We start from the raw sequence: 222,726 nt of genomic DNA on the forward strand, positions 1-222,726 counted from the left end.
CAATCAGCACGTGGCGGCCGGCCAGCTCGCGCAGGGCGTCGGCCGCGTAGATCACCAGGGCCACGAACGAGACCGCGGCGATCGAGCCGCCGAGCCACAGGTCGTTCACCGTCGCGCCGACGTAGGCCGCGCCCCTCGCCTGGTAGCCGACCGCGAACGGCGCGGCGACCAGCCACAGACCACCGAGGAACAGCAGGACGAGGGCGGAGACGCCCAGCTTGGCCTTCATCGGTTGTCCTCCACTCCGACCAGGGGAGCCTTGCCGTTGCGGCGGTGCTCACCCGAGTTGTTCATGTCCTCGCGCAGCGCCTCGACGAGTGGGGCCAGCAGGCTCGCCAGCTCGGCGGACGACGCCTGGGGCGCCGCCGGCACGGGCTCCGGCTCCGGCTCGGCCTGCCGCTGCCGGACGGCCACGAGGCCGCGCACCACGAGCTCCTCGTAGATGGCCAGCGCGAAGCAGATCGCGCCGATGAGTCCCGCGACGGCCACGCCGAGGCCAGTGAAGAACTCCGACTGGGTGGTGTTCGTCCAGTCGGCGTCCTCCGGCTGGGTGCCCAGGGCGAAGGGGGCGATCATCAGCCACAGCCCGGCCAGGACGGCCAGGGTGGCCGCGACGGCGCCCACGAACTTGCGAATCACTGTGAGATTCCTCCTGTTACGAGGTCTTTCTGCGGGGGCGTGGCCTGCGCGATGAGGGCTCGCGAGGTCGGCCGCAGCACGTTCTTGGCGACCGACCGGGCCCGCTCGCCTTCCGGCCGGTCGTCCGGCGGCGCCATCTTGGCGACCGCGGTGAGCAGGGCGGACCGCCGGCCGTTGGCCCGCTCGACGCGCTGGGCGATCAGTTCGAGCAGCAGCCCGGCCAGGACCAGGTCGTCCTTGCTCAGCGGCTTCGGCTCCGGGGCCGGCGTCGAGGAGCCGCGCAGCGGCAGCTCCTTGAGGAAGATCGTCGCCAGGAACCCGATCAGCGCGACGGGCACGCCCACCAGGAAGACGGTCTCCAGGCCCCTGGTGAACGCCTCCAGCACGATGTTCTTGATCGGCGTGGGGAGCTGCTGGATGGCACTCGGGCTGCCGAGCTTGACGTTCGAGCCGCCGGGCAGCGCAATGTGCGCGGCCTTGAGCATTTCGGCAATCTCGTCCTTGAGGCGGTTCGTCAGGATCGCACCGAACGCCGCCACGCCGACGGCGCCGCCCAGAGAGCGGAAGAACGACACGCCGGACGTGGTCGAGGCCATGTCACGCGGCTCGGAGCCGTTCTGGGCGGCCAGGATGAGCATCTGCATGGACAGGCCGAGCCCGATGCCGAGCACCGCCACGTCGAAGCCGATGAGCCATTCGCTGGAGTCCACGTGCAGCCGGGACAGCAGGAACAGCCCGACCGCCACGACCAGCAGGCCCACCACCGGGAAGATCTTCCACCGGCCGGTCTGGGTGACGATCTTCCCGGAGATCACGCCGGCCAGGAACAGCGCCACCACCATGGGCAGCGTCATCAGGCCGGACTCGGTGGGGCTGAGGCCCTTGACGATCTGCAGGTACTGCGGCAGGTAGATCATCGCGCCGAACATCGCCATGCCGACGAACAGCGAGGCGAGGCCGGTGAGCACGAACGTACGGTTGCGGAACAGCCGCGGCGGCAGGATCGGGTTACGCGCGGTCCGCTCCGACAGCACCGCCAGGGCCAGCATCAGCAGGCAGATCGCCGCCAGGAAGTACGTCCAGACCGAGTTCCACTCGAACTCGACGCCGCCCAGCGTCAGCAGCAGCATGAGCGCGCTCGCGCTCGCCGTGATCGTCGTCGCGCCCCAGACGTCGATCGAGGTGCTCCGCTTGATCTTCGGCAGCTTCAGCACCTTCTGGATCACCAGGAAGGACACCACGGCGAACGGCACCACGACGTAGAAGCACCAGCGCCACCCGAGCCAGTCGGTGTCCACGAGGAACCCGCCGAGCAGCGGCCCCGCGACGGTGGAGATCCCGAAGACCGCCCCCATGTAGCCGGAGTAGCGGCCACGCTCGCGAGGGGACACGATGTCCCCCAGGATCACCTGCGCGAGTGCCGACAAACCACCCACACCCAGACCCTGTACGGCGCGCGCCGCGATGAGCTGCCCCATGTTCTGCGACAGACCGGCCACCAGCGAGGCCGCGACGAACAGTCCGAGCGCGCTCTGGAAGAGCAGTTTCCGCCCGAATACGTCGGACAACTTGCCCCACAACGGCGTGGACACCGTCATGGTCAGCATGGTCGCGGAGGCGACCCATGAGTACTGATCCTGACCGCCCAGCTCACCCACGATCGTCGGCAGCGCCGTGCCCACCACCGAGGTCGAGATCATCGAGGTGAGCATGGCGAGCATGAGCCCGGACATGACCTCGAGGATTTCGCGGTGGGTGTACTGCCGCTTCGCGGGGGCTGCGGCCTGAGCGTGCGCTACCAAGACACCACATCCCCTAACTACAGGTTTTACGAAAATTGAGTATACGCCCGTTTACTAGCCGCGCGGCAAGTGGGGGTCGGTTGAGTAGAGTGCGGGTGTGGATGCTCAGGTGTCTGAGGCCAGGCCGCGCGACCGCGAGGCCACTCGCGAGCGGATCCTCCGCGCGGCCCGCGCGCTCTTCGGCGAGCAGGGCTACGAGCAGGTGACCGTACGCATGATCGCCGCCGCCGCGGATGCCAACATCGCGCTGGTCGGCCGCTACTTCGGGTCCAAAGCGGGCCTCTTCGGCGCGGTCCTGGACGGCGAGCCGACGATCAGGGATCTGTTCGGAGGCGACCGCGGGAGCCTGCCGCGGCGGCTGGCGGAATACGCGGCCGAGCGCATGGAGCACCCGCCGGAGAGCCCGATCCTGCGCACCCTCGAACGGTCGGCCGGCGATCCGGAGATCCAGGACGTGGCCCGCGAGCGCCTGCGTACGGCCCTGCTCGACCCGTTGGAGGAGCAACTGGGCGGATCGGACGCCCATGCCAGGGCCCGCATGGCCACGGCGGTCTTCCTCGGCATCGGCGCCATGCGCCGCCGCCTCGGCCCCGAGGCGCCCACCCCGGCCGACGTCAACCGGCTGACCGCGGTCTTCGAGGCCTGCCTGCGCTGAAAGTTTCACCTCCCATCCCGGGGCTGGCCTGGGGATATGCGGGCGGCAGCGATCGGATGTCTTTGAGCGGGCACTGACGGTTACCTACGATCCGGGTACTCGTGGGAGCGCTCCCACATGACGGACGGAGTGAATTTCATGTCTCGCAGAAGGCCCGTCCTGGCGGTGCTCCTCTCGGCGGCCGCCGTCGCCGCGGCGGGGGCGGTCGTCCTCTCCTCGTCCACCGCCGAGGCCGCCGACTCCGCTTTCTACGTGGATCCGCAGACGAACGCGGCCAAATGGGTCGCCGCGAACCCGAATGACAGTCGCACCCCGGTGATCAGGGACCGGATCGCCGCCGTGCCCCAGGGCCGGTGGTTCGCCACGTACAACCCGACCACCGTGCGCGGCCAGGTCGACGCGTACGTCGGCGCCGCCGCGTCGGCGGGCAAGATCCCGATCGTCGTCGTGTACGACATGCCGAACCGCGACTGCGGCGGCGCGAGCGCGGGCGGCGCGCCGGACCACGCGTCGTACCGGGCGTGGATCGACCAGATCGCGGCCGGTCTCGGCGGCCGGCCCGCCACCATCGTGCTGGAGCCGGACGCGCTGGCGATCATGACGAACTGCATGAACGCCTCGCAGCAGGCCGAGGTCAAGGCGTCCATGGCGTACGCCGGGAAGAGGTTCAAGGCGACGTCGTCGCAGGTCAAGGTCTATTTCGACATCGGGCACGACGCCTGGCTGGCCGCCTCGGAGGCCGCGTCCAGGCTGACCGGCGCGGACGTGGCCAACAGCGCCGACGGCATCGCCGTCAACACCTCCAACTACCGCTCCAGCTCCGGCCTGGTGTCGTACGCGAAGAGCATCATCGCGGCGACCGGCGTGTCCAGGCTGAAGGCGGTCGTCGACACCAGCCGCAACGGCAACGGGCCGCAGGGCAGCGAGTGGTGCGACCCGGCGGGCCGCGCGACCGGCACCTGGAGCACCACGAACACCGGTGACCCGGCCATCGACGCCTACCTGTGGGTCAAGCCGCCCGGCGAGGCCGACGGGTGCATCGCGACCGCGGGACAGTTCGTGCCGCAGCGGGCCTACGACCTGGCCGTCGCCGCCCCGCCGCCCACCGTCGGCCCGACCGTCACCCCCACGGTCACTCCCACCGTGACGCCGACCGTGACACCAACTGTGACACCGACTGTGACACCGACCACGGGCCCCGCGGGCTGTGCGGCGACGTACAAGATCACGAGTCAGTGGACGGGCGGCTTCCAGGGTGAGGTCACCGTGAAGAACACCGGCTCGTCCGGGATCGCCGGCTGGAGGGTCGGCTGGACGTTCCCGAACGGACAGACGATCACGCAGCTCTGGAACGGCAACCTCTCGGGCAGCGGCACCGTCACCGTCACGAACCTCAACTGGAACGGCGCCCTCGGAGCCGGGGCGAGCACCACGTTCGGCTTCGTCGCCAACTGGAACGGCCAGAACGGCATCCCGTCACCGGTGACCTGTACGGCCTCGTGAGACTCGATGGGCCCCTGCGCGCCCGCCCCAGGGGCCCATCGGTGAAATAAGGGCGCCTTCGCGGCTGTTGCACAGAGCCAGGTCGAACCGCTCTGGCGAAAGGCGCGTACTCATGGCTCTGCCGCTGTCCATCCTTGATCTGGCGATCATCGGCGAGGGCGAGACGGCGGCGGACAGCTTCGCCGCCAGCGTCGCCCTGGCCCAGCGGGCCGAGGAACTGGGCTACCGGCGGATCTGGTACGCCGAGCACCACAACATGGACAGCATCGCCTCCTCGGCGACCAGCGTGCTCATCGCCCACATCGCCGCCCACACCCGGACGATCCGCCTCGGGGCGGGCGGCGTCATGCTGCCGAACCACGCCCCGCTCACCATCGCCGAGCAGTTCGGCACCCTCGAATCCCTGCATCCGGGACGCATCGACCTGGGCCTCGGCCGGGCGCCCGGCAGCGACCAGCAGACCATGCGCGCCCTGCGCCGCACCCCGTCGTCCGCCGACACGTTCCCGCAGGACGTCCTGGAGCTTCAGGGCTACCTCTCGGGCGAGTCCCGGATCCCCGGCGTGGACGCCACGCCGGGCAAGGGCACGAACGTGCCGCTCTACATCCTCGGCTCCTCGCTGTTCGGCGCCCAGCTCGCCGCCGCGCTGGGGCTCCCGTACGCGTTCGCCTCGCACTTCGCCCCGACCGCGCTGGAGGAGGCGGTGGCGCTCTACCGGCGCGACTTCCAGCCGTCGGCGCAGCTCGACCGGCCCTACGTCATCGCCGCGCTCAACGTGATCGCGGCGGACACGTCGGAGGAGGCGCAGGAGCAGTTCCTGGCCTCGAAGCGGGTGCGGGTGAGCAGGTTCCTGGGTCGGGGGCGGACATTCACGACGGAGGAGGCGGACATGATCCTCGGGTCTCCGGCCGGGCAGCAGATCGTGCAGATGGCCAAGTACTCGGCCGTCGGGGACCCGGCTGAGGTCCGGGAGTACGTGGCTCGGTTCGCCGAGCTCGCGCAGGCCGACGAGCTGATCGTCGCCTTCTCGGCCACCGACAGGAAGGTCTGGCTCCGCTCGGCGGAGCTGCTGGCCGAGGCGCACGGGCTCTGATCGCGAGCCGGTCGCTCCGAGCCGCGGGGCGGGGGGAGCCCCGGCTGGGCTTTTACGGTCGCGGGATGGTCGGCGGGCGGGCGTTTCTCATGCTTCTGCTATCCGTCGCCGAGCAGGCGCCTGCGCAGGTAGGGGCCGGTGGCCTCGGACGCGGGCACGGGAGCCATCCCCGCCGCGATGAGCTGGGCGCGCAGGGCGACGACCGTGCGTTCGAGCGCCCGGATCTGGGCCTGGAGCTGGCCGATCTGCTCGCGCATCGCCGTGGCCGTGCTCTGCTCGCTGAGCAGGTCGCTGCCGAGCTGGGTGGCTTGGTTCTGCACCCGGCCCAGCTGTTTCTCCATCTGGCTGAGCGCGTCCTCGTAGATCGTCTTCGCTCTGAGGAAGGCCTCGGCGTCCACCTTGGAGCGTTCTAACTCGGCTTGGCGCTCGGCCTGGAGGATGGCGGTCTGCTGGGTCTTCTTGTTCGCGTCGGTGGCGGAGCGGAAGGCCAGGTACGCGACGCCGAGCGGGACGATCCCGATGGCGACCTGGACGAGGATGTCAGTCAGCGTGGCCTCCTTCCACTGGGCGTATCACGCCGGTGTACGTAACCCCGTCGTCGCTGTACCAGGCGTTGACGGTCAGCGCGATGGCGAACTCCGTGCCGTCGCGACGCAGGCCGACCAGCGGGATGATCCGGCCGGACAGCTCGGAGTGGCCGTTGGCGCGCACCCTGGCCAGCCCCATGTCGTGCTTGCCGCGGAAGCGCACCGGCATGAGCATCGTCAAGGGCCGCCCGACCGCCTCGTCGGTGCTCCAGCCGAACATGGTGGCCGCCTGCGGGTTCCACGACTGGATGATGCCGGCGGCGTTGGCGACGATCACCGCCGAGCCGGAGCCCGGCAGCCGGTCCAGCGTGACGGCCGCCTCCGGCCAGGTGGCGATCAGTGTGATCCAGCCGCCGAACGCCAGCCACACCGCACCCCCGACCCAGCCACGCGGATTGTCTCCGGTGAACGTCGAGACCAGGAACACCAGGCCGTACAGGAGCACCAGCGCGGTGGCGGCGGCGAAGGCCATCCGGTCGGAGCGCAGGAACATCTGCACCAGGCACAGCATGCCGGTGGCGAGCCAGAGCAGCGCCCAGACGTCCAACGGCGCGATGGCGGCCAGCGCGGCGTAGGAAGGGGTGGCGCGCTGGCTTGCCGGCGCGAAGGCCAGCGAGGCGGCGATGGCCAGAGATAACAGGCCGACGAACGCCAGGGAGGCGCCGCGCCGCCCGACACGGCGGAGGACTCTGTTACTCACGGTGGCAAGAGTAGTGCAGACGGTTAACCATTCGCGGGATTGTCAGCCGAGAGCCGAAGTCGAGGCGTGGTCCTGCGTCCCGGGCCTTCACGCCGCGCGACCGTCCGCTCCACGATGAGGCCATGCCGGCCTTCGAGAGGCTCACCATCGAGGAAGCACGCGCCCTCACCCGCGCCGGGCTCCTGCCCCGGGTCGAGGAGGAGCAGAAGTACTGGTACCAGCGCATTCACCGCTGCCGGATGCAGCTGGGGGACGACGAGGCGTTCAGGACCTTCAACCGGATCCTGCACGTCACCGCCGACCTCACCCGCACCCACGACGACACCGAGGCCCTCCTCCGGAGCAGGTCCCTGGACGAGGACTACTGGCGCAAACCCCTCGGCGAGCTGGTCCTCCTCTGAGGCGCTGATCGCGGCGGGCCGTCCGGGTGAGGGGCCCTGCCACACCCCCGAACAGCCCGCCCTGCCACGCGTCGTACGGCGACGGCACAGTGGAGGCGGCAACGGACGGGAAGGAGCCACCCATGGAGTACCGACGTCTGGGACGCACCGGCGTCTCGGTCAGCAAGCTGTGCCTCGGGGCCATGATGTTCGGCGAGTGGGGCACCAAGGATCACGACGAGAGCATCCGGATCATCCACCGGGCCCTGGACGCCGGGATCAACTTCATCGACACCGCCGACATCTACTCCGACGGCGAGTCCGAGGTCATCGTCGGCAAGGCGCTCGCCGGCGGCCGGCGCGACGACGTGGTGCTCGCGAGCAAGGTGCACATGCCCATGGGGGAGGACCCCAACCAGCGCGGCAACTCGCGCCGCTGGATCATCCGCGAGGTCGAGAACTCGCTGCGGCGGCTGGGCACCGACTGGATCGACCTGTACCAGATCCACCGGTACGACACCGAGACCGACATCGACGAGACCCTCGGCGCGCTCACCGACCTCGTCCGGGCCGGCAAGGTCCGCTACGTCGGCCACTCGACCTGGCCGGTCTCGGCGATCGTGGAGGCCCAGTGGACGGCCCGCGAGCGCGGCCGGGAGCGGTTCGCGTGCGAGCAGCCGCCGTACTCGATCCTCACCCGCGGGATCGAGATCGACATGCTGCCCACGGTCGCGCGCCATGGCATGGGCGTGATCTCGTACAGCCCGCTGGCCGGCGGCTGGCTCACCGGCCGCTACCGCGCGGGCGCGGAGGCGGAGGCGCCGTTCTCCGCGGCCCGCCGGCGCCTGGCCAACCGGTTCGACCTGTCGCTGCCGGAGAACCAGCGCAAGCTGGCCGCCGCCGAACAACTCGCGGAGCTGGCAGACAAGGCGGGGATGACGCTGGTCGAGCTGGCGATCGCGTTCGTCCTGCGCCACCCGGCCGTCACCTCGGCGATCATCGGCCCCCGGACCATGGAGCACCTCGAGTCCCAGTTGCCGGCTGCCGACATCGAGCTGTCCGACGACGTGCTGGACCGCATCGACGAGATCGTGGCGCCCGGGGTGACCGTCAACCCCGCCGACAACGGCTGGGTCAGCCCGGCCCTGCAGCCCGCGGCGCGGCGCCGGCCCTGATCCCGCGATACCGGGCCGACGGTCATCCTCACCGTTGGCCGGGTTTTCGCTCGCCGAGAGACGCCCTGAACGCCGGCCTCGCGGCCGCGAAGCGCGCGGGCGTCGTACCCGGCTCCGCAGACGCGAAGGCGTACGGCGTCGGCCCGGAGCCCGCGGCGTGGGAGTGACCGCGCCGCGGCGTCAGCCGCGCGACTGGTCGGACGGCGGCTTGATCCGGACCCGCTCCTCCTCGGGGCGGCTGTCGATGTCGTCGAGCTGCTCAAGGATCGTCTTCCGCAGGTCGTCGTAGTCGCGGAAGTAGTAGTCGTTGAAGAGCGTGTAGCCGGTCCACATCAGGTTGGCGCACACCCGCGGCGGCACCTTGCCCGTCGCCGCGCCCATGCCGACCAGCGCGACCGACTCGATGCTGCCCGGCTCGCTCTCGTTCTGCATGTGGATGGCCTGGAACGCGGCGGCGCAGGCCAGGGCCACGTTCAGCGTCTCGCTCACGTCCTGGGCCGAATGCTCCATCGTCGGCGTCGAGATCAGGAACTTCGGGTTGGTCGCCCCGGACGGCACGCACACGGAGCTGCCGACCGGCAGCGCCCCCTCGAACCGATCGCGGATCGCCCGCTGGACGCGCAGCTGGATCCCGGCCCCGAGATGCCGCTTGATGACCGCGTCGACCCCGCCGTCCATCCGCCCGCGGGAGTTGGTCGGGCTGACCCAGGCATCGACCTGCTGGGAGACGATCGACCCCTTGTGGATCTCGACCTCAGGGGTGTCGGCGAACGCCGCCAGCCATTCCTGCACGACCTTCGCGTTGACGTCCACCAGCGTCACCTTGAGCGGCGGCTTCACAGGCTTGACGGTCATGACTTACTCCAGGCGAGGGGAGGGACGTTTCGAGTGGGCACGAACATACCGCCCCACACTGACAAAACCGGATCTTGCCCGGGATGTGTGAATGATCTCCGCGTATGCGAACGCATCACATCCGGGATCTTCACGCGGCACAATTCCCCCACCTCAGTCCCCGTGCCGTCACCGGCACGCCACGCCGATCCGGGAGCCCACGATGCGCGACGCCGACACCCCCACCCCGCCCTCCGACATCCCGCCTTCGTCCTCGGACGCGCCGGCCTCGCCCTCAGAGGCCCCGGCCCCGGCCTCGTCCTCGGAGGCCCCGGCCTCGCCTGGCCTGAATGACCCGAATGACCCGCTGGCCCTGGCCGAGCTCTTCAACGGCGGCGGCGAGCCCTGGCTGCCCCTCCTGAAGCCGGTCATCGAGGCCCAGCCGGCCGCGGCCACGTTCATCGGTCCGAACCGCAGCCCGCAGGTCGTACCCGTCCGTGAGCTGACCTTCCAGGCGCTCAAGCCCAACCCGCCGCACAAGTGGAAGGTCGTCGTCTTCGGCCAGAACCCGTACCCGCGGGCCGAGAGCGCCACCGGCATCGCCATGTTCGACAACACCTTCCACGACTGGGCCGACAGCCAGTTCGGCAAGGTCATCACCATCCGCTGCATCATCAAGGCGGCGGCGATGTGGAAGCACGGGATCCCCAAGAAGACGCCGATCGCCGACATCCGGGCGCTCCTGAAGCAGCACGACACCGTGCAGCCGCCCGAGTGGTTCCAGGCGATGCTCACGCAGGGCGTGCTGCTCCTGAACGCGGCGCTCACCGCCAGCGGCGACGGGGCCATGGGCACCGACCAGCACACCGCGTTCTGGCGACCGGTCGTCGAGAAGCTCGTCGAGGAGATCCTCCAGGCCAAGCAGAACGCCGACGAGGCGGATCGGGGCGTGGTGTTCGCGTGGTGGGGGGCTCACGCGCGCAGCCTGAAGGAGGTCGTACGCCGGCTCGAGAAGAAGTACCCCGACGTGGAGGTACGGCACATCGACCACCCCAACCCCGCGGCACAGGGCGACATCTTCTGCGACGGGAACCACTTCGCGGACGTGAACGCGGCACTCGCGGCGCTCGGCGCCGACGAGATCGACTGGCTGCCCGGCAAGGGCTGGAACAAGAGCGCGGCGCAGGGCGGCGGGCCGGACGCCGACACGGCCGACCGCATGGGGGCGTTCATCGCCTCCACGATGGAGCTGCACAAGCTCTACCTCGAACGGCTCGCCAGCGTCAAGGACGAGGGGCTGGAGCTGCCGGCGATCACCGGCGTGTTCGCCACCCCGCTCATGGACTTCCGCGAGGCCGTCACCCCGGTGGCCAAGCTGCTGTCGGGGCTCGACTGGCACGTGGAGCAGTCGTACCGGTTCGGTGAGAAGCAGTCGAGCGGCGCGATCGACGGCCTGTCCGCCGACGAGATCGCGGCCCTCTATCTCTACACCTGCGAGTCGGCGTTCTACCGGCAGATCAACGCGACTCTGCGCAACCCGGACCGCACCCGCGTCGTGCCGTACCTCGGGTACCTGCGGCTGCTGTTCTCGGCCGTGTCGCGCCTGCCGGTCCGCGAGGAACCGCTGTGGCGCGGGGTGTCGCTGGACCTGCGGGCCCAGTACCCGGTCGGCCGGACCGTGACGTGGTGGGGCGTGTCCTCGTGCACGTCGAAGCTCAGCGTGGCCCAGGCGTTCCTCGGCCGCCGCGGCAAGCGGACCCTCTTCGAGGTGCACCCCGCACGGGCCGTGGGGATCCGCAGCTTCTCCGCGTTCACCGGCGAGGAGGAGTTCATCCTCACCCCGGGCACGCAGCTCAAGGTGACCGACGTCAAGGCCGAGCGGGGCGGCCTGTGCACCGTGACGCTCACCGAACTGGCCGAGCAGCACCAGGTGGCCTGAGCCGCCGCGACTCCCGGAGCGCCCGGCAGGGCCCGACGCCTGCCGGGCCGCCTCTGGTCCGGGCTAGGGTGGCCGCCCATGACCGACTTCCTCTCCGTCCCGTTCTACGACCTTCTCGCCGAAGAGAGTCACGTCCCGCGCATCCGGGAGACGCTGCCCCCGGTCCTGGAAGGGGTACGCCGGAGCATCCTGGAGATCGGCGCCGGCACCGGCCTCATCACCATGTCGCTGGCCGAATGGACACCGGCCGAGATCTTCGCCCTGGAGCCCTCGGCCGGCATGCGAGGGGTGCTGCTCTCCCGGCTGAGCGGGCGCCCGGACCTCCTCGAACGCGTCACCGTGCTGCCCTGTGACGCGCTGAGCGTCAACCTGGACGGCGAGCCCGTCGAGGCCGTCGTGATGATCAACGTGATGTACGCGCTGGAGCCCGGCTACCGCAAGCGGCTCTGGCCGGTGCTGGCGGCCCACCTCGAACCCGGCGGCCTCCTCGTCTTCACCTGGCGTGGCGGCGGCGGCGGCGGGGCTCCGGCGCCGCGTCCGCTGCAGGAGGTGCACTCGCGCCAGGTGGGCCGGCACACCTACAGGGTCTCGCTCGAGATCGTCGAGTCGACCGAAGAGGCGTACAAGGGGCGCTATCTCTACCGCATCACCCAAGGGGACCGGGTGGTCAGCGAGGAAGAGATCGTGGGCCACGGCTACCGTCCCACGTGGGAGACCCTCCAGGAGGAGCTCGTGAGTGCCGGTTTCGTCCAGTCCGACGCCCCAGAGGGTCTTCTCGCCTGGCGACGCACCTGAGGCATTGAGGCTTCGCGCACGAATTCGCGGATGAAAGAGCCACCCGGTGGTCCCGGGTGGCTCGGAGAACGGACTGATCCGTCAGAACACAGTCGATGTCGATGTGGTACGCGGGGATGTCGAGGCGTTCGACCCGGCCGACGGCCTCGACGACCACCTGAGGCCTCAAGAAGCTCGACGGCTTCGTGAACTACGCGAGGAGACGACTCTCACCGGGACGATCGACCGGCTGCTCTTCGCCGGCTCGCACAATGGCCGGCCGGCCTTCTACTTCCTCATCTGTGACGTCGAAGGCGCCCCGTTGCTCTCTGGCGAGGAGGCTGCGGCACACGGACCGGACAACAGCTTCGAGCTCAGATGGGCGACGGTCGCCGAGTTCGAGCAGCTGAACCTGTACCCCGCGGATGTGCGTGGGCCACTCGCGGAGCTGCTGCGCAGTTGACCTTCGCTCATCAAGATGGCTGACCACACCAGAACCGGGGCGCCGCCGCATCTCCTGCCTGCCGTAGGGATCGCCTAAGCCACCTCGTACGTCACCACAGACGTCGCAGACGTTGCCGCCAGTTGATCGAACCCGTGGTCAGGAACATCTGCCAACGCGCCACACTGGCCTTGCCGGCTTCTCAGCCGGCAACGGACGGATACCGGGCCGCCGCGAGGTCGTCGGCGAGGTCCTCCACGGAAAGGTCAGCGTTCAGCGCGGTGACCACCGCCTGCGTCAGCGGACGGAGGGCATAGACGTGCCGCACCGCATCGAGATCCACGGGCACCTCGTAGTACTCCTCCGCGAACCGCCGGAACCCCTCGGGGGACGGATCGACGAGCCGTGCGAACAGATACGCCGCCCCATCGGGATCGCTAACGCCGTCAGGGTAGTCAACCTCACCCACCCGCCACCGCTGATCGTCGGTCGCACGCCACAGGCAGGCGGTCACGACCGGCATGCCGTCCTCGTCGCAGAACGCCGGCTCCCGCACACAGTGGCGGAAGATTTCGGGGACGGAGTCGAGCACCCCCGGCCACGGCCCGTCGTTGCCGTACGGGCTCATCACCGCCTCGTGAGCGAAGCCGCGGATGTACGCACCCGCGGTAGAGAAGACGATGGAGTATTCGTCTCCCGAGCCGTTGCGCATCGAGGCCATCTCCTCCCCAGGGCCCCAGCCCGTGTCGAAGGAGTGGTAGCGGCTTGACCATTCCGGGCTCAGGACGGCCTCCAGCACCGCCATGGACCGACACAGATCACGAAGCTGCGGGATGTCGGGCAGCAGACGGACCACATCGTGAGCAGTCATGAGCCTCATCCAATCGGATGCCGGCGACATCTCCTCGCACACCTCCACGCCCCTGGTGGGGAACGAATCCACGGAGCTTCCGGCAATCGGTGAAACCTGGTCGAGGGTGCCGTGAAACCGACACCGCCGAGAGTGAGGCCATGAGCATCACAGAACTCGGACGTACCGGGGGCGGCGGGGCTCCCGACGGGGGCGCCGATCTGGCCGTACGTGCGGAAGGGCTTGCCAAGACGTTCGGCGAGCACCGTGCCGTCGACGGGATCGACCTGGACGTACGCCCCGGTGAGATCTTCGGCGTCCTCGGCCCGAACGGCGCCGGCAAGACCACCACGCTACGCATGCTGGCCACCCTGTTGAAGATCGACGCGGGTCGTGCCGAGATCTTCGGGGTCGACGTGGCCGGCAACCCGCACGTGATCCGCCAGCTGGTCGGCGTCACCGGACAGTACGCGTCGGTCGACGAGAACCTGACTGCCCGCGAGAACCTCTGGCTCTTCAGCCGCCTGCAAGGCATTGCCGGGCCGCGCGCCCGGCGCATCGCCGGCGAGCTGCTGGGCCAATTCGGCCTGGAGGAGGCGGCCGACAAACCGATCGCGCAGTTCTCCGGCGGCATGCGCCGGCGCCTCGACCTGGCGGCCAGCCTGATCACCAGGCCACCGCTGATCTTCCTCGACGAGCCGACCACCGGTCTCGATCCGCGCACGCGCGGCCAGATGTGGGACACCATCCGCGGTCTGGTCGCCGACGGCTGCACGGTGCTGCTGACCACCCAATATCTGGACGAGGCCGACCAGCTCGCCGATCGCGTCGCCGTCATCGACCACGGACGCAAGGTCGCCGAGGGCACCCCCGACGAACTGAAGACCGCGGTCGGCAACTCCGCCCTCCACCTGCTGCTCGCCGAGCCGGGTGAGGTGTCCGTCGCCGTGGAGGTCGTGCGGCGTGTCCTCGGCTCCGACCCGGTCCTCAGCCCGGAGCAGGGCCGCCTCAACGTCGCCCTCGACCAGGCCGACCTGGCCGCGGACGTACTGATCGCGCTGCGCAACGCCGGGGTGTCGATCTCCTCGGTGAGTGTGGCCAAGCCCAGCCTGGACGAGGTGTTCCTCGCCCTCACCGGCCACGAGACGGACGGGGACGACGAAACCGGTACGGAGGAGAACCGATGAGCACCGTGATCGCACCCGCCCGCGAGGCGGTCCGGGCCGCCGACCGCGTGGCGGCCGCCAGGCGGCGCGTCTCCATGGGGGAGACGGTCGGCCAGACCCTGACGATGGCGTGGCGGGCGCTCAAGAAGATGCGCCGCAACCCGGAGCAGTTCTTCGACGTGGCGCTGCAGCCCATCCTGTTCACCGCGATGTTCGCCTTCATCTTCGGCGGCGCCATCGCCGGCGACGTGGAGAGCTACCTCCCCCTGATGATCCCTGGAATCCTCGCCCAGACCGTGCTGACAACGTGCATGGCGACGGGCACGCAGCTCCGCGAGGACATGGAGAAGGGCGTCTTCGACCGGTTCAAGTCGTTGCCGATCGCCCGGATCGCGCCGCTCGCCGGCCCGATGGTGGCCGACCTGCTGCGCTACACGATCGCGGCCACTCTGACCTTCGGCATGGGCCTGGTGATGGGCTACCGCCCGGGCGGTGGAGCAGGCGGAGTGCTCGCCGCGATCGTGCTGGCGATCTTCACGGGCTGGTCGCTGGCGTGGGTTTTCACCTGGGTCGGCACGATCGCCCGGAGTGCCCAGGCCGTGCAGGGCATCTCCATGATGATCCTGTTCCCGCTGACATTCCTGTCGAACGCGTTCGTCCCCGTCGAGACCCTGCCCGACTGGCTGGCCGCGTTCGTACGGATCAACCCGGTCTCACACCTGGTCGCGGCCGCCCGCGACCTCGCCAACAGCGCCCTCGTCAGCGGAGAGGTGGCCTGGACGCTTCTGGTGTGCCTGATCGTCATCGCGATCTTCGCACCGTTGTCGGTACGCAGTTACAAGCGGCACATGTGATCTCCGGCCGTGACCGCCGGAGACCTGCTCAAGGAGACTCCGCGTCTCGTCGAGCAGGTCGGGGCCGCGTCGATCGCCGTACTCGGCCCGCGTGGCGGCGATCATCCCGGGCGCGGCCCGCTCCGCGTACGGTTCGATCCGCTCGAAGGCCATGCTGGGCATGGTGCTGTTGTACGCGAACCGCTCGGCCAGCACCAGCAACCTGATCGCGTCGCGGGTGGCCAAGCCTCCTCGCAGCAGGCCCCAGGCGCCGAGCGCGAAGAGCATCGAGCCGCACAGAGGGTAGTCGAGGACGGGGTTCTTCGCGGCCAGCAGGTCGTAGCCCCGGACGGCGGAGAACAGCTCCTCGCCGTACCGGCTGTCTTCCGGCGGGGCGTGGTACGCGTACGCCGTCAGGGCAACCGACTCCACGACGAATGTCCACGGCGTGAACTCCGCGCGCCGCACCCCGGGCAGGCGCAGGTCATGCGCCCGCTGGACGGCCAGGCGGTATTCCGTGAGCGCGGCGGCCGTCTCACCGCGGGCGAGGGCGAGTTCGGCCGCGCACAACGAGGTGATCGCCACCCCGCCGAGCACTGCCTCGTTGTCGTTGATCCGGGTGATCTCGACCAGCTCGGCCTCCGCGGTGCCGAGGTCGCCGTCGGCGAGCGCGGAGGCCAGCAGCACCGCACGGAGCTGGATCTCGTCGTCGGCGGCGCCGAGCCGGCGCAGCACCGGGATGGCGGTCCGCGCGTGTCCGACCGCCCGTCGGCGGTCGCCGAGCTTCATGACCAGGTGGGCAAGCACGGCGTGCGTCATCGCGGCGCGCCACGGCCCTTCGTCCTCGTGGAGCAGCGTCAGGGTCCGTTCGGCGGCTTCGATCGCCCCGGTCACGTCTCCCGCGTTCTCCAAGGCATGGACGCTCGTGTGCGCCGCCGCCAAGGCCACGTCACGGTCGTCGCTCCAGCTCAACTCCGCCAGCCGGCGGCGCACGTCGGCGTCGTCGGCCGAGTCGCACGCGAGCACCACCGTGGCCATCGCCGCTATGCGGTGATCTGTCGTGTCGCTGGTGGGCAGCGTGCGGAGGAGGTCGCGCAGCGGATCGTCGCCGTCGGTCACGATCATGATGTTCACGATCGTGATCAACATGGCGGTCCTGGTCACCTCGACGAGGTGTGGCGGCGGTGTCCAGCCGGTGATCACCTGGGTGATCGCGTCCCGGTGGACGAAGATCCGGGGGTGGTCGCCGCGGATCGACCACAGCGCGCCTACGCCGGTCAGCAACTGGACCGTCGTGACGGGATCGGGCTCGCCGAGGGCCTGCCGGAGCAGTTCGGCGAGGTTGCTCTCCTCGGCGCGCAACGCGTCGGCCGCCGCGAACTGCCTCGGGCCGAACAGCTCGAAGGCGTGTTCGAGGGCGTACGCCGTCGCCCATGCCCGCTGCGCCGCCCGAGCGGGCGCCTCCTCGCCGGCCTCTTTCAGCCGCATCCGCCCGAACTCCTTGACGGTCTCCAGCATCCGGTAGCGCAGGCCGTACGTCGTCTCGCGTACGCTCAGCAACGAATGCTCGGTCAGCGCGTCCACGACGTGCAGGGCGTCCGGGCCGAGTATGTGCTCGGCCGCGGCCAGCGTGAAACCGTCGCCGAACAGCGACAACCACCGCAATGCTCGCCGTTCTGGCTCGTCCAGCAGATTCCACGACCAGTCGATGACCGCGAGCAGCGTCTGGTGCCGGTCAGGGGCCGCGCGGTTCCCGCCGCGCAGCAGGACGAACCGGTCCGCCAGGCGCCGTGCGACCTCCTCCACCGACATCACCCGCACCTTGGCCGCGGCCAGCTCGATCGCGAGCGGCAGCCCGTCGAGGCGGGCGACGATCTCCTCGACCACTCCCTCGTCGATCCGTACATCCGGGCGGGCGGCCGTGGCGCGCTGGCGGAACAACTCCACCGCGTCGCCTGCGGGCAGCTCGCCAAGCAGATAGACGCGTTCGGCGGGGATCGACAAGGGGGCGCGCGAGGTGATGAGCACCCGCAGGTCGCGGGTCGTCACGGTCAGGAACGCCACCAGGTCGGCGACGGCCTCGATCACGTGCTCGCAGTTGTCCAGGATCAGCAGCGCCGGAGCCTGGTCGAGATGCTGGGCAATCCGGGCGCGAACGTCGGAGCGCTGCTCGGAGGTCAGGACACGACGCCCGCTGACCGAGTCCCGAACTCCGAGCGCGGAGCCCACCTCGCTCACCACGCCCTCCGGCGAGGAGACTCCGACGAGCTCGACGAAGTGAGCGATGGGCTGCGCGGCGTTCCTGCCGATGACATGAGCCAGCCGCGTTTTGCCGAGCCCGCCAGGGCCGACGATGGAGACCACCCGGTTGGTCTGCAACAGGGCGTGCACCGCACGGATGTCGCCGTCGCGGCCGAGCAGCGAGGAACCGTCGAACAGGATGCCCTCACGCACCGGCCGATCCGCGACGAGGAGTTCGGCGTACACGCGGGCGAGCTCAGGCCCTGGTTCGGTGCCGAGCCGCGCGACCAGGCCCGCGCGGTACCGCTCGTAGCGCTCCAGAGCGGCGGCGGCACCTCGTACGGCGGATTCGCTGCGCAGCAGGCAGGCGAGCAGTTTCTCGTCGTGCGGCCGATCGGCCGCGGCCTCCTCCAGCAGCGGCAGCGCGCCCTCGTGAGCGCCGCTCCGGCCTTGCGCGATCCCCGCCACACGTCGCGCCTCGGCCACCCACCCTGCTGCGACGCCCCTCAGCTCAGCGAGTGCGCCCGTGGCGCCGTCCAAGCCACCGGCAACGAAACTCATGGCCTCTTCGGCGCGGCGAAGCGCGAGGACCATGTCGTCCTCGCCCAGTGCGGCCCGTGCCTGTTCCACCAGCGCGCCGAGCAGCAGCGCGTCCACCTGACCAGCGGGCAGCCCGAGCCGGTAACCACGTGGGATCCGCACCGCGACGTCGGCACAGGTCGCCGCCCTGGTCCGCGAGACGACCACCTGCAGCGCCTTCGTCGGGTTGGCCGGCGCCTCGTCGGGCCACAACTCCTCGACCAGGCGCTCGTCACTGACCCCTGCCCGCCCGTGCATGGCGAGCACGGCCAACAGGGTGTGCGCGCGATCTCCGACCACGCGCACACCTCGCCAGCGAACGCCGTCGAGCAGGACCAGTGCGGGGGACACACCCTCAGCTTACGGACGAGTCACATGGCTGGAGCGTGGCCACGAGTATCTCGGCGAGTGGATCGAGGCCCACGCGCGCTACCGCTCGTAATGATCGTGAGCCGGGCCGGGCACTCTGTCATTCAGTCGTATGCGTCAGCGTGGCGGTCTGGTCGTCGTTTCAGGGTGTGCCGAACCAACCGGCGAGTGCTTGTCGCAGCGCGGGCGCGGCGGTGTCGGCGGGTTCGTCGATGGTCGCGGCCCAGGCGATGTGGGCGTCCGGGCGGATCAGCAGGGCGTCGGCGGGTCGCTGATCGGTTTTGGCGGTGTGGATGTCGATGCGATCCTGCCAGTCTCGGGCGGTCTTGCGCAGGTCCTGGCGGTCGGAGAGGTCGAGGAAGACGGGCCGAGCGGTCTGCATGAGCTCCGCGACGCTGGTCATGCCCTGGTCGGTGTGCAGGATGAGGTCGGGGGCGAAGGTGCCGGCCAGCGCGTGCCGGTCGGTGCCGGGCATCGGGTAGCGGATGTCGGCGCCGGCGACGAGCGCCCCCATGCGGCGCAGCGGCTGCTCGTCGGCGAGCAGCTCCTGGAAGACCTCCCGCAGCGCTTCGGCGGCCACATCGTGCCCGCGCCGCAACGCGACCTGGGCTCGGGTGTGCAGCATGGTGCGAGCGCCGGCGAGGTGGCGTTCGTCGTGGTAGGTGTCCAGCAGGCCGGCCGGCGCCCAGCCGTGGAGGTCGGCGGCCAGCTTCCAGGCCAGGTTGACCGCGTCCAGCATGCCGGCGTTGATCGCCACACCGGTGGCGGGGAACAGATGCGCCGCATCGCCGGCCAGCAGGATCCGCCCGTCGCGGTAGCGTTCGGCCTGGCGGGCCTTGAAGGTGAAGCGCGACAGCCGGATCGCCTCTCCCACGGGCAGGTGCACGCCGAGCACGCGGTGGAGGCTGTCCTGGAGTTCGGTGACGGTCATCGGGGTGTCGTCGTCGTATTCGGTGCTCTCGTCTTCGATGGTGTAGAGGGAGACGACCTGGGAGTCAGGCGATGCTCCGATGCCGAACAAACCGTGATCGGTACGGGTGAAACCCGCGTGGATCGTGCCGAAGCCGGGGACGTCGAGGCCGCCGTTGCCGAGTACGGTCACCGTATCGGGCAGGGTGACCTGGGCCAGCCGGTTGACCTCCGGATAGGTGGTGCCGGGGAAGCCGATGTCGGCCCAGTCGCGGACCCGGCTGCGCGCGCCGTCGCAGCCCACGAGGTAGCGGGCTATCACTCGGTACGGCCCGTCCGGGCCCCGCACGTCCACGGTCACCGCGGCATCGTCCTGGCTCACCTCGGTCACCTCGTGTCCGCGGCGGAGGTCGACGTCGAGCTCGCCGGCGCGTTCGTCGAGCAGCTGCTCAAGCAGTTGTTGCGGGAGCGGCAGGGCGTGCATCGGGGGATCCGCCAGCTGGGTGAAGTCCAGATGCACCCCGCCGAACGGGAACCGGGGGGCCGGCACAGGGTCGGTGCAGGCTGCTTGGAATCGTTCCAGCAGGCCTCGGTAGCGCAGCAGCTCCAGGATCTGCCCGCCGAGACCACCGGCCTTCGGGGTGACCCGGCGCTGAGGCTGCCGCTCCAGCACCAGCGGCCGCACCCCGGCCAGCCGCAGCTCGGCAGCCAGCATGAGACCGGTCGGGCCGGCGCCCACGATGATCACGTCGGCCTCTGTCACTTGCCACTCCTTTTGCGGTCGTTCGTCGCATCCCTGCGCGATTCGGTCGTCACCAACATGCCCTCTTCAGCGTCGAGCTGGTGGTCCGCCCAGATGTAGCTCTCGGGAAGCAGGTCGGTGACGGGCACCATCCGGAGGCCGTCCTTTGTCCCGACGATGACATCGAGGGCTGGGAAGTAGTCAACAAGGACCTGGCGGCAGCGGCCACATGGGGGCACGACACCTCGGTCGCGGTCACCCACGGCGACGATGGTGTCCAGGTCATAGGCGCCCTGGGCGGCAGCGGTGCCGATGAGGACCAGCTCCGCGCAGGGGCCTCCGGTGAAGTGATAGGCGTTCACCGCAGTGATGATCCGGCCGTCTCGGGCGCGGCTGCCTGGATCAGTTCGTGGTCGACACGATCGGTCTGTGTGGTCATCTTCTCTGCCTCTCTTGCACGGTCAGGCGATATCGGCCCTGTCGATGTCGGAGCGTAGGCGCGAGTCGTCGACCGGTTCTGCCCTTAAGGCGTACGGGCCCGCGGTGCTCGGTCTCATCCACCGAGCCGGCTTGGCCTCGTCAGCCCGCGGCCTGCCCGTCGCAGAACACCTGCTTGACGAGGCTGTCAACCAGTTTCTGGAAGTCCTTTGCCGGGCCTCTGGTGGCCTCGTCCACCCAGGTCACCGAGGCGGTCAGGGTCTTGCTGCCGTCGGGTGAGCTGTACATCAGCGCCCCGTAGCCGTGCGGGGGGCTGCCGTTGTGCTGGTAGACGGTGCCGCAGCCCGGGCCCAGGTCCTGCACCCACAGCCCGAAGCCGTAGTCGTACTTCCCGTACGGCTTGCGCATCTCGGCCAGCAGCGGGGCCGGCAGGAGCTTGCCGCCGTTCAGCGCGGAGATGAACGTGTGCAGGTCCTGGGTGGTCGAGATCATGTCACCGGCACCGGCCAGGAGGGAGAGGTTCTGGCGGGCGATGTCGACCACCTTCTCCTGGCCATCCTCCTCATACCGGTAGTAGCCGTGGGCGTGCGGCCCGGGGAGCTCTGTCCGGTCGCCCGGCACCACGGTGCCCTTCAGGCCGAGCGGCCGCAGGATGCGCTGCCGCATCTGCTGGGCGTAGGTGCGGCCGGTGACCTTCTCGATCAGTAGCAGGGCCAGCGTGTAGTTGGTGTTGGCATAGCTCTGGTCCGTGCCTGGAGCAAAGTTCGCCGGCTTGGACAGCGCCAGCCGTACCAGCTCTTCGGGCCGGTAGGAGCGGAACCGGTTGTTCAGCCACTCGTCGCCGGTCGCGGGGATCCCCGGCACCCACGTTCCGTCGGGACGGAGTTCGCCGGTGTAGTTGAACAACCCGCTGGTGTGCTGCAGCAGCATCCGCACGGTGATCCGCCGGTCCAGCCCAAGCTCGGGCAGGTAGCCGGCGACCGGGGCGTCCAGGGTGATCTTGCCCTCGGCCACCAGCTGCAACACCAGGGTCGCGGTGAAGGTCTTGGTGACGCTGCCCGCCCAGAACCGCCCGTTGGTCGGTGGTTCCGCGGCCTCGCCCAGCTTGCGCACCCCGGCGCTGCCGACCCACTCGCTCCGCTGATCGTGCACGCGCACCTGCATCCCGGCGAAACCGGCATCGATGAACGCCTGGACGGCCTTCTGCAGCTCCGGGCGATCCTGTCCGGCAGCGGCCATCGGCACGACCACGCTGCTGTCCGCGGCGGCTACCCCGGGTGCGGCCGCCCCGGCCAGCAGTGCGGCCGCCAGCGCCGTGACCGCCACTCGCCGGAAGACCTTGCCGCGGATGACCGGGCGCTGGTGCAGCGCCCTGGTCGCCGTGATCTCTGGTGGGGGTTGGGTTTTCATGGTTCCTCGTCTCTGGTGCCGTGCTCAGGCGAAGAGCTCGCCGAGCAGTTCGGGGTCGATGGGGATGGGGGCCGGGGCGGTAGGCCTGCGGCTGGGTGCCCATCAGCTCGCGTACCAGGAAGTCCCAGGCGCTTGCTGCAGCCGCGCAGGCCGACATCCCTCAAGCGGCGTCGAGGGCTCCGGTGATCTTGCGGATCATCTCGGCCAGCGTGGGGCTGGGTTCGCCCTGGTGGGTCCGGGCGGCTGCTTCGACAGCGACGAGGACGGTGCTGCGGAAGTTGTCGGCCTCTGCCGGAGCCTGCTGCTTGAGCAGGCTCACGGCTGCCGTCAGGGCCGGCAGCACATGGTCGGCGAGTTCGGCGACGGACTTGCCGTTCAGGTTGATGTCCTTGGTCTTTGCGGCGAGCACGTGCCCGACCAGGCCGGTCGCAGAAGCCAGGGCGAGGGAGCCGTCGGTGGCGACCTTGTGGGGCGAGCCGGCGGCGTCGGCGGCGGACAGCAGCGTGACGGCGCCGTAGGCGGCGGTGCGCAGGGTGGTCTTGTCCTGGTCGGTCAGGGTGATGGACATGGTGGTGTGCTCCTTGTGTACGGCTGAAGCTGTTACGGACTGCGGTTGACGGACGGATGGTGCAATGCGGTCCTGCTGGTGCCCGGGGTATCTCGATGGCTCAGGGCGGGGCCGTCTGTTGGGTGTCGTGGGTGGGCCTACCGGGGTGCGGGTCCAGGTGTCAGTCGTCGATGGCCTGGTAGAGGGTGGTCCAGAAGTCGTGGATCAGCCGCGCCGGATCCGGGGTGGACAGCCCGACCTGGGTGAGCAGGATTCCGGTGAGCTGGTTGGCCGGGTCGGCGTAGACGCTGGTGCCCGTTCCGCCGTCCCAGCCGAACTGGCCGATCGGCGCGTAGTCGCCGCGGTAGGTGCGCACCGCCATCCCGAAACCCCAGCCGCCCTGCTGCCCTTGGCCGAACGACACGTGGACGTTGTTCTTGGCCAGGTCGTTGCGGGCGGCGTTCTGCTCGGGCGTGAGGCGGTTGGTGGTCATCAGCTCGACTGCGGGCCGGGACAAGATCCGGTCGCTGCCGTGCATCCCGCCGTTGAGCAGCATCTGGAAGTAGGCGTGGTAGTCCTCGGCGGTGGAGACCAGCCCGCCGCCGCCATGCTGGAAGGCCGGAGGCAGGCTGAAGCGCCCGCTCGCGGCCTCGTCCCACACGTGGAACTCTCCGGTCTGCGGGTCGGGCGCGTAGCTCGGCGGCAGCCGGTCGATCTTGTCGGCGGGCACGTGGAAGGCGGTGTCCTTCATCCCCAGCGGGTCGAAGACGCGATCGCGCAGAAACGTCTCGAACGACTGACCGGTGACCCTGGCGACCAGCACGCCGAGCACATCGTGGCTGAGCTCGTACTGCCACTGCTCTCCGGGCTGGTACGCCAGCGGCAGCTCGCCCAGGCGGCGCATCCACTCATCCGGCTCGGGCGCCGGCCCGACGCCTCCGCTGTAGTTGGCCCGCTCCAGGACTGCGGCCATGATCGGGGAGCCCATCAGCGTCAGGTCCACGCCGAGCCCGAACGTGGAGGTCAGCAGGTCCCGTACGGTGATCGGCCGCCGCGCCGGCACGGTGTCCTCCAGCGGGCCGTCTGCCCGCTTGAGCACCTGCCGGTCGGCCAGTTCCGGCAGCCACTCATCGACCGGGTCATCCAGCCGCAGCCTGCACTCATCCAGCAGGACCATCGCCGCCGCCATCGTGACCGGCTTGGACGTGGAGGCCATCCGGAAGATCGTGTCCCGGCGCATCGGCGCGCCACCGTCATGGCGCATCGTCCCGATCGCCTCGACATGCGTCTCGCCGCCCCGGCCGACCAGGGCCACCAGCCCGGGAATCTTCCCGGACTCGACATACCGAGCCAGCACCTCCCGCAATCTGTCCAGCCCCGTCTTGGAGAAGCCGCTGTTGCTCTGTCCCATCATGAATCTCCTTGCATACAGTGTTCGATCTTGCGAGACCTGCCCCGGCCTGGCGCTCATGGCTGAACCGCTTATGGCAGCCACCATCGCCGACCGCTTTGATACCGGGCCGTTGCCGTCCTGACACGGCCGCTGACACGACACCGCAGCGTCTCCGGACAGTGCGCGATGACGTGCTGTAGGTAGTCCTGGCTGCCGGAGGGGCCGGCGCTATCCGGTTCGGCGCGGTGCGGTCCGGTTCTCGCCGGTCATCCCGTCCCTGCCTGTACGTCCAGTTGGTACTCGTGGCTGCGGCGATGCTCGCGGAAGCCGAGGTGCTGGTTGACGGCGAGCATGTGGACGTTGTCCTGGGCGTTGTCCGTCTCGATCTCGGTGATGGCGGGATGCTCGGCCCGCAGCCGCCGCACCATCGCGGCCTTCAACCACATGCCGAGCCCGTGCCCGCGGTGCTCGGGCATCACCGCGGTGTCGTACTGCAGCGCCCGCCGCTGCTCGCCGGCCCGAATCACGATCTCGGTGAAACCAGCCATCACGTTCCCGTGCAGCGCGGCCACGGTCAGCAGGATGTCACCGCGGTCGGCCAGCACCCGCGCCATGGCGCGGACCCGCTCGACGTCCCAGTGCTGCTCGCCGTAGTCCATTTCACCGGTGGGCATGTCGTTCATGGCGTTCTTGGCGGTGGCGAAGGCGCCGGCCAGGTCGTCGGGCACGGTCCCGGTCCAGGCGACCAGCGCATAGCCGGGCGGTGCGACGTCCGCCGCCCTCGTGTCGGCCGCGGCCACGTCCAGCAGCAGGTGGATGAAGGTCAGTACGCGCCGGAACCCGTGTGCTTCGCACAAGGCCGCCCCCGGCCCGCCGTCCGCGGCCACGCCGACCATGCTGCGGCGCTGCTCCACTCGCGCGGCGAAGACTGCCTGCGCCAGCAGTTGCGAGCCCACACCGCGACGGCGCCGGTCGGGATGGACGTACAGTTCCAGTTCGCTCAGATGCTCCCGTCCCGGCGAGTCGAACAGCCGCAGTCCGGCGACCCCTTCTACCGCGCCGTCCGGCCCGGTGGCCAGCCAGAGCAGACGGCGGCTGTCCAGCCCCCCGGTAGTGAGCTGGGCGTGCACCTGCTTGAGGCTCGGCGGTTGCTCTCCGGGCAGGTCGTGCTCGGTGGCGGCGGCCACCACCTCGTGCCAGGCTGCGGCCTTCTCCACGGAAACCCAGGGGAGGGGGCTGATGGCGATCGTGTACGGCATGTCGATCACGGTAGGCCGCAGGTCCATTACCGCGAATCGGCTCGCATGACTTAACCCCCACGTCGCGACCGGTGCCGGTATCAGTCACCCGGGACTGTGCATGGTGCCGGCCGTCCCACCCAAGGGCCGGAAGGTTTCACCGGTTATCAGTCATGACGATCTAAATGGATACTCTGTGACCCGTGCTGCATGGGAGAGAACCGGAGCTGGAACTCATCACCGGACTGCTCGACTCCGCCCGTGACGGGACCAGCGCCACCCTGGTGATCCGTGGCGAGCCGGGCATCGGCAAGACGGCGCTGCTGGAGGAGATCGCCTCCCGCGGTGGCATGCTCGTGTTGCGCGGGCTGGGCATCGAGTCGGAGGCCGAGCTGTCCTTCAGCGGCCTGCACCTGCTGTTCCACCCGATCCTGGCCGAACACCTGCCCAAGCTGCCCGGCCCTCAGCGACAGGCACTGGAGAGCGCCTTCGGCCTGGCAGCCGGGCACCCGGCCGACCGCATGCTGGTGGGCCTGGCCGTCCTGACCCTGCTGTCGGAGATCGCCGAACGGGCTCCCCTGCTCTGCGTCGTCGACGACGCGCAATGGCTGGACCGCCCTTCGGCCGAGGCCTTGCTGTTCGCCACCCGCCGGCTCGGCGCCGAGGGCGTGGCCATGGTGTTCGGCGTCCGCACCGGCGAGGCACCCTTCCTCACCCCCGGACTGCCCGAGCTGCACCTGCAGGGTCTGCCACCCGAGGCCGCCGCGGCACTGGTGGACCAGCGGTGGCACGACCTGGAGCCAGAAATACGGCGGCGCGTCCTGGCCGAGGCGGGTGGCAACCCGCTGGCGCTGATCGAGCTGCCGTCCGCCCTGCGTGACACCCCGCCGACCGGCGTGCTGCCGCTCACCAACCGCCTGCAGCTCGCCTTCCACGCCCAAGCCTCCCGCCTGTCCCCACCGACCAGGGCACTGATGCTGGTCGCCGCAGCCGACGACACCGGCGACCTGGCCGTCGTGCTGCACGCGGCCGAACGGCTGGGCGCGGACGTCGAACACCTGCCACCGGCCGAGCAGGCCGGACTGCTCCGTGTGACCGGCCAGCGCATCAGTTTCCGCCACCCGCTGGTCCGCGCCGCCGTCTACCAGGGCGCCCCGCTCGACCAGCGGTTGCGCGCCCACCACGCGCTGGCCGATGCCGTGACCGAACCCGACCGGCGCGCCTGGCACCTGGCCTCCGCCACCACCGGCCCCGACGCCCGCGTCTCCGCCGAACTGGCCCGCACCGCGCAACTCGCGGCGGCACGCAAGGGATACGCGGCCGCGGCCGCCGCCTACGAACGCGCCGCGCAACTGGCCGAGGACCACGTCGAGCGGGTGGCGCTGCTGGCCGGTGCCGCCGAGGCGGCTCTGGAGGCGGGCGAGCTGTCGCGCGCCCAGGCCTTGGCCGAGCGTGCCATGCCCCACCTGAGCGATCCCGGCACCCGGCTGGCGCTGGTGCGGGTGCGCGCCAACGCCGCAGCGGGGCTCGGCCTGTTGCACCAGGCGCACAATCTCCAGCTCGCCGAGGCCGCCCGGCTGGCCGACAGCGACCCGTCCCAGGCGGTCGCCATGCTGATGGACGCCCAGTACACGACCTGGTTCTCCGCCGACCGCGAGCTGAGAGCCACCACCGCCGCCCAGCTGGACAGCCTTCGCCTGCGCGAGGACGACCCGGCCTGGCCGACGCTGCAACTGCAGCGCTGGCACATCGCGCTGACGTTGGAACCCGCCACCGAACCACTCCCCGAGCTGGCCGAACTGATCGCCTCGGCCGCCAAAGGGCGCATTCACCACCCCAGGGATCAGCTCATCATGACCGCGATCGCCCTCATGAGCGGCCTGGACCGACAGGCGCTCGACCTGGCCACGCGGGTGGTGACCGACTGCCGCGCGTCCGGCCGCGCGGGGGTGCTGCCGTTCGCCCTGTACTACGTGGCCATCACCCAGACCTTCCTCGGCCACTACCGCGATGCGATGACCTGCGCCACTGAAGCGCTGGACATCGCCGAGGCCACCGGCCAGCATCATTGGGCCGGCCAGGCCCTCGGCGTGCAGGCCTACCTGCTGGCCATCCAGGGCGAGGAGGAGGGCTGCCGTGAGCGGGCCACTCGCGTGCTGGACGACGACAGCGGCGGCGGGCACCGGGCCCGCTGGGCGCTGGGCCTGCTGGAGCTCGGCCACGGCCGGGCCGCGGAGGCGCTGGAGCACCTGCTCGTCCTGTACGACGGCGCCGCCAGGCACCAGCTCCCCGCCGAGCGCAGCCTGCCCGATCTGGTCGAGGCCGCCGTACGCCTGGGCAGACACGACCTGGCCACCGATGCCCTGACCCGCTTCGAGCACGTGGCCCGGCGGGCACCCAAGCCGGCCATCGAGGCCCTCCTGCACCGCTGCCGCGCCCTCCTCGGTCCCGACGACCACGCCTTCACCCGCGCCCTGGTCCTGCACGAGCGCGACAGTCGCGGCTTCGAGCACGCCCGGACCCGCCTGCTGTACGGCGAGTGGCTCCGCCGTAACCGCCGCAAAGCCGAGGCACGCGAGCAGCACGCGGCAGCGCTGGAGACCTTCGACCGAATCGGCGCCCACCCCTGGGCCGAACGCGCCTACCACGAGCTCACCGCGGGCGGCGCGGCCATCACGCCCCGACAAGGACCGGGCGTGCTGGCCCTGCTCACCCCGCAGGAACTCCAGATCGTCCGGCTTGCCGCACAAGGCCTGCCCAACCGGGACATCGCCGCCCAGCTGTTCCTCAGCCCGCGCACGGTCGGTCACCACCTCTACCGGGCCTACCCCAAACTAGGTGTCACCTCGCGCACCGAACTCGCCGACGTCATTGCGTCGTGACGCCGGCCCTACGCCCGGGCGGCTGCCGTGGCCGCCTCTGCCGCCACGGTCGCGGGTACGGTCACCTCCCCGTCCAAGCGCAGTGAACGGGCGGGAAGGTGACAGCAACCGTCAGGCCGCCCCCGGCTCTGGGTGTCGTCGTGATGGTGGCGTCGTGGGCGGTGGCGATGGCTTGGACGATGGACAGGCCAAGGCCCAGGCCGTCCGGGCGGTCGGTGCGGGCGGACCCGAGGCGTTGGAAGGGCTGGAAGAGGCGTTCGACGGCGTCCGGGGCCACCACGGGACCCGAGTTGCTGACCGTGAGCACGGCATGGCCGTGGTCGGTGCCGGTTTCCACCTGCACCCAGCCGGGTGCGGTGTTGTAGCACAGCGCGTTGTCGACCAGGTTGGCGACCAGGCGCTCGGCGAGGGGACGGTGGCCGGCTGCCAGGGCGGCGCCGAAGGAAGGGCGGATCGTCACGCCCCGCCGATGGGCTTCGGCGCGGCGGGCGTGGACGACTTCCTGGGTGAGCTGGGCCAGATCGAAGGCATGGCGGACCTCGATGCCCGCGTGTCCGCGTGTCAGGGTGAGCAACGCCTCGATGAGACGTTCCTGGTGGGCTCCTGCGGTGAGGATCTGCTCGTGCGCCTCCCGCAGTGACTGCACGGTGGCCATAGGGTCGGACAGGGCGACCTGGCCGAGTGCCCGCTGACGGGTCAGCGGGGTGCGGAGCTCGTGGGAGGCGTTTGCGACGAACTGGCGCTGGGCCTGGAAGGACGCCTCCAGCCGGGACAGCAGGCCGTCGATGGTGTCGCCGAGCGTCTTGAGCTCGTCGGCGGGCCCGTCCAAGGCCAGGCGCCGGTGCAGGTCGGTCGCGGAGATGTCCTGGGCGGCGGCGATGATCGTACGGAGTCTGCTCAGGACTCGTCCGGCGACGATCCAGCCGAGCACGACCGAGATCACCGACATGAGGGCGAGCGCGATCCCGGAATTGATCAGGAGCTGGTTCAGCGCCTCGGCCCTCTGGTGTTCCAGGGCCCGCTGCAGCTCGGCCGGGAGCAGTTCCACGGTGTGGGACTTGCCGGGCGGCCTGCCCGGTGAGGGCGCGGAGGCGTCGCCGGGCAGGGGGGTGAAGTTCTTGACCATGGGGCCGGTGACCGCGTGCCGCATCAGCGCGTACGTGATGGCCAGCAGGACAGTGCCGGAGGCCAGGAACAGGCTTCCGTACAGGAGCGTCAGCCGTAGCCGTACGGTACGGCGGGGCAGGTGCGGACGGGCCAGGCGGCCGGCGAGCCGTGTGACGGCCGACGGGGATGCCATCAGATGCGGTATCCCTGTCTGGCCACCGTCTCGATGATCGGTGGATCGCCGAGCTTGGCCCTGAGTCTGCTGACGGTGATCTTGACGGCGTTCGTGAACGGGTCGGCGCTTTCGTCCCAGACCCGTTCGAGCAGTTCCTCGGCGGAGACCACCCGTCCCTTGGCGGCCAGCAGCAGTTCCAGCACGCCGAACTCCTTCGGGGCCAGGCCCAGCGGCCGATCCCCCCGGCTGACCCGGCGCCGCGCGGCGTCGAGCGCGAGATCACCGTGACGCAGCACCGGGGGAACAGCCGGATGCACGCGGCGGGCCAGCGCGCCGATCCGCGCCACCAGCGCGGGGAAGTCGAACGGCTTGGTGAGGTAGTCGTCGGCGCCCAGGCCGAGCCCGTCGACCAGGTCCTCGGTGGTGGCCGCGGCGGTCAGCATCAGCACCCGGCTGCGGCAGCCGGCCGCGAGCAGCTGGGCGCACACCTCGTCGCCGTGCATTCCCGGCAGGTCACGGTCGAGCACGATCACGTCGTAGTCGTTGACCAGAGCGCGCTCCATCCCGCCGGGCCCGTCGAGCGCCACGTCTACGGCCATCTGGGCCCTGCGCAGCCCCACGGCCACCGTCTGCGCGGTCACCTCGTCGTCCTCCACCACGAGCACGCGCACCCGTGACTCCCTCCGCTCAAGAAACACCACCTCCGCCAGCATCTTCCAACGCCGGTTTCGGCAGCGTTTCATCCGCAGGTCAACGGCCGGTGAAACCATGCCGAAACCGCTGGTCCCCTACAAACAGTCGCATCCCCTCATGCACGCGTGCCCTTTGCGGCTGTCGGAACGTGCAACCAACCCAGATGTAAGGGAGAGCGATATGCGAAGCGTGGTCGATGCCGGTATCCGCGGAAAAGACCGTGTGCGGCGGGGTGGTGCGCTGGCCGGGCTGCTGGCCTGCGTCGCGTTGGGCGCCGTGGCCTGCGCCGGCAGCGAGGGTCCGGCCAGGACCGTGGCGTCCGTGGCGCCTCAGGTGGGCGGCACGGCGTCCCAGGCCGCGACCGACTCCAAGGGGGACGCGCTGGCGTTCGCCAAGTGCATGCGCGCCAACGGCATGCCGGACTTCCCCGATCCCAAACCCGGGAAAGGGCCGGCCTTCTCGCCGGAGTTGGTCAATTCCCCGCAGTTCAAGGCGGCTGAGAAGAGCTGCAAGCAGTTCCAGCCACCGGCCCCGGCCGAGCCGCCCGCGATCGAGGACTCCTGGCCGGTGTCGGACAAGCTCAAGTACGCCAAGTGCATGCGGGAGAACGGCGTGCCGAGCTTCCCTGACCCCGACGACAACGGCGGATTCGTCTTCCCGCAGAACGGCACCGTGGATCCCGCCTCTGAGCAGTTCGAGAAGGCGGAGCAGGCCTGTAAGCAGTACCAGCCGCAGAACATGCCGAAGCCGGGGGAGATGAAGGGCGGCATGTCGTGAGTGTCCCCCAAACGGTGGACGCAGGTACGGCGAGTGCGAAGGGCCGCCGCCGGCTGGGCCCGCTCGTGGCGGCCCTCGCAGGCGGGGCGTTGATCGCGTCCGGTGCGTGGTTCGCGCTTTCCGGCCCGTTCGCAGGCAGGGCGGCGGACACGCCGGCCCGGCCCGCGGCCGCCACGGCGCTGGCGCAGGTGGCCAGGGGCACGCTGTCGGCCAGGACGATGGAGAACGGCACGCTCGGCTACGCGGGCGACTACCAGGTGGTCAACAAGGCAGGGGGCACCGTGACCGGACTGCCCGCCGTCGGCCAGGTCATCGGCCAGGGCAGAGTGCTCTACCGGGTGGACGGCAAGCCGGTGGTGCTGCTGCGCGGTGAGGTCCCGGTCTACCGCGACCTGTCCTGGGGCACGCAAGGCGTCGACGTACGGCAGCTGAACACCGCCCTGGTGGATCTCGGATACGCCACCGACGACGAGATCGACCCCGACTCCGACTACTTCGGGCGGCAGACCTATTACGCCGTCAAAGAACTGCAGGAGAAGGTGGGGCTGGCGGAGACCGGCAACCTGGCGCTGGGCCAGGCGGTGTTCGTGCCCGCCGGGCGCATCCGTATCACCAAGATCATCGCGGTCCCCGGTGGCATGGCGGCAGCGGGTTCCGTGGTAGTGCGGACGTCGTCGACAGCCCGCGAGGTCACCGTCGAGCTGAGCGCCAGCCGCCAGTCCGAGGTCGCGACTGGCGACAAGGTGACCATCACGCTGCCCAACGGCAGGACCACCCCCGGCGTGGTCTCCTCGGTCGGCAAGGTGGCCGTCAAAGCGGACAGCGGCACCACCGTCGACGTTCGGATCAGACCGCTCAAGCAGCGGGTGACGGGACAGCTCGACCAGGCGCCCGTGCAGGTGTCCATCGTGACCGACACGGTTGAGGACGTGCTGTCGGTGCCGGTGAACGCGCTGCTGGCGCTGGCCGGCGGTGGCTACGCGGTCGAGGTCGTAGCGGCGGACGGCGGACATCGGCTGATACCGGTGAAGACCGGGTTGTTCGACGACAGCGCCGGCAAGGTCGAGGTCGCCGGTGACGGCCTGACAGCCGGCCAGAACATCGTGGTACCGGGCACATGACCGGCGTTCAGGCGGCACCACGGCCGCTCGGCGACCGGCAGGATGGCGAGCCGGTGCTCCGGATCGACCGGGTGACCAAGATCTATCCGGGTGCCACTCCGGTGGTGGCGCTCGCCGAGGCCACCTTCACGGTACGGCGCGGCGAACTGGTCGCCATCGTGGGCCCGTCCGGCTCGGGCAAGTCGACCCTGTTGCAGGTGATGGGCACCCTGGACCGGCCCACCTCCGGAACCGTCCGCATCGTGGGCGACGACGTAGCCCGCATGCCCGACCGGGCGCTGGCCGGGCTCCGCGCCTCCCGGATCGGGTTCGTCTTCCAGCAGTTCTTCCTGGCCCAGCACGCCACCGCACTGGAGAACGTGGCCGACGGGATGCTGTATTCGGGCGCCCGGCACCGGGCGCGGACGCGAGCCGCCGCGAACGCCCTGGAGAGGGTCGGGCTCGGTCATCGCCTCCACCACCGGCCGCCGCAACTGTCGGGTGGTGAACGGCAGCGCGTGGCGATTGCGCGTGCGCTGGTCGGCAACCCGGACATCGTGCTGGCCGACGAGCCCACCGGCAACCTCGACAGCGTCTCCGGCAGCGCGATCTTCGCGCTGTTGCAGGAGCTCAACGCCGAGGGTGCCACCATCTTCGTGATCACCCACGACCGCGAACTGGCCGCGCGCCTGCCCCGCCGCATCGAGGTCCTCGACGGCCGCATCGTCGCCGATACGGGAGCCGGCACGGGAGCCCGCAGAGAGGCCGGCACGGAAACCGGCACAGAAGCCGCCGGACCCGGAAAGGGAGCGGCCATGACGAGCCCTCACCACACCGGAGCACCCAGGCGGCTGCATTCGGCCGACCTGGCGCGCATCGCGGGCGTCGGTCTGCTCTCTCGCCGCATGCGTGCCGCCCTGTCTGCCATTGGCATCGCCATCGGCGTCGCCGCGATGGTGGCGGTGCTCGGCCTGTCGGCCTCCTCACAAGCCGGGCTGCTGGCCGAGATCGACAAGCTGGGCACCAACCTCCTGACCGTCACCCCCGGCCAGACCATGGGCGGCGCCGACGCCAAGCTGCCCATGGACGCCCCGGCGATGATCGCGAGGATCGGCCCGGTCGACATCGTCGAGCACACCGGCAAGGTCGAGGCGAACGCCTATCGCAGCCCGCACATCCCCAGCTTCAACACCAACTCGATCACTGTCCACGCCGCGAGCCTGAACCTGCCCGCGGCCGTACGCACCACTGTCGCCCAAGGCCGCTACCTCAACGCCGCCACCGCCGCGCAACCGGTCGCGGTGCTCGGCTCGGACGCCGCCGCCCGCCTGGGCATCGCCTGGATCCACCCGGACGCCCGCATCTGGGTCGGCGGCCAGTGGTTCTACCTCGCCGGAATACTCCAGCCCGCCGCCTTGACCCCCGAGATCGACTCCTCGGTGCTGGTCGGTTACCCGGCCGCGCAGAAGTACCTGAACTTCGACGGCCACCCCTCCACGGTGTACGTGCGCACCCAGACCGACCAGGTGAGCGACGTGCAGAAGGTCCTCGCTGCCACGGCCAACCCGCACAGCCCCGGCGAGGTCAGCGTCAGCCGGCCCTCGGCCGCCCTGGTGGCCCGCGCCGCGGCACAGTCGGCGCTCGACGGCCTGTTCCTCGGCCTCGGCGCCGTCGCCCTGCTCGTGGGCGGCATCGGAGTGGCCAATACCATGGTCATCTCCGTACTCGAACGCCGGTCGGAGATCGGGCTCAGGCGCGCGCTCGGCGCCACCAAGGGACACATACGGCTGCAGTTCCTGTCCGAGGCGATCCTGCTCGCCACGCTCGGCGGGGCCGCCGGAGTGACCATCGGAGTGGCGGCCACCGCGGTCTATGCCCATGTCAAGGACTGGGCCACCGTGGTGCCGCCGCTCGCCTGGGCCGGCGGGCTCGGCGCGGCCATGGCCATCGGCGCCCTCGCGGGACTTCTCCCGGCGCTGCGTGCCGCCCGCATGCAGCCCACGGAGGCACTCAGAACCGTCTGAACCCATCGCCCGACCATCACCCGGCGCCGCGGACGAACAGTGCGGCGCCGGGCATCGGCATGCCCTGTGACCAGGCAGAACATGCCGGAAGACGATACCGTGCCGAAACCGCCGGCTCGCTAGAAACATGGGTCATGACGAACGACCCCCGCCACGCCGGCCGCCCGCCGCCGCCGTACCCCGTCCTCGGCATCACGGGTGAGCACCCCCGCAACCTGCGCATGATGCCGCCCCCGTTCGTCGAACTCCTCCTCAAAAGACGAAAGGACTCCCTATGTGGCCTCGAATCAGGGAAAGTCATTCTTTGACCAGACCCCGCACCGATCCCTTGACCGCCCTTCTCGCCACCGCGTTGATGCTGGCGGCATCGGCGGGCACCGCCGTCCCGGCCCACGCTGCCGCGAAGAGCAAGATCGACTGGCATGCCTGCAAGGACGCCGAGGGAGCGGTCGAGTGTGCGACCATCAAGGTGCCGCTCGACTGGTCCAAGCCGCGCGGCCAGACCATCGAGATCGGCCTGGCCCGCCGCAAGGCCACCAAGCCGGGCGCCCGCATCGGCTCCATCCTCATGGACCCGGGCGGCCCGGGAGTCTCCGGTGTCGACGAGCTCAAGCGGAAGCCGAACCTGTTCACCTCGGCCGTCAGCCAGCGCTTCGACGTGATCAGCTTCGACCCGCGCGGCGTCAACACCAGCACCCCGGTCAAGTGCTCCACGGAGTTGCTCACCCAAGCGGATGAGGCCAAAAGGCAGGCCGGCCGGAGCGCGGCCGACTTCGCCGCCCTCAGACGAATCAACCAGAAGCTCAGCCAGAACTGCCGCAAGCTCACCGGCCCCCTGTACGACCACGTCGACAACCTGCACGTCGTCCGGGACATCGACGCCATCAGGACCGCCCTGGGCGAGAACAAGATCACCCAGGTGGGGTACTCCTACGGAACCCTCATGATCCAGCAGTACGCCGAGAAGTTCCCCCAGCACGTGCGGGCCCTGGTTGCTGACGGCAACGTGGATCGCAGCCTGCGAACCGCGTGGGACTTCTTGGATGGCCAGACCGCGGCGATGGAGAAGAACTTCGTCCAGTGGGCGGACTGGTGCGACGAGACCTCCGACTGCGCCCTGTACGGAATGGACGCCAGGAAGGTCTACGGTGTCCTCCGCGAGCGTGCCAAGAGCGGGAAACTGGTGGACCCGACCACTGGTGTGAAGGTCGACTTCGACATGCTGACCGGCAGAGCCTCGGCCGTCAGCGGACCGGAGTACTGGAAGGACCTGGCCAGGATCTTCAAATCGCTGTACGACGGCACAAGTTCGTCTTCACCTTCACCCTCGCCTTCGACGACGACCACGCCGCAGCAGCCCAAGCTGCCCGAGGTGATGACCAACCCGCGACAGGCGATGTGGTGCCAGGACTGGACCTTCGAGATCAAGAACTACTCCGAGCTCAAGAGCCACATCGCCCGGCTGTCCAAGCGGTACCCCAACATCGAGTGGAACCCCAACGCCACCGCCGGCGCACTGGACTGTGTGGGGTGGCAGGGCAAGACCACCAACCCCCAGAAGCCTCTGCAGGTGAAGGACGGTCTGCCGCTGGTCATGATCGGCAACATCAATGACCCCATGAGCGTGTACGCGTGGTCCAAGAGCTCCGCCAAGCAGAGCGGTGCGTCCCTTGTGACCTACGAAGGGTTCGGGCACACCATCTACCCGTCCACCGTCGCATTCGGGCCGAGCACGTGCATCAACGACGTGATCGACGCCTTCCTCATCGACCTCAAGACCCCCGATGAGGGCGTCAGCTGCCCGGCCATCGAAGTACCGGGTGAGGGCACGAGACCCGCACCTATCCCTGGCTCGCCGAACTGACCCCCTGCCTTTAGCACGCTGCCGGGGAAGCCGATCTCGGCCTCCCCGGCAGCGCCGCAGCACTTTCCACCAGGTGGGGATCCGCCGATACGGGTGCCGCAAATCACCGTGGCACCAGCCGCCGAACAGGGTCTGAGCGAGGAAACCAGCTTCCACTTCCACTTCGACCCGCGCCCTTGGCCGTTCGACGGCCGGGCGGCCCGTTGTGCGGCGGGGACGCATTCGTCGACAGTCAAGCGGAGCGGCTGACGTCGAGTAGCCGGGCGATGGAAGAGAGCTGCACTCGCAGATCTCGATGACCATGGACGTCTACACCCAGATCCCGAGCCCCTAGACGCGCAAGGCGCTCGACCGGTTGAACAAGCGTCTGACTACCGAATCAGACGGTTGACCTCGGGGGTGTTGCTGCACAACGCTGCTGTACGGGCACGAAAAAGGCCCTCTGGGATGATCCCGGAGGGCCTTTGAGCTGGAGCGCGGCCGACAGGAGTCGAACCCGTAACCTTCTGATCCGTAGCCAGTTCGAGATCGTCCACGGAGATCTACCGCTGTCGGAAGTGCCTGCTCGGCGGCTTCTTCAGCCTGATCATCTTCCAGGGGCGTACGCCGGTGTCCAGGGGCGTTGTTAGCATCGGCGTTAGCAAGATCCGCGGCTGGTGGCTTCCTGGTGGCGGCGTGTGTCGGCATGACAGCGACCAAGAGCCGATGACCTGTCCGAAGAGACTCGTCAGTCGTCGAAGCTGGCGATCCATTCATTGATGAACTTTGACGCCTCCTCGGCGGTGACGACATCGCTCCTGGGCGCGGGCCCGAGGCTGTCGGTGAGCAGTTCTGGCGATACGGGTTCCCCGGCGACGACCAGGTAGCACGATAGGCCCTCACTCATTTGACGTGACATCGAGGAGACGAACGCATCGCGGCGGTACCTGTTACAGAGCAACAGCAGGTTCTGCTGTTCCAGTTCTGCTCTCAGGTGTCGCAAGGCGTCTTCGAAGTCGATCGACGAGTGAACCCTGATCGGCGAAGCGCTTGCGCGATTCAGCCGTAGCTCGTACGTCTCGCCATCGGTCTGTGTTGTCACCTGGCAGGGCAGAAGGGATTCGTCCGCCAAGTTGACCAACTCGAGGTCGTGCATGCTCACCTCGGCACGTAGTGGGGGTTCGGAATCCAGACGTCGTCAGCGCTTCCGTACTTGCCCGGTTTCCAGGCTCCTCTGATCTGCGATGGATCGATCCGCTTGAACACGACCTCCTGCTCGCCTCTGAGGTGTTTGAAGCCGGGGCCGTACTTTACTTCCATGCCGTTTCCGCGGTCATCGATCTCAAAGATGTATCCCTTGTGCCCGACGGCGAACCCCCTGGCCACGTTCTTGCTCTTCGAGGCGGCGATCAGGCCGTTCTCGCCGGAGAGATGCTCTTCGATGCTCATATCCGGGTCGCGTGCGGTCATACCGTTCTCGAAGATTCTGTCCAGTGTCCGGCCGTCTCCCCGGAACAGCGGTGGTGCCTCCTTCCCCTTGAGCTCGAAGCGCTCACCGTAGTGTGAGAGCTTGGCCGACGGCGTGGGCTTTATCACGCTCTTCGCCGCCTTGGCCAGGGCACCCACGGCCTGTTTGGTTCCGGAGACTGCGCCGCTGGAGCCGGCCGTGGTGATGGCTGCCACGATGTCCGGGATGAGGCGACCGAATGCTCGCTCGGGATTGGAGGCCCAGGTATCCCAGTCCAGCGCCGACTTGGCGAACTCAGCCGGGTTCTGGATGCCGTAGAGCAGGCCTTGGGCCATGTCATTGACGCTGCGTTGCCAGCCCATGAAGTCGACGACTGCCCGAGTGGGAGAGTAGTCGACCACCATCTTCCCCATGCCGGCCACGCTCTCCACCGTGCCCTTGACCGCCTCCGTCAGCGAGTCGCCGGAGTTCAGGTTCGGGTCGAAGGTGGCCTGAATCTGCTGGCCGACGCGATCCCAAAAATCTCCTGTTGTGGGCAGAACCGCTCCGGGAGCGAATACAGAGTCGTCGACCGAGATCGGCGGCTTGCCCGCGCCGAACAGCTCCGGCTTGTCCAACTCCATACGCTCCAGAAGCAGCAACCGCTTATTGATCTCAGGCCCCTGGGTTCCAGCCCACGCCGCCACTCGACGGATCGTGTCGGCTGAGCCGGTCGACAGCCAAGCCCCACGTAGCAAGTTCCACAACTCCCCACCGATGGAGTCCAGCGATGATTCGGCCTGGCGCAGCGCGTCCTTCAGGCTGCGGACTCCCTCAGGGACCATGCCCTCCAACTGGCCCATGGGTTAGCCGGGGCTGTCGGCCGGCGTGCGGGCTAACAACGCCCGGAGTTCGTCGACCACGCCTGCGCAAGCCCCGATGAGGGCTTGGCGCTGAGCGGTCAGTTCGTCGGCGAAGCGTTGTGCGGCCGGGCCGGTCCAGACGTTCTGCGCCATGAGCGCGATCGCCCGGTCGAGACCGGGCCTGGCTTGATCGGTGAGTTGCTCGGCTCGGCGTAAGGCCTGTTCCACTTGCTCCCGGGTCATACGTGACTCCTTAGGGTGCGACGATCAAGCTTCGGACCAGGGCGTTAAGGCCATTGGACTGCGCTCCACTCACCGCAGCAACCGAATCGTCGGGATTGGTCTGAAGTGTCAGTTGATGCGACGCATCGCTTTAGGAGTCAGGTTAGCCATGAACCTCAAAGTAGCCGGTGACCTGGACGAATACGTCCGAGATCTTCTCCTACTTGAGTTTGGGAAACGCATTGGGAATGATCGCGGCGAGCGACAGATTGGTCGATCGGTCAGTTCTCTGAAGGTCGACGAGCGTGACAGCTGTGGGGAAGGGGCGCTGGCGCGTTGAGCCGTTCAGCGTGGCTCGACAGTGGCGGTGCTTACCTGTGCTGCCAGTGCAGACGTTGAGACCATGTGAGGCCTGCAAGGGTTTCCGTTCGATCGAGCCTGCGCGCCGTTGAACCCTCAACCGGTACGCGGGTGGGAGGAGCGCCTCACCACGAGACTCATGGTCGATCGTGGCCAGCTACCAGGAGCCGTGCAGTTCTATGGAAGATCCGGGTAAATCCAGTCGATAACTTGCATAGATGTATTCTGCACAATCACTACTTCGAGCTTGCCTTTCGAAGCAAGAATTGCATTCTTTATGACGAGTTCCCTGTCCGGACCGACATGTGCCGCCCTGCTCTTTCCTTCGAGAATCTCAGCCCACGTTGCCGCGCGCTCTCTCGCAAACCTGAATGAGATCCTGCCTGGTGTCATCCATTTGTCGTCGCCAAAGAATGAGGAATTTGCCAGATTTATCTGATTGGCGGATATCGAGATCAGGATATCGATACTCATTCCGAGTGTCTGCAGCTGGTTGGGGACAGCTCTGATCCAGAGATTGGAGACTTGATACGAGGAGCTGTGTGCACTCAGATTCCTTTCGCGCAGCAACCCCACTAAAGTGAGCCTCGGGTCAGGTATATGAAATCCGGTACGACGAGCGACCTCTCTGATCGTCTCCCACGGCTTCTCAACATGAAATAAGCGGAGAGTTCGCTGAACGTCTTCCGCATTCATGTTGCTCCCTTCCCATTCCCACATCAACGGCGAAAGACGAATTGGGCCGGAGTTGGCCGCTAGACTCGCGCCTACTGAGGCAGCGAATGCCACGGCCGCCTGGACGTCCATCCTGGCCCGTCTAGCTTTCGAATTAGCTACGCTAAGCAAATCCAGCGCAGATGCCCTTTGCAAGTTTTCGGGTAGATCGGAAAAATGGGCAATGCCGCTATTGATGTGATCTGCGATTTCAATAAGTCGGCTCGAAATAAATGCCTCGAGCAAGTTATAGCTGACGATAGCAAGCCCTCGGCGAAGGAATTCTCCGACTGCATCGTTTCCGCTCACTAGTGGCGTACCTAGAGATTTCTGTAGTGCCCCAACTCCGCTCAAAAACTCCCGCCGGGCATCACCGCTCACGATGCACCTTCCAGAAGCTGGTTCAAGCGTCGGGACATCTCGGTTACCCTAGAATACAGCCGACCTGGGGTGTTGGTCCCGATCCTAACTGCTTCGTCGAAGGATGGTTTGTTGAAGAGGGCATCGGCGGCGCGTACTACTTCAGACCTTCTCCTGACGAGAACCTCGTGGTTAGCTTGGCCAATCTCGTGGAGAGCAATCATCTGTGCATCATAGAGTCCTGCAAGCGCTTGATCTCTCCCAGGTCTCTTGAATGCTCTCTCTCGCCAGATCGCCTCGGCTGCAATAATGCAGCTATTGAACTGTTGCTTGTATGACTCTATCTTCTCGGAGGTTGTGAACCTATTGCTGGACATAAAATCATCCAAGGCGCCTCGCAGATCCCCGCGAAATGACTTCCATGAATTGACGAGAGCGAGAAATCTCAGGACATATTCGGCATCGACCATCTGCCGATACCCTGGAGAGCCTGGGGGCACAACCTTAAACTGCTTCCTAAGAAATTCATTCTCTCCAAGCTCGTAAACCAGGTCGTTCAGCGGACCTCTGTAAGCCACATTGCGGATCTCCTGAGTGTTGAGAATCTCGCCACCTGTGTTGAGGCGCAAGAATACTTCATGCTTCAGATCTGGATCAGATTGGCGGAGAAGTGTGGTTGTTCGAAGAGACTTCATGCCAAGTGCATTGCGTATCTCAATTGGAAGCTGACTGTACCTGAGGCCGTTTAGTAGTGGCTGTCGCTCGAGCCCGCGAAGGACGAGTTCGTCTTGGAAGAATAAGGCGATTGACGTTAGCCGTTGCTTGCCATCGATGACCGCATAAGTGCCTGGCATAGCGGAATCTTCGGCCAAAAAGACCGGTGGCACGGGTATATTTGAAAGGAATGACTCGATCAGCAGAGACTGTTTTTCTGCATTCCATCTATCGCGGCGCTGGAAGTTCGGAGATATATCGATTGCTCCGCCTTCCACAAGATTTGCCAGCGTTAGCAAACCTTGATCGGCGACTTCAAGAACGGAGGCCGACTGTGCCTTTCGAAAATCCTCGATTGCCTTATTTCGATTTGAGTCATTGAGCTTTTCGGAGTCAGCCATGAGGCCACCCAATCCATATAGCTAAGCGCATCCTAACGGTAAACAGTGTAGCCAGGCTGGCCGTTAGAGTCCATCGGTCTAGTACACGGTTCGTTGTGCTTCGTACAACGAGACCGTGGGGCGAGCATCAGACGAGATGTGAAAAGGTGCGGAATCAGGCAGCATTTAGACCAGACCGGACGGAAGGGACTGCAATACCTGGCCCCAGCCAACCTATCCGCTTGGCTGCCGTCTCTACGTCAGCGTCGGAGCTAGGAATTCTCGCCGACGCTCCAGACGAGGGTTGTGCGGTCAGCCGGCAGGATACGGCTACGCTTCGAGAACTGCTTGAGGACGAACACCGGGACCCCTCGGGGATGCCTAGCTCTTTCCGCACCTCAGGCGAAGGCATGCGAGCGGTTACCTCCGCTGCGGGCTCTACGGCTACTCGTTCAACAGGCACCTGTGGGCGTACGTAAGAGTCTTCATGCTTGACTGTGATTCAGCCCCTCGCTGCGCAGCACCCCGAGCGCCTGGCGTGTCCGAGCTCGTACTGCTGCATCAGTCGTGTCTCTGAGGGAAGTGCCTGACCAGGCTTCAGCCGTCCGCGCGTTCTCTCGGCTGCCTGCCGCTCCGCGTGGGTACCCAACGCATCGGCCGCTGTGGGAAGGCATGGCAAGAACCGGCCGCAGATGATCGGTGACGGCCGTACACGCCCGGACACATAACGAAGCCCTCGACTGGCGTTTCCGCTGGTCAAGGGCTTCTTCTATCAGGTCGAACCTGGTGCCCCTGGCAGGCTTCGAACCTGCGGCATCCCGCTTTCGGAGAGCGAGGGTGGAATAACTCGAAAACCTGTGTTGACCTGCTTAAATGCCTAGTGTGGCTTGTATCGCTTGCTTGATCATCCCTGCATATCGCGCCGCGGTGTCATAAATCTGCTTGCAAACAAATGACGATGGCAGCCGCGACCGATGCAGACCGGATGACCTGGGTGGTACCGCACTCTAGGCAGGAGCAGAGCTCTCGCATACTCCTTGACCTGGACTAAAAATTCCGACATCCGCAAGATCGTCAGTGATGCAACGACGGTTTCAGGGTCGATCCCTGCTCCCATAGCGGATTCTATAAGCGGTCAGATAGGAAATCTCGGGTCGTACTTGCTGAGATAGAACTTGAACGCATCACGGATCTTCGAGCGTAGGTTCGGGATTGACCTACTGCCTGGAACAGCTTCGTCTTCCCAATGTCTGTTCTTATGGCCAAAGTACCGCCTTACGGATGGGGTTGAAATGTTCGCCACGAAGGTGGGCCTAGCGTTTGACGCTAAGTCGGAGACAAGCCCCTGGAATCCGCGTGCAAGCCCCAGGCTCAGGTGGCTCGTGGTATAGAACTTGCATTCCATCGCCAGTGCGCAACTCTTTGACCGTGGTGCAACGCGTCCGCTGCGGCAAAGGTCGGCTTCATCCTTCTCGAGGACGAGGACATCGCACTCGTGAACTACGCCCGAGTTGCCCTGAACTTGAACACCTATATGTACCTCCAGGGGCGGCGCTACCTGACCAAACGTGATCACCGCGTGTGTATACGCGTGCGTAGTGGAGTAAATTTGGCCTGGATTCGTACGGAAGACCAGTCGCGTCGTGCGCTGTCCCTGCACAGTCTCGTAACGCACCGTGCCCCCACAATCCAGCGCTTCGGCTACGATGAGGGCGAATATGTACCCTTCATAAACGTCCCACGGCGCGGAGGAAGATCCGTACGACGTTGTTACTCCGGACAGGTATCCGTTGAGCTCCCGGAGTAGATCATTGATGTCAGCCATGGCCCACCTCTTCGCCGAGTAGTTCAAGTACACGAAGCACCGATTCGTCCAGGTCTTCGCCAGCGAAGCCGACAATGAGTTGATCACTTAGTACTGTGAGGTCGTCTGACACGGCAGGCGCTCCTTCGTCGCGACGAAACTCGATACCCTCGACCAAGGGCGCATCTATTTCGGGCGCGTGAAGCAGCTTTACCTGTTCCCGGTGCACCCGGGGAAGGTCAACGAGGAGCCTTTGGATTGCCTCCAACAGAACACGGACTCGGTCTGACGCCGATAGGGGGCTGGTGGAGATCTGAGCCTTTGACATGTCGATGCCAGAAAACTTCTCCACCTGGTACGACCCACGCTCCTCGTAAGCGCGAAGAGGGGTTTCATCGGGGACATCGAAGATCGAACCTGTGTGTCCAGTAGTTCGTCGTGTGCGACGTCGTCGAGATTTGACGGTTACCACTTCAGCATGACCGGCAGAGATTGCATCATCGACCTGTTGGAGCACCCACGCCAGGCCTGCCTCGGCAAGCATCGTTCTAAGCCGAGACTCCAACTCTTCCGGATCCATAGCGCGATACTCCTTCCACGTTGGACTCGGTCACATCGGTAAAGCCCATCACTACACAATCCTATGCTCGTCGCTGTCGTCATCCTGCAGATATCCCGCGCCGGGTGCGGCGGGCAACCACAGCCATCCGGTGGCAAGCGGACCCGGAGCGCAGGGCCGCCAAGGCCCGAGCACCGGAAGCCGCGCGGCAGACTGCTTCAACGCAACGGCGCGTTACTGACCGAAGCCTTTCAAATGCTCCCAGGAGCCCTGGGCGTCCTCGATGTCCTGTTCGCCGACCAGAAGGTAGCTCCACGTGGCATCGACCTCTTGCGCGGAGTTAGCTGTCCGTGCCCACTTGCGTGCAGCACGCCGCTTCGCCACAACCTCTGCCGAGGTCATGTCCTTGTCAGCCTTGACCTCGACCAGCCAGCCGTATCTTTTGCCGTCCTTCTGTTCAATGACGACAAGGTCAGGGTTATAGCGCTGCCCTTCCGAGGTCCAGGTGATGGGAACGTCGTTGATGTGGAGCCGGGCCCACACAACGATGTCCTTCCCCGCCTCGATGGCGTTGGCCACCTTGAACTCTGGCTCGGAGTCAAACCACGCGTGGCTGTAGAGGTTCTTGCTCCAGCCGTTGAAGGCTAGCGCCTTGTCGAAGGAGCCATCGGCATGCCCCGCGGTCTGCATTTTACGGGTCTCACGGGTGTTACTGAGGGCTACTAGCTTCACCTCGTCTTCATAGCCGACCTGAGGCCTGCTGATGTCGCGGAGCGTCCTCGTAACTTCGGCGGCGAGCCGCTGTCCGCAGCGGTCGAAGAAGGCCGAAAGGGTTTCTTGCGCCTGGTTCCCCATCGCGTCGATGACCTTCTCTACGATCTGTTGCGCTGCTCCCAACTCCAACGGCCGGTTCTGCACGCCCTTGACGGACATCACTCTTTTGACGAGAGCGGTACGCGAAGCCTCCAATGGGATGTCCAATGGAAGCGCGGCGGCCAGCCTGTCCGTAGTTGCTTCCGTCGTCACGACAGCCTTACGGCCGTCATGCTTAGCGACGATCTTCGTTCGCCTTAGCTCATCGGAGAAATCCGTGGTGAGCGTACGGCCGAGCTGTGTAAATGGACCGAGATCATCGATGTCGTTGAGGCTGACCACTGCCGGCAGGGGAACGGAGATCAGGTCGGGGATGTGAATCTGTTCCCGGTCAGGAAGCGGATCGTAGCGGTGCACCTGGGAGGTCTTCTTTGCCGCATCTTCGGCTTGTTGGGTCCGTGTCTCCACATCCACGACCCCGGCCAGCCCATCGGCTGAAGCGGGCTGCGTTCCTCCATCCAACAGGAAGCTCCCGGAAGGCTCGCTGCTGGACTGGATCCGCGCACCAACAAGATCATCCCTTGTGTCGTGCTCACGACCCGGCGGCGCGATGATCTCGGCGTCGGTTTCCGTGACCTGTTGGCGGACTACGCTTCTGCCGTCTGCCAGCTTACGGATCTCGGCGTAGGTTCCGTAGTCGATGAACGCCTGGTTGAGAACCTTGCGCTTCGCCAGCAGGTCGCTGTACTTCTCGTGCGCGAGAACCTCGAGCGTGTCCAGGATCTCGATGTTCGTGTACTTGCCATAGGGCAGACGCATCCCGCGACCGAGCGTCTGTTCGGTCATGACCTCTGAAACCGACGCACGCATGGACGCGATTACGTAGACGCTTTTGACGTCCCAGCCTTCCTTGAGCATCCCAACGCTAATGATGACCCGAACGGAGGAATCCGGGTTTTCTACTGCTTCCAGGTCGGCCAGTGCCTGCTCCTTGTCCGCACCGGTCAGTTTCGAGTGGACCAGCAGGGTCTTGCCTCTCCAGGCGCCGCCGTCGAAGGTGGTGGAGTCGAGGATCCCTTGAAACTCCTCCGCCTCCTCGATGCTTCGGGCGATGACGAGCATGACGGGGTTCACTAGCGGGCGAGCGCTTTCGTCGCAGTAGGCTTCCGCCGCCTGCGCCTTGTATCGCAGCAGGTTGACACCATCGAGAAGCTTTGTCTGCACGTCGGAGCGGTCATCGCGACGGCCGACCATCACCGGGGTTTTCACCAGCTTGTCGGCGATGGCGGCGGCGAGCGGGTATCGGTAGGCGACCATGGACTCGTCGGCCCTCACGGGGGTAGCGGTCATGCCGACCACGAGTTCGGGCTTCAGGTCGCGAATCGTGCGGGAGAACGCTGGCCCTCGGTAGCAGTGATGCTCGTCTGCGAGGATAACGAGATCATCGAGTCCGGCAAGGTAATCGAAGAACGACATGCCCAGGTTCTCCTGGGGCTCATGCGTCGCACGGCCCTCGCCTGTGGCGGAGGTGAGTGCCTGGACAGTGAAGATGTACAGCTTCGTCTGTGCCGGGTCGTCCATCGCGATCCGGGCCGCCTGGGTGTTGAAGTCGTCGGCGGTGATGACGACCGGGTTGGAGCGGAGCAAGGGCCGCAAAGATTTGGGGTTGCCCGGCGTGAAGTTGCGGATCGACTTGTCGCGGATGGTCCGCCCGGGGGTCAGCAGGAGGAAGTTCCGGGCGGGCGCTTCAGCACCGGCCAAGTACTCCATGAGACCAGCCATCACGTACGTCTTGCCAACGCCTGTGGCCGAGTCGACGATGCACTCGAATGGCTCGGTCTTGCCCTGCACGTCGTAGTGCTCGGAAGTGCGCAGCACTACCGACTCGATAGCCTTCCGGTTCGGCATGCGAAGGTCGAGCCGGTGGGCAACTTCGGCCAGCAGGTCGGGCTGAAACTGCAACTCACCCATCAGGCGTTCCTTCCTAACCCACGGAGGCTGCGGCTTCCCCATCGTCAACGACCTCAACCACCGGAGCCGGGACGAGGCGACCAGCACCGAATGGCGACCTGCGAGCCGATTTGCGACGGTAATTATCAAGAACTTTATCCGGGATCAGCTCGAGCCGTGACCCCCTGCGCGCTGCTTTGAGGGCCTCCGCTGCCCCATCTTCGATCTGGGTCGCCCAGACCTCCACGGCTTCGCCCTCGGCCAGACGATCGAGGATAGCCGCGACCGTTCCCTCGCCGACCATGCCGTCGATCACGATGTAGCGAACGCGACCTTGTTTTCCTGCGAAGATCCCCTCTGGATTGTACGGAACGGACAGCTGAGCACACATCGCCTCCGCCAGTGCCCCCTGCGTGGCCCAGTCTGCCAGGAGGACCATCTCCTGCATTTCTACGAACATCGACTCGCCAACCTGCAGATGTGTGAAACCACCTCCGCCGTGCCAGTTGATGGTCGTAACATTCTTCGTCCTGCTAGCCGCCTTCAAGGCCTTGATCGTGGTGTCGTCGATCTCCGGCTCGGCAACCTTGGCGACCTTTGCGAGCAACCGGTTGAACTCTTGCGCCTCCTCCGGCGTCATCCCCGCAGGAAGACTTCCTTGACCGCCCTCATCATCTGTCGCAGGGACCCGCTCCGTGACGGTGGTGACGCCTCCGGGGTCCTGACCGTTGACGACCTTGGCCAGCCTCGGTAGCGCATATCGGGCCACCGTGTCGGCCTGGAGTTCGCTAGTCACCCAGCGCCGGCTCATCTTGTGAGCAACCGCCGCGGTGGTGCCGGAACCGGCAAAGCAGTCAAGGACAATATCGCCGGGGTTCGACGCTATATGGATGATGCGCGCCAGCAGAGCTTCCGGCTTCGGCGTCGCGAACGGATGTTCATCGGGGAACAGATCTCTGACCTCGTTCTTGCCGCGCAGGTTTCCGCCGACCTCCTTACCTAGCCAGAGCGTCTCAGGGACACGACCGTTGTCCTCCAGATGCTTCTTACGCTGGATACGCTCCTTATACAGGTCGAGCATCACGAGCTCGGGCCAACTCCCAGCCTCGTAGCGGGCCTTCGCCAGAGCAGCCGCCTCTTCCAAGGGAACTGCCAGCATGATTGCTGGGACGCCTGGTTTGACCTTGTCCGCCGTCGTCCCGCAGATTCGCGCGCGCGCCACCTCGTCGCCGATGTCCAGCAGTTCATAGGGGGCGTACTCCGACATCTGCTCCAGCATCCATGACTGGGCCTTACCCCAGCAGCGGCCAGGTGTCGGATACATCAAACCGCCGGTGACCGGGTGTTGGATGGCGTACACCATCGGGTGGTTCGTAGCGGCCTTGCCAGCGGTCGCATCCCCGTCACGCCATGGCACAGGGTCGCCGTCCCGTGACTGGTAACGGCTCGTGTTCGAGGCAGCCAGCCGGGGCATCCGGTTTGGGGTCCAGGCCTCGCTCTTCCGGTAGACCAGGATCACGTCCTGAGAGGTCGACAGCAGCTTCGTGTCGTTCCGGGGAGAGTCCGCCTTCTGCCAGGCGACCTCGGCGACGAAGTTGTTCTCGCCCATTTCCTCATCGAGAACGATGCGGCACCTGTGTGACTCCATATGGTCGAGGTGCACCCAAACGGATCCATCCTCGGCGAGCAGCGGTCTGATCTGGCGGATCCTGTCTCGAAGCAGGGTGAGCCAGATGGAGTGGCCGATATTGTCCTCGTAGTGAGTGAACGCCTGACCGGTGTTGAAGGGCGGGTCGATGTAGACCAGTTTCACCTTGCCGAGATACCTCTCGGCATACGCCGGGATCTTGGCCAGAGCGTCCAGGACATGCATCGCGTCGCCGCTGATCAGAAGGTTGTCATCGGTAGGCCGGGGCAACCTTTCAGGGCGTTCCTCAGGGGTCGGTGCCTCGACACGACCTACCTCGTGGAGAAGCCGAACCTCGGACACGCGGTAGTCCGACGGGTTGACAAACGTGTAGTCGTATCTCCCGTCCCCGGTCGACAGGAGAGTTTTATCCTTGTCGGTCCAGGTAAGTTCGAGACGACCATGGTGCCGGGGTGCCGAGTTCGAGGTCATGCGGCCTTCCCTTGCGGTTCGAAGATGCCCTCCTATTTTGTCTGATGCCCGTACCTCTAAATGCCGGTCCAGCACACCCCGGTTCTGATCACCTCGTACGCTGTCGACTCGCCACGGAGCGGCAGTGGGCCAGTGATGGAGCGTCAAGCTCAGTGTCGCTTGTACCTTGACCTGATCGCCGTTCCGAATCCGTTGGACGCCGTCGGTCACAGTCGGGCTTGATACGGAGTCTCCGGTCTGCTGGGCTTGCCCGGATCGGTGGTGTGGGAGGTGACCGACCTTTCACCTCAGCCCGCTACGCCGCTCGGCCCGAGCACGTTGATCACTTGGGGCTGGAGATCTCCGCCGGAGGCAATGCGCTGATCATCACCCACCTGCGTTGGCGGCTTTGAGTAGCTGCCCCACTCGGTGACGCAGCTTGGTTCGTCTTTCGGCTGTTGGTCTTGGTGGTCGTCAGCGTGTGGGCGGTGCTGGCCGCGACCGGCCGGAGAGCCGCAGCGCGGCCAGCGACCGCCCGACGCGCGGCAGGCCGCCGCAGGCGGCCTGCCCTTGATGACGTGTAGATAAGTTGCTTTCAGGACTGTCCGGAGTCCTGTCCGGAGTCCGCTCGGGGCTCGTCGCTGTGCGGCGTGCCGGTGGTCCAGATTCGTTCGAAGCTGGCGAGGTAGACCGTTGATGCCCCCTGCTCGTCGGCGTGGTGGAGATGCATGACCGGGGCGTCGGCTGCAGGGGTGGCGTAGGCGTGGATGTTGACCAGGAGTTCGGTGTCTGCTCGGTAGATGGAGTTGTAGAGCACCGTGCGGTGTAGCCGGACCTCGACGTTCGGGATGCCCAGTAGGGGACGGTAGAGGGCGAGTGCGTTCTTGATGCGGGCGGCCATGACGTCGGCGCCGATTCCCTCGTCGGTTCCTCGCGCGGCTACCTGAGGGCTGTTGGGGTCTCCGAGGAGGATGCGGACCTTGACGCCTGCGCGCGCTCGGCCGATGAGCGCATCGAGGATTCTGCGGTCTTCGAGGAGGAACAGACCGCTGTACGTGAGGATGGCGATCTCTTTGGCTGCGTCTTGGAAGAGGGTTCGCCACACGGTATGGGGGACGGCCCAGCGGTGGGGGTAGATCGCTTGTACGCCGTCTGCGAGTGAGTGGTGTTGCTGGGCGAGCTGCGGCCAAAGGTCGGTTTCGTGGACGTGGAGGAGGTCTGCGACGGCCCAGCGGTGGCGTGGGTAGGGGATGCGGCCCTTGAGCCAGCGGCTGACGGTCTTGGGGTCAACGGCGAGGGCGGCTGCGACGTCGGTGGTGGTGATGCGGGCTGCGACCATCGCGTTGCGCAAGTTGTCGTTCATGGAGACCGCCGCTCCTCTCTCGGGGCCGTCGTTGCCTGCGACGTTAACATGAGACGTCCCTAGACGTCCCTTAGTTGGGGTGTAGAGGTTCCCGCGGTGTGACCGATGCTCATCGGGCCGGAACAACCGCCGAAGGGACGGGACACATGCACAACGCCCGAGCACAGAGCCTTGCCTACCAGCAACGTCTGCTAACGGATCTGGGTAATGGGCTACGACCACGAGGCGTCGCGGCGGTCTTGATGGCCGCTGAAGACGGGCGTCCTGGGTTGAGCGTCAAAGATCGTCGGTCTCGTATCCGCAAGGTCTACGTCAACGTCCCGTTTTACTGGTTCTACTGGGGTGATCAGCCCGACGAGCGCACCAGCTGCCTCAACCTGGAGGCTGCTGTCGAGAGGATTGAGCAGGCCGCCCGTGCCGGCTGGCGTGCCGGTGAGCAGGCCGAGCTGCGTATCGACCTGGGCATGATCGCTGATGCGTATCGGCGTGCCTGACACCATGGTCTCGGATGAACGCCCGTGGCTGACGGGTGGCCGCGTCTACACCCAGATCGCGGATCGGCTGCGGGCGCAAGTCGCTGCGGGACGGTATCCGCCGGGTAGTTCGCTGCCGTCCGAGGCCAAGCTGTGCGCGGAGTTCGGGGTGGCCAGGAACACGGTCAGACGTGGCCTGGCCATCCTGGAGCAGGAGGGATTGATCGTGACGATCCCCTCCAAGGGCCGCGTGGTGAAGGATCCATGCGCGGACACCGCCTACCGTTATCAGGTGATCGCCTCTGAGCTGCGTGCTCAGATCGAGCAGGGCGAACTCGCCGCAGGAGCTGTTTTGCCGAGCGAAAAGGAGCTGCGGCAGAGGTATGAGGCCTCGCGGGCTACGGTGCGGCGGGCGCTTGGCGTACTGGAGAGTGAAGGCCTGGTGGTGGTCGAGCACGGGCGGGGCCGGTTCGTCCGTCATTAGAGACGTCCTGGGACGTCCACATCCGCCCTCTGGATTGGTCCGGGTACGGCCTGTTTATGGTGAACAGCGTGGGACATGCTGACTGGGCTCATGACCTGGCCAAAGAACTGCTGGAGACGACCTTGCCCCGCCGCTGGGCACATACTCAGGGGGTGGCCGAGCGAGCCGCATCCTTGACGCCGATCCTCGGCGGAGAAGCCGACACCTTGATTGCCGCCGCGCTGCTGCACGACATCGGGTACGCCCCGGACCTGGTCGACACGGGCATGCATCAACTCGACGGCGCCCGCTATCTACGTGATGTGGTCGGTGCTGACGATCGTTTGTGCAGGTTGGTGGCCTACCACTCGTGCGCGGACAACGAGGCTCGACAGCGGGATCTGCTCGACGTCCTAACGGCCGAGTTCCGCCAGGAGCAGCCGGACCTGGCGCAAGCGCTGACCTACTGCGACATGACCACCGACCCGGATGGCCGGCACTTGGATGTGGAAGACCGGCTGACAGAGATCCACTCGCGCTATGGCCGTGACCATGTGGTCAGCCGTTCGATCAGCGCGGCCACTCCATGCATCGTGTCGTCGGTGCGTGCGGTGGAGGCTGCACTATCCGATGTACGGCAGGCCGGTACCGGTCAGGTAGCGGTCGATCCGCATCCGCATCGACCGGTCCATGAGTAGCGATGCGAGCTGCTCGCGGGGGACCCATCGGACTTCGCGGGACTCCTCACTCGGGGTCGGCTCGCCGCTGACGGCTCGGGCGGTGAGAACGATGGAGAACTCCTGGCGGGCCTCCCCGTTACTGGTGTAGAGGATCACATGCCTCGGGTCGCTGTAGGTCCCCACGAGGCCGGTGACCTCGCACGTAATCCCGGTCTCCTCGAACGTCTCCCGTATGGCCGCGGCCGGGATGGACTCGCCCAGGTCGATGGCACCGCCGGGAACGGCCCAGTTGTCGTTGTCGCTGCGGCGGATCATCAAAACGTCCCCGGACGCGTTGGTGACGATGACGTTGACCGACGGGACCAGGCTGTTCGGCTGGGGTGCGGCCGGGTCGTCGTAGAAGTCGATCCGCTTGCCCACGATCAGGACTCCACCGGGGCGGCTTGCGCCCATACCTTCTCGAAGCTGTCAGCGTAGGTGGTCACCATCTCTCCGCCGGCTACCCTCCGCAGATGCAGTACGGGGGCGTTCCCGGCGCGGGTGCCGTACACGTGCATGTTGACCAGATAGTCGTCATCGGCCTGGTAGATCGAGTTGTACAGGATCGTCTGGTGGAGCCGGAGCTCGAAGTTGTCCACGCCCAGGAGCGGCCGGTAGAAGACCAGCACGCTACGGATCTGTGCGGCCATGCTGTCCCCAACGCCCTCGTCCTGTCCCCGCTGAGCGACCTCGGCGCACTCGGGATCGCCGAGCAGAATGCGCACCCGCACGCCCGCCTGCGCCTTCTCTCCCAGCAGGCGCACCATGGCAGCATCGTCGGCGAGGAACAATCCGCTGTAGACCAGGACGCCGATCTCCTCGGACGCGGCGGTGAACAGACGTCCCCACGCGTCCCGGGGAACGGCCCAGCGGTGCGGATAGATCGCCAGGACCTCGCTCTCGGAAGCGGCGACCACCTGCTCACGCGAGAGAGCCTGCGGCCACAGGTACGTCTCGTCCACGCCCAGGTAGGAAGCTGTGGCGAAACGGTGCTTTCGGTACGGCTCGCGGCCCTTGGTGATCCACCGCTCGACCGTCTTGGGATCGACCTCGATCGCCTCGGCCAGATCCGCGACGCTCACGCCCTTCTGCAACAGGGCCGCGCGCAACCGTTCGTTCGCCATCTCACCTGCTCCCAAGGACGTCCGGGGACCTGGCCATCGTAGGCCGGACGTCTTGAACATGTCCCGTCGTGTAGTGATCTCGTCCTGACTCTGCGTCGCATCCTCGGTTGCACAACGCCACAACGGCACCTACCGAAGGAGGAGATGCATCCATGAACAACGAGATCACCATCGGCGAGACGCCCTCATGCGAGTGCGGCAACGCCCTGACCGAGGGCCAGACCCGATGCTCCAAGTGCCTGGCGCGGGATCGCTGGACACGCAAGGAGCGGGCCAAGAACCGGCGCAACCGGCGGCGTTCGGAGAACCGGCGTCCCCCGCGTGCCCCCCGCGGCCTGGCTCAGGCAGGGGTGATCTGGTCATGACCACGATTCCGCTGATCATCGCCGGAGTGCTCGGCGTCGCGCTGCTCGTGGGGTACGTGATGGTGCTGGTCGGCATCCGCCGGGAGGACAAGCGGCTGAGCCTGCGTCACGCGCCGAACGGGGCGTCGGCGTCGCTGGCGCGGAAGGTCACCGGCTGCCACGTCCGGAACGGCGTGTCGTGGACGTAGTCAGTTGCTCCTCGACCTTGGCCAGGCGTGCCGAAAGGTCCTGTACGGCCGAACGCAACTCGGCAACCTCGCCCACCAAGTCGCCGGCAGCCGGGGCGTCGTCGAGATCTCGGACGAAGACGCCCTTGCCCTGCTGGCCGATCACCAGCCCCTCGTTGCGCAGGATGCCGACGGCCATCTTCACCACGCTCAGCGAGGCGTCGTACTGGTCGGCGAGCTGGGCGGTGGACGGCAGCGGGGTCCCGGGCGCGAGGGAGCCGCCGCGGATCTGTGTTCGGAGATCGTCGGCGATCTGCAGGTAGCCGGGGCGCCCGGTGTTCTTGACCATCGCCGTCCATCACATCACGAAACAGCAACCAAGCCAACCGAGAGGACGTTGACAACCGAGCCAACTAGGTTAACTATGTTGGCTAAGACGAATAAGGAGGTCACAGCCCATGCGTTCCATCCCGATCCCTGTGGATGTCACCAAGCTCGCCATCACCTGCGTCAAGGCCCCGCGCCCGCGGGTGCTCAACCGCGACACCGGCGAGATCAAGACCGACAAGAACGGCAACACCGTCTACGAGGTCACCGTCTCGGTCGAGGACGAGTTCGGCCGGATCGAACTCGTCAAGATCGGCATCACCGGAGAGCCGCCCATCGCCGTCGGCGACCAGGTCAACGCTGTCGGCCTGCTCGGCTACGTCTGGGAGATCGCCGGCCGGTGGGGCATCGCCTACCGCGCCTCGGCCCTGCTCCCCGCCAGGGAGGCCGCCGATGCGTGACGCGCTGGAAATGCTCACAGTCCTGGCCGCTGTGGCGGCCGGGCTGTGGGCCTGGCGCCGCTACCACCGCCCATCCTTCTGGCTCGTACTCGGCTTCCCGCTCACCGCCCTGTCGGTGCGGGCGTCCTGGCGGCGGGTCGCGCTTGGCTGTGGGCTAACCAAGAAGCGGCAACGCTGGTGGTTCACCACCGTGCCTGGAGCGATTGCCTCCACCGGCCTGGTGAAGGTCCGCCGCCGGTTCCAGCGGGTCGCCGTCGACACCAAACCGTTCATGTGGCTCCCACTGCCGACCCGGCACGGTTGGCGCGTCACCCTGCACACCCTGGAAGGCCAAACGCCCGGCGACTACGCCGACGCCGCCGAACGCCTCGCCCACTCCTGGGGCGTGCACGCCGTACGCGTCTCCTCGCCTCGGCCCGGCCGCGTGGTGCTCATGGCCACCATGCGCGATCCGCTGGTCAAGGTCGACTCGCTCCCGCCCTCGCCCGATCTGCTCAAGGTCACCGTGGGACGGCTGGAGACCGGCAAGCCGTGGATCATCGACTTCCGTACCGTGCCGCACTGGATCAACGCGGGCGCGACCCAGTCCGGCAAGTCCAACCTCGCCAACGCGCTCATCGTCGGCCTCGCGCCGCAACCGGTGGCGCTGGTCGGCTTCGATCTCAAGGGCGGAGTGGAGTTCACTCCGTACGCGCCCCGCTTGTCGGCGCTGGCCACCTCACGTGCCGAGTCCGTCAGCCTGCTGTGTGACCTGGTCGGGTTGATGATCGACCGGATGGGGTTGTGCCGACAGGCATCCGCACGCAACATCTGGCAACTTCCGCTTGCAATCCGGCCGGTCCCCGTCGTGGTCCTGGTCGACGAACTGGCCGAGCTGTACCTGATGGCCGACAAGAGCGAGAAGGACGAAGTCGCCAAGACCTCCACCGCGCTGCTACGGGTGGCGCAGCTCGGGCGGGCGTTCGGCATCTACCTGTTCTGCTGCGGCCAAAGGATCGGCTCCGACCTCGGGCCCGGCGTCACCGCGCTGCGCGCTCAGTGCTCCGGACGGATCTGCCACCGGGTCAACGATCCCGAGACCGCCACCATGACGCTCGGCGACCTCGACCCCGCCGCGCTCGTCTCCGCACGCGCCATCGCCGCCGAGACACCCGGCGTGGCCATCGTCGCCGGCCAGGACGGCGAGTGGTACCGCGCCCGCTCCTTCTACGTCACCGAGCACACCGCCGAACACGCCGCCCGCGCTCACGCCCACCTCGCCCCGTCCTGGGACGAGATCACCGCCCACCTACCCGAGCCCATCACCGCCTGACCGAAGGGAGGAACGATGCGACGCTTCGCCCGCTGGCTGCTCGACACCGGCCCGGTCCTCGTCCTGGCCGCCATCGCGGGTGCCGGATCGTTCACCCACATCCGCGACACCGCCAGCCAGCACGGCCAGACCGGCTGGATGTCCTGGGCCATCGCCGTCTGCATCGACCTGACCTGCGTCATGGCCGCCCGCGAACGCCAACGCGACAAGAAGACCGGCAAAGCCCGGCCCGGCCGCCTCACCTGGCCCGTCCTCGTCCTGACCGGCGGCATCGTCCTGTCCCTGGCCGCCAACCTCGCCCAAGCCGACCCGACCGTCTGGGGCTGGATCACCGCCGCCACCCCGGCCGCCGCCTTCCTCATCGCCATCTCGATGCTGGAACGCCGCTCCACCCGTCCCGAACCATCCGCCCCAGAGCCCTCACCCGTCCTGGCTCCGTCCCCGGCTCCAGAACTCGTCCCCCACAACGTCCAGGACGAGGACGACGGCCGGGACGAGCGGGACGGCGAACTCGCACCCGCACTCGTCGACTACGCCCGCCGCGTCGCCGACGAACACCACGCCAAACACGGCAAGCCCATCACCCGCGACGCCCTACGCGCCCACCTGGGCGTGTCCAACCAGCTCGCCTCCGACCTGCTGCGCACCCTGCGCACCGCCTGAAGGGAGAACCGACCAATGACCCACGACCCTCGCACCGCCCTCATCAACGGCCTGCTCGACCTGGCCGCCTTCCTCGAAGCCCACCCCGACATACCCGTCACCACGAGCGTGACCGTCAACCACTTCCCCCGCCACCACACCGACGCCGAAAAGTGCGCCGACATCGACCAGATCGCCGCCCGCGTCGGCTCCACCATCGACCAGGCCGACATCCCGTACGGCCACTACTCCACCTCGCGCTTCTTCGGTCCCGTCGAATACCGCGCCGTGGCCGTCTTGGCGTCCGCCCGCGCCCGTCATGCCGCCAACAGCAGCTACCACGGCTGCATCCAGCCCGACGTCTGACCAGGAGAACCACCCATGCGCATCCGCATCGACGGCACCCGAGCCGAAATCGTCGACGCACTCTTCCGCCTGCGCCTGCACTTCACCGTCTGTGGCGTCTCCCGCGCCTACCCCGACCGTGCCCGCCCGCGCCAGTGGCGGGTCTACCTCACCACCCGCCCACGCGATAGGAACTGACCCCGTGCCCGAAACCCTGCCGGTGATCCACTACCGGTGCTGCACCTGCACCGGCACTGGCATCGACTCCGAAGACGCCCGGTGCGCCGATTGCGACGGCACCGGCATCGACAACCACGGCGCATAACGCGCAGCGCCCCCGGCCTGGCCGTACATCCGCCAAGACGCCTGCCAGGTCGGGGGCCATCCCTTCACCCGAACGAGCGAAAGGAGGTCTCCATCTTGCCCACAACCCACGCCACCGCGCACGCAAAAGCGGGCATGATCGCCCGACTCAACCACCCCAACTACGACCGCTGGGCGAACCAGATCAAGCGCACCGGCGGCTGCCGCCAACCCATCCACCTGCGCGGCAAGGTCGACCACTTCGACCGCGCCACCGGCCAACTCCTGCACCGCTACACCACCCGCACCGAACCCGACGGCATCCTGCGCGTCCCGTGCAAGACCCGCCGCGCCTCCCGCTGCCCGGCCTGCGCCGAGACCTACCGCGCCGACACCTACCACCTCATCCGCGCGGGCCTGATCGGCGGCAAAGGCGTCCCCGAGACCGTCACCGCCCACCCGACACTGTTCGTCACCCTGACCGCCCCGTCCTTCGGCGTGGTCCACACCCGCCGCGAACAGGGCGGCAAGGTTCAGCCCTGCCACGCCCGCCGCAACACCACCACCTGCCCGCACGGCCGCGTCATGTCCTGCACCGCCCGCCACGGCAAAGACGACGTACGCCTCGGCGAACCGCTCTGCCCGGACTGCTACGACTACACCGGATCCGTCCTGTTCAACGCCCTGGCCCCGCTGCTGTGGAAGCGCTTCGCCGACTCTGTACGCCGCCACCTCGCCAAGCTCGGCGGTTTGCTCCTCAAAGAGCTGCGCTATCACCTGACGCTCTCCTTCGCCAAGGTCGCCGAATACCAGCGCCGCGGCGTCGTCCACTTCCACGCCGTCATCCGACTCGACGGCCCCGGCGGACCCGCCACACCACCACCGGCCTGGGCCACCACCGACACCCTGACCCAAGCCATCCAGCACGCCACCAAAGCTGTCTCCGCCACCGCCCCGGCCTACGGTGACCAGGCTGAGCGGGTCCTGCGCTGGGGCAACCAACTCGACATCCGCCCGATCACCCTGCACGGCGACCTCACCGAACAAGCCGTCGCCGGCTACATCGCCAAGTACGCCACCAAAGCCGCCGAATGCGTCGGCACCCTCGACCGCCGCATCAACCCACTCGACAACCTCGACGCCTACAACCTGCGCGACCACGCCCGCCGCCTGATCACCACCTCTATGCACCTCGGCGCCCAACCGGAGTTGGCCGAACTCCGCCTCGCCGACTGGGCCCACATGCTCGGCTTCCGCGGCCATTTCTCCACCCGCTCCCGCCACTACTCCACCACCCTCGGAGAACTCCGAGCTGCCAGAGAGCACTTCGTTCAAACCGAAGAGATCACCCACGGACGTCTGCCCCTCTTCGACGAGGACACCACCCTCGTGATCAGCGAATGGGAGTACGCAGGCAAGGGTCACTCCGCTGGAGACGCCCTCCTCGCCGCCGCGCTCACAGGAAGGCCGCTGACGACAGACCAGCAAGCCGTAGGGAGCCGCCCATGACCCGGCTCCTCCTCACTGTCCCTGAGGCCGCGGAAGCCCTGGCCATCTCCCGCAGCAAGCTCTACCAATTGCTCGCCACCGGCGCCGTCGATTCCATCCGCATCGACGGCTCCCGCCGCATCCCCGTCTCCGCCCTCAACGACTACATCACCCACCTGACCAGGAAGGAGATCGTCGTATGACCGAGACACTCGTCGGCACCCCGGACGAGCAACCGCGCAAGAAGAGGACACCCAAACTGCGCGACGGCGTCATGAAGCGCGGCACCACCTGGTCATACGTGATCAGAGTCCGCGACCCCGAAACGGGGGAGAGCAAGCCTCGATGGGTGGGCGGCTTCGTCACCGAGGACGACGCCAAGGCCGCTCGGGATGAAGCACGGGTCAAGGCCCGCCGTGGCGAGTACGTCGACCGCAACACCATCACGGTCCGCGAGTATCTCGACGAGTGGATCGAGGCCCACGCGGTCGAGATCAAGCCCAAGACGCTCGCCGACTACCGGCACATGATCAACCGGTACATCAAGCCCAACATCGGCACCCTGAGACTGCAGGCCGTCCGGGCGTCCACGATCACGAAGCTGTACCGGGACCTCATGGCCGGCGGCGGCAAGAACGGACGACCCCTGTCCTCCCGCACGGTCGACTACGTCCACGCCATCCTGCGGAAGGCCTTCCGCGACGCGGTGAACGTCGACGAGTTGCTCTCGTCCAGCCCGGTCGAGAAGGCCAAGCGTCCCCGCCGAGAGATCAGGGAACCCGGCACCGTCTGGACCACGGAACAGCTCAAGGCGTTCCTCCGGTACTCCCGCGATCATCGCCTCTGGTCCTTCTTCCACCTGGCGGCCTACACCGGAGCACGTCGTGGCGAGCTCCTCCACCTCCGGTGGTCGGACGTGGACCTCGACGCCAAGCAGCTCGTCATCAGAGGATCGGCGTCCTTCATCAACGGCGCGCGCATCGAGGGGACCACCAAGAGCGGCAGGAAGCGCATCGTCAGCCTCGACGACGGCACCGTCGCGGTCCTCCGTAACCAGCACAAGGCGCAGGCTGCCGACAAGCTCAAGGTCGGCCCTGAGTGGCGAGGTGGCGGCGACTACGTGTTCACAACCGGCTGGGGTGATCCCGTCCACCCGGACACGCTCAGCTCGCTGTTCCCGATCCTCATCAAGCGTTACAACGAAGACCACCCGGACGACCCGCTGCCGCATGCCCGGCTGCACGATCTCCGGCACATCCACGCCACGACTCTGCTCCTGGCGGGCGTGCCCGTTCACGTCGTCGCGGCCCGCCTCGGCCACGCCGACCCGTCGATCACGCTCCGCGTGTACGCGCATGTGATCCGCGCGGCGGAAGCGTCAGCGGCGGACGTCTTCGCTCAGGAGGTGGGTGAGTAGCGGGAGCCACGCTGTTAGCAAAGGTGTTAGCAAGATCCCGAACTTGTCCTGACAAACACAAAGGCCCGCTCCAGGATGTCCCTGGTGGCGGGCCTTTAGAGTGAGCGCGGCCGACAGGAGTCGAACCCGTAACCTTCTGATCCGTAGTCAGATGCTCTATCCATTGAGCTACGGCCGCTCGCTGCGTAAGCAAGCATAGCGGGTTTTGGGGAGTGCCTCGAACCAGATACGGCAACCATGGGTTCGCGCCTCCTCCAACTCGCCCGGCCGGCGCGTTTCGCGAGGGGGGCGGATGCGGCGCGTCGGCGGCTTCGGGGTGGAGGGTGATCTCGCCGGTTGTCCCCAAGGTGGTGGTACATCGAAGGGTGTATCCACAGGCGGGCCCCGCGCAGGAGGGAACAGGGCGTGTGGGGTGGTGGGATGGGGACATGAATCGGGTGGCGTTGGGGGCCGGGGTGGCCTTTGTGATGGGCGTGGTGCTCATCGCGGGTGGGGCCGCGCTCCAGCGGGGCGTGCCCGTCTGGCTGCTGTGCGTGCCGCTGGCCATCACCTGTGCCGGGGTGCTGGTGCGGCAGCGGGCGCCCCTTGCCTCGCTGGGGCTGGGGGTTGTGGCGATCACGATCGACGCGTTCGTGGGGCCTTCGCTGGCGACGGTTCTGATTTTTACTGACAACCTCTATGCTGCGGCGCTTTATGGGCCGGCTCGGTTCGCTCGGTGGTTGCTGGGGATCACCGCCGTGCTGGCGGTGGCCGCCGGGGCCGTGGCCGGGTTCCTTGCCGAGGATTGGTGGCTGCTCGCCGTCATGGGGGTGCAGGCGGGGCTGGTGCTGGTGACGCCCGTCACGACGGCGCTGGTGCTGCGGGAGCATCGGGATCGGGCGGCGGCGGAGCGGGAGCGGGCCGAGCAGGTGGCTCATCTGGCCGAGCTCGACCGGCAGGCGGCCGTCGCGGCGGAGCGTACGCGGATGGCTCGCGAGCTGCATGACATGATCGCGAACCACTTCAGCGCCATCGCCATCCAGTCCACCGCCGCGCTCTCGCGTAAGGATCTCGATCGGGAGACTGTTCGGAAGGTCATGGAGTCCGTACGGGAGAACAGCGTGAAAGGGCTGGCCGAGATGCGGACGATGATCGGGCTGCTGCGGCAGGAGGGCGATGATCCCGCTGAGGCCATGCGGCCGCGGCTGGCCGATGCGGAGACGTTGGTGGAGAGGGTCACGCAGGCCGGGTTGGTCGCCGAGCTGCGGGTCGAGGGGGAGCCCCGGGAATTGCCCGCACCTGTTGATCTTGCTGGGTATCGGATTCTGCAGGAGGCGCTCACCAACGCGCTCAAGCACGGGGAATCGCCCGTCCAGGTCGTCATTTCGTACGAGGCCGGGCGGGTTCTGTTGATTGTCGAGAACGCGGTCGGCGGGCGGGGGGCGCGGCTGCCTGGCGCTGGGGCAGGGTTGATCGGGATGCGGGAGCGGGTTCTGTTGGTCGGCGGTTCTTTCGAGGCCGGGGCTTTGGAGGGCGGTGATCTGTGGCGGGTGTCGGCCGAGTTGCCCACCGGCGATGAGCAGGCGGGGCCGTACGCGGTCGTTCTGGGCTTCGGCACCCGGGAAAGGGAGTCCGGGGTCGAGGCGCGGCCCGAGGGGGCGCGATGACCATCAGGGTGCTGGTGGCCGACGATCACGCGGCGGTGCGGGCGGGGATCGTGCTGATTCTGGACGGGGCCGAGGACATCGAGGTCGTCGGCGAGGCGGCGGACGGGGAGCAGGCCGTGGCCATGGCCCGGGATGCTCGCCCCGACGTGGTGTTGATGGACGTGCGGATGCCGCGGCTCGACGGCATCTCGGCGACCCGGGAGCTGGCGGGGGTCAGTGATGTGCTGATCCTGACCACGTTCGATCTCGACGAGTACGTCTTCGGGGCGCTGCGGGCGGGGGCCGCCGGGTTCCTGCTGAAGAACACGGACGCCGAATCGCTGGTCGAGGCCGTGCGGCTGGTGGCGCGGGGGGATGGGCTGATCTCGCCCGGGGTCACGCGGAAGCTGATCGCGGCGTTCGCCGGGCAGACGCCGCGGCGGGAGCCGGTGGCCGATCCGGGGAGCTTGACGCCTCGGGAGCGGGAGGTGCTGGCCTGCATCGGGCGGGGGCTGTCGAACGCCGAAATCGCGAGAGAGCTGGACATGGCGGAGGCCACGACGAAGACGCATGTCAGCCGGGTGCTGAACAAGCTGGGGTTGAAGAGCCGGGTGCAGGCGGCGATTTACTACTCGGGAGAAGGGGCGTAGAGGCTTAATCTGGGCATTGTGAGCACGCCACCACCCCCGCCCCCGGAGCAGCCCGGAGAGCCCACCCCGCCTCCGGGGGAAGGGTCATCCGAGGGGCAGGCGGGTTGGGTGCCCCCATCGTCGCCCCCGGCATCGCCCCCGTCTCCGGGTGGCGGATCCGGGCAACCGCCGTACGGGCCGCCGCCGCTGCCTCCGTACCCGAGCGGTCCCGGTCAGCCGCCTCACGGGCAGCCCCCATACGGTCAGCCGCCATATGGTCAGCCGCCTTACGGGCAGCCCCCGTATGGGCAGCCGCCCTATCCCCAGGGGGCGCCGGCGGCTGGGCGTACGTCCGCGGGGGTGTTCGTCGCGTTGGCGTTCGCCGGCGTGGCCATCTACAGCGTTTTCAACATCGTCATCGGGCTGCTCGTCTTCGTCGCCGCCTTCGGCACATCCGACAGCGCCACCACTCCATACCTGGTGGTCGGCGCGATCTTGCTCGCCCTCATCGGCCTGGGTGCCGGCGCGGGGCTGCAGTTCGTACGCAAGCCGTGGACCAAAGGCATAGGCCTCGGCCTCATGATCGGATGGGCGCTCTGGTCCATCGTGACCGCCGGCTTCTGCACGGGCCTCAACCCCGGCCTGTACACCTGACATGCCCTACCACGAGATATTCGTCGGCCTGGGCGTGCTCGTGGCCTCCGTCGTCTTCGTACGGGAGGCGCGGCGGAGGGGCGCGCTCAACGAGCAGTCGCTGACCGCCGTCGCCGGCGCGCTGGTCGGGGGAGCCATCGGGATGCGGCTGGCGGGCTGGCTGGAGACGCTGGATCTCAAGGACCTCTGGCTGTACGGCTCCCGCAGCATCCTCGGCGGCCTGACCGGCGCGTACGTGGGCGTGCTGCTGGCCAAGAAGATCATCGGCTACAAGGAGCGGACGGGCGATCTGTTCGCCCCGGCCGTCGCGCTGGGCATGGCGGTCGGCCGGATCGGATGCCATCTGACCGAGGCGCCGGGCAGGCCGACCGATCTGCCGTGGGGAGTGCACGCGCCCCCGACCACTCCCGAGTGCCCCGGCTGCCTCACCGGGCAGGCCATGCACCCGTCGTTCATCTACGAGATCATCTTCCAGCTCGCCGCCTTCGTCGCGCTCCAGTGGGCGCGCAAGCGGCTCACCCGGCCGGGCGAGCTGTTCACGCTCTACCTTGCCGCGTACGCCGCCTTCCGCTTCCTCGTCGAGTTCACCAGGGCGAACGAGACGGTGTGGCTCGACCTGACCAGGCCCCAGTGGTTCCTCGTCCCGGGCCTGCTGCTGCTCGCCCTCAGGCTCGGGTACGGCTGGCGGCGCGGCTACTATGATCCCCTTTTTCGAGCGAAGGTCGTGACATGAGTGCAGGCATGGGTTTGCGGGGAGACCGCATCCACAGGTACGTCAACGCGTTCTGCCCCCACTGCCACGGCCAGGACCTCGACCGGGTCGAACGGCTGAGCGGCTACCTCGCCGAACGCGACGGCAGGATCTGGCTGGAGCGCGGCTGCCGCGAACACGGCCTAATCAGGACGTTGTACGACGAAGACCCAGAAATCCTGAAATATCTCGAAGAGTGGACCGCTCCGACAAAGCAGCACGTACCCGATATTTCCGGGAACTTCCTCCCGATCCCCTCCGCCTACCTCCACGGTCTCCCCGAGATGCAGACCCAGCACACCTGCATCCTCCTGGAGGACATCGCCGAAGCCTGCAACCTCCGCTGCCCCACCTGCTTCGCCGACAGCTCACCCGACCTGACCGGCGTCGTCCCCGTGGCGGACATCCTCGCGAACGTCGACCAGCGCCTCGAAAGGGAGAACGGCAAGCTCGACGTCCTCATGCTGAGCGGCGGCGAGCCCACGCTCCACCCCGAGCTGAAGACCCTTCTCACCGAGCTCGAACAGCGCCCGGTCACCCGCATCCTGATCAACACCAACGGCGTCCTCCTCGCCAGGGACGACTCCCTCCTCGACCTGCTCACCGAGCACAGGGATCGGGTGGAGGTCTACCTCCAGTACGACGGCCCGTCGGCGGAGTCCTCGAAGCACCACCGGGGCGGCGACCTGACCCGTATCAAGGCCCAGGCCGTGAGCAGGCTGTCCGAGCGGGAGATCTTCACGACCCTCGTCATGACCGTCGCGCTGGGCGTCAACGACGGTGAGATCGGCGACGTCGTACGCCTCGCCCTCGACACGCCGTACGTGGGAGGCGTGTCGATCCAGCCCCAGTTCGGGTCCGGCAGGTCGGGCGCCATCGACCCCATGAACCGGCTCACCCACACCGGCGTGCTCAAGCGCCTCGGCCCGCAGACCGACGGCCTGGTGACCTGGCGCGACCTGACCGCCCTGCCCTGCTCCCACCCCCACTGCTGCTCGGTCGGCTACCTCCTGCGCGACGACTCGAGGCGGTGGCGCTCGCTCACCGCGCTGATCGGCCACGACCGCCTCAAGCAGAACCTGGGCCTGGTCTCCAACCGCATCGCCGACACCGAGCTGCCGCGCGAGCTGCGCCTGGCCGTACAGGAGTCGCTGCTCGGCCTGCTGTCGGAGCAGTCGTCACTGTCGCACCCGCAGATCGGCGACCTGTGGCGGACCATCAGCGAGAACTGCGACCTCGGCATCTCCACGCTGCTCGCCCTGACCGTCAGGCGGAAGAAGCTGCGCAGGATGCTGGGGGAGCGGGTGGTCCGGATCACGATCAAGCCGTTCATGGACATCTCGACCATGATCGAAGAGCGGCTCGCGCAGTGCTGCGTGCACGTGGGGACGCGGGCCGAGCAGGACCAGTGCGCGCCGTTCTGCGCCGTGCAGGCCTGGCCCCAGCTCTCGCGGCAGCGCCTGTCGGCGGTGGCGGCGCGGCCGCGCGCCCCGTTCGAGGCGGCCCTGTAGGGGAGTCACCGGGGGATGGCGGCCGTGTTCAGAACGATGTACTCCTTGGCGTCCTGCACTCTCGCCGCGGTGTACCAGAAGGGCGTGGTCGACGGCGAAGTCGAGTATCCGTACCCCACCGAACCGTCCCCCGCGGCGAACGGCCTCTCCCCGAGCTTGGCCATCGTCCCGGTCGCGAAGTCGTACACGATGTTCAGCGGCACCCCCCGCTTCATCGGCTCATCCAGCACGCTGAAGATCGCATAACGGTCGCCCAGCAGCCCATGCCTGACGTTTCCGATCGGCCGCAGCTGCTGGGGCAGGGCCTGCCGCTCGGACCCGTCTACGCGCTGTACGATCGCGCGCCGCGCCTGGGCTCCGACGCACCACTCCGGATGGCACTGCATCGACCGCACTCCGTCGGGCAGGGAGACCTCGGCCGACTCGCCGGTCTCCAGGTTGACGATCCGGTTCTGGCCCGCCGCCCAGGGCCAGTAGGTCAGCTGGAGCCCGTCGGTGCCGGCCAGCCGCTGGGGGATCCCGCCGGTCACGGGCATGCGGTAGACACCGCCTCCTTCTCTGACCGACCACACAAGGGTGTCTCCCGAGATCCCGAACGACTCGACGTCCTGAGCCACCTCGCCGACCCGCCTGGCCGCCCCGCCCGCTCGGGGCATGATCCAGAAATTCACCGGCCCACCGGCGAGCGGGCCCGTGTACCAGGCGATGTACTGCGTTCCCACCGCCACGTGTCGCAGATCCTGGGCTTCGGGGATGGAACCCAGGATCCGGATCGCGCCGCGCGCCGAGTCGTACACCTCCAGCCGCCGGTCCTTCTTGGACTTCGCCAGCAGCAGCACCTCGGTCGCGCTCATGCTGGTCGCCACCTGCGTTCGCCAGCCCTCGGAGTCGTAGGCGGGCACTTTGACCACGGCACGCGGCCACAACTCGGCGGCCGACCTGATCGAGTCCCAGCCGTGCAGGACCGTCGCGGGCTCGGCCCGGCGAGTGTCGCCCACGCGTGAGACGACCGCCGCCGTACCCGCCACGACCGCCACCACCGCAGCGGCGGCGAGCACCACCCGCACGCGCTTCCTGGTACGCCGGGCGCGGCGGCGGCGGGCCACGCCGTCCGCCAGATCACGGCCTTCGACCTGGACGGCGGCCGCCCGCAGGGTACGGACCAGGTCCCGCTCGTCCCTCACCGCGTCATCACGCCTTCCCGAGGCCCCGCTCATCGCGTCTCCTGCAGCACTCGCTTGATCCGGAGCTTGTCCAGGGCGCGGGCCGCCTGGCTGCGCACGGTTCCGCGGGAGACGCCGAGGATCTCGGCGATCTCTGCGTCCGAGAGGTCCTCGTAGTACCGGAGCACGAGTACGGCCCGCTGCTTGCGGGGCAGTTCCTGGAGGTCGGCCCAGAGGTCGGCGTCGCCGTACCGGTCGAGTTCGCCGCGCTCGGGGACGGCGGCCACCAGGTCCTCCCGGTGGCGCCGGCGCCACGACCTGATGTGGAGCCTGACCATGGTCGTGCGGACGTACCCTTCGGGGTCGTGTTTCTTGCGCACGCGTGGCCAGGCGTCACCCAGCCGGGCCAGGGCCTCCTGCACGAGATCGGCCGCGTCCTCGGAATTTCCGGCCAGCACGAAGCCGTACCGGAGCAGCGCGTCGCCCCGGGCTCGGACGAACTCGTCGAAATCCTCCACGAACCCAGGGATCACACAGGACGCGCTTCTGTTGCAAAATTACTGGGCGGGAACGTACAGGCTCAGCGTCTCGGCGATGCAGGCGGGCCGCTTCTCGCCCTCGATCTCGATCGTCATCTTCAGGTTGGACAGGTAGCCGGCCGGGGTGCCCTTGACGTCCGTCAGCTCGCCCACGGCCCTGATCCGGGCGCCGACCAGGATCGGCCGGGGGAAACGGACCTTGTTGAGGCCGTAGTTCACGCCCATGGCGATGCCCTCGACCTTGACCATCGAGAACATGAACGATGGCAGCAGCGACAGGCTCAGATAGCCGTGGGCGATCGTGCCCCCGAACGGCCCCTCCTTGGCCCGCTCCACGTCGACGTGGATCCACTGGTGGTCGTCGGTGGCGTCGGCGAAGAGGTTGACCTGGTCCTGGGTGACGGTGCGCCACTCGGTCGGACCGAACGTCTCGCCGACGGCTGCCTTGAGCTCCTGAACATTCGCGAAGGTCCGCATGGATCCGAACGCTATTGCGCGGGCGGGACGGCTGCCAAGTTCGCCGCCCCCGCGACCCGTTGCGAAGATCTTTACTCGAAACCATCGCATAGGTGTTCGAGTCCGCGCTACAGTTCTACGTACCGCACTCGAACAAGGGTTCGGCCTGGTGGGAAGGGGTGTGTCCGATGACGGTGCTGGCGACCGCCCCTGCTCGGACACGCCGTAGCACTTTCTTCCCAAATCTAAGACGGCCGCTATATCCCGCAATAAAGTCCGAGAGCGTGGACCCTGTGCGAAACCCCTACGCTCCCGGCGCCGGGCAGCGTCCGCCGGAGCTGGCCGGGCGAGACCGAGAGCTGCAGCAGTTCGAGGTCGTGCTGGAGCGGGTGGCCCGCGGCCGTCCCGAGCGCAGCATGGTCGTCACCGGCCTGCGGGGAGTGGGCAAGACCGTTCTGCTCAACACGTTCAAGTCCATGGCCATGCAGCGGCTGTGGGGCACGGGCAAGATCGAGGCCCGGCCCGACCAGTCGATCCGGCGTCCCGTGGCGGCCGCTCTGCACATGGCCATCCGGGAGCTGGCGCCGCGCCACCGCGCCCCCGAGCGCATCGAGGAGTTTCTCGGCGTGCTCAAGGCGTTCGCCATGCGCGATCCGGCGGCGGCCAAGGGCACTTCCCACTGGTCGCCCGGGATCGAGGTGCCTGCCAGCCGCGGGCGCGCCGACTCCGGCGATCTGGAGATCGACCTCACCGAGCTGTTCGTCGACGCCGCGAGCGTGGCCACCGACCTGGCCGTGGGCATCGCGCTCTTCATCGACGAGATGCAGGACGTCCCGGCCGCCGACGTCTCCGCGCTCTGCGCCGCCTGCCACGAGCTGTCCCAGACGGGCGGGCCGCTGATCGTGGTGGGGGCCGGGCTGCCGCACCTGCCGAGCGTGCTGTCGGCCAGCAAGAGCTACTCCGAGCGGCTCTTCCGCTACGCGCGCATCGACAAGCTCGACCGCGATGCGGCCGATCTCGCGCTGATCCTGCCGGCGAGGGAGGAAGAGGTGGAGTTCACCCAGGAGGCCCTCGACGCCCTCTACGAGGCGGCCGACGGCTACCCCTACTTCGTGCAGGCGTACGGCAAGGTCGCCTGGGACCTGGCGCCGCGCAGCCCGATCACCATCGAAGACGTCAAGGTCTCCGCGCCGGAGGCCGAGGAGGAGCTCGCGGTCGGGTTCTTCGGCAGCCGCTACGAGCGCGCCACCCCGGCCGAGCGCGACTACATGCACGCCATGGCGCAGATCGGCGACGAGCCGGTCGCCACCGCGGAGGTGGCCGACGCCCTCGGGCGAAAGCCGTCCAGCCTCTCGCCCGCCCGCGACAGCCTCATCAAGAAAGGGCTCATCTACAGCGCCGAACGCGGCCTGATCGCGTTCACGGTGCCGCACTTCGGGAAGTTCCTGCGCGCTCAGCCGATCTGAGCGGCGCCCCTAGACCTCTATTGGGCTGTCTAGTGGGGAAGCTAGACAGCCCAATAGAGCTGTATCGCCATGTCTGTCGAGCGGAATCTACGGCTTTCTAGCGTCAGGCCGATACTGGCGTATATTCCGGCAGAGACCCGCGGTCCACCGTCCCGATCACGGCCATCCGCACCGCCGGGCGCCGGCCGCTGAGGTAGACGGCGAAGACCACGTCGTCCGCGTCGTGGTTCCGGAAGGCGAAGAAGCGCCAGCACAGCTCGCGCCAGGTGTCGTACGGCTCGGTCGAGGTCAGCTCGCCCGCGTGGGCCCGCCAGGTGCCACTCGACCTGAGCCTGGCCAGCGTGACCGACTCGGCGGGGCCGCGGCGCTGCTCGCAGGGGGCGCGGAACCGTACGCGGTCGATCAGCTCCTCGATCTCCGGGGAGAGGAGCGCGAGCACGGCCACCCCCGCGACCGTCAGCCACGACGGGTGGATCACGGCCGCCCACCCCGGCACCGGCGCCCACACCGACAGCCCGGCCATCCCGGTCAGGGTGACCGTCCGGCCGACCGAACGCAACCCGACCGGCGCCGAGCTCACCTCGCCGAAGCAGCCGCAGCCCGCGTCCGGCCGGCGCCTGCGCAGCTCCAGCAGCACGTACGTGGACAGGGCGAAGAAGGCGACCGTGCCCCACCGGAAGAACGGATGCGTCGTGACCAGCAGCCCGATCGCCAGGAACAGCTCGCCCGCCGCGCAGACCAGCAGCGCGATGCCCTGCATCCGCCCCGGCACCAGGACCGCGGGCCCCAGCCTGGACAGCGAGCCGGGCTCGCCTCCCGTGCGCACGGTGTTCAACTTGGCCACCATGCCCAGGAGGAGCAGCCCGATCAGAAGCGGCAGCTGCGATTCGAGCACGTGCCCGTCACCCCAATCCGATCTGAGCGTTGAAGCAGCCTTTGACCAAATCGCCGCCGAGCTCCACATAGGAGAACGGCGACAGCTCCACGACCCGCCCGCGCGGCGACGTGTCGCACTCGACGCAGCGGTCGCAGAAGCGTCCCGCCACGCATCCGCACGCGACCACGGGGATGTTGGCGTTCCGCTGCGAGCACAGGTTCCTGACCTGGAGCAGCGACCCGAGGGCGAGGTATGGCAGCCCGGTGCACGATACCCCGGCGTCGGGGCAGCCGGCGTCGGAGCGCTCCAGCATCGGGTACGCGGCGCCGCGCTCTTCCTCGTCGAACGTGTCCGACCAGGTGGCGGGGCCCGAGATGCGGGACTGCTGCCCGGCGTACGCGGGCGGCGGGGCCGGCACCGCGCGGGCCGGGTACGGGGGCTGCGAGGTCGCCGGCAGCAGGGCCAGGCTCGCCCCCTCCTCCTGCCTGATCCCGATCGCGTCGAACAGGTAACCGGGCTCGAACATCGGATGCCGCACCTGCAGCCGCCCCGACGCCCGGTAGGGGATGACGACCGTACGGTGGCCCCGGTGCGGCCCGCAGTCGAGCTCGACCGTCAGGTCTCTTCGTCCGCTGATCGACAGGATCGTCCCGGTGATACGGGTGGTGTCGGCCCAGATGCGCTCCACCACGCGGCCGTCGCGCGTCCGCATGATGACCAGGGAACCCGCGGGCAGATCGGCGGGTGCGGCGTCCTTCCCGTGCCAGGCGGTGGCCCAGGGGGCGATCACGAGCCGCTCCTCGACGCCGCCGGGGGTCTCGATGATGATCAGATGCGGGCTGACGTCCAGGATCTCGCCCGCGACGGCGCGTAAAGGCTCCCCATTGTCCGGGTCGGGGCCGGGAACGCCGGATTCGCGACCGAGTGCGGCCGCGGCGAGCACCCGACGGCGCTCAACGCTCGGATACCCCATCGGCCCCTCCCTCGTCGGTACTAGAGTCACACGACTTGGGCGTACCTCGCACCGGAGCGGCGCAGAGGGGATCAAAATACGCATCCCCGGGGAAGTGAGATGACACCCGGCGTCGTACAAACCGCCACCGACCTTGACCTACCTTTATCGTCGGCGGGCCGAAACCTGAATTCTGGTTCAGGCCCAATAGGGCATCCGGCTGCGATTCTGGCCACGATGCAGACCACCGGTTGGGAAGACGAGTTCCGCGAGTACGTCAGGGCGCGCGGTCCTGCTCTGCTGCGCGCGGCCCACCAGCTCACCGGACACCCGCTGGACGCGGAGGATCTGCTGCAGAACGCGCTGACCAAGACGTACCTGGCCTGGGACCGCATCGAGGACCGGGGGGCGCTCGACGGTTACGTGCGGCGGGCCATGGTGAACATCAACATCTCGCAGTGGCGGCGGCGCAGGCTGGAGGAGTACCCGTCGGACGATCTGCCCGAGGTGTGCACTTCCGAGGAGCCGCACGGGGACGTGCACGAGCAGTTGGAGCAGGCTCTGGAGGAGCTGCCGGAGCGGATGCGGGCGGCGATCGTACTGCGCTATTACGAGGACATGACCGAGCCGGAGATCGCCAGGACGTTGGGGATCAGCGTGGGCACGGTCAAGAGCACGGTGTCGCGGGCCATGGCCAAACTCAGAAACGCGCTGGGCCTCCCGTCCAACGGCCGGGAGGCGTGACCCACCGGCTCGGCAGCACGAAGCTCCCTCGGACCTGCGGCTTGGGGCTCATGAGCTCCGGGCCCGCAGCTTCGAGTTCACGTGCTTCGAGTTCGCGTGCTTCGACCTGCGGCCTCAAGCTGGTGCGCTTCGACCCGCGGCCTCGGGCTCATGGGTTGCGGTTTGCCCGCCCATGGGGACTTCCACCTGGTTTGCGGCTCGCGCCTGATCCGCGGCTTTCGCCGCGCATGCGGCCGCGGCGGCCTGCGCCTCGTTCACCCCAGCGGTGGCACAGGGGCGTACCACGTCCCTGATCTTCCGCAGCGTGGCCAGGAACGCCTCCCGCTCGTCCGTGCCCAGCAGCCCGGTGAACCAGTCGTCGATGTCCTGTATATGCTGCGGCAGCACGGACTCCAGCCGTGCCCGCCCGGCCTCGGTGAGCACGGCGTAGGAGGCCCTCCGGTCGCTGGCACACGCCTGCCGGGTCACCAGCCCCTCCCGCTCCAGCCGGTCGACGACCCGGGTCACCCCGCTCGTCGACAGCTCGGTCTGCGCGGCCAGATCGCTCATCCGCAGCCGCTGCCCCGGCGAGCGGCCCAGCCGGATGACGGTCTCGAAGTCGATCTCCGACAACCCCGCGGCGCTGAGCACCGGCTGGAACCTGGCCATCAGGCCGCCATGGACCTCCGCCAGGAGTCCTACGGCAGTCAGCCGGTGGTCGTCAAAGTTCATCACCCTCATAGCGTAGCCGACGATAGTTGACGCACGGAATATTCCTCGTGTAGACATTTGTTGCCGCAGACATCCGCACAGCAACAAACCCCTTATCGAGGAGAACCCCAATGACCGCCACCCGCACCTGGGAGTCCCTGACCATCCCCGCCGCCGGCACCTACAACCTGGACGCGGCTCACACCCGCATCGGTTTCATGGTCAAGCACATGATGGTCAGCAAGGTCCGTGGCCACTTCGGCTCCTTCAGCGGCTCGGTCGCGATCGCCGAGAACCCGCTGGAGTCGTCCGCCGAGCTCACGATCCAGGCTGACAGCATCGACACCGGCGTCGCCGACCGCGACGGCCACCTGCGCAGCGACGACTTCCTGGCCACGGAGAAGTTCCCGGCGATCACCTTCAGGAGCACCCGCGTGGTCGGCCACTCGGGCGACGAGTTCACCGTCGCCGGCGACCTGACCGTCCGTGACGTCACCAAGGAGGTCGAGCTCACGGTCGAGTACGGCGGCGCCGGCACCAACCCGTGGGGCGCTCCGGTCTGGGGCTTCTCGATCACCACGGAGTTCGACCGCGAGGAGTTCGGCCTCACCTGGAACCAGGCCCTGGAGACCGGTGGCGTACTGGTGGGCAAGAAGGTCAAGATTGAGATCGAGGGCGAGGCCAACCCGGCCGCGTAACCTGGTTATCCACAGCCCCGAAGCCCGCCCACGCTCTGGGCGGGCTTCATCCACAGGCAGTTACCCACAGGCTGTTGATAACTCTTGGTGAAGTCCGGGGATCAATCACTTTGCCGCCTCGCCAGAAGGCCGGTACGCTGTCCTGAGCCGCGAAGGCTTCCAGGAGGATTCGCCTAGTCAGGTCTATGGCGCCGCACTGCTAATGCGGTTTGGGTTTACCGCCCATCCGGGGTTCAAATCCCCGATCCTCCGCTGTGAGCAGGGAGTATGCGAGAAATCGCATACTCCCTTTCTCGCGTCGGAGATCATTTCGGGCTCCAGATGGCACAGAGATGGCACGAGGGGTCAGATGCGGCTCTTGCGTGGCACGAACGCGGCGATGGCCTGCGCGGCCTCTTCCTGGAGTTCTTCGGCCACGCTGACGTACACCTCGCTGGTGAAGGATTCGCGCGCGTGGCCGAGGATCTCGCTGATGACCTTCATGGAGACGCCCGCCGCGTGCAGCATCGTGGCCGCGCCGTGGCGGAGGTCATGGAACCTCACGGGTGGCAGCTTGGCGCGGCCGTACAGGGTGATGAAGTGGCGGGAGACGTAGTCGGGGTTGAGCGGCTCCCCGTTCTCCTGCGTGAAGACGCGCCCGGAGTCGATCCACGCCTCGCCCCAGTGCATGCGCTCTTCGAGTTGGGCCTTGCGCCACCCCTTGAGGACACGGGCGGTCTCGTCGTCGATCGTCAACTTGCGGTCGGAGTTCTCCGACTTGGTGTCGTCGAGTTCGTCGTCGGGCTGGGACTGACGGATGTGGACTCGCCTGGTCTCCAAGCCGACGTCCGCCCAGTCCAGCCCGACGAGCTCACCCCGACGCAGGCCCCAGAACGCGGCCAGGTGGTACAGGGCGTAGAGGCGCTCCTTGTTCTCCGTGATGTGGTCGAGGAAGCCCCCGCAGTGGTGCTGACTCCAGACCATGACTTTGGCGGGTACGGTCCCGGTCTCCTTCCACCGCTCGACCCGTTCGGTTGTCCACAGCAGGGGACGGTTCTTCACCCGCTGCTTGGACGCCTTGCCGAACTTGATCACGGCCACCGGGTTGCGGCTGATCTTCCCGGACGCGACCGCGTCATTCAGGGCCTTGCTCAGCACCGCGTGCATGCGCTTGATCCTGGCCGTCGTCAGAGGGCGAGTGGAGTACCGCTTGCCCGCCCGCTTCGCCCTCGCTTCCAATAAACGCCGCAGGAGGTCGGACCTGTCGGTCTCGGCCTCCAGTTGGTTGATCTTCCGCATGGCGGAGTAAAGGTCGCGCACGTCGTCGTCGCGCAGGTCGATCAGCCGGAGGTGGCCAAGGCCCGGCTTGAAGTAGAGATCGAGAGCCTCGCGGTAGGAGGAGAGGGTGGACGCCTTGAGATCGTCCTCCGCCTCCTCACGGCCACGGAGCCAGCGGTCCAAGTAGGCCCCGACCGTCAGCTTGCGGTCCCCGAGCCCTTCTCCACGGTTCACCTGGCCCTGCGCCTCGTTGAGCGCGGCCAGGCACTCCTTCTCGGTGGCGAACGGGCCGACGCGAGGCTGACGCCGCTTGCCGTCGGCGGTCGGCGGGGCCTCGTACCGCCCGTACCACTTCCCGTGCCGGGGGTTCCACCGCCACCGGGGCTTGCCGTCCTTGTCGAGCTTCGGGCTCCCGTCCTTCTCCTGCTCGTACAGCTTGATTTCGGGGCAATTGTTGCCCAGCAGCTTGCCCGTGTCGGGGGCGCGACATGAGCACGCCTTGTAGGGCTTCATGACTGATCCTTCCTAGAGTCGAGTTCCAGCGGATCTTCGCCCGCTTTTCCCTTACCTGCCTTGCCGAGGAACGGCTTGCCGGTGGCAGGGTCGATCGTCCTGCGTGCCTTCACCAGCAAGCGACCAATATGGGCGGGGCTGTAGCCGTGCCTTTGAGCGATGGTCACTCGTGGAGATGGATCGCCTTGGTCCACGGCTGCGCGATAGTCCTCCACTACCTGTCGAAGAAGATCTTCTGCGGCAGATCCCCGCTTCCGCTGACCTTGCTGCCGTGATGGTGGAGCGAGGGAAGCGAGCTTCTCCCTGGTGACCTCAGCAACTTCGGTCATCGTGCCGTCCGCCCAATCCCAGACCAGGCCTGGCGGGTTAGGCCCAAGATCCTCGCTCTTGAGGCGCTCTCCTATGGCCGCCCACTTGCGAACGACTGACACAAGGGCGGGGGCGCGCAGGTCGCGCTGAGTGATGGCCGCGCCCTCACGAGCGTGGAGGTCGAAGCGGACGACCTTCCCCCGCACGACGGCTGCTCGAACGACGAACGGCGTGTCGGGATCGTCGAGCACGATCTCGACCCCTGCTTCCTCCTTGTCGTACTTGATGCGGACCTTGCCGACCTCCCCGGAGGGAGTTTGGTAGGGGCGGAGGTGGGAGATCCGGCGGAGCGGCCACCCGAACTCCTCTACTTGTTCAACCACATCGAGATCGTCTCCTGAATGCAACACCTCCGTCAATCGGTGTAGCGCTAAACGTCCATAAAGATGCCACAGTTATAGCGCTACGGTTGCGTCACGGGACCGTAGCTTTAAAACATGAAGATCCAAGACCTGAACCGGCTCGCCTGGGTTCGCAGCGTCGCTGTGTCCGGCCAGGCCCGGAAGATCCGGGAGGATGCCCACCTCACGCAGGACGAGCTTGCGAACGTGATCACGGTGTCCCGCCCGACCATCTGCCTGTGGGAGAGCGGCAAGCGGGTTCCTCGTGGTGCCGCTGCGCTCCGCTACGCCTCCGTCCTCGACATGCTCATGCGTGGGTCGGGGGTCGTGTGAGCGTCAATTGGACCCGCGAAGCGATCGAGGCCCTCGGCCCGACGACCACCGTCGAGACCGCCGCCTCCGTGATTGGCGTGAGCAAGTGGCTCGGCTACCAGCTCATCAAGCGTGGGGAGTGGCCGACCCGGGTGCTTTCGATGGGCCGCGTGATCAAGATCCCCACGCACGACCTGATCACGCTGCTGTACCCGTCGAGCCCGCACGTCGCTGCGGACCTCGCTGCCACCTCTGAGGACGAGGGGAGCGCGGCCTAGATGACCGACACTCCCATGAAGAAGCGCGGCCCCGAGAGCTCCACCTCCCAGGGCCGCCAGACCGTCGATGCGCCTAGCCAGCTCAACGACAACAGCGTCAGGGTAACCGCCGCCGAGGTTACGAGGCTCCACGCCCCCGTGGCGAACGGCATGACCACCGAGATGGAGGAGATGCGCAAGCTGGTCAACGACCTCGACAGCCAGCACCGCCGTGAGGCTCAGGCGTACGAGCAGGGCTACCGAGACGGACATCTGTCCGGCTGGGAGGTCGGCTACGGTCACGCCCACCACGAGATGGCTCAGGAGTGGAGGGCACTGGCCGAGCACGTTCGCCGAATGGCAAGCCGGCCGACGTACGCGGAACTGGAGGCCAGGCGGGGCGAGATGCCTCCTAGGAGCCACAGCGACCACGTGACCGACCTCCGGAGGAGCGCGTGACTGACTCCTCCGTATCCGACGAGGGCGTCGGCGGTGCCACGCTCCTCGACGAGTTGCGAGTCGCCCTGCTGCGGTACGTGATCCTGCCGTCCCCCGAGGCCGCCGACGCGGTGACGCTGTGGATCGCGGCCACCCACGCCGCGCTCTCGTGGGAGCACGCGACCCGGCTGTTCATCGGTAGCCCGCAGAAGCGCTGCGGGAAGTCGCGCCTCCTCGACGTCATTGAGGCGACCTCCCACAAGCCGCTGATCACGGTCAACATCAGTCCGGCCGCCCTGGTCCGCTCCATCGGGGAGGACCCGCCCACGCTGATGCTCGACGAGGCCGACACGGTGTTCGGCCCGAAGGCCGCCGACAACAACGAGGACCTGCGGGGCATCGTCAACGCGGGTCACCAGCGGAATCGGCCCTACATCCGGTGGGACGCCGCCACCCGCAAGCCGGAGCACTGCTCGACCTTCGCCATGGTGGCGCTGGCTGGGATCGGCAACATGCCCGACACGATCATGGATCGGTCGGTAGTGATCCGGATGAGGAGACGCGGTCCCGGCGAGAGCGTGAGGCCGTACCGCACCCGTCGTGACGCACCGCTTCTCGCTGCACTTCGTGATCGGCTGCACCTGTGGATGCGTGACAACCTCGACGTCCTGGAGAAGGCTGAACCCGAGATGCCGGTGGAGGACCGGGCGGCTGATACCTGGGAGCCGCTCATCGCCACCGCCGACCTCGCCGGGGGCGAGTGGCCGAGCCGTGCGCGAGCCGCCGCTGTGGCGTTCGTCGGGCGAGATCAAGCGGCCGACGCCACAACCATGTTGTCGGTCAGGCTCCTGGCCGACCTGAAAGTCACCTTCGGCTCGGATCGGGTGTTGTACACCAGCACCATTCTGGAGAGGCTGCTCAAGATCGACGACGGGCCATGGGCGGACTACTTCGGCCGCCCGTTCGGTCCCCGCGATCTGGCCAAGCTGCTGGAGCTGTACGAGATCAAGCCCAAGGACGTCCGCGAGGGCGGTGGTCTGAACCGCAAGGGCTACAGCGCCGACGATCTACACGACGCTTGGCGGCGATACCTCCCGAGCGGGGACAGCGCGACGTCCGCGACAAGCGCGACAGCGCACGTCAGCTATGTCGCGGAACAAGACCATGTCGCGGCTGCATCCGCGACGAATGAGACGTCCGCGACGGCCCCGACCAGCGCGGTCGCGGACGTCGCGGATGTCGCGCACACTCCGCCCGTTTCCGGTAACACCGTCGCCGATGACTGCTGGACAGGGAGGCTCGGGTGGCGGGCGTGATCGTAAGGAATGCCGCGCGCGCGAGGCTCACTGTGCCGCTCGTGCCAGCACTGTGCCGACAGGCGGAGTCTCGGCAGGTCAAGGCGTCGCAATCGGATGTTCAATGCGGTTCGAACGGGCTCGTGACGGTCTCGCTCGACCTCGTCATGGCCCTGTGCGGGTCGTCCACGCGGTCGTCGTCGGTCGTCGCCCCCATCACGGGATCGAGGGCGGCATGACCGCGATAAACAAGCAGGGGCAGGCGTGGATTCCGGCGTTTCCGGGACAGCGGCCACCGTTTCAGCCTGGCCACGAGCTGACTCTGAGGCACGGGGCCTACTCGCCTCGCCGCGTTGACCCGTTGGCGGTCGAGCTGGTCGAGGGTGTGCTTGCCGACGACGCCCTCTCTTTCCTCCGTCAGCACGCCTACCGCTCCGCGCTGTGGGCGTGGGGGCGGGCGGAGGCCAGGGTCCAACTCCTCACCGAGCACCTGGCGGACCACGAGGCAAGTGGATGCCGCTCGTGTCCGGAGTGCGCGCGCTGGGATGAGCAACTTCGTAAGTGGGAGGGCGCGGCGGCTACGCATCGGGGGCGGCTGGGCCTTGACCCGCTGTCTCGTGCCCGGTTGGGGCGTGATGTGGCCGCCGCGTCGGTGGACGTGGCGCGGTTGATGGCGGGGCTCGACGACGGCCAGGCCGACGAGGAGGTACGACATGACGAGGGTTGATCGGGAGACGCTCAGGGCCGCTCGGCGTGATCCAGAGGTGTTCGCGCGGGTGCTGGTCGGTGCGGAGCTGTGGCCGCATCAGCGTGAGGTGGCGCGCTCGACGGCGCGGTACCGGGTGATCTGTGCGGGGCGTCAGGTGGGCAAGTCGCGGCTCTTGGCTGTGCTCTGCCTGCACCAGGCGTTCTCGACGCCGGGTAGCCGGGTGCTGGTCGTGAGCGCCGGGGAGGTGGCCGCTCAGCGGCTCCTCGACGAGGTGGCCACCCTGGTGACCTCCTCGCCGCTGCTGGCTGGCTCGGTGCTCGACGAGACCAAGTCGCAGGTCACCTTGTCGAACGGCTCCACCATCATGAGCGTGCCCGCCTCGCAGCGGCAGATCCGGGGGTGGGCGGTTGACCTCCTCGTGCTCGACGAGGCGGGGTTCATCGACCCGGACATCTGGCGGGCGGCAGAGCCCGTGATCATCGCCCGTCCCGGGTCGCGAGTGATCCTGTGTTCCTCGCCGTGGGGCACGGCTGATCACTTCTTCCGGGTGCTGTGGTCGCGCGGGATGGACGCCCCTGACGAGATGTACGCCTCGTGGCACTGGCCCTCCAGCACGAGCCCACTGGTGGATCAGAGGCTGCTCGACGAGATCCGCGCGCGGGAGGGAGACGACTACTTCGAGCGCGAGTACCTGGCGAAGTGGACCGACGAGGCGGGGGCGTACTTCACCGTCGAGGAGATCGAAAGCGCTACGGCGGACTACCGCCTGCTGCCGCCCGACGAGGTGGGGCAGGTGACCCGGAACGCGCGGCCCTACGTCGTGGCGGCCGGCGTGGACTGGGGTGTGAGCCGCGATGCCAACGCCCTGTGCTTGGTGGCCCCGCTCGACGACAAGGGGCTGAACGACCCGAACGATGGGCTGCGCTACTTCGTGCCGTGGCTGGAGTACGCCTACCGCTGCCCCTACGGGGAGTGGATCGAGCGGATCTGCACGGTGGGGCGGGCCTACGGTCTGCACGTGGTCGCGTCGGAGATCAACGGCGTGGGGGCGTATCCGACCGAGCAGCTTCGCGAGCGCCTGGCCGTCGTCGGAGCCGTCTACGGCGTGGCGGGCGTCTGGACAGACAACCGCCGTAAGCAGGCGGGTTTCGGCAAGCTCAAGGCGATGTTGCAGCGCGGTCAGCTCGTGTTGCCGCGTGTGCCGGAGCTGCTCAAGCAGCTCCGCAGCCTTGAGTTCGAGCAGATGCCGGGCGGGTCCTTGCGGATCGAGGTCCCGGCGCGCGCCGGACATGACGATCTCGTGCTCGCTCTCATGCAGGCGATCTCCTGCGTCAGGCCCATGCCCGGCCAGGCGCGGCGGCGGGTCGCCGACATGGACCACACCGTGACACGGCTGGGGGTGCGGGTGCCGGTAGAAGCCTGGCCGCTGGCCTGGCACACCGCCTCCTACACCTGGCCTGCCGGGTCGCAGGCCGACAACACCGCATGGTGAGCCGCGCGAAACGCGGTCTGCCGATCATGCAACGTACGAATGAGAAGGAGAAGACCATGGCTGTTCCCATGGAGATCCAGTTCCGCAAGACCGACCTTGACGCGCTGCCGGTGAAGGTCACCACCGTCCGCAACGGCCTCGTGACGGCTCTCGGCATGACGTCGCGTGACGCCCGCTACTCCATCGAGCACCGGGAGAAGCTGGCCGAGAAGCTGCGCGAGGAGGCCAAGGCCCAGCTCGGCCAGATCGAGCGCGAGGCCGACCGCGCGGTGCGGGACATCACGGCCTGGCTCGACAAGCAGCCTTCCGCGCCGGGCGACCCGCAGCGGGAGCTGCTCGACGAGGTCAAGCGCCAGAGCGCGTGGTCGCGCGCCAAGGCGCTGCTCGACAAGGGCATGGACGTGCGCACCCTGATCAAGGACGCGGTGGCGAGCAAGGACGTTGCAAGCCTGACCGCGCTCCGCACCGAATGGCCCACCTACGCCCGCACCGGAACCGACCGGGAGGTCCACCCCCGCGTCGCGACGGAGATCCTCGACGACATCGAGCGCGGCCTTGCCGATGCCCTGTCCGGTGACCAGGGCGCGGCGGCTCGGCTGAGGATCAAGACCGACGAGTCACGAGAGGTCGTGAAGCGTGCCCTGTCGGAGGCGCGGAACCACGTCCAGCGGCTCACCGACAACCCCGCAGGAGAACTGCACAGGAACGAGCGACTGGCCGACGTGGAGGCCAACTCCACCGGGACGGCGATCATCAACGGCCAACTCGTGAAGACCGGTGGCCGGTCGGGCAGCGAGTTCCCCGGCGGTCACACCGCGCGGTAGTGGTGGAAGGTGGCCCCGCCCACGCCCTCCTTGTATGTCATGCGCGGGGCCACCAGCTCGGCTCGCCGCCTGGTGACGCAGTGACGAGCCGAGCGGCTTCAGGGGATCGGCTCCAGGCGCATGCCGTCCAACCGGACGACCATTTGCAGGGCGAGACAGGATGCCTGCCGGGCGAACTCGTCGAACCCGACGTAGACGTTGTGCCCGGTATGGATTGCGGTACCACCCGGACCAGGGGTGAAGGTGTCGGCTAGAACTCCGGCCGGTTGGGCGCCGGCGGCGGTGTAGACGGCTGAGTTCTTGCGGAGTTGGGGACAGTAGGCCAGCGACTCAGGGATGCATGCGGGGCAGGTGGGCGGGGCGTTGGTCAGCCCGCTGTCTTGGCTCATCGCGCGGAACGCGGTCTCGGTGATCACCCACCACATGCGCCCGGTTCGTGGGTCCCTGCCGGTCTTCCCGCAGACCTGGCACAGGCCGCGAAGCATGGCCAGCCACTGACGTCTGACATTCAGCATCCGCCACAGCGGTTGACCGCGCCGGTTCTGGCGGATGCGGGCGCGAAGTATCCCGCATGTCCAATCGGACGGGCGCGGATCGGGATATGTGAGCCGGACGTCCCCGAAAGGGTGCCGCTTGGCGAACAACAGGCGGTGTTCGATCGCTTCGCCGGACCACGCGATGACGTAGGGGACACGCAGTGGTGTGGGGCTCTCGGCCGCGCTGCTCGATGGTCGTTGCAGGGTGGTCATTGGGAGGTCTCCGCCTCTCGCCAGGTGTGAACCACGCTCTTGGCCATTGCGAGCAGCGCAAGCCGTCGAGGACAGTGGGCCTCGATGAGGTCGCCGGACGCCCGGTGCCTGCCATACAGCGTGTCGCCGACACTCCAAGTGTCGAACTCCACGAGCATCGGGACCGACGTGGCGTTGCGCTCGCGTGCCTGATGAGGACCATGTTCGGAGGGCATGACTCCGACGCTAAGAACGTGTGCTGTGGTGTCTCAATGAGGTTGCCGAGCGTTGCCGTGACGATCCTTGCCTCGGGATCGCCCCAGACGCAGCGTGCAATCTTTGGCAACTTTCTTGATGAACGACCAGGGAGGACGCAAACTCAGGCATGACGCATCCGTTCGGCGAGGAGGATCTCCGATGAGCCTGGAATTTCTCGGAAAGGACCCCGACAGCCCCAACGGCGGCTCGCCAACGCTGTGGAGAGACACCGAAACGGGCGACATCCTGATCCAGGGCTGGACGATCACGGACGCGACCACTCGTTCCGAGATCGGTAAGGTTCCTGACGGTGAAGAGGTCGTGCGCATCCCCAAGCGCATGCTCCAGTTCCTGCCGGAGGTGAACGGTGGCCAGGGGCGCAGAGGTTGATCACGGTCTACGCCACTGCCAGCGATCCGCCGTGCACTTGGAGATGCGCGACGCGTACATGCTGGACGACCCCGACTTCCACGCGTGGCAAGCCGGTCACCGACTCGATCCCGACGATCGGTCCTCCTGGTGGCGGCCCTGGCTCCAGAACATCGTGGACGCCGTCGCACGGGGTGCCGAAGTAAGGCGGGCTCGCATCGTCTCCGAGCCCCTGAGCGACTACATCCGTTACGAGTACGACGTCACTTTTCCCAACGTCCGCGTAGGCGAGCAGGTGCGTTGGCTTCCCCGCCGACAGGCCACTGATCTGGCGCTCCCCGGGAACGACTTCTGGTTGTTCGACCAGGAGACGCTCCTGATCAACCACTTCAGTGGCAACGGCGACTGGTTGGACGTCGAGCAAGTCACCGACTCTGCCGTGATCAAGCTGTGCAGCGAAGCCTTCGAGGCGGTGTGGCATCGCGCCATCCCGCACGACGACTACCACGTCGATTGACCCTTGCGCTCCTCATCATCCAGCGCACACGAGGCGCTCCAAATCCTCGCCGCCCGGCTCCGCCGGATCCGTAAGGATGCCCGCTTGTCGGGCCGCGAGCTTGGGCGGCTGACGGGTTGGCACGCATCCAAGGTCAGCCGGATCGAGCATGCACATCGACCACCCTCGACCCACGACGTACGGGCTTGGTGCCAGCACTGCGGAGTTCCGGAGCAGGCCGAGGACCTCATCGCCTCCCTGGAGGCGATCGAGGGCATGTTCGTCGAGTGGCGGCATATGGAACGCACAGGACTCCGCCACGCACAAGAGTTGGTTCTGCCGCTCTGGGAGCGTACGCGGCGGTTCCGCTTCTACGCCCCCAACCTCATACCCGGCCCGCTCCAGACGCGCGCCTACATCACCGCCGTGTTGACCGCGCTCCAGCAACGCCGTGATCTCCTCGACGATGTGGAGGAGGCCGTGCAGGTCCGGGTGGACAAACAGCAGGTCCTTCACAAGGGCGATCATCGTTTCGTCGTCATCCTTGAGGAGAACGTCCTTCACCAGCCAATCGGAGGCCCCGACGTCATGACGGGCCAGCTCGGCCACCTACTGACCGTCAGTACGCTGCCCTCCGTGTCGCTCGGCATTATCCCGTTGGGCGTGGACAGGTCGAGCATGTGGCCCACCGAAGCGTTCTTCATGTTCGACGACGAGGAGGTTACCGTCGAACTCGTATCGGGTCATCTGACCGTTACGCGGGCGCATGAGATCGCGATGTACTCCCATACCTTCACAGAACTGGCTGAACGGGCTGTGTACGGCAAAGCCGCCCGCACGCTGATTACGAGGGCAATCCAGGTAGTAGACGAGCAGACATCGGCTTTCCCCTGACCTCGAAATGCCGCCCTCGGCCGAAACAGCAAAGGCTGCCATTTAGAGGAAACCCGGCTGGGTGTCGCGCTTGCAATCCCCCGGTGACAAGGCTGAGATCAGCGGTCGCTGAAGATGATCCCATGAGAACCTTATGCGCGTTGCTAGGCGTCCTGGCCCTGCTGCTCACATCGCCTCTGGCTGGCGTGGCGCACGCACGGGCCACCAGTTCGCTGGCTCAGGCGATATCCGCGCTCAAGGGCGAGTTCGCAGACAAGAGCAGTGTGCTGTTCTCCCAGAAGACCCGCAATGGCTTGGGCTCGGACGCCAGCCTGACGGTCACTCACGGCAAGCACCGGTTCGCCGCCAAGACCGGCGTGTACGCCAGCGACATCACAGAGATTTTCACCGTGGGCGACGGAGACCCGGAACTGTTCCGCATGATCAATCTCGGTCGCGATACCTATACCCAAACCTACTGGGACGACCTTCCCAAGGGAAAGAAATGGAACCACTGGCGGGATAAGGAAGGCTTCCTTTGGTCACAGAACTTGGTGGACGCCCTCAATCCAAAATTCTTGCAGCTGATCTCCCGCAGCGCCGAGAAGGTGCCCACCAAGGACAGATACGACGGCGTCCCCACCACCCGATACGACGGCTCGGTTGAGGTTGGCCACCTCGGCTCGCGCCAGGCCGGCATCTATTACGGCGAACGAATAGGGGAATGGGCAGGAGGCCGCATCACGTGGAAGCTCTGGCTGGGCCCGGATAACCTGCCCAGGCGCTTCCAGGCCGAGACCGTCTACGAGCCCTATGGCTCAGAACAGAGAGCTGACACCGTGAGGATGAACATCCTCTACAAAGGCTGGGGAACGCCTGTCCACATCACCGCCCCTCCCAAGAACCTCGTGGTCGAGGCTGAATGAGCCCACCGCCGAGGCGTTCCCAGCGCCGCCTACATCACCCTCATGTCGCTGTGTCAGATGGCACCGTGATGGCACAAACGACCCCGCACCGCGCCACTGGAGCCCGAACCAAACCGCACAAGCAATGGCCCTTGACCTCCTGAAACACCATGAGGCCGATCAGCGCCGAACGGCTCATAACAAGGTTTAAGGGACTGCTAATGCGGTTTGGGTTTACCGCCCATCCGGGGTTCAAATCCCCGATCCTCCGCAGGTGAGAGCCCTGCCCCGTGATCACGGGGCAGGGCTCTTTGATCTTGGTTGACCCGATGCCGGACCATTCTGCAAACGATCACGGTTTCCGGGCCGCCTGAGGGGTGATCGCAATGGTGGCGTCCGCCGCCGCCTGAGCTATGTCCGGCATGGCCGAGGTGTAGACGTCGGCGGTGAAGCTGTACCGCGCGTGGCCCAGCGTCGCACTCACAATCTTCGGATCGATGCCCGCTGTGAGCCTCAGTGAGGGCGCACAGTGGCGAAGATCACGAAAGCGGATCGGCGGCAACCCGGCCGCGGCCACGATCGCGGAAGATCGCTCGCTCACGTACTCATCCCGCAGAGCGGAGCCGTCCACGTTGGTGAAGATCAGCCCTGTGTCCCGCCAGAGCTCGCCGGCTGCCAAGCGCTCGCGCTTCTGCTGCAGGCGCCACGCCGTCAGCAGGTCCGCGTTCTCGCCGTCGACCGCCACCGTGCGCCAGCTCGACTCCGACTTCACGCCGTCGTCGTCTTCGTCCTCGGTCTCCAGAACGATGATGGTCTTCGCCACCGCCAGGTCGGAGTCCTCCCAGCGAATACCGCATGCCTCACCTTGGCGCAGGCCGCGCGTGGCCACGAGGTGATAGAGCGGGTAGAGCCGCTCCTCCCGCCGGACGCAGACATCCAGGAACCGCCCGGCCTGCGCCGGCGTCCACACCATGACCTTGCCAGGCACCCTGCCGGTCTCCTCCCAGTGGGCGACACGCTCGTCGGTCCACACCAGCGGCCGGACCTTCCGCACCTTCGGCAGCTCGACGTGCTCGGCCGGATTGTGCTTGATCCTTTTCTGCTTGAACGCCGTCCCCAGCGCAGAGCTGAGGACCCGGTGCACCCGCTGAATGCGTGAGGCGGTCAACGGCTTGCGCCGGTTCAGCCCCGGGCCTTTGCCCGGCTGCTTCCCAACCGAGTCGTGATGCGCCGCACGAACACTGGCTGGGACCACCACAGCGGGCCTCGCGGCTACACCTTCCGCATGAGGGCAAGGACCTGGGCGTACTTCTGCGCGGTACGGCTCCCACAACCTCAAGGTCGTTCCCACGCGGGAAGGGTAGACGGCGGGTCGCCGGGCGGGGGTAAACGTACAGTCTCGCTCTGGGGCGGTTCATGCGACCCGTGCCGAGACCCCATGCGTTACCTCTTCGCGACCGCCGCCGCTGCCGCCCTGTCCGCGTGTGGGGCAAAAGCCGCCAGGCGTAGGGCAATTCCTATAAGGATGTTTGGTTATGGGGAGAGGCTGTGTGGCCGCTCTGGGGGTATTGGTTCGAAAGTGGTTTATACGGCACCTTCGAACAAAGGACACCGATGGTAGATCAGAAAGCCCCGGAGGATGTGGGACTAACGCGCGACATGGCGATGCAGCACAACTGGCGGGCCTGTGCCAAATGCTTTGGCCTGTGGTGGAACGGTAACGCCTCCAGCAACGGCGTATGCCCCGCTGGAGGCTCACATGCCGGCCAGGGACGTAGCTGGGATTACATCTTGCCCGCCGACCCGAATGACCGCGTTTGAACTATCATTTGGTCGGCATAGTAGCCGCCACTATGGTTGAGCAGATGCGGTAACTCACAAAACGATGGAATTGGGGCGGCGGCTGATAGCCATTCGTCGCCCCAATTTGTGAACGTCGTCGCTGACCCCAAGCCCGGCGGCACCCAGGGCCTAAGGCTCGATATGTCTGCGTTCTCTTGGTGGCTTTCCCCAGGCGCCGACGCCAGGCCGACCTCGTCCGCGTCACCGGCATGAGCCGGGAAGCCATACGCCAGGCACTCGATCCCGCGATTCGGGAGGCCGTACGCAAAGCCCGCACGGCTAAGAGAGCAGGGCAGTGACCGCCCTCGACTGATATCGCACAAGCGATTCCCCTGCCCGCTTCGAGGGGTAAGGGCCGGGTCCCGCCTTTGCGCGGGGCCTTTGCGTTTTCCGGCATGGCGCGAGGTGAGGCGAGATGGCGCTGCTCGCGCGCCAGTCGTGCCCTCACGGATGCCCGGCGGCGCCATACTGCGCCCAAGGTTGGCACCCCGGCGTGCGCGTTGTGCCGTCATGAGCTCGTGGCTCAGGGTGCGCCATCAGCCGCGAACGAGACGGCCACCCGAAATGTCCGCTGAGAAAGCGCACGTCAACCGGCACGCATGCGTGCTCACCCACGCTTCCATCACCCGAAAAGGAGAACCCATGCGTACCCTTACCGTCCTGCCCGGCGCCCTGATCGCCGGCTTGCTGGTGGCAGGCTGTGCCCCTGCCGCCCAAGGACCGCTGTCCGCCCCCGCCTCCACGAGCGGCACACCCTCGGCAGCCGCGACCACCTCCGCCAGCCCGGCCTCGTTCACACACACTCCGGACCCTGAGGAATTCAGCCTCCGCGTGAAGATCCTCGAAAAGAAGTGCTACGGCAGCGCCGGCTGCAACGTCACCTACAGTATCCGCGTCAGCTACTCCGGACCGGCTCTGAACCCGGAGCAGGAGTATCAGGTCACCTACGAGGTGACCGGCCTCGAGGACGGCCCGGCCGTCAACACGTTCACCATTCAGGGGGATGAGGTCAGCTACCAGGAGAAGGAGTTCGCCTCGACTCCGTCCTCGTCAAGGACGCTCAAAGCGAAGGCGACGGAGGTGGAACGCCTCGGCCTGTAGATCGCGCCATATGGCTGCCGCGCCCGCCTGGCGGTGGACCATGCCGGACCTTTGCCGGACCCAAGGGACCGGCAATCATCGGTTTTTGCCGGTCGTCATAGGTAGGGGGACGAGTGGGTTGACCAGGGGTTTCGGTACTCATCGAGCACGACCGGCTCTAGGCGATCATGGCGGACAGGGGACCGCTAATGCGGTTTGGGTTTACCGCCCATCCGGGGTTCAAATCCCCGATCCTCCGCGGGCGGAAGGCCCTCTCCCAGATCTTGGGGTAGGGCCTTTTTGATCTTCGAGGGCGGAGTGGTTGCAAGGCTGGTTGCAACGGCTAGGAATTTCCCAGAGAGCGGAGGCGAGCCGCTCCCCCGCATCGCGCATCGGGGGTGTGGTGCTCGGTGGTGGTCACCCTGGTGTGGCCGAGTACCTGCCGTACGACCCGGATGTTCACACCCTGCTCGATGAGGAGTATCGCGGCGGTGTGCCGGGCGTCGTGGACTCGGGCGTCCCGGACGCCGGCCTGCTGGAGGATGGACTTCCAGATCTTCCAGTCCTCCTCGGTGCGCTCGATCGGGCCGCCGAGCTGCGTTGTGAAGACCAGATCGTGATCGGTCCACTTATCCCCGGCCTTGAGCCGTTCGGTGCTCTGGAGCTACTCGCGAGCGTGGCGCGACGGATCAGAGGTCAGGCGTTGATCGACTTGCCGAGGGCGCTGCCCGCCAGCCAGTCGTCCCACGACTTCGCCCACGGTGTGGGGCCGTTGCCGAACTGGAGCTTCCGCGAAGTCCCCGTGACCTGGATGATGTCTCCCCGCTGCGTGAAGTTGTAGAACCAGCGGGCGTTGGCCATGCTGGCGTTCACGCAGCCGTGGCTGACGTTGCGGTTGCCCTGCGCGCCGGTCGACCAGGGTGCGGCGTGGAAGAACATGCCGCTGTAGGTCATCCTCACATTCCACTTGGTGCGGGCGTAATATTCGCCGGGCCTGCCGATGGTGGCCGAGTCCATGAGGGTCTCCGCGGCCTTCTCCTGGGCGATCATGGTGCCGGACCAGCTCTCGTCGCCCTTCTTGCCCATGCTGACCGGGATGGTCTTGACGACCTCGCCGTTCTCCCGCACGACCGCTCGGTGAGTGGCGTTGCGGATCTTGGTGATGTGCTCGTCACCGACGGTGAACGTCAGGCTGCGGTCCTTGGTACCCCACACGTTCCGTCCGGCCCGCAGGCCGGCCAGGTGGGCGACCACCGTGACCTTCTCGCCGACCGGCCAGTACTTGCGCGGCCTGAACTGGACCTCCCGGTCGCTCACCCAGCTCCACGCCCCCTCGACCGGCTTGGACATCCGCACCTCCAGCGACCTCTCTATCGCGGCCCGGTCGCTCGTGGCGGTCACGGGCTGCGACAGCAGGAGCTGGACGGGCATGCCGACGCCGACCTTCTCGCCGTCCAGCGGGGACATGCCGCTCTCCAGCACCCGCCTCGGCTTGAGCGTGGTGAACGTGGCCCGCGCGGCGACGGGCTTGCCGTCCGTGCCGGTCGCCTGCGCACTTACCGTGTACGCCGTCGCGGGCCGCAACGGCCATGTGGGGCGCCACGTTCCGTTCGCGCCCAAGGTCCCGCGTACTTCATGCCCCCCGGCGTCGGCGACGGTCAGCTTGGTGACCTTGCCGTCGGTGACCTTGACGCTGACCCCGGTGTCCGGGGGCACCTTCTTCGTGCCGTCCGCTGGTGTGATCGACAGCTTGGCCGCCGCGGCCCGCTCTTGTGGGCCGGCAGGCGGTGGCGGGTTCGAGCCGCCCGAGGTGCAGCCTGCGGTCAGCAGCAGCGCAGTCGTGAGCGTGCTGGCGAGTATGGTCCGGCCGTTCCGCATCGTCGATGCCTCCAGTCCCCCGACAAATAGGCATCTTTCGGACAAGACGGCCTATTGATGATACGGAGAGCTATATCCCCATACTATGGGTAACAATGCAAAGGCGCCTTGATCGGTGCGCCATGTTGCGAGGCAGGCGTATCCAGAGGGTCGTCTGCAAGGTCGAGGAGTGGGACTTCGGGACGTGGCACCAGCTCGCTGTGGGGTGGAGCTGTTCACCGACGATGGTGCTCGCCTCTCGGCTGTGTGGGGGCAGCAGGTCCGGCCGTTACGGGCTCGAAGGCTTCCCTGAGCCGCTCAGGTAGCGGAGGGGCCGCCGTTCCTGGTGCTGTACCTGTACGAGGCCCGGATCTCGCCCGTATCCATTCGAGGCACGACCAGCGGAGCTGTGTGAAGCGTCGGCTCAGCGAGCCGGCAGCGGACGGAGAAGCGGGCTCAGGCCGGTGGTCCTTCGCAATGGCGGGAGCGGCAGATGTTGGGGGCCCGGCAGTGACAACGTTCGCGACTTGGCCCGGTCGAGCGCAACGCGGAAAGTGAGGGGGATGTTCATCCCATCGTGAGGGATTCTCATGGCTACTCCTCTCCAGATCCCCGTGCCGTCGGAGCGGACGTCCGAGACGATCCGCCGTTATCACGATCAGGGCGGGCCGATCTTACGTATCGAGCTCCCGGGCCAGGTGCCCGCCTGGCTGGTGACCTCGTACGAACTGGTCAACGAGGTCCTGACCAACGACGGCACGCTGTTCAGCAAGGACCCGGGGAACTTCACGGCGCTGAACGACGGCACCATCCCCGCTGACTGGCCGCTGCGCCAGCTCATCGAGGGTGAACACCTGCTGACCAAGGACGGCGCGGACCACCGGCGGCTGCGGGGGCTCATCAACCGGGCCTTCACCCCCGCCCGCGTTCAGGCGCTGGCCCCGCGCATCCAGCAGATCACCGACGAACTGCTCGACCGGATGCCCGACCAGGGTGACGCGGTGGACCTCGTGCGCTTCTTCAGCGAGCCGCTGCCGGTCATGGTGATCTGCGAGCTGTTCGGCGTGCCGCAGGACGAACAGCAGCAGATCCGCGACTGGAGCCACACACTGCTGCAGCACACCACCCCGCCGGAGGAGATGCTCGCCACCAACGCCGGGCTGCTCGGGTATCTGGCGGCGTTCGTCGAGCGCAAGCGTGACGATCCGGGCGACGATCTCACCACGGGGCTGATCCGCGCGCAGGAGGACGACGGCGACCGCCTGTCCGACAGCGAGATGTTATGGATCCTGTGGCTGGTGCTCATCGCCGGCCACGAGACCACGGTGCACCTGATCGCCAACACTGTCGTCGCCCTGTGCTCGGACCCGGAGCAGTTGGCCTTCGCACGCGCGAAGAACGCCTGGGAGCAGGTGGTCGAGGAGGCGCTGCGCAGCAGGAACTCGGTGGTCAGCGTCATGTTCCGGTATCCGCTGCGGGATGTGCGGCTCGGCGAGGTGACGGTCGGAGCGGGGCAGCCCATCATGGTCGGCCTCTGCAGCGCCGGGACGGACCGGGCCAGGTTCGGCGGGGAGGCAGGCGGTTCGACGCGGTGCGGGAGTCGGCCGCGCATCTGGGCTTCGGCCGCGGCCCGCACTTCTGCCTGGGGGCGCCGCTGGCCAGGCTCGAGGCACAGATCGCGCTGGCGTCGTTGTTCGGCAGGTTCCCCGATCTGCGGCTGGCGGTCCAGCCTGGCGAGCTCTCGTACACCTCGTCACTCATCACCGAGGGGCCCACGACGCTGCAGGTGCTCCTCCGCTAGAACCGGCCCAAGCCGGGGGCGAGCGAGCTACTTCCTCTGGTTCGACGTGGTGAAGCACTGCACGTACCAGGTGTCGTCACACGATGAGGTTCCGAGGTGACGTACGACCAGCGAGACTGCACGGCGCAGAGCACCCGCACCCACCAGGCTGCTTGATACGTGCTCACCAGGCACAATCAAGTCGTGGACGGCCAGGACCATCCCCTTCTAAAGGCTGCGCGTCTATGCGCTGGGTGGAGGGCCGTGATCCGCTGGAGCCGGGAGAGCTCGCACAGGTGCGACTGCTTCCCTTGGCCCCTGAGCGCTGGTGGCACCTCAAGCCGGGTGACGTGATCATGATGCATGAAGCGCGGCCGCCTGCTGGTACTGCGCGCATCATTGAGGTCATGCCACCTGTGGCAACCCCCGTTTTGTTTCGTTCCGGAGGGATGGTCGCGTCGGGACGAGCGAGCCTGCGAGCTGACTGCGTGCGGGTGATCGACCGCTTCCGTGCTGCGGCTTGCCTCCTTGCCGGGCACTGAGCACGTCCTCCATGCCTCTGGGAGACTGGGTGCCCGTGACGCGCTCTGACCTGGCTCGCAGGATTCGTTCCGCAGCCCACCTCACCGGCCACTTCGTGCTCCGCTCAGGACGTACCGCCACCGAGTACTTCGACAAGTACAAGTTCGAGAGTGACCCCGTTCTGCTGGATGACGTCGCTCGGGCGATGACTCCCCTGGTCCCAGGGGACATCGAGGTGCTGGCCGGGCTTGAGATGGGTGGGATCCCGGTGGTCACCGCCCTCGGCCGGCACACCGGCCTGCCGTGTGCGTTCGTTCGTAAGCAGGCCAAGACGTACGGGACCTGTCGTCTGGCCGAAGGTGCGGATGTGGTGGGGCGGCGGGTGCTGGTGGTTGAGGACGTCGTCACCAGCGGCGGCCAGATCGTCCTGTCCACCGCCGACCTGCGGAGCCTGGGGGCCCAGGTCGGCGAGGCATTGTGCGTCATCGACCGCGAACAGGGAGGTGCGGCAGCGCTGGCCGCAGAGGGTGTCAGGCTTTCATCGTTGTTGACCGCGACCGATCTGCGCATGACGAACTGATCCGCCGGGCCCGTCGACAAGCTCACCTTTCTGAACGTCGCCGGTCTGCTGCGCCGGCGCACAGATGCAGAGCCCTCTCTCTACGATCGTCACCCGTCAGAGCAGGTAGAACAAGACTTTTTCTTTGGTCGGTGCCGTCGCCATGCTGTAACCGTGAACGCCGCAAACAGCGAGGTCTGGGATCCGTTCGGCACCTTGCACAACGCCCTATGGATCGGCGGGGGGCAATGGGCCGGCAAATCCACCGTCGCCAGGCTGCTCGCCGGCCGGTACGGACTGACCGCCTACCATTACGACTACCACGACGCACGTGCGCACAATGACCGTCGGATCGCCCGCCGCGTACGGCTTGGCGAGCCCATCGCGGACCCGGATCCGGACGCCGTCTGGGTGAACACCAGCCCTCAAGAGATGGCCGACGAGACCCTGGCCGGCTTTCCCACGCGGTTCGAATGGGTTCTGGATGACCTGCGCGGCCTGGTTTCTGGGCGACCTGTGATCGCCGAAGGCTGGGGGCTGCGTCCCGAACTGGTCGCTCCCCTCATCGACTCACCCTGGCGAATGATCGTCATGGTGCCGAGCGACGAATTTCGCCGGCGCCAGGTCCGCGAACTGCCCCGTGCCGCCGCCGTCGATCGCCACGTCAGCGACCCTGATCGAGCACAGCGCAACCGACTCGCTCGGGACCGGCTCGTCGCCGACGAGGCCGTCTGTTCCGCTCGCCGCTTGGGCATCCGGGTTCTTGAGGTAGATGGGTCCGAGGATGCGGAGGCTGTGGCAGATATCGTGGCCGACCACTTCAGCTCCTATCTGCCGCTTACGAACGTCGAAAGGCCTCGATCGCATGGCTGATGGTGAGTTTCGTGTCCCGAGCGCTCCCTGACGACAATCAGTGCCAGTACGCGTTCATGCAAGCAATGGCGTGATCGTGCCCGTGGCGGTCTCGGTGATGCCGATGCCGGAGACCGTGGCGACCATCGGCTCGTAGCCGTGCATCACATTCATCGCCTTCGACAACTCTGCGCGGTCCAGCGCGACGGCGAGGGTGCAGTGGGGTACCCAGTTGCCCGGAAGGTAGTGCGGCCAGTGTTTGACCTGGTGACCAGGAAGAGCGAGGTGAACGCTCTTGTGGAAGGCGAGCAGTTCGGCTGTCGCGGTGACTCCGGCGAAGAGCACACCTTCCGCACCGGGAAATGTCCCCAGGAAACCCAGGTTCAGGGGTGGCGCCTGTCCGAGGAGAGCCGAGCGCAGCTTATCCAGGTCTGCCTCGTCGAAGGTCTCCGCGACAGTGAGCGATACGTGCGGCCGGTGGCGGCGGTGCGTTCGCGTCGCCAGGCTGGGGAGACCGTGGTCTGCGAGAGACCGCCACATCCGCCGAATCCGCTTGTCGGCCTGATCATCGAAGAACATCTCGACTGCCTGGGTCACGGTCGGACCTTGTCACACCCGGCTCCGCACCGACCAGTGGGAGGGTGGAGATCGTGAATAGCGTTGGTCAGGGCCCGCATTCGAGCCCCCCTGCCGTCCGTCGCCTGATCCTTGTCTCGGGGCAGGAAGGTGCGGGTAGACCACGATCGTCCGCGCGCTGCTGCCGCACACCCCACTCGGGGCGCGAATCGATGCCGAGGATCTGGGGCAGGTCAATCCATGTCTGTTCGACGAGGTCTACATGGTGCAGTTGCTCGTACAGCCGGACGAGCGGCAGCATCGTCGCCTCACCCGCGCCAAGGGGACCACGCGGGAGTGGCGCGACAGGGTGGATTAATTCGACAGTGTCGACACGACGATCGCCGCTGATCAGGACGGTTATCGCTACCTCGCCGTCGATGGCACAGGAATGACGCCCGAGGAGCGCCTTCATCGCCCTGGCCCAGCAGGTGGGCGGCCACCTCGCCTACTGGGGCGCCACGCTGCTGGTCACCGGCCTCTTCGCCCGCCTGTACTGGGGAAGAGCAGCAGCGCTCCCAGCGCGAACACCGCGTAGGAGAGGGTGAGCAGGGCGGGTGCCGATGTGTAGGCGAGGAGTTGACCGTAGGCGGCGAACGGCTGCGCCCCGGCCCAGGCGTACTGCTGAGGGGTGAGCCCGGTGACCGTGCTCAGGTGACGCAAGAGGTATCCGGCGGACATGACCACGGGGCCCAGGACGAGCGCCACGCCGCCGATCCACCGTCCGGGAAAGCGGGTATCCATGGGAGCGAGCCTGCCGCCGATGAGGTGGCGATTCATCGGCCGATGGTCAACCGGCGACCCTGTCGAAAGTCAGGGTCATGGTGACACCTCTGTCCCCCTGCGGATCGGCCGCCTTCCCCGCCGATGGCAGGGAAGGCGGCCGAAAGGTCAGTCGAGGATGTGGGTGGTGGCGCGGGCGTAGCGGTCGCGGATCGAGGGGACGGCGTCCCCTTCGTACGTCTCCGTCTCCTCCGACCGCCAGTCCGGGGTGGTGACCAGCGTGGCGGCCTGGTACGCGGCCCCGTCGGCGACGTACTCGGCCGGTGGCGGCACCGTGATCGGGACGCCGAAGACCGTGGGGGCGATGCGGCGGACCGCCTCCGAACGGGCCGCGCCGCCGATCAGCAGCACCCGCTCCGGCTTCATGCCCAGCGCGTCGAGGGCGTCGGCGAGGCCGCACAACATGCCCTCGATGGCCGCCCGCGCCAGGTGGGCAGGGGTCGAGGTGGCCAGGGTCAGCCCGTGGACGGAGCCCGTCGCGGTCGGGCGGTTGGGGGTGCGCTCGCCCTCCAGGTACGGCACCAGCGTCAGCCCGTCCGCCCCCGGCGGGGCCTGGAGCGCCAGATCGCTCAAGGCGTCCAGGCTCACCCCGAGGACGCGAGCGGCGGCGTCCATGACGCGGGCGGCGTTGAGGGTGCACACCAGCGGCAGGAACCGCCCCGTGGCGTCGGCGAACCCGGCCACCGCGCCCGTCGGGTCGGCGCTGGGCGACTCCGCGACCGCGAACACGGTGCCGGAGGTGCCCAGCGACACCACGACGTCGCCGGGGCGGGCGCCCACGCCGAGCGCCGCGGCCATGTTGTCGCCCGTTCCCGGGGCGATCAGCACCCCGTCTCCCTCGTACGCCGCCTCCGCCGGCCCCAGCACCCGGGGCAGCAGCGGGATCGACCCGAACGCCAGCTTCAGCAGATCCGTCCGGTACGTGCCCGTCGACGGCGACCAGTAGCCTGTGCCCGAGGCGTCGCCCCGGTCCGTGGCGAGCTGGTCGAGCGGCGGCACCGGAGAGTCGGCGGAGAAGGTCCCCGAGGCGAACGCGCCGGCCAGGCGCCAGGTGAGCCAGTCGTGCGGCAGGCAGACGGCGGCCGTGCGGGCGGCGTTGTCCGGCTCGTGCTCGGCCAGCCAGCGCAGCTTGGTCACCGTGAACGAGGCGACGGGCACCGACCCGACGGCGGTGGCCCAGGCCTCCGGCCCGCCCAGCTCCGCGATGAGGTCGGTGGCGGCCTGGGCGGAGCGGGTGTCGTTCCACAGCAGGGCGTCACGTACGACATTTCCGGACTCGTCGAGGCAGACCATGCCATGCTGCTGGCCGCCCACACTGATGGCGGCCACATCGTCCAGCCCACCGGCCTCCTCGATGGCCCGCAGCAACGCGTTCCACCAATGCGACGGATGCACCTCCGTGCCGTCGGGATGCGACGCGCGGCCCTGCCGGACCAGCGCACCCGTCTCCGCGTCACGAATGACGACCTTGCAACTCTGCGTAGAGGAATCGACCCCAGCGACCAGCGTCACCCACGAACTCCTAACAAGTGCTCCAGCGCAAGCTGGTTGAGATGCGTGAAATGGTATCCGCGCGCGGCGGCGACGTCCGGATCGAAGTCGTCGGAGGCGAGGTCGGCCAGTGTCTCACCGCGGTTGAGCGTGGGCAGGCCGAGCTCCTCGACGCGGGAGGCCCGCAGGGCGTCGCGCACCTCGGGGTCGGCCCTGAAGGCGCGGGCCTTCTCCCGCAGGATCAGGTAGGTGCGCATGTTCGCGGCGGCCGACACCCACACGTCCGAAGGATCCTCCGTGCGCAGGGGCTTGTAGTCGAAGTGCCGCGGCCCGTCGTAGCCGCCGTGCTCCAGCAGGTCCACCAGAAAGAACGCGCTCATCACGTCTCCGTGGCCGAAGACCAGGTCCTGGTCGAACCGCGGCCCGTGCTGGCCGTTGAGGTCGATGTGGAAGAGCTTGCCGTGCCACAGCGCCTGGGCGATGCCGTGCACGAAGTTGAGCCCGGCCATCTGCTCGTGGCCGACCTCGGGGTTGAGGCCCACCATCTCCGGGTGCTCCAGCTCGCTGATGAACGCCAGCGCGTGGCCGATCGTGGGCAGCAGGATGTCGCCGCGCGGCTCGTTCGGCTTGGGCTCGATGGCGAACCTGATGCCGTAGCCGCGCTCGCGCACATAGCCGCAGAGCAGGTCGACGGCCTCCTTGTAGCGCCCGAGGGCCGAGCGCACGTCCTTGGCCGCGTCGGACTCGGCCCCCTCCCTGCCGCCCCAGCACACGTACGTGGTGGCGCCCAGGGAGGCGGCCAGGTCGAGGTTGCGCATGACCTTGCGCAAGGCGTATCGCCGCACGTCGCGGTCGTTGCTGGTGAACGCGCCGTCGCGGAAGACAGGGTGTGTGAACAGGTTGGTGGTGGCCATGGGCACCTTGAGCCCAGTCTCGGCAAGCGCTTTCCTGAAGGCCGCGATGGCCCGGTCCCGATCGCGTTCGACGGCCAGCAGGTCGTCGTCGTGGAAAGTGACGCCGTAGGCCCCGAGCTCGGCCAGCCGATGCACGCTCTCCACCGGATCGAGTGGCGCCCGCGAGGCGTCCCCGAACGGATCGCGCGCCTGCCAGCCGACCGTCCACAGACCGAATGTGAATCGATCTTCAGGGGTTGGCTCGTACATGTCTCGATGCTCCCCTGGTGATCAGTTCTTCACAAGCCCGAGGGATCACGCCCCACGCTGATCTCCTCGGCGATCTTCCGGATCTCCGCCACCTCGAGGCCGGGAGCCTTGGGCAGATGGCGCAGCAACTCCTCCATCACCACGGGCACGGGCTGGCCGGCGAACCGCCCCGCGATGCCGTGGACCGCCCTGAACAGCGCCTCTTCGGTGTCGTGCATCGGCCTCTCCTTGTTCGGGTACGCGGAGAAACCTACGGCCTCGGGACGACAGTTCGCTCGCTACCCCTCCAGCGTGTTCCGGACTGCGACGCAAATCTCGTCGAGCCGGCGCACCTGCTCGGGCGTCAGCACGTCGAAGAGGCTCCGCCGTACCTCCTCGACGTGCCCCGGCGCGGCGGCGGCCAGCGCGGCGAACCCGGCGTCCGTGAGGACGGCGAAGCTGCCGCGCCCGTCGTCGGGGCAGCGCTCGCGGCGGACCCATCCGCGCTCCTCCAGGCGCGCCACGGCATGCGACAGGCGGCTCTGCGAGCTCTGGGCCCGGGCCGCCAGCTCGCTCATCCGCATCGACCGCCCAGGGGCCTCGGAGAGCGCCACGAGGATCATGTAGTACGTGTGCGGCATGCTCGCGTCCCGCTGGAGCTGGCGGTCGAGTGCCTCGTTGATGAGCTGGGTCGCCGCCAGGAAGTTCCGCCAGGTGTGCTGCTCGTCCGCATCCAGCCATCTCGTCACGCTCCCAATTTAGTTGAACGCTCATATACTTGAGATGGGACTCCAGCCGGAAAGGGGCACATCATGCCTGTTCAGCGACTCAATCACGCGGTTCTTTACGTTCGCGACGTGGAACGCAGCGTCGCCTTTTACCGCGAGGCCCTCGGCTTCGACGTCGTGATGGGCATGCCGGGCGCCGCCTTCCTACAGGCTCCCGGCTCGACGAACGACCACGACCTGGGCCTGTTCCAGATCGGCCCGAACGCGGACCCGTCCCCGGCCGGCAGCACGTCCGTGGGCCTCTACCACCTGGCCTGGGAGGTCGACACCCTCGACGAGCTGGAGCGGGTCGCCGTCAAGCTGAGCGAGCTCGGCGCGCTGGTCGGCTCCTCCGACCACGGCACGACCAAGGCGCTGTACGCGAAGGACCCGGACGGGCTGGAGTTCGAGGTGTCGTGGCTGGTGCCGGCCTCGCTGATCACCGACGAGACTCTCGCCGCGCGCGCCGGCATCCGCCCGCTCGACCTGACCGCCGACAAGGAGAGGTACGGAGCTCAGACCCGAGGCGGGGTAGGCGTGTCCATCCCCGCCTGAAGTACCGTAGATGTGATAGGACCCTTCTTCCACGGGGAACGGTCATGCCAAGCGATCCTGACCACGTGCTCGACGCCATCGACGGCGCCGTCGACGAGTGGGAGACGCTGAGCGCGGACGCCATGCGCTGGGCGCCTCCTGAAAGCAAGAGTCCCGATTTCATGACCGAGGTGACGGAGATCTTCGGTCCGCTGGTCAACGCGTTCGCGCAGGCGCTGCGTCCTGTCAGCGACGCGTTCGAGCGGGTGTTGCACACCTTCGACGACGACGACCGCTAGCCCGTGCGCCGGCGCCGCGCCCGCCGCGGGTAGGCCTTGGCCGTCTCGGCCAGCCGGACGGCGTGTTCGGCCTGCTTGCGCCAGTGCCCGTAGGCGTCGCCGCGCTGCGCCAGCCGGTCGAGCTCGCTCATGGTCGCCAGCGGGATGAACGCGGGCTCGGCGTCCCGCCACGGCGTGCCCGGCAGCGGCATGAACGTGTGAGTGTGCGGCTCGTCCCGCTGGAGCGCCGGACGAGGGAGACGATCGTGGATTCGCCCTCGCCGATCGCCGCCAGGTCCCAGCCCGCGTCGATGACCTGCTGCGGCTCGGCCGTGGCGTGCACGCCGCCCGCGATGTGCAGCCCCCGGCCGCCGCTCAGCGACCTGACCGTGGCCAGCTCGGCCGCCATGGCCTCGGCGTCGGGCGAGTAGAACGACCAGAGCACGAGCACCCGGTCGGCCTGGCCGGCCGTGATGTGCTCGGCGGTCTCCTCCGGGGTGGTGCCGAGCCGCAGCTCGTGCTCCACTCCCGCGGTCTCCAGCGCGGCGAGCAGCGCGTGCACGCCGTACGTCACCGCCTTGCGATAACGGACCACCACACCCACAGCCAGCGCCACGTCCGGCAGCGTAACTCAGGCGGCGCGCATCGGGCGCAACGCGCCGGTCAGCTTGGCCAGCTCGGCGAGCATGGCGTCGGCGGCGGCGTCCATGACGTCGTTGGCGTGCACCTTGCCGTCCTCGCCGATGAACTGCGCGTAGAAGGGGATGTTCACGGCTTCGAGCACCGGGATCATCCGCAGCGTGCTGGTGACCTGGCGCAGGCTGTTGGTGGCGCGGGTGCCGCCGGAGACGCCGCCGTAGCTGACGAACCCAGCCGCCTTGTGCTGCCACTCGTGGTGCAGGTAGTCGAGGGCGTTCTTCAGCACGGCGTTGAAGCTGTGGTTGTACTCGGGGGTCACGAACACGTACGCGTCGCCCCGCTCGACCGTGGCGCTCCACTCCTTGGTGTGCGCGTTCACGTACTGCTTGAGCCTGGGGTGGTTGGGCTCGTCCAGGAACGGCAGCGCGACCTCCGCCAGGTCGATCAGCTCGACCGCGAAAAGCCCGGACTCCACGGCCTTGCCGTGGAACCACTCGGCGATGGGACGCCCCGCGCGACCCGGACGGGTGCTGGCGACGACGATCTGCAGGACCGGCTTGTCCATGACGTGCTCCTTCACTCAGGCGGCTAGCTGCTCAACATTATTGAGTAACTACATATTTCAGAGCAAATGCTAGGATTGTGGCGTGAGTCTCGATTCGGTCTGCGCGCGCTTCCACATCGCCTTGGAGCTGATCGGCGCCCGGTGGTCGGGGGCGGTCATCCACATGATCTTCAAGGGCGCTCACCGGTACGCCGACCTCAAGGCGGCCATCCCCGGCATCAACGACACGATGCTGGCCCGGCGGCTGCGCGAGCTGGAGGGCGCCGGGCTCATCGAGCGCCGCGTGCTGCCCACCTCGCCGGTGCGGGTCGAGTACCACCTGACCGAGATGGGGCAGGAGTTGCGGCCGGTGCTGGACGAGATGGTGGCCTGGGCGCACAAGTGGATCCCGCTGCCGGAGGCCAAGTCCGCCTAGCCGTTCAGGGCGGTCGGCAAGCCCGTCGCTCGCATGTCCCAAAAGCCCCTATAACACCGAAATAGGGGCTGTTTGGCATGCTGGCAGGCGCCGTAGCAACCGTTAGCTTGACAGCACCCCCACCCGAGGAGTGCACATGTTGAGTAAACGCTGTGCGTTAGTGGGCGGCGTCATCCTCGCCGCCTGCCTGGCCGCCCCCCTGAGCCCCGCAGCAGCTGAACCGGCACCTCAATCCGCCTCCCCATCCCTTCCCCCGTCCGTCGTCGACGCGCTCGAACGGGACCTCGGACTCTCCGAGCAGCAGGTCGCCACCCGCCTGGCCAACGAGGAACGCGCCGCGGCCACCCAGGCCTCGCTCACCTCCCAGCTCGGCGCGTCGTACGGCGGCGCCTGGCTGAACGACGACGCCTCCAAGCTCCTGGTCGCCACCACCGACTCCAACGCCACCGCCACCATCAAGGCGCAGGGCGCCGAGCCGGTCGTGGTCGCGCGCTCGCTCGCCCAGCTCGACGGGATCGTGCAGCGGCTCGACCAGGCGCCGAAGCAGGCCCAGGCCGCGGCGGCGCTCTGGTTCGTGGACGTGAAGACCAACAGCGTCTCCGTCCAGGCGCCCACGGTGGAGGCCGCTGAGGCCCTGGCCAAGGCCGCCGGCGTGGACACGAGCGCGATCAGCGTGTCGGCGACCGCCGAGCGGCCCGTGCCGCTCATCAACATCATCGGCGGCGCGCCGTTCTACATCGGCTCCAGCCGCTGCAGCGTCGGCTTCTCCGTCACCAGGGGCACCACCCCCGGTTTCGTCACCGCCGGGCACTGCCGCGTGGCCAACAACACCACCAACCCGACGGGCACCTTCCAGGGCGCCTCCTTCCCGGGTAACGACTACGCGTGGGTCGCCGCTCCCGGCAACACCGCGCAGCCCTGGGTACGCGGCTCCGGCGGTGCGAACGTGATCGTCCGCGGCTCCACCCAGGCCGCGGTCGGCTCGTCCATCTGCCGCTCCGGTTCGACCACCGGCTGGCGCTGCGGCACCATCCAGCAGCACAACGCCACCGTCACGTACCCGCAGGGCACCGTCACCGGCCTGACCCGCACCAGCGCGTGCGCCCAGCCCGGCGACTCCGGCGGCTCGTTCATCTCGGGCAGCCAGGCCCAGGGCGTCACCTCGGGCGGCTCGGGCAACTGCACCGTCGGCGGGACCACGTACCACCAGCCCGTCAACGAGATCCTGAGCGTCTACGGACTCACCCTCCGCACAGGCTGATCCACGGCGCCAGACTCCGCGCGGCACGCCCGGCCGACCACACCGGGCGCGCCGCGCGGAATTTTTTTCGCCCCGCGGCGATGAGTTTCCCCGCCCCGTCCGGTCTGCCTGGTGGAAAGCACGTCGACACCATCGGAGGAGCCCGCGATGAGGCGACCCGTTCTCGGCAGCCTGCTGCTCGCCAGCACGAACCCCGAGCGCCTGCGCACCTGGTACGTCACCGCACTCGACCCGGAGGACGACTCCGACGTCAACGGGTACGGGGTGCTCAAGTTCGGCGAGTTCTACCTGTTCATCGACACGCGGGCGGACGTGTCGGACAAGAATCCCGAGCCCGGCAGGGTGATACTGAACTTCGACGTGGCCGACGCCCGCGCGGTCGCCGCGCGCATGGAGAGCGCGGGCGTGACGTGGCTGGCGGAGCTCGAAGACCGCGACGGCAGCCTGTTCGCCACCGCGACCGACCCGGACGGCAACTACGTGCAGATCATTCAGCTCAGTGAAGCCCATCGGGCAGGCATGTGACGTCGGGGGAGACGATCATGTTCGGGACGACGAAGGCGTTCAGCGGTTTCTCGGTGAACGACATAGCGGCGGCCAGGCGGTTCTACGGGGAGACCCTGGGGCTGCGCGTATCGGAAGAGCACGGGATGCTGACGCTCCACATCGAGGGGGGCGCCGACATCCTGGTCTACCCGAAGGAGAACCACGCCCCGGCCACGTTCACGATCCTCAACTTCCCGGTCGAGGACATCGACAAGGCGGTGGAGGAGCTGACGGGGCGGGGGGTGCGCTTCGAGCGCTACGAGGGCTTCGCCCAGGACGCCAGGGGCGTTCTGCGCGGCGGGGGCGGCCCGCCCATCGCCTGGTTCACGGACCCGGCGGGGAACGTTCTGTCGGTGATCGAGCTGTAACTCACTCAGGGTCGGGTCAGGGTCGGGTCGGGGACAGGGCCGGATGTGAGGGGGCTCGCCCCGGCGGGAGAGTGGCTTCATGACCGCAGTGAAGAGGTTCTCCCCCCTGGTCGCCTGCGCGGCGATCCTGTTCTCGGTGGTCGCCGTGCTGGTCGGGCAGTTCGGGCCCGACCCCCAGCTCGACCCCATGAACGTCACCGTCAGCGAATACGCCGTGTCCGACCGCGGGGGCGTCACGGAGGTCGCCATGGCGGTGCTGGGGTTGGGGTCCCTGACGCTGCTCCTGGGGTTGCGGGCGGCCGGGGCGCCGGTGTGGGGGATGCCTCAGTGGTTGCTGGGGGTGTGGTCAGGGGCCCTGGTCGTGGCGGCCCTGGTCCCGACCACAGCCCTCGGGACGGATCTCGACCTCGCGGCCCAGATCCACCGGTACGTGTCCGTCGCGGCGTTCGTCAGCCTGCCCGCCGCCGGGGCGCTGCTGGTGCCCAGGCTGGGCTCAGACGCCCGCTGGAAGCCCGTGGCGCGGGTGGTGGAGTGGGTGGCCCTGGCCGGGGGGTTCGGGCTGCTGGCGATCACGTACGTGGCCCTGCCGGGCGAGCGGGTGATGATCGGGCTCGTCGAGCGGTTGCTGCTGGGCGCCGAGGTGACGTTGCTGGGCGTGCTGGCCGCGTGGCTGGCCTGGCTGACCTGGCGTCCGGTCACCGGCCGGGCCGGTACGAAGCGTGCAAATTTCCCGACATATAACAGATTTATCGCAAGTCGATCTTAAAACCACTGCTTTCGGTGCTATTCTCTCCCGCGATCTTCTATCCGGGAGCAGGTATCATGGCATCGGGCAGATCCATCAGATTCAAGATCTCGACGCTGCTCGTCATCCCCTTGGTCTCCCTGGTCGCACTCTGGGGCTTCGCCGCGAGCACCACGTCGGGAGACGCGCTCAACCTGCTCAAGGTCGAGACGATCTGGACAGGGGTCATCAACAACGCCGACGGCCTGATCTCCAACCTCCAGACCGAGCGACTGGCCTCGGCCGAGCGGATCGCGGGCTCGGTCACGGACCCCGACACGCTGAACAAGGCGCGGGCCAAGGTCGACAACAACCGCAAGACGCTGCGCGAGCGCGGCATGTCCGAGGACGTCCAGTCGGCGCTCACGCCGGACATGAGGACCCAGCTCCAGAACGTCTTCGAGGCGGTCAACCGGATCCCGGACATCCGCCGCAAGGTGGATGACCGCAAGCTCACCCCCGGCACCCTCGTCACCGAGTACGCGAAGATCTCCGACGAGATCCACCTGCTGTACTCCAGGATGATGGTCAGCACCGACCTCCAGATGGCGCTCCAGGCGCAGGGCCTGATAGCCGCGGACGAGGTACGCGAGCTGCTGAGCCGGGAGCACGCGCTGATCGTCGCCGGGAACGGCCGGATGACCGTGAGCTCCGACCTCCACCTGCTGGCCGGCCTGGACAACACCAGGACTTACCTCTTCCCCAAGGCGCTGGCCAACCTCGACACCGAGCTGCGGGCCCCGTTCGAGAAGCTGTACTACTCCCCGCGCTACGGCACCATGGAGAATCTGCTGGAGAGCTACATCTCCGGCCAGCCCGTGGACGTCGATCTGTGGCGGGGCGTGTCCGAGCAGGTCCAGAAGGAGTTCAGGGACGCCGTCTGGCGCACTGGCGACAAGCTGCTGGCCAGGATGGAGCCCGCGGGCGTGGGCATCGTGGTGCGGGCCGGCATCGCGGGCGCGCTCGGCCTCATCGCGGTCGTGTTCTCCATCGTCATCTCGATCAAGGTCGGCCGCCGGCTCACCCGCGAGATGAGGGCGCTGCGCCGTACCGCGCTGGACCTGGCCGAGATCAGGCTGCCGGACGTCGTGACGAAGCTGCGCAAGGGCGAGAGCGTGGACATCGCGACCGAGGCGCCGCCCATCACGGTGGGCCGCGACTCGACCAGCGAGGTCGCGGACCTGGCCGCGGCGTTCGACAGCGTGCAGAGCACGGCCGTGGACGCGGCCGTCGAGCAGGCCAGGATGCGCGAGGGCGTGTCGCAGGCGCTGCGTAACCTGGCCAGGCGCAGCCAGTCGCTGCTCCAGCGCCAGCTCAAGATGCTCGACGAGATGCAGCGCCAGACGGAGGAGCCGGAGGCGCTGGAGCGCCTGTTCAAGCTCGACCACCTGACCACGCGCATGCGCCGCCACGCCGAGGGCCTGGTGCTGCTGTCGGGTGGCGCGGCGGGCCGCAGGTGGCGCGGCGTCATCCCGATCGAGGACGTGCTGAGCGGCGCGGCGGCCCAGGTCGAGGAGTACACCCGGGTACGCGTCTACCCGATGACCGAGTGCGGCGTCTCGGGCGCGGCGGTGGCCGACCTCATGCACCTGTTCGCCGAGCTGATCGAGAACGCCGCCTCCTTCTCCTCGCCCGGCAACGAGGTCTCCGTCCGCGGCGAGATGGTCGGCAGGGGCTTCGCCGTCGAGATCGAGGACCGCGGCCTGGGGATGGACGAGGCCACCCGCAGGGGCATCAACGCGCGCCTGGCCAGCCCGCCGGATTTCGACCCCTCCCACACCGAACGGCTGGGCTTCGCGGTGGTGGGCATGCTCGCGGCCAGGCACGGCGTCAAGGTGACGCTCAAGCCCTCGCCATACGGGGGCACCACCGCCATCGTGCTCGTGCCCGGCTCCCTGGTGGAGCCCATGGCGACCCCGGTGCAGCCGCTGGAGTTCGAGTCCGTCTCGGTCTCAGTGGTCCGGCAGGAGCCCACAGGCTCGGGCGAGCTGCCGCGCCGGGTCCGTACCAGCAAGCGGAGCCAGCAGACGGGCGGCAGCGGCCCCGTGGCCCTGCCCCAGCAGCGGCCCCAGGAAGGGCCCCAGCTGCGACCACAGCAGGTCGGCAGCGGCCCGGTGGCCGTGCCGCAGCAGGAACAGGAGCCCGAGCTGCCGCGCCGCCAGCGGCAGAGGGAGACGGGGTTGCCGCAGCGCGAGCGGCAGAGGGAGACCGGCTTGCCGCAGCGCGAGCGGCAGACGAGCCTGCCGCAGCGGCTCAAGCAGACGCCGCCGTCGGCGCCACCGGCCGAGGAGCGCTCACCTGAGGAGGCCAGGGCGCTGCTCTCCTCGCTCCAGTCGGGGTGGCAGCGGGGGCGGCAGGACAGCAGTGATCAGGATGGGGGATCTCAATCGTGAGCCGCGAGCCCGAGTGGGTCGATGAGGAGGCGGGTCCCGTCGTGCGGCCGTACGCGGTCGCGCGCGGGCGCACCAGGCCCACCTCCTCCTCCGCGCTCGACCTGCTGGCGACCGTCGCCGCGACGGGCCTGCCCGTCCCGGCCAAGGCGGAGCTCAGCGCCCAGCACCGGCGGTTGCTGGGCGCCGTGGCAGGTCAGACCAGGCCCGTCGCCGAGGTCGCCTCGGATCTGGGCCTGCCCGTCGGCGTCGTGAGGGTGCTGTTGGGGGACCTGCTCGACCACGGGCTGGTCACGGTACGCCCGCCGCAGGACAAGGCCGCGACGCCCACGGAGAGCCTGCTCCGAGAGGTGATCAACGGCCTCAGAGCCCTCTAGTTGGCGGAGGTCAACGTCCGCAGGGAGTGCTCCACGAGGGCGATCATGACTTCCTTGGCGGAGGTGCGCCGCCGCACGTCGCACAGCATGACCGGCACGTCGTCGTCCAGGTCGAGCGCGATGCGCACGTCCTCGACGCTGTGCCGGGCCGCCCCCTCGAAGCAGTTGACGGCCACCACGAACGGCGTGCCCCGCTGCTCGAAGTAGTCGACGGACGGGAAGCAGTCGGTCAGCCGCCGCGTGTCCGCGATCACGACGGCGCCCAGCGCGCCGTAGGACAGCTCGTCCCACATGAACCAGAACCGCTCCTGCCCGGGCGTCCCGAACAGGTACACGACCAGCCCTTCGCGGATCGTGATGCGGCCGAAGTCCATCGCCACGGTCGTGGTGTTCTTGCCCTCCACGCCGTCGAGGTCGTCGATCCCGATCCCGCGGTCGGAGAGCACCTCCTCCGTGCGCAGTGGCTTGATCTCGCTGACCGCCCCGACCAGTGTGGTCTTGCCGACGCCGAACCCCCCTGCGATGAGAATCTTCAGCGCGACGGGGTCCTCAGAGAGCACGGAGTCCATTGATCACTTCCTTGAGAATGCGCTCATTCGACCGCGACCCTCCGGATGAGGGCGACGACACCGAGATGAGGCCGTGGTCACGCATGTCGCCCAGCAGGACCCGGACGACGCCGACGGGCAGGTCGAGCTCGACGGCCAGGTCGGCCACCGAGATCGGATTACGTGCGGCCCGCAGGATGAGCTGCTGTTCGGGGCCGAGCTCGCCAGGCGGGTCGCCGATGGCGCGCACGGTTGCCACGAGGTCGAACGCGTCCCCTGAGGAACGCGTGCGGCCGCGGATGAGAGCATAGGGCCGAACGACGGGCCCCGCGTCCTCATCGAACCACTGCGGGCTATCGCTCATGACGCTCCAGCGCGCGGGTTGGTGGTGATGTGCTGGCCCACCCGCTTGACCAGCATCGCCATCTCGTAGGCGATGTGGCCTACGTCCACGTTCGCGTCGGCGATCACGGCCAGGCACGTGCCCTGTCCCGCCGCCGTCACGAACAGGAAGGCCGACTCCATCTCCACAATGGTCTGACGCACGTCACCGCCGCCGAAATGGCGTCCGGTGCCACGGGCCAGGCTCTGGAACCCGGCCGCCACCGCCGACAAATGCTCGGCGTCCTCCCTGGTCAAACCCTTGGAGTAGCCGACCGCGAGGCCGTCGGTCGACAAGATGACCGCCTGTCGCACCGCGGCGACCCTGGTGGCAAGGTCGTCCAGCAGCCAGTTGAGCTCACCGGTGTTGGTGGTCGGCAAAGTCATTTATCCCCCTTACTCATGGCCCCTCCTCAGAGGCTTCTTCTCGGGCGCGTTGGGTTCCCCGTTGGAACGCGGAGAACAAGTCCCTTACCTCGTCTGGAGAGCGTTCGGGAGGCGGCTCCTGCCCGCGCGGCTCCGGCTCGGGAGCCCGCTCCTGCCCGAGCGGCGGGCTCTCCTTGAGCTGCGCCACCAGGTTGGCCTGGCGCACCCGCCTGGGCAGTCCCGCGTGCGTGCCCGAGGTCACCACGGCGAGCGCCTTCTTCCGCGTACGGTTCGGCAGATCGGCCTTGCCGTCGACGTCGCCCGCCTCCAGCGCCGCCTGCTCGGTCACCATCGAACGCGGCACGAGCACGATGGCCGTCGTCCCGCCGAAGGGTGAGCGCCGCAGCAGCACCTTGATCCCGTACCGTTCCGCCAGCTTGGCCACCACGAACAGGCCCAGCCTGTCGCTGTCGGCCAGGTCGAACTCCGGCGGCGCGGCCATCCGCGTGTTGAACATCGAGTATTCGGCGACCGACAGCCCGAGCCCCCGGTCCTCCACCTCGATGACGTATCCGTTGCTCACGAGGTCGCCGCTCACGTGGACGGTGGTGTCCGGCGGCGAGTAGATGGTGGCGTTCTCGACCAGTTCGGCCACCAGGTGGGTGAGGTCGGCGGCGGCGGTGCCGTCGACCGCGGCGACCGGCATGCCCTCGACCGAGACCCTGGTGTAGTCCTCGATCTCGGCGATGGCCGCGCGGACGATGTCGATCACGGGCACCGGCTTGCGCCAGGCCCGTCCCGGCGCGGCCCCGGAGAGGATCATCAGGCTCTCCGCGTGCCGGCGCATGCGGGTGGTCAGGTGGTCGAGGCGGAAGAGCTCCTCAAGCCGGTCGGGGTCGTGCGTACGGCGCTGCATGCCGTCCAGCAGCGCGAGTTGCCGGTGCAGCAGGCCCTGCTTGCGCCGGGCGAGGTTGAGGAAGACCTGGCCGACCCCGCGCCGCAGCGCGGCCTGGCCGACGGCCGCCGTCACGGCGGTGCGCTGCACGGAGCCGAAGGCCTTGGCCACGTCGGTGATCTCGGCGGATCCGTGAACCTTGATCGCCTTGGCCTCCTTCCGCACGTCGACGTCCTCGCCCCTGCGCAGCCGCTCGACGATGTCGGGCAGCCGGCTCTGCGACAGCTCGACCGCGGCGGTACGCAGCCCGGCCAGCTCGCCGGCCAGCCGGCGACCGAAGCGTACAGAGATGATGATCGACGCGAGCACGGCGATCAAGCCGACGCCGCCCGCGATGGCGATCTTGACGATGGTGGAGGTCGCGGCCTCGGACGTGCGCGCGGCCAGGACGGCGGTCGAGGAGGAGCCGAGCTGGTCGAGCCGCGAGGTGAGCTTGTCGACGGCCTCGGTCCAGCCCTCGGCGGTGGGCGGCGGGCTGCCGGTCTTGATGATCCGAGCCTCCATGGTGGCGAAGCTCTGGAACGGCTCGGTGGCGAAGACCTGCTCGTACGGCCGGCGCAGCGTCACGTCGAGCCCGGCCAGGCCACGGGAGTGGAGGAACTTCCTGGAGGCCGCGTATTCGGTGAAGGCGGAGACCTCGGGCGCGGTCAGCCGGCCGTCGGACAGCGCCCCGATGATGAGCGCGTGCTCCCTGGCGATGTACTCCCTGGCCATGCCCATGGCCTGCAGCGAGGACGCCTGCTGGAAGATCGTCAGGTCGGAGACGGTGACCAGGTGGTCGTAGATGCTGAAGATCGCGTCGAGGATGCGGTTGTACTCGTTCAGCCCGGCCAGCCGGGAGCCGAGGCCGCCGTCGATGTCGGCCCTGATCGCCCCGAGGCGGCCGAGGGTGGAGTCGAGGGTGTCGAGTGGCAGCCGCAGGTCCTCGCCGACCCAGCCGCCGGCCTCCATGACGGAGAGCTTGAAGTCCGTGACGGACCTGTCGGTGCGGGCGCGCTGGGCGCTGAGCACCGAGGTGAGCTTACGCGTAGTGAGCGTCTCCGCCGAGCGCACCCGCTCGGCCTGCAACTGTAATCCCAGGTCGGTGGAGGCGACGCCGAGAGTGCGATAGAGCGTGTTCGCGCGGAGCAGTGACTGGGCGTCGCCCATGGTGAGGTTGAGGACGAAACCCCAGAGCGCGCTCAGAGACAGGAGGGGTAGCAGCAACAATAAGAAGATCTTGAACCGAATTGACCGGTTTCGCGAGCCCATGTCCCAACCTCGAGTCGAGGGCATTTCCACACCTTGTGTAAATACACCTCCGGAAGATCGCATAGGAGACTAGCATCGTTTATGGTTCCGGCGCAGTGGGAGGAACACGTTCATTACCGTGATTATTGGGACAAGATCTCCCGATCCCGGCGCGCCTTGCCGGCGATCGTCCGCAGCCGGAGCGGCGCCACCAGGGAGATCATGATGAGCCCGGCCCGGTTGACCACGGTGAACACGTGCACCTGCCGGTCGGTCACGATACGTAGGAGCTCCCACTGCCACGGCCGGCCGGTCAGCACGAGCGTGATCGCGATGGCGATGGCGGTCATGGAGTCCCAGAGGGCGTGCGGCGACGAGACGCCGAGGTAGGCCCCGCGCGCTCACCCCGTCCGCGCCGGAGGGCGCGCGGCGCTGCGGGAACTTTCGCGCGGCCTATTACCGCGCATCCTCGATTGGAGTAGCGTCCGGAATATCGCGAGCGGGGGGAGTCCGGTGGTCGGCAAGCAGGGCAGGGTCACAGGAAAGATCGGCCCAGGGCTCGTCGGCGAGGTCATGATCCCGGTGCGGGGCGGCGTGGAGGCGTTCTACGCCCATCCCAGCGTGCCCGACGAGGAGTTCCAGACCGGCACCATCGTGATCGTCGTCGAGTACTTCCCCCCGCGGACCGTCTACGTGGCCAGGGCACTCGTGTAAGGGAGGCCGCTCCGATGTCCCCCGAGTTCTACATCGCCGTCGGCGGCATCGCCGCCGCCGCAGTCGTCATCATCCTGCTGTTCAAGGCCGTCTGGCGGGTCGCCGAGCCCAACGAGGCCCTGATCATCTCCGGGCTGGGCGCCCGCCGCCGCGGCGAAGGCGTGGACAGCCTGGGCTTCAAGATCATCACAGGCAAGGGCACGGCCGTGCTGCCCGGCTTCCAGGCGGCCAGGCGGCTGCGGCTGGACACCAGGGCCGCCAACCTCCAGGTCTCCTGCGTCACCCAGCAGGGCATCCCCGTGCACATCCGAGGCGTGGTCATCTACAAGGTCGGCGACGACCTGTCCTCCATCGCCAACGCCGCCCGCCGCTTCCTCGACCAGCAGGACTTCATGACGAGCGCCATCCACGAGCTGTTCACCGGCCACCTGCGCTCGATCATCGGCAACCTCACCATCGAGGACCTCATCCTCAACCGCGAGCGCCTGACCAGCGAGACCAGGGCCTCGGCCGCGGACGAGATGAGCAAGCTGGGCCTGATCGTCGACTCCCTGCAGATCCAGGAGATCGACGACGAGACCGGCTACATCGTCAACCTGGGCAAGCCGCACGCCGCCAAGGTCGCCGCCACCGCCCGCATCGCCCAGGCCCAGCGCGACCAGGAGGCGACCGAGGCCGAGCAGGTCGCCGCCGCCAACATGGCCGCCGCCCGCCGGGACTCCCGCATCAAGGAGGCCTCCTACCAGGCCGAGATCGACCAGGCCCAGGCCACCGCCCGCCAGGCGGGCCCGCTGTCGGAGGCGACCGCCCGCCAGGAGGTGGTGGTCCAGGAGACGAAGGCCGCCGAGCTGGAGGCCAAGCTCGCCGAGCAGCGGCTGCAGTCGCAGGTGCGCAAGCCCGCCGACGCCAAGGCGTACGAGACCGTCACGCTCTCCCAGGCCGAGCGCGACGCCCGCATCGCGCAGGCGGAGGCCGAGGCCAGGGAGACCGAGTTGCGCGCCGCCGCGCAGGCCTCCCAGGTCAAGCTGGCCGCCGCGGCCGAGGCCGAGTCGGTACGGCTGCGCGGCGAGGCAGCCGGAGCCGCCACGAAGATCACCGGTGAGGCCGAGGCCCAGGCCGCCCAGGCCCGCGGTCTGGCCCAGGCCGAGGCTGCCAAGGCGCTGGGCCTGGCCGAGGCCGAGGCGTCGGAGGCCAAGGGTCTGGCGGAGGCTCAGGCGATCAGGGCCCGGGCCGAGGCGCTGAAGGAGAACCAGGAGGCGGTCATCGCCCAGCAGCTCGCCGAGCGCTGGCCGGAGGTCGTGGAGGCGGGCGCGAAGGCGTTCGGGAACGTGGACCACATGGTGGTGCTGAACGGCGCCCAAGGCGTCGAGGAACTGCTGGCCAAGGCCCTCACGCTCGGCGGCGCCGGGATCGGCCTGGCCAGGGCCCTGCTCAACGGCGCCACCCCCAACGGGACAGAGCCGGAAATACCTAGCAAAGCCCCTTGATCGGGCGTACCTTCCAAATTGGGGCGAGCCGGGAAGTCTGGTCGGCAACTTGTACGACGACGTCCTCCCGGGAGTGGGTCATGGACTTAATGCTCGCAGGCATCATCGCCCTGATCGTGTTCGTCGGCGTCGTGGCGTTCAAGCTGATCTGGCGGGTCGCCGAGCCGAACGAGGCGATCCTCATCTCCGGCCTGGGCGCCCGCGGCCGGGAGACGCTCGGCTTCAAGATCGTCACCGGGAAGGGCGCGCTGGTCGTGCCGGGGTTCCAGACCGCGCGCCGCATGTCGCTCGACAGCCGCGTCTCCCAGCTCGAAGTCAAGTGCGTCACCAAGCAGGGCATCCCGGTGCACGTGCGCGGCGTGGTGATCTACAAGGTGGGCGACGACTTCGTCTCCATCGCCAACGCCGCCCGCCGCTTCCTCGACCAGCAGAAGACCGTCGACGACAAGACGCACCAGCTCTTCTCCGGCCACCTGCGCTCGATCATCGGCAACCTCACGGTCGAGGACCTGATCATCAACCGGGACGCGCTCACGAACGAGATCCGCACGTCGTCCGCCGACGAGATGAGCAAGCTCGGCCTGAACGTCGACTCGCTGCAGATCCAGGAGATCGAGGACGCCACCGGCTACATCTCCAACCTCGGCCGCCCGCACGCCGCCGCCGTGGCCTCGCTGGCCAGGATCGCCGAGGCCCAGCGCGACCAGGAGGCCAACGCCGCCGAGCAGGAGGCCACCATCAAGAAGGCCGCCGCGGTCCGCGAGGCCCGCATCCAGCAGGCCGGGTACCAGGCCGAGATCGACCGGGCGGCGGCCGCGGCCAAGCAGGCGGGCCCGCTGGCCGAGGCCACCGCCCGCCAGGAGGTCGTGGTCCAGCAGACGACCGCCGCCGAACGTGAGGCCATGCTCGCCGAGAAGCGGCTGGAGGGCGAGGTGCGCAGGCCCGCGGACGCCAGGGCGTACGAGCAGGTCACGCTCGCGGAGGCGGCGCGGAGCGCGGCGGTCGCCCAGGCGCAGGCCGAGTCCGAGGGCATCAGGCTGCGCGGCGAGGCGGAGTCGGAGGCGATCCGGCTGCTCGGCATGGCGGAGGCCGACGCCGCGCGGGCCAAGGGGCTGGCGCAGGCGGAGGCCATCAAGGCCCGTGCGGACGCGCTGGCGAGCAACCAGGAGGCGGTCGTCGCGCAGCAACTCGCCGAGCACTGGCCGGAAATCGTCGAGGCGGGCGCGAAGGCGTTCGGAAACGTCGATCACATGGTGGTGCTGAACGGCGCCCAGGGCGTGGAAGAAATGCTCGCCAAGGCGCTCACGCTCGGGGGCGCCGGATTGGGCCTGGCCAGGGCCCTGCTCAACGGTGGGTCGCCAAACGGTGCCGAACCGGAAATTGTTCGTAAAGCCACTGAATCCCGCGAATAGCGACGTTACTCGGCTGCTCGCTCTTCAATTCCTCTAGCGTTTTGGAAAATGCCGCTGGAGCGAATTGGAGGACGCATGTTGAAGCCCATTTCCGGCATATTCCTGAGTTTGCTGGCGATTGCCGGATGTGCCGCCGACAACACCCCCGCGGCGGCGCCCGCGGCCGCGGCGCCGTCCGCGCCGCAGGCGCCCGCCGAGACGGCCAGGCTCCGCGCCGCCCTGCTGCCGGTGCCCAAGGGCATGCACGTCGCGTACGGGCCCGAGCTGGGCGCGTTCGGCTCGCTCAAGTCCACCCAGCAGGGTCTCGCGGCCGTCCGCCAGGCGAAGCTGCAGCGGCCGGAGTGCGCGGGCGCGGCCCAGCTCGACGCCGCCAAGCCCGACGTCGCCCAGGCGCCGGCGGCGGTGATCGCCTTCGCCGCCGACCGCGGCTCGATCACGCAGGCCGTCGTCGCGCTGCCCAAGGCGGCCTTCCCGGCGCCGCTGCCCAAGGAGTGCGCCTCGTACACGGCGGACGTGAGCGGCACGCAGGTGACGTACAAGACGCGCACCCTCGCCATGCCCGCCAAGGGGGACGAGTCGCGGGCGTATCTCACGACGGCGGCGGGGGACAACAAGAAGAACGCGGAGATCGGGTCGGTGATCATCCGGCGGGGGACGCTGATCATGAGCATGCTGGTGGTCGGGCAGCGGGTGAAGCCGCAGGGGCTCTACGAGCTGGCCCGCCTCGCCGACGAGAACCTCGCCCGCGTCGCCCGCTGACATCCCACCACCCTCCGGCCGGGCGCGGCTCCTCGAAGGGCCGTCGGGTGAGCGGCCCGGCGCGAGGGCCCCGGGGGTCAGATGAGGACGTGGGCGTCGGGGCGGCCGACGAAGGAGAACTGGGCGTTGCGGGTCAGCTTGATGTGGTCCGCCTGCCAGGTGTGCATCGACGCGTCCGCGCTGCGCCAGTAGACGAAGTTGAAGCGGTCCGCCGAGTAGATCTTGACGGAGTCCTCCTTCAACCGCCGCACGAGGTGGGTGTCCTCGCCGCGGGTGATGTCCGCGAACCCGTACGAGCGGAACATGTCCGCCTTGCCGAGGAACGTGCCGCCCTGGACCAGGAAGGAGTAGCGGTGCTCCAGCCCCGGCAGGCGGAGCATGGTCGTGTTGCTGCCCTCGAAGTACGCGTAGTGCGCCCCCTTGCCGACCAGCTCGGCGTCGGAGTAGTCGAACGCGCGCACCAGGTCCGACAGGTAGTGCTCCCCGTACAGGTTGTCGTCGTCCATCTTGGCGATCAGGTCGCCCTCGGCGGCGGCGATGCCCAGGTTCATGCAGGCGCCGAGCGACAGGGACTCGTCGGCCGGCAGGACGACGACGTCCGAGATGCCCGCCATGCGGGCCTTGTCGGCGACCACGACCGGGTCGATGTCCAGCCCGTGCAGCACCATGACGAGCTGGAGCGGCCGGTGGAGCTGGCGGGCCACGGAGGAGATGGCGTGCTCGATCTGGGAGGCGCGGTTGGTGGGCAGCACGACCGAGATGGAACGCGACCTGGCCCGCACCTGGTGGCCGAGGTCCTGCAGGATCTGGTCCACGCGGTGCGAGAACAGGTGCTTGTCGAAGACCTCGCGCATCGCCAGGTGCCCCATCCTGGCTCGCAGCTCGGGGCTGTTGATCAGGTGCAGGACCTGGTTGTACGACTCGACGGGCTCGCGCGCGATGGGGATCAGCTCGCCGAACGTCTCCTCGACCGCCCGCGACCACCCCGACACGACGGGCGTGGCGCAGGCGGACAGCTCGAAGACCCGGCGGGCGCACATGGTCGGCGAGTCGAGCACCGAGTTGACGTTGAGGAAGACCTTGTACATCCGGTACGCGGCCAGCATCTGGTCGTAGGGGAGCTCGCCCACGATGTGCGGCCGGTACTTCTCCGGCCAGGCGTACTTCTCGTCCACCTCGCCGTTGCGCGCGAAGATGTGCAGACCCAGTTCCCTGACCGGGTCGATGACGGTCTCCATCTGCTCGCGGCGCTCGGGGTGCTTGTCGCGGAAGTACATCCCGGCGAAGACCACGTCGTGCAGGCGCCCCTGCCGCTGCTGGATCGGGTTGTGGACGCGGGGCTGGGCGGCGAACTGCAGCACGTCAACCCGATCGTGTCCCAAAATTTCCCGATATTTCGGCACCATGTCACCGTCGCAGGTGAACACGTAGTCGAACAGCTTGGCCGTGTCGATGAAGAAGTCGAAGTTCGGCGGGTCCTCCTTGTTCCAGAAGACCGTCGGGATGCCCTCCCGCTTGCACCAGGCCACCAGGTCGCGCAGCGGCTCCTTGGGCGCGTTGGTGCCGGTCATCTGGTAGCGCCAGCGGCCCTGGTTCCCGTGCCAGGCCGACTCGCAGAACAGCAGGTCGGGCCGCTTCTCGGCGAAGATCTCCGGCCAGTCCTTGAGCCCGAACTCGATCTGGTCCCACTCGTACCTGAACGCCATCCGGGAGAAGTCGTCCAGGATCACCGCGACCTTCAGGCCGGGCCTGTTGACCGGCCCCTTCGGCCACTTCACCGCCGGGACCTCGACCGGTGGCGGGCGGTGGTTGGCGAGCTCGGTCGCCTCGGAGACCGGGACGGGCGGCTTCGGCGCCTTCTCCTTCGACCGGACCGCCTCGACGATCTTCCCCGGGCTCTTCGAGCCCAGGGCCTCGCCCAGCTTGTACGTCCGCTTCGCCTGCGTGGCCTCCAGCTTCCAGGTCGCGTACGCGGCCTTGGCCTCGGCGATCTCCAGCCGCCGCCGCAGCTCCCTGACCTCGGCCTCGAACCGCTCGACTAGCTTGCGCTCCTCGGGCAGCCAGTTGACGGGCCCGAGGCGCTGGTAAGTGGGCTCTTCGGGGGTTTCGGCCATGGTGATACGCCTATCGCTCAGCGGAGGTTCATCATGCTACGGCGGATACGTCCGCTATTCGGGGCGTTTGCCCTGAGAAGCAGGGGCGAGGTTGTCCCCCTTCAGCCAGGCGGAGATCACCCGCGCGATCCGCGGCCCGGCCTGGCCGTCCCAGAGCACCGGCAGCTCGCCCGCCGGCGTGGCGGCGCCGTCGGCCAGCGCCTTCTCCGCGGCCGCCGCCAGGACGGCGGGGGTGACCAGGCGGTTCGTGCCGTGCGTGATCGTGATCGGCCGCTCGGTGTTGGGCCGCACGGTCAGGCAGGGGACGCCCAGCACGGTCGTCTCCTCCTGGACGCCGCCGGAGTCCGTGACCACCAGCGCGGCGCCGCGTACGAGTGAGAGGAAGTCCACATAGCCGAGCGGGTCGACGACCTTGACCGACTCCCCGTCGACCAGGCCGGCCTCGGCCAGCCGCACCTTGCCGCGCGGGTGGATCGGCACCACGATCGGGATCTGCCGCGAGACCTCCAGCACCGCGTCCACCAGCTCCCTGGCGGCCTCGGGGGTGTCCACGTTCGCGGGCCGGTGGAGGGTCGCCACGGCATAGCGAGCCGGTATGGCCAGCCGCTCCACGACGGGCGCCGGGTCCAGCGAGGGCAGCGCCGAGTAGAGGCTGTCGATCATGGGGTTGCCCACCAGGTGCACCTTGGACGCGGGCACGCCCTCGTTCGCCAGGTAGGCCAGGGCCTCGGGGGAGGTGGCGAAGAGCACGTCGGCCAGCGCGTCGGTGACGACCCGGTTGACCTCCTCCGGCATGCCCCGGTCGAACGAGCGCAGCCCCGCCTCCACGTGCGCGGTCCTGATGCCCAGCTTGGCGCAGACGAGGATCGCGGCCAGCGTCGAGTTCACGTCGCCGTAGACGACGACCAGGTCGGGGTCCTGCTCCTGGACGACCTCCTCCAGCCCGACGAGGAGCGCCGCCGTCTGCTTGGCGTGGCTGCCCGAGCCGACGCCCAGGTTCGCCACGGGCTCAGGGAGACCGAGGTCGGCGAAGAAGACGTCCGACATCAGCGCGTCATAGTGCTGACCAGTGTGGATGATGCCCTGCCGCACGCCGAGTTCACCGAGTGCCCGCACCACCGGGGCCGCTTTCACGAAATTGGGACGAGCGCCCAATACGTGCAGGACCAGGGGGTTCTCCCTCATTGACCTCGCCTTTCATAGCGGAAGGGGAAAAACGTTGCCTATGGTACGGTCACCGCGTGGCATCCGACGCCAGTCGTCAAGACTCCTCCAAGGTTTCCGCGAAGTCCGCCCGAGCCGGCGTCGGTGGACTTCTCAAAGGTTTCGTCCAGCACCCGATCATCGTTTCCCGCGTCGTCGTGACGAAGGTCAAATCCGACCCCGTCCGGGTGGCCCAGGCCGCCGCCGACGCGCTCCCGCCCCGGCTGCGCCCCGTCGTGGGCAGCCTGGCCTGGCCCGCCGCGCGCCGCGCCCGGCGCCTGGTGCGCAAGTTCGGCATGCGCGTGGTCAAGGGGCCGTGGAACGAGGCCAAAGAGCTGTGGAACGCCGGCAGGGTGACCGAGGCCGCCGAGGTGCTCGAAGCCCACACCAAGTACCCGTTCGTCAAGCGCAGGGCCGCCTACTACCGGGGCGAGCTGGCCGCGATCAGCCCTGACCCGATCCCGCCCGGGCCGAAGGTGGCCATCACCGACCGCGTCGCGGGCCGGGTGCTGCACATGGTCACGAACGCGCTGCCGTACACGCAGGCCGGGTACACGGTGCGCACGCACCGTATTGTCACCTCGCAGAAAGCCGCCGGGCTCGACCCGCACGTGGTCACCAGCTGGGGCTGGCCGATGCTGCAGGGGCACGCGGACGCGCCGCCGTTCGAGGAGATCGACGGCATCCCCTACTACCGGCTGCTGCCCGACGGCCATGGCGAGATGCCGTTCGAGACGCGCGGCCGCATCATCAAGGGCGCCGACGCGGTCACCAAGCTCGTCACCGAGCTCAAGCCGCAGGTCCTGCACGCCGCCACCGACCACCGCAACGGCTCCATGGCCCACGCGGTGCGCGACAGGACGGGCACGCCGTTCGTCTACGAGGTGCGCGGCTTCCTGGAGGAGACCTGGGCCTCGCGCGACCCGATCCGCGTGGGCAGCGAGCGGCAGGTGCTCCAGCGCGAGCGCGAGGCGTTCCTCATGCGCGAGGCCGACGCCGTGGTCACGCTGGCCGAGACCATGGCGACGGAGATCGTCGAGCGTGGGGTGCCGCGGGAGAAGATCCACCTGGCGCCCAACGCGGTGGACGACTCGCTGCTGACCGCCCACTACGACGGCACCTCGTTCAGGAACGCGTACGGCATCGCCCCCGGCGAGATCGTCGTCGGCTCGGTGTCCAGCATCGTGGCCTACGAGGGCTTCGCCACCCTGCTGCGGGCCGCCGCGCTGCTGCGCGACGGCGGCACGCCCGTACGGGTGCTCATCGTGGGCGACGGCACCGAGCGCGAGAACCTCCTGGCGCTGGTCGACGAGCTGGGCCTCGGCGACGCCATCCTGCCGGGCCGGGTCGGCCCCGACGAGGCGCTGCAGGCGCAGGACGCCATCGACATCTTCGCCTGCCCGCGGGAGGACCTGCGGGTGTGCCGACTTGTTACGCCATTGAAACCCGTCGAGGCGATGGCGCTCGGAAAGCCCGTCGTGCTCAGCGATCTGCCTGCTCTGTCCGAGCTCGTGGGCTCTGACGGCGCCGGACTGCTCGTTCCCCCGGGCGACCCCGCCGAGCTCGCCAAGGCCATCGCCGGGCTCCGGGAAGACCCTGCCCGGCGCGCTGAGATGGGTGAGGCGGGACGGGCGGAAGTGGCGGCCAAGCGGACTTGGAGCCGCGTTGCCGAGACTTATCAAGCCCTATACCGGTCCCTTGCCTAATGTTGACCTTCACGTTGGCTGTCACTTCTGACGGGTTCGGTCGCATTAGGCGTGAGCTAGGTGGACTTGAGATAACCTTTGCGACCATGAAGTGTTGTTTCCGGCTCTCTAAGGCGCTGCTGTGACAGAAATCGACTTGGCTGTCATCGGTCTGGGCTACGTCGGCATGCCGCTGGCCAAGGAGGCGGTCTCCGCCGGCCTGCGGGTTGTCGGGCTGGACGTCGACCCCGCCAAGGTCGACGCGCTCAACGCCGGGCAGTCGTACATCGATGACCTGGCCGACGCCGATCTCGAGCACATGCTGGCCAACGGGTTCAGCGCCACGCTCGACGAGACCGTGCTGGCCAGAAGCAACACGATCGTGATCTGTGTGCCCACCCCGCTGGACGAGGACCACCGACCGGACCTGTCCGCCGTGGAGGGCGCCACCAAGGCCGTCGGCCGCAACCTGAGCAAGGGCACGCTCGTCGTGCTCGAGTCCACCACCTGGCCCGGCACCACCGACGAGGTGGCCAGGCCGCTGCTGGAGAGCTCGGGGCTCGTCGCGGGCGAGGACTTCCACCTCGCCTTCTCGCCCGAGCGCATCGACCCCGGCAACCCCAAGTTCGGCCTGCGGAACACGCCCAAGGTCGTGGGCGGCTACACGCCGACCTGCCGCGACCGGGCCACGGCGTTCTACGGGCAGTTCATCGAGCAGGTGGTGCCGGTCAGCGGCACCCGCGAGGCCGAGATGGCCAAGCTGCTGGAGAACACCTACCGGCACGTCAACATCGCCCTCGTCAACGAGATGGCGATCTTCTGCGACGAGCTCGGCATAAACCTGTGGGAGTCGATCGAGGCCGCGGCGACCAAGCCGTTCGGCTTCCAGAAGTTCCTGCCGGGTCCGGGCGTCGGGGGGCACTGCATCCCCGTCGACCCGTCGTACCTGTCGTACACCGTGCGCAAGCTCGGCTACCCGTTCCGGTTCGTGGAGCTGGCGCAGGAGATCAACGAGCGGATGCCGTCGTACGTGGTGGCCCGCGTCCAGCGACTGCTGAACCGGCATAAGAAGCCCGTGAACGGCGCCCGAGTCGTTATGCTCGGCGTCACCTACAAACCGGATATCGCCGACGAGCGCGAGACTCCGGCGCTCCCGGTGGCGCGTGCGCTGCTGGAGCTGGGTGCCGACCTCTCGTTCGCGGACCCCTACGTCAAGGAGTGGTCGGTAGACGGCACCCCGGTGCCGCGTGAGGAGGATCTGGCCAAGGCCGTGATCGACGCGGACGTGACGCTGCTCCTGCAGCAGCACGCGGCGTTCGACCTCGACATGGTCGAGGACAAGGCCAGGCTCGTGCTCGACACCCGCGGTGTGCTCACCGAGGGTGAACGCGTCGAGCGGCTGTAGCGACGGAGGGCTGCGCGCAGTGCACGTGCTCGTCATGACGGTGGTGCATAACCCCGAGGATGCTCGAATTCTGCACAGGCAGATTCGTGCCCTTGTGGATGCCGGTCATGAGGTCACGTACGCCGCGTCGTTCACGGCGCACGGCGTGGTTCCGCGACCCTGGGTGACCGGCGTAGACCTTCCCCGCGCAGCGCAGCGCAAGCGCATGGCGGCCGTGTGGGCCGCCAGGCGGCTGTTCAAGCGCATGCGCGACAAGGTCGACCTCGTCCTCATCCACGACCCCGAGTTGCTGTTCGCCGTCTGGGGCGTGCGCAACAGGCCGCCCGTGGTGTGGGACGTGCACGAGGACACCCCCGCCACGCTCTCGCTCAAGCCGTGGCTGCCGGCGCCGCTGCGGCCTCCCGTGCGGTTCTTCGCCCGCATGCTGGAGGGCACCGCTGAGCGCCACATGCACCTGCTGCTGGCCGAGACGGCGTACGCGGGCAGGTTCAAGCACGCGCACCTGATCGTCCCGAACGAGACCTGGGTCCCCGACTCGGTGACGCCTCCCGGCGACGACCGGGTGGTCTACCTCGGCTGGCTGTCCAGGGCCAGGGGCGTGCTGGAGGCCGTCGAGGTGGCGAAGCTGCTGCAGCCGTACCGGGTGGCCGTGGAGCTCATCGGGTACGCCGACCCGCAGAGCCGTCCGGTGCTCAACCAGGCCGTCACCGAGGGCCTGCTGGAGTGGCGCGACTTCATGCCCAACGACGAGGCGCTCAAGCGGCTCGACGGTGCGCTGGCCGGGCTGTCGCTGCTGCACGACGAGCCGAACTACCGCCACTCGATGCCCACGAAGATCGTCGAGTACATGGCGCACGGCATCCCCGTCATCACGACCCCGTCGCCGCGCGCCGTGGAGCTGGTGGAGCGCTACGACAGCGGCGTCGTGGTGCCCTGGGAGGACCCCAAGGCGGTGGCGCAGGCCGTGCTGACCCTGCGGGACGACGTACGGGAGCGGCGGGCGCAGGGCGCGCGCGGCTACGCGGCGGCCCGCGCGAACCATCACTGGCCCAACTCGGCCAAGCGCTTTGTGACCCAGCTGGAGTCCTGGGCCGGGGTCAAGCGAGGGTAGGTTCCTGAGCGTGCGCTGGCTCTTACTCGTCGTGGGCGCAGCGATCCTGGCAGTGGTCGCCGCCGTGATCATCGTCATGCCGTCGTCCGACGAGCCGGCGCCCACGGCCGCGTCCTCGACGCCCAAGCCGTCGGTCACCGAGCCCACGCCGAAGGTGTCGAAGTTCACCGACCCCTGTGGAACGTTCGAGACCAAAGAGCGGGCCCCGTACGCCGTCACCGGCTACTGGATCACCCCCAAGTCGAACCCCTGCACCTGGCGCAGCCAGCTGGAGGAGATCCACAGCGTGGGCGGCGACACGATCATCAGGATCGGGTACGGCCTGCAGTTCCGCACCGTCTCCGACTCCGGCGAGATCATGACCAGGGACGGGGAGCTCGACCCGCTCTACAAGGCGTGCGAGGAGGACGGGCTCACCTGCCACGACGCGGCCGAGCGGGACCTGCGCAAGGCCAACCCGGGCAACCGGATCGGCCGCACCTACGTCTACCGCACGGACGAGGCGTACGGCCCCAACCTGTTCCGCTGCCCGCAGATGGAGCATCCCATCAAGGCGGGCAAGCGGATCTACTACCGCCTCATCACCCAGCCGGACGGCTCGGACGACGCCACGTGCGACTTCTCCGGCAAGGCCACCTCGTACGACCTGATCCTGGTGGCCGGGTCGGAGGAGGACAGCCTGGCCAAGCTCCTCGACCTGGGCGACCAGTTCGGCATGCGGATCTTCCCGGCGCTGCCGCTGGCGCCGCGCGACCCCGCGACGCCCACCAGGGCGTACAAGAAGCATCTCGGCACGCTGACCACGCTGACGCGGCGCATCCTGCAGGACTACGGCGTGCGCTTCGCCAACCGTGACTCGCTCGGCGGCGTCTACCAGCCGTTCGAGGTCCAGATGGCGGCCACCCTGGCCACGAACCCGACGCTGGAGGTCTACGCCGACCAGCACACGATCGTGGAGCAGGAGCTCGGCAAGCCCATCCTGATCAGCCCCTACATGGACGCGCGCAAGCGGGTGCCCTTCGGGCAGTCGCCCAAGCAGGTGGCCGAGGCGTTCAAGGCGCTGGCCAAGACCGGGGTCGGCATCATCGCGCCCCAGGACAGCCGGGGGACCGGCAAGGTGGGGCTGTTCTGGCCGGACCAGCGCGACGACGAGGTGGACGAGCGGCTGCGGCCGATGGTGGGGGAGTCGACGAACGGGACGGCCTACTACGGCTCCACGCGGGACTACTACCGGGAGATGTCGGCGGCCCGCGCGGAGATGGTCGCGGCCGGCTTCCAGGTGGACCTGTGGGCGAACGTCGAGGCGTTCGAGCCCTCGGGCAAGGAGCCGTGCGCGCCGCAGGGCACCCGCGGCAAGACGGACAAGAAGCGCCTCGACCAGGCCGTGACCATGGCGGGGCGTTACGTGCAGAAGGTCGTCTCCTACATGTGGAGCGACTTCATGACGTGCGGCACCCCGTCGCTGGAGAAGGAGATCACCACCGACTGGCGGCGGCCGATCGCGGTGGACGCCATCAGGAAGGCCCGCGACGTCCAGGACGGGGTGGAGGTGCGCGGGTACAACTTCAGGGACAGCACCGTCACGATCACCTGGCCCGGGGGGACGAAGGACCTGTCGGTGCCGGCCGTCGGCTGGCTGGACGAGACCCGCCAGGAAGGGCTGCCCGAGGGCATGGTCACGGCCTGGGTGCCGTTCGACTGGACGCAGGTGCAGGCAGGGGAGTGGGTCCAGATCACCGTCAAGGGCCCGTCGGGTCAGGCCACGACGGAGCCCTTACACGTACGCATTGTCACTTAGGCACGGTTACCTGCCGACTACTGACAGCGTGTAGCGTGCCTCCATGGTCCCGAGCATCCCGGTCAGCGTCGACCTGGTCGTGCTCACCGTGCGAAACCACGCCCTGAGCGCCCTGGTCTGGCGCCGCGACAACCCCCCGTTCCTCCGCCGCTGGTCGCTGTCCGGCGGCTTCATCCAGCTCGACGAGGACCTCCCGGCCGCCGCCCACCGCATCCTCGCCGAGCGGGCCGGCCTGCCGGGCGCGCCGGTCCACCTGGAGCAGCTCCAGACGTACGGCTACCCCGACCGCGACCCCCGCCAGCGCGTCGTGAGCGTGGCCTACCTGGGCCTCGCCCCCGACCTCCCGGCCTCGGAGAAGGCCCACATGAGCTGGCAGCCGGTCGACTCGCTCGCGGTCATGGCCTTCGACCACCGGCGCATCGTGCAGGACGGCATCGAGCGGGCGCGGGCCAAGCTGGAGTACACGTCGCTGGGGGCGGCCTTCTGCCCGCCGGAGTTCACGGTGGCCGACCTGCGCCGGGTGTACGAGATCGTCTGGGGCCGCTCCCTCGATCCGCGGAACTTCCACAGGAAGGTCACCAAGGCCGAGGGCTTCCTGGTGGAGACGGGCGCCACGACGACCCGTGACGGGGGCCGGCCGGCCAAGCTCTACCGCCGCGGCCCCGCCGAGCTCCTCCATCCCCCGATGCTGCGCAGCCTCAAGGAATAGCGCCCTTCAGCACGGCTGCGGTCACGGGGGTGTGGAGGGTCCAGCCGAGGGTCTCGTAGAGGGCCTGGCCCTGCGCCGTGGCCACCAGCACTCCCGAGCGCGCCCCCAGCGACGCCGCCGTGCCCGCCAGCGTCCGCATGATCACCGTGCCGAGCCCGCGGCGGCGGTGGTTGCCCGCCGTCTCCACCTGGTCCACGACGGCCGTGCGGCCCGCCAGGGCGAACTGGCCCCTGGCGGCGACCTCGCCCGCGGCCGTCAGCAGCCGGGCCGCCGTGACCCCGGCGCGGGTCGTGACGGCCAGCGTGTAGCCGGGGGGAGCCCGGAAGGTCCCGCGGGTCAGCGACGCCGTCATCATGTACTCCGGGTCCTGGACGGCCCACTCCTCGGGCAGGAAGGGGGCGACGTCCGGGGCGCAGGCGCAGAGCTTGAGCCAGGTCCCGGGCGTCGTGAGGGTGGCGGTCAGGCGGTGGAGGGTCTCCGGCGTCGGAACGGTGACGATGTGGCGGGAGACGTGGCCGGGCAGGCCCACGTCCACCCGCAGACCCCATGGCTCGGGTACGGGTCGGGGGACGTTGCGGGAGATCACCCAGCCATCCACCCAGGCCCGAACTGTCGCGGTATGGGGAGTTTTGAGAACCTCCGTCATGATGTCCAGCTTATGGTCTGGCCTCCAGTGCTGACCGGGGCGTAGCAGGATAAAAAGGACACGGCGTGGCACCGCCGAGTCGTTACCCGGGCCAGGTAGGGTCCCCGTTGTGCGCGTTGAGATACATGGTCACCGGGGAGCTCGGGGCCTCTGGCCCGAGAACACCCTGCCGGGGATGAGCCGCACGATGGAGCTCGGCGTTCACGCGCTCGAGCTCGACGTCGCGCTCACCCTCGATCGCCGGCTCGTGCTCACGCACGACCTCACGGTCTCCGCCGTGACCAGTGCCGACCGGCGGCCGCTCAGGGCCGACGACCCGCTCTTCCCGTACGTCGGCAAGCCGATCAACGCCCTCACGCTGGCGCAGCTGCGCATGCTCGACGTGGGCGTGCGGCTGCCGCGTCACCCCGACGACCCGTTCGCGCTGACGCAGGTCGCCATGCCCGAGACCAGGATGCCGACGCTCGGCGCGGTGCTGGGGCTGGTGAACGCCTACGAGGCGGAGGGCGTGCGGCTGCACGTCGAGCTGAAGTCCGACCCCACCAGGCCCCACCTGACGGCCGACCCCGAGTTGTTCACCGAGATGGTCGTCGAGGAGCTCGACCGGCACGGCAGGCTCGGCAACGTGGCCATCCTCAGCTTCGACTGGCGGGTCATCACCCATGCCGCGAGGCTCGCCCCGGGCACGCGGCGGTTCGCGCTGATCGAGCTGGACACCCTGCACTGGCACGACGACCTGGGCGACGACATCCCGGCCGCCGCCCGCGACGCCGGAGCCACCACGCTCTCGCCCGAGCACGCCATGGTGGACGAGGCGTTGATGGCCCAGGCCGGGGCCGCCGGTCTCGACGTGGCGGTCTGGACCGTCAACGAGGCCGGCCTGGCGGCGCGGATGCTGGATCTGGGGGTGGCCGGGATCGTCACCGACTACCCCGATCGGATGCGGGAGCTCTGGCGGGAGCGGGGGATGGAGTTGCCCGAGCCCGTGGGCCCGTTGAAGCCGGTGGGCGTCTAGAGCCAGCCGTTCCTGCGGAAGCCCCGATGCAGGAGCACGCAGGCGGTGACCATGACGCCCAGCACCGTGGGGTAGCCCCAGGCCGAGCGGAGCTCCGGCATGAAGTCGAAGTTCATGCCGTAGATCCCGGCGATCATGGTGGGCACGGCCATGATGGCGACCCAGGACGAGATCTTGCGCATGTCCTCGTTGGCCAGGGCGTTTGAGCGGGCGAGGGCGGCCTGCAGTATCGAGCTGCACAGCTCGTTCGAGGACTCCACCTGCTCGCAGACGCGGGAGAGGTGGTCGCCCACGTCGCGGAAGTATTCACGCATCTCGGAGGGGATGACGCGACGCTGCGGCAGCGCGGCCATGGGGGCCTGCAGCGGGGTGATGGCCCGCTTCATCTCCAGCATCTCCCGCTTGAGCTGGTAGATCCGGTTGATGTCGCGGGAGCTGACGTCGGCGAACACCGTCGCCTCGACCTCTTCCAGCTCCAGCTGCATGAGGTCGGCGACCTGGAGGTACTGGTCGACGACGTGGTCGGAGATGGCGTGCAGGACGCCGGCGGGGCCGCGGTTCATCAGCTTGGGCTTGTCCTCAAGGCGCTCGCGGACCACGGTGAGCGGGCAGTGGTCGCCGTGCCGCACCGTCACCACGAAGTCGGGGCCGATGAACACCATGATCTCGCCGGTGGCGATGATCTCGCTGGTGGCGGTCAGCTCGTCGTGGTCGAGGTAGGCGATGGTCTTGAGCACCATGAACAGCGACTCGCCGTACCGCTCGACCTTGGGACGCTGGTGGGCCTTGACGGCGTCCTCGACGGCCAGCGGGTGCAGGCCGAACACCTCGGACAGCCACTCGACCTCGGGGGCGTCGGGCTCGTGCAGTCCCACCCAGACGAACGCGTTGGCGTTCTCGGAGTCCTTGTTGCGCTCGCGTACGAGGTCGACCGCCTCGACGATGCCGGAGGCGGGGATCTTCTTGCCCTGGACATAGGCGCCGAACTCGACGACGGAGTCGACGGGGGGCACGCACATGTCACGCACCGGCTCGGCGAGCTTGAGCGCGGTGCGCGTCTGAAGGGGGTGACGGTTGATGCGACGGAAGAGCGTGGACGAGCGCATGGCAGTCCCTTTCCGCCCGACCTGGCACGCTCCACGCGCGATGAAACTTCACCTCACAGAAATGCGTGGAGGCACGATCAGGCTGCCGGATTGGAGTGATCGGGGGTATACGAGGTGTACGTGAGTGAGCACGTACTGCTGGGATCACCAGGATTCATCCCGGACCACCTCCAATCGCATAGGGACGCCGCGAAGCCGCCTTAACTTACCACAGGCGGGTGAACTTCTTTGACCATACTCGCCGGGACGGTCTCGACTCAGGTAGAACTCCACAAAGTTCTCGCCCTATTCCGGCGATTGGTGTGACCCGGACCCTCGCCTGTGCCAGGCGGCGGGCCTGCGACAATGGACCCCGTGCGCGTTCTAGTCATTGGTTCCGGAGGGCGTGAGCACGCCCTGTGCCGTTCCCTCAGCCTCGATCCCCAGGTCGGCGAGCTCCACTGTGCCCCGGGCAACCCGGGCATCGAGGAGGTCGCGACCGTTCATCCCGTCGATCCGCTCGACCCCGGGCAGGTGGCCGAGCTGGCCGTGCGGTTGCGGGTCGACCTCGTGGTCGTGGGTCCGGAGGCGCCGCTCGTGGCGGGGGTGTCCGACGCCGTGCGCGACGCGGGCATCGCGTGCTTCGGGCCGTCGAGGGACGCCGCCATGATCGAGGGCTCCAAGACCTTCGCCAAGGAGGTCATGACGGCGGCCGACGTGCCGACCGCGCGGGCCAGGACGTGCGTCACCGAGGAGGAGGCGGCCGCCGCGCTCGACGAGTTCGGGGCCCCTTACGTGGTCAAGGACGACGGGCTGGCGGCCGGCAAGGGCGTGGTCGTCACCGACGACCGCGACAAGGCCCTGGCGCACGCGCTGGCGTGCGAGCGGGTGGTGATCGAGGAGTTCCTCGACGGGCCGGAGGTGTCGCTGTTCGCGCTGTGCGACGGCAGCACGGCGGTTCCGCTGCAGCTCGCCCAGGACTTCAAGCGGGCCTACGACGGCGACCAGGGCCCCAACACCGGTGGCATGGGCGCCTACACGCCGCTGCCGTGGGCGCCCGACGGGCTGACCGAGCAGGTCATGCGGGAGGTCGTGCACCCGACGATCGGCGAGCTGACCCGGCGCGGCCTGCCCTACCAGGGCGTGCTCTACGTGGGCCTGGCGCTGACCACGAAGGGGCCGAAGGTCGTGGAGTTCAACGCGCGCTTCGGCGACCCGGAGACGGAGGTGCTGCTCGACCGGCTGGAGACGCCGCTGGGCGGGCTGCTGATGGCGTGCGCGACGGGCGAGCTGGGGCTCGATCCGGTGGTCAAGGAGGGCTCGGCCGTGACCGTGGTGATCGCCTCCGAGAACTACCCCGAGGCGCCGGTCAAGGGTGACGTGATCACGGGGCTGCAGGAGACCGGCAACGCGTACGTCCTCCACGCCGGGACCGCCAGGCAGGGCGACGACGTGGTCTCCGCCGGCGGGCGGGTGCTCGCCGTGGTCGGCAACGGGCCCGACCAGGAGAGCGCGCGCCGGGCGGCCTATGACCTGGTCGACCGGATCGAGCTGCGCGGCTCCCACCACAGGACGGACATCGCCCGATGAAGCACGTGCACTCCGGCAAGGTACGCGACCTCTACCAGACCGACGACGGCAAGCTGCTGATGGTCGCCTCCGACCGGATCTCGGTCTTCGACTACGTGCTGGAGACCCAGATCCCCGACAAGGGGGCCATTCTCACGCAGATGTCGTTGTGGTGGTTCGACCAGCTCAAGGACGTCGTGCCCAACCACATCCTGGGCAGGGGCGACGACGCCCGCAGCGTGCTGTGCAAGCCGCTGACGATGGTGCAGGTCGAGTGCGTGGCGCGGGGCTACCTCACCGGCGGCGGGCTGAACGAGTACCGCGCCGACGGCACGGTCTCCGGCGTCCGCCTGCCGGCAGGGCTCCAGGACGGTTCCCGGCTGCCCGAGCCGATCTTCACGCCGTCCACCAAGGCGCCCATGGGGCAGCACGACGAGCCGATCTCGTACGAGCAGGTCGTCCAGGAGGTGGGCAAGGAGACCGCCGAGGAGCTGCGGCGGATCACCCTGGCCGTCTACACGCGCGGCGCGGAGATCGCCAGGGAGCGCGGCATCATCGTGGCCGACACCAAGATCGAGCTCGGCTGGGACGCCGACGGGGCGCTGACCCTGGGTGACGAGGTGCTGACCCCCGACTCGTCGCGGTTCTGGCCGGCCGACGAATGGCAGCCGGGTCGCACGCAGCACTCTTTCGACAAGCAATTTGTACGTGATTGGCTGCTATCGCCCGAATCTGGATGGGACAAATCCTCCGGAAACCCCCCACCTCCGCTTCCTGACCACATCGTGGAGCGCACGAGGCAGCGATACCGAGAAGCATATGAGCGCGTCACGGGGGCTTCCTTTAGCGGATGATTCGGCTGGGTCGGGCGGTGCAACCGACTACTGTTGGCCCGATCGAGCCTCACCGATGATTTCAAGGAGCCGCACGAATGGTCCGTTACCGCGTGCGCGGTGGCAACGCACTGCGTGGAACCGCGTTCATCCAGGGCGCGAAGAATGCCGTGCTCCCCATGATCGGTGCGGCTCTGCTCGCCGCCAGGGGCCGCACCGTTCTACGCAATGTGCCGATCATCGAGGACGTCCGCCGCGCGGTCGAGCTGGCCGAGGCGGTCGGCGCGTACGTCGAGCTGCACGAGTCGGAGCGCACGCTGGTCATCGACGCCTCCAGGCTGACCAGCGCGGTGCTCCCGGCAGAGATCGCCCGGCGCTTCCGCGGCTCCGTCCTGTTCACCCCCGCCCTGCTCCACCGGCTGGGCGAGGCGATCATCGAGGGCATCGGCGGCTGCAACCTCGGCAGCCGCAACCTCGACTTCCACTACCTCGGCTACAAGCGCCTCGGCGCGCTCGTGGACGAGGGCGAGACCGTCATCCACGTCAAGGCGTCCGGGCTGACCGGCGCGACCCTCTACCTCGACACCCCGTCGCACACCGGCACCGAGAACCTCATCATGGCCGCCGCCCTGGCCAAGGGCACGACCGTGATCGAGAACGCGGCCCTGGAGCCCGAGGTGCTCGACGTCATCGACATGCTCACCAAGATGGGCGCGCGCATCAGCGGCGGCGGCACGGGGTTCATCACCGTGGAGGGCGTGGAGGAGCTGCACGCCGTCGAGCACACCGTGATGCCCGACCGGCTCGACGCGGGCGTGTTCGCGATGGCCGCGGCGATCACCGGGGGCGAGCTGAGCCTGGTGGGCACGGGGCTCGACCTGGGCGTCGTCCGTTACAAGCTGGAGCAGATGGGCGTCGAGTTCGCCCGGCAGGGCGCCGTCCTGCACGTGCGGTGCGAGGGCCCGCTGCGCCCGATCAACATCATCACCGACACCTACCCCGGTTTCGCCACCGACCTGCAGTCCCCGATGATGACCGTCGCGGCGCTCGCCGACGGCACCAGCTACATCCACGAGCGCATCTTCGACGGCAGGTTCGCCCTGGCCGGAGAGCTGAACAAGATGGGCGCGAACGTCGAGGTCGAGGGCAGCCGGGCCGTCGTGCGCGGCCGGACGCCGCTGATCGGCACCCAGGTGACGGCCCACGATCTCCGCTCCGGCATCGCCCTGGTGCTCGCCGGCCTCGCCGCCGAAGGCGAGACCCAGATCGACTCCGGATACCTCATCGATCGCGGCCACGCGCATCTCGCCGCCCGAATGCGCGCTCTCGGCGCGGACATTACACGAGAGATTTCAGAGCACTAAAAAACGCCAGAAAAACCTCGTTGAGCTGCTAGGACCTCTTGTCGGACGGTCAACCTGAAGGACTTTCCGGAAAAGTCGGGCGTGACATTACGGCCCCCGCGAGCGATCGTTCCAAAAGAGAGCACTGCAACGGACGGCAGGATGGGACGAACATTGGTCGAGAGGGCCGAAGAAACTCCCCGAGTGTCACGCCCGGGCGCTATGACACCGGACCTCACCATCGGCGTGGTCGGACCCCACGACTTGGTCGAACGAGTCATGCTGATGGGTCACGCAGCGGCGCCGCTGCCGTGTCGCCTGGTCGCGGCCGCATACCGCGACGAACAGGAGGCGCCCGACAAGGTGACGCGGCTCGGTCCCGGAGTCGACGCATGCTTGTTCGCCAGCCCGGTCCCTTATGACCTGGCCAGGCGTTCCGGCGTGCTGACGATGCCGGCGACGTACGTCCAACTCGGCGGAGCAGCACTGGTGGCGGCGTTGGCCAAGGCCGCGCTGGACACTCGCATCGACCCGCAACGGGTCAGCATCGACGTGGTGAGCAGGGCCGATGTCGAGGAGGCCTACACCGACCTCGGCATCCCCGCGACGGACGTGCACAGCCGCGACGAGCCGGGAGCCACCGGCACGATCGCGGCCTACCACGAGCGCCTGGCCAGGCAGGGAGCGACCTCGGGAGCACTGACGTGCCTGCCCGCGGTGGCCGACCGCCTGCATGCGGCGGGCGTGCCGGTCATCAGGATCAGGCCGACGTCGGCGGCGGTCCGCACGGCGCTGCACACCGCGGCGCTGCTGGGGGCACACCACCGGCTGGAGGAGTCGCAGCTCACCGTGGTGCTGGTGGAGGTGCCGACGCTGCGCGAACCCGTGCGGCGCGCGGCACCTCGCTACTGGCGCGATGAGCTGCGGCTGTCGCTGCATCGGCTCCTGGTCCAGGAGGCGAACCGGATCAACGCCACCGTCTGGCCGATCGACGATCACAGCTATCTGGTTACCGCTACCAGAGGCTCGATCGCGGCGGCGACGGACGGATTCAGGGTGTTGCCGTTCGCGGCCAGGATCAGGGACGAGCTGGGACTGGCGGTCGAGGTCGGCGTGGGCATGGGTCGCACGACACACGATGCGGAGTCGCACGCCCGGGCGGCACTGGCCCGCACACAGGCGGGCAAACAGGCACAGGGATTCGCGGTGGACCGCGAGGGACGGGCACTTATCCCGGCCCCGCGGATGCCGCCTACCGGGTCCAACGCACTCAAACCGAAGGGGGTGGAAGTACTGGCCCGGCTGGCGGCCAAGCTCGAAGGCGGAGACACCGTGGTGGACGCCGAGGGCGCGGGCAAGATGCTGGGAGTGACGCCGCGTACGGCTCGGCGGTTGCTGCGCACGCTGGTTGACGAGGGACTCGCGTGGCCGCTACCGCCGAACCGCACACCGCAGCCTGGCCGTCCGCGCCAGCTGTACCGGCTGATCGTGGAGAAGCTCGGGCCCCGATGAGGGTTTCCCGGGATTGAACGTTCTCGGTGCCGAGCCGCCTCTCGGCACCGAGCGTCATCGGGCGAGGTCCCGCGCCCGCGGAGCACTTCGTGCTGCCCGCCGTACGGGCCTGAGACGTCTTTTGAGGCTGGAAACGCTCCAGGGGCTACTCCGATGCCCCGCCGGGAGCCGCGTGCCTCCTGGGTGGGACTCAGCGCGATTACGGAGTCGTGTGAGACGGCTGAGGGCTTTCGCATGACCTGGGGAACAGGATGGCATTGACAATCAATGTCATCTTTGCGAACTCCCGCATTGACTCTTGTGAACTTATTGGTTGACCCGGGTAGATCCGGGTATGTTCTCAACGCCCCCGATCGACGGGATTCGGACGGGGGCGCCAATTCTTTCAGGCGTCGATCTTCCGCCCCCGCGCGTCGCGTCCCCCGCTCCGGCTGAGCGTTTCTGGTTGAGGCGGCGCGGTTTCGCCCAGCACCACGTGGCTCGGTGCGTTTCCGCAGGTCGGGGGCCGGAAGTCGTGGTAGGGAAGCGGCCGGTTTCGGGCTGATTCGTCCGGCTTTGCGGGTCTGCCGGGGCCGCGGGCCGTCAGCAGGCGCAGGCGATGCCGGACACCGGTGCCGTGAGGGCGTCCACGGGGTGCCGGGTGACGCCCGAGGCGGTCTCCACGGGGAAACCCTCCCTGGCCCAGTACTCGAAGCCGCCGATCATCTCCTTGACCCGGTAGCCCAGCTTCGCGAACTCCAGGGCCGCCCTGGTGGCGCCGTTGCAGCCCGGCCCCCAGCAGTACGTCACGACCGCGGCCTCCCTGGGGACCAGGCCGGGTGCCCTCGCGGCGATCTCGGCGGTGGGGAGATGGACGGCGCCCTCGATGTGGCCCTGGTCCCAGCTCTCCCGGCTGCGCGAGTCGACGACCACGACGCCGGGGACCCCCGCCGCCAGGTCGGCGGCCACGTCCGAGACGTCGGTCTCGAAGGCGAGGCGGGCGGCGAAGTGGGCGAGCGCGGCGGCGTTGTCGGACATCGGAAGGCCATTCCCTTCGTCGCGGGTGGGTGACGCGAAGGATCCTGTCACCCGCCGCGGGCGGGAGGACAGTGGCGTGAAAGCCGCTGATCGCTAATATCCCGCCATAGTGCGATGTCTGAGACCCGCGAGAGTTTTGTCAGGGTCGCCCGGTACAGTCATGAGCCATGCGTACGGACACCACTGACAGCCGGGCCACAGTCCTGGTCTGGAGCGCCTTGGCGATCGTCTACGTGGTGTGGGGGTCGACGTATCTCGGGATCGGCATCGCGATCGAGTCGATACCGCCCTTGCTCAGCGGGGGCCTGCGGTTCATCGCCGCCGCCACCCTGCTCGCCGGCTTCCTGCTGATCCGGTCGGGGCCGGCGGCCTTCAGGATGTCGCGCCGGCAGTTCCTGGGCGCTGCCGTCGTCGGAGTGCTGCTGCTGACCACCGGCAACGGGCTGCTGGCGGTGGCCGAGCAGTACATCTCCACGGGCCTGGCGGCGCTCCTGGTGGCCTCGGTGCCGCTGTGGCTGGTCGTGTTCAGGTTCGTCGTGCGCGACCGTCCCAAGGCGCTCACGCTCGCGGGCGTGCTGGTCGGGCTCGGCGGGGTCGCGGCGCTGTCGCTGACCGGCGGCGAGGGCGGCAGCGGCGTCGGGATCGTGGCGGTGCTGCTCGGCTCGGTGTCCTGGGCGGTGGGCTCGTTCCTGTCGAGCAGGATCCAGATGCCCGCCAACGCCCTCGCCACCAGCGCGGTCGAGATGTTCGTGGGCGGCGCCGCGCTGCTGGTCGTCGGGACCGGGGCCGGCGAGCGGCTGGACGTGTCGGCCGTCACCACCAGGTCCTGGCTGGCGCTGGCCTACCTGGTCCTGGTGGGGTCGCTGATCGGGTTCACCGCGTTCTCGTGGCTGCTCGGCAACGCCCCCATCTCACTGGTGTCCACGTACGCGTACGTCAACCCGGCGGTGGCCGTCGCGCTCGGCGCGCTCCTGCTGGACGAGCCGATCACGACCCGGGTGGTCGTCGGCGGCCTGGTCATTCTGGCCGGCGTGGCGCTGGTGATCTCAACCGAGCGGAAGGGACCGAAGCGCGTCCTCGAAGACGTCGACGGTGGCGGCGACGTCGGCCTCGGTGTGGGCGGTGGACAGGAACCACAGCCCCCGAGGCACCATGTTGATCCCGCGGTCGAGCAGCGCGGCGTGTAGGCGGGCCATCATGGCGCGGTCGGTCCTGGCGAAGTCGCGGTAGTCGCGCACCGCGGGCGCGTCGGTGAAGTACGTCTGGAAGACCGGCCCTGGGCCGTCCACCAGCATCGGGACGCCCACCTTGGCCGCGGCCGCGCGCAGGCCGGCCATGAGCTGCCGCCCGCGCGCGTAGAGGGTGCCGTAGACCTCCTCGCGCCGCTCGTCCAGGATGCGTAGGGTGGCCTCGGCGGCGGCGATGCCGACGGGCTGCGAGTTGAACGTCCCGGCGTGCGCGACCTTGCCCGAGGAGATGGCGTCCATCACGCCCGCCCGCCCCGCCAGCGCGGACACCTGCATGCCGCCCGCCATCGCCTTGCCGAAGACCGACAGGTCGGGGCTGACGCCGAGGTACTCCTGGGCGCCGCCGGGGGCGAGCCGGAAACCGGTGATGATCTCGTCAAAGATCAGCAGGCTGCCGTGGCGGTCGCACAGCGCGCGCACCCCCTGGAGGTAGCCGGGGTCCGGCTCGATGGCGCCCGTGTTGCAGAGCACCGGCTCCGTGACGACGGCGGCGATCTGGCCCGCGTGCTCGTCCATGAGGCGGGAGAGCGCGTCCAGGTCGTTCCAGGGGCAGATCACCAGGTCGGCGGCGGGCGGCTGGCCCGCGGTGCCGGGGACGGCGCGGGGGTGGTCCTGCGGCCCGGCGTCATCCAGGGACGGGTGCACGCTGTAGAGGACCGGGTCGAGCCAGCCGTGGTAGTGGCCCTCGAACTTGAGGATCTTGGGCCGTCCCGTGAAGCCGCGCGCCAGGCGCCAGGCGGCGTGCGCGGCCTCGGAACCGACGGTGTTGAAGCGGACGCGCTCCGCCGAGGGCACCATCGCGCACAGCCGCTCGGCGACGCGCGACTCCGCCGCGTGCTGGGCGGAGTAGACGATGCCGCGGGCCGCCTGCGCGGCGACGGCCTCCACCACGGCGGGCGGGCAGTGGCCGAGCAGCGCGGGGCCCTGGCCGAGCACGTAGTCGACGTAGACGTTGCCGTCGACGTCCCAGAGCCGGGATCCCGATGCCCTGTCCACGTAGAGCGGCACGCCCGCGGTGCGGCGGGCGTCGCTGGAGACGCCGCCCGCGATGTAGCGCCGGGCGGTGGTGTAGAGGTCGCGGCTGACGTCCAGAGTGCGGGTCATGCCGACCATCAAACGGCGGTGCCGCGCCCGGCCACAAGAAAGACAGCAAGAAGCGGGTCTAAGCGCAAATTTCGGTGCTTGTGGAGGTCACAGGGCCTTGATGGGCTTACGGACATGTTTCTTGGACGCATTCGGCGCACCCCTTCCGGCCCTGTCGAGCTGGTGGCCCGGCGCGCGCCCGGCGAGCTCGTGAGCCTGGCCGACGTCGGGTCCGACCCGGTGGCGGCCCTGGACTCGTACGGGCTCGACCGCCTGACCGAGCTGGTGGCCGGTCACGACGGCCCCACGCTGGACGAGGGCGCGGTGATCTTCGAGCCGCCCGTGGCCACCTGCACGAAGATCTGCTGCCTGGCGCTGAACTACCAGGAGCACGCGGACGAGAGCGGCCTGGAGGTGCCGCCGGAGCCGGTGCTGTTCCTCAAGCCGCCGTCCGCGCTCGTGGGCCACGGCCACCCGGTCGTCGCCCCCGCCCGCACCCGCCACCTGGAGCACGAGGTGGAGCTGGCCGTGGTCATCGGCAAGGTAACCAGGGACCTGCCGGCCGAGCGGTGGCGGGAGGCCGTCGCCGGATACACCGTGATCAACGATATGACGGCCCGCGACCTCCAGCTGGCCAACATCGCCCGCAACGTGCCGTGGGACCAGTCGAAAGGGTTCGACACCTTCGCGCCCGCGGGGCCGTACCTGGCGACGGTGGACGAGGTGCCCGATCCGCAGGCGCTGGAGCTGACCTTGGAGGTGGACGGCGAGGTCAGGCAGCGGGCCAACACCAGGCAGATGGTCTTCGGGCTGCCCCGGCTCATCGCCGACCTGTCCGACGGGATGACGCTGATGCCCGGGGACCTGATCGCCACCGGCACCATCGCCGGGATCGCCCCGCTCAAGGACGGCGACACCATGCGGGCCACGGTCGAGGGAGTCGGGACGCTGGTAAATACGGTCAAATTTCGGTCCGCCTAAAGTAGAAGCATGACCTACGCCGTGGCTGCCCTGGTGGACATCGACGACTTCCTGGTTTCCGAGAAGACCCGTGGCCGGTCATGGGCGCATCGCCAGCTCCAGCGCACGGACCACGCGGTGCGCTCGGCCGCGAGCACCCGCCGCGACGCGACGTGCCACCTCCTGCCGCCGGAGGAGTGGCTGATCGTGCTGTCGGGCGCCGACCCGGGCGCGCTGATGTCCGACGCGGAGGCGCTGGCCGAGGAACTGCGGGCCAGGATCGTCCGCGAGACGGCGTGGACGGCCACGGTCAGCCTGGGCGCGCCCAGCCTCGAACACGTCGCGGCGGAGCGGGACGCCAGACGGGCCAACGACTACAAGCTCGTGCTCGGCGGCGACCGGGTGATCGCGCCCCCACCGCGCGAGAGCGCCGCGCTGACGCCGCCGGTGCGCATCGAGCAGGAGCTGACCAGGCGGGTCCGCGCCGGTGACCGCAACGGCGCGGCCGGCCTGCTGGCCGGGTGGGTCGACAGGTGCGCCCGGGAGCCCGGGGTCGACCCGCGCACGCTGCGCAACTGGCTCATCGGCCAGCTGCTCTTCGTGGTGGACGTGGCCAACCGGGCCAGGCTGGCCGACGGGTCGACGGACTGGGTGGAGGCCTGCGCCCGGCTGCCGATCGAGGACATCATCATGGTCGGGGACATCCACGAGCGCTCCTACCTGCACATCTGGCTGCGGGAGACACTGGGCCGGCTGATGCCGGCCGCGCCGCGCCGTGACGTGCTCGCGCTGGCGGAGGCGTACCTGGCGGAGCACTACACCGATCCCGGGCTGCGCCTGGCGACCGTGGCGGAGGCCGTGAGCGCGAGCCCGTACTACATCTCGCACCTGTTCGCCGAGGAGCGGCGGACGACGTTCCTGCGGCATCTCACCGGGCTGCGGCTGCGGCACGCCCGCCGCCTGCTCTCGACCTCGGCGCTGCCGGTGGACGTGATCGCCGCGCACACCGGCTACCCGACCGCGAAGGCCCTGCGCAGCGCGTTCCGGCGGCATGTCGGCTGCTCCCCCACGGAATACCGCAGGGCCGGGCTCCGGCCCGGATCGTGACCAGGAGGTGTCCATGGACCTGGCGATCGACGGCGGGCAGACGGGATTACGGCTGGGCCTGGCCGAGTCGGGCCGGGTCCTGGAGGTCCGCGAGCTGCCCGGCCTGTCGTACGCGGAGGGCTCCCCGGTCAAGGCCGTGCTGGAGCGGATCGGGACGGGATGGGGGCGGCTCGGCACCATCTGCCTCGGGCTGACCACGATCCTGGACGATCCCGACGAACTGGCCGACCGGCTGCTCGCCATGGCCCGCCGCGTGCTGATCACGACCGACGTGGTCACCTCGCACGCGGGCGCGTTCTCGGGTGGGGACGGCGTGGTGCTGGCCGCGGGCACCGGGGCGATCGCCCTGGGCGTGGGTGACGGCATCCGGCAGGTGGACGGCTGGGGCTACCTCTACGGCGACGCCGGCAGCGGCTTCTGGATCGGCCGGCGCGGCCTCGACGCCGCCTGCAGGGGCTTCGACGGGCGCGCGGAGCCCGGCCCGCTCACCGAGCGCGCCCAGGCCGTGTTCGGCGACCTGGCCGGCCTGCCCGCGCGCCTCTACCTCGCCCCCGACGCGGTGGCGCGGATCGCGCGCTTCGCCGTCCACGTCCTGGAGCTGGCAGGCGACCCGAACCGGTCCGACCTGACGGCGCGCGCCATCGCCGAGGAGGCGGCCCGCGAGCTGGCGGGCACGGTGGCGGCGGCGGCCCGCTGCTTCGCGGAGGGGGCGCCGGTGCCCGTCGCGTGGACCGGCCGCCTGCTGCGCGACCCCGGGCTCCGCGCCGGTTTCGAGGCTGAGCTGGCCCGGTTGCTCCCCCGAGCGAAACTCCGGCCGCCCTCGGGGGACAGCCTCGCGGGCGCCGCCCTGCTGGCCGCCTCCACCGGACCCGTCCGCTACCGGACGATGATCAGAACGGCCGAACGATGAGAGTGGGACACGGCACCGCCGACCTGCCCGTGCCGGACGGCACGCCGATGGGCGGTTACATCGACCGGCCGGGCCCGTCCACGGGCACGGCCGATCCCCTGTCGGTCAGCGCGGTGACCTGGTCGGACGGCCATAGGCGGTTCGCGCTGGCGATCGCCGACGTCATCTGCGTCAACGAGGACCTCGCCAGGCGGGCCGGGCAGGCGGCCGGATGCGAGCTGTGGCTGGCGGCGAGCCACACCCACGCGGGGCCCGAGACCGGCTGCGTGCCGGGCGGCGGGCCGACCCCCGAGCCGTGGCTCGGCCTGGTCGCCGAGGCGGTCCGCACGGCCGTGCGGCGGGCGGTCGACGCGGAGCGGCCGTGCGAGGGCACGGCCCACCGAGGGGAGCTGCACGGGGTCGGCGCCGATCGGAGCAGGCCGGGGGCGCCGGCCGTGGTGCCGCTCGACCTGATCGCCGTGCGCGACGGCGGGCTCGCCGGGGTGCTGGTGGTGCTTCCCGTGCATCCCACCGTCCTGCCCGCGGCGAACCGGCTGGTCAGCGCCGACCTGGTCGGAGCCGTACGCGGGAGCCTGGGGCGGCGGCTCGGCGAGGACGTGTGGGTGGCGGTCGCCACCGGCGCGGCCGGCGACATCAGCACCCGCCACACCAGGCGCGGCCAGGACGCGGCGGAGCTGCTACGCCTGGGCGAGCTCGTCGCGGACCGCTGCGCCGAGCTGCTGGCGGGCCCGGGGACCCCGCTCTGGCGAGCCGGATCCACCGGCGGGCGGATCTCCTGGGCCACGCGACGGCTGACGCTCGAACCCGCCACCACGACGGCCGACGAGGCGGCGCTCGTCGCCGGGTACGAGCGGGCCGCCGCGTCGGGCGACCCGGTCGCCACCCGCCTGGCCCGCAGCAGGCTCGAAGGGCTGCGGGCGCGGGGCGGGCCGCCCGTCCCGACGGGCGTCGACGTGAACGCCGCCCGCCTCGGCGGGCTCGCTTTGGCCGGGCTCCCCGGCGAGCCGTTCCTCGCCGTCGGCGAGCGCGTCGCCGACCGGCCCGGCGCGCCGACCGTGGTCCTGGGCTACGTCAACGGCTATCCCGGATACCTGCCGACGGCCGCCGCCTACCGGCGGGCCGAGTACGAGGTCCTGGCGAGCCAGGTGGCCCTGGGCAGCGCCGAACTCGTCGCCGAGACCGCACGAAACCTGCTGGAGGACCTGTGATCGACCAGAGCGCGTACGCGCGGACCGCCGCATCGGCCGTGGACCGGCTGCTCACCGCCGAACGCGACGCGATCGGGCGGGCCGGCGAGCTGGTCTTCGCCTCGTTGCGGGCGGGCGGGGTGCTCCAGGCGTTCGGCACCGGCCATTCGAGGTCCGTCGCGCTGGAGCTCACCGGCCGGGCGGGCGGCCTGGTGCCGGCCAACCAGCTCGGCATCCGCGACGTCGCCTACTACGGCGACGCCTCGCCACGCGACATCCTCGACCCGAAGATCGAGCGCGAGCCCGGCCTCGCCGCGCGGATCTGGGAGCTGGCCGACATCCGGCCCGAGGACGTCTTCGTGATCATCTCGAACTCCGGCGCCAACGCGGCGATCGTCGAGATGGCCCGCCTGGCGGTGCGGCACGGGCACCAGGTGATCGCCATCACCTCCCGCGCGCACACCGCCGAGATGGCCGTCGAGGAGCGGCTGGCCGACCTGGCCCACGTGGTCGTCGACAACGGGGCGCCGTACGGCGACGCCGCCCTGCCGCTGCCGGGCGGCGGCAGCGCCTGCGGCGTCTCGACCCTCACCGGGGTGCTGGCCGCGCAGCTCCTGGTCGCCGAGGTCGTCGGCCGCTTCCTCGCGGCCGGCGAGCCGCCGCCCGTCTTCCGGTCGGCCAACACCCCGGGCGGGGACGCGCACAACGCCCGGCTGCTGGACAGGTACGGCTCGCGCGTGCGCCTGGGCGACGCCTAACTCCGCACGAGCCGGTACGGCTGGCGGGGCCGGCCCGCCTGGGTGCCCTTGACCGGAGGCATCGGCCAGGCCAGACCCTCTTCCGCGAGGCTCTGCAGGACCCGGCGGGCACTGCGCGGGGAGATCGACAACACCTCCGCGACGATCTCGGCGTCGACCACCATGGAGTCGCCGTCGTGCAGGCCCTCCACCAGGCGTTCGAGCAGCTTGGTCGCCTTGGTGGCGACGATAGGCTCGCTCTCCTGCCGCTTGCGCCTGCGTACCGGCAGGGACAGCACGGTGCCGTCGCCCCCGACCAGGTACGCGGCGCTCGCCCCCGCGTTGCGGGCCTTCTCGACGGCCGCCACCGCGTTGGCGTCGGCGTCGCGGGCCGTGCTGCCGAGCCCGATGCCCACCTCGACGTCGACGCCGGCGTCGGAGCGGATCCGGTCCATGAACGGCGCCATCCTGAACCCGTCGGTGGCCTGGCCGAGAGCGCCGACGGTGGCGGTGACGACGTAGCCGTTCTCGTCGCGGGGGGCCACGGTCGCGCCCATCACCCGCGCGTCGGCGAGCAGCGACCGGTGCAGCGACAGCTTCAGCTCCTGCTGCCAGTAGTTGCCCGGCCCGGAGTAGCTGGGCTTGGCGGAGGCGGCGAGCTCGACGACCACGATGGCGATCTGCGCGTCCTCCAGCCTGCTGCCGGTGCCGAGCAGGGCGGCGGTGTTGAGCGCGAGGCGCAGCGTATGGGAGGTGGGCAGCAGGCGCAGCACGGGCACGTCGGCCGCGGCCAGTTTGTTGGCGACGGTCCTTATCGTGGTCAGCGCTGCGCTGGTCGCGCCCTGGCGGTAGAGCTGCTCGTGGAAGTCGCTGAAGCCGCGAGCCGACTCCGGCCGGTCGTACTCGGAAAGGTGCACGCCGGCCGTGCTCACGCCGATCTCGCCGTACGCCTCGTCCACGTCGGCGGCGGGCAGCGAGTCGATGCTCACCCTGGCCGGGTCGATCCCGTGGGTGAGCACCCCGCGCAGCAGGCTGGCGTACAGGCTGGCCCCGCTCATGGGCACGAACGTGGCGGGAACGGTCAGCTCGCCCGCCTGCCTGGCCAGGTCGTGCTGGAGCGGCCCGGTGAACAGCACCACGTCGATGCTGTCGGCGATGCGCGAGAACTTGTCGAAGGTCTCGTGCTCCTCGGCATGAGGCGCGCCGACCAGCCGCCAGTCGGCCGCGGCCGGCATGCCCGCGCCGATCGTCATGATCTGTTCGACGAGATCGTGCGGCCCCACGACGCCGATCGTCACCCTGGGCCGCGACTCCGAACGCAACCGATCCATGATCTTGATCACCCCAGTCCGGATCTCCACTGAAGCAAGCGGGTCATCGTCGCACCGAGCACCGCGGCCTGGTCCCCCTCTGCGAGGCCACTGAAGATTACCCTCCCCAGCGAGATCCGAAGATCGATGAAGGGGAAGTCGGACCCGTAGACGACCCGGCCGGCTCCCAGTTCCCGCACCATCCTGGCGATGTCGGGCCCGGTGTTGAAGGACCCGCACACCTCCAGGATGACCCCTGGGCGCCGCTGCGCCACCTCGATGGCCCGCTCGAAGCCGAGCGGGGTCGCGCCCGCGTGCCCTGCGACGATCACCACGTCCGGGTGCTCGGACGCGACGGCGTCCAGCGCGTCCAGGTCGTTGTAGGGGGAGCCGTCGTAGGTGTGGGTGAGCACCGGGCAGCCGGTGCGCCGCGCGAACTCCCACACGCCCGCGTAGCGCCAGCCGGTGAGCGGGTAGTCGTGCAGGTCGGGGTGGAGCTTGATGCCGCCGAAGCGCGGGTCGTCGCCCCATTTGCCCAGCTCGCCGTCGGGGTCCTGCCAGGGGTTGATGGTCAGGTAGCCGGTGAAGCGGTCCGGCGCGCGGTCCACCGCCGCGGCGGTCGCGGCGTTGCCCGCCGCCGCGTCGAGCTGGATCGCCAGGTGGCTGGAGATGACGGCGTGCGCCACGCCGCACCTGTCCATCACCCTGACCATCGCGTCGGGGGACGGCTCGGGGATGAAGAACAGGCTGTAGGGGCCGGCGTGCGCGTGCGCGTCGACGATCCGGACGCTGGTCTGCGGGCGGCGCTGCCACAGCGCCGAGGTGATCGCGTTCACATCGCCCCCACGGGCAGCAGCTCCAGCAGGGTGCCGGCGCCGATGGCGGCCACGGCCGCGTCGTCGAGCTCCGCCCACAGCAGCCGGGTGACCGCCTCTGCGGGATCCCTGACCGGCGCCCCCGTGCCGAAGACGAGACGGCGCTCGCCGTAGCGCTCGACGAGCCATTCGAGCCCGCAGTGCGAGGACAGGTTGGCCAGCCCCAGGTAGACGTTGCCGGTGCGGGAGAGCACCCCGGCCGTCTGCCTGAGCTGGCGGTAGCCGAGCGCGCCGACCACGACTCTCAGCTTCGGGTGCGCGGTGGCCACGGACTCCACGGCGGGCCAGCAGGTCTGGGCCGCGTCCACGAGCAGCGGCAGCCCGGCCTCCGCGAGGGCGGCGAGCACGGCCGCGCAGTCGCCGCCCGCGAGGTCGTAGCCGTGGTCGGCGGGGTAGGCGCGGACGGCGCACACCCCGCGCTCCAGTGCCGCGCCCACGAACTCGTCCGGTGTGCCGAGCTCGCCGCAGGTGTCGGGCAGCATCACCCAGCAGGGGCGCAGCCTGGGCTGATCGGCGATCAGGCCGAGCAGCTCCCTGTTGCCCGTCGCGGGGTCGTGCAGCCACGACAGGGTGTGGCCGACCACGGCCTCCGCGATGCCGAAGCGGTCCATTCTGTCCAGCGCCTCCGTGATCGAGCCCGTGCCCACGTCCCTGCGGGGATAGCGGCCGAGCATCGCGTCAGCGTCGATCAGCATGAACCGTCCAATCTTCGGGGACATCGGGGAGTTTGTCGCGGTAGGGGAAGATGCCGACGGTGAACCTGCCGTCGGCGCGCCGCAGGCCGAGCGAGTGGATCTCGCCGTACTCGGCGGTCCTGGTGGCCGGGTCCGGGATCCTGGCCGGGCCCGTCCCGTACAGCACCTCGTCCGGGGGTTCCAGGGGGACCACGAGGATTCCCGGGCCACGGGTGCCCGCGAACCAGCCGTCGCGCTCGATCCACGGCGACAGGCCGTGGATCTGCCAGATCGCCTCCGCGTCGATCCGGTCGGTGACGATCCAGTACGGGGAGTCGCCCTTGACGAAGACGATCTCGCGGTCGTGCCGTGCGCTGAAGCCATGGTGGTGCCCCGCGAAGACGTCGGCCTGCGCGGAGACGGAGAACAGGTCACAGGCGGCGCGGCGGTCCTCGGTGTAGTCCTCGCCCGGGACGAGCAGCGTGTTGTGCGCCCTGGTCGCCTGGTACCAGTCGTAGTAGCGGGGGTCGTCGTAGGACGGCGGGCCGCCCCCTTCCCAGGCCAGCGGCACGCCCCAGCCCGACAGCACGAAGTCGAGCGCCGCGTGGTGGCTGTGCGGTTCGAGCTCGTGCCCGACGTACGGGCCGTAGTTGACGACGGTGTGGAAGTCGCCGTGGCGGAAGGTGGCGTAGCCGCTGGCCTCCAGGTTGTGCGAGCCCTCGGCCGGCCCGACGTCCTGCGGCCAGATCAGGCCGCTGTCCTGCAGATGGGGCACCCAGCCGCCGGACGTCGTCAGGACGCTCAGCCAGCGGTACATCGCCTGGCGGCGCGGATGCCGCGCGAGCGCGGGCTCGACGGCCACCGCCCGTTCGAGGTTGTCCAGGCACATGAGGTGGTAGCTGGGGGAGCGCTCGTGGTGGCCGCCGTCGGCGCGTACGTCCCGGTCGAGGTGCTCCAGGACGCGGGCCGTGGCGACCTCGGCCCACTGCCCCGCCTCGGGGAGGTCGGCGAACACCCGGGCCGTGACCAGCAGTTCGCACGCGTTGACGAACTGCCAGTTGCCGTGGCGGAACTCGTCGTGTTCCTCGGCCGACCACCGGGCGCCGCCCAGGACCGTCTTCATCATCCGCAGCCAGCACCTGTCGCTCAGCGCGGGCTCGTCCGCGAAGACGGCCAGCGCCTCGGTGACGTACATGGCGCGGGCGCGGACGCCGAGCGAGTACCAGACCACGTCGAGCCCCGGCCAGTCGCCCTGGACCCGGTCGCGGTCGTCGTACCACTGGCGGAACAGGCGGTCCCACCCGGCGGCGTAGCGGGGATCACCGGTCTCGGCGTAGGCCGTGATCAGCGGGGACATCCAGCGCAGGTAGTGGAAGCCGTACAGCAGGGAGCGGCCGTGGCCCTTGTCCAGGAAGTCGGCCTCGATCCCGAGCAGGGCGTCCGCGCCCTCCGCGCCGAGGGCCGCCGGGACCGGCCGCCCCCGGCGCCAGGCCCTGGCCTCGGCGACGTCGCTCGCCCCGAGGGCTTCCAGCAGCGCCTCGTCGGTGATGTGCCGCATGCGCGTGGGATGCACGTGCGGCGGTTTCTCTACGAACATGTCACCGGCCGTCCGGTGCGGGCGGACTCGTGCGCGGCGGCGAGCACGGCGGTCACGTGCCGCGAGCTCTCCACGCTGACCAGCGGCTCGGCGCCGGTGCGGGCGCAGTCGACGAAGTGGTGGATCGCGTCGCGGTAGGCGCCCGCGGGGATGCCGTGCACGACCCGCTGGAGCATGTTGCGCGGGTAGGAGTAAGACTTCTCGGTGGCGAGCTGGATGTTCTCCTTCTGCCTGTCGAGCTGGATGACGCCCGACTCGCCAGCCACGGTGACGTAGCTGTCGACCATGGTCGGGAAGGTGTTCGGGTAGATCCAGGCCGACTCGAAGGTGGCGACGGCGCCCCGGCTGAAGCGGGCCTGGATCTGCATCGCGTCGGGGGTGTCGATGCCCATCCCGCGCAGCTTGCCGTGGCGGGCGGTGGCGAACACCTCCACCACGTGGTCGTCGTAGAGCCAGGTGACCAGATCGATGTCGTGGCTCGACAGGAACCAGGCGCAGGTCGTGCGGTCGGCCCAGCCGATCATCTCGGTGGGCACGTGGATCGTGTCGTCCTTGCGGGCGTAGCCCACGACCGGCTCGCCGATCAGCTCCATCTGCTGCTTGGCCTGCGCGTACGCGGGCACCCACCGGTGGTTGAACAGGCACATCGCGGTGACGCCTGCCTGCCGGATCGCGGCCACGGAGCGGTCGGCGTCCTCGACGGTGGTCGTGAACGGCTTCTCGACCAGGATGTGCAGCCCGGCCTCCGCCGCCGCCACCATCACGTCCGCGTGCAGGTGGTCGGGGGTGGTGATCGACACGGCGTCGACCGTGCCGGACGCGATCAGTTCCCGGTAGCCGGGATAGACGGCCGCCTGCGGGACGGCGTCGAGGGCGCGGCGCGCGACGGCGGTGACCTCGGCGTCCGGGTGGGCGGAAAGGACCTCGGCGTGGCCGCGCCCCATGATCCCGGCACCGATGATCCCGATTCTGAGCTTAGGCAAGTGCGTCATTCCACTGCTTCTCCGCGGCGGCGAGCGCTTCCTCGGCGCTCTTGGATCCCTGGAGGAAGGCCCTGATCTCCTCGGACAGCGACTCTCCGAGCTCGGCGTCCTTGGCCGTGCCCAGCGGGACGTACTCCAGCTTGGGCAGGCCCTTGACGATCACCCGGCGGGCGACGTCCATCGGGGAGTCGCCGCTGATGTCGGAGAAGAAGGCGTCCTTGGTGGAGGAGATCGTCGAGGGGTAGATCGGCACCAGCTTGCAGAAGGCGAGCTGGTTGGCCCCGTTGGTGAAGAACTTGACGAACTCGGCCGCCGCCCGCTGATGCTTCGACGCCTTGGGGATGGCCACGGTCTGCTGGGCGAGCAGCAGGTATCCGCCGGTCTTCGTCTGGACGGGCTCGGTGACGAGCAGGTCCTTGTAGATGTCGGGGGCGTTCTTCTCGACGTTGACCAGCGTCGCCGCCGACGCGCTGGCCGCCATCGCGATCTGGCCGTTCTCCAGGGTCTGCGGGTAGTTCCGGACGTCCTTGGAGACCGATCCCGGCGCGATGCCGTGCTTGTCGTAGCTCTTCTTGAACGAGCCCAGCAGCTCGGCGACCTCGGGCGTGTTGAAGATCGCCTTCTTCTTGTCGGCGCTCAGCAGCTCGATGCCGTAGTAGCGCAGCACCGAGGCGGCGTTGACGCCCGGGATGTCGTTGCTGCCGTAGACCTTGGTCTTGGCGTAGACCTCGTCGGCCAGGGCGAGGGCCTCGGCGTAGGACTTCGGCGGGGCCTTCTCGTCGAAGCCCGCCTTCGTGACGACGGACCTGCGGTAGATGCTCACGGGCGTGCCGCCGTTGTACCACGGCACGGCGTACAGCTTGCCCGACACCCGCAGCGACTCGACCAGGTTCGGCTGGAAGTCGGCGAGGTCGGCGGGCTTCAACAGCTCGTCGAGCGGGGCCAGCGACGGGGTGAACCGGCCGAGGTCGGAGGAGGCGATGTTGACCGCGTCGGGGACGTCGCCGCTGGCGACCGCCGCGAGCAGCTTGGTCGCGATGTCCTGCCCGGGCACGTCCACCCACTTGACGGTGACCTTGGGGTGGTCCTTCTGGTACTGGGCGATCAGCCCGTCGATGTAGGCGCCGAAATTCTTCTTCAGGTTGATCGTCCAGAACTCGACCTCCCCCTCGAACGGCTGGTCATCCGCCCGTCCCCCTGATGTGCCGCCCGACGTTCCGGCGACGCAGCCGGACGACATGAGAGCCAGCGCGAGCGCGCCTGCCCCCAACGCTCTTCTCCTCGACATCGGGGGACCTCCTGAGAATTATGGCCGTCCTTAATAATTCTTTCGGCACAATGACACTTCTTCGGCCCGTACGTCAAGGATCCCTGCTCTGGTCGGCTCTTGACGGTCGAGATGGGCGATCTATAGTCTGCGTCCAAATTCTGGCCGACTCTTATCGAGGCTTTGGGCGTCACTATTAGACACTGAAGGATGTGAGGCCGGTGGCCGCCAGCCGGATTCCGGGGCAGCGCTGGTACACGCCGTACCTCTTCCCGCTACCGGCCCTGGTGCTGTTCGGGGTGTTCTTCGCCTGGCCGGCCGTCACCGCGGTCCAGCTCTCCTTCACCGACTACGACGGCGTCAGCCCGCCCGTCTTCACCGGGCTGGACAACTTCGTCAAGATCCTCGGCGACGCCACGTTCTGGACCGCCCTGCGCAACTCGCTGGTGTTCCTCGTGGGCCTGTTCCCGCTGCTCGTCGTGCTCCCGCTGCCGCTGGCCGTGCTGGTGAACCAGAAGCTGCCCGGCATCAGGACGTTCCGGATGCTCTACTACCTGCCGGTCGTGACCTCGATGGTCGCGGTCGCGGTGGCCTGGAACTACGTCTTCCACCAGCAGGGCGTCGTCAACTGGCTGCTCACCGGGCTCGGCCTCCTCGACGAGCCCATCCAGTACCTCCTCGACCCCGTCTGGGCGCTGCCCGCGCTGATCCTGGTCGAAGGCTGGAAGAACATGGGCGTCTACATGATGGTCTACCTCGCCGGCCTCCAGACGATCCCGACGGACCTGTACGAGGCCGCCAAGATAGACGGCGCCAACGGCTGGCACCGGATGCGCCGCATCACGGTCCCGCTGATGGTCCCCTACATCGCGGTCACCGTCACGATGGCCATGCTCGACGCGATGCAGGCGTTCACGACCGTCTTCGTGATGACCAAGGGCGGCCCGCAGGACGCCACCCTGATGCTCGGCTACTACATCTGGTCCGAGGCGTTCGAGAAGTACGACATGGGCTACGCCAGCGCCGTCGGACTCGTCCTGTGGGTCCTGCTGATCGTGATGGCCCTGCTCAACTATCGGCTCACCAGCGGAAGGAAGGACACGCGTTGAGTTGGTGGATCCGCCGCACCGGCATGTACGTGCTGCTCGTCGCGATCGCCCTGGCCTTCGTCGGCCCCTTCCTCATCCTGCTGTCGGCGGCGCTGAAGCCGGCGGGACAGGCCGTCTTCTCCTTCCCGCCCGACATCATCCCCCGGCCTCCCGTGCTCACCTGGGCCAAGGAGGCGTGGACGGCCATCCCGTTCCCGCGCTACCTGCTCAACTCGGCGTTCCTCGTGGCCGTGATGGTGCCGCTCTACATCCTGGTGTCGGCGCTGTGCGCGTACCCGCTGGCGGTGATGGCCTTCCGCGGCCGGAGCCTGATCTTCTTCGCGATCCTGGCCACCATGTTCCTCCCCGGGGAGGTCATGCTGCTGCCGAGGTTCCTGGTGGTGTCCCAGATCGGGATGGCCGACAGCTACCTGGGAGTGATCCTTCCCGGCCTGCTGTCGGCGTTCGGGATCTTCCTGCTCCGGCAGACCTTCGCCGGGGTGCCGCGCGAGGTGGTGGACGCCGCCAGGACCGACGGCTGCCACGAACTGCGCATCTTCTGGCACGTCATGCTCCCGGCCGCCCGCCCCACCCTGGCCATCCTCGGCGTCTTCGGCTTCATCTCGGTCTGGAACAGCTTCATCTGGCCGATGGTCGTCCTGAAGGACTCCTCCCTGTATCCCATCTCGCTGGGGATCGCCTACCTGGCGGGGATCACCGGCACCGACATCCGCAGCCTGGCGGCGGGCACGATCATCTCGATCCTGCCCGTGGTCGTCTTCTTCATGATCATGCAACGACACGTCCTGGAAGGCATGCGCGGCGCGGTCAAGAGCTGACGCCGCTCGCTCGCTCGTGAAAGGGTCACCATGCTTACTCGCCGCCAATTCGGCCTGGGCGCGCTTTCCCTCGGCGCCCTGGCAGCACTGCCCGGTACGGCCCGCGCCGCGGCAGGCTACGACTACACCTCGCGCGAGACGTTCGACCTGTTCGACAAGCTGTTCCACGAGAGCGGCGCCGTCGGCCAGCCCACCGACACCAACGAGGCGGGCGGGCTCGGCTGGGGCGCCTCCTACGTGATGGCCGCCTACATCAGGATGTACGAGGCCTACCACGCCACCTCCTACCTGGACCGGCTCATCCACAACGCCGACCTCGTGCTGGGCAACCGCGACTCCGAGCGCGGCGTCACGGACTACCGCGGCCTGTCGCTGCCCGCCTGGCGCAGCCTCGTCTACAGCGCGGGCGGCGTGAGCCTGCTCGACGCGTCCGGGCAGCCCCTCCTGGAGGTGCGCAGCGCGCTCGTCAACGTCAACGACGCGGTGGCGACCGTGCGGGCGGGCACCTCGGAGGGGCGCTTCACGCTGGAGGTGAGTAATCCCGTCAAGAACAGGGTGTCCACCTTCGCCGACCTGACGATGGACCCCGCCAGCCCCGACTACGCGGTGAAGCGGATCCTCGACGCCTACCCGTCGCCGACCATGGTGACGGCCAAGGAGTTGCGCCCCTCGCCGGCGGGGGCCACGATGCCGGCGCTGGGGACGTTCAGGCTGGCGGCCGCGCCGGTGATCTTCTCGGTGCACACCGGCATGATCACCTACCCGCTCGCGTCGTTCGTCCGGATCGTCCGCCGGGACCGGCGCCTCTGGAGCAACGCCCGCTACCGGGCCAAGGCCGCCGAATACCTCAAGGCGTGCCGGGACGCCGCGGCCGTGCACGACCCCGAATGGGTGGCCGACGGCTACTACATCTGGCCCAAGGGCATGCCCGTCCCCTACGACGGCGTCGAGCAGCCGATCAACCAGAGCGTCGCCCTCGGCCAGACCTACGCGGAGCTGGCGGCGGCGACCCGCGACCCGCACTTCCGCGACCGCACCCGCCGGCTCGCCACCACGTTCGCCCGCGACCTCAAGGTCAACGACAAGGACGCCTACTACTGGCCGTACTGGCCCAGCTTCGGCAAGCTCTACAGCGGCTACACCAAGGCCGACGGCGTCTCCGAGTGGACCCCGTCCTTCGGCACCCCGCCCAAGGGCGGGCAGCAGATCGAGGACCTCAGCCACGGCGGGATCGACGTGGAGTTCGCCGCCGCCGCGCACCGCTTCGGCCTCGGCTTCACCGACGCCGACATGGGCCGCTTCGCCCGCACTTACACCAAGAACATGGCCACCAGCGACAACGGCGTGGCGACGACCTTCCTGAGAGTGGACGGCACCGGCGGCCTGGCCGCCGCCGGGCAGTACCTCCAGGCGCCGCGCTACATGCCGGTGGCCAAGTGGGACCCAGCCCTGCTCACGCACGCGCTGGCGGTCTACGTCGACCACGCCGTCCAGTCGCAGTACGGCTCCACGCTGCTGTCGGTCGCCTACCTCAACTGGCAGGCCCGCCGCTGATCAGCCGTGGAAGGCCGCGGCGGCGGTGAGGAACGCGTCGTTCGCCTCGGGGGAGCCGATGGACACCCGCGCGCCCTCCCCCGCGAACGGCCGCACCGCCACGCCCTCCACGGCGCAGGCGGCCGCGAAGTCGAGGGTGCGCTCACCGAGCCGGAGCCAGACGAAGTTCGCCTCGGTGGGCGGCACCGTCCAGCCCTGGGCGATGAGCGCCTCGCGGACCCTCGTGCGCTCCTTGACCACGTGCTCGACCCGCTCCAGCAGCTCGTCCTCGGCCTTGAGCGAGGCGATGGCCGCCACCTGGGCGAGGTGGTTGACCGCGAACGGGACGATCGTCTTGCGGATCGCCGTCGCCACGGGCTCGTGCGCGATCAGGTAACCGACCCGCAGGCCCGCCAGCCCGTACGCCTTGGAGAACGTGCGCAGCACGCAGACGTTCGGCCGGTCGCGGTAGAGGGCGAGGCCGTCGGGGACGTCCTCGTCGCGCACGTACTCGCGGTAGGCCTCGTCCAGCACCACCAGCACGTGCTCGGGCACCCGGTCCAGGAACGCCTCCAGCGTGCCCCGGCGGATCGAGGTGCCGGTCGGGTTGTTCGGGTTGCACACGAACACCATGCGCGTGCGCTCGTTGATCGCCTCCGCCATGGCGTCCAGGTCGTGGTCCTCCCCGGCCAGCGGCACCTGGACCGACGTCACCCCGGAGAGGTCGGCCAGCAGCGGGTACGCCTCGAACGACCGCCACGCGTAGACGACCTCGACCCCGGGCTCCCCGACCGCCTCGAACAGCTGCTGCGCCACCGTGACGGACCCCGCGCCGAGCGCGATGTTCTCGGTCGGCACGCCGAACCGCTCCGCGATGGTCTCCGTCAGCTTGACGGCGCCGGGGTCGGGGTAGCGGTTGATCTGCCGCGCCCCCTCGGCGATGGCCTCGACCACGGACGGCAGCGGGTCGTACGGGGATTCGTTGGAGGACAACTTGTACGACCGGCCCTCGGGGGTCGCTACGACCTTGCCCGGCTTGTAGGCGGCCATGGTGTCCAGGATGTGGCGGAAACGAGGCATACCCCAACCATATGAGGCCAGGCAGGCTGAGGCATCACCTGGCCTCGCGGCATGCCGGGGTCCGGCGGGACCGGACCCCGGGCCCGCTCAGACGAGCGAGCGCACCACCACGGTCTGGTCGCGGCCGGGGCCCACGCCGATCGCCGAGATCGGGGCGCCGCTCATCTCCTCCAGCGTCCGCACGTACGCCTGCGCGTTGGGCGGCAGGTCGTCGAAGGACTTCGCGCTGGTGATGTCCTCCTGCCACCCCGGCAGCTCTTCGTAGACCGGCACGGCGTGGTGGAAGTCGGTCTGCGTCATCGGGATCTCGTCGTGCCGCACCCCGTCCACCTCGTACGCCACGCACACCGGGATCCGCTCCAGCCCCGACAGCACGTCCAGCTTGGTGAGGAAGTAGTCGGTGATCCCGTTGATCCGGGTCGCGTAGCGGGCGATGACCGCGTCGAACCAGCCGCAGCGCCGGTTGCGGCCCGTGGTGACGCCGTACTCGCCGCCCGTCTGGCGCAGCCACTCGCCGACCTCGTCGGTGAGCTCGGTCGGGAAGGGGCCGGAGCCGACCCGGGTCGTGTACGCCTTGAGGATGCCGATGATCTTCGTGAGGCGGTTCGGCGGGATCCCGGCCCCGGCGCAGGCGCCCCCGGAGGTCGGCGAGGAGGACGTGACGAACGGGTAGGTGCCGTGGTCGATGTCCAGCAGCGTGCCCTGGCCGCCCTCCAGCAGCACGAACTTGCCCTCGTCCAGCGCCTTGGAGAGCACCAGCGAGGTGTCGGCGATGTGCGGCTTGAGGCGCTCGGCGTAGGCGAGGTACTCGTCCAGGACCGCCGACGGGTCGATGCCGCGCCGGTTGTAGACCTTGGTCAGCACCTGGTTCTTCTCGGCCAGGGCGACCTCGATCTTCTTGGCCAGGATGCCGGGGTCGAGCAGGTCCTGGACGCGCACGCCCATACGGGCGATCTTGTCGCCGTAGGCGGGCCCGATGCCGCGGCCCGTGGTGCCGATCTTGGCCTTGCCGAGATAGCGCTCGGTGACCTTGTCCAGGGCCTTGTGGTGGGGCATGATCAAGTGGGCGTTCGAGGAGATCAGCAGGCGCTCGGCGGAGATGCCGCGCGCGGCCAGCCCGTCGATCTCGCTCAGCAGCACGCCCGGGTCGATGACCACGCCGTTGCCGATCACCGGGACCACCTCCGGAGACAGGATCCCCGTCGGTAGCAGGTGCAGCGCGTATTTCTGGTCCCCGATGACCACGGTGTGTCCCGCGTTGTTGCCACCCTGATAGCGGACGACGTAGTCGACGTCGCCACCGAGCAGGTCGGTGGCCTTGCCCTTGCCCTCATCGCCCCACTGGGCGCCAACGAGAACGGCAGCCGGCATGGTTCAGTCTCCCGTGCACAAAACGAAAACCCCTGGCGCAAGCGCGACAGGGGCTCTTGCGTTGAGAGACTACCCGAACGTGCCTATTCGTCCCAAGACAACGAGGGCTAACCCTTTGTAAGTGCCTCGTAGCCGGTCTCGCTGCTGTCCTTGAGGAACTGCATGCACCGCTCGGCCTCGTCCTTCTCGCCGATCGCCTGGGCGGCTCTGGACAGAGCGTACAGGCAGCGCAGGAAGCCGCGGTTGGGCTCGTGCTCCCAGGGGACGGGCCCGTGTCCCTTCCAGCCGCTGCGGCGGAGCGCGTCGAGCCCGCGGTGGTAGCCCGTGCGGGCGAAGGCGTAGGAAGTGACGGCGTGCCCCTGCGCGAAGTACTCTTCCGCGAGCGTTGCCCAGGCCGCCGGGTAGGCGGGGAAACGGGCGGCCACGTCCGCGGCCTTGGCTCCGGATTCGAGCGCCTCCCTGGCCTCGGGCAGATCCGGCAGTTGAGTCGGGGGCGGCCCGGCGAGAAGGTTATCCATAGGACAAGTCATACCCGCCGGGCCCCGAAACTGGCTAGGAGATCTTCGTCCCAGCGCTCTTGAGGTTCTCGCACGCCTCCACGACGCGCTTTGCCATGCCGGCCTCGGCGGACTTGCCGTACGAACGCGGGTCGTACGTCTTCTTGTTGCCCACGTCGCCGTCCACCTTGAGCACGCCGTCGTAGTTGCGGAACATGTGGTCCGCGATCGGCCTGGTGAAGGCGTACTGGGTGTCGGTGTCGATGTTCATCTTGACGACGCCGTACGAGATGGCCTCGTGGATCTCCTCCTGCGACGAGCCGGAGCCGCCGTGGAAGACCAGGTCGAACGGCTTGTCCTTGCCGTACTTGGCGGCGACCGCCTCCTGGATCTCCTTCAGCACGCTCGGGCGCAGCTTGACGTGGCCCGGCTTGTAGACCCCGTGGACGTTGCCGAACGTGGCGGCCAGCAGGTAGCGGCCCTTCTCGCCGATCCCGACGGCCTCGGCGGTGGCCAGCGCGTCCTCGGGGGTCGTGTAGAGCTTCTCGTTGATCTCGCCGACGACGCCGTCCTCCTCGCCGCCGACGACGCCGATCTCCATCTCCATGATGACCCGCGCCCTGGCGGACTTCTCCAGGAGCTCCCTGGCGATCTCCAGGTTCTCCTCCAGCGGCACGGCGGAGCCGTCCCACATGTGGGACTGGAAGAGCGGGTCGAGGCCCTTGGAGACCCGCTCCAGGGAGATGTCGAGCAGCGGCCGCATGAAGCCGTCGAGCTTGTCCTTCGGGCAGTGGTCGGTGTGCAACGCCACCGTCACGGGATACTTGGCGGCCACCACCCGCGCGTACTCGGCCAGCGCCGTGGCCCCCGTGACCATGTCCTTGACGGTCGCGCCGGCCAGGAACTCGGCGCCGCCGGTGGAGACCTGGACGATGCCGTCGCTCTCGGCCTCGGCGAAGCCCCGCAGAGCGGCGTTCAGCGTCTGCGATGAGGTCACGTTGATCGCCGGGTAGGCGAATCCGCCGGCCTTGGCCCGGTCGAGCATCTCAGCGTAGACCTCTGGAGTCGCAATAGGCATGATTCATCTCCCTGAGAAGTAACGGCTTCGCGCAGGCCCAGTATCCCGACTCACTACCCCGTGTGGTAGACACAACGCGTTTGTCGCCTCTACAGGTAGGCTCTCGGCGTGGACTGGCTCTGGAATCTCCTCGACCCGACGTGGTGGCTGACCGTGTTGGGGGCTTTCGCGACGATCGGCGTTCTCGCCATCATCTTCGCCGAAACGGGCTTGCTGCTCGGGTTCTTCCTGCCCGGTGACTCGCTGCTGGTGGCCGCGGGGATTTTCAGCTCGGCCTCGGTGGCACAGGGAATGGGCATCGAGCCCCTCTCCCTTCCCGTCCTGCTGATCGGCACGCCCCTGTGCGCCATTGCGGGTGCCCAACTCGGACATTTCCTGGGGGCCCGGTTCGGCCGCCGGCTCTTCGAGAAACCTGATTCGCGCTTGTTCAAGAGGGAGCACGTCGTCAGGGCCGAGGAGTTCTTCGAGAAGTTCGGTCCGGCCAAGGCGGTGATTCTGGCCAGGTTCGTCCCGATCGTGCGCACGTTCATGAATCCCGTCGCGGGCGTGCTGGAGATGCCGACCAAGCGTTTCTTCCTGTGGAACGTCGTCGGCGGCATCGTCTGGGTCGAGGGCCTGCTCCTGCTCGGTCACTTCCTCGGCAGCAAGGTCGACCCCAAGCAGATCGACAAGTACATCCTGCCGGGCGTCTTCGTCATCGTGTTCATCTCGCTGATCCCGATCATCGTCGAGGTGATCAAGAAGCGCAGGGAGCGCAAGAGCCTTCCCGAGCCCAACGGCAAGCACCACCGCGTCCACTGACCCGTAAACCGGGGGTTACCCGGGGTACGCTGCCGACTGTGGGACGCCACAGGTCAGATCCGATGGGCGTCGCCCGCTTGGCGCTCGCCGTCCTCGCCGCGGGCGCCGTGGTGACGCTGCTGATCGTCGGCGGTCGCGCGCTGCTGGGCTCGTCCGGCGCGACGCCGGCCGAACGCGAGCGCGCGGTGGCCGTCACGCCCGGCCCCGCCGCGGAGACCACCGCGCGGGTGCCGACCGTACGCATCGAGTGCCTGGCCGAGACCTGCCCCACGGTCACGGTGCGCGTGCCTGGCGGCGACGTGCTGCAGTATCGCGAGATGAGCAGGGGCGAGGAGGTCAGCTACTTCGACCCGGAGCTCGACGTCGTGCTCAGTGACGCGGGCAGCGTCCGCGTCACCGAGAACGGCAAGCCGCGCGAGCAGGGCAAGGACGGCGAGCGGGAGTCGTTCACCGTCAAGGCGTCCGGCGGCTGAGGCCCGCGGCGCTCAGAGCCCGAGGTCGTCGAGGGTGAAGACCGAGCGGTATTCCAGGCCCTCGCCGGTGATGCGCTCCCGCGCGCCCCGGTCGACGATCGTCGCCACGGCCACCACCTCGGCGCCCGCCTCGCGCAGCGCCTCCACGGCCGTCAGCGGCGAGGATCCCGTCGTGGAGGTGTCCTCGACGGCCAGCACCCGCCGCCCCTTCACCTCGGGCCCCTCGATCCGGCGCTGCATGCCGTGCTGCTTCTGCGCCTTGCGCACCACGAACGCGTCGAGCGTGCGCCCGCGCGCCGCCGCCGCGTGCAACATCGCGCCCGCCACCGGGTCGGCCCCCAGGGTGAGCCCGCCCACCGCGTCGAACTCCAGGTCGGTCGTCAGGTCGAGCATCACCCGGCCGACCAGCGGCGCGGCCACCCCGTCGAGGGTGATGCGGCGCAGGTCGAGGTAGAAGTCGGCCTCCATGCCGGAGGAGAGGGTGACCTTGCCGTGGACGACGGCCTTGCTCATGATCTCGGCCAGCAGGTTGTCGCGATCCGTCATGCGGCCAAGCTTATGGCTCCGGACAGAGAGGCCGCGGCGGCGCCTCCTGAAGGTAAAGGCGCGGGCGCGGTTTAGTCCCGGCGGATAGTGCGGAATGAATGCGCGGGGCAACCCCGCGTAATCGTGAGGTCACTATGGGTGTCGAATCGTCGCGAAGCGACGCAGAGCTTCTCCAGGCGGTCAGAGAGGGCAACGCCGCCGCCTACGGGCAGCTCTACGAGCGCCATGTCGCCGCCGCCCGCGCGCTGGCCCGGCAGCTCGTCCGGCGCTCGGAGGTCGAGGACGTGGTCGCGGAGGCGTTCACGAAGATCCTCGACCTGGTCGGCCGGGGCGGCGGTCCCGAGGCCGGCTTCCGCACCTATCTGCTGACCGTGGTGCGGCGCACGGTCTACGGCCGCTCCAGGATCGAGAGCCGCCAGGTGACCACGGAGGAGATCGAGGCGTACGACCCGGGGGTGCCGTTCGTCGATCCGGCGCTCGTGGGGCTGGAGAGGTCGCTGATCGCCAAGGCGTTCCTGTCGCTGCCCGAGCGGTGGCGGGCGGTGCTCTGGCACACCGAGGTCGAACGGTGCAAGCCGGCCGAGGTGGCGCCGCTGCTGGGGCTGTCGCCCAACGGCGTGGCGGCGCTCGCGTACCGGGCGCGGGAGGGGTTGCGGCAGGCGTACCTGCAGATGCATCTGGGCTCGCCGCCCAGGCACGACTGCCGGCCCGTGCTCGGCAAGATGAGCGCGTACGTCCGGGACGGGCTGACCAGGCGCGACGCCAAAGAGGTCGACGAGCACGTGAAGGCGTGCGAGGAGTGCAACGGAGTCCTGCTGGAGCTGACCGACGTCAACCGCGGGCTGCGTGTCATGGTCGGGCCGTTGGTCGCGGGGCCGATCTTCGGCGGGTACGCGGCGACGCTGGCGAAGCCGGCCGTGGCCGGCGGCGCCGGTGGGCTGGTGCGGGGGATCGGCGGTGGAGCGGGCGGGTTGCTGCGGGGGTTCGGCCGGTTGTGGCGGGCGCCCAGGAACCAGCAGGCCGCGATGGCCGGCAGCATGGCCGTCATGGTGGCCGTGGCGGCCGGGCTGCTGCTGGCCACCGACCAGAACCCGATCACCAGGCCCACCGCCGCCGTGCCGGTCGCCGGACGGCCGCCGGCGGGCGGCGAGCAGCCGCCGGTGCCCGTGCCGCTGCGCAGCGAGGAGCCCACGCGGGTGCGGCCGCATGTCAAGAATCCGACGAAGAGCCCGATCAAGGGCGCGATCAAGAGCAAGGAACCCGGCACGGCGCGGCTGCGTGCCACGGTCGACGCGCTCGGCTCGCTCGTACGCGCCCGCCCCGGCATCGTCGGCCTGCGCCTGCGCAATTACGGCGAGGCGCCCAGCGAGGAACTGGCGGCGTCCGTGGACCTGCCCGCGGGCGTGACGCTCATCCCGCCCGCGCGCCACGACGACCGCGACACCGCGGGCACCGTGGACGGGTGGGCGTGCCGCCCCGCCGGGCACGGCGCGCGGTGCGCCAGGGCGCCGCTGGCGGCGGGGCAGGGCACGGCGCTGTTCCTGCGGGTACGGGTGGCGGCGGAGGCGCCGGAGGGCGCGGGCCCGGCCGCCCGGATCGACGCGGGCACCCTGCACGTCAAGGCGCAGGCGGAGAACGGCGTGCGGGCGACGGGAGCGCCCGCCAGGTTCGCCACCGACGGGAAGGTGGCCGTCAGGGCGATCGGCAACTCGCTGCTGACCTGCCCCGAGGCGGGGTCCGGCTGCGCGGAGGCCAGGCGGCGCCAGCACGGCCGGCGCGACAACGACCTCTGGCCGATGACCGTGCTCGACCAGGACGACAGCTCCGGCACCGCCGCGTCCAGCGGGGCCGCGCTGAGCCTGCCCAAGGGGAGCAGGGTCGTGTGGGCCGGCCTCTACTGGTCCGCGAGCGCGACGACGGCCGGGCCCATCAAGGTCAGACCGCCGGGGCAGCGCCGGTACACGCTGGTCAAACCCGATGACGTGGCGCTCCGCGAGCTGCCTTCGGGGCCCGTCTACCAGGCGTACGCCGACGTCAGCGAGCTGGTCGCCGCCTCACCCGGGAACGGCACGTGGTGGGCGGCCGACATGCCCATGGAGGAAGGGGTGTCCCGGCACGCTGGGTGGAGCCTGGTGCTGGTCGTCACGGATCCGGCGGAGCCGTACAGCCAGGCCATGGTGCTCGACGCGGCCACCGTGGTCGGTGGGCCGGCGGGCCGGGTGCACATCCCGCTCGGCGGGCTGAGGCCGTCCGCCTCGCCCGCCAGGGTCGAGCTGGTGACGTGGGAGGGGGACGCCGACCTCAAGGGCGACAAGGTCTCCCTCGGGTCCGGCGCGCTCGCCCCCGAGGGCGGCGACCGGGACGCCTCGAACGTCTTCGACGAGTCCTCGACCGGGGCGGCGGAGATGACGTTCGGTGTCGATGTCGACACGATCGGTGCGGAGCTCGGAGTGGATCCGGGGCTCACGATCGTGACGGACAAGGACGTCGTGCTCTTCGGAGTGGCAGCGTTGAGCGTCCGTGCGCGATCATGATGGTGAACGGGACAAACTGGTACGGTCTGGCTGAATGGTCGGGTGCGGCAGCAGGCCGATGCCGAATCGTCGGGATTAACCCTCGCGCGATCACCTGCTTTCATTACCCTGAGAGAGGGCCGCCGAGTCCGGTCTCTGACGGTGCAGAGCCAGCCAGGACGGACCACCAGGAAAGGGGCGGTGCCTTGTGGATCGCTGTGCGCTGTTCGTAGACGCCGGCTATCTGCTGGCCGATGGCGCGATGGCCGTGCACGGCACGCGTCATCGTGAAGCGGTTGCCTGGGACTACCCGGGGCTGCTCCAGTTGATGACCAGCCTGTCGCGCGAGCGCACCGGCCTGCCGTTGCTCAGGTGCTACTGGTACGAGGCGACGGTCGAGGGCCGTCGCACGCCGGAGCACGACGCGCTGGCCGACATACCGGGCCTCAAGCTCAGGTTGTCACGCATCCGGCCGGGCCGGCGCGAGGGCGTCGACGCCCAGGTTCATCGCGACCTGATGACGCTCGCCCGCAACAACGCCATCTGCGACGCCGTGGTCGTGAGCGGGGACGAGGACCTCGCCCAGGTCGTGTGCGACGCGCAGGACCTCGGCATCAGGGTCAGCGTGATCCACATCGCGGCCGACGGCGGCTGGGCCGTGTCGCGCTCGCTGCGCCAGGAGTGCGACGACCTGGTCGAGCTGGGCGCCGTCCACCTGCGCCCCTACGTCAGCCTCGTCGCGGGCATCGCCGAGTCGTCCAACGGGCACCAGCCGATCAGCAACGGGCAGGCCGCCCATTCGCTGCCGCCCGCCCAGCCGTCCCTTCCCCCGTCGCTGCCCCCGCTGCCGCCGGCCGGCGGCAGCCACGCCGCCTCCTCCTCGTCCCAGCCGTCGTCCAACGGGTCATCGTCCGGCCGTGGCCGGGATTCGTCGACGCCGCCCGTGCTGCCGACGTACGCCAGTTACCAGCCCGAGCAGCAGGTCACGCCGCCGACTCCACCCGCTCCCGCCACCGGTCCCATCCAGGCGCAGCCGCAGTCGCCCACCACCGGGCAGTTCGCCAGCCCGTCGTCCAGCGGCACCTACCAGCCGTCCCAGCTGGGGCCGTACACGGGGCCGCAGCCCGCGCCCGTCACCCCGCCGTCGGCCGCCACCGCCGGCGCCACCACGCTGGCGGACGCGGTCAAGTCCGCCCACCGCGAGGGCCACGACTTCGGCGAGTCCGTGGCGCGCGACGCGCCCGCGCTGTGGCTGGAGGCGGTGCTGGCACGCAAACCCCGGATGCCGTCCGATCTGGAGGCGCGGCTGCTGCAGGGGTCTTCGCTGCCGATCGACTTCCTGCTGCACGACGAAGTACGGCACGCGCTGCGCCGCGGCTTCTGGGACGCCTTGGAACGCGCCCGCCACTGACCCTTCCCGCCCGCACCCTCCCTGCCTGGCCACCCCCGCTCCCGCCGCCTCGCCGATCACGCGACCGTCCGGCCACGGGCTTTCCGGCCACAACACCTCTGGTTACCGGGCACGGTGCCTTCACGAATCTTCGGCGGCACCGCTTCTTGTTTCGCGAACCTCTCGGCCACGCCGCTCGGGCCGCGACGCTCCCCGCTCCGCCAGCTCTCTGGCCACCGCCTGACCCGCCCGACTCCCGCACCACCGTCGCATGCCCACCCGGTGCCCGAGGTGGGGGCGACGGTGGCCGGGGGTGGGGTCAGGAGAGGGCGTCGAAGCCGGCGCGGAGGTGGTTGAGGCGGTCCGTGAGGTCGGACAGGGGGACGGCGAGGGCCGGGTCCTGGGACTTGCGGGCCAGCTCCCGCACCCGGGCCAGCTCGTCCTCCACCGCCGTCAGCCGCCGCGACAGCTCGGGCAGCACCGCGGCGTGGTCCCCGACCCCCGGCGGCAGTTCGCCGCTGAGGCGGTCGCGGAGCATGGACGCCTGTTCGGCCAGCCGCTTGTTCATGTTGTACAGCTCAGTGAACACCGACACCTTCGCCCGCAGCACCCAGGGGTCGAACGGCTTGGTCAGGTAGTCGACCGCCCCGGCCGCGTAGCCACGGAAGGCGTAGTCGGGCGCACTGTCCACCACGGTCAGGAAGATGATCGGGATGTTCCTGGTCCGCTCCCGCCGCTTGATGTGCGCGGCCGTCTCGAAGCCGTCCATGCCGGGCATGCGCACGTCCAGCAGGATCAGCGCGAACTCGGTGTTGAGCAGCGCTTTGAGCGCCTCCTCGCCCGACCGGGCGCGCACCGGCACCAGGTCGAGCGAGCTGAGGATGGCTTCGAGAGCGATCAGGTTCTCCTCGCGGTCGTCGACGAGGAGAATCTTGGCGCGATCCGGCATCGATCACGACCCTTCGGCTGCTGAGGCAGATGAGTCGGACGTGGACCCGCGCCCGCGGCTCAGCCAGCCGCGCAGGCGTTCGAGCAGGCGGTCCACGTCCACCGGCTTGGGGACGTAGTCGGACGCGCCGGAGGCGATGCTCTTCTCGCGGTCGCCCCGCATGACCTTGGCGGTCAGCGCGATGATCGGCAGATCGGCGAACTGAGGCATGCGCCGGATGGCGGAGGTGGTGGCCCAGCCATCCATCTCCGGCATCATGATGTCCATCAGCACGAGCGCGACGTCCTCGTTTCGTTCGAGCTGCTCGATCCCCTCCCGGCCGTTTTCAGCGTAGACGACCGTGGAACCATGTCGTTCCAGGACGCTGGTCAGCGCGAACACGTTCCGGATGTCGTCGTCCACGATGAGGATCTTGGCACCGCTGAGCGGGTCGTCGCCCTGCCACTGGACGGGGGTCTCCGCCGGGGGCTCGACCAGCTCGGCCATCGACAGGTCGAGCGGCAGCGGCGGCTCCGGCGCGATCGTCGCGGCCGACTCCTCCGTCGGCGCCGTCATCAGCTGGCGGCGCGGCGCGGCGCCGTCGGTCGCGGCCAGCGGGCCGGTGTACGAGGCCGGCAGGTAGAGCGTGAACGTGCTGCCCTTGCCCAGCTCGCTGTCCACGTGGATCTCGCCGCCGAGCAGCCTGGCGATGTCGCGGCAGATCGCGAGGCCCAGGCCCGTGCCGCCGTACTTGCGGCTCGTCGTGCCGTCGGCCTGCCTGAACGCCTCGAAGATGACGTCCCGCTTGTCGGGCGCGATGCCGATGCCGGTGTCGATCACCTGGAACGCCAGCAGGTCGTCGGCGTCGTGCAGGCTGTCGTCGTCGTAGTCGACTCCGGGCGGCGCCATGGAGACGCGCAGCTTGACCTCGCCCCGCGGCGTGAACTTCACCGCGTTGGAGAGCAGGTTGCGCAGCACCTGCTGCAGGCGCTGCTCGTCGGCGCGCAGCTCCTTCGGCACGTCGGACTCGACGTCGACGGTGAACGACAGCCCCTTGTCCTGCGCCAGCGGCGCGAACGCGGCCTCCAGCAGATCCACCATCTTCGGCAGCGACACCTGGATCGGGTGGATGTCCATCCGGCCCGCCTCGACCTTGGACAGGTCGAGCATGTCGTTGATGAGCTGGAGCAGCGCCGAGCCCGCGCTGTGGATCGTCCGGGCGAACTCCACCTGCTGCGAGGTCAGGTTGCCCTCGGCGTTCTCGGTCAGCAGCTTGGCCAGCACCAGCAGGCTGTTGAGCGGCGTGCGCAGCTCGTGGGACATGTTCGCGAGGAACTCGGACTTGTAGCGCGAGGAGACCGCGAGCTGCTCGGCGCGCTCCTCCAGCGTGCGGCGGGCCTGCTCGATCTGGAAGTTCTGGATCTCGATCGCGCGGTTCTGCTTGGCCAGCAGCGCCGCCTTGTCCTCCAGCTCGGCGTTGGATCTGCGCAGCTCCTCCTGCTGGCGCTGCAGCTCGTCGGAGCGCTCCTGGAGCTCCCGGGTGAGCCGCTGCGACTCGGTGAGCAGGTCCTCGGTGCGGGAGTTGGCGATGATCGTGTTCATCGTGACACCGATGGTCTCGACGAGCTGGCGCAGGAAGTCGAGGTGTACCTCGCCGAACGGTGTGAACGAGGCCAGCTCCAGCACGCCGAGCACCCGGTTCTCGAACAGGATCGGCAGCACCACGATCTGCGCGGGCGTGGACTGGCTGAGCCCGCTGTCGATCGTGATGAACTGCGGCGGCACGTCGTCCAGCATGATGTGCCGGCCCTCGGCCGCCGCCTGGCCGACGATGCCCTCGCCGATCGCGAACCGCTGGCGCGGCCCCCGGTCGGGGCGCACGCCGTAGCCGCCGATCAGGATCAGCTCGTGGTCGCCCTCGGGGTCGATGCCGTAGAAGGCGCCGTAGCGGGCCGAGACCAGCGGCGTCAGCTCGCTCATCGTCAGCTTGGCCACCTCGAGCAGGTCGCGGTGGCCCTGCATGAGCCTGGAGATGCGGGCCAGGTTGGACTTGAGCCAGTCCTGCTCCTGGTTGGCCTGGGTGGTCTCGCGGAGGTTGGCCACCATCGAGTTGATGTTGTCCTTCAGCTCCGCCAGCTCGCCCTGCGCCTCGACGGCGATCGAGCGGGTCAGGTCGCCGCGGGCCACGGCGCTGGTGACGGTGGCGATGGCGCGCACCTGCGTGGTGAGGTTGCCGGCCAGCTCGTTGACGCTCTCGGTGAGGCGCTTCCACGTGCCCTCGACGCCCTCGACCCGGGCCTGGCCGCCCAGCTGCCCCTCGGAGCCCACTTCCCGGGCGACTCGGGTCACCTCGGAGGCGAACGACGACAGCTGGTCCACCATGCGGTTGATGGTGGTCTTCAGGGCCAGGATCTCGCCCTGGGCGTCGACGTCGATCTTGCGGGTGAGGTCGCCGTTGGCCACGGCCGTGGTCACCTCGGCGATGTTACGCACCTGCGAGGTCAGGTTGTTGGCCATGAAGTTGACGTTGTCGGTGAGGTCCTTCCACACGCCCGAGACGCCGGTCACCCGGGCCTGGCCGCCGAGCTGGCCCTGCGTGCCCACCTCGCGGGCCACTCGGGTGACCTCGTCGGCGAAGGAGGACAGCTGGTCCACCATCGTGTTGAGGGTGTCCTTGAGCTGGAGGATCTCGCCCTGCGCGTCGACGGTGATCTTCTTCGACAGGTTGCCCTGGGCCACCGCGGACGACACGGCCGCGATCTGGCGCACCTGCGAGGTCAGGTTGTTGGCCATCGAGTTGACGTTGTCGGTGAGGTCCTTCCAGACCCCGGACACGCCGCGCACCTGCGCCTGGCCGCCGAGCTGGCCCTCCGTGCCCACCTCGCGGGCCACTCGGGTCACCTCGGAGGCGAACGACGACAACTGCTCGACCATGGTGTTCATGGTCGACTTGAGCTCGAGGATCTCGCCCTGGGCGTCGACGTCGATCTTGCGGGTGAGGTCGCCGTTGGCCACGGCCGTGGTCACCTGGGCGATGTTTCGCACCTGGTAGGTCAGGTTGTTGGCCATCGAGTTGACGTTGTCCGTCAGGTCCTTCCAGACCCCGGACACGCCCTTCACCTCGGCCCGGCCGCCCAGCTTGCCCTCGGTGCCCACCTCGCGGGCCACTCGGGTGACCTCGTCGGCGAAGGAGGACAGCTGGTCCACCATCGTGTTGAGGGTGTCCTTGAGCTGGAGGATCTCGCCCTGCGCGTCGACGGTGATCTTCTTCGACAGGTTGCCCTGGGCCACCGCCGTCGCCACGGTGGCGATGCTGCGCACCTGCGAGGTCAGGTTGTTGGCCATGAAGTTGACGTTGTCGGTGAGGTCCTTCCACACGCCCGAGACGCCGGTCACCTGCGCCTGGCCGCCGAGCTGGCCCTCGGTGCCCACCTCGCGGGCGACCCGGGTGACCTCCTCGGCGAAGCCGGAGAGCTGGTCGACCATCGTGTTGACGGTGTTCTTCAGCTCGAACATCTCGCCCACGGCGTCGACCGTCACCTTGCGGCTCAGGTCGCCCTTGGCCACCGCGGTGGTCACGACCGCGATGTCGCGCACCTGCGCGGCCACGCGGGACGACATCGTGTTGACGGCCTCGGTGAGGTCGCGCCAGCTCCCCGACATGCCGCGCAGGTTGGCGCTGCCGCCCAGCCGGCCCTCGGTGCCGGCCTCGCGCGCCACCCTGGTCACCTCGCCGTTGAACAGCGCGAGCTGGTCGACCATGCCGTTGATGGCCTTGCCCAGGCGCCGCACCTCGCCCCTGGCCGACCGGTCGAGGTCGATCCGGCGCGACAGGTCGCCCTTGGCGACCGCGTCGATCACGTCGGCGGCGCCGCTCACGGGGCTCACCAGGGCGTCGATCAGCTGGTTGACCGACTCGACGCTCTCCGCCCAGGCGCCGACGCCCGGCCCGGGCGTCAGCCGCTCTCCGAACCGGCCCTCCTTGACGACCTCTTTGCGAACGCGTACGAGCTCGTTGGCCAGGTGTTCGCGACGGTCGGCCACTTCGTTGAGCAGCAGCCGGACCTCGCTGAGGATCCCGGGAGGCGCGTGTGGGACACGACGTCGGAAATCACCATCACGCCAAGAGAAAAGAGTCTCAAGGATGGGAACGAGATCCGACTCGGTGTAGGTCCTCTCCTCCGGAATTGGCGCGGCCTTGGCCGTGGTCATGGGGCCTCCTTCACTCGCGGCGGGCTCCGGCGAGTGATTCAAGTCTGTCACGATGAGTAGCTTGTAGTCCTGTCCTTGGATTTACCCCAAGTCAGCGCGAAGTGTGGTAGGCACGGTGGGATGACTGCTTCTCCCCACGCGGTGCTCGCTGCGACGTTCGCGCCGGGCGATACCGCTGTTACGGCTGCTATGAGGTTCACGCGCGAGGTGATGACCGCCTGGGCCACCGGCGGCGTGCTCCATACCGCCGAACAAGTCGCGGGAGATCTGGCCGAGCAGGTCGCTGACGAGCCGTTTGAGGTGATCTGGAAACATCTCGGGGATGCCGTACAGGTCGAACTGAGGCAGCGAAGCCTCTCCCAGGGTGATCCAAAAGCTCCTTCCGCCAACGTCGAAGAGTGGGGAGTCACCTTCACGGGCGATTCCCGTGTCCATTGGGCTAGGCTCACGCTACCTGGCTCCCCGGACAGGGTGGCCGCCGAATGGCTGGAGGAGAGCGCCCGGGGGCCGCACTGGCTCGGGTTTCTGGCCGACGCGAGTGACCTGCTCGCGGGCACGCTCGACCCCGACATGGTACCTGCCCTGGTCGCCCAGGTCGTAGTGCCGCGGCTGTCGAGCTGGTGCGCCGTCTACACCTCCGACAACTCCGTCGGGCCGATGCGGCTGGTCTACCTCTGGCACGCCGACGAGGCCAGGATCGACGGCCTGCGCGAGCAGCTCGCCGACATGAACGTCGCCGCCGCCGACACCAGGGTCACCTCGACCGTCCACCTGGCCGACTCGCAGGTGCTCGCGGTGCCGCTCACGGCGCGCGGGCGCGGCCTCGGCATGATGTGCCTGGGCCGGCCCGACCGCTTCCCCGACGACGTCATCCAGTTCGCCGAGGACATCGGCAGGCGCGCCGCGCTGGCCATGGACAACGCCCGGCTCTACGCCCAGCAGGCCGCCGCCAACCGGGCGCTCCAGCGCAGCCTGCTGCCGCCCAACGAGCCCGAGGTCCCCGGGCTCGACTACGGCGTCATCTACGAGCCCGCCGGCGAGACCAACGAGGTCGGCGGCGACTTCTACGACCTGTTCAAGGCGGGCGACGACTCGTGGCGGTTCGCGATCGGCGACGTGTGCGGCACGGGCCCCGTGGCCGCCGCCGTGACCGGCCTCGCCCGCCACACGCTGCGCCTGCTGGCCCGCGAGGGGTACGGCGTGGCGGCCGTGCTCGGCCGGCTCAACCAGGCGATCTTGGAGGAGGGCGAGCGCGCCCGGTTCCTCACGTTGCTGCACGGTGACATCACGCCCGTGGAGACGGGTCTGGAGGTGCGCCTGGTGTCGGCCGGGCACCCCGAGGCGCTGCGGCTCAAGCCGAGCGGCAAGGTGGAGGCCGTGACCACGCCGCAGTCGCTGCTGGGGGTCTTCCACGAGGTCATGTTCGAGGCCGACACCGTGCACCTGGAGCACGGCGACGTGCTGCTGGCCGTGACCGACGGGGTGACGGAGCGGCGCTCGGGCGGGCGGCTGCTCGACGACGACGGCGGACTGGCCAAGCTGCTGGCCGAGTGCGCCGGGCTCTCGGCCAGGGCGGTGGCCGAGCGCATCCGCAGGGGCGCGGCCGAGTTCGCCTCCGAGCCGAGCCAGGACGACCTGGCCATCGTGGTGCTGCGCGCCCGCTAGCACGGTCAATTGACGCCTCCCTGTGACAGGGTCGACACATGCTGTCACCGGGGGAGGTTGGTCGTCAAGGTAAAAAGTCAGGAAAAATTCTTACAGTGTGTCAAATATCGATGTGATTCACGTGCTTCCTGGCGAATTCCAGCTGGAGCGCGGTCTGCGCGATCCGCTCGGCCACGACGAGCGAGCCGCCGACGGCGTCGTACATGTAGACCTCGTGCTCGCGCCCGTGCTCGGCCAGCTCGGCCACGTACTTCTCGATCTGGCGGAGCGGGCAGCGCGTGTCGTTCTCGCCCGCCAGGATCAGCACCGGGCTCTTGACCTGGTCGACGTAGGTGATGGGGGAGCTGGCCGCGTACTGCTCCGGCTGCTCGTCGGGCGAGCCGCCGAGCAGCGCCCGGTGGTAGGCGCGCAGGCTCTCCGCCTCGTCCTCGTACGAGGTCTGGTGGCAGGCGATCGGCACCGCCGCGATGCCGGCCGCCCACAGGTCCGGCTGCGTGCCGAGGCCGAGCAGCGTGAGGTAGCCGCCCCAGGCCGCGCCCGCCAGCACGATCCTTTCCGGGTCGGCGATGCCGCGGTCGACCACGCACTGGCGTACGGCGGCCACGTCGGCCAGCTCGATGTGCCCGACGTCGCCGCGCAGCGCGTCGCGCCAGGCGGAGCCGTACCCGGTCGAGCCCCGGTAGTTGACCCGCACCACCGCGAACCCCGCGTCCACCCAGGCTGCGACCTCCGGCGAGAACGCGTCGCGGTCTTGTGCCGTCGGGCCGCCGTGCAGCAGGAAGACGGTCGGGTACGGGGCGAGGCCCGTCTCGGGCTTGGAGACCAGCGCGTGGATGCGGCCGCCCTCGCCCTCGACGTCCATGTCCTCGACGGGGACGCTCGGCGGGGCGGGCGGGCCGCCGGGATTGACCACGACCTGGCCGCTGCTGGACCGGATGACCGGCGGGCGCGAGGCGCTGGACCAGGAGTACTCGACGTGGCCGCCGGGCCGGGGCGCCGCCTCGTCGATCACGCCGTGCGGCGTGTCGATGAGCGTCAGGCCGCCGCCCGCGAGGTCGTAGCGGTGCAGGTACGTGCGGGCGCGGTCGTCGCGCAGGAGGAGCAGGCCGCGGCCGTCGTCGTACCACTCGGCGTTGAGGTCGCCGGGGTCCCTCAGCCAGATCTCGCGCTGCTCGCCGCTGACCGGGTCCCAGACCAGGGGCTCGTGCCGCTGTCGGCGCTCGTGCAGGGCCAGCAGGCGGCGGTCGCCGATGACCGGGGCGAAGTGCAGGCCGGTGACGCCCCTGGTGGGCCCGTCGTACAGTTCGCCCACCGTCTCGCCGCTCTGGCGGACGACGCGGAGCGCGGGGTGGCGGAAGTCGCCGTACTCGCCGTGGTTGATCGCGACGAGTGATCCGTCGAGGGACATGTCGGCCACCCAGGCGGCCTCGGTGTGCTCGTACAGGAGGGTCGCCGGACCGCCGACGCGGACGACGTGGATCCTGAACGTGCCCTCGCTGGCCATGCTGATCGCCGCGACGCCCGTCGTGGACAGGGAGATCCCGCCGGGCTGGCCCGGCGGGAGGTCGGGGGCGACCGGCTCGTTGGGGCCGCCGGCGAACGGCTGGCGCCACCACACGCCGAACTCGCCGCCTGCGGTGTCGGCGAACCAGTAGATCCACTGGCCGGTGGGGTCGATGGCGGCGTACGCGGTGCCCTTCGGGCGGTCGGTGACCTGGCGGACGGCGCCCGTCACGCGGTCCCAGGCGTAGACCTCCCAGGTGCCGGTGGCGTTGGAGCGGTAGATGGAGCGGTTGGGGGCCTGGCGCGCCCAGGACGGCAGCGTCATGCGCGACGCGCGGAACCTGGCCTGCCAGCGTTCCTCCGCCTTCATCCGGTGCGCCCCCTCCCATTGATGTCCCGTGCCTCCGGGCGCGGGATGCCGTCCAGTATTGCGCGTGTGCCGGGGAAAAACTCGGAGAATGTGGGGGAATTTCGGACTAAATGCCCCATCAGTAACACCAGTCCCACATGCCCGTCAAGGAACGGGTCTTGATCGGGGTACGGGCTCGAAGATAGACACGTGAAACGCGGCGTGCGTTACTACTTTTTGCTGTCTTTCCATGACATTTCGGGAGAAAAATCCCGCGATTCGCTTGTCAAGCTCGGCCGCGTCGGTATGCCAGGCACTCGGGCCCATCCCGACCACCTGGGCGATGTCGTCATGCCCCAGCTCCATCTCGAACTCGACCGAGCGCCGCTCCACCTCGGCGAAGCCCTCCAGGCTCCGCGCCAGCCTGCGCTCCTTCTCCTCGTCCACGGAGAGCAGCCCGAGCTCCTCGACCAGCGGGCTCAGGTGCCGCCCCGCCGGGGTCACGACCACCGCGACCCCATCGGGCCGCAGGATCCTCCTGAACTCGGGCCCGTTCCTGGGCGCGAACACGTCCATCACCACATCGGCCACCCCATCCTTGATGGGGAGCGGACGCCACACGTCGGCCACGAACGCCCCTGCCCTGGGATGCACCCGCGCCGCCCGGCGTACAGCGTGCTTCGACACATCGAACGCCATCCCGATGCCATCGTTCACCGCGTCCAACGCGGCCGCCAGGTAGTGCCCGGTGCCCGCGCCTGCGTCGACGATCAACGGCGCGGACCTGCCCTCCGCGCGACGATCGCCGTCGTTTTCCGGCTCGTACGCGGGACCCGTCGGTCCAGCGCCGTAACCGGCCTCCACTCCCGCCCCACGGTACGCCCTCAGCTCCGCGCCGTCATTCGTTTCGGTGGAGTACTCACGTTTTGCTGGAACGTTCTTGTCGCATACGTACTTTCGTACGGTTTCTGCTACTGCGTCGTGCAGTGGTGAGTAGTGGCCGGCATCGAGAAATCGCGCCCGCGCAGCCACCATCTCTGGGCTGTCGGCCGTTCCCGGGGGTTTGTTACCGACCAGGAGGCTGACATAGCCCTGCTTGGCCACGTCAAAGCTGTGCCCTTGGGCGCACCGCAGCGCGCCGACGTCGAGCCGGAGAGCGGCTCGGCAGACGGGGCACGCCAGGTATTCGACGATATCGGCCAGCATGCCGCCCATTCTCGTCCACCAACCCGGGACCCTTCCCACGGGGCGGCGCCTTTTTTCTACGGGCCCCGCCACGGCGGGACGGATGAGGTCAGGCGGCGGCGGCTTCGAGGAGGAAGGCGGCGTTGGAGGGGGTGGAGCGGAGTTTGTCGACGAGGAGTTCGAGGCCCTGCTGCTTCTCCAGGGTGGTGAGCATGCGGCGCAGTCGCCACACCACCTGCCGCTCCTCCGTGTGCAGCAGGATCTCCTCCCGCCGGGTCCCCGAGGCGTCCAGGTCGACGGCCGGGAACAGCCGCTGCTCGGCGAGCTCCCGGACGAGGTGGAGCTCCATGTTCCCCGTCCCCTTGAACTCCTCGTACAGGTTGTTGTCCATCCGCGACCCCGTGTCCACCAGCGCGGTGGCGAGGATGGTGAGGGAGCCGCCGCCCTCGACGTTGCGGGCGGCGCCGAAGAAGCGCTTGGGCGGGTAGAGGGCCCCGGCGTCGATGCCGCCGGTGAGGACCCGGCCGCCGCCGGGCGCCAGGTTGTTGTACGCCCGCCCCAGCCGCGTCAGCGAGTCGAGCAGCAGCACGACGTCCTGGCCGGACTCGACGAGCCGCTTGGCGCGTTCGACGGCCAGTTCGGCGACGGCGGTGTGGTCGCGGTCGGGGTGGTCGAAGGTGGAGTAGAAGATCTCGCCGGAGATCGTGGCGCGCATCTCGGTGACCTCTTCGGGCCGCTCGCCCACGAGGAGGACCATGAGGTGCACCTCGGGGTGGTTGCGGGTGATCCCGGCGGCCAGCGCCTGCAGGACCATGGTCTTGCCGGCCTTGGGCGGCGCGACGATGAGGCCGCGCTGCCCCTTGCCGATGGGCGCGAAGAGGTCGATGACGCGCGTGCTGAGCGACTCGGTCTCGATGGTGAGCCGCTCGGTCGGATGTACGGGTGTCAGCTCGGCGAACCTGGGCCGGTCGCGCCACCGCTCGGAGCCGTTGACCGAGGTGACGCCGACGAGCTTGTTGCCGGCGAACGACGCGACGACGCGGTCGCCGGGCCGCAGGTCGAACTGCCGTACCTTGTCGGGTGTGACGCGCACGTCGCCGGGGCCCGGGAGGTGTCCGGCCCGGATGAACGCGGATTTCTCGCGTACGTCCAGGAGGCCCTCCACGTCGTGGACGGGTGCGTCCGTGCGCTGCTCAGGAATGTGTACAGACATGGTGAAACCCCTTCGGGGGAATGCGCCGGACCAGCCCGAAAGCGGTCGGGCGCGGTGCGGAAGAAAGGAAGCCGGGCCCCTGGAGAGAACCGGGGCGAGACTCAGATGAAGACCGGCGGAGCCTAAGCTCGACGCCTGATGGGAAGATACCACACCATCTGGTCCACTAAACGCCTAGCCCTCTTGGGCTATTCCCGGGCCGTTCTCGGAGTTTCTCCCACGGACGCGGGCAGGGGCACGTGACAATGTTCTTCTCGGCACCGTACTGCGAGGAAAATGGCCGCACCCGGTGTTCCGAAGGGCATAGGACCTTCGTCGAAGCAGCGCCATCGTGTCAAGTGACATGCAGGACCCCTGCAACTCGGTGAGGGTTCCATAGAACCAACGAAAACTCCTTGGGGGAGCACCAATGAAGACCGTCAACCACTGCCCGCGGTGCCACCACGAGCTCGACGAGGGCCCGATCATCTACAGGTGCGCGCACTGCTGTCGCGCCGTCTACGCGGCCGACATCGAGAACGAGTTCGTTCCGCGCCGGCCGGTGCCCGTAGCCGCCTAATCTGGCGGAGTGCCGCATACATCGATGAACCTGTCCGGCGTCGAGGTGACACCGCTCTGCGACGCCGTAGGCCCCATGGGAGCGGCGATCCGCCGCCCGCTCGCCGAGATGTTCCCCGGTTCCGGGCTTCGGGACGAGCCCTGGGTCCTGCACTTCCACTGCTACCTGATCCGCGACGCGGCCGGTCGGCTGACCCTCGTCGACACCGGCATCGGTGACGAAGACTCACCGGCCGCGAGCTGGGCGCCGGTTCCCGGCACCCTGGCCGGCGAGCTGGCCGCCGCGGGCGTCTCGCCCGCCGAGATCGGCACCGTCGTCCTCACGCACCTGCACAGCGACCACGCCAGCGGCGTGGTGACCGACGGCAGGCCCGCGTTCGAGAACGCCCGGTACGTCCTCCAGCAGGCCGAGGTGGACGCCGCGCGGGGTCCCGTGCTCGACCGGCTCCTCACCCCGATCAAGGGGCAGCTGCACGTCGTCGAGGGCCAGGCCGAGGTCTCGCCGGGCGTCCACGTGCACCTCGCGCCCGGTCACACCCCGGGTCACCAGATCGCCAGGGTCGGCGACGTGGCCATGACCGGCGACCTCGTGCTCCACCCGGTGCAGCTCGACGACCCGGCCGTCCGGTATGCCTACGACGACGATCAGGAGACGGCCGCCCGCACCCGGGCAGAGGTGCTGGCGACGCTCAGGGCCGAGCGCGCGATTCTCGCGACCGCTCACTTCGGCGAGCCGTTCCTGCGTCTGTGACGTTTCCCGGCACGATGTGTAGCCATGAAGATACGCGTTGTGACCGGCGTCGCACTCGGCGCCGCCCTGGTCATCCCGTCGGCGGCGTCGGCCGCGCCCACGCCTGACCACCTGTCGGGCGCCGCCGTCTACGCGGCGACAGGCAACCAGCTCAGCCGATACTCGGGCAGCGGCGAGTGGCACCCGCTCGCCAGCTTCGGAGCCGCGCAGTTCGCCGCGTCGCCCGACGGCACGAAGGCCGCCTGGATCACCGAGAGCGGCAACCTCAACATCAGGGCGCGCGGCAGGACCAGCACGATCGTCAGCGGGCTCCAGGGCAGCACGCCGTGCCTCACCCCGGTCTGGTCCACGGACTCGGACAAGGTGGCCTACCCGAGCGCGGACGGCACGATCAGGGCCGTCCGGGCCGACGGCAGCAACGCCCCGCGCAGGCTGGGCGTCTCCAAGGGCGTCTGCCACCTCGCCTGGTCGGGCAACGGGCGCTACCTCGCCGGCTACACCAGCACGGGCGACGCCCTCTACCGGCTCGACTCCAAGACGGGCAAGACCGTCATAGTCAGGGGCGTCAGGTCCATCACCCACGTGCAGAGCCTGTCGCCCGACGGCAGCAAGGCGATCGTGGCGCTCCCGGAGAACGCGAACGCGGCCGGCGCCGGCACCTGGCCCGCCACGTTCCGGCCGGTCATCCTGGCGATCCCGACGGGCAAGCGGCAGCAGCTGCCGGTCAAGGGCAACCTGATCGGCGCCACCTACCTGCCGGACGGCCGTCTCGTGGTGCGGACGGCCGCTCCGCACACGCAGTCGGGGAACGCGGGCGGCCACGCCCACAACACGCTGGTCGTGTTCGACAGCGCGGGCAACGAGATCCAGCGGCTGGCCGAACCGCCCAAGGCCAAGAACCAGGCGCTGCTCCAGGTCGTGTCCTAGCGCCTACCGCCGGCTCATGGCGGGCTGATCGGCCAGGAGCGACGAGGGCAGGGAGGCCATCGCGGTCAGGCCGCCGTACGGGGAGGGCGCGAGAGTGACCTTGATGCCGTGCCTGGCCGCGAGCCTGCTCACCACGAACAGCCCGAGCCGGTCGCTCTGCGCCAGGTCGAACTCAGGCATCTTCGCCAGCCGCTCGTTGAGCTCGTCCAGCTCGGCCCTGGGCAGACCGAGGCCGCGGTCCTCGACCTCGATCATCAGCCCGTGCGGGGTGGTCGAGGTCCGCAGGTCCACCCTGGTCTGGGGCGGCGAGAAGAGGGTGGCGTTCTCGACCAGCTCGGCCATCAGGTGGGCCACGTCCGTGACCACCGCGCCGAGCAGCGCGACCGGCGGCGGCTGGAGGATCTCGACCCGCTCGTACTCCTCCACCTCCGCCACGGCCGCGCGCAGCACGTCGAGGATCGGCACCGGGTTGCGCCAGCCGCGCCCGGGCGTCTGGTCCGACAGGATGATGAGGCTCTCGGCGTGCCTGCGCATGCGGGTGGTGAGGTGGTCGAGCTTGAACAGGTCCGCCAGGGTGTCGGGCTCCTCCGTCGCCCGCTCCATGCTGTCGAGCTGGAGCAGCTGCCGGTGCAGCAGCGACTGGTTGCGCCTGGCCAGGTTCACGAAGACCTGGCTGACGCCGTGCCGGAGCCGGGCCTGGCTCACCGCGGCCGCGACGGCCGTGGACTGCACGTCGTTGAACGACTGGACGATGTCGCGTACCTCGGAGGTGTTGGACGCGACCTCGATCGGGGCGACCTCTTCGGCGGTGGGTGGGGCCGTGTTCGTCCGCAGACGCTTGACCAGGCCGGACAATCGCACCTCGGCCAGCTCGGTGGCGGCGTCGCGGAGCCCGGCCAGCTCGCGCACCAGGCGCTTGCGGAAGCGGAGCGAGAGCATGATGGACGCGATGACGGCGATCAGGCCCAGGCCGCCCGCGACCCCGATCTTGATCAGCATGCCGATGGCCGTCGGCGTCACCCGGTTCACGAGGGCCTTGACGGCCAGGGCCTGGTTGCGCTCGACCGCCACCCACAGGTTCTGGCCGTCGATGGGCCAGGTGGCGGCAGTGGCGGGCAGGCCGTTCGTGGCCGCCTGGCCCCTGATGGCGTCCTCGGCGTCCAGGAACTCCTTGTAGACCGGCGACCCGGCCAGCCGCGCGTACGGGCCGCGCAGGTCGCGGTCGAGATGCGAGAGCGCCTGGGAGAACAGCAGCCGCCTGGTGGCCACCATCCCCGTGAACGCCTCGTGCTCCCTGGGCTCCACCCGGCCTCTGGCCAGCACGACCGCGACCAGTGCCCGCTCCCTGGACAGCACGTCCTTGGCCTCGCCCAGCATGGTCACCGCCCTGGCCTGCTTGTACAGGGCCATGTCGGGCACCAGCACCATGGCGTCGTACATGCGGAAGGACGCGTCCACGATCTGGCTGTAGCCGTCGATCACGTCGAGCGGCGCCACGGTCGCGCCGTCCACCTCGCGGCGGACCTCCGCGAGCTGGTCGAGCTTGGCGTTCAGCGTGGTGAGCTGCGAGGTCATCTCCGCTGACAGTTCGCGCTGGGTCTTGGCGAGCGCGCGGAACGTGGCCACGGTCTTGTCGGTCTCACCGCGCTGAGCGGCCACCTTGGCGGCGCCCTGCCCGCTGACCAGGAACTCCACGGAGACCAGCCGTTCGTCCTGCAGCTCGATGTTGACACGCTCGGACGGGTCGGCCAGGTTGGTCGCCAAGTCCTTGATCGCCAGCAGGCGCACTCCGTCGCCGCCGGTCAGGCCCGCGGCGAACGCCCACAGGCCCACGAGGGACAGCAGCGGGACGAGTAGGAGGACGAGGAGTTTCACGGCGATGGGGCGACCACGCGTGGGGGGCATGCGACCTCCGGGTGCAAGATGAGATCGCCTCGCAGAGTACACCCCCCTTTGGAAGGATTTCTGTGCGTCTTCCGCGTTCTTTCTCCGGCTGGACCATCGCGGTCTTCGGATTCCTCGCCTTCGCGCTCGGCCTGCTCGGGTTGGTCTCGCCCGACTCTCTGCTGGCCATGCTGGGTTTCGAGGTGCTCGACGTGCGGCCCACCGGTGATTACACGCTGGTCTATATGGCCGCCTCGTCGATGGCGGCGGTGAACATGGGCGTCTATTACGTTTTCGCGGCTTCTGCCGATTACACGCCGTTCTTCCGGTGGACGGTGCCGTTCAGGCTCGTCACGTTCGCGGTCTTCACCACGCTGGTGGTCACCGGGGCCGCGCCGGCCAAGTTCTTCGGCGTCGGGCTCTGGGAAGGGCTCGGCGCGCTCGTCACGGGGTTCGCGCTCTGGCGCGAGGGCAAGCTGCTGCCCTCGCGCCAGTAAGTCACGGCCTGGTGTCCTCCGAGCCGCGCGCGACCAGGCGGTCGCCCGGCTCGGGGTTGTGTTCCAGGCGCTTCTCCAGCTCGCGCTTCTCGTCCTCCAGCCGGGCCACCCGGCTGGAGGCCTCGGCCCTGGCGCCGCGCAACCGCCGGCGGCGCCTGGCGGACCTGCGCGAGCCCGAGCCGATCAGCCAGATGCCCGCCAGCAGGACGGCCGCGGTGGCCGCGCCCACGAGGAACATCTCCACCTGATCGGGCTCGAAGGTGTACCCGAACAGGATGTACCTGGCGCTCTCCTCAGTCAGGACGAGGGCCACCGCGCCGCCGGCGAGGAGGACCAAGAGCACTCCAAGCAGAACCATCCAACTCACCCCTTGTCGTAAGAGCCCGTTTCCACTGCCCTGACGGAGGCGGGGTATGCGCCATGATTGCAATCATGAGACCTGAGCCGGGGCAGGTGCTCCACTTCTCCGAGGACCCGACGATCGAGCGGTTCGTCCCGCACGTGGCGCCGACGTCCAGCATGAGGGAGCCGTACGTGTGGGCGGTCGATCACGACCGCAGCCCCGACTACTGGTTCCCGCGCGCCTGCCCGCGCGCCCTGGCCTGGGTCGGGCCGCGCACCACCGAGGAGGACACGGCCCGGATCGTCGGCGCGGGGTGCGGCGAGCGGGTGCACGCCATCGAGTACGGCTGGCTCAAGGCGCTCAGGGAGGTCCGGCTGTACGCCTACCGGCTGCCGGCCGACGCCTTCGCGCCCATCGGTGACCCGCCGTCCGCCGTGGTGTCCACGGTCGCCGTGACGCCGCTCGGCCCGCCGGAGCGGGTGGGCGACCTGTTCGAGCTGCACGCGGAGGCGGGGATCCAGCTCAGGGTGCTGCCGAGCCTTTGGCCGTTCTGGGACGAGGTGATCGCCAGCACGCTGGAGTTCAGCGGGATCAGGCTGCGGAACGCCCGTCGATGAGGGCCAGCAGGGTCTCCAGCGGCATCGAGCCGGGCGCCTGCTTCTCCTGCGCGAACCTGTTGGCCTCGCGCCGCAGCACCTCGTTGACCGGGGTGGGCACGCCGTGCAGGCGGCCGAGCAGCACGATCTCGCCGTTGAGGTAGTCGGCCTCGATCGAGCCGGTGCTCCTGGCCAGGCTCTGCCACGACGACCCGCCGCCGCGGACGATGCCCTCGATGGGCAGGATGTCCACCTGGTGGCCGCGCAGGCTCGCCTCTTCCTCGGGCGTGGAGTACGCGATCCCGGCCCGGTCGAGCACGGCTCTGGCCTCGGCCCTGGCTGATTCGACCACCTTGTCCCTGCCGGGAACGTGGCCCAGGAGGGCCTCCACGGCGTTGCCCAGGTTGCTGATCAGCTTGCCGTACTTCCAGCGCATGACGTCGGGCTGGGTCACGCCCACCAGCCCGTGCTTGCCGATGTCGCCGGCGATCCGCTCGGCGAGGTCGTCCACACCCTGGGGATAACGTCCGACGTGGAGCAGGCCCGAGTTCGGGTGACCGTACGCGGCGACGACGCCGGGCTCCATGTGCTGGGCGGGCAGCCACACGCACATGCCGTAAACACGGTCGAACCGCCGCAGGACCATGCGCTCGTTGGCCACGCCGTTCTGGGCGCAGACCACGGGCAGATCGGACGGCCAGCCGGCCAGCGCGGAGAGGGTGTCCTGGGACTTGGTGGCCAGGATCAGCACGTCGTCGTCACGCGCGGGGACAGGGCCGTCGGCGGCGGGGATGTCGAGGGTCTCGGTGTTTCCAGGGGTGATCAGGCGCAGGCCGTCACGCTTGAGCGCCGCGTAGTGGGCGCCTCTCGCGACGAGGAGAACGTCGTGCCCGCCTTGGTGGAGGCGGGCACCGATGGTTCCGCCGACAGCTCCTGCCCCGATCACTATGTAGCGCATTGTCCAAGGATGTCACTTCGCAAGGGCGACTTGGGCCTGCGCCGTCACGGCGGATCCGCGCGTACGCTCCCGCATGATCGTCTTGAGCACGCGCCAGCCGTCGCGCACCGCGTTCAGGTTGCTCACGCCGTGGATGCGGGAGCGCTCGTGGCTGGGGACCTCGTGGATGATGAGGCCGGCCTGGGCGGCGCGGACGTTCATCAGGGTCTCGATCTCGAAGCCGTCGCAGTCGAGGTCGAGGGAGTCGAGGTGGCGGGCCCAGAAGGCGTTGTAGCCGTAGCAGAGGTCCGTGTAGTGGGTGCCGTAGAGGAGGTTCGTGATCCCGGTGAGGACCTTGTTGCCGAGCGAGCGGATCGGGCTGAGGTCGTCCGAGCCGCCACCAGGGGCGTACCTGGAGCCCTTGGCGAAGTCGGCGCCGCTGAGGAGGGTGGAGACGAAGGACTGGATCTCCCGGCCGTCGGTCGAGCCGTCGGCGTCGATCATGACGATGATGTCGCCGCGGGCGGCCTGGAAGCCCTCGATGAGCGCGTTGCCCTTGCCGCGCCGGCTCTGCACGACGACCCGGAGGTCGGGGCGCAGCCTGCGCGCGACGGCGATGGTGTCGTCGGTCGAGTTGCCGTCGACCAGGATCACCTCGTCGATCCAGTCGGGCAGCGTCGCGAAGACGTGGGGAAGGTTCTCGGCCTCGTTCATCGCGGGGACGATGACGCTGACGCTGGTGGCGAAAGGCTGCTTGTTCATGGAATCAAGGTGACTCCACGCGCATGCAAGTCACTTGACGCTGCCTTGCATTGGTCCGTTCTTTATCGGACCTCCGCCTCCGCGGCCCTCGCGATGATCTCGTCGACGGTCTCCTCGGGGGTTTGGCGCGTGGTGTCCAGCCATAGGCCAATGCGCGGGGTCTCGGCCCGCAGCGACTCGTCCAGCTGGGCAATCGTCCAGTCGGCGCCGTATCCGACCTTGGGGCGGGCACGTTCGCGGCGATCGACTTCATCCGGATCAGGAGCCAGGACGATTACATGAAGAGGACGAGTATGAATCAATTTCGTAAACCGTTCCAAGTCCGGGCCAAGAATAACGTCCTGGACTATTGGTGTGAATCCGGCATCGAAATACAGGTCCGCGGTGTTCGCCGCTATCCGGTGACGCAGGTGGAGCTGGCGGAGCGCCTCGTCGTCGAGGTCGGGGGTCATCTCGGCGCGGCCGCTCACGACCATGCGCCGGAACGTGTCCCCGCGCACGTGGGCGGCGCGCGGCAGCCGCTCGGCCAGCGCCTGCGCCACGGTGGACTTGCCGGCGGCCGAGATGCCGGTGATCAGGACGGCGCCGTTCACGCGCCGACCAGCTTCCGCACCCGGTCGGCGCCCACGGACAGCAGCAGCGTGGGCAGCCTGGGGCCGGTGTCGCGGCCGACCAGCAGCCGGTAGAGCAGGGCGAAGAAGGCCCGCTGCGCCGCCTTCAGCTCGGGCGTCGCCTTGGCGTCGGCCGGCAGGCCCGCCTGGAGCTTCGGCACGCCGTACACGAGCGTGGTGAGGCTCTCCAGCGACCAGTCGTCCAGGCCGTCGGACAGCAGCCGCAGCGACTCGCGCTCGGCGTGGCCGAGCGAGTCGAGCAGTTCCTCGTCCGGCTCCTCGCGCACGCGCGTGCGCTCGTCGGCGGGCACGTGGCCGTCGATCCAGCGCTGCGCCCGGTCCAGGCGGGGGCGGGCCTCGTCGAGGCTCTCGATCGCGTCGAGGTCGTGCAGGATCCGCAGGGTCTGCTCGGCGTCGCCGGTCGTGACGTCGGCGATGGAGGCCAGCGTCCGGTAGGGGACCGGGTGCGGGGTGGCGGGCAGCGGTCCCGCCGCGGTGCCCACGGCCCTCCTGTACGCGGCCAGCTCGGCGGGCTGGCCCTGGCCCTCCGCGATCTTGCGGCCCAGGGCGTCCCACTCGTCGTAGAGCCGCTGGATCTCCTGGTCGAAGGCGATCTTGAAGGACTGGGCGGGCTTGCGGCGGGCGTACAGCCAGCGCAGCACCGGCGCCTCCATGATCTCCAGAGCGTCGGCGGGGGTCGGCACGTCGCCCTTGGAGCTGCTCATCTTGGCCATGCCGGTGATGCCGACGAACGCGTACATGGGGCCGATCGGCTGCCGGCCGCCGAACACCTCGCCCACGATCTGGCCGCCGACGATCCACGCCGAGCCGGGCGAGTGGTGGTCGACCCCCGACGGCTCGAAGACCACGCCCTCGTAGGCCCAGCGCATCGGCCAGTCGACCTTCCAGACGAGCTTGCCGTGGTCGTGCTCGGCCAGGCGCACGGTCTCGCCGAAGCCGCACTCGCAGGTGTAGGCCAGCTCGGTGGTCGCGTCGTCGTACGCGGTGACCGTCGTCAGGTCGCGCTCGCACAGGTCGCAGTACGGCTTGTACGGGAAGTACTCCTCCACCTGCTTCGACCGGTAGCGCGAGAGCACGGCGTCGATCCTCGCGCGCTCGCGCACGGCCAGCAGGATCTGCTCGCGGTAGGCGCCGCGCGTGTACTGGTCGGTCTGGCTGATGCCGCGGTATTCGACGCCCAGCTCCTCCAGGGCCCGGATCATAGGCGCCTTGAAGTGCTCGGCCCAGTTGGCGTGCGAGCTCCCGGGAGGGGCGGGCACCGACGTGAGCGGCTTGCCGATGTGCTCGGCCCACGACGGGTCGACGCCCGCGGGCACCCGGCGGAAGCGGTCGTAGTCGTCCCAGGACAGCAGGTGCACGCACTCGACGCCGCGCCGCCGGATCTCGTCGGCGACCAGGTGGGGAGTCATGACCTCGCGCAGGTTGCCGAGGTGGATCGGGCCTGACGGGCTCAGGCCCGAGGCACAGACGATCGGTTTGCCGGGCGCGCGCCGCTCGGCCTCGGTGATGACCTCGTCCGCGAACCTGGAGACCCAGTCGGTCTCGGCACTTTCCGCCATCGCGCCATTCTTGCGCCTCGCTGTCGCCCAAGCCAACGCGTTACCGTTCAAACCCTCCGGGTCGCCGTCCGGGGGTGGCCCACCCGGCGCCGGGGCGGCCGGGTGGGGGTCCGTCAAAGGGTGGCCGCGTGCGGGTCCCAGTCGGCGGGGAACGGGTCCGGAGCGGTCATGGTGGAGGCGATGGGGCGGAACTCCGCGCGTTCGCCCGACTCCGTGATGGCGCACATGAGCTCCAGCACGTGGAAGGCCAGCTCCCCCGACGCCCGGTGCCCGGTGCCCGCCCGGAGCGACCTGGCCAGGTCGAGCACGCCGATGCCGCGCCCGGCAGTGGTGCCCGACACCGGCAGCTCGCGCCAGTCCGGGTCGCGCGGTCCCCGGGCCAGCAGCGGGCCCTCGAACGTGTTCGGGTCGGGGAGCGACAGCGCGCCCTCGGTGCCGATGATCTCGATCGTCCGGCGGGGGATCGGCGAGTCGAAGCTGAACGTGGCCGTCGCCGTCGCCGTCCCCGGGAAGTCGAGCAGCGCGTTGACGTGCGTCGGGACGTCCACCGGGAAGATCTTGCCCTCTTTCGGCCCCGAGCCGACCACGCGCTGCGCGTGTGCCTTGCGGGTGTCGGCCGCCACCCGGGCGACGGGTCCGAGCAGGGACACCAGGGCGGTCAGGTAGTAGGGGCCGAGGTCGAACAGCGGGCCGCCGCCCGGCTGGTAGAAGAACTCGGGGTTGGGGTGCCAGGACTCCGGCCCCAGGTTCTGGATGGCGGCCGTGACCGCGACCGGCTCGCCGATGAGGCCGGAGCGCAGGGCGTGCACGGCCGACTGGAGCCCGGCGCCCAGGAACGTGTCGGGGGCGCCGCCGACCCGCAGGCCCAGGTTCGCGGCCTCGGCCATCACCTTGGCGGCCTCGTCCACGCTCATGGCCAGCGGCTTCTCTCCGTACACGTGCTTGCCGGCGCGCAGCGACTCCAGCGCGACGGCCGCGTGCGCGGACGGGACGGTGAGGTTGACGACGATCTCGACCTCGGGCACCGCCAGGACGGTGGCGAGGGTCCCCGACACGGGCACCCCGTGCTCGGCGGCGACCGCGGCGGCCCGCTCGGTGTCGATGTCCGCCAGACCCAGCACGCGGACGTCGGGGAAGGTGGTGAGGTTTCGGAGGTATTGGCCACTGATGTTCCCGGCGCCGACCAGGGCGACGCCGATGGGGCCGTTGCTCAAGAGCTCTCCAGGGTGGTGAGGTAGGCGTGGCTGTCCGCGAGAGCGGCGAAGATGTCGGTCGCGCACTCGTCGAGCTCGACGATGCGCCAGGCGTCGGGGGCGGCGGCGAGGATCTCGGGCACCGGCATGACGCCCCGGCCCACCGCGGTGTGCGGCTCGCCCTTCACCACCGGGCCGTCCTTGACGTGCAGCGCCAGCGTGCGCTCCGAGAGGCGGCCGAGCAGGGCGGGCACGTCCGCGCCGCCCACCGCCGCCCAGTACGTGTCGATCTCCAGGAACACCTCGGGAGCGAGCAGGTCGGCCAGCGCCTCGATGGCGTGCCGGCCGTCGATCTCGGGCTCGATCTCCCACCAGTGGTTGTGGTAGCCGATCCGCATCCCGTACCTGGCGGCCTGCTCGGCCAGGCCGTTCAGCAGGTCGGCCGTGCGCGAGAGGCCGTCGCGCGTGGTGAACTCCTCGTGCGCGATGCCGCCGGGGATGATCACCAGGTCGGTGCCGACCGTGGCGATGGCGTCGAAGACCTCCGCCGGTTCCTTGCTGAGCAGCGCGTACGCGTGCGTGCTCGACACCGTCAGCCCCAGGTCGTCCGCGACCTCGCGGAAGCCCTTGGGGTCGGTCGTGGGGTCGTAGGGCTCGACGGCCCGGTAGCCGATCTCCGCGATCCGGCTCAGCACCGTGTCGCGGTCGGCGGCCAGCGCGTCCCTGACGGTGTAGAGCTGGACACTGATGGGCTTCGTCATCCGCGTACCCCCATGAGATGCTCCAGCGCGAGCTGGTTGAGCCGGGTGAAGTGGAAGCCGCGGGCGGCGGCCGCCTCGGGGTCGAAGTCGTCCTTGGCCAGGTCGGCCCAGGTCTCGCCCGGCGCCAGCGTAGGCTGGGCGAGCTCGTCCACGCGGGAGGCGCGCAGGGCCTCCTGCACCTCGGGGTCGGCGCGGAAGGCCCGCGACTTCTCCTTGAGGATCAGGTAGGTGCGCATGTTCGCGGCCGCCGAGTCCCACACGTCCTGGGCGTCCTCGGTGCGCAGCGGCTTGTAGTCGAAGTGGCGGGGGCCGTCGTAGCCGTCGTTCTCCAGCAGGTCGACCAGGAAGAACGCGCTCTTGAGGTCGCCGTGGCCGAAGATCAGGTCCTGGTCGTACTTGGGCCCGTGCTGGCCGTTGAGGTCGATGTGGAAGAGCTTGCCGTGCCACAGCGCCTGGGCGATGCCGTGCACGAAGTTGAGCCCGGCCATCTGCTCGTGGCCGACCTCGGGGTTGAGGCCCACCATCTCAGGGTGCTCCAGCTCGTTGATCAGCGCCAGGGCGTGGCCGATCGTGGGAAGGAGGATGTCGCCCCGGGGCTCGTTCGGCTTGGGCTCGATGGCGAAGCGGAGGTCGTAGCCGCGCTCGCGTACGTACGAGCAGAGCGTGTCCAGGCCCTCCTTGTAACGGTCGAGCGCGGCCTTGACGTCCTTGGCCGAGTCCGACTCGGCGCCCTCGCGGCCGCCCCAGCACACGTACGTCCTGGCGCCGAGCGAGGCGGCCAGGTCGATGTTCCTGATCACCTTGCGCAGCGCGTACCGGCGGACGTCGCGGTCGTTGCTGGTGAACGCGCCGTCCTTGAAGACGGGGTGGGTGAAGAGGTTCGTGGTGGCCATCGGCACCTTCATGCCGGTCTCGTCCAGGGCCTTCCTGAACGCGGCGATGGCCTTGTCCCGGTCGGGCTCGACGGCGAGCAGGTCGTCGTCGTGGAACGTGACGCCGTACGCGCCCAGCTCCGACAGCCTGTGGACGCTCTCGACCGGGTCGAGCGGCGGCCGCGAGGCGTCGCCGAAGGGGTCGCGCGCCTGCCAGCCGACCGTCCAGAGGCCGAAGGTGAACTGGTCGGTCGGGGTTGGGGTGAAATCAGACATTTGAGGGCGCCTCTCTGTTTAGTCCATAATCTGTACATAATCCTGAGGAGGCAGGCATGGTGGCGTCAAGAGGGGTCCGGCATGATTCCATGCGCGCCCGTAACCTGGCCGTAGTCCTGGGCGCCATCCACGGATCAGGACCTCACACCCGGGCCGCGCTCGCCGAGATGACGGGGCTCACCAAGACCACCGTGTCCAGCCTGGTGTCCGACCTGATCGAGGCGGGGGTGGCGGCCGAGGGCGGGGCCGTGCGGGGCGGCGAGCGGGGGCGGCCGGGCGTGGCGGTGAGCCTGAGCGGCCACCGGGTCGCCACGCTGGGCCTGGAGATCAACATCGACTACCTGGCCGCGTGCGTCGTCGATCTCACCCGGGCCGTGCGGCTGCGCCGTACGCGGCCGGCCGACAACCGCAACTCCGACCCCGTGGACATCCTCGGGAGCCTGCGCGACCTCGTGAAGGAGACGACGGCCGAGGCCGAGCGGGAAGGGCTGCGGATCATCGGCGCGGCCCTGGCCGTGCCCGGGACGGTCGAGGGCGAGGTGCTGCGCAGCGCGCCGCATCTGGGCTGGCGGGACGTACGCGTGCCGGACCTCGTCGACCTGCCCTTCGCCATCGACAACGAGGCGAACCTGGCGGCGCTCGGCGAGCTGTGGTTCGGCTCCCGGGAGACGGACTTCCTCTACGTGTCCGGCGAGATCGGCATCGGCGCCGGGCTCGTGGTGGGCGGCACCCTGTTCAGGGGGACGTTCGGGCTGGCGGGCGAGCTGGGCCACGTGGTCGTCGTGCCCGACGGGCCCGCGTGCAGGTGCGGCGGGCGGGGCTGCCTGGAGGTGTACGCCGGCCAGGACGCCCTGATCGGGGCGCTGCCCTCGGTGTCCGAGCTGGTCACGCGGCTGGAGTCGGGGGACCGCCGGGCGCTGGAGGCGTGCGGGCGGGCCGGGCACGCGCTCGGCGTGGCGCTCACCTCGGCCGTGCACCTGCTCGACCCGGGCCGGATCGTGCTGGGCGGGATCTACGCGCCGCTCTTCCCGTGGCTCGAAGGGCCGGTGGCGGAGGGGCTGGGCGCGCGGCTGGGCAACATGCGCGGCACGCCGCCCGCCCTCGTGGTCTCGGGCATCGGCGCGGACGCCGCCGTGCTGGGCGCGGCGGGGCTGATCATCCAGCAGGTCATCGCCGAGCCCGCCCAGGTGCTCGGCCTCTAAGGGGCGATCTCTAACATATCGGCATGCTGATCGAAGAGCGGTCCGCCGCGGACGACGAGCTGGCCGTGCTGCTCGACGCGGCGTTCGCGGAGCTGGTGGCGCGTTACGGGCCCGAGGGACGCTCGCAGGTCAAGGAGGGCGCCCGGTTCCTGGTGGCGTCGGTGGACGGCCGGGCCGTCGGCTGCGGCGCCGTGCAGCACGTGGACGACCTCACCGGGGAGCTCAAGCGGATGTTCGTGATGCCCGAGCATCGCGGGCGCGGCGTCGCCACGTCGATCCTGACCGCGCTGGAGGGGCTGGCCTGGGACCTGGGCTACCGGCGGCTGCGGCTGGCGACCGGGCTGCGGCAGCCCGAGGCCATCGCGCTGTACGAGCGGTGCGGGTACCGGCCGATCGAGCCGTACGGGAAGTACGTGGACGCCCCGCTGACCCGCTGCTACGAGAAGCCGCTGGCCCGGTAGGGCGTTCCCCGACCGGCGGGGGCGGGCCGGGGCGGCCCGCCCGTCGTCGCCTCAGCCGTCGGCGGCGTCCTCCAGGCCCCGGACGTCGATCTTCCGCATGCCCAGCATGGCCTTCATGGCCCGCTGCGCCCGCTCCGGATCGGGGTCGCCGAGCAGCTCCTGGAGCCGGGTCGGGATGATCTGCCAGGACAGGCCGTACCTGTCCTTCAGCCAGCCGCACTGCGACTCCTCGCCGCCCTCGGTGAGCTTCGCCCACAGCTCGTCGACCTCCTCCTGCGAGTCGCAGTCGACGTAGAGCGAGACGGCCTCGGTGAACTTGAACTCCGGGCCGCCGTTCAGGGCGATGAACCGCTGCCCGGCCAGCTCGAACGTCACCACCATGGCCGTCCCTGCGGGCCCCGGCGTGACGTCGAGGACGCGCGAGTCCTTGAAGAGCGAGATGTAGAACTCGGCGGCCTCCTCGGCCTGGCCGTCGAACCAGAGGAACGTGGTGATCTTCTGCATGGCGTTTCCTTCCTGCGAGGTCTTCACCAACGCGTCGAACTCCCCCGAGCCGGATCGACAAACCAGACGTCGAGTTTTCTCTTTTTTTCTCACCCGTCGCCGGCGGGTCGGGGACCGCCTCCCGGCGGCGCGGTGCTCTCGCGGACCACCAGGCTGGTCGCCAGCTCGACCCGCGGCGTCTCCGGCTCCTGGCCGTTGATGAGCTGGATCAGCATGCGGGCGGCCATGCCCGCCATGTTCGCCAGGGGCTGGCGCACGGTGGTGAGCGTGGGGGCGATCCACTGGGCGAAGGACAGGTCGTCGAACCCGACCACGCTCAGGTCCTCCGGCACGCTCAGGCCGTGTATCCGGGCCGCCCGGTACGTCGCCAGGGCCTGAATGTCGTTGCCCGCGAAGACGGCCGTGGGGCGGTCGGGCAGGTCCAGCAGTTCGAGGGCGTGGTGGTAGGCCGGCTCGTGGCTGTAGTCGCCGTGCCGGATCAGGGCGGGGTCGACCTCGATGCCCACCTGGTCGAGCGCGGCGCGGTAGCCGTCGAGCCGGGCCCGCGAGGTCAGCCGGTGGGCGGGGCCGGTGATCATCGCGATCCGCCGGTGGCCGAGCTCGATCAGGTGCCTGGTCGCGGTGAAGCCGCCGTTCCAGCTGGTCGAGCCGACCGACGGGACGTCGGGGCCCTCGTCCACCGACGGCTGCACCACCACGAACGGGATGCCCAGCCGCCGCAGCTCACGCTCCTGGTCGGCCGAGAGCTCGGAGATGACCAGGATCGCGCCGAGCGAGCCGCGCATGGCGAGGTCGTCGAGCCACTGGCGGGCCAGGTTGCTCCGCTTGTGCACGGCCGAGACGACCAGGCCCATGCCCTCGGCCTGCAGCGCCTCCTCGGCGCCGCGGATCAGCTCCACCGCCCAGGGGTTGTCGAGCTCGTTGATGACGAACTCGATCAGGCCGCCGGGGCGCTCGTAGCGGCCGGGCAGCGTGTAGCCGTGCTGGCCGAGCAGCCGCTGGACCTTGCCCCTGGTCTTCGCGGAGACATCCGACCTCCCGTGCAGCACCTTCGACACGGTCGAGACCGAGACCCCGGCCTGCGCCGCGATGTCGGCCATCGTGCTCCGCCGCTCCACCGTGATGTCTTCCACTGTTCCACATCCTCCCGCCCCCTAAGTCTGCCGTCTTGACCGAGCTCTTGACGACATCGGACGTTTCGCCTACGTTTCCGGCAGATTGATGTTTCGCAAGGTTTCGCAACATCGGTGCGGCTGGTCTCCTACGCGGTCGGCGGCACCCGCGGCCACGCCCACTCCGCCGTACTCCGGCTCCACATCTAGGAGGAATCCATGGATCACGCACCCAGCCGTCGCGCGGTGCTCGGCGGCACGATGGCCGGTCTCGCCGTCCCGCTCCTCGGCGGCGCGCCGGCGGCCCAGGCCGCAGCCCTGGCGGGCCCCATCGGCTCCGGCTGGACGGAGATCTCCCCCAGCTACTCCGTCCACCAGCCGCCTGGCAGGACCCGCCACACGTACGACGCCGCCACCGGCGAGCACCACTTCTGGGTGTACGACACCGACCCCAGCAGCTTCCCCGGCCAGGACTCGGGCCCGCGCAGCGAGCTGCGCTACCACAACGACTACACCTCGGGCGACGCGCAGTTCGAGTGCGACATGAAGATCGGGGCGGGCGCCCATCGGATGTGCGTCATGCAGGTCTTCGGCGGCGCGACGTCCGCGACGGCGTTCATGACGCTGGCCATGAACACCGACAGCATCAACTACTACGACTCCACGACCCAGATCTACACCCCGGTGTACGACAGGTACATCCGGCTCAACGTCGTCCACGAGACCGGCATCGGCAAGATCCACGTCTTCGTGAACCGCCAGTACCGGATCAGCTTCAACGACCGCGGGGACGCCACCCACTACTTCAAGTGCGGCCTCTACGGCCGGGAGGGCATGTCGGCGCGCAGCGACAACTACATCAAGAACATCCACATCTATCGCAAGTGACCGAGACCGGGCCCGCCCCGTTCCCGGGGGCGGGCCGCCTCGTCAGAGTGTCGATCACGGAGTCGGCCCGGCGCGCCTCACTCGCGCGCTCCAAGCGTGTCCGCCGGGCGGGAGCCCAGCGCGAACCTGCCCGGGACGGCCGTGGCCGCCAGCGCCAGGGCCGTTACGGCGGCGATCACCCCGAGGTACGTGGCCGGCGGCACGTACGGCAGCGCCGACCCCGTCATCCCCGTGCTGAAGGCGGCCAGCGTGATCAGCGAGATCGCCGTCCCGAGCGCCACCGCGACGATCGTCGCCGTCAGCGTCTCCGCGCGCAGCATCCGCGCGGCCTGCCGCCGTGTCGTGCCGACCACCCGCAGCAGGGCGAGCTCCCTGGACCTGGCCAGGGTGGACATGGCCAGGGTGTTGACCACGGCGATCGCGCAGAAGGCGATGATCAGGCCCATGGCGACGTACGTGACCGCCGCGTTGGGGTTTTCCACCTGCGCCGTCCCGGCCCCGTCGAGCATCGTCACGCCGGGCGTGCGCCGGAGCGCTTCGCGGTCCCCGCCGGAGACCAGGACGGCGCCCCGCGGGTCGTCGACGTGGCCCGCGACGAGCCCCCGGGAAAGGGTCAGGTCGCCGAAGCCGAGGCCGCGGGCGTAGATCGCCACGACCCGCACCTCGGCGGGGGTGCCGTCGCCGAGCACCAGGCTGAGCCGGTCCCCCAGGCCGGCGTCCAGGCGTTCGGCGGCGGTGCGGCTGATCGCCGCCGAGGCGTCGCCGAGCCCGTCCAGCGAGCCCGCCACCACGCCCAGATCCATCGTCCGGTCCAGGCCCTCGGGCGTGACGGCCTGGACGGCGTACTTCTCCAGATCGATCCTGACCGAGGTGCGCAGCACCTCCGTGACGGCCCGCACGCCGGGTACCCGGCGCGCGGCGGCGGCAGCGGAGCCGGGCCCGAGCACGTGGTCGGCCCTGACGCCCGCGCTCAGCTCGTTCTGCGCGGCGTGTCCCATCGTGGTCTGCACGAACAGGATCGTGCAGGTCATCGCCGTCATCAGGGTCAACGGCGCGATCACCGAGGCCAGCCGGCCGGTGCCGGCGCGCAGGCTCTTCCGCGCGAGGTAGCCGGCCACACCGGGCGCGCGCAGCGGCAGCGCCGCCACCGCCCGCGCGACCAGCGGCCCGAGCAGGGCGACCGCGATCGTCCACACCAGCGCGGTCAGCATGGTGACGGGGCTGGAGGCCGCCTCCGTGTTCAGGCCGGACAGCACGATCGTCAGGGCCACGCCGCCGGCGAGGGCGAGCAGGCCCGCGACCAGCCGCAGCGGCGGGATCCCGGCGGCCGGCATCGCCGCCTCTCCCAGCGCCTCGACCGGCCTGATCCGCGCGGTACGGCGGGCGGAGACGCGCGCCGCCACCCACGCGGCCACCAGCGTGGTCACGACCGCGACGACCGGAGGGAACGGGCTGACCACCAGCCGCAGGTTCGCGGGCATGGCGCCCAGGTCGACGAACCTGGAGCGCAGCCAGAGCCCGAGCAGGACCCCGGCCCCGGAGCCGAGCGCCCCGGCGACCGCGCCGATGAGCAGGGCCTCGCCGCCGACCAGCCGCCTGACCTGCCGCGGCATGGCGCCGACGGCCCGCAGCAGGGCGATCTCACGCCGGCGCTGCTGCATGGACAGGGCGAACGTGCCCACCACGACGAGGATCGCCACCAGCAGCGAGGTGCCGCCGAGCGCGCCGCCCAGGCTGATCAGCTTGACCCTGGCGTTCTCCGCCCCGGGGAACTCGATCGCGCCGCGCTCGTCGCCGGTGTAGGCCACGGCGCCCTTGACGGCGATCCCGACCCGGGGCCAGACGCCGATCGCCGTCACCAGACCGTCGCGTCCGGCCAGGCGGCGGGCCTCGGCGGTGGTGAAGAAGATCGTGTCCTGGCCGGGCAGCGCCTGCGCGGTGACCCCCACCACGCGGTGGCCGGGGACCGCCCGGCCGGCGTGGCGGGCGTCCACGACCACCTCGTCGGCGGCCCTGGGAGCGCGCCCCTCGGCGAGCGTGAACGGGGTCAGCGCGGCCGACTCCCAGCCGTGGGCGGTGAACCCGGCGTAGGGGAAGGTCACCTCGGTGACCACCTTCGTCACGCCGGGCACGCGGGCGAGGTCCCGCGCCAGGGCGGCCGGGATCCACCTGCGCTCGGACAGGAGCTTGGCCTTCTCCTTGCCGCTCTCCTTGGACTGCCGGACATACTGGTCGCCCGCCACGATCACGGGGGCGCCGGCGTACCGCTCGGGCGCGACCCCGCCGCGCAGGCCCGTCTCCAGCAGCATCCCGCACGCCGTCACCAGCGCCGCCGCGCACAGCAGGGCCACGAACGCGCCGGCGAATCCGGCCTTGCGGTGGCGGAGCATCCGCAACGCGAAGGAGATCATCAGTTCCACGCCCCCAGCCCGGTCATGCGCCCGGCCACCTTCTCGGCGGTGGGAGCCGTCATCGAGTCCACGATCCGGCCGTCGGCCAGGAACAGCACGGTGTCGGCGTACGAGGCGGCCACCGGGTCGTGGGTGACCATCACCACGGTCTGGCCGAGCCCGGAGACCACCTCCCGCAGGAGGGTCAGTACGTCGCGGGCCGTCATCGTGTCCAGCGCGCCGGTCGGCTCGTCGCCGAACACCACCTCCGGCCTGGTCACCAGCGCCCTGGCGATGGCCACGCGCTGCTGCTGGCCGCCCGAGAGCTCGGCCGGGCGGTGGCCGGCACGGCCGTCGAGGCCCACCCTGCGTACGACCTCCCGCAGCCAGCCCTGGTCGATCCGGGCTCCGGCCAGCATGAGCGGCAACGTGATGTTCTCCGTCACGGTCAGCGCGGAGACCAGGTTGAAGGCCTGGAACACGAAGCCGACGCGCTGCTGCCGGAGCTCGGTCAGCGCGTTCTCGTCCATGCCCGCCAGATCGGTGCCGCCCAGCCGTACCGATCCCGAGCTGGGGACGTCGAGCCCGGCCGCACAGTGCAGGAACGTGCTCTTGCCCGAGCCCGAGGGGCCCATGACGGCGGTGAAGGTGCCGCGGGGGATGCCGATCGACACCTCGCGCAGGGCCGCCACCGCGCTCCGGCCCCTGCCGTACACCTTGCTCACCGCGTCCAACCGCACTGCCTCTGTCATGCCTCAAGCCTGCTGATCTGCGCTTTCAGCCACCAGAGAGCCGGTCACGACCCCGCCATGACCTCATCATGATCCGGACATAATGGTCAGGTGATCCGCATTCTCCTGGCCGAAGACCAGCACGTCATCAGGGAAGCGCTCGTGACCCTGATCAGCATCGAGCCCGACATCGAGGTCGTCCAGGCGGTCGAGTCCGGGGACGCGGTGGTCGCCGCCGCCCTGGTCCACCGGCCGGACGTGGCCGTTCTGGACGTCGACATGCCCGGCGCGATCGACGGCCTCGACGCCGCCGGCGAGCTGCGCGCGAAGCTGCCGGGCACCCGCACGCTCATGCTCACCGGCCACGGCAAGCCGGGCCACCTCCGGCGCGCGCTCGCCTCCCAGGTGGACGGCTTCATCCTGAAGACCGCCTCGCCGGAGGAGCTGACGGGCGCGATCAGGAAGGTCGCGCGGGGCGAACGCGTCCTCGACCCCTCGCTCGCCCTCACCGCGTGGAACCTGGCCGACAACCCGCTCACCCCGCGCGAGGCCGACGTCCTGCGGCTGGTCGCGGAGGGGGCGGAGGCGACGGAGATCGCGGGCCGGCTCTTCCTGAGCGCGGGGACCGTCCGCAACTACATCACCGCGATCGTCACCAAGCTCAACGCCCGCAACCGCACCGACGCCGTACGCATCGCCACCGAGGCGGGCTGGATCTAGACCGATCTAGACCGGGACCGTAGCCGTCAGCTCGAAGCAGCCGTCCTCCTGGGACACGGCCAGCCGCCCGTCGAGCGCCGTCAGCCGGGTGGTGAGGTTGCCGATCCCGGCCGAGCCGCGGCGGCCCTCCGTGGCGCGTGCCCCGTCGTTGCGCACGCTCAGCCGTACGACGCCGTCGCGTACGGAGGTCTCGATCGTGCACCGGCGGGCCGAGCTGTGCCGCAGGACGTTGGTGACGGCCTCCCTGAGCACGATGCCGAGCGTGGTGTCGGCCTCCCCGCCGAGGGCGTCGTGGCCCAGGTCGACCCGGACGTCGATGCCCGCGGTCGCCAGCAGCGAACGGGCCGACTCCGCCTCGCCGGCCAGGGACAGCTCCCGGTGCCCGCCCGACACCGTTCGCAGGTCCTCCGTCGCCTGCTCGGTCATCGACAGGACGTCGTCGAGCTCCTTCCGCGCCCGCTCGGGGTCGAGGCGGCGGGCCAGCTCGCACTTGAGCAGGATCGCGGCCAGAGTGTGCCCGAGGAGGTCGTGCAGGTCGCGGGCGGCCCGCAGCCGTTCCTCGACGACGGCCGCGCGGGCGGGGCCGTCCCTCGACTCGTGCAGCTCCCTGGCCAGCTGGGCGAGTTTGAGCAGGCCGTACACGACCAGGCCGGTGACGACCGTGCTGATCGCGTAGTTCACGGTCAGCGGGAGCGGCAGGCCGAGCAGCACGGCGGCGGCGGCGACCACCGCGACGATGGCCGCCACCAGCGGCAGTGCCACCGCCCACGGGAAGGCCAGCAGGATCGGCCCCGCCAGGAACCCCGCCACTCCCAGCCAGGACTGCCCGAACAGCGGGATCGGCGCGAACGTCAGCACCGCCATGATCGACAGCGCCACCGGGTGCCGCCCCTCGACCGATCGGAGCTGCATGAAGACGATGACGGCCAGCGGGGCCGCCGGCCAGAGCGAGCCGGCCACCAGCAGCGCCTTGGCCGAGAAGCCCACCAGCACGGTCGCCAGCAACACCATCGGCAGCACGCTGCCGCCCCAGGAGGTGTCGTGGACGGGCTCGGTGACCGCGGTGGGCAGCCTCGCCTCCACGGTCACCAGGGCGTCGTCGGTGAGCCCGACGGTGAGCGTGCCGCCCGCCGCCTCGACCTGGGCCGGCAGGTCGCCGAGGCTCTCGTCGCCGGCCGTGCGCGCGCCGTCATGGGAGACGCGCAGCCGTACCGTGCCCGCCTCCGTGACGGTCTCGATGCGGCAGGTGGTGGCCGTGCGCCGCCGTACGATCTCCGTCACGGCCTCCCGGAGCACCGCCGCCAGGAGCGCTCCCGCGGGGCCCAGCGGCTCGGCGTGCCCCACCCGTACGTCCACGGTGACGCCCGCGGCGGTCAGCATGGCCTTGGCGGTGGACATCTCGGGAGCCAGGGACATGGCCCGGTAGCTCGCCGCCGCGGCCCTGGCCTCGGCCAGCGAGCGGCGGGCGGTCTCCACGTCGGGACTGCCGCTCCGAGCGCCGTCGGCGATCGTGGCCAGCGCCCTGCCCAGGCCCGCGCTCAGCTCGGCGGCGATGCGCAGCCGCTCCTCGGCCGCCGCCGTCACCGCCAGCGCGAGCCTGGCCGCGTTCACCTCGTCGATCCGGTCGATCATCCTGGTCAGGCCGTAGACGACCAGGGAGATCAGCACCATGCTGATCACCGGGTCGATCGGGCCGAGCAGGGCGGCGCTCGCCACCACCGCCAGGGCGAGCGGCCACAGCCGGGTCAGCAGCAACGACCCGCCGACGAAGCCGAGCACGCCGACGGAGGAGCCGGACAGCAGGACGGACCCGTACGCCAGAGCGGCCTGGAGGAGGACCAGCCACCACGACCGCCACCGGACGAAGGCGACCTGCGCGCCGAACACGGCCAGTGCCAGGGGCGACCCCGCCACCACATAGACGCTCACGAAGCCGGCGAACACCACGCCAACGATCAGCTTCCCCCGCGTGTGCACCCGTGCAGCCTAGGAGACGCCCTTTCGCCGCCGGGCGCCGGGATCCTCCGGTTCAGGCGGCGGCGGGAACGCGCCGCCGTCCGCCGAGCCCGGCCGACGGCGCGCGCCGCCGGGCGGAGACGGCGAGGATCGTGGTCGCGCACGCCGCCACCAGCCCGGCGAGAGCGGCGGCGGCCCCGAGCGTCAGCGCGTCGGGGTGGACGAGGGCCTGACCGCGCTGTGCCTGCCACAGCACCAGCCAGGTGAGCCCGGCGTACCCGAACGCGGCGACGATCACCAGGGCGGTACGGGTGCCGGCGCCCGCGAGGACCGGGAAGCGCCGGGCGAGCAGGCGCAGGCCGATCGCGACCAGCGGGAGCACCTGCAGGGCGTGCAGGCCGACGAAGTGCGCCACCCGCAGGTCGCCCGCGCCCGTCTCCCATCCGGTGACCGGCAGGCCGGGGCCGCCGTCGGGCGCCCCGACGCTGTGCGCGCCGATCGTGGTCAGGCTCAGACCCTTGGTCAGTCCCTCCACCTGGCCGGGGGTGGGGGCGGTCATCAGGTAACCGATGGACATGCCGGCGAGCGAGACGGCCAGACCGAGCGGGATCGCCCACGCCATCGCGCGGTCCACCCGGCGCTGCGCGATCAGGAGGACGCCGGTCGCGAAGGTCAGCAGCCAGCCCAGGTACGCGGCGCCGCCCATGATCATGAACACCGTCTCGTCCAGCCCGGTGGCGAAGTTGAAGTGGCTGGGGACGCCCCGGGCCGCCTGGAAGGTGATGGCCGTGATCTCCGGGAGGAGGAAGCCGCCCACGGTCACCGTGCCCAGCCACCACAGCGTCCGCCGCCACCGCCGGGCCTGACCGAGCATCCAGGCCAGCGTGAGCGCGTACAGTCCGAGGGAGATCGCGAACTTGAACGGCTTGAGCCACACCCCCTGGCCCATCAGCGTCCGCCCGTCCACCACGAGCCCTATCGCGCAGACGACGGCCAGCACCGCCATCGCCGCCGCGCAGTAGCTGAGCGGACCGTGCCACGGGGACGTGGCCTTCCGAACGTCCCGGCGCTGGAGCAGGGCACCCATGATGTCTCCTTCACATCGACTGAGTGCAACTCTGCTGGTCAGCGGCCTCCCCAACCAGAGACGCGATCACCGGTTCGGCATGACCTCATCACAAATCGGGCATCTTCCCAGAAATCGGCCGTTATGGTCGGGCCGATAGTGAGAAGGGGCAGCCGAGACTGTACCGGTCAGTCTCGGATTTATACGTTTTCTTGACGCCCTGACCAGGCTAATCACCTCTTTGGCCTGGATAGTGTGCGATGCATCTTTATGCGGCCATTGCGGAGGGGTTGACCGTTATGGTGCTGGCGAAAAAGCCGGCCCCCACGGAAGGGACGCTGCGTTCCTGGTTGCTGGAGGGCTTGCAGACCGACAGGAAGCAGATCCAGCACGGCCCCCGCGTGAAGCACTCGTGGTGGCGGGTGATGTGCCTGACCGGCGTGGACTACTTCTCCACGCTGGGCTACCAGCCGGGCATCGCGGCGCTGGCGGCCGGGCTGCTCTCGCCGCTGGCCACGTTGTTCCTGGTGGCGCTGACGCTGCTGGGGGCGCTGCCGGTCTACCGCAGGGTCGCGGTCGAGAGCCCGTACGGGCAGGGCTCGATCGCGATGCTGGAGAAGCTGGCGCCGCAGTGGTGGGGCAAGTTCTTCGTGCTGGCCCTGCTCGGCTTCGCGGCCACCGACTTCGTGATCACGATGACGCTGTCGGCGGCGGACGCGACCGCGCACATCCTGGAGAACCCGTTCGTGCCGGACTTCCTGGCCGGACAGCGGGTCATCGTCACGCTGGTGCTGCTCGCCCTGCTCGGCGGCGTGTTCCTGATGGGCTTCACCGAGGCCATCGGCATCGCCGTGGTGCTCGTCTTCGTCTATCTGGTCCTGAACGCGGTCGTGGTCTCGACGGCCATCGTGCACGTGCTGGAGGCCCCTCAGGTCGTGGTGGACTGGCAGCGCGCGCTGAGCCTGGACTTCTCCAGCCCGCTGGTCATGATCGGGTTGTCGCTGCTGGTCATGCCGAAGCTGGCGCTGGGCATGTCCGGGTTCGAGACCGGCGTCGCCGTGATGCCGGTGGTCAAGGGCGACATAGAGCAACGGGTGAAGGGCACCCGCAGGTTGCTGACCACCGCGGCGTTGATCATGAGCGTCTTCCTGATCTTCTCCAGCTTCGTCACCACCGTGCTCATCCCGCACCAGGAGTTCGAGGAGGGCGGCAAGGCGAACGGCCGGGCCCTGGCCTACCTGGCGCACGAATATCTGGGCAACTGGTTCGGCACCGCCTATGACATCTCCACGATCGCGATCCTGTGGTTCGCCGGGGCCTCGGCGATGGCCGGGCTGATCAACCTGGTACCGCGCTACCTGCCCCGCTATGGCATGGCGCCGGAGTGGACGGGGGCGATCCGGCCGCTGGTGCTGGTGTTCTCGGCCATCGCGTTCGCCATCACGATCATCTTCGACGCCGACGTGGACGCCCAGGGCGGCGCGTACGCCACCGGCGTGCTCGTGCTCATGCTCTCGGCCGCGGTCGCGGTGACGCTGTCGGCCGGGAAGCTGGGCCAGCGCAAGGCCATGGCCGGGTTCGCGACCATCTCGGCCGTCCTGACGTACACCTTGGTGGACAACGTCATCGAGCGGCCGGACGGCGTCAAGATCGCCTCGTTCTTCGTCACGAGCATCGTCGGCCTCTCGCTGATCTCCCGCGCCACCCGCTCCACCGAGCTGCGGGTCACCGCGGTGCACCTGGACCCGCTGGCCGAGCAGTTCGTCAACGAGGCGGCGTGCGGCGAGATCCACGTGATCGCCAACGAGCCGCACCAGCGGGACCAGGCCGAGTACAACGACAAGTCGCGCGAGGCGTGGCTCACCCACCGGCTGCGTCCCGCGGAGCCGGTGCTGTTCGTGGAGGCGACGGTGCCGGACGCCTCGGAGTTCGAGACCGAGCTGCGCGTCAAGGGCGAGGAGCGGTTCGGGCACAAGATCCTTTGCGTCGAGACCTCCGCGGTGCCGAACGCGCTGGCCGCGCTGCTGCTCCACCTGCGCGACCGGACCGGCTCCGTGCCGCACATCTACTTCCACTGGACCGAGGGCAACCCGGTCGTGGCGATGCTGCGGTACCTGGTCTTCGGCGGCGGCGACGTGCCGCCGCTGACCAGGGAGGTGCTGCGCCAGGCCGAGCCGGACCCGGAGCGCCGGCCGCGCGTCCACGTGGGCTGATGGTCAGGGGCGTAGCAGGGCGCGTACCCGGTCGATGGCCGCGCCGGCGCGCTCCAGGTTCTCCTGGAGCGTGCCGGTGGCCGTGCGGAGCCGCTCGGCGGCGAGCTGCCCGTCGGCGAGGAGGCCCGCGCCAAGAAGCTCTTCGGCAGCCCCGCGCTCGTCGGCCTCGGCCCGCGCCCTGGCCTGGTGGATCAGGACGAGAACCGTCTCCGCCAGCTCCGCCGAGCCCATGCGCATGGCTCGCGGGTCGAGGTGGAGCCCCCGGACGCCTGAGACGCTGCCGTACTCGACGCTCACCCAGCCGTCCTTGGACTCGGCGCGCGCCACAGTCTCCGGGAGCTCGTGCAGGCGGCGCATCCGCTCGAAGAGGAAGTCGGCGTCGGCCGCCAGCCGCTCGGGGTCCAGGCCGAGTTCCTGTCCGAAGTCCATGATCACTCCCAGGGGAACGTGTATGAGCCGTCGGCGGCCTGCTCCGGTACGTACCGGCCGGTCACCGTCTGGCTGCCCGTCGTAATGTCGTTGACCGCCTTGGCGCCCGCCAGTTGCGGCAGGCCCGGCGGGAGCGGCGAGCCGGCCCGCGAGCTCTTCCACAGGCCCTCGCCGGGGAAGCGGCCGCCGAGCCCGTGGGCGGTCAGGTCGCGTTCGACCCGGTTGGCCGTGCCCCAGATGAGCATGGGGCCCTGGGCGAAGGTCGCCGCGGCCAGGTCGTTCAGGCCGCTGCGGTCGCCGCGGGCGGCCTCGACGCCGACGTCCACCGCCACGCTCGCGGCCAGCGCGGCGGCGCACCCGTGCAGCAGACCGTCCAACAGCGACTCCATCGCGCGGTAGCCCTCGTAGAGCTTGAGCAGGCACTGCGTGGCCAGGACCCTGGCCTCGGCCAGGCTGAGCGGGGTGACCGCGGCGAGCAGCACCCACGCCGCCACCGCGGCCATGGCACCCGCCACCAGGAACTGGAAGAGGATGAACGCCGCCAGCGCCGCCCCGACCGTGTAGAGGGTGAGCGCGGTGACCACCGCGCGGATCTCGATGCCGCGCAGGTCGGCCAGGTACGCGTCCATGCGGCGCTGGAAGGCCCGGCCGTCCTCGCTGCGCCAGCTCGTCGAGGCCACATCGGCGACGAGAGCCTGCACGTTCAGCCGAGCGGCCACCACGTCGTCGTGCACCGCGAGCCAGGTCTGCGCCCCGTCGAAGAACGACTGGGGATGGTACTGGTGGACGTACATCCTGCCGACGAACGGCCAGCCCGCCGGCACGCCCAGCGCCGACAGCGTCAGCGCCGCGCCCGTGCCCACCTCCAGGCTCCGGCGGGCCAGGACGACGAGGTTCATCTCCATCGGATGGAGCTCGCGACCTCGGCTGCCTGCCAGGTCGCGATCGAGGTGGTCATGCCGTCCTGGACGCGTACGGTGTCCTCGGCCCGGTGGCGCAGCTCCATCATGGTGAACGCCTCGACCTCGTTGTACGCCAGCGCCAACGAGTACGTGAACGACGTGAAGGCGGACTCGGCCACCGTGAGCGAGACCAGGCGCGGCAGCGCTTCGTCGAGCGGCTTGGCGGCCTCGGGCAGACGGGACCTGATCTCCCTGAGCCGGTCCCGCTCGATCTCTACCTCGTCTGTCCGGAATGTCGGCATGTGTAGAAGCCTGTCCGTCGGGAGATCAAGGCGGGGAGGTTCTGACGTAACGACTACGCGAACCTGACGGAACGCCTACGCGGATCCGGCAGGCCACTTCGCGATCTTGACGCCCTGGCGTCGCCCGGCGCTCAAGCCGATCGACGTCCTCCAACCGGACCGGTGGCGCGCCGGCCATCAACGTCGCGTCAGAATTCCGGGTTTGCGCGTGCTGATTGCGTATGAACAGACGATTTTCTCCGAAAACGCATCTAGCGTCCGGGTTGGTGTAGTTCTCGCAGGAGGAATCAGATGAGCCGGTTGTTCGTCCCCAGCCCGCGCGGGCCCGTCCACCTCGACGAGGTGGGGGAGGAGACGCGGTTCGAGCCCTGGTCGGCCACCACCGGTTTCCGGCCGGTGGCCTCCGTCGGAGGCGTGCCGCTCATGGACATCGTCGAGCGCTTCGGCACCCCCGCCTACGTGGTGGACGAGGCCGACGTACGCGGACGCTGCCGCGCCTGGCGCACGGCACTGCCCGACGCCGACATCCTGTACGCCGCCAAGGCGTTCCTGTGCCGGGCGATGGCCACCTGGATCCGGCAGGAAGGGCTCGGCCTGGACGTCTGCTCCGGCGGCGAGCTGGCCATCGCCCGGTCCGTCGGCTTCCCCGCCGAGCGCATCGTCTTCCACGGCAACGCCAAGACCCCGCACGAGCTGGCCGAGGCGGTCGAGCACGGGGTCGGACGCATCGTCGTCGACAACCTCGCCGAGATCCCCCGGCTCGCCATGCTGGTCCAGCCCGGGCGCCGGCAGAAGGTGCTGCTGCGGATCATCCCCGACGTCGAGGCGGGCGCGCACGCGGCGATCCGCACCGGCGGCCAGGACCAGAAGTTCGGCCTGTCCCTCGACTCGGGCGAAGCGGGCGCGGCGGTGGCCAGGGTGCTGCGCCAGCCGGAGTTGCGGTTGGTGGGCCTGCACTGCCACATCGGCTCCCAGATCCGCACGACCGAGCCGTACGAGCGGGCGGTCCGGATCATGGCCGAGCAGCTGGCCGCGATCCGTGACACGTACGGGATCGTGCTGCCCCAGCTGGACCTGGGCGGCGGCATGGGCATCGCCTACCTCGCCGCCGAGCAGGGCCTGACCCCCGACGCGTACGCCACGGCGGTCACCAAGGCCCTCCAGGAGCGCTGCGCGGCGCTGGACCTGCCGGTGCCCCGGCTGACCGTCGAGCCGGGCCGGTCGATCAGCGGCCCGGCCGGACTCACCCTGTACCGGGTCATCGCGGTCAAGCGCACCCTGACCCGTACATTTGTGGCCGTCGACGGCGGGATGAGCGACAACCCCCGCCCGTCCCTGTACGGAGCCCGCTACACCGCCCGCCTGATCGGCCGCCGCTCCGCCCGGATCGACCGCCGGGTCACCCTGGTCGGCCACCACTGCGAGGCGGGCGACGTCATCGCCGAGGACGTGCCGCTGCCCTCGGACATCAAGCCCGGCGACGTCATCGTGGTGCCCGCCACCGGCGCCTACCACCACTCCATGGCCTCCACGTACAACCTCACCGGCCGTCCGCCGGTCGTCGCGGTCGCCGACGGCGCGGCCCGGCTGGTGGTCCGCCGGGAGGAGATCGACGACCTGCTGCGCCGGGACGTGGGGCTCTGACCCGCATTTCCCCCTGACGCACCCCGAAGGGCAATTGGCCTTCGGAACCGAGGACCTGGCTGCGGCTGGCCGCGTGCACCGCCGTGGCGCTCGTGTGGCCATCTCCCGGATGGCCCGACGTCCTCCGGCTCGCCGAGCCGTCCGAGCGCGGTGATCGACTCCACCGCGCCCTCACCGCCGCCTCATCGGCCTCGCCAGCCGAGGTAACCGCCGTCGAGGGCGCGGGCCGCGTAGCCGTGCTCGCCCAGGACGCGTACGGCCTCCGAGGACACCGCGCAGTACGGCCCGCCGCAGTACGCCACGATCTCCATCTCCCTGGGCAGCTCGTCCAGGCGCTCGCGCAGCTCGGCCATGGGCAGCGAGATCGCCCCCGGCACGTGGCCGGCCGCGTAGTCGGCGGCCGGGCGCACGTCCACGACCAGGGTGCCGGGGTCGTCCAGGCGGGCGGCCAGCTCGTCGGCGGTCACCCCGTCGAGAGGATCGAGCCGGGCCCGTACGGCGTCACGCAGGTCGGCCAGCCGCTCCTGGCCGAACCCCCGCAACTGCGCCAGGAAGCTCGACACCCGCTCGTCCGCCAGCCGGTAGTAGACCCGCTGCCCCTCCTTCCTGCTGGTCACCAGGTGGACGGCGCGCAACTGCTGGAGCTGGGCGGAGGTGTTCTTGAGCGCCACCCCAGCCGCCTGGGCCAGCTCCTCGACCGTGTGCTCGCGCTGGCCGAGCACGTCCAGCAGGCGCAGCCGCACGGGGCTGGCCAGGGCCTTGCCGATGCGGGCCAGCTGCTGGTAGATCGGCTCCTCCGGGGACTCGGGCATCAGACCATGTACTGGTCGTGACGCAGGAACAGCTCCGTCCACTCCTCGGGACCGAGTTGGCGTCCGGTGTTCGAAATGTCGGCGAGCTCCTCGAAGTACGCCTCGCGGGGCGCGCCCGGGGTGAAGAGGATCAGCATCGAGGCGGGCTCGCCGGACTCGTTGCGGAAGGCGTGCACGCCGCCCTCGGGCACGAACAGGAAGTCGCCGGGCTTCCCCTCGGCCCACTTCTCGCCGTTGAAGAGCCGGATGGTGCCGGACAGCACGTAGAACGACTCGGTCATCGTGCGGTGGAAGTGCGCGCCGGGACCGGACGGGCGCGGGCCCATCTCCCACCGGTAAAGGCCGAACGCGCCGTTCGTCGAGCCGCCCGTGCCGAGGTAGTGCACCTGCGTGCCGCTGGCCATCGACAGGTCGGGCGGTGTGTCCGCCGTGCGCACGACACCACTGTGCGCGCCGGTCTCTGCCAGGTAGCGGGGCTCGGGGTAAGACATCTGTCTCCTTTGATGTTCTAAGGAATCTTAGAATAGCTCTTGAAGGAGAGCCGGTGCTGTCTACCGTTCGTCCGCGGGGTAGTCGGCCGAGCGGCTCACGCCGGCCCACTTCTCGGTCTCGGCGGCGCGGATCTCCGCGGCCTTCTGGGCGGTCGCGACGGCGTCGCCCCCGAGCAGGAGCCGCCGCGGCGGGTCGTCGGAGCCGGCCACGTCGATGATGATCTTCGCGGCGCGGGCCGGATCGCCGGGCTGGGTGCCGTCGGTGTCCCGCCGGTAGCGGTGGACAGCACCCACCGTCTCCTCGTAGTCGGGGCCGACGGGGCGGATCTCCATCGAAGAGCCCTGCCAGTCGGTGCGGAACGCGCCCGGCTCGACGATGACGACCTTCACCCCGAACGGCGCGACCTCGTTGGCGAGCACCTCGGAGAAGCCCTCGACCGCGAACTTCGCGGTCTGGTAGGCGCCCATCCCGGGAGTGCCGCCCACGCGTCCCCCGATGGAGGAGAACTGCACGAAGACCCCCGACCGCTGTGCCCGCAGGACGGGCAGCGCGGCCCGCGTCACGTTCACGACGCCGAAGAGGTTGGTCTCGATCTGGGCGCGGAAGTCCTCTTCCGCCATCTCCTCGATCGGTGCGCTGTTCGCGTAGCCGGCGTTGTTGACGACCACGTCGAGGCGGCCGAAGGTCCCGGTGGCCTCCTTCACCGCGTGGGAGGCCGCGGCGGCGTCGGTGACGTCCAGCGCGACCGCGCGTATCCGCTCGCCGTGGCGGGCCACCAGGTCGTCCAGCTGCTCCGGGCGGCGTGCGGTGGCGACGACCTGCTCACCCGCCTCCAGGACGGCCTCGGCGAGCCTGCGCCCGAAGCCGCGCGATGCCCCGGTGATCAACCAGGTCCTGGTCATGCGTCTCTCCTCTCCACGTTCTAACTGTCTCATCAATGTAGCACTTAGATTTGAAACCTTCACTTCGTTGTGCGCTACTTCATTGATGGCGGGCACGGTGGCGGAGAGGATGCCTGGCTGCGGCGCCGGTGCGGGGTGCGCGGCCAGGCGGTCGCCATGCGCCGGCACGGGTCCGGTGGTCCGGCCGGCGACGTTCTCGCCGACCGGACCGTGGCTGTGTTCCGGGGGTGCCGCCGGTCAGCGGCCAGGAAGCCGTTCGGTGATCTCCTGAAGGAACCAGCGGTTGCCGTCGGGGTCGGCGAATGCGGCGAAGGAGCCGTAGCTGGAGCGCTGGGGGTGCAGGCCCGCGACGCGGCCGGTCTCCCCGGCCTGGTGGAAGGCGCCGGTGGCGTCGTGGAACGGGCCGGTGACGTCGACGCCGCGACCGGCCAGCTCCTTCCGGGCCTGCTCGATGTCGGACACGATCAGGTGCAGTCCCTGGATCGTGCCGGGTTCGGAGTCGGTGATGCCGGCGCCGAAGATGATCGAGCACGCGGAGCCCGGGGGAGTGACCTGAATGATCCGGTAACCGTCGTTGATGGCGAAGTCCGCGTCGAGGCGGAAACCCATCTGCCGGGTGTAGAAGTCCTTGGCGCGATCGACGTCGGATACGGGCAGGACGACGACTTCGAGCTTCATGTCCATGGTCGTGATCTCTCTTTCGGCGGCTATCGGGTGGTGGTTCTGGTACGTCACTGTCGCCGGGGGAGGGCCGCGGCCACATCCGTCACCTGACGGTCAGTCACGCGGGCTGCTTAAGTGCCTCATGGGAGTAGCGATCAAGCGTTTAACTTCCCCGTCTATGTGACAGGAGGTATATCTTGGCCAGGTGAGAGCAGACGCGACGCGCAACCTCGAACGCGTCCTGAGCATGGGCGCCCGCATGCTCGCCGACGATCCCTCGGCGACCATCGCCGCCATCGCCGCCGCGGCAGGGGTGGACCGCCGTACGGTCTACCGCCGCTTCGCCTCCCGCGAAGAGCTCATGGCCGCCGTCTACGGCGCGCGCTACGACGCGGTCGAGCAGGCCATCGAGGCCGCCAGGCTACGCGAGGCCCCGGTCGCGGTCGCGCTGCACCGTTACGTCGAGGGCATCATCGCCGTCAACCGCAAGTGGCCCGTGGAGACGAGCCGCATGCTCCGCGAGGCGGCGCTCCGCGAGCGTCGGCGCGGCCTGATCGACGAGGTCGACGCCTTCCTGCGGCGCGCCACCGACGAGGGCCTGCTGCGCTCCGATCTGCCGCCCGGCTGGGTGGCCGCGGTCCTGTCGCCGCTGATGGTCCACGCCGCCGAGGACCTGCCCGAGCTGAGCCCCGCACAGGCCGCGGACGTCGTGGTCGACACACTGCTGCGCGGCGCCGGCGCCCCGCAGGCGCGCTGACCTGGCTGCTCAGGCCGGCAGCCGGTCGATCTGCTCGATGTCATCCGACCAGCGGCTGAGCATTGCCACGTTTCAGCCTTCCCCGGCGCCGGACAGGACCGCGAGGGCGGCCCGCGCCTGCTCGCGCATCGCCGGCACGAACTGCCGCGCGGGCTCCGGCAGACCGGACAGGACGAGCGCGACCTCCTCGGGCGTGCCGACCTGGTCAAGGAAGCCCACGACCAGGTGCGCCGCCTCGGTCGGCGAGGTCGCGACCGTCGCGCGCGAGAAGGCGGACCACTCCTCCGGCGAGATGTGCTCGCGCAGGGCCGGGAGCAGCAGCGGCTCCTCGTGCTCCAGGTGCCGGTGCACCAGGGCCCGTACCGCCTCGGCCGCCTGCCGGAGCCCCGGGCGGTCACCGTCCTCGCGGACGGGCACGGCTTCGAGGGCGTCGAGCGCGGCGTCGAGCTCGTCGTGTTCCTCGCTCAGGACGGCGAACCGCGCCGCCGCCTCCGGCGCCACCGCCGCGATCATCGGCCACAGCTGGTGATCCTCGGTCTCGTGATGGTGGCGCAGGTTCTTGACGAGGAACTCGCGCAGCTCGGCCAGGGCCGGGAGGGGGACGGAGGGCCGGAGGGCGGCCTCGCACAACAACGTGGTGGCACGCCGGTGGAACGCGTGGATGAGGCGGGTCTCGGTGACGGCCACGGCCTCGGTGTCGGTCGACATGCCGGGAAGCGTAGAGGCAGCGGGAAGAGGTCACGTTGACGAACGGTTGCGTCCGCGGCAGACGTCTGTCCAGGACATATACGTTCTGTCGTGCTCGGGCGCTTTGGGTAGGGTCACGGCGGGACTCGAACGGTTGGGGAGCCGGCCGAGACCGCTGAGGGGAGGAGCGCCGTACCATGCGCCTTTTTGGGCGGGAAGCCGAGCTGAAGGCCCTGGCCGAGCTCATCGACGACCCCGCGGAGCGCAGCGGCGTTCTCATCCAGGGTGAGGCCGGCATCGGGAAGTCCGCGCTCGTGGCGGAGGCCGTCTCGGCGGCATCGGCCGCGGGCCTGCGCGTGCTGACGATGACCGGCGTGCAGGCCGAGCGGCAGCTCGCCTTCGCCGGGTTGCACCAGCTGCTGTACCCGGTCCGGGCAGGCGTGGACGCGCTGCCGGCCCCGCAGCGTGACGCCCTGCGCTGCGCGCTGGGCCTCGCCGAAGGGGCCGAACCCAGCGCGTACCTCATCGGCCTGGCCACGCTGACCCTGCTGGCCGAGACGGCCGCCGTCCGGCCGCTGCTGGTCGTCGCGGAGGACGTGCACTGGCTCGACTGCGCCAGCGCCGACATCCTCGCCTTCGTGGCGCGCCGGATCGAGTCCGAGCCCATCGCCATGGTCGCGACCCTCAGGGAGGGAGAGCGTACTTCCTTGCAGGAGACCGGGCTGTCCCCGATGCCCGTCGATCGCCTCTCCGACGAGTGCGCCGCCGAGCTCCTGGACTTGACCGCCACCGGCCTCACCCCAGCGGTCCGGGCGCGGCTGCTGGCGGAGGCCGCCGGGAACCCGCTGGCGCTGACCGAGCTGCCGGCGGCACTGGGACGCCAGGGCGAGCCGGCGTCGCCCTTCGGCGAGCTCGGTCCGACGCTGCCGCTGAGCGAGCGTCTTGAGCGGGCGTTCACCGCCCGGGTCGCCGCCTTGCCGGCGCCGACCCGCACCGCACTGCTGGTCGCGGCGCTCAACGAGAGTGATTCGGTCTCCGAGACGCTCGCGGCCACGGGAGTGATCCTGGGGTCGGCGGCCGAGCTGGAGATCCTCGCACCGGCCGTCGAGGTCCGCCTGATCGAGCTCGGCGTCGGCGTGGTGAGGTTCCGCCACCCCCTGATGCGGGCGGCCATTCCGGCTGCTTCGGCGCTCGCCGAGCGGCGGCAGGCTCACCTGGCGCTCGCTCAGACGCTGCGCGACGGGCCGGACCGGCGGGCGTGGCACCGGGCCGCCGCGACGTCCGGAGCCGACGAGGCGGTGGCGGCCGAGCTGGATCGCACGGCCGACCGGGCCCGGCGCCGGGGCGGGGTCGCCGCCGCGGTCGCGGCGTACGAGCAGGCGGCCCGGCTGAGCGAGGGGCAGGACCGGAAGGCGGACAGGCTGCTGAAAGCCGCCGAGCTCGCGGTCGAGGCCGGCAGCCGTGGCGCGTCCGAGCGGCTGGTGCGCGACGCGCAGGCCCTCGAACTCTCGCCGCGTCGGCGGGCCACCGCCGCGTGGCTGCTCAGCAGCTTCGAGGACGGGGTCCGCGAGGACCTCTCCCGCGTGCCGGAGCTGGCCGAGCTGGCCGCCTCGGTGGCCGCCGACGGGCAGGCCGAGGCGGCTGCCCGGATCCTGTGGAGCGCCGCCATGCGCTGCTTCTGGTCCGAACCGGGCCCGGCCGGCCGTCGTGCGCTGCTGGACGTGGCCGACCGGCTGCCCGTCCCCGCCGGCGATCCGCGCATGGTCGCGGTGGCCGCGTACGTCGCGCCTTTCGAGCGGGGCCGCGTCGCGCTCGACAGGCTGCGCGAGCTGGCCGCCGTGGCCGGCACCGACCCGGAGGGCGATCGTTACCTGGGCAGCGCGGCGCTGCAGGTCGGGGCGTTCGACCTGGCCGCCCGCTTCTCCGCGGCGGCCGCGCCCGTCCTGCGCGCCCAGGGCCGGCTCGGCCTGCTGCCCCGGGCGCTGGCCGTACAGGCGTGGAGCGGGGCCCGGCTCGGCGACCTGGCCGCGGCCCTGCCGGCCGCGGCGGAGGCCGCCACGTTCGCCCGGGAGACCGGCCAGCCGTTCATGTACGGGCTGGCCACGGCAGTCCAGGCCGAGATCGCCGCGCTGCGGGGCGACCACGGGCAGGCAGGCGCACTCGCCGACGAGGCCGAACGGGTCGCGCTCCCCGTAGGCGCCCGGCCCGTCCTGGCCACCGTCCAGCTCACGCGCGGGCTCGTGGCCTTGAGCGAGGGGCGGTTCGACGACGCGTTCGCCGCCCTGAGCCGGATCCTCGACCCCGCGGACCCCGCCTACCAGCTGGCCCTGCGCGCCTACTGCCTGCCGGAGCTCACCGAGGCCGCCGTGCGCGCCGGGCGGACCGACGTCATGCGGGACATCGTGCGCGACCTGGAGCCGCCGGCCGCGTCGACGCCGTCACCGGCGCTGCACATCGGATTGCGCTACGCACGTGCCGTGCTCGCCCCGGACGAGGAGGCGGAGAATCTGTTCACCGCCGCGCTGCGCGTGGACCTGACCGGATGGCCGGCCGAACGCGGACGTCTCCACCTGGCGTTCGGCGAATGGTTGCGGCGGCGGCGCCGGGCCGCGGAGTCCCGGCCGCACCTGCGGACGGCCAGGGAGACCTTCGACGCGCTCGGCATGGCCGCATGGAGCGAGCGCGCACGACGGGAGCTGCGCGGCGCGGGGGAGTCGAGCCCGAACCGCGACCCGGACGCGAGGGACAAACTCACCCCGCACGAGCTGAGCATCGCGCAACTGGCCGCCGAGGGGCTGACCAACCGGGAGATCGGACAGCGGCTGTACCTTTCTCACCGGACCGTCAGCACTCACCTGCACCGGATTTTTCCCAAGCTGGGGGTGAGCTCGCGGGCCGATCTCGCGCGGGTGCTCAGGTCCCTCGACGAACGGTCCGGCCCGTGGGGCGGCTCAGACCAGTGAGGCGTCGGCCGCCGTCCTGATCCGGGCGAACATCCTGCGCAGTCCGGGGCCGGGCTCCAGGCCCAGATCGTCGTTCAGCAGCCGGGCGATCCGGTGGTAGGCCGACAGAGCCTCCTCGCGGTGGCCGTCGCGGTCGAAGGCCCACATCAGCAACTCCCACAACCGCTCGCGGTAGGGCTCCGCCGCCGTCGCGAGCGTCAGCTCGGCGACCGCCCCGCCGCAGTCGCCCTGTTCGATGTCGAGCGCCCAGCGCTCCTCCATGGCCGACGCGCGCAGCTGCTCCAGCCAGGCGCGGCGGCCCTCGAAGAAGGCGCCGCCCAATCCGTCGAGCGCCGGTCCACGCCACAGCGCCAGCGCGTCACCCAGCAGCCCGGAGGCCTCCGCGATCCTGCCCTGCTCGCGGGCCTGCCGGGCGGCGGCGGTGGTCCGGCGGAACACCGTCACGTCGACCGCGCCGGGGGCGGCGACCAGCTGGTAGCCACGGCCCACCGATCTGATCTCCGCCTCGGTGCCCAGCCCGGCCGCACCGCCGCCGGCCAGCACCCGGCGCAGGCGGGAGACGTAGGTGCGGGTGCTCACGACGGCGCTGCGCGGCGCCTCGCGGCCCCACAACGCATCCACGATCTCGTCGGTCGTGACCTGGCGCCCCTCGCTCAGGAGCAGCAGGGCGAGCACTCCCCGCTGTTGCGGGAACCCCACGTCCAGCTCTTCCCCGCCGCTCCACACCCTGACCGGTCCCAGCAGTCCGAAGCTCATCCCGCCCATCGAGGTTCCCCCGCCCTCTCGCGTAGCGCGATCCGTCGATGACGCTCCGAAGCCGTGCCGGGCGTCCTGACCGACCCTACTGACGCCGCGTCGGGACTTTGGGCACATGTCGGCTGTCTGTGAGATTTCCGACCTTTCCCCGGGCCACCTGGGATGACGTACGCGTACGGCGTCATGTGACGGGCGCGAAGGGGGTCCGGGCCGGGATCTACTACCGCAGGCCCGCACGGCGAGCCGGACGTGCACTGTCGCAAGGAAAGCACTTCGATCGTGAATCGACAGCCGAACGTCGTCTCTGCTCCCTGCAGGTTCACCGTTCTCGGACCGCCCGGCCTCTACTGCGGTGCAGCGCGGATGGATCTCGGCGCGCCGCAACAACAGGCCGTCCTGATGCTGTTGCTGGTCAACAGCGGCAGATTTGTACAGATGGGCGAGCTGATCAGCGGAGTGTGGGGCGACCAGGCGCCGGCCACCGGCGAAGCCGTCATCCGTACCTACATCTCCCGCATCCGGCGGCTGCTGGCCGAGCACGGACTGGGTTCGGCGATCAGCTCCCGGTCCGGGGGCTACATGCTCGACCCGTCGCTGTGCGCGCTGGACGCCACCGAGTTCGCCGATCTGGTCGATACCGCCCGGCAGGAGCGCGCGAGCGGGCAGCTCGCGGTGGCCGCGAGCCGTCTGGAGCGGGCGCTGGGCCTCTGGACGGGCACGGCGCTGGCCGGGGTCCCGGGCGCGGCCGCCGAATGCGAGCGGTTCCGGCTGGAACAACTGAAGCTGATCGCCACCCAGGAGTTGCTGCAGCTCCGCCTGGAGCGAGGGGAGCACGCCGAGGTGGTGGCCGAGGTCCCGCTGTTCATCCAGCTGAACCGGCTCGAAGAGTCGCTGTACGAGATCTACCTCCTCGCGCTGTACCGCTGCGGCCGGCGGGCGGAGGCGCTCGAGGTCTACCGGACGGTCTACGACCTGCTGGGCAAGGAGCTGGGCGTCAGCCCGGGGCCGCGGCTGCGGGAGATCCACGACAGGATCCTCCGGGCCGACGCGGACCACGACGACGAGTTCGCCCTCGCTCCATGGGCAGTGCGCTCGCCGGAGGAGCCACCGTCGCCTGAGCCGGAGCGGCCGCCCGTTTGGCGGTTCGTCGGGAGGGACGCGGAACGGGCCGCCTTCCAGGACCTGTTGAAGGAGGGCCGGGGCGAGCGTCTGCTGTTCGTCCGCGGACCCGCCGGCATCGGCAAGTCGACGCTGCTGCGCGAGCTCGCCGCCGACGCCGTCGCCGCGGGCCGGCGGGTATGGCACTTTCACGGCGGCCCGGCCGAAGCGCGCGAACGCCTCGGGCGATTCGCGGAGGAGCTCTCCGGCGTCTCGGGCCCGGTTCTGCTCGTCGACTCCTTCGAGGAGCCGGCAGACCTCGAACCGTGGCTCCGCGACGACTACCTCCCGGGGCTGCCCGGCGACGCGATCGTCGTGATGGCGGGCCGGACCGGGCCGAGCGCCGCCTGGCTCACCGATCCGGCCTGGTCCGGGAAGATCGTCATCCGCCACCTCGACGCCCTCACCGCGGCGGAGTCCACCGCGCTGGTCGAATCCCGGGGCGTCGACCCCGGCCTCCGGAAATCCATCGTGGACTTCGCCGCCGGCAACCCCTTCGTCCTGTCGCTCGCCGCGGTGGTCGGCAGGAGCATGGCGGCCGCGGGGCAGCCGTCGCGCCGCGACGCCGTACGCGACGTCGTCGACGAGGTGCTCGCGCGCCTGGCCGGGAGCGTGCCGACGGATCAGCACCGGTGGGCGCTGTACGTGTGCGCGCACGCCCGCAACACCACCGAGGATCTCCTCGGCGCGGTGGTGCCCGACGGCCGGGCGGCGGAGCTGTTCGACTGGCTCCGGGCGCAGCCGTACGTCGACACCGCCGCTCACGGCCTGGACATCAACGGTGTGCTGCGCAAGGCCCTCGACTACCACCTGCGGTGGCGGGACCCCGTCGGCTACGAGCGGATGCACCGGCGGATCCGCCGGTACGTCATGGACGAGCGCCTGCGCGACGCCCGCGACCCGCACGCCGGCGTGGCGGTCATGCGGACGATCGGCCACCTGCGCCGGCGCGGCGGGGTCATGTCCCGGTACGTCTCGAAGGTCGGCGAGGCGCAGGTGCGGTCGTCCCCGGCGACCCCCGCCGACCACGACGAACTGGTCGCCATGGCGCGCGAGAGCCACGGGGAGTTCACGGCCGCGACCGTCCGGTTCTGGCTGGACCGCCGGCCAGAGGCGTTCTGGCTGCTGCGGTGCCGCGAGAGCGACCGGCTGCGGGCCTTCATGAGCCGGCTGACCCTGCGGACGCCGGAGCGAGAGGAACTGGAGGCCGATCCGGTCGTGGCCGACATCTGGCGCGACGTGAGCGGGCGCATGGCGGTGCCGCTCGGGATGCACGTCGCGATCGCGCGGCACCTGATCTGCCCGGTCGTCAAGGCCGAGCCCTCTCCCATCACGGACGTGTTCCAGGCGCGCCTCATGCGCGACTGGCTGCACGAGCCGGGGCTGGCGGCCTCGTACCTGGTCGTCGTGAACGGGCAGTGGTGGCGGCCGTTGATGGACTACCTGGGCCAGTACGAGCTGGAGGGTGCGCGGGCGGACTATCCGTACGCGATCTTCGGCCACGACTGGCTGGCCGGCCCGCCGGCGGAATGGCGGGACCACCACCTGGACGAGGAACTGTGGGCGGAACGGCACCCCGACCTGTTCCTCCGCGAGGACGTGCCGGGCGCGGACCGGCCCGTCGGTGCGCAAATGGAAATTCCGAACCGGTGGCCCAAGCCCGGCTAAAGCGATTTGAAGAGATGTTTCCCCGCGTGTGCGTGTCGGCGCGACGGTGCGGGAAGGGGTTTTCATATCCGTACTTCCACGCGACATGCGGAAGGTGGTGTGTGTGACATGGCCGACCGTCCGACCCGACCGACAATGGACATGGGTCAGCACCCCGACATAGCAGCCCTGCGCGCTCAATACGATTTGGCCGCGCAGAGCCCGTCGGGGCAGTCTGTCAGCGGACTGGCCTTTCTGAGCGGTCTCTATCTCGCCATCTCGCCATGGGTGGTGGGGTTCTTCAGGCACACGACCCTGACCGTCAACAATCTGATCACCGGCATCGCCCTGGTGCTGCTCGCGGCCGGGATCGCCGCGGCCTACGGCCGGATCCACGGAGTGGCGTGGGTCATCCCGATCATCGGAGTCTGGACGATCATCGCCCCGTGGGTGCTGCCGCCACACGGAGCCAGCGCCGGCACGATCATCAGCAACGTCATCACGGGGGTGGTCATCACCGCGTGCGGCCTGGCCTGCATAATGCTCGGCACGAGGTCCATGCAACGACGTTGACGCCTTCGGGCGAATCATTCGGTGCGCGCCGAGAAGCGGCGCGCCACCGTTTTCCAAATATACGTGGATTAATGCAAGCGAGGGTATAGAAGCAATATTGTCACGTTTGTGAGGCATGGCGGCGGATACTTTGTTTGTCGTGCTATCACATAGGTGCCATTCGCCCGGGTCGCCGGAAAAGTCGCGCCGGGAGAGCGGGTCATGACGCTGACCCTGCCGCCCGCCGGGGCCGCCCGCGAGCTGGTCGAGCCCATGCTGCGCGAGGCTGTCGACCGGCTCGACCCGCACGTGGCGCGCGTCGCCCGCCACCACTTCGGCTGGACCGACGGTGACGGACGGCCCTACGCCGCCGGCGGCAAGGCGCTGCGGTCCGCGCTCGTGGTGCTGTCGGGCCGGGCGGCGGGCGCGGACGTCGAGCGGTGCCTGCCCGCCGCCGTGGCGGTGGAGCTGGTGCACGCGTTCTCCCTCCTGCACGACGACGTCATGGACGACGACCCGGTACGGCGGCACCGGCCGGCCGCCTGGACGGTCTTCGGCCGCTCCCAGGCGATCCTGTGCGGCAACGCGCTGTTCGCCCTGGCCGGGGAGCTCCTGCTGGAGCAGGGGACCCCGGGCTACGTGGCGGCCGCCCGCACGCTCCATCGGGCGACGCTCTCGCTGATCGCGGGTCAGGCCCTCGACCTGGAGTTCGAGGATCGTGCCGACGTGACGCGGGAGGAGTGCCTGCGGATGTCGTGGCACAAGACCGCGGCGCTGCTGTCCTGCGCCTGCTCGATCGGTGTCACGGCGGTGGAGGGCCCGGTCCGGCTGGCCGACGTGCTGGCGGCGTTCGGCACCGAGGCCGGGCTGGCCTTCCAGCTGGCCGACGACCTGCTGGGCATCTGGGGGCGGGCCGAGGTGACGGGCAAGCCGGTGCTGGCGGACCTGCGGACCCGTAAGAAGAGCCTGCCCGTGGTCGCCGCGCTGACCGGCCGTACGGAGGCCGGAGGCCGCCTGGCCGCGCTGCTGGCCGGGCCAGGGCAGCTGAGCGAGGCCGACCTGCGGGAGGCCGCCTGCCTGGTCGAGGAGGCGGGCGGCCGGGCGTGGGCCGAGCTGGAGGCCACGCGGCGCCTTGAGGCCGCGACCCGGTGCCTTGACGACGTGGACATGCCCGCAGACGTACGCGAGGAATTCCGGCACATCGCCCGATTCATCACTTCCAGGGACCACTGAGGACCCGACGCCGACCAAGGGAGTGCTGTCATGACGATCCCGCTGCGGCAGAGCCTGCGCGTCGGCGGCTACATCCTCGCATGGCGCACTGCGGGTACGAGCCGACCGCCGTCCTGGCCACGATCGGCTCGCTGAAGGAGTCGCTGCGGGCCATCAGGAGCGCCTGACGACGGCTCAGCCGCGCATGCGTTCGGAGGCGGCGGCCGCGGCGACGTCGCGCGGGTAGGCATGCCTGCCGTGCAGGAGCACGACCGCGTTCGCCACCAGGGGCACCAGCATGATCAGGAAGGCGTACCGCAACCCCTGCGCGCTGGTCGTGCCGCCCGGGCCGAGCACGTCGGCCAGCACGCCGAAGACCACCGGGGCGACGGCCTCCCCGCCCACGCGCAGGAACGTGCGGATGCTCTCCGCGCGTCCCCAGAGCCGGAAGTGGACGACGTCGAGGCGGGCGGCGTCCAGCGGGGGAATGGCCGCCGCCGACGCCGCGGCCGCCACGAACAGGAACGGCAGCGCGATCGCCGACGACGTGGTGAGCAGCCCGGGGACGAAGAAGACCGCGGCGGTGCCGTAGCCGATCGCGGGGACCACCATACGAGCGCTGATGTGCCCGCGGCGGGTGAGGTGGTCGGCGAGGCGCCCGCCGCTGAGCACCCCCAGCAGGGCCCCGACGCCCACCAGCAGAATCAGGCCCGTCAGCGCCGCCTGGCTGAGGCCGTACTGCTGATGGACGAAGACGATGGCGAAGGTGCGCAGGCCGGCGAAGAAGAAATATCCGATCACCGAGGCGACGATCAAGGCGACGTTCGTCCGGATGCTCAGCACGTACCGGATCGCCTGCCACAGGGACATACGCGCGGGGTCGCGGCGGAGCAGCGCCGCCGGATCGGGCCCGATCCCGCGCCGGCGCACCGCGCGCCGCGCCGTGTCGTCGTGGGCTGGGGTTGCCCTCTTGCCGGGCGTCACCGCGGGCAGCCGGCTCTGGCCGCCGCGTTCGGGCTCCGGCAGCTTGCGCGCGATGACGAAGACGAAGACGATCCCCACGAGCGCGAGGAACCAGAACGCGGCGCGCCACGACAGCAGATGCGCGAGGGTGCTCCCCGCCAGCAGGCCGAACCCGACGCCGAGCATCTCGCCGCTCAGGATGAAGCCGTAGATGCGGCCCCGTTCCGAGGCGGGGAAGTAGTCGCCGACGAGCGAGACGACCGAGGGCCCGGCGGCGGCGGTCAGGGCCCCGGCCGCTATCCGGGAGCACAGGAGCCACGACAGCGAATCGGCCAAGGCGCCGGCGACCATGGCCAGGCTCCACAGGGCGATGCAGGCGGTGAGGAACCGTACCCGGTTGACGCGGTCCGTCAGGACGCCGACGTGCAGGACGGCAGCGGCGCCGGCCGCGGAGGACACGGCGGACAACGATCCGAGCTCGGTGTTGGTGAGGTCCATGGACCGCTGGATCTCCAGGCCCACCGCGCCGAGAGTCCCCTGGTCGACGGTGACGAGCGCGAGAACGCAGGCGAGCATCGCGATGACCCGGAACCGCGCGGGCCCTCCCACCACGGCCATCGTTCTTCGTGCGACCCAGTCGAGCACGGCATGCTCGGGGCGTCGCTCGTCCCCCGGATTCGCGGACATCGGGGTCTATCCCACGGCCATGATCACGGAGATCACCGCTCCTCCCCGCGCCGGCCTTGGAGGGCGGGCTGCGCGGGCTTCGCCAGGTACGGGGACCGGCCGAGGATGACGATGCCGGCCACCATCGCGACCAGACCGGCCACCTCGCCCGCGAGCGCCGCCGGGGTGACCAGCAGGCGTTCGGCGAAGATCGCCACACCCAGCACGATCCCGCAGATCGGCTCGGCGACCGTGGTGGCCGGCAGGGAGATCTGGAGCGGAGCGGCGTCGAACGCGCTCTGGTTGAGGAGCAGCCCCACCACGGCGACGCTCGGCAAGGCGTACAGCTGCCAGGTCGCCAGTACGCTCAGCCCGCTGTCCAGCGTGAGCAGGGAGCCGCGGGTCAGCACGTCCTGCAGCCCGTACAGCACCCCGGCGGCCGCGAGCATGATCGCCTTGATCTTCAGGGAGCGTCGCAGGCCGTAGCAGACCAGCGCCGCCGCGACCACGACCACCGGGAGCGCCGCCAGCGACACGTTCGCGCCCCGCAGCGCGATGGCGCCGAGGATCTGGCCGCACACCATCAGCCCGAGCCCGGTCAGCCACAACGGCATGCGCATGAGGTTCAGCAGCAGGCGCGCGTGCAGCATCTCCTCCAGAGGCTCGCGGTACGCGGCATGCTGCTGGGCGACGAAGCCGACGCCCAGCAGGCACGCCGCCCCCAGGGAGACGGTGATGACGATCACCAATGGTGACGCTCTCCGATGTCCTGTTCACCAGGAGTGAGCATCGGGGCAGAAAGGTCTTTCCCCATGTCTTGATCACCCATGCCTAGCGTTCGAGGACCCAGCGGCCTCCCCGTTCCGCTTCCCCCAAGGCAACCTCTGTAACTGTGGGGGCCGCGACCTCGCCGTTCGGCCGGGGAGCGGCCGGCCGCTGGTGTACGGCGGGCCGTGGCGGACGATCTGGATGCCATGTGCCGGCTGTACCTGGAGCCGGTCGCCTACGAGGCGCAGTTCGGCTGGGTCACGGTGCTGCCCTCGATGCCCGCCGCCTACGCGCGCCCGGGCGGCGGGGGCCGCGGCATCGGCGCCGCACTGGCCGTCCACGCCCATGCCGAGGCGGCGGCAGGCGTCGAGACCGCGGCCCCGAACCCGCGGTCCGTCCCCTTCTGGGCCCGCCAGGGCTACCGGCCACTCGTCACGACGTGGGGGCGGTGGGTTCAGCGGCCGGGGTGATGCCCGTTCAGAGGATGAGCGCACCACCTCGCCATGCTCTTCAGTCAGCCCTCAGCCGCTGGATGCGCTGATTGTTCCGCAGCGCCCACCGCACGTCCTTCGGCCGGCGCCCGAGCAGGGTCGCCAGCTCATCGCTGACGACGTCGTAACGGCCGCCGGCGAGCAGCCTGGTCAGGGTCTTCAGATGCTCGGCCGCATGCGGGTTCCCGGCCAGGGCCCTGTCCACGTAGGTCTCGTTCCACGTTTCGACGTTCTCGGGAACGTAGGCGACGTGGCGTCCCAGCGCGGCGCCGTAGTCCTCCGCGAACCCATGCATGTCCTTCAGCTCCGATCCGGTGAGCGCGTAGGACTTCGAGAGGTACGGCGCCGGGTCGACCAGGATCTTCACGCACAGCTCAGCCACGTCGTGGCCGGCGATGGGCGCGACCCTCTGGGAGCCGAAGGGCAGGCGCAGTTCCCCGCGGCGCAGCGGTTCCAGCGCCAGCATGGTCAGGATGGGATTCTCGACGAATATGGTCGCCCGTACGTTGACGGTCGGGAGGCCGGACCAGTCCAGCACCTGCTCGGAGATCCAGTGGGCCCGCTGCTGGGGTGACCAGTCCGTGACGAGCCCGCCGAGCCACGCCCGCCGTTCTTCGTCCGGCGCGCTCATCTTCTCGAACGTCATGTACGACTGTTCGTACTCGGAGATGTTGACGAAGACCTCCATCCCGCCCTGGGCCCGCGCCGCCGCGGCCATCAGGGTGAGGGCGTCGGTGTAGTACGGCGACAGGCTCATGCTGAAGTAGACGCGCCGGCAGCCCTTCAGCGCGGCGGTCACCTGAGCGACGTTGAGGAGATCGCCGACGATCACCTCGGCCCCTGCCCGGCGGAGCGCGTGCGCGCGTTCGTCGTCGCGTCGCACGAACGCGCGCACGCGCCGGCCCTGCGCGAGCAGCATCTGGACCATCACTCTGCTCACAGAACCCACTTCGCCTCCGGCACCTGTGATCAGGATGGGATCGTGTTCCGGCATCGACTTGCCCTCTCGTCTGTTGGGGTTGGTCAGCTGTTCAGGAAGCCCAGAACGTGGTCGGCCACGGTCTTGGGCTGCTCAAGGTGGAGGAAGTGGCCCGCACGGGGGACGACGATGCGTTCGAAGCCGTTCTCGAACAGGGGGGCCATGCCGTCGCTCGACTCCACGGACATGCAGTTGTCGTCGGCCCCGTGGAGGTAGAGCGACGGGACGGTGATGGGACCGCTCGCCCGCGCTTCCAGGGCCCGGGTCGCCTCGTCCGCGGGGGGCGAGAACAACTGGCGGTAGTGGCCCAGGACCTCGGTCAGGACTCCAGGGGCGCGGAGAGTTTCCTTGAGTGCGGAACGCTCCGCATCCGGCAGTTCGTAGCCGGGTGACCATTCGCGCCAGAGCCGGTCGATGAAGGCGAAGTCGTCGAGCGCGACGGCCGGCTCCGCCAGCGCCGTCTGGAAGAAGAACATGTACCAGCTGCGCCGCTGCTGGTCGCCGTCGGCGAGCCAGGCCGTTCGCAGCCGAGGGCCATGGGGGACCGCCATCCCGACAAGTCTGCGGACGCGTGCCGCGTCGAGGTTGGCCGCCGCGTACGCCGCCCGGGCGCCGAGGTCGTGACCGATGAGATCCGCTCGCTCGCGCCCGAGTGCTTCGATGAGGTCCAGGACGTCCTGCCCGGTCGCCGACGCGCGATAGGAGCCGTCGGGCGCCGCGCCACCCGGCCAGCATCCGCGCTGGGCGGGAGCGACCGCCCAGTACCCGTCCTGCGCGAAGCGGTCGAGAAGCCCCGCCCAGCTGGCGGCATGGTCGGGAAAACCATGGAGGCAGAGGACGAGCGGCCCGCTCCCGGCCTCAAGGATCGGCACCTCCAGCCCGCCCGCCTGAACGGTCCGCCGACGGACCCGGCCCCCAGCTGGGGACGGCTGCGCCGATGTGCGGACCGGCACACCGGGTTCTCGCAGTAGCCCGGGTTTGCTCTGTGTGCCACCGGCCACGAGCACGGTTTTGTCCATTGTGATGCCCTCCACCTCCTGGTACCGACTGGTACCACGGTCGGATGGTACGGTACCGTCGGGTACCAGAGCAAGGGAGAGTGCAGTGCACGCAGCCAGGACGTCGACACCGGACGAAGAGGGCGCCGGTGCGCCGGACGAAGAGGGCGCAGGCAAGACGCCGGCTCGCCAACGCATACTCCGCGCGGCCTTCTCGGCGTTCACCGAGGCCGGCTACACCCAGACCAGCACGTTGGAGATCGCCAGGCACGCGCGGGTCTCCAAGCGGGAGCTGTACGCCCTGGTCGGCAACAAACAGGAACTGCTCGCCGCCTGTATCCGCGAGCAGGCCCAGCGGTTGCAGCCGCCTGCCGGCCTGCCCGAGCCCCGCGACCGCCAGAGCCTCGAAGGCGCGCTCGTCGCCCTGGGAACCCAACTGCTGTCCGAGGCGACCAGTCCCACCGTCATCGCCGTCTACCGGCTGGCGGTCGCCGAGGCGGTGCGCGCGCCCGAGGTCGCCCACGCGCTGGACACCTTCGGCCGCCAGAGCGGCCGCGCCGCCCTGACCGCGGTCATGGCCAAGGCCGCGACAAACGGACTGCTCGGCGGTGCCCCGCCCCAGATGGCCGAACAGTTCGCCGCGCTGCTCTGGGGCGACCTGATGATCGGCCTGCTACTGCGCACCGTCGACCCGCCGAACGCGCACGACATCACCCAACGAGCCCGCGGCGCAGCGACCGCCTTCCTGCAGATTCACCCGGACACCACCCCGCCACCCGCAACCCGGAGGCCTTCCCGGCGAACAGGCGTGTCAGGGTCGTGAGGCGATGGTGATCGCTGACAGCCGCCGCGAGATCCACCCTCGCAAGCCGGCCCGCTAGCGATCAAGGTGCGGCTCCTGCGGCGCATCCGGCATGTGATCACACTGCTGAGCCTCTGCTTTACACCCAGTTGTCACGTGTGGTGTAGGTGGGGTGCAAGTGGCGATCAAGCGTTGCTCCATATGTTCCTCTCGTTAGGAAAACCCACAAAAGGGACGGTCCCTTACCCGCTACCTGTGAGCATCCTGGGACTTATCTCCTCAAAGTGACTTAAAGAATACTTTTGGTAATCAATTGGGACGCATCCGGAGGACCGCAGTGAAGAGCATCAAGAAAATCGCCCTCGTCTCCGCCATCTCCGCCTCCCTGCTCGCCGTCATGGGCGGTGCCGCCAACGCCTCGACTTCCGAGGGCCCCAGCTCGACGTACGTGGCCTACGAGGGGCCCGGCTTCACCGGCCGGACACAGGTCATCAGCGAGTGCGGCCTGACCAACCTCCGCTACCGCGGCTCGTACAAGTGGTTCGGCTCGGGCCAGTCCGGCCGCATGCACAACCAGATCAACGCCAGAGGGCCGGTGCACTTCACCCTGCCCACCAGGAGCAACGCGCAGCAGAAGACGGCCGTCGGCTGGAAGAGCATCTTCAAGGTGTGCTGACGCCCACTGCCCGGTACATGATGCTCCGGGCTTGACGCGCACGATCTCGATCGGACTTCACGCCGTTAGACCGGCTCGGTTGCGACCTCTCAGTGCATCTGGATGCAGGGCAAGCCGATCCCCCTCCAGCCGTGACCGATCCGTGGGTGGCTGCGATCACGTCGGACCAAGGTGCCACGGATCCAAGGCACTTTTCCGAGATCCCGGGCGTTGGCCGGGTACCGGGACGACGGGGGATCGTGATGAGGTCGGAAAAGCGCCCTGTCTTACGCACGAACGCGGTGTCGTTGACGGGCTTGACGCTCGGCATGCTGGTGGCCGTGGCCATCCTGGGGGTGCGATGCGCGGGCGTCGCGGCGCAGGAGGCGCGCGCCACGGCCCGTGCCACCGCGTACGTGAGCCACGTCGATGACAAGGACGTCCCCGAGACCGTAGGTCTGACATGGACCGACTCCGAGGACGTCGAGCACTTCACCGTCGTCCAGGGGGGTGGCCTCTTGACCCTGGAGTCCGTAGTGGCCATCCGCTACGACCCCGGCAACCCGGCCGACCTGGTGTTCCCCGCCGAGCAGGAGGCGTTCCCGCCCCCTGGGGACTGGCAGAGCCGCTATCTCCTGGCCATGCTCGCGACCTACGTCTTCCTGGGGGTGCTCGTCGGCGCCCGCCTGGCGCTCAACCTGCGGGCCGACAGGATGCCGGAGGCTTCGTGGCGGGCCATGCCGCTGCTGGTCACGTACGGATCGAGTCTGGCCCGGTGGTATACCGGCTACCTGCGCCTGATCCCGCCCGACGACGAGCGAGGCTTTGTTCAGCGGGTCTACTGGCACCCGGCTCTGGACCGGATGCCCTACTGGGCCGATTTCTTCAGGGGCGGCAAGGTCTCGGTCCGAGTCGGCCCGTGGCCATTCCGCCGGGCGGTGGTGACCCTCCCCGACGGCACCCGGCTGTGGCCGGCCGGGCGGCTGCGCCGACGGATCCCCTGGGGATGGAGCCACGATGACCGGCCCGTGGGCGCCCCGCACCACCGCATGCCCACCAGAGACCTCATCCTCGCGATCCTGGCGCTCAGCGCGCTCGAAGTGGCCGGATTCCTCGACTTCTTCATCGGGATGGCGACCCTCGGCCTCGTGTTCGGTCTGATCTTCTTTCTGTGGGGCTGGTTCGGCGGCGAGGCCATCTGCGGCGACGGCCTGAGCGCTTTCGGCGTCGTTCCCAGGGGGCCGGTTCAGAACCCGCGCGGCTCCAGCCCGCGCCGCCTCAGGCGGAAGAAGACCCCGCGGCAGAACCGCGCCTCCTGACTGGGCGTCTCGAAGACTCGCGGGGACAGGCGCTGCGGTTCCCGTCCACGTGCAACCACTGCCGGCCCGGAACGGGAGCGGGGGCGAGTTGGTGGTTCTTGGAGCCGAGTGGCTGCGGGAACGTCGGTGATCCGGCTCGCCGGCGGGCCGTACGGCGGAGAATACCCACGAAGTGCCGGTACGCTCAGCCACACCCGTCGGCTCTCCGGTCGTTAGGGTCTGTCGTGATGACGACTTCTCCTTTATCGGGCGCGCGATGGTTGCTGCTGGACGAGTACACCGGTGAAGTAGGTGAGCCGGACGTCACGCTGGGCGTGTGCCACGACATCGACGGGCTCTTCGTGGACCCCGAGCCCTTCCCTCCGCCCGAGACCTTCACCCTGCTCGGCTGCGATCCGGCGGGCCCGCTGCTGGAGGCGCTGCGGTATCTGGGGACCGAGCGGGCGTGGCTGCCCAGCATCGCCCTGACGCCCGTCCACCGGTCGGAGCAGCGGCCTGCCGAGTGCTGGGAGTACGAGTACGGGTGCTCGTGCGAGGAGGAGCTCATCGACGTCACCGTGGTCGGCCGACGCCCGTCGGCGGCGCGGGACGGCCTGGTGGACCTCGACTTACGCGGATATGTCCGGCTTCTTCCGGAGAACGGGCTGCCGGAGGAGAAGCCCGACGGGACGGGGTTCCGGCTGTCCGCGCTCGACAACGAGAAGCTCGGCGAGTGCCTGGACGTCGCCGGCGTCTTCCGCGTGCGTCCCGCCGCGCCCGTCCATCCGGCGACGCTGATCGGTTTCCGCCCTGAGGTGCCGCTGCTGGGACCCGTCGAAGGACGCAGGATCACGGCGTCCCTCATGGCCGTCCAACGCGACGGACGCACCGTTGGGGGTGCCGGGGTGCTGTCGGCCGCCGTCGTCTCCGTCCGACCGTCGAGTTTGGGCGACGGCCTGCTGGACATCGCCCTGGACGGTGGGGTGGAGGAGCCGCTGCCGAGTGGTGCCCGCGAGATCTTCCAGATGTGGTACGACGGCGGCCCTGCCGAGCCCAACCTGTGGGCACGCTACGGTCGGCTGCTGCGGCACGAATGGGCTGGCCTGGCGGGCAGTCACCGTCTTCGGGGCCTGCCCGACAAAGCGGCCGGAACGACGTATCACCTCGACGGCCGTTTCGTCACCGACATCGACGCCTTCTACTGCGCTGTCGGAGAGGCGATCAACGGTCCCGGCGGCTACTTCGGCTGGAACCTCGACGCCCTGAACGACTGCCTTTACGGCGGATGGGGCGCCGCCAGGCCGTTCCGGCTGGTCTGGCACCACTCCGACGTGGCCCGCCGGCATCTCGTCCCTGGCTACGACCGGCCCACCCACGACCTGCGGTATTGGAGACCGAACGTCGAACTGGACGACCTCCTGGAGATCTTCTCCGAGCGCGGTGTCGAGGTCGAGTTCCGCTGACTCAACCGCCGGCCTCACCGGCACTGACCAGGGCGAATGCGAAGATCGGCGGCCGGGGGCGGTCGATCTCGCAACCGAGCCACTCGCGGTAGGGTTCGCCGCCGGCCTCAAGGGGCGGCGCTGTCTGGCTCTCCAGGATGTGTTGCGGAGGGAGTCGGTGGCGACGATGGCAAGTCGCCCGAGAGCGGCGTCCTCGGCCCACGGCGTGATGGCGGCGACGCTGAAGGGTGCAGTCGTGCACTCGTCGAGATCGCGGTCAGCCGACCGGAACGGAACGGACGCGCCGACTGGGCGATGATCGACGACCTTTGCCGACCAGTGGACTACAGTCGTCCGCCATGGTCGAATCCTCCTCCTATCTGACCGCGACGGCGGACGCCTACGACGCCGTCGCCGAGCTCTACGCCGACCTCGCCCGAGACTCGCTCGAGACTCGCTCGACCGCCTGCCGCTGGATCGCGCGATAGTCGCCGTGTTCGCCGAACTCGTACAGGCCGACGGACCCCGGCCCGTCGCCGAGGCCGGCTGCGGTCCCGGGTACATGACGGCACACCTGCGTAACCTCGGCCTCGACGCCTTCGGCATCGACCTGTCTCCCGCACTGATCGACATCGCCCGCAAAGACCATCCTGACCTGCGTTTCGAGGTCGGTTCGATGGGCGCCTTCGACGTGGCCGACGGCGAGCTGGGCGGTCTGCTCTCCTGGTACTCCGTCATCCACATCCCGCCACCGGAGCTGCCGCCGTACCTTGCCGAGTTCCGCCGGGTGCTGGCCCCGGGCGGTTACCTCCTGCTCGGTTTCTTCGAATCCGAGGGCGGTCCGGTGCTGGAGTTCGACCACAAGGTCACGCCTGCCTACCGGTGGCCGATCGACGACTTGGCCGACCTGGCCCGCAAGGAAGAGTTCGTCGAGGTGGGGCGGATGTTGCGCGAGCCTTTGGAGGATGAACGATTCCGCCGCGGCCACTTGCTGATGCGTAGGCAAGCCGCCGCCATGAGCTGATGCGCGCACTGTAGGCCCCGGCACCGCATACCAGACGGGCGGCCTGGCACGGAACAGGCACGCCCGTCGCCCGAACGCGCCCACCCGCTACCGCGGACCAGCCACCTTGATATGCCGCATCACATGCAGCAGATCCCACTTCGGCAGCCGTCGGACTTCTTGGTGCCCGGTTGAAGGAGCTTGTCACGGCGTGGCGGCGCCGGCACCACTTCCGAAGTTTTCTGCGGGTATCAGCGGCGCCGCGTCGTGCCGCCGTACACGGCCCCAGCTTGGGACATGCGGCCCGAGGGCCGGTCCCGAGCGGCGGCAGCCTGGAGGGAACGACCTCGGCCCCTGATGAACAGCGGGGTGTCGCCGTCGGCCAGCGGGATGGGGTTGCCGAGAGCCTCGTCGCGCAAGGGAGAGTCGGCGACCCACGGCGGGGGCGGCAGTCCTTCGAGCGGTACGTCCTGGACACGTCAAGGGCTGTCCGCTCGTCTCTTCAAGCCCGGCATCGTTGCCGCTGACGACGCCACTTGACGCCCCGGCACCAGCGGCAGGACCTGTGAGTCGCTAGTGACTCTGGTAGAGGTCGGGGATTCCGTCCTGGTCGGAGTCGGCGGTCTCGGCCTCGTGGATGCGCCGGTAGACGCGGGCGCGCAGCCGCAGGATCACCGTGGCCAGCAGCGCGGCGGCCAGCGAGCCCGTCAGGACGGCGACCTTGACCTGATCGTCGCCCGCGGTGCCGAACGCCAACTCGCCGATGAGCAGCGACACGGTGAACCCGATGCCGGCCAGGATCGCCAGCCCCACCATGTCGATCCAGGCCAGCCCCTCGTCCAGGGTGGCGTGGGTGAAGCGGGACACCAGCCAGGTCGCGGCCAGGATGCCGAGCGGCTTGCCGACCAGGAGCCCGGCCATGATGCCCATCGCGACCGGCTCGGTCAGCAGCTCGGACAGGCCGCCCAGCCCGCCGAGGGGGACCCCGGCGGAGAAGAACGCGAAAACGGGCACGGCAACCCCTGCCGAGATCGGCCGGAACCGGTGCTCGAAATGCTCGGCCATTCCGGCCTCGCCTGCGGCTCCGTCCGGCCGCTCTTCGGGCTGGACCGGGACGGTGAGCGCCAGCAGCACCCCGGCCACGGTGGCGTGCACGCCTGAGGC

At 69.3% G+C, this 222,726-nt stretch carries 218 protein-coding genes, 2 tRNA genes and 4 pseudogenes (2 of these 224 running past the window's edge); 114 read left to right on the forward strand and 110 right to left on the reverse strand.

Annotated elements, in window-relative coordinates; translation table 11 throughout:
* The 3 genes in view from ACIBQ1_RS30780 to ACIBQ1_RS30790 are tightly spaced (each overlapping or abutting the next) and all read right to left on the reverse strand, a layout consistent with a single transcriptional unit that may run on beyond the window.
* Positions 1-229 carry the 5' portion of a hypothetical protein gene (locus tag ACIBQ1_RS30780; protein ID WP_397282791.1) on the reverse strand. 74 nt of this gene lie to the left of the window's left edge, so only the first 229 of its 303 coding nucleotides appear in the window; its start codon is at positions 227-229; its stop codon lies beyond the left edge, outside the window.
* A complete protein-coding gene (locus ACIBQ1_RS30785) occupies positions 226-639 on the reverse strand; it encodes a hypothetical protein (protein WP_397282792.1) in 414 nt (137 codons plus the stop codon). Before ACIBQ1_RS30785 ends, ACIBQ1_RS30780 begins: the two co-directional genes overlap by 4 nt.
* Positions 636-2,441 (reverse strand): MDR family MFS transporter, encoded by a 1,806-nt coding sequence (locus tag ACIBQ1_RS30790; RefSeq protein WP_397282793.1) that lies wholly within the window; start codon positions 2,439-2,441, stop codon positions 636-638. The genes ACIBQ1_RS30785 and ACIBQ1_RS30790 overlap by 4 nt, the downstream gene beginning before the upstream one ends.
* Positions 2,442-2,538: 97 nt before the next feature.
* Here ACIBQ1_RS30790 and ACIBQ1_RS30795 point away from each other — a divergent pair, with 97 nt between their 5' ends.
* The 3 genes from ACIBQ1_RS30795 (at position 2,539) to ACIBQ1_RS30805 (ending at position 5,692) form a co-directional block, all read left to right on the forward strand.
* Positions 2,539-3,096, forward strand: a complete 558-nt coding sequence (locus tag ACIBQ1_RS30795; RefSeq protein WP_397282794.1) for a TetR family transcriptional regulator — start codon at positions 2,539-2,541, stop codon at positions 3,094-3,096.
* Between the two features lie 138 nt (positions 3,097-3,234).
* Positions 3,235-4,599, forward strand: a complete 1,365-nt coding sequence (locus tag ACIBQ1_RS30800; RefSeq protein ID WP_397282795.1) for a glycoside hydrolase family 6 protein — start codon at positions 3,235-3,237, stop codon at positions 4,597-4,599.
* 112 nt (positions 4,600-4,711) lie between these two features.
* Positions 4,712-5,692: an LLM class flavin-dependent oxidoreductase gene (locus ACIBQ1_RS30805; RefSeq protein ID WP_397282796.1), complete on the forward strand. Its 981-nt coding sequence runs from the start codon at positions 4,712-4,714 to the stop codon at positions 5,690-5,692.
* Between the two features lie 98 nt (positions 5,693-5,790).
* Here the strand turns inward: ACIBQ1_RS30805 and ACIBQ1_RS30810 are convergent, their stop codons facing one another.
* Positions 5,791-6,090: a hypothetical protein gene (locus tag ACIBQ1_RS30810; RefSeq protein WP_397282797.1), complete on the reverse strand. Its 300-nt coding sequence runs from the start codon at positions 6,088-6,090 to the stop codon at positions 5,791-5,793.
* A 142-nt stretch (positions 6,091-6,232) separates the two neighbouring features.
* Positions 6,233-6,979, reverse strand: a complete 747-nt coding sequence (locus ACIBQ1_RS30815) for a PAS domain S-box protein (RefSeq protein WP_397282798.1) — start codon at positions 6,977-6,979, stop codon at positions 6,233-6,235.
* A 122-nt stretch (positions 6,980-7,101) separates the two neighbouring features.
* Here ACIBQ1_RS30815 and ACIBQ1_RS30820 point away from each other — a divergent pair, with 122 nt between their 5' ends.
* Both ACIBQ1_RS30820 and ACIBQ1_RS30825 read left to right on the forward strand, forming a co-directional pair.
* The gene (locus tag ACIBQ1_RS30820) at positions 7,102-7,380 is read left to right on the forward strand and encodes a hypothetical protein (protein WP_397282799.1); all 279 of its coding nucleotides are present in this window, start codon (positions 7,102-7,104) and stop codon (positions 7,378-7,380) included.
* 122 nt (positions 7,381-7,502) lie between these two features.
* Positions 7,503-8,534: an aldo/keto reductase gene (locus ACIBQ1_RS30825; protein WP_397282800.1), complete on the forward strand. Its 1,032-nt coding sequence runs from the start codon at positions 7,503-7,505 to the stop codon at positions 8,532-8,534.
* Positions 8,535-8,714: 180 nt separating this feature from the next.
* Here the strand turns inward: ACIBQ1_RS30825 and ACIBQ1_RS30830 are convergent, their stop codons facing one another.
* Positions 8,715-9,389, reverse strand: coding sequence for a macro domain-containing protein (locus tag ACIBQ1_RS30830; RefSeq protein ID WP_397282801.1), 675 nt, complete (start codon positions 9,387-9,389; stop codon positions 8,715-8,717).
* A 202-nt stretch (positions 9,390-9,591) separates the two neighbouring features.
* Here ACIBQ1_RS30830 and ACIBQ1_RS30835 point away from each other — a divergent pair, with 202 nt between their 5' ends.
* The 3 genes from ACIBQ1_RS30835 to ACIBQ1_RS30845 all read left to right on the forward strand — a co-directional run bounded on the left by ACIBQ1_RS30835 (position 9,592) and on the right by ACIBQ1_RS30845 (position 12,544).
* Positions 9,592-11,307 carry an ADP-ribosyltransferase domain-containing protein gene (locus ACIBQ1_RS30835; RefSeq protein WP_397282802.1) on the forward strand — a complete coding sequence of 572 codons (1,716 nt, stop codon included), beginning with the start codon at positions 9,592-9,594 and terminating at the stop codon, positions 11,305-11,307.
* A gap of 78 nt (positions 11,308-11,385) precedes the next feature.
* Positions 11,386-12,102 carry a class I SAM-dependent methyltransferase gene (locus tag ACIBQ1_RS30840; RefSeq protein WP_397282803.1) on the forward strand — a complete coding sequence of 239 codons (717 nt, stop codon included), beginning with the start codon at positions 11,386-11,388 and terminating at the stop codon, positions 12,100-12,102.
* A gap of 46 nt (positions 12,103-12,148) precedes the next feature.
* Complete coding sequence (locus ACIBQ1_RS30845) at positions 12,149-12,544, forward strand: hypothetical protein (RefSeq protein ID WP_397282804.1); 396 nt, start codon at positions 12,149-12,151, stop codon at positions 12,542-12,544.
* A gap of 181 nt (positions 12,545-12,725) precedes the next feature.
* On the opposite strand, the gene ACIBQ1_RS30850 is transcribed toward ACIBQ1_RS30845, so the two are convergent.
* Positions 12,726-13,328: a hypothetical protein gene (locus ACIBQ1_RS30850; protein WP_397282805.1), complete on the reverse strand. Its 603-nt coding sequence runs from the start codon at positions 13,326-13,328 to the stop codon at positions 12,726-12,728.
* Between the two features lie 206 nt (positions 13,329-13,534).
* Between ACIBQ1_RS30850 and ACIBQ1_RS30855 the strand changes: the two genes are divergently transcribed.
* Together ACIBQ1_RS30855 and ACIBQ1_RS30860 are read left to right on the forward strand one after the other, a co-directional pair.
* On the forward strand, positions 13,535-14,560 hold the full coding sequence (locus ACIBQ1_RS30855) for an ATP-binding cassette domain-containing protein (protein ID WP_397282806.1): 1,026 nt from the start codon (positions 13,535-13,537) through the stop codon (positions 14,558-14,560).
* Positions 14,557-15,393, forward strand: a complete 837-nt coding sequence (locus ACIBQ1_RS30860) for an ABC transporter permease (protein WP_397282807.1) — start codon at positions 14,557-14,559, stop codon at positions 15,391-15,393. Before ACIBQ1_RS30855 ends, ACIBQ1_RS30860 begins: the two co-directional genes overlap by 4 nt.
* A gap of 1,686 nt (positions 15,394-17,079) precedes the next feature.
* On the opposite strand, the pseudogene ACIBQ1_RS30865 reads toward ACIBQ1_RS30860, so the two are convergent.
* The 7 genes and pseudogenes from ACIBQ1_RS30865 to ACIBQ1_RS30895 form a co-directional block, all read right to left on the reverse strand.
* Positions 17,080-18,450, reverse strand: a pseudogene (locus ACIBQ1_RS30865) (ATP-binding protein); the annotation flags it as partial.
* Between the two features lie 253 nt (positions 18,451-18,703).
* Complete coding sequence (locus tag ACIBQ1_RS30870) at positions 18,704-20,233, reverse strand: FAD-dependent monooxygenase (RefSeq protein ID WP_397282808.1); 1,530 nt, start codon at positions 20,231-20,233, stop codon at positions 18,704-18,706.
* Positions 20,230-20,574 carry a cytidine deaminase family protein gene (locus tag ACIBQ1_RS30875; RefSeq protein WP_397282809.1) on the reverse strand — a complete coding sequence of 115 codons (345 nt, stop codon included), beginning with the start codon at positions 20,572-20,574 and terminating at the stop codon, positions 20,230-20,232. The genes ACIBQ1_RS30870 and ACIBQ1_RS30875 overlap by 4 nt, the downstream gene beginning before the upstream one ends.
* A 217-nt stretch (positions 20,575-20,791) precedes the next feature.
* On the reverse strand, positions 20,792-22,060 hold the full coding sequence (locus tag ACIBQ1_RS30880; RefSeq protein WP_397282810.1) for a serine hydrolase domain-containing protein: 1,269 nt from the start codon (positions 22,058-22,060) through the stop codon (positions 20,792-20,794).
* 160 nt (positions 22,061-22,220) lie between these two features.
* Positions 22,221-22,628 (reverse strand): hypothetical protein, encoded by a 408-nt coding sequence (locus ACIBQ1_RS30885; protein WP_397282811.1) that lies wholly within the window; start codon positions 22,626-22,628, stop codon positions 22,221-22,223.
* A gap of 160 nt (positions 22,629-22,788) precedes the next feature.
* Positions 22,789-24,021, reverse strand: coding sequence for a serine hydrolase domain-containing protein (locus ACIBQ1_RS30890; RefSeq protein ID WP_397282812.1), 1,233 nt, complete (start codon positions 24,019-24,021; stop codon positions 22,789-22,791).
* Between the two features lie 245 nt (positions 24,022-24,266).
* Positions 24,267-25,259, reverse strand: a complete 993-nt coding sequence (locus ACIBQ1_RS30895; RefSeq protein WP_397282813.1) for a GNAT family N-acetyltransferase — start codon at positions 25,257-25,259, stop codon at positions 24,267-24,269.
* Positions 25,260-25,441: 182 nt separating this feature from the next.
* Between ACIBQ1_RS30895 and ACIBQ1_RS30900 the strand changes: the two genes are divergently transcribed.
* Positions 25,442-28,120 carry an ATP-binding protein gene (locus tag ACIBQ1_RS30900; RefSeq protein WP_397282814.1) on the forward strand — a complete coding sequence of 893 codons (2,679 nt, stop codon included), beginning with the start codon at positions 25,442-25,444 and terminating at the stop codon, positions 28,118-28,120.
* 61 nt (positions 28,121-28,181) lie between these two features.
* Here ACIBQ1_RS30900 and ACIBQ1_RS30905 read toward each other — a convergent pair whose 3' ends face one another.
* Positions 28,182-29,420, reverse strand: coding sequence for a sensor histidine kinase (locus ACIBQ1_RS30905; protein WP_397282815.1), 1,239 nt, complete (start codon positions 29,418-29,420; stop codon positions 28,182-28,184).
* A complete protein-coding gene (locus ACIBQ1_RS30910; RefSeq protein WP_397282816.1) occupies positions 29,420-30,073 on the reverse strand; it encodes a response regulator transcription factor in 654 nt (217 codons plus the stop codon). The genes ACIBQ1_RS30905 and ACIBQ1_RS30910 overlap by 1 nt, the downstream gene beginning before the upstream one ends.
* Positions 30,074-30,275: 202 nt before the next feature.
* On the opposite strand from ACIBQ1_RS30910, the gene ACIBQ1_RS30915 reads away from it, so the two are divergent.
* From ACIBQ1_RS30915 to ACIBQ1_RS30930, 4 genes are all read left to right on the forward strand, one after another.
* Positions 30,276-30,872, forward strand: coding sequence for a hypothetical protein (locus ACIBQ1_RS30915; protein ID WP_397282817.1), 597 nt, complete (start codon positions 30,276-30,278; stop codon positions 30,870-30,872).
* Complete coding sequence (locus ACIBQ1_RS30920) at positions 30,869-31,993, forward strand: peptidoglycan-binding protein (protein WP_397282818.1); 1,125 nt, start codon at positions 30,869-30,871, stop codon at positions 31,991-31,993. Before ACIBQ1_RS30915 ends, ACIBQ1_RS30920 begins: the two co-directional genes overlap by 4 nt.
* Entirely contained in the window at positions 31,990-33,996 is a 2,007-nt protein-coding gene (locus ACIBQ1_RS30925) for an ATP-binding cassette domain-containing protein (RefSeq protein ID WP_397282819.1), read from the forward strand. The genes ACIBQ1_RS30920 and ACIBQ1_RS30925 overlap by 4 nt, the downstream gene beginning before the upstream one ends.
* Before the next feature lie 304 nt (positions 33,997-34,300).
* Positions 34,301-35,860, forward strand: a complete 1,560-nt coding sequence (locus ACIBQ1_RS30930; protein WP_397282820.1) for an alpha/beta hydrolase — start codon at positions 34,301-34,303, stop codon at positions 35,858-35,860.
* A 727-nt stretch (positions 35,861-36,587) separates the two neighbouring features.
* Here ACIBQ1_RS30930 and ACIBQ1_RS30935 read toward each other — a convergent pair.
* The 10 genes from ACIBQ1_RS30935 to ACIBQ1_RS30980 form a co-directional block, all read right to left on the reverse strand.
* On the reverse strand, positions 36,588-36,995 hold the full coding sequence (locus ACIBQ1_RS30935; protein ID WP_397282821.1) for a hypothetical protein: 408 nt from the start codon (positions 36,993-36,995) through the stop codon (positions 36,588-36,590).
* Between the two features lie 2 nt (positions 36,996-36,997).
* Positions 36,998-38,149 carry a hypothetical protein gene (locus ACIBQ1_RS30940; protein WP_397282822.1) on the reverse strand — a complete coding sequence of 384 codons (1,152 nt, stop codon included), beginning with the start codon at positions 38,147-38,149 and terminating at the stop codon, positions 36,998-37,000.
* 3 nt (positions 38,150-38,152) lie between these two features.
* Positions 38,153-38,392 carry a hypothetical protein gene (locus ACIBQ1_RS30945; protein ID WP_397282823.1) on the reverse strand — a complete coding sequence of 80 codons (240 nt, stop codon included), beginning with the start codon at positions 38,390-38,392 and terminating at the stop codon, positions 38,153-38,155.
* A gap of 516 nt (positions 38,393-38,908) precedes the next feature.
* Positions 38,909-39,826, reverse strand: a complete 918-nt coding sequence (locus tag ACIBQ1_RS30950) for a hypothetical protein (protein WP_397282824.1) — start codon at positions 39,824-39,826, stop codon at positions 38,909-38,911.
* Positions 39,823-40,920, reverse strand: coding sequence for a DUF262 domain-containing protein (locus ACIBQ1_RS30955; protein ID WP_397282825.1), 1,098 nt, complete (start codon positions 40,918-40,920; stop codon positions 39,823-39,825). Before ACIBQ1_RS30955 ends, ACIBQ1_RS30950 begins: the two co-directional genes overlap by 4 nt.
* A 1,114-nt stretch (positions 40,921-42,034) precedes the next feature.
* Positions 42,035-42,724, reverse strand: a complete 690-nt coding sequence (locus tag ACIBQ1_RS30960; protein ID WP_397282826.1) for a hypothetical protein — start codon at positions 42,722-42,724, stop codon at positions 42,035-42,037.
* On the reverse strand, positions 42,717-43,283 hold the full coding sequence (locus ACIBQ1_RS30965; RefSeq protein ID WP_397282827.1) for a hypothetical protein: 567 nt from the start codon (positions 43,281-43,283) through the stop codon (positions 42,717-42,719). Before ACIBQ1_RS30965 ends, ACIBQ1_RS30960 begins: the two co-directional genes overlap by 8 nt.
* 213 nt (positions 43,284-43,496) lie before the next feature.
* Positions 43,497-46,046, reverse strand: coding sequence for a DEAD/DEAH box helicase (locus ACIBQ1_RS30970; protein WP_397282828.1), 2,550 nt, complete (start codon positions 46,044-46,046; stop codon positions 43,497-43,499).
* Positions 46,047-46,059: 13 nt separating this feature from the next.
* Positions 46,060-48,144 (reverse strand): site-specific DNA-methyltransferase, encoded by a 2,085-nt coding sequence (locus tag ACIBQ1_RS30975; protein WP_397282829.1) that lies wholly within the window; start codon positions 48,142-48,144, stop codon positions 46,060-46,062.
* A 574-nt stretch (positions 48,145-48,718) separates the two neighbouring features.
* Entirely contained in the window at positions 48,719-49,486 is a 768-nt protein-coding gene (locus ACIBQ1_RS30980) for an XRE family transcriptional regulator (RefSeq protein WP_397282830.1), read from the reverse strand.
* Positions 49,487-49,632: 146 nt separating this feature from the next.
* Here ACIBQ1_RS30980 and ACIBQ1_RS30985 point away from each other — a divergent pair, with 146 nt between their 5' ends.
* From ACIBQ1_RS30985 to ACIBQ1_RS30995, 3 genes are all read left to right on the forward strand, one after another.
* Positions 49,633-49,980 (forward strand): hypothetical protein, encoded by a 348-nt coding sequence (locus ACIBQ1_RS30985; RefSeq protein WP_397282831.1) that lies wholly within the window; start codon positions 49,633-49,635, stop codon positions 49,978-49,980.
* Positions 49,961-50,443 carry a GntR family transcriptional regulator gene (locus ACIBQ1_RS30990; RefSeq protein WP_397282832.1) on the forward strand — a complete coding sequence of 161 codons (483 nt, stop codon included), beginning with the start codon at positions 49,961-49,963 and terminating at the stop codon, positions 50,441-50,443. The genes ACIBQ1_RS30985 and ACIBQ1_RS30990 overlap by 20 nt, the downstream gene beginning before the upstream one ends.
* Positions 50,444-50,511: 68 nt before the next feature.
* The gene (locus ACIBQ1_RS30995; protein WP_397282833.1) at positions 50,512-51,120 is read left to right on the forward strand and encodes an HD domain-containing protein; all 609 of its coding nucleotides are present in this window, start codon (positions 50,512-50,514) and stop codon (positions 51,118-51,120) included.
* Here ACIBQ1_RS30995 and ACIBQ1_RS31000 read toward each other — a convergent pair.
* The gene (locus ACIBQ1_RS31000; protein ID WP_397282834.1) at positions 51,046-51,522 is read right to left on the reverse strand and encodes an NUDIX hydrolase; all 477 of its coding nucleotides are present in this window, start codon (positions 51,520-51,522) and stop codon (positions 51,046-51,048) included. The two genes, ACIBQ1_RS30995 and ACIBQ1_RS31000, sit on opposite strands and share 75 nt — an antisense overlap.
* A 2-nt stretch (positions 51,523-51,524) precedes the next feature.
* A complete protein-coding gene (locus ACIBQ1_RS31005) occupies positions 51,525-52,265 on the reverse strand; it encodes a helix-turn-helix domain-containing protein (protein ID WP_397282835.1) in 741 nt (246 codons plus the stop codon).
* A 152-nt stretch (positions 52,266-52,417) separates the two neighbouring features.
* On the opposite strand from ACIBQ1_RS31005, the gene ACIBQ1_RS31010 reads away from it, so the two are divergent.
* Positions 52,418-52,630 (forward strand): hypothetical protein, encoded by a 213-nt coding sequence (locus ACIBQ1_RS31010; protein ID WP_397282836.1) that lies wholly within the window; start codon positions 52,418-52,420, stop codon positions 52,628-52,630.
* Entirely contained in the window at positions 52,627-52,818 is a 192-nt protein-coding gene (locus ACIBQ1_RS31015; protein ID WP_397282837.1) for a hypothetical protein, read from the forward strand. Before ACIBQ1_RS31010 ends, ACIBQ1_RS31015 begins: the two co-directional genes overlap by 4 nt.
* On the opposite strand, the gene ACIBQ1_RS31020 is transcribed toward ACIBQ1_RS31015, so the two are convergent.
* On the reverse strand, positions 52,778-53,146 hold the full coding sequence (locus ACIBQ1_RS31020; protein ID WP_397282838.1) for a GntR family transcriptional regulator: 369 nt from the start codon (positions 53,144-53,146) through the stop codon (positions 52,778-52,780). The genes ACIBQ1_RS31015 and ACIBQ1_RS31020 overlap by 41 nt on opposite strands.
* A gap of 109 nt (positions 53,147-53,255) precedes the next feature.
* Between ACIBQ1_RS31020 and ACIBQ1_RS31025 the strand changes: the two genes are divergently transcribed.
* The 9 genes from ACIBQ1_RS31025 to ACIBQ1_RS31065 all read left to right on the forward strand — a co-directional run bounded on the left by ACIBQ1_RS31025 (position 53,256) and on the right by ACIBQ1_RS31065 (position 59,092).
* The gene (locus ACIBQ1_RS31025; protein WP_397282839.1) at positions 53,256-53,585 is read left to right on the forward strand and encodes a hypothetical protein; all 330 of its coding nucleotides are present in this window, start codon (positions 53,256-53,258) and stop codon (positions 53,583-53,585) included.
* The gene (locus ACIBQ1_RS31030) at positions 53,578-54,897 is read left to right on the forward strand and encodes an FtsK/SpoIIIE domain-containing protein (RefSeq protein ID WP_397282840.1); all 1,320 of its coding nucleotides are present in this window, start codon (positions 53,578-53,580) and stop codon (positions 54,895-54,897) included. The genes ACIBQ1_RS31025 and ACIBQ1_RS31030 overlap by 8 nt, the downstream gene beginning before the upstream one ends.
* A 15-nt stretch (positions 54,898-54,912) precedes the next feature.
* Positions 54,913-55,560 (forward strand): DUF2637 domain-containing protein, encoded by a 648-nt coding sequence (locus tag ACIBQ1_RS31035; protein WP_397282841.1) that lies wholly within the window; start codon positions 54,913-54,915, stop codon positions 55,558-55,560.
* A 15-nt stretch (positions 55,561-55,575) separates the two neighbouring features.
* Positions 55,576-55,905 carry a hypothetical protein gene (locus ACIBQ1_RS31040; protein WP_397282842.1) on the forward strand — a complete coding sequence of 110 codons (330 nt, stop codon included), beginning with the start codon at positions 55,576-55,578 and terminating at the stop codon, positions 55,903-55,905.
* A gap of 15 nt (positions 55,906-55,920) precedes the next feature.
* Positions 55,921-56,082, forward strand: coding sequence for a hypothetical protein (locus ACIBQ1_RS31045; RefSeq protein WP_397282843.1), 162 nt, complete (start codon positions 55,921-55,923; stop codon positions 56,080-56,082).
* 4 nt (positions 56,083-56,086) lie between these two features.
* Positions 56,087-56,209, forward strand: coding sequence for a hypothetical protein (locus ACIBQ1_RS31050; RefSeq protein ID WP_397282844.1), 123 nt, complete (start codon positions 56,087-56,089; stop codon positions 56,207-56,209).
* A gap of 134 nt (positions 56,210-56,343) precedes the next feature.
* Positions 56,344-57,696, forward strand: coding sequence for a replication initiator (locus tag ACIBQ1_RS31055; RefSeq protein ID WP_397283008.1), 1,353 nt, complete (start codon positions 56,344-56,346; stop codon positions 57,694-57,696).
* Entirely contained in the window at positions 57,693-57,878 is a 186-nt protein-coding gene (locus ACIBQ1_RS31060) for a helix-turn-helix domain-containing protein (protein ID WP_397282845.1), read from the forward strand. The genes ACIBQ1_RS31055 and ACIBQ1_RS31060 overlap by 4 nt, the downstream gene beginning before the upstream one ends.
* Positions 57,875-59,092, forward strand: a complete 1,218-nt coding sequence (locus ACIBQ1_RS31065) for a tyrosine-type recombinase/integrase (RefSeq protein WP_397282846.1) — start codon at positions 57,875-57,877, stop codon at positions 59,090-59,092. The genes ACIBQ1_RS31060 and ACIBQ1_RS31065 overlap by 4 nt, the downstream gene beginning before the upstream one ends.
* A 105-nt stretch (positions 59,093-59,197) precedes the next feature.
* On the opposite strand, the gene ACIBQ1_RS31070 is transcribed toward ACIBQ1_RS31065, so the two are convergent.
* A tRNA-Arg gene (locus tag ACIBQ1_RS31070) sits at positions 59,198-59,270 on the reverse strand.
* A 250-nt stretch (positions 59,271-59,520) separates the two neighbouring features.
* Between ACIBQ1_RS31070 and ACIBQ1_RS31075 the strand changes: the two genes are divergently transcribed.
* The 5 genes from ACIBQ1_RS31075 to ACIBQ1_RS31095 all read left to right on the forward strand — a co-directional run bounded on the left by ACIBQ1_RS31075 (position 59,521) and on the right by ACIBQ1_RS31095 (position 64,262).
* On the forward strand, positions 59,521-60,738 hold the full coding sequence (locus ACIBQ1_RS31075) for a sensor histidine kinase (RefSeq protein WP_397282847.1): 1,218 nt from the start codon (positions 59,521-59,523) through the stop codon (positions 60,736-60,738).
* Positions 60,735-61,367, forward strand: coding sequence for a response regulator (locus ACIBQ1_RS31080; protein WP_397282848.1), 633 nt, complete (start codon positions 60,735-60,737; stop codon positions 61,365-61,367). The genes ACIBQ1_RS31075 and ACIBQ1_RS31080 overlap by 4 nt, the downstream gene beginning before the upstream one ends.
* Positions 61,368-61,706: 339 nt before the next feature.
* Positions 61,707-62,000: a hypothetical protein gene (locus ACIBQ1_RS31085; protein WP_397282849.1), complete on the forward strand. Its 294-nt coding sequence runs from the start codon at positions 61,707-61,709 to the stop codon at positions 61,998-62,000.
* 1 nt (position 62,001) lies between these two features.
* Positions 62,002-62,733: a prolipoprotein diacylglyceryl transferase gene (locus ACIBQ1_RS31090; protein WP_397282850.1), complete on the forward strand. Its 732-nt coding sequence runs from the start codon at positions 62,002-62,004 to the stop codon at positions 62,731-62,733.
* Positions 62,730-64,262: a radical SAM protein gene (locus ACIBQ1_RS31095; RefSeq protein ID WP_397282851.1), complete on the forward strand. Its 1,533-nt coding sequence runs from the start codon at positions 62,730-62,732 to the stop codon at positions 64,260-64,262. Before ACIBQ1_RS31090 ends, ACIBQ1_RS31095 begins: the two co-directional genes overlap by 4 nt.
* A gap of 5 nt (positions 64,263-64,267) precedes the next feature.
* Here ACIBQ1_RS31095 and ACIBQ1_RS31100 read toward each other — a convergent pair whose 3' ends face one another.
* The 3 genes from ACIBQ1_RS31100 to ACIBQ1_RS31110 are packed head-to-tail and all read right to left on the reverse strand — an operon-like array spanning position 64,268 to position 66,441.
* The gene (locus tag ACIBQ1_RS31100) at positions 64,268-65,479 is read right to left on the reverse strand and encodes a hypothetical protein (protein ID WP_397282852.1); all 1,212 of its coding nucleotides are present in this window, start codon (positions 65,477-65,479) and stop codon (positions 64,268-64,270) included.
* On the reverse strand, positions 65,476-65,943 hold the full coding sequence (locus tag ACIBQ1_RS31105) for a SigE family RNA polymerase sigma factor (RefSeq protein WP_397282853.1): 468 nt from the start codon (positions 65,941-65,943) through the stop codon (positions 65,476-65,478). Before ACIBQ1_RS31105 ends, ACIBQ1_RS31100 begins: the two co-directional genes overlap by 4 nt.
* A 39-nt stretch (positions 65,944-65,982) precedes the next feature.
* Positions 65,983-66,441, reverse strand: a complete 459-nt coding sequence (locus tag ACIBQ1_RS31110; RefSeq protein WP_397282854.1) for a MaoC family dehydratase — start codon at positions 66,439-66,441, stop codon at positions 65,983-65,985.
* Between the two features lie 263 nt (positions 66,442-66,704).
* Here ACIBQ1_RS31110 and ACIBQ1_RS31115 point away from each other — a divergent pair, with 263 nt between their 5' ends.
* Complete coding sequence (locus ACIBQ1_RS31115; RefSeq protein ID WP_355379495.1) at positions 66,705-67,886, forward strand: ATP-binding protein; 1,182 nt, start codon at positions 66,705-66,707, stop codon at positions 67,884-67,886.
* Between the two features lie 103 nt (positions 67,887-67,989).
* On the opposite strand, the gene ACIBQ1_RS31120 is transcribed toward ACIBQ1_RS31115, so the two are convergent.
* Both ACIBQ1_RS31120 and ACIBQ1_RS31125 read right to left on the reverse strand, forming a co-directional pair.
* Positions 67,990-68,781 carry a MauE/DoxX family redox-associated membrane protein gene (locus tag ACIBQ1_RS31120; RefSeq protein ID WP_397282855.1) on the reverse strand — a complete coding sequence of 264 codons (792 nt, stop codon included), beginning with the start codon at positions 68,779-68,781 and terminating at the stop codon, positions 67,990-67,992.
* 7 nt (positions 68,782-68,788) lie between these two features.
* The gene (locus ACIBQ1_RS31125; RefSeq protein ID WP_397282856.1) at positions 68,789-69,736 is read right to left on the reverse strand and encodes a hypothetical protein; all 948 of its coding nucleotides are present in this window, start codon (positions 69,734-69,736) and stop codon (positions 68,789-68,791) included.
* A gap of 216 nt (positions 69,737-69,952) precedes the next feature.
* On the opposite strand from ACIBQ1_RS31125, the gene ACIBQ1_RS31130 reads away from it, so the two are divergent.
* Positions 69,953-70,459, forward strand: a complete 507-nt coding sequence (locus ACIBQ1_RS31130) for a SigE family RNA polymerase sigma factor (protein WP_397282857.1) — start codon at positions 69,953-69,955, stop codon at positions 70,457-70,459.
* Positions 70,460-70,573: 114 nt separating this feature from the next.
* Here ACIBQ1_RS31130 and ACIBQ1_RS31135 read toward each other — a convergent pair whose 3' ends face one another.
* Positions 70,574-71,170: a MarR family winged helix-turn-helix transcriptional regulator gene (locus ACIBQ1_RS31135; RefSeq protein ID WP_397283009.1), complete on the reverse strand. Its 597-nt coding sequence runs from the start codon at positions 71,168-71,170 to the stop codon at positions 70,574-70,576.
* 110 nt (positions 71,171-71,280) lie between these two features.
* Here ACIBQ1_RS31135 and ACIBQ1_RS31140 point away from each other — a divergent pair, with 110 nt between their 5' ends.
* On the forward strand, positions 71,281-71,847 hold the full coding sequence (locus tag ACIBQ1_RS31140) for a YceI family protein (protein WP_397282858.1): 567 nt from the start codon (positions 71,281-71,283) through the stop codon (positions 71,845-71,847).
* A gap of 162 nt (positions 71,848-72,009) precedes the next feature.
* Positions 72,010-72,099, forward strand: a tRNA-Ser gene (locus ACIBQ1_RS31145).
* A 93-nt stretch (positions 72,100-72,192) separates the two neighbouring features.
* On the opposite strand, the gene ACIBQ1_RS31150 is transcribed toward ACIBQ1_RS31145, so the two are convergent.
* Both ACIBQ1_RS31150 and ACIBQ1_RS31155 read right to left on the reverse strand, forming a co-directional pair.
* Complete coding sequence (locus ACIBQ1_RS31150) at positions 72,193-73,617, reverse strand: tyrosine-type recombinase/integrase (RefSeq protein ID WP_397282859.1); 1,425 nt, start codon at positions 73,615-73,617, stop codon at positions 72,193-72,195.
* Complete coding sequence (locus tag ACIBQ1_RS31155; RefSeq protein WP_397282860.1) at positions 73,614-74,345, reverse strand: hypothetical protein; 732 nt, start codon at positions 74,343-74,345, stop codon at positions 73,614-73,616. The genes ACIBQ1_RS31150 and ACIBQ1_RS31155 overlap by 4 nt, the downstream gene beginning before the upstream one ends.
* Positions 74,346-74,423: 78 nt before the next feature.
* Between ACIBQ1_RS31155 and ACIBQ1_RS31160 the strand changes: the two genes are divergently transcribed.
* The 7 genes from ACIBQ1_RS31160 to ACIBQ1_RS31190 all read left to right on the forward strand — a co-directional run bounded on the left by ACIBQ1_RS31160 (position 74,424) and on the right by ACIBQ1_RS31190 (position 79,654).
* On the forward strand, positions 74,424-74,660 hold the full coding sequence (locus ACIBQ1_RS31160) for a helix-turn-helix transcriptional regulator (RefSeq protein ID WP_397282861.1): 237 nt from the start codon (positions 74,424-74,426) through the stop codon (positions 74,658-74,660).
* Positions 74,657-74,917 carry a hypothetical protein gene (locus tag ACIBQ1_RS31165; protein WP_397282862.1) on the forward strand — a complete coding sequence of 87 codons (261 nt, stop codon included), beginning with the start codon at positions 74,657-74,659 and terminating at the stop codon, positions 74,915-74,917. Before ACIBQ1_RS31160 ends, ACIBQ1_RS31165 begins: the two co-directional genes overlap by 4 nt.
* Entirely contained in the window at positions 74,918-75,355 is a 438-nt protein-coding gene (locus ACIBQ1_RS31170; RefSeq protein ID WP_397282863.1) for a hypothetical protein, read from the forward strand.
* Positions 75,352-76,650, forward strand: a complete 1,299-nt coding sequence (locus ACIBQ1_RS31175) for a DUF3631 domain-containing protein (RefSeq protein WP_397282864.1) — start codon at positions 75,352-75,354, stop codon at positions 76,648-76,650. Before ACIBQ1_RS31170 ends, ACIBQ1_RS31175 begins: the two co-directional genes overlap by 4 nt.
* Before the next feature lie 340 nt (positions 76,651-76,990).
* A complete protein-coding gene (locus ACIBQ1_RS31180; RefSeq protein ID WP_397282865.1) occupies positions 76,991-77,356 on the forward strand; it encodes a hypothetical protein in 366 nt (121 codons plus the stop codon).
* The gene (locus tag ACIBQ1_RS31185; protein WP_397282866.1) at positions 77,343-78,830 is read left to right on the forward strand and encodes a terminase large subunit domain-containing protein; all 1,488 of its coding nucleotides are present in this window, start codon (positions 77,343-77,345) and stop codon (positions 78,828-78,830) included. The genes ACIBQ1_RS31180 and ACIBQ1_RS31185 overlap by 14 nt, the downstream gene beginning before the upstream one ends.
* Before the next feature lie 56 nt (positions 78,831-78,886).
* Complete coding sequence (locus ACIBQ1_RS31190) at positions 78,887-79,654, forward strand: hypothetical protein (RefSeq protein WP_397282867.1); 768 nt, start codon at positions 78,887-78,889, stop codon at positions 79,652-79,654.
* Positions 79,655-79,752: 98 nt separating this feature from the next.
* Here ACIBQ1_RS31190 and ACIBQ1_RS31195 read toward each other — a convergent pair whose 3' ends face one another.
* Both ACIBQ1_RS31195 and ACIBQ1_RS31200 read right to left on the reverse strand, forming a co-directional pair.
* Entirely contained in the window at positions 79,753-80,403 is a 651-nt protein-coding gene (locus ACIBQ1_RS31195) for a hypothetical protein (RefSeq protein ID WP_397282868.1), read from the reverse strand.
* Positions 80,400-80,618, reverse strand: a complete 219-nt coding sequence (locus tag ACIBQ1_RS31200; protein ID WP_397282869.1) for a hypothetical protein — start codon at positions 80,616-80,618, stop codon at positions 80,400-80,402. Before ACIBQ1_RS31200 ends, ACIBQ1_RS31195 begins: the two co-directional genes overlap by 4 nt.
* A 181-nt stretch (positions 80,619-80,799) precedes the next feature.
* Here ACIBQ1_RS31200 and ACIBQ1_RS31205 point away from each other — a divergent pair, with 181 nt between their 5' ends.
* From ACIBQ1_RS31205 to ACIBQ1_RS31220, 4 genes are all read left to right on the forward strand, one after another.
* Complete coding sequence (locus ACIBQ1_RS31205; RefSeq protein ID WP_397282870.1) at positions 80,800-81,030, forward strand: hypothetical protein; 231 nt, start codon at positions 80,800-80,802, stop codon at positions 81,028-81,030.
* Between the two features lie 31 nt (positions 81,031-81,061).
* Positions 81,062-81,526 carry a DUF6879 family protein gene (locus ACIBQ1_RS31210; RefSeq protein WP_397282871.1) on the forward strand — a complete coding sequence of 155 codons (465 nt, stop codon included), beginning with the start codon at positions 81,062-81,064 and terminating at the stop codon, positions 81,524-81,526.
* A gap of 3 nt (positions 81,527-81,529) precedes the next feature.
* Complete coding sequence (locus ACIBQ1_RS31215) at positions 81,530-82,399, forward strand: helix-turn-helix domain-containing protein (protein ID WP_397282872.1); 870 nt, start codon at positions 81,530-81,532, stop codon at positions 82,397-82,399.
* A gap of 122 nt (positions 82,400-82,521) precedes the next feature.
* Complete coding sequence (locus ACIBQ1_RS31220) at positions 82,522-83,304, forward strand: hypothetical protein (protein WP_397282873.1); 783 nt, start codon at positions 82,522-82,524, stop codon at positions 83,302-83,304.
* A gap of 331 nt (positions 83,305-83,635) precedes the next feature.
* On the opposite strand, the gene xerC is transcribed toward ACIBQ1_RS31220, so the two are convergent.
* Positions 83,636-84,541: a tyrosine recombinase XerC gene (xerC, locus tag ACIBQ1_RS31225; protein WP_397282874.1), complete on the reverse strand. Its 906-nt coding sequence runs from the start codon at positions 84,539-84,541 to the stop codon at positions 83,636-83,638.
* Positions 84,542-85,767: 1,226 nt separating this feature from the next.
* Here xerC and ACIBQ1_RS31230 point away from each other — a divergent pair.
* Positions 85,768-86,226 carry a hypothetical protein gene (locus tag ACIBQ1_RS31230; protein WP_397282875.1) on the forward strand — a complete coding sequence of 153 codons (459 nt, stop codon included), beginning with the start codon at positions 85,768-85,770 and terminating at the stop codon, positions 86,224-86,226.
* 322 nt (positions 86,227-86,548) lie between these two features.
* Here the strand turns inward: ACIBQ1_RS31230 and ACIBQ1_RS31235 are convergent.
* Positions 86,549-86,827 (reverse strand): annotated as a pseudogene (locus ACIBQ1_RS31235) (tyrosine-type recombinase/integrase); the annotation flags it as partial.
* Between the two features lie 74 nt (positions 86,828-86,901).
* Positions 86,902-88,083, reverse strand: a complete 1,182-nt coding sequence (locus ACIBQ1_RS31240) for an Ig-like domain-containing protein (protein ID WP_397282876.1) — start codon at positions 88,081-88,083, stop codon at positions 86,902-86,904.
* 569 nt (positions 88,084-88,652) lie between these two features.
* On the opposite strand from ACIBQ1_RS31240, the pseudogene ACIBQ1_RS31245 reads away from it, so the two are divergent.
* The 4 genes and pseudogenes from ACIBQ1_RS31245 to ACIBQ1_RS31260 all read left to right on the forward strand — a co-directional run.
* Positions 88,653-89,150 (forward strand): annotated as a pseudogene (locus ACIBQ1_RS31245) (cytochrome P450); the annotation flags it as partial.
* Between the two features lie 194 nt (positions 89,151-89,344).
* Positions 89,345-89,863: a cytochrome P450 gene (locus ACIBQ1_RS31250; RefSeq protein WP_397283010.1), complete on the forward strand. Its 519-nt coding sequence runs from the start codon at positions 89,345-89,347 to the stop codon at positions 89,861-89,863.
* Between the two features lie 556 nt (positions 89,864-90,419).
* Positions 90,420-90,944, forward strand: a complete 525-nt coding sequence (gene pyrE, locus ACIBQ1_RS31255) for an orotate phosphoribosyltransferase (protein ID WP_397282877.1) — start codon at positions 90,420-90,422, stop codon at positions 90,942-90,944.
* Between the two features lie 153 nt (positions 90,945-91,097).
* Entirely contained in the window at positions 91,098-91,796 is a 699-nt protein-coding gene (locus tag ACIBQ1_RS31260; protein WP_397282878.1) for a hypothetical protein, read from the forward strand.
* A gap of 54 nt (positions 91,797-91,850) precedes the next feature.
* On the opposite strand, the gene ACIBQ1_RS31265 is transcribed toward ACIBQ1_RS31260, so the two are convergent.
* The 6 genes from ACIBQ1_RS31265 to ACIBQ1_RS31290 form a co-directional block, all read right to left on the reverse strand.
* Complete coding sequence (locus ACIBQ1_RS31265; RefSeq protein WP_397282879.1) at positions 91,851-92,372, reverse strand: 2'-5' RNA ligase family protein; 522 nt, start codon at positions 92,370-92,372, stop codon at positions 91,851-91,853.
* 489 nt (positions 92,373-92,861) lie between these two features.
* Complete coding sequence (locus tag ACIBQ1_RS31270) at positions 92,862-93,170, reverse strand: hypothetical protein (protein WP_397282880.1); 309 nt, start codon at positions 93,168-93,170, stop codon at positions 92,862-92,864.
* A gap of 111 nt (positions 93,171-93,281) precedes the next feature.
* A complete protein-coding gene (gene xylB / locus ACIBQ1_RS31275; protein ID WP_397282881.1) occupies positions 93,282-94,685 on the reverse strand; it encodes a xylulokinase in 1,404 nt (467 codons plus the stop codon).
* Positions 94,682-95,827: a xylose isomerase gene (xylA, locus tag ACIBQ1_RS31280; RefSeq protein WP_397282882.1), complete on the reverse strand. Its 1,146-nt coding sequence runs from the start codon at positions 95,825-95,827 to the stop codon at positions 94,682-94,684. Before xylA (ACIBQ1_RS31280) ends, xylB begins: the two co-directional genes overlap by 4 nt.
* Before the next feature lie 29 nt (positions 95,828-95,856).
* Positions 95,857-96,045 (reverse strand): hypothetical protein, encoded by a 189-nt coding sequence (locus ACIBQ1_RS31285; protein ID WP_355379018.1) that lies wholly within the window; start codon positions 96,043-96,045, stop codon positions 95,857-95,859.
* Between the two features lie 60 nt (positions 96,046-96,105).
* Positions 96,106-96,555, reverse strand: coding sequence for a MarR family transcriptional regulator (locus tag ACIBQ1_RS31290; RefSeq protein WP_350732538.1), 450 nt, complete (start codon positions 96,553-96,555; stop codon positions 96,106-96,108).
* A 63-nt stretch (positions 96,556-96,618) separates the two neighbouring features.
* Between ACIBQ1_RS31290 and ACIBQ1_RS31295 the strand changes: the two genes are divergently transcribed.
* Together ACIBQ1_RS31295 and ACIBQ1_RS31300 are read left to right on the forward strand one after the other, a co-directional pair.
* Entirely contained in the window at positions 96,619-97,128 is a 510-nt protein-coding gene (locus tag ACIBQ1_RS31295; protein WP_397282883.1) for a VOC family protein, read from the forward strand.
* A 44-nt stretch (positions 97,129-97,172) separates the two neighbouring features.
* The gene (locus ACIBQ1_RS31300; RefSeq protein WP_397282884.1) at positions 97,173-97,406 is read left to right on the forward strand and encodes a hypothetical protein; all 234 of its coding nucleotides are present in this window, start codon (positions 97,173-97,175) and stop codon (positions 97,404-97,406) included.
* Here ACIBQ1_RS31300 and ACIBQ1_RS31305 read toward each other — a convergent pair.
* Genes ACIBQ1_RS31305 through ACIBQ1_RS31315 form a run of 3 tightly spaced genes read right to left on the reverse strand, consistent with a single transcriptional unit; the run spans position 97,403 to position 98,589 of the window.
* Positions 97,403-97,537 (reverse strand): hypothetical protein, encoded by a 135-nt coding sequence (locus tag ACIBQ1_RS31305; protein WP_397282885.1) that lies wholly within the window; start codon positions 97,535-97,537, stop codon positions 97,403-97,405. The two genes, ACIBQ1_RS31300 and ACIBQ1_RS31305, sit on opposite strands and share 4 nt — an antisense overlap.
* Positions 97,534-98,001, reverse strand: a complete 468-nt coding sequence (locus ACIBQ1_RS31310) for a cobalamin-dependent protein (protein ID WP_397282886.1) — start codon at positions 97,999-98,001, stop codon at positions 97,534-97,536. Before ACIBQ1_RS31310 ends, ACIBQ1_RS31305 begins: the two co-directional genes overlap by 4 nt.
* Positions 98,002-98,016: 15 nt before the next feature.
* Entirely contained in the window at positions 98,017-98,589 is a 573-nt protein-coding gene (locus ACIBQ1_RS31315; RefSeq protein WP_397282887.1) for an NADPH-dependent FMN reductase, read from the reverse strand.
* Between the two features lie 82 nt (positions 98,590-98,671).
* On the opposite strand from ACIBQ1_RS31315, the gene ACIBQ1_RS31320 reads away from it, so the two are divergent.
* The 7 genes from ACIBQ1_RS31320 (at position 98,672) to ACIBQ1_RS31350 (ending at position 104,730) form a co-directional block, all read left to right on the forward strand.
* The gene (locus tag ACIBQ1_RS31320; protein WP_397282888.1) at positions 98,672-99,004 is read left to right on the forward strand and encodes a winged helix-turn-helix transcriptional regulator; all 333 of its coding nucleotides are present in this window, start codon (positions 98,672-98,674) and stop codon (positions 99,002-99,004) included.
* A gap of 136 nt (positions 99,005-99,140) precedes the next feature.
* Positions 99,141-100,265: a S1 family peptidase gene (locus ACIBQ1_RS31325; RefSeq protein ID WP_397282889.1), complete on the forward strand. Its 1,125-nt coding sequence runs from the start codon at positions 99,141-99,143 to the stop codon at positions 100,263-100,265.
* Positions 100,266-100,412: 147 nt separating this feature from the next.
* A complete protein-coding gene (locus ACIBQ1_RS31330; protein WP_397282890.1) occupies positions 100,413-100,790 on the forward strand; it encodes a VOC family protein in 378 nt (125 codons plus the stop codon).
* A 17-nt stretch (positions 100,791-100,807) separates the two neighbouring features.
* Positions 100,808-101,179, forward strand: coding sequence for a VOC family protein (locus ACIBQ1_RS31335; RefSeq protein ID WP_397282891.1), 372 nt, complete (start codon positions 100,808-100,810; stop codon positions 101,177-101,179).
* A 79-nt stretch (positions 101,180-101,258) separates the two neighbouring features.
* The gene (locus tag ACIBQ1_RS31340) at positions 101,259-101,945 is read left to right on the forward strand and encodes a DUF998 domain-containing protein (protein ID WP_397282892.1); all 687 of its coding nucleotides are present in this window, start codon (positions 101,259-101,261) and stop codon (positions 101,943-101,945) included.
* 56 nt (positions 101,946-102,001) lie between these two features.
* Positions 102,002-104,356, forward strand: coding sequence for a nitrate- and nitrite sensing domain-containing protein (locus ACIBQ1_RS31345; RefSeq protein ID WP_397282893.1), 2,355 nt, complete (start codon positions 102,002-102,004; stop codon positions 104,354-104,356).
* Positions 104,353-104,730: a DUF742 domain-containing protein gene (locus tag ACIBQ1_RS31350; protein WP_397282894.1), complete on the forward strand. Its 378-nt coding sequence runs from the start codon at positions 104,353-104,355 to the stop codon at positions 104,728-104,730. The genes ACIBQ1_RS31345 and ACIBQ1_RS31350 overlap by 4 nt, the downstream gene beginning before the upstream one ends.
* Here the strand turns inward: ACIBQ1_RS31350 and ACIBQ1_RS31355 are convergent.
* The 5 genes from ACIBQ1_RS31355 to ACIBQ1_RS31375 form a co-directional block, all read right to left on the reverse strand.
* On the reverse strand, positions 104,727-105,299 hold the full coding sequence (locus ACIBQ1_RS31355; protein ID WP_397282895.1) for a GTP-binding protein: 573 nt from the start codon (positions 105,297-105,299) through the stop codon (positions 104,727-104,729). The two genes, ACIBQ1_RS31350 and ACIBQ1_RS31355, sit on opposite strands and share 4 nt — an antisense overlap.
* Positions 105,280-105,642, reverse strand: coding sequence for a DUF742 domain-containing protein (locus tag ACIBQ1_RS31360; protein WP_185069806.1), 363 nt, complete (start codon positions 105,640-105,642; stop codon positions 105,280-105,282). The genes ACIBQ1_RS31355 and ACIBQ1_RS31360 overlap by 20 nt, the downstream gene beginning before the upstream one ends.
* Positions 105,639-106,046, reverse strand: a complete 408-nt coding sequence (locus ACIBQ1_RS31365; protein ID WP_319707425.1) for a roadblock/LC7 domain-containing protein — start codon at positions 106,044-106,046, stop codon at positions 105,639-105,641. The genes ACIBQ1_RS31360 and ACIBQ1_RS31365 overlap by 4 nt, the downstream gene beginning before the upstream one ends.
* A gap of 13 nt (positions 106,047-106,059) precedes the next feature.
* A complete protein-coding gene (locus tag ACIBQ1_RS31370; RefSeq protein ID WP_397282896.1) occupies positions 106,060-108,186 on the reverse strand; it encodes a nitrate- and nitrite sensing domain-containing protein in 2,127 nt (708 codons plus the stop codon).
* A gap of 167 nt (positions 108,187-108,353) precedes the next feature.
* Complete coding sequence (locus ACIBQ1_RS31375) at positions 108,354-108,560, reverse strand: hypothetical protein (protein ID WP_397282897.1); 207 nt, start codon at positions 108,558-108,560, stop codon at positions 108,354-108,356.
* Positions 108,561-108,723: 163 nt separating this feature from the next.
* On the opposite strand from ACIBQ1_RS31375, the gene ACIBQ1_RS31380 reads away from it, so the two are divergent.
* The 4 genes from ACIBQ1_RS31380 (at position 108,724) to ACIBQ1_RS31395 (ending at position 112,582) form a co-directional block, all read left to right on the forward strand.
* Complete coding sequence (locus ACIBQ1_RS31380) at positions 108,724-108,924, forward strand: hypothetical protein (RefSeq protein WP_397282898.1); 201 nt, start codon at positions 108,724-108,726, stop codon at positions 108,922-108,924.
* 14 nt (positions 108,925-108,938) lie between these two features.
* Positions 108,939-110,411 (forward strand): SPFH domain-containing protein, encoded by a 1,473-nt coding sequence (locus tag ACIBQ1_RS31385; protein WP_397282899.1) that lies wholly within the window; start codon positions 108,939-108,941, stop codon positions 110,409-110,411.
* A gap of 80 nt (positions 110,412-110,491) precedes the next feature.
* Positions 110,492-111,823, forward strand: coding sequence for a flotillin family protein (locus ACIBQ1_RS31390; protein ID WP_397282900.1), 1,332 nt, complete (start codon positions 110,492-110,494; stop codon positions 111,821-111,823).
* A 75-nt stretch (positions 111,824-111,898) separates the two neighbouring features.
* Positions 111,899-112,582, forward strand: coding sequence for a hypothetical protein (locus tag ACIBQ1_RS31395; protein ID WP_397282901.1), 684 nt, complete (start codon positions 111,899-111,901; stop codon positions 112,580-112,582).
* Between the two features lie 77 nt (positions 112,583-112,659).
* Here the strand turns inward: ACIBQ1_RS31395 and ACIBQ1_RS31400 are convergent, their stop codons facing one another.
* Entirely contained in the window at positions 112,660-114,696 is a 2,037-nt protein-coding gene (locus tag ACIBQ1_RS31400; RefSeq protein WP_397282902.1) for a glycosyltransferase, read from the reverse strand.
* A 54-nt stretch (positions 114,697-114,750) separates the two neighbouring features.
* Positions 114,751-115,881, reverse strand: a complete 1,131-nt coding sequence (wecB, locus tag ACIBQ1_RS31405) for a non-hydrolyzing UDP-N-acetylglucosamine 2-epimerase (protein ID WP_397282903.1) — start codon at positions 115,879-115,881, stop codon at positions 114,751-114,753.
* A 176-nt stretch (positions 115,882-116,057) separates the two neighbouring features.
* Here wecB and ACIBQ1_RS31410 point away from each other — a divergent pair, with 176 nt between their 5' ends.
* The 5 genes from ACIBQ1_RS31410 (at position 116,058) to ACIBQ1_RS31430 (ending at position 122,607) form a co-directional block, all read left to right on the forward strand.
* Positions 116,058-117,605, forward strand: coding sequence for a glycosyltransferase family 4 protein (locus ACIBQ1_RS31410; protein ID WP_397282904.1), 1,548 nt, complete (start codon positions 116,058-116,060; stop codon positions 117,603-117,605).
* A gap of 121 nt (positions 117,606-117,726) precedes the next feature.
* Positions 117,727-118,989: a nucleotide sugar dehydrogenase gene (locus ACIBQ1_RS31415; RefSeq protein WP_397282905.1), complete on the forward strand. Its 1,263-nt coding sequence runs from the start codon at positions 117,727-117,729 to the stop codon at positions 118,987-118,989.
* Between the two features lie 19 nt (positions 118,990-119,008).
* Entirely contained in the window at positions 119,009-120,100 is a 1,092-nt protein-coding gene (locus ACIBQ1_RS31420) for a glycosyltransferase (protein WP_397282906.1), read from the forward strand.
* Between the two features lie 10 nt (positions 120,101-120,110).
* Positions 120,111-121,898, forward strand: a complete 1,788-nt coding sequence (locus ACIBQ1_RS31425) for a DUF4434 domain-containing protein (protein WP_397282907.1) — start codon at positions 120,111-120,113, stop codon at positions 121,896-121,898.
* A gap of 43 nt (positions 121,899-121,941) precedes the next feature.
* On the forward strand, positions 121,942-122,607 hold the full coding sequence (locus ACIBQ1_RS31430) for an NUDIX hydrolase (RefSeq protein WP_397282908.1): 666 nt from the start codon (positions 121,942-121,944) through the stop codon (positions 122,605-122,607).
* On the opposite strand, the gene ACIBQ1_RS31435 is transcribed toward ACIBQ1_RS31430, so the two are convergent.
* Complete coding sequence (locus ACIBQ1_RS31435; protein WP_397282909.1) at positions 122,597-123,253, reverse strand: GNAT family N-acetyltransferase; 657 nt, start codon at positions 123,251-123,253, stop codon at positions 122,597-122,599. The two genes, ACIBQ1_RS31430 and ACIBQ1_RS31435, sit on opposite strands and share 11 nt — an antisense overlap.
* A 109-nt stretch (positions 123,254-123,362) precedes the next feature.
* Here ACIBQ1_RS31435 and ACIBQ1_RS31440 point away from each other — a divergent pair, with 109 nt between their 5' ends.
* Complete coding sequence (locus ACIBQ1_RS31440) at positions 123,363-124,268, forward strand: glycerophosphodiester phosphodiesterase family protein (RefSeq protein ID WP_397282910.1); 906 nt, start codon at positions 123,363-123,365, stop codon at positions 124,266-124,268.
* On the opposite strand, the gene corA is transcribed toward ACIBQ1_RS31440, so the two are convergent.
* Positions 124,265-125,374: a magnesium/cobalt transporter CorA gene (gene corA / locus ACIBQ1_RS31445; protein WP_397282911.1), complete on the reverse strand. Its 1,110-nt coding sequence runs from the start codon at positions 125,372-125,374 to the stop codon at positions 124,265-124,267. The two genes, ACIBQ1_RS31440 and corA, sit on opposite strands and share 4 nt — an antisense overlap.
* 354 nt (positions 125,375-125,728) lie before the next feature.
* Between corA and purD the strand changes: the two genes are divergently transcribed.
* The 4 genes from purD (at position 125,729) to ACIBQ1_RS31465 (ending at position 130,610) form a co-directional block, all read left to right on the forward strand.
* Complete coding sequence (purD, locus tag ACIBQ1_RS31450; RefSeq protein ID WP_397282912.1) at positions 125,729-126,943, forward strand: phosphoribosylamine--glycine ligase; 1,215 nt, start codon at positions 125,729-125,731, stop codon at positions 126,941-126,943.
* Positions 126,940-127,776, forward strand: a complete 837-nt coding sequence (locus ACIBQ1_RS31455; RefSeq protein ID WP_397282913.1) for a phosphoribosylaminoimidazolesuccinocarboxamide synthase — start codon at positions 126,940-126,942, stop codon at positions 127,774-127,776. Before purD ends, ACIBQ1_RS31455 begins: the two co-directional genes overlap by 4 nt.
* A 77-nt stretch (positions 127,777-127,853) precedes the next feature.
* Positions 127,854-129,119 (forward strand): UDP-N-acetylglucosamine 1-carboxyvinyltransferase, encoded by a 1,266-nt coding sequence (gene murA, locus ACIBQ1_RS31460; RefSeq protein ID WP_397282914.1) that lies wholly within the window; start codon positions 127,854-127,856, stop codon positions 129,117-129,119.
* A gap of 201 nt (positions 129,120-129,320) precedes the next feature.
* Positions 129,321-130,610: a GTP cyclohydrolase IIa gene (locus ACIBQ1_RS31465; protein ID WP_397282915.1), complete on the forward strand. Its 1,290-nt coding sequence runs from the start codon at positions 129,321-129,323 to the stop codon at positions 130,608-130,610.
* 582 nt (positions 130,611-131,192) lie between these two features.
* Here ACIBQ1_RS31465 and ACIBQ1_RS31470 read toward each other — a convergent pair.
* Positions 131,193-131,627, reverse strand: coding sequence for a rhodanese-like domain-containing protein (locus ACIBQ1_RS31470; protein WP_397282916.1), 435 nt, complete (start codon positions 131,625-131,627; stop codon positions 131,193-131,195).
* A gap of 167 nt (positions 131,628-131,794) precedes the next feature.
* On the opposite strand from ACIBQ1_RS31470, the gene ACIBQ1_RS31475 reads away from it, so the two are divergent.
* Positions 131,795-132,814 carry an EamA family transporter gene (locus ACIBQ1_RS31475; RefSeq protein ID WP_397282917.1) on the forward strand — a complete coding sequence of 340 codons (1,020 nt, stop codon included), beginning with the start codon at positions 131,795-131,797 and terminating at the stop codon, positions 132,812-132,814.
* Here ACIBQ1_RS31475 and ACIBQ1_RS31480 read toward each other — a convergent pair.
* A pseudogene (locus ACIBQ1_RS31480) lies at positions 132,749-133,987 on the reverse strand (aspartate aminotransferase family protein); the annotation flags it as partial. The gene ACIBQ1_RS31475 and the pseudogene ACIBQ1_RS31480 sit on opposite strands and share 66 nt — an antisense overlap.
* 105 nt (positions 133,988-134,092) lie before the next feature.
* Between ACIBQ1_RS31480 and ACIBQ1_RS31485 the strand changes: the two are divergent.
* Genes ACIBQ1_RS31485 through ACIBQ1_RS31505 form a run of 5 tightly spaced genes read left to right on the forward strand, consistent with a single transcriptional unit; the run spans position 134,093 to position 138,879 of the window.
* Positions 134,093-134,938 (forward strand): fumarylacetoacetate hydrolase family protein, encoded by an 846-nt coding sequence (locus tag ACIBQ1_RS31485; RefSeq protein WP_397282918.1) that lies wholly within the window; start codon positions 134,093-134,095, stop codon positions 134,936-134,938.
* Positions 134,939-134,947: 9 nt separating this feature from the next.
* Complete coding sequence (locus ACIBQ1_RS31490; protein ID WP_397282919.1) at positions 134,948-136,024, forward strand: helix-turn-helix domain-containing protein; 1,077 nt, start codon at positions 134,948-134,950, stop codon at positions 136,022-136,024.
* Positions 136,025-136,037: 13 nt separating this feature from the next.
* Positions 136,038-136,934 (forward strand): BadF/BadG/BcrA/BcrD ATPase family protein, encoded by an 897-nt coding sequence (locus ACIBQ1_RS31495; protein ID WP_397282920.1) that lies wholly within the window; start codon positions 136,038-136,040, stop codon positions 136,932-136,934.
* Positions 136,931-138,142, forward strand: coding sequence for a hypothetical protein (locus ACIBQ1_RS31500; RefSeq protein WP_397282921.1), 1,212 nt, complete (start codon positions 136,931-136,933; stop codon positions 138,140-138,142). The genes ACIBQ1_RS31495 and ACIBQ1_RS31500 overlap by 4 nt, the downstream gene beginning before the upstream one ends.
* Entirely contained in the window at positions 138,139-138,879 is a 741-nt protein-coding gene (locus ACIBQ1_RS31505) for a sugar isomerase domain-containing protein (RefSeq protein WP_397282922.1), read from the forward strand. Before ACIBQ1_RS31500 ends, ACIBQ1_RS31505 begins: the two co-directional genes overlap by 4 nt.
* Here the strand turns inward: ACIBQ1_RS31505 and ACIBQ1_RS31510 are convergent.
* From ACIBQ1_RS31510 to ACIBQ1_RS31535, 6 genes are read right to left on the reverse strand one after another with little or no spacing between them, the layout of a single operon-like run.
* Positions 138,876-140,189 (reverse strand): GTP cyclohydrolase IIa, encoded by a 1,314-nt coding sequence (locus tag ACIBQ1_RS31510; protein ID WP_397282923.1) that lies wholly within the window; start codon positions 140,187-140,189, stop codon positions 138,876-138,878. The genes ACIBQ1_RS31505 and ACIBQ1_RS31510 overlap by 4 nt on opposite strands.
* A gap of 8 nt (positions 140,190-140,197) precedes the next feature.
* Positions 140,198-141,004, reverse strand: a complete 807-nt coding sequence (locus ACIBQ1_RS31515; protein WP_397282924.1) for an amidohydrolase family protein — start codon at positions 141,002-141,004, stop codon at positions 140,198-140,200.
* The gene (locus tag ACIBQ1_RS31520) at positions 141,001-141,738 is read right to left on the reverse strand and encodes an amidohydrolase family protein (protein ID WP_397282925.1); all 738 of its coding nucleotides are present in this window, start codon (positions 141,736-141,738) and stop codon (positions 141,001-141,003) included. Before ACIBQ1_RS31520 ends, ACIBQ1_RS31515 begins: the two co-directional genes overlap by 4 nt.
* Positions 141,722-143,314 (reverse strand): heparinase II/III family protein, encoded by a 1,593-nt coding sequence (locus ACIBQ1_RS31525; RefSeq protein ID WP_397282926.1) that lies wholly within the window; start codon positions 143,312-143,314, stop codon positions 141,722-141,724. Before ACIBQ1_RS31525 ends, ACIBQ1_RS31520 begins: the two co-directional genes overlap by 17 nt.
* Entirely contained in the window at positions 143,305-144,306 is a 1,002-nt protein-coding gene (locus tag ACIBQ1_RS31530; RefSeq protein ID WP_397282927.1) for a Gfo/Idh/MocA family protein, read from the reverse strand. Before ACIBQ1_RS31530 ends, ACIBQ1_RS31525 begins: the two co-directional genes overlap by 10 nt.
* Entirely contained in the window at positions 144,290-145,585 is a 1,296-nt protein-coding gene (locus ACIBQ1_RS31535) for an ABC transporter substrate-binding protein (RefSeq protein ID WP_397282928.1), read from the reverse strand. The genes ACIBQ1_RS31530 and ACIBQ1_RS31535 overlap by 17 nt, the downstream gene beginning before the upstream one ends.
* Before the next feature lie 200 nt (positions 145,586-145,785).
* Here ACIBQ1_RS31535 and ACIBQ1_RS31540 point away from each other — a divergent pair, with 200 nt between their 5' ends.
* Genes ACIBQ1_RS31540 through ACIBQ1_RS31550 form a run of 3 tightly spaced genes read left to right on the forward strand, consistent with a single transcriptional unit; the run spans position 145,786 to position 149,045 of the window.
* A complete protein-coding gene (locus tag ACIBQ1_RS31540) occupies positions 145,786-146,673 on the forward strand; it encodes a carbohydrate ABC transporter permease (protein ID WP_397282929.1) in 888 nt (295 codons plus the stop codon).
* Positions 146,670-147,491, forward strand: a complete 822-nt coding sequence (locus tag ACIBQ1_RS31545; RefSeq protein WP_397282930.1) for a carbohydrate ABC transporter permease — start codon at positions 146,670-146,672, stop codon at positions 147,489-147,491. The genes ACIBQ1_RS31540 and ACIBQ1_RS31545 overlap by 4 nt, the downstream gene beginning before the upstream one ends.
* Before the next feature lie 30 nt (positions 147,492-147,521).
* Positions 147,522-149,045: a hypothetical protein gene (locus tag ACIBQ1_RS31550; RefSeq protein WP_397282931.1), complete on the forward strand. Its 1,524-nt coding sequence runs from the start codon at positions 147,522-147,524 to the stop codon at positions 149,043-149,045.
* On the opposite strand, the gene hisC is transcribed toward ACIBQ1_RS31550, so the two are convergent.
* From hisC to fbaA, 4 genes are all read right to left on the reverse strand, one after another.
* Positions 149,046-150,104: a histidinol-phosphate transaminase gene (gene hisC / locus ACIBQ1_RS31555; protein WP_397282932.1), complete on the reverse strand. Its 1,059-nt coding sequence runs from the start codon at positions 150,102-150,104 to the stop codon at positions 149,046-149,048.
* Positions 150,105-150,191: 87 nt separating this feature from the next.
* Positions 150,192-151,475: an adenylosuccinate synthase gene (locus tag ACIBQ1_RS31560; protein ID WP_397282933.1), complete on the reverse strand. Its 1,284-nt coding sequence runs from the start codon at positions 151,473-151,475 to the stop codon at positions 150,192-150,194.
* Positions 151,476-151,582: 107 nt separating this feature from the next.
* A complete protein-coding gene (locus ACIBQ1_RS31565) occupies positions 151,583-151,993 on the reverse strand; it encodes a DUF3151 domain-containing protein (RefSeq protein WP_397282934.1) in 411 nt (136 codons plus the stop codon).
* Between the two features lie 34 nt (positions 151,994-152,027).
* Complete coding sequence (gene fbaA / locus ACIBQ1_RS31570) at positions 152,028-153,050, reverse strand: class II fructose-bisphosphate aldolase (protein ID WP_397282935.1); 1,023 nt, start codon at positions 153,048-153,050, stop codon at positions 152,028-152,030.
* 108 nt (positions 153,051-153,158) lie between these two features.
* Here fbaA and ACIBQ1_RS31575 point away from each other — a divergent pair, with 108 nt between their 5' ends.
* Complete coding sequence (locus tag ACIBQ1_RS31575) at positions 153,159-153,851, forward strand: DedA family protein (protein ID WP_397282936.1); 693 nt, start codon at positions 153,159-153,161, stop codon at positions 153,849-153,851.
* 62 nt (positions 153,852-153,913) lie between these two features.
* Positions 153,914-154,324, forward strand: coding sequence for a hypothetical protein (locus ACIBQ1_RS31580; protein WP_397282937.1), 411 nt, complete (start codon positions 153,914-153,916; stop codon positions 154,322-154,324).
* Positions 154,325-154,336: 12 nt separating this feature from the next.
* On the opposite strand, the gene pyrE (ACIBQ1_RS31585) is transcribed toward ACIBQ1_RS31580, so the two are convergent.
* A complete protein-coding gene (pyrE, locus tag ACIBQ1_RS31585) occupies positions 154,337-154,870 on the reverse strand; it encodes an orotate phosphoribosyltransferase (protein ID WP_397282938.1) in 534 nt (177 codons plus the stop codon).
* A gap of 134 nt (positions 154,871-155,004) precedes the next feature.
* Between pyrE (ACIBQ1_RS31585) and ACIBQ1_RS31590 the strand changes: the two genes are divergently transcribed.
* The gene (locus ACIBQ1_RS31590) at positions 155,005-157,404 is read left to right on the forward strand and encodes a sigma-70 family RNA polymerase sigma factor (RefSeq protein ID WP_397282939.1); all 2,400 of its coding nucleotides are present in this window, start codon (positions 155,005-155,007) and stop codon (positions 157,402-157,404) included.
* Positions 157,405-157,591: 187 nt separating this feature from the next.
* The gene (locus ACIBQ1_RS31595) at positions 157,592-158,794 is read left to right on the forward strand and encodes an NYN domain-containing protein (protein ID WP_397282940.1); all 1,203 of its coding nucleotides are present in this window, start codon (positions 157,592-157,594) and stop codon (positions 158,792-158,794) included.
* A gap of 298 nt (positions 158,795-159,092) precedes the next feature.
* On the opposite strand, the gene ACIBQ1_RS31600 is transcribed toward ACIBQ1_RS31595, so the two are convergent.
* From ACIBQ1_RS31600 to ACIBQ1_RS31610, 3 genes are all read right to left on the reverse strand, one after another.
* Entirely contained in the window at positions 159,093-159,722 is a 630-nt protein-coding gene (locus ACIBQ1_RS31600) for a two-component system response regulator (RefSeq protein WP_397282941.1), read from the reverse strand.
* 3 nt (positions 159,723-159,725) lie between these two features.
* On the reverse strand, positions 159,726-163,913 hold the full coding sequence (locus ACIBQ1_RS31605) for a HAMP domain-containing protein (protein ID WP_397282942.1): 4,188 nt from the start codon (positions 163,911-163,913) through the stop codon (positions 159,726-159,728).
* 81 nt (positions 163,914-163,994) lie between these two features.
* Positions 163,995-164,348 (reverse strand): hypothetical protein, encoded by a 354-nt coding sequence (locus ACIBQ1_RS31610; protein WP_397282943.1) that lies wholly within the window; start codon positions 164,346-164,348, stop codon positions 163,995-163,997.
* Positions 164,349-164,384: 36 nt separating this feature from the next.
* Here ACIBQ1_RS31610 and ACIBQ1_RS31615 point away from each other — a divergent pair, with 36 nt between their 5' ends.
* The gene (locus ACIBQ1_RS31615; protein WP_397282944.1) at positions 164,385-165,578 is read left to right on the forward strand and encodes a PP2C family protein-serine/threonine phosphatase; all 1,194 of its coding nucleotides are present in this window, start codon (positions 164,385-164,387) and stop codon (positions 165,576-165,578) included.
* 100 nt (positions 165,579-165,678) lie between these two features.
* Here the strand turns inward: ACIBQ1_RS31615 and ACIBQ1_RS31620 are convergent, their stop codons facing one another.
* The 3 genes from ACIBQ1_RS31620 to rho all read right to left on the reverse strand — a co-directional run bounded on the left by ACIBQ1_RS31620 (position 165,679) and on the right by rho (position 169,828).
* A complete protein-coding gene (locus ACIBQ1_RS31620; RefSeq protein WP_397282945.1) occupies positions 165,679-167,451 on the reverse strand; it encodes a S9 family peptidase in 1,773 nt (590 codons plus the stop codon).
* A 144-nt stretch (positions 167,452-167,595) separates the two neighbouring features.
* Complete coding sequence (locus ACIBQ1_RS31625; RefSeq protein WP_397282946.1) at positions 167,596-168,636, reverse strand: putative RNA methyltransferase; 1,041 nt, start codon at positions 168,634-168,636, stop codon at positions 167,596-167,598.
* 88 nt (positions 168,637-168,724) lie between these two features.
* Positions 168,725-169,828 (reverse strand): transcription termination factor Rho, encoded by a 1,104-nt coding sequence (rho, locus tag ACIBQ1_RS31630; protein WP_397282947.1) that lies wholly within the window; start codon positions 169,826-169,828, stop codon positions 168,725-168,727.
* Between the two features lie 409 nt (positions 169,829-170,237).
* Here rho and ACIBQ1_RS31635 point away from each other — a divergent pair, with 409 nt between their 5' ends.
* From ACIBQ1_RS31635 to ACIBQ1_RS31645, 3 genes are read left to right on the forward strand one after another with little or no spacing between them, the layout of a single operon-like run.
* Entirely contained in the window at positions 170,238-170,387 is a 150-nt protein-coding gene (locus ACIBQ1_RS31635; RefSeq protein WP_397282948.1) for a hypothetical protein, read from the forward strand.
* 9 nt (positions 170,388-170,396) lie between these two features.
* Positions 170,397-171,137 carry an MBL fold metallo-hydrolase gene (locus ACIBQ1_RS31640; RefSeq protein WP_397282949.1) on the forward strand — a complete coding sequence of 247 codons (741 nt, stop codon included), beginning with the start codon at positions 170,397-170,399 and terminating at the stop codon, positions 171,135-171,137.
* A 24-nt stretch (positions 171,138-171,161) separates the two neighbouring features.
* Positions 171,162-172,064, forward strand: a complete 903-nt coding sequence (locus ACIBQ1_RS31645; RefSeq protein ID WP_397282950.1) for a TolB family protein — start codon at positions 171,162-171,164, stop codon at positions 172,062-172,064.
* A 3-nt stretch (positions 172,065-172,067) separates the two neighbouring features.
* Here the strand turns inward: ACIBQ1_RS31645 and ACIBQ1_RS31650 are convergent, their stop codons facing one another.
* Positions 172,068-173,969, reverse strand: a complete 1,902-nt coding sequence (locus ACIBQ1_RS31650; RefSeq protein ID WP_397282951.1) for a nitrate- and nitrite sensing domain-containing protein — start codon at positions 173,967-173,969, stop codon at positions 172,068-172,070.
* A gap of 62 nt (positions 173,970-174,031) precedes the next feature.
* On the opposite strand from ACIBQ1_RS31650, the gene ACIBQ1_RS31655 reads away from it, so the two are divergent.
* Positions 174,032-174,445, forward strand: coding sequence for a hypothetical protein (locus ACIBQ1_RS31655; RefSeq protein ID WP_397282952.1), 414 nt, complete (start codon positions 174,032-174,034; stop codon positions 174,443-174,445).
* A 1-nt stretch (position 174,446) separates the two neighbouring features.
* Here the strand turns inward: ACIBQ1_RS31655 and ACIBQ1_RS31660 are convergent, their stop codons facing one another.
* The gene (locus ACIBQ1_RS31660; RefSeq protein ID WP_397282953.1) at positions 174,447-174,803 is read right to left on the reverse strand and encodes a hypothetical protein; all 357 of its coding nucleotides are present in this window, start codon (positions 174,801-174,803) and stop codon (positions 174,447-174,449) included.
* 74 nt (positions 174,804-174,877) lie between these two features.
* Between ACIBQ1_RS31660 and ACIBQ1_RS31665 the strand changes: the two genes are divergently transcribed.
* The gene (locus tag ACIBQ1_RS31665) at positions 174,878-175,405 is read left to right on the forward strand and encodes a DUF6886 family protein (RefSeq protein ID WP_397282954.1); all 528 of its coding nucleotides are present in this window, start codon (positions 174,878-174,880) and stop codon (positions 175,403-175,405) included.
* On the opposite strand, the gene ACIBQ1_RS31670 is transcribed toward ACIBQ1_RS31665, so the two are convergent.
* The 7 genes from ACIBQ1_RS31670 to xylA (ACIBQ1_RS31700) all read right to left on the reverse strand — a co-directional run bounded on the left by ACIBQ1_RS31670 (position 175,380) and on the right by xylA (ACIBQ1_RS31700) (position 182,376).
* Entirely contained in the window at positions 175,380-176,342 is a 963-nt protein-coding gene (locus ACIBQ1_RS31670) for a ketopantoate reductase family protein (protein WP_397282955.1), read from the reverse strand. The genes ACIBQ1_RS31665 and ACIBQ1_RS31670 overlap by 26 nt on opposite strands.
* Before the next feature lie 12 nt (positions 176,343-176,354).
* The gene (locus ACIBQ1_RS31675) at positions 176,355-177,083 is read right to left on the reverse strand and encodes a glycosyltransferase family 2 protein (RefSeq protein ID WP_397282956.1); all 729 of its coding nucleotides are present in this window, start codon (positions 177,081-177,083) and stop codon (positions 176,355-176,357) included.
* Between the two features lie 62 nt (positions 177,084-177,145).
* Complete coding sequence (locus ACIBQ1_RS31680) at positions 177,146-177,676, reverse strand: AAA family ATPase (RefSeq protein ID WP_397282957.1); 531 nt, start codon at positions 177,674-177,676, stop codon at positions 177,146-177,148.
* On the reverse strand, positions 177,673-179,274 hold the full coding sequence (gene lysS, locus ACIBQ1_RS31685; protein WP_397282958.1) for a lysine--tRNA ligase: 1,602 nt from the start codon (positions 179,272-179,274) through the stop codon (positions 177,673-177,675). The genes ACIBQ1_RS31680 and lysS overlap by 4 nt, the downstream gene beginning before the upstream one ends.
* A 113-nt stretch (positions 179,275-179,387) precedes the next feature.
* Positions 179,388-180,488: a Gfo/Idh/MocA family protein gene (locus tag ACIBQ1_RS31690; protein WP_397282959.1), complete on the reverse strand. Its 1,101-nt coding sequence runs from the start codon at positions 180,486-180,488 to the stop codon at positions 179,388-179,390.
* Entirely contained in the window at positions 180,485-181,228 is a 744-nt protein-coding gene (locus tag ACIBQ1_RS31695; protein WP_397282960.1) for a sugar phosphate isomerase/epimerase family protein, read from the reverse strand. Before ACIBQ1_RS31695 ends, ACIBQ1_RS31690 begins: the two co-directional genes overlap by 4 nt.
* On the reverse strand, positions 181,225-182,376 hold the full coding sequence (xylA, locus tag ACIBQ1_RS31700; RefSeq protein ID WP_397282961.1) for a xylose isomerase: 1,152 nt from the start codon (positions 182,374-182,376) through the stop codon (positions 181,225-181,227). Before xylA (ACIBQ1_RS31700) ends, ACIBQ1_RS31695 begins: the two co-directional genes overlap by 4 nt.
* Positions 182,377-182,465: 89 nt before the next feature.
* Here xylA (ACIBQ1_RS31700) and ACIBQ1_RS31705 point away from each other — a divergent pair, with 89 nt between their 5' ends.
* On the forward strand, positions 182,466-183,578 hold the full coding sequence (locus ACIBQ1_RS31705) for an ROK family protein (RefSeq protein ID WP_397282962.1): 1,113 nt from the start codon (positions 182,466-182,468) through the stop codon (positions 183,576-183,578).
* A 23-nt stretch (positions 183,579-183,601) separates the two neighbouring features.
* A complete protein-coding gene (locus ACIBQ1_RS31710) occupies positions 183,602-184,039 on the forward strand; it encodes a GNAT family N-acetyltransferase (protein ID WP_397282963.1) in 438 nt (145 codons plus the stop codon).
* Positions 184,040-184,090: 51 nt separating this feature from the next.
* Here ACIBQ1_RS31710 and ACIBQ1_RS31715 read toward each other — a convergent pair whose 3' ends face one another.
* Entirely contained in the window at positions 184,091-184,543 is a 453-nt protein-coding gene (locus tag ACIBQ1_RS31715; RefSeq protein WP_397282964.1) for a VOC family protein, read from the reverse strand.
* A gap of 89 nt (positions 184,544-184,632) precedes the next feature.
* Positions 184,633-185,643, reverse strand: coding sequence for a LacI family DNA-binding transcriptional regulator (locus ACIBQ1_RS31720; protein WP_397283011.1), 1,011 nt, complete (start codon positions 185,641-185,643; stop codon positions 184,633-184,635).
* 231 nt (positions 185,644-185,874) lie between these two features.
* On the opposite strand from ACIBQ1_RS31720, the gene ACIBQ1_RS31725 reads away from it, so the two are divergent.
* Positions 185,875-186,543 carry a polysaccharide lyase family 7 protein gene (locus ACIBQ1_RS31725; protein ID WP_397282965.1) on the forward strand — a complete coding sequence of 223 codons (669 nt, stop codon included), beginning with the start codon at positions 185,875-185,877 and terminating at the stop codon, positions 186,541-186,543.
* A gap of 77 nt (positions 186,544-186,620) precedes the next feature.
* Here ACIBQ1_RS31725 and ACIBQ1_RS31730 read toward each other — a convergent pair whose 3' ends face one another.
* Complete coding sequence (locus ACIBQ1_RS31730) at positions 186,621-188,954, reverse strand: FtsX-like permease family protein (protein WP_397283012.1); 2,334 nt, start codon at positions 188,952-188,954, stop codon at positions 186,621-186,623.
* On the reverse strand, positions 188,954-189,685 hold the full coding sequence (locus ACIBQ1_RS31735) for an ABC transporter ATP-binding protein (protein WP_397282966.1): 732 nt from the start codon (positions 189,683-189,685) through the stop codon (positions 188,954-188,956). Before ACIBQ1_RS31735 ends, ACIBQ1_RS31730 begins: the two co-directional genes overlap by 1 nt.
* Before the next feature lie 90 nt (positions 189,686-189,775).
* Here ACIBQ1_RS31735 and ACIBQ1_RS31740 point away from each other — a divergent pair, with 90 nt between their 5' ends.
* A complete protein-coding gene (locus tag ACIBQ1_RS31740; RefSeq protein ID WP_355378904.1) occupies positions 189,776-190,384 on the forward strand; it encodes a response regulator transcription factor in 609 nt (202 codons plus the stop codon).
* Between the two features lie 6 nt (positions 190,385-190,390).
* Here the strand turns inward: ACIBQ1_RS31740 and ACIBQ1_RS31745 are convergent, their stop codons facing one another.
* Both ACIBQ1_RS31745 and ACIBQ1_RS31750 read right to left on the reverse strand, forming a co-directional pair.
* On the reverse strand, positions 190,391-192,361 hold the full coding sequence (locus ACIBQ1_RS31745; RefSeq protein WP_397282967.1) for a histidine kinase: 1,971 nt from the start codon (positions 192,359-192,361) through the stop codon (positions 190,391-190,393).
* A 52-nt stretch (positions 192,362-192,413) separates the two neighbouring features.
* Positions 192,414-193,427 (reverse strand): hypothetical protein, encoded by a 1,014-nt coding sequence (locus ACIBQ1_RS31750; RefSeq protein ID WP_397282968.1) that lies wholly within the window; start codon positions 193,425-193,427, stop codon positions 192,414-192,416.
* Between the two features lie 278 nt (positions 193,428-193,705).
* Here ACIBQ1_RS31750 and ACIBQ1_RS31755 point away from each other — a divergent pair, with 278 nt between their 5' ends.
* Positions 193,706-195,619, forward strand: coding sequence for an amino acid transporter (locus ACIBQ1_RS31755; protein WP_397282969.1), 1,914 nt, complete (start codon positions 193,706-193,708; stop codon positions 195,617-195,619).
* Between the two features lie 3 nt (positions 195,620-195,622).
* Here the strand turns inward: ACIBQ1_RS31755 and ACIBQ1_RS31760 are convergent, their stop codons facing one another.
* The 3 genes from ACIBQ1_RS31760 to ACIBQ1_RS31770 are packed head-to-tail and all read right to left on the reverse strand — an operon-like array spanning position 195,623 to position 197,252.
* A complete protein-coding gene (locus ACIBQ1_RS31760; protein ID WP_397282970.1) occupies positions 195,623-196,048 on the reverse strand; it encodes a hypothetical protein in 426 nt (141 codons plus the stop codon).
* A 2-nt stretch (positions 196,049-196,050) separates the two neighbouring features.
* Positions 196,051-196,947 (reverse strand): hypothetical protein, encoded by an 897-nt coding sequence (locus ACIBQ1_RS31765; protein WP_397282971.1) that lies wholly within the window; start codon positions 196,945-196,947, stop codon positions 196,051-196,053.
* A complete protein-coding gene (locus ACIBQ1_RS31770; RefSeq protein WP_397282972.1) occupies positions 196,944-197,252 on the reverse strand; it encodes a hypothetical protein in 309 nt (102 codons plus the stop codon). Before ACIBQ1_RS31770 ends, ACIBQ1_RS31765 begins: the two co-directional genes overlap by 4 nt.
* Positions 197,253-197,543: 291 nt before the next feature.
* Between ACIBQ1_RS31770 and lysA the strand changes: the two genes are divergently transcribed.
* On the forward strand, positions 197,544-198,896 hold the full coding sequence (gene lysA, locus ACIBQ1_RS31775) for a diaminopimelate decarboxylase (RefSeq protein WP_397282973.1): 1,353 nt from the start codon (positions 197,544-197,546) through the stop codon (positions 198,894-198,896).
* Positions 198,897-199,078: 182 nt separating this feature from the next.
* On the opposite strand, the gene ACIBQ1_RS31780 is transcribed toward lysA, so the two are convergent.
* The 4 genes from ACIBQ1_RS31780 to ACIBQ1_RS31795 form a co-directional block, all read right to left on the reverse strand.
* The gene (locus ACIBQ1_RS31780; RefSeq protein WP_397282974.1) at positions 199,079-199,708 is read right to left on the reverse strand and encodes an ArsR/SmtB family transcription factor; all 630 of its coding nucleotides are present in this window, start codon (positions 199,706-199,708) and stop codon (positions 199,079-199,081) included.
* A complete protein-coding gene (locus ACIBQ1_RS31785) occupies positions 199,708-200,199 on the reverse strand; it encodes a cupin domain-containing protein (RefSeq protein ID WP_397282975.1) in 492 nt (163 codons plus the stop codon). The genes ACIBQ1_RS31780 and ACIBQ1_RS31785 overlap by 1 nt, the downstream gene beginning before the upstream one ends.
* 60 nt (positions 200,200-200,259) lie before the next feature.
* On the reverse strand, positions 200,260-201,102 hold the full coding sequence (locus ACIBQ1_RS31790) for an oxidoreductase (protein ID WP_397282976.1): 843 nt from the start codon (positions 201,100-201,102) through the stop codon (positions 200,260-200,262).
* Positions 201,103-201,339: 237 nt separating this feature from the next.
* Entirely contained in the window at positions 201,340-201,780 is a 441-nt protein-coding gene (locus tag ACIBQ1_RS31795; protein WP_397282977.1) for a VOC family protein, read from the reverse strand.
* Positions 201,781-201,970: 190 nt separating this feature from the next.
* On the opposite strand from ACIBQ1_RS31795, the gene ACIBQ1_RS31800 reads away from it, so the two are divergent.
* On the forward strand, positions 201,971-202,522 hold the full coding sequence (locus ACIBQ1_RS31800) for a TetR family transcriptional regulator (RefSeq protein ID WP_397282978.1): 552 nt from the start codon (positions 201,971-201,973) through the stop codon (positions 202,520-202,522).
* Positions 202,523-202,594: 72 nt separating this feature from the next.
* Here the strand turns inward: ACIBQ1_RS31800 and ACIBQ1_RS31805 are convergent, their stop codons facing one another.
* The gene (locus ACIBQ1_RS31805) at positions 202,595-203,230 is read right to left on the reverse strand and encodes a hemerythrin domain-containing protein (protein WP_397282979.1); all 636 of its coding nucleotides are present in this window, start codon (positions 203,228-203,230) and stop codon (positions 202,595-202,597) included.
* A 176-nt stretch (positions 203,231-203,406) separates the two neighbouring features.
* Here ACIBQ1_RS31805 and ACIBQ1_RS31810 point away from each other — a divergent pair, with 176 nt between their 5' ends.
* The gene (locus ACIBQ1_RS31810; RefSeq protein WP_397282980.1) at positions 203,407-206,172 is read left to right on the forward strand and encodes an ATP-binding protein; all 2,766 of its coding nucleotides are present in this window, start codon (positions 203,407-203,409) and stop codon (positions 206,170-206,172) included.
* Here the strand turns inward: ACIBQ1_RS31810 and ACIBQ1_RS31815 are convergent.
* Entirely contained in the window at positions 206,161-206,928 is a 768-nt protein-coding gene (locus tag ACIBQ1_RS31815; protein ID WP_397282981.1) for a BTAD domain-containing putative transcriptional regulator, read from the reverse strand. The genes ACIBQ1_RS31810 and ACIBQ1_RS31815 overlap by 12 nt on opposite strands.
* 363 nt (positions 206,929-207,291) lie before the next feature.
* Between ACIBQ1_RS31815 and ACIBQ1_RS31820 the strand changes: the two genes are divergently transcribed.
* The 3 genes from ACIBQ1_RS31820 to ACIBQ1_RS31830 all read left to right on the forward strand — a co-directional run bounded on the left by ACIBQ1_RS31820 (position 207,292) and on the right by ACIBQ1_RS31830 (position 211,518).
* Positions 207,292-209,754, forward strand: a complete 2,463-nt coding sequence (locus ACIBQ1_RS31820) for a BTAD domain-containing putative transcriptional regulator (protein WP_397282982.1) — start codon at positions 207,292-207,294, stop codon at positions 209,752-209,754.
* A 141-nt stretch (positions 209,755-209,895) separates the two neighbouring features.
* Positions 209,896-210,306, forward strand: a complete 411-nt coding sequence (locus ACIBQ1_RS31825) for an SPW repeat protein (protein WP_397282983.1) — start codon at positions 209,896-209,898, stop codon at positions 210,304-210,306.
* 201 nt (positions 210,307-210,507) lie between these two features.
* Positions 210,508-211,518 carry a polyprenyl synthetase family protein gene (locus ACIBQ1_RS31830; protein ID WP_397282984.1) on the forward strand — a complete coding sequence of 337 codons (1,011 nt, stop codon included), beginning with the start codon at positions 210,508-210,510 and terminating at the stop codon, positions 211,516-211,518.
* A 174-nt stretch (positions 211,519-211,692) separates the two neighbouring features.
* On the opposite strand, the gene ACIBQ1_RS31835 is transcribed toward ACIBQ1_RS31830, so the two are convergent.
* Together ACIBQ1_RS31835 and ACIBQ1_RS31840 are read right to left on the reverse strand one after the other, a co-directional pair.
* Positions 211,693-213,147, reverse strand: a complete 1,455-nt coding sequence (locus ACIBQ1_RS31835) for an MFS transporter (RefSeq protein ID WP_397282985.1) — start codon at positions 213,145-213,147, stop codon at positions 211,693-211,695.
* Between the two features lie 32 nt (positions 213,148-213,179).
* On the reverse strand, positions 213,180-213,872 hold the full coding sequence (locus ACIBQ1_RS31840; protein WP_397282986.1) for a DMT family transporter: 693 nt from the start codon (positions 213,870-213,872) through the stop codon (positions 213,180-213,182).
* A 207-nt stretch (positions 213,873-214,079) separates the two neighbouring features.
* On the opposite strand from ACIBQ1_RS31840, the gene ACIBQ1_RS31845 reads away from it, so the two are divergent.
* Positions 214,080-214,364, forward strand: coding sequence for a hypothetical protein (locus tag ACIBQ1_RS31845; protein ID WP_397282987.1), 285 nt, complete (start codon positions 214,080-214,082; stop codon positions 214,362-214,364).
* Between the two features lie 40 nt (positions 214,365-214,404).
* Here ACIBQ1_RS31845 and ACIBQ1_RS31850 read toward each other — a convergent pair whose 3' ends face one another.
* Positions 214,405-215,379, reverse strand: a complete 975-nt coding sequence (locus ACIBQ1_RS31850) for an NAD(P)H-binding protein (RefSeq protein WP_397282988.1) — start codon at positions 215,377-215,379, stop codon at positions 214,405-214,407.
* Positions 215,380-215,408: 29 nt separating this feature from the next.
* A complete protein-coding gene (locus tag ACIBQ1_RS31855) occupies positions 215,409-216,236 on the reverse strand; it encodes an alpha/beta fold hydrolase (RefSeq protein ID WP_397282989.1) in 828 nt (275 codons plus the stop codon).
* Between the two features lie 232 nt (positions 216,237-216,468).
* Here ACIBQ1_RS31855 and ACIBQ1_RS31860 point away from each other — a divergent pair, with 232 nt between their 5' ends.
* From ACIBQ1_RS31860 to ACIBQ1_RS31885, 6 genes are all read left to right on the forward strand, one after another.
* The gene (locus ACIBQ1_RS31860; protein ID WP_397282990.1) at positions 216,469-217,185 is read left to right on the forward strand and encodes a TetR/AcrR family transcriptional regulator; all 717 of its coding nucleotides are present in this window, start codon (positions 216,469-216,471) and stop codon (positions 217,183-217,185) included.
* Between the two features lie 316 nt (positions 217,186-217,501).
* Positions 217,502-217,840 carry a MiAMP1 family antimicrobial peptide gene (locus ACIBQ1_RS31865; protein ID WP_397282991.1) on the forward strand — a complete coding sequence of 113 codons (339 nt, stop codon included), beginning with the start codon at positions 217,502-217,504 and terminating at the stop codon, positions 217,838-217,840.
* A gap of 287 nt (positions 217,841-218,127) precedes the next feature.
* Positions 218,128-219,138 (forward strand): hypothetical protein, encoded by a 1,011-nt coding sequence (locus tag ACIBQ1_RS31870; RefSeq protein ID WP_397282992.1) that lies wholly within the window; start codon positions 218,128-218,130, stop codon positions 219,136-219,138.
* A 227-nt stretch (positions 219,139-219,365) separates the two neighbouring features.
* The gene (locus tag ACIBQ1_RS31875) at positions 219,366-220,580 is read left to right on the forward strand and encodes a barstar family protein (RefSeq protein ID WP_397282993.1); all 1,215 of its coding nucleotides are present in this window, start codon (positions 219,366-219,368) and stop codon (positions 220,578-220,580) included.
* A gap of 338 nt (positions 220,581-220,918) precedes the next feature.
* The gene (locus ACIBQ1_RS31880) at positions 220,919-221,047 is read left to right on the forward strand and encodes a hypothetical protein (RefSeq protein ID WP_397282994.1); all 129 of its coding nucleotides are present in this window, start codon (positions 220,919-220,921) and stop codon (positions 221,045-221,047) included.
* 5 nt (positions 221,048-221,052) lie between these two features.
* Positions 221,053-221,583, forward strand: coding sequence for a class I SAM-dependent methyltransferase (locus ACIBQ1_RS31885; RefSeq protein ID WP_397282995.1), 531 nt, complete (start codon positions 221,053-221,055; stop codon positions 221,581-221,583).
* Positions 221,584-221,813: 230 nt separating this feature from the next.
* Here ACIBQ1_RS31885 and ACIBQ1_RS31890 read toward each other — a convergent pair whose 3' ends face one another.
* A complete protein-coding gene (locus tag ACIBQ1_RS31890; protein WP_397282996.1) occupies positions 221,814-221,981 on the reverse strand; it encodes a hypothetical protein in 168 nt (55 codons plus the stop codon).
* Between the two features lie 154 nt (positions 221,982-222,135).
* Positions 222,136-222,726 carry the final stretch of a Na+/H+ antiporter NhaA gene (gene nhaA / locus ACIBQ1_RS31895; RefSeq protein ID WP_397282997.1) on the reverse strand. It continues 708 nt past the right edge of the window, so 591 of the gene's 1,299 nt are visible here — the last part of the coding sequence; its start codon lies beyond the right edge, outside the window — the gene reads right to left on this strand; the stop codon is at positions 222,136-222,138.

The organism is Nonomuraea sp. NPDC050153, assembly GCF_044460125.1.
GTDB lineage: Bacteria > Actinomycetota > Actinomycetes > Streptosporangiales > Streptosporangiaceae > Nonomuraea.

Excerpts from the sequence above, each read along its gene's own strand:
- ACIBQ1_RS31075 (WP_397282847.1), top strand. The coding sequence starts at position 59,521 with ATGAATCGGGTGGCGTTGGGGGCCGGGGTGGCCTTTGTGATGGGCGTG.
- ACIBQ1_RS31185 (WP_397282866.1), top strand. The coding sequence starts at position 77,343 with ATGACGAGGGTTGATCGGGAGACGCTCAGGGCCGCTCGGCGTGATCCA.
- ACIBQ1_RS31490 (WP_397282919.1), top strand. The coding sequence starts at position 134,948 with ATGACCTACGCCGTGGCTGCCCTGGTGGACATCGACGACTTCCTGGTT.
- ACIBQ1_RS30905 (WP_397282815.1), bottom strand. The coding sequence starts at position 29,420 with ATGGCATCCCCGTCGGCCGTCACACGGCTCGCCGGCCGCCTGGCCCGT.
- ACIBQ1_RS31715 (WP_397282964.1), bottom strand. The coding sequence starts at position 184,543 with ATGCAGAAGATCACCACGTTCCTCTGGTTCGACGGCCAGGCCGAGGAG.
- pyrE (WP_397282938.1), bottom strand. The coding sequence starts at position 154,870 with ATGACGGATCGCGACAACCTGCTGGCCGAGATCATGAGCAAGGCCGTC.
- ACIBQ1_RS31600 (WP_397282941.1), bottom strand. The coding sequence starts at position 159,722 with ATGCCGGATCGCGCCAAGATTCTCCTCGTCGACGACCGCGAGGAGAAC.
- ACIBQ1_RS31385 (WP_397282899.1), top strand. The coding sequence starts at position 108,939 with ATGTCCCCCGAGTTCTACATCGCCGTCGGCGGCATCGCCGCCGCCGCA.
- ACIBQ1_RS30860 (WP_397282807.1), top strand. The coding sequence starts at position 14,557 with ATGAGCACCGTGATCGCACCCGCCCGCGAGGCGGTCCGGGCCGCCGAC.
- ACIBQ1_RS31300 (WP_397282884.1), top strand. The coding sequence starts at position 97,173 with ATGCCAAGCGATCCTGACCACGTGCTCGACGCCATCGACGGCGCCGTC.
- ACIBQ1_RS30850 (WP_397282805.1), bottom strand. The coding sequence starts at position 13,328 with ATGGCGGTGCTGGAGGCCGTCCTGAGCCCGGAATGGTCAAGCCGCTAC.
- hisC (WP_397282932.1), bottom strand. The coding sequence starts at position 150,104 with ATGCCTCGTTTCCGCCACATCCTGGACACCATGGCCGCCTACAAGCCG.
- ACIBQ1_RS30830 (WP_397282801.1), bottom strand. The coding sequence starts at position 9,389 with ATGACCGTCAAGCCTGTGAAGCCGCCGCTCAAGGTGACGCTGGTGGAC.
- ACIBQ1_RS31335 (WP_397282891.1), top strand. The coding sequence starts at position 100,808 with ATGTTCGGGACGACGAAGGCGTTCAGCGGTTTCTCGGTGAACGACATA.
- rho (WP_397282947.1), bottom strand. The coding sequence starts at position 169,828 with ATGTCTGTACACATTCCTGAGCAGCGCACGGACGCACCCGTCCACGAC.
- murA (WP_397282914.1), top strand. The coding sequence starts at position 127,854 with ATGGTCCGTTACCGCGTGCGCGGTGGCAACGCACTGCGTGGAACCGCG.
- ACIBQ1_RS31590 (WP_397282939.1), top strand. The coding sequence starts at position 155,005 with ATGGGTGTCGAATCGTCGCGAAGCGACGCAGAGCTTCTCCAGGCGGTC.
- ACIBQ1_RS30835 (WP_397282802.1), top strand. The coding sequence starts at position 9,592 with ATGCGCGACGCCGACACCCCCACCCCGCCCTCCGACATCCCGCCTTCG.
- ACIBQ1_RS30825 (WP_397282800.1), top strand. The coding sequence starts at position 7,503 with ATGGAGTACCGACGTCTGGGACGCACCGGCGTCTCGGTCAGCAAGCTG.
- ACIBQ1_RS31250 (WP_397283010.1), top strand. The coding sequence starts at position 89,345 with ATGGATCCTGTGGCTGGTGCTCATCGCCGGCCACGAGACCACGGTGCA.
- ACIBQ1_RS31005 (WP_397282835.1), bottom strand. The coding sequence starts at position 52,265 with ATGGCGAACGAACGGTTGCGCGCGGCCCTGTTGCAGAAGGGCGTGAGC.
- ACIBQ1_RS31360 (WP_185069806.1), bottom strand. The coding sequence starts at position 105,642 with ATGAGCGATAGCCCGCAGTGGTTCGATGAGGACGCGGGGCCCGTCGTT.
- ACIBQ1_RS31605 (WP_397282942.1), bottom strand. The coding sequence starts at position 163,913 with ATGACCACGGCCAAGGCCGCGCCAATTCCGGAGGAGAGGACCTACACC.
- ACIBQ1_RS31625 (WP_397282946.1), bottom strand. The coding sequence starts at position 168,636 with ATGCTGGCCGATATCGTCGAATACCTGGCGTGCCCCGTCTGCCGAGCC.
- ACIBQ1_RS31635 (WP_397282948.1), top strand. The coding sequence starts at position 170,238 with ATGAAGACCGTCAACCACTGCCCGCGGTGCCACCACGAGCTCGACGAG.
- ACIBQ1_RS31090 (WP_397282850.1), top strand. The coding sequence starts at position 62,002 with ATGCCCTACCACGAGATATTCGTCGGCCTGGGCGTGCTCGTGGCCTCC.
- ACIBQ1_RS31675 (WP_397282956.1), bottom strand. The coding sequence starts at position 177,083 with ATGAACAAGCAGCCTTTCGCCACCAGCGTCAGCGTCATCGTCCCCGCG.
- ACIBQ1_RS31125 (WP_397282856.1), bottom strand. The coding sequence starts at position 69,736 with ATGGGGTATCCGAGCGTTGAGCGCCGTCGGGTGCTCGCCGCGGCCGCA.
- ACIBQ1_RS31305 (WP_397282885.1), bottom strand. The coding sequence starts at position 97,537 with ATGAGCGAGCTCGACCGGCTGGCGCAGCGCGGCGACGCCTACGGGCAC.
- xylA (WP_397282882.1), bottom strand. The coding sequence starts at position 95,827 with ATGTACGAGCCAACCCCTGAAGATCGATTCACATTCGGTCTGTGGACG.
- ACIBQ1_RS31365 (WP_319707425.1), bottom strand. The coding sequence starts at position 106,046 with ATGACTTTGCCGACCACCAACACCGGTGAGCTCAACTGGCTGCTGGAC.
- ACIBQ1_RS31470 (WP_397282916.1), bottom strand. The coding sequence starts at position 131,627 with ATGTCCGACAACGCCGCCGCGCTCGCCCACTTCGCCGCCCGCCTCGCC.
- ACIBQ1_RS30885 (WP_397282811.1), bottom strand. The coding sequence starts at position 22,628 with ATGTCCATCACCCTGACCGACCAGGACAAGACCACCCTGCGCACCGCC.
- ACIBQ1_RS30880 (WP_397282810.1), bottom strand. The coding sequence starts at position 22,060 with ATGAAAACCCAACCCCCACCAGAGATCACGGCGACCAGGGCGCTGCAC.
- ACIBQ1_RS31560 (WP_397282933.1), bottom strand. The coding sequence starts at position 151,475 with ATGCCGGCTGCCGTTCTCGTTGGCGCCCAGTGGGGCGATGAGGGCAAG.
- ACIBQ1_RS31790 (WP_397282976.1), bottom strand. The coding sequence starts at position 201,102 with ATGACCAGGACCTGGTTGATCACCGGGGCATCGCGCGGCTTCGGGCGC.
- ACIBQ1_RS30820 (WP_397282799.1), top strand. The coding sequence starts at position 7,102 with ATGCCGGCCTTCGAGAGGCTCACCATCGAGGAAGCACGCGCCCTCACC.
- ACIBQ1_RS31135 (WP_397283009.1), bottom strand. The coding sequence starts at position 71,170 with ATGAACTTTGACGACCACCGGCTGACTGCCGTAGGACTCCTGGCGGAG.
- ACIBQ1_RS30985 (WP_397282831.1), top strand. The coding sequence starts at position 49,633 with ATGCACAACGCCCGAGCACAGAGCCTTGCCTACCAGCAACGTCTGCTA.
- ACIBQ1_RS31535 (WP_397282928.1), bottom strand. The coding sequence starts at position 145,585 with ATGTCGAGGAGAAGAGCGTTGGGGGCAGGCGCGCTCGCGCTGGCTCTC.
- ACIBQ1_RS31785 (WP_397282975.1), bottom strand. The coding sequence starts at position 200,199 with ATGTCTTACCCCGAGCCCCGCTACCTGGCAGAGACCGGCGCGCACAGT.
- ACIBQ1_RS31875 (WP_397282993.1), top strand. The coding sequence starts at position 219,366 with ATGACGACTTCTCCTTTATCGGGCGCGCGATGGTTGCTGCTGGACGAG.
- ACIBQ1_RS31650 (WP_397282951.1), bottom strand. The coding sequence starts at position 173,969 with ATGCCCCCCACGCGTGGTCGCCCCATCGCCGTGAAACTCCTCGTCCTC.
- ACIBQ1_RS31850 (WP_397282988.1), bottom strand. The coding sequence starts at position 215,379 with ATGCCGGAACACGATCCCATCCTGATCACAGGTGCCGGAGGCGAAGTG.
- ACIBQ1_RS31495 (WP_397282920.1), top strand. The coding sequence starts at position 136,038 with ATGGACCTGGCGATCGACGGCGGGCAGACGGGATTACGGCTGGGCCTG.
- ACIBQ1_RS31760 (WP_397282970.1), bottom strand. The coding sequence starts at position 196,048 with ATGGACTTCGGACAGGAACTCGGCCTGGACCCCGAGCGGCTGGCGGCC.
- ACIBQ1_RS31100 (WP_397282852.1), bottom strand. The coding sequence starts at position 65,479 with ATGAGCGGGGCCTCGGGAAGGCGTGATGACGCGGTGAGGGACGAGCGG.
- ACIBQ1_RS31340 (WP_397282892.1), top strand. The coding sequence starts at position 101,259 with ATGACCGCAGTGAAGAGGTTCTCCCCCCTGGTCGCCTGCGCGGCGATC.
- ACIBQ1_RS31025 (WP_397282839.1), top strand. The coding sequence starts at position 53,256 with ATGCGTTCCATCCCGATCCCTGTGGATGTCACCAAGCTCGCCATCACC.
- ACIBQ1_RS31820 (WP_397282982.1), top strand. The coding sequence starts at position 207,292 with ATGGATCTCGGCGCGCCGCAACAACAGGCCGTCCTGATGCTGTTGCTG.
- ACIBQ1_RS31725 (WP_397282965.1), top strand. The coding sequence starts at position 185,875 with ATGGATCACGCACCCAGCCGTCGCGCGGTGCTCGGCGGCACGATGGCC.
- ACIBQ1_RS31395 (WP_397282901.1), top strand. The coding sequence starts at position 111,899 with ATGTTGAAGCCCATTTCCGGCATATTCCTGAGTTTGCTGGCGATTGCC.
- ACIBQ1_RS31345 (WP_397282893.1), top strand. The coding sequence starts at position 102,002 with ATGGCATCGGGCAGATCCATCAGATTCAAGATCTCGACGCTGCTCGTC.
- ACIBQ1_RS31695 (WP_397282960.1), bottom strand. The coding sequence starts at position 181,228 with ATGACGAAGCCCATCAGTGTCCAGCTCTACACCGTCAGGGACGCGCTG.
- ACIBQ1_RS31780 (WP_397282974.1), bottom strand. The coding sequence starts at position 199,708 with ATGCCCGAGTCCCCGGAGGAGCCGATCTACCAGCAGCTGGCCCGCATC.
- ACIBQ1_RS30890 (WP_397282812.1), bottom strand. The coding sequence starts at position 24,021 with ATGATGGGACAGAGCAACAGCGGCTTCTCCAAGACGGGGCTGGACAGA.
- ACIBQ1_RS31810 (WP_397282980.1), top strand. The coding sequence starts at position 203,407 with ATGCGCCTTTTTGGGCGGGAAGCCGAGCTGAAGGCCCTGGCCGAGCTC.
- ACIBQ1_RS31795 (WP_397282977.1), bottom strand. The coding sequence starts at position 201,780 with ATGAAGCTCGAAGTCGTCGTCCTGCCCGTATCCGACGTCGATCGCGCC.
- ACIBQ1_RS31565 (WP_397282934.1), bottom strand. The coding sequence starts at position 151,993 with ATGGATAACCTTCTCGCCGGGCCGCCCCCGACTCAACTGCCGGATCTG.
- ACIBQ1_RS31400 (WP_397282902.1), bottom strand. The coding sequence starts at position 114,696 with ATGGCCGAAACCCCCGAAGAGCCCACTTACCAGCGCCTCGGGCCCGTC.
- ACIBQ1_RS30940 (WP_397282822.1), bottom strand. The coding sequence starts at position 38,149 with ATGGGCCAGTTGGAGGGCATGGTCCCTGAGGGAGTCCGCAGCCTGAAG.
- ACIBQ1_RS30945 (WP_397282823.1), bottom strand. The coding sequence starts at position 38,392 with ATGACCCGGGAGCAAGTGGAACAGGCCTTACGCCGAGCCGAGCAACTC.
- ACIBQ1_RS31835 (WP_397282985.1), bottom strand. The coding sequence starts at position 213,147 with ATGTCCGCGAATCCGGGGGACGAGCGACGCCCCGAGCATGCCGTGCTC.
- ACIBQ1_RS31735 (WP_397282966.1), bottom strand. The coding sequence starts at position 189,685 with ATGACAGAGGCAGTGCGGTTGGACGCGGTGAGCAAGGTGTACGGCAGG.
- ACIBQ1_RS30975 (WP_397282829.1), bottom strand. The coding sequence starts at position 48,144 with ATGACCTCGAACTCGGCACCCCGGCACCATGGTCGTCTCGAACTTACC.
- ACIBQ1_RS31825 (WP_397282983.1), top strand. The coding sequence starts at position 209,896 with ATGGGTCAGCACCCCGACATAGCAGCCCTGCGCGCTCAATACGATTTG.
- ACIBQ1_RS31195 (WP_397282868.1), bottom strand. The coding sequence starts at position 80,403 with ATGACCACCCTGCAACGACCATCGAGCAGCGCGGCCGAGAGCCCCACA.
- ACIBQ1_RS31330 (WP_397282890.1), top strand. The coding sequence starts at position 100,413 with ATGAGGCGACCCGTTCTCGGCAGCCTGCTGCTCGCCAGCACGAACCCC.
- ACIBQ1_RS31645 (WP_397282950.1), top strand. The coding sequence starts at position 171,162 with ATGAAGATACGCGTTGTGACCGGCGTCGCACTCGGCGCCGCCCTGGTC.
- ACIBQ1_RS30955 (WP_397282825.1), bottom strand. The coding sequence starts at position 40,920 with ATGGCTGACTCCGAAAAGCTCAATGACTCAAATCGAAATAAGGCAATC.
- ACIBQ1_RS31435 (WP_397282909.1), bottom strand. The coding sequence starts at position 123,253 with ATGACGGAGGTTCTCAAAACTCCCCATACCGCGACAGTTCGGGCCTGG.
- ACIBQ1_RS31325 (WP_397282889.1), top strand. The coding sequence starts at position 99,141 with ATGTTGAGTAAACGCTGTGCGTTAGTGGGCGGCGTCATCCTCGCCGCC.
- ACIBQ1_RS30935 (WP_397282821.1), bottom strand. The coding sequence starts at position 36,995 with ATGCACGACCTCGAGTTGGTCAACTTGGCGGACGAATCCCTTCTGCCC.
- corA (WP_397282911.1), bottom strand. The coding sequence starts at position 125,374 with ATGCGCTCGTCCACGCTCTTCCGTCGCATCAACCGTCACCCCCTTCAG.
- ACIBQ1_RS31170 (WP_397282863.1), top strand. The coding sequence starts at position 74,918 with ATGACCGACACTCCCATGAAGAAGCGCGGCCCCGAGAGCTCCACCTCC.
- ACIBQ1_RS30915 (WP_397282817.1), top strand. The coding sequence starts at position 30,276 with ATGCGAAGCGTGGTCGATGCCGGTATCCGCGGAAAAGACCGTGTGCGG.
- ACIBQ1_RS30840 (WP_397282803.1), top strand. The coding sequence starts at position 11,386 with ATGACCGACTTCCTCTCCGTCCCGTTCTACGACCTTCTCGCCGAAGAG.
- ACIBQ1_RS31140 (WP_397282858.1), top strand. The coding sequence starts at position 71,281 with ATGACCGCCACCCGCACCTGGGAGTCCCTGACCATCCCCGCCGCCGGC.
- ACIBQ1_RS31030 (WP_397282840.1), top strand. The coding sequence starts at position 53,578 with ATGCGTGACGCGCTGGAAATGCTCACAGTCCTGGCCGCTGTGGCGGCC.
- ACIBQ1_RS30965 (WP_397282827.1), bottom strand. The coding sequence starts at position 43,283 with ATGGATCCGGAAGAGTTGGAGTCTCGGCTTAGAACGATGCTTGCCGAG.
- ACIBQ1_RS31130 (WP_397282857.1), top strand. The coding sequence starts at position 69,953 with ATGCAGACCACCGGTTGGGAAGACGAGTTCCGCGAGTACGTCAGGGCG.
- ACIBQ1_RS31665 (WP_397282954.1), top strand. The coding sequence starts at position 174,878 with ATGAGACCTGAGCCGGGGCAGGTGCTCCACTTCTCCGAGGACCCGACG.
- wecB (WP_397282903.1), bottom strand. The coding sequence starts at position 115,881 with ATGAGGGAGAACCCCCTGGTCCTGCACGTATTGGGCGCTCGTCCCAAT.
- ACIBQ1_RS31580 (WP_397282937.1), top strand. The coding sequence starts at position 153,914 with ATGGGCGTCGCCCGCTTGGCGCTCGCCGTCCTCGCCGCGGGCGCCGTG.
- xylA (WP_397282961.1), bottom strand. The coding sequence starts at position 182,376 with ATGTCTGATTTCACCCCAACCCCGACCGACCAGTTCACCTTCGGCCTC.
- ACIBQ1_RS31880 (WP_397282994.1), top strand. The coding sequence starts at position 220,919 with ATGGTCGAATCCTCCTCCTATCTGACCGCGACGGCGGACGCCTACGAC.
- ACIBQ1_RS31390 (WP_397282900.1), top strand. The coding sequence starts at position 110,492 with ATGGACTTAATGCTCGCAGGCATCATCGCCCTGATCGTGTTCGTCGGC.
- lysS (WP_397282958.1), bottom strand. The coding sequence starts at position 179,274 with ATGGCGGAAAGTGCCGAGACCGACTGGGTCTCCAGGTTCGCGGACGAG.
- ACIBQ1_RS31375 (WP_397282897.1), bottom strand. The coding sequence starts at position 108,560 with ATGACCGCCATCGCCATCGCGATCACGCTCGTGCTGACCGGCCGGCCG.
- ACIBQ1_RS30855 (WP_397282806.1), top strand. The coding sequence starts at position 13,535 with ATGAGCATCACAGAACTCGGACGTACCGGGGGCGGCGGGGCTCCCGAC.
- ACIBQ1_RS30805 (WP_397282796.1), top strand. The coding sequence starts at position 4,712 with ATGGCTCTGCCGCTGTCCATCCTTGATCTGGCGATCATCGGCGAGGGC.
- ACIBQ1_RS31150 (WP_397282859.1), bottom strand. The coding sequence starts at position 73,617 with ATGAAGCCCTACAAGGCGTGCTCATGTCGCGCCCCCGACACGGGCAAG.
- ACIBQ1_RS30895 (WP_397282813.1), bottom strand. The coding sequence starts at position 25,259 with ATGCCGTACACGATCGCCATCAGCCCCCTCCCCTGGGTTTCCGTGGAG.
- ACIBQ1_RS31805 (WP_397282979.1), bottom strand. The coding sequence starts at position 203,230 with ATGTCGACCGACACCGAGGCCGTGGCCGTCACCGAGACCCGCCTCATC.
- ACIBQ1_RS31060 (WP_397282845.1), top strand. The coding sequence starts at position 57,693 with ATGACCCGGCTCCTCCTCACTGTCCCTGAGGCCGCGGAAGCCCTGGCC.
- ACIBQ1_RS31815 (WP_397282981.1), bottom strand. The coding sequence starts at position 206,928 with ATGAGCTTCGGACTGCTGGGACCGGTCAGGGTGTGGAGCGGCGGGGAA.
- ACIBQ1_RS31110 (WP_397282854.1), bottom strand. The coding sequence starts at position 66,441 with ATGCGGACCTTCGCGAATGTTCAGGAGCTCAAGGCAGCCGTCGGCGAG.
- ACIBQ1_RS31285 (WP_355379018.1), bottom strand. The coding sequence starts at position 96,045 with ATGCACGACACCGAAGAGGCGCTGTTCAGGGCGGTCCACGGCATCGCG.
- ACIBQ1_RS31550 (WP_397282931.1), top strand. The coding sequence starts at position 147,522 with ATGCTTACTCGCCGCCAATTCGGCCTGGGCGCGCTTTCCCTCGGCGCC.
- ACIBQ1_RS31205 (WP_397282870.1), top strand. The coding sequence starts at position 80,800 with ATGAGCCTGGAATTTCTCGGAAAGGACCCCGACAGCCCCAACGGCGGC.
- ACIBQ1_RS31500 (WP_397282921.1), top strand. The coding sequence starts at position 136,931 with ATGAGAGTGGGACACGGCACCGCCGACCTGCCCGTGCCGGACGGCACG.
- ACIBQ1_RS31315 (WP_397282887.1), bottom strand. The coding sequence starts at position 98,589 with ATGGACAAGCCGGTCCTGCAGATCGTCGTCGCCAGCACCCGTCCGGGT.
- ACIBQ1_RS31610 (WP_397282943.1), bottom strand. The coding sequence starts at position 164,348 with ATGGACACGGGAATCGCCCGTGAAGGTGACTCCCCACTCTTCGACGTT.
- ACIBQ1_RS30980 (WP_397282830.1), bottom strand. The coding sequence starts at position 49,486 with ATGAACGACAACTTGCGCAACGCGATGGTCGCAGCCCGCATCACCACC.
- ACIBQ1_RS31020 (WP_397282838.1), bottom strand. The coding sequence starts at position 53,146 with ATGGTCAAGAACACCGGGCGCCCCGGCTACCTGCAGATCGCCGACGAT.
- ACIBQ1_RS31830 (WP_397282984.1), top strand. The coding sequence starts at position 210,508 with ATGACGCTGACCCTGCCGCCCGCCGGGGCCGCCCGCGAGCTGGTCGAG.
- ACIBQ1_RS31755 (WP_397282969.1), top strand. The coding sequence starts at position 193,706 with ATGGTGCTGGCGAAAAAGCCGGCCCCCACGGAAGGGACGCTGCGTTCC.
- ACIBQ1_RS30990 (WP_397282832.1), top strand. The coding sequence starts at position 49,961 with ATGCGTATCGGCGTGCCTGACACCATGGTCTCGGATGAACGCCCGTGG.
- lysA (WP_397282973.1), top strand. The coding sequence starts at position 197,544 with ATGAGCCGGTTGTTCGTCCCCAGCCCGCGCGGGCCCGTCCACCTCGAC.
- ACIBQ1_RS31055 (WP_397283008.1), top strand. The coding sequence starts at position 56,344 with ATGATCGCCCGACTCAACCACCCCAACTACGACCGCTGGGCGAACCAG.
- ACIBQ1_RS31095 (WP_397282851.1), top strand. The coding sequence starts at position 62,730 with ATGAGTGCAGGCATGGGTTTGCGGGGAGACCGCATCCACAGGTACGTC.
- ACIBQ1_RS31710 (WP_397282963.1), top strand. The coding sequence starts at position 183,602 with ATGCTGATCGAAGAGCGGTCCGCCGCGGACGACGAGCTGGCCGTGCTG.
- ACIBQ1_RS31520 (WP_397282925.1), bottom strand. The coding sequence starts at position 141,738 with ATGCTGATCGACGCTGACGCGATGCTCGGCCGCTATCCCCGCAGGGAC.
- ACIBQ1_RS31240 (WP_397282876.1), bottom strand. The coding sequence starts at position 88,083 with ATGCGGAACGGCCGGACCATACTCGCCAGCACGCTCACGACTGCGCTG.
- ACIBQ1_RS31465 (WP_397282915.1), top strand. The coding sequence starts at position 129,321 with ATGACACCGGACCTCACCATCGGCGTGGTCGGACCCCACGACTTGGTC.
- ACIBQ1_RS31190 (WP_397282867.1), top strand. The coding sequence starts at position 78,887 with ATGGCTGTTCCCATGGAGATCCAGTTCCGCAAGACCGACCTTGACGCG.
- ACIBQ1_RS31065 (WP_397282846.1), top strand. The coding sequence starts at position 57,875 with ATGACCGAGACACTCGTCGGCACCCCGGACGAGCAACCGCGCAAGAAG.
- ACIBQ1_RS31160 (WP_397282861.1), top strand. The coding sequence starts at position 74,424 with ATGAAGATCCAAGACCTGAACCGGCTCGCCTGGGTTCGCAGCGTCGCT.
- ACIBQ1_RS31010 (WP_397282836.1), top strand. The coding sequence starts at position 52,418 with ATGAACAACGAGATCACCATCGGCGAGACGCCCTCATGCGAGTGCGGC.
- ACIBQ1_RS31620 (WP_397282945.1), bottom strand. The coding sequence starts at position 167,451 with ATGAAGGCGGAGGAACGCTGGCAGGCCAGGTTCCGCGCGTCGCGCATG.
- ACIBQ1_RS31670 (WP_397282955.1), bottom strand. The coding sequence starts at position 176,342 with ATGCGCTACATAGTGATCGGGGCAGGAGCTGTCGGCGGAACCATCGGT.
- ACIBQ1_RS31475 (WP_397282917.1), top strand. The coding sequence starts at position 131,795 with ATGCGTACGGACACCACTGACAGCCGGGCCACAGTCCTGGTCTGGAGC.
- ACIBQ1_RS30925 (WP_397282819.1), top strand. The coding sequence starts at position 31,990 with ATGACCGGCGTTCAGGCGGCACCACGGCCGCTCGGCGACCGGCAGGAT.
- ACIBQ1_RS31705 (WP_397282962.1), top strand. The coding sequence starts at position 182,466 with ATGCGCGCCCGTAACCTGGCCGTAGTCCTGGGCGCCATCCACGGATCA.
- ACIBQ1_RS31015 (WP_397282837.1), top strand. The coding sequence starts at position 52,627 with ATGACCACGATTCCGCTGATCATCGCCGGAGTGCTCGGCGTCGCGCTG.
- ACIBQ1_RS31200 (WP_397282869.1), bottom strand. The coding sequence starts at position 80,618 with ATGCCCTCCGAACATGGTCCTCATCAGGCACGCGAGCGCAACGCCACG.
- ACIBQ1_RS31270 (WP_397282880.1), bottom strand. The coding sequence starts at position 93,170 with ATGAATCGCCACCTCATCGGCGGCAGGCTCGCTCCCATGGATACCCGC.
- ACIBQ1_RS31525 (WP_397282926.1), bottom strand. The coding sequence starts at position 143,314 with ATGTTCGTAGAGAAACCGCCGCACGTGCATCCCACGCGCATGCGGCAC.
- ACIBQ1_RS31530 (WP_397282927.1), bottom strand. The coding sequence starts at position 144,306 with ATGACGCACTTGCCTAAGCTCAGAATCGGGATCATCGGTGCCGGGATC.
- ACIBQ1_RS31045 (WP_397282843.1), top strand. The coding sequence starts at position 55,921 with ATGCGCATCCGCATCGACGGCACCCGAGCCGAAATCGTCGACGCACTC.
- ACIBQ1_RS31720 (WP_397283011.1), bottom strand. The coding sequence starts at position 185,643 with ATGGCCGACATCGCGGCGCAGGCCGGGGTCTCGGTCTCGACCGTGTCG.
- ACIBQ1_RS31485 (WP_397282918.1), top strand. The coding sequence starts at position 134,093 with ATGTTTCTTGGACGCATTCGGCGCACCCCTTCCGGCCCTGTCGAGCTG.
- ACIBQ1_RS31080 (WP_397282848.1), top strand. The coding sequence starts at position 60,735 with ATGACCATCAGGGTGCTGGTGGCCGACGATCACGCGGCGGTGCGGGCG.
- ACIBQ1_RS30800 (WP_397282795.1), top strand. The coding sequence starts at position 3,235 with ATGTCTCGCAGAAGGCCCGTCCTGGCGGTGCTCCTCTCGGCGGCCGCC.
- ACIBQ1_RS31230 (WP_397282875.1), top strand. The coding sequence starts at position 85,768 with ATGCGTACCCTTACCGTCCTGCCCGGCGCCCTGATCGCCGGCTTGCTG.
- ACIBQ1_RS31510 (WP_397282923.1), bottom strand. The coding sequence starts at position 140,189 with ATGGATCGGTTGCGTTCGGAGTCGCGGCCCAGGGTGACGATCGGCGTC.
- ACIBQ1_RS30970 (WP_397282828.1), bottom strand. The coding sequence starts at position 46,046 with ATGGGTGAGTTGCAGTTTCAGCCCGACCTGCTGGCCGAAGTTGCCCAC.
- ACIBQ1_RS31295 (WP_397282883.1), top strand. The coding sequence starts at position 96,619 with ATGCCTGTTCAGCGACTCAATCACGCGGTTCTTTACGTTCGCGACGTG.
- ACIBQ1_RS31660 (WP_397282953.1), bottom strand. The coding sequence starts at position 174,803 with ATGGTTCTGCTTGGAGTGCTCTTGGTCCTCCTCGCCGGCGGCGCGGTG.
- ACIBQ1_RS31040 (WP_397282842.1), top strand. The coding sequence starts at position 55,576 with ATGACCCACGACCCTCGCACCGCCCTCATCAACGGCCTGCTCGACCTG.
- ACIBQ1_RS31355 (WP_397282895.1), bottom strand. The coding sequence starts at position 105,299 with ATGGACTCCGTGCTCTCTGAGGACCCCGTCGCGCTGAAGATTCTCATC.
- ACIBQ1_RS31430 (WP_397282908.1), top strand. The coding sequence starts at position 121,942 with ATGGTCCCGAGCATCCCGGTCAGCGTCGACCTGGTCGTGCTCACCGTG.
- ACIBQ1_RS31765 (WP_397282971.1), bottom strand. The coding sequence starts at position 196,947 with ATGAACCTCGTCGTCCTGGCCCGCCGGAGCCTGGAGGTGGGCACGGGC.
- ACIBQ1_RS30960 (WP_397282826.1), bottom strand. The coding sequence starts at position 42,724 with ATGGCTGACATCAATGATCTACTCCGGGAGCTCAACGGATACCTGTCC.
- ACIBQ1_RS31035 (WP_397282841.1), top strand. The coding sequence starts at position 54,913 with ATGCGACGCTTCGCCCGCTGGCTGCTCGACACCGGCCCGGTCCTCGTC.
- ACIBQ1_RS31770 (WP_397282972.1), bottom strand. The coding sequence starts at position 197,252 with ATGCCGACATTCCGGACAGACGAGGTAGAGATCGAGCGGGACCGGCTC.
- ACIBQ1_RS31220 (WP_397282873.1), top strand. The coding sequence starts at position 82,522 with ATGAGAACCTTATGCGCGTTGCTAGGCGTCCTGGCCCTGCTGCTCACA.
- ACIBQ1_RS31730 (WP_397283012.1), bottom strand. The coding sequence starts at position 188,954 with ATGATCTCCTTCGCGTTGCGGATGCTCCGCCACCGCAAGGCCGGATTC.
- ACIBQ1_RS31455 (WP_397282913.1), top strand. The coding sequence starts at position 126,940 with ATGAAGCACGTGCACTCCGGCAAGGTACGCGACCTCTACCAGACCGAC.
- fbaA (WP_397282935.1), bottom strand. The coding sequence starts at position 153,050 with ATGCCTATTGCGACTCCAGAGGTCTACGCTGAGATGCTCGACCGGGCC.
- ACIBQ1_RS31750 (WP_397282968.1), bottom strand. The coding sequence starts at position 193,427 with ATGGGTGCCCTGCTCCAGCGCCGGGACGTTCGGAAGGCCACGTCCCCG.